Consider the following 230686-nt stretch of genomic DNA (forward strand, 5'->3'; position numbering starts at 1 on the left):
CCGGCAAATCGACCCTGCTCAAGGCATTGTGCCGACGGTGCAATATCCACATCTGGGAAGGCATGCACCGGGCAAGATACAAGGCCAGCCGATATGAGAACCTGCTGCATCTGTCCCTGGACATCGTATGGGCCGACGGAGCGGTGCCGGGATCCTTTTTCTCTCCCGAGCTATTCCGGAATTTTTCCCAACTGGTTGACGAATGGGCGGCCGGCAGCCCCGGCCTGTTAACTTATTTCGGCGGTCAATCCTTAGTCACCCAATCCCACGGGCAATCCTGTATGGCCTATTTCCAATCCATCTACCAGGTAAAAGGACTGCACTTTCTGGACGAACCCGAAGCCGCCCTGTCGCCGAAGACCCAGTTGCGTCTGCTGGACGTGCTGTCGGCAATGAGCGCCGCCGGCCATGCCCAGTTCATCATCTCCACCCATTCACCCATTCTGATGTCCTGCCCGGGCGCGTCGGTTTATGATTTTAATCAACCGACCATCGCCCGCACCGCTTACGAAAAAACCCGTCACTATAAAATCTACAAGGAGTTTTTCAGCCATGGCGCCTGATCTACCCGTCACCGTCACAAGAAGTTATATTCCGGGCGCCATCGGCCGGATCGCCGAACTGCACGGCACCTACTATGCAGAGCATTGGGGATTCGGCCTTTTTTTCGAAGCCAAGGTTGCCACCGAACTGTCGGCGTTTCTCACCGCGTATGATCCCGGCCGGCATGCCCTGTGGGTGGCCGCCATCAATGGCCGGGTTGAAGGCGGCATCGTTATCGACGGCACCCATGCGGCAGAAAGCGGCGCCCATTTGAGATGGTTCATCCTCTCCGATGCCCTGCGGGGGAAAGGGATGGGGCGGCAGTTGATCAACCGTGCGGTCGATTTTTGCAGGGGAAAAGCCTACCGAAGCATATTTCTCTGGACGTTCGAGGGGCTCGACGTTGCCAGACACTTGTATGAAAGCGTCGGATTCAGCCTGACCCGCCAGCAAAAAGGCGCGGGGTGGGGCATTGAAGTCAACGAACAGATGTTTGAATACAAGCTATTACCCAAACTGAACGGTTGAAATTTTTACAGTAGAGCCAATTTCAAAACGTCCCATTTCAGCCAATATCGGCGTTGGGCTCACATTTCAATCCTTGACGTAGCGAGGCTGCGCCTGCGGTTGAAATGATCGCCTGCCTTGATCTTGACCGAACTGAAACGTTTTGAAACAGGCTCAGTAGAATACCCGAATTTTTTTACCCTTCGAATAGTGGGCATTCGAGGTGCCATCTCTTCATGCATTACATTTCTTTTACTGGCCTTTTCAGGCGTTTTCCATTAATAAATAGCCATAGCATTCGTACGCGCAACACAAGCGGGTCAAGGCGGCACGATTAAGGGGCTGCCTTGCGTTTTAACAAATTAATAGAGTCGGTTATGACCTGTATGACTTTCCTTGGCCGGACGTTTCTTTCGATTATCGCCGGAGGCTTGTTAGTTTTGGCGGCAACCCGTGCCGATGCCTTGTCGACAAACGCGGATGTTCCGGACGATATGCTTCCGGCCCTCCATTATTTTCTGGATCTGGTAAAAATTGAAAACGGTTCCGCCTTTGATGCCCGGCACATTTCACCTGTAATCGGGTTTCTTCTCTCATCCAAACCGGCCGGTGCACTATATCGGGCCGACGATTCCTTTGACGCGCCTTCCGCCTATCATGAGTTTACCGTTAACACCAACCTCCAGCATATCATCGGTTACACGATGGATGCCGATATCCCTTCCTTTTTCTTCTGGCCGTCCTCCCTGCGGCTGGCTCAATGGACCCGGGTGGACGGCGGTGACCGGCAGTTCGCCAGGCTGTCAGCGGCATCTGCCGACCTGAAGGAACCTTTCATTCTCAAAGGGACCGAACATATCACCATCACCCCGGACCAGCACACCGGCGCCTACTACAGCTACGACGTCGATAAGATGGTCATCCTTTGTCCCTACAAGAAGGGGAAGGTGATGATCAGCATCTACCGGCAGCAGAAACCGTCGGCGGTGGGTCGAAAGGGGTGGGTGCTGGGCACCGATGAAGAATGGAACTACCTGTATACCCGCGATAAGGGCCTGAACCTCGGTGGCTTGGGGTGGGTCAATACCTATATGTATGATTCGTTCAACATCACCGTTTACTACGAGGCGGATCCTTCCATATCATCCGTCGCGTGCGGGACCGTCAGTTGGGTGAAGGCCGGGTGGGCCGGCATCAACATGGTTCAGCCCAAACATATCCATCGGGGGCTTGTCCGTGTGGCTACGGCCTTCAAAACGATCCTGGAAAGCCCTCGCCTTCCCGAACCCGCCCGGCTGGCGGAAACCTTCGCAAAATGCAGAAACCTTCCCACGCCGACCTTGAGGGAGTATGCCAAGGACTATCTCGCCGGCCTGGAACAGCGCATCGCATCGTCCCACACCCTCCGCAAGAAAGTGGGAGGTGCGTTTGACAGCCAGGCCTTGCTGTCGCAGATGAACCGGGATGAACTATACGCGGTACTGGCCCTGGACTATTTCAAGAAGATTCTCGGGCGCAATCCCGTGATGGATTCCCATCCGTTTTGATCGACGGCATATCCAAGTCACTCCTCTTCCCCTGAAAGTTGACCTTCATTCCTGCCACGCATTGACTTTGTTGAGCATCGTAATAATATTTTGTTACTTGGATTGTAGTTTCATCACCGCCCTTTTATTGGCGCGTCAAGTCGCGGACAGAGGTGATGGCCTGAGACAAAGAAACGGAATTCCATGAAAAAAACCGTAATTTTTTCCATTATTGGACTGGTCGTGCTGATCGGTGTGCTAGGGGGCGTCAAAGGGCTTCAGATCAACCGGATGATCGCCCAGGGCAAACAATTCGTGCCGCCGCCCGAGACCGTGACCTCGGCCGTGGTGCAATCGGCTACGTGGCCGTCCGTATTGACTGCCGTGGGCTCCCTCGAGGCGGTCCAGGGGGTCATGGTAACCGCTGAACTTACTGCCAAAGTGGTCAAGATCGCCTTTGAGCCCGGCAGTGCGGTGAAGGCCGGAGATTTGCTGGTTCAACAGGACACGACATCGGAGGCGGCGCAGCTCCGTTCGGCGGAGGCGTCCATGGAACTGGCCCGGCTAAATTTTGAACGGGCCAAGGAACTCCTGCCCCAGAAAGTGATCACCCCCTCCAATTATGACACTGTCGAGGCCGAATTCAAGAAGGCCGCGGCCCAGGTGGACGCCATCCGCGCCACGATCGCCAAAAAGACCATCCGGGCCCCTTTTGCCGGCCGTCTTGGGCTTCGCCTGATCAACCTGGGCCAGACCCTTAATGACGGTGACACCATTGTATCCCTGCAGGCCATGGATCCGATTTTTGTCAATTTCCAGCTGCCCCAGCAGGAACTGGCCAAAATCAGGAAGGGCCTGGCCGTAAAACTGACCAGTGACGCCCTGCCCGGCGAGACCGTCCAAGGCAGCATCACCGCCGTGAATCCGCAGGTGGACAGCGCTACCCGCAACATCCGCGTCCAGGCCACGATAGCCAACACCCGGGAGCACCTGCGCCCGGGTATGTTCGTCAATGTGACCCTGGTACTGCCGGAAGTCCAGAAGGTGCTGACCATTCCTTCCACTGCCGTACTGTACGCCCCGTACAGCGACTCGGTATTTATCGTGGAGAGCAAACCCACTGACAGCGGATCGTCCTCCGCTACCGTCGTCCGCCAGCAGTTCGTCCGCCTGGGGGAAAAGCGGGGGGATTATATCACCGTGCTCTCCGGTATCGAGGAGGGCCAGACCGTGGTGAGCACCGGCGCGTTCAAGCTGCGCAACGGTCAGGCTGTGGTGGTGGACAACACGCTTTCTCCCGAGTTCAAACTGGCCCCCGAACCGCAGGAAGGGTAATCGGGCATATCGGACGCGTGGCGCTTGTTGGCTCATTGGAAAGCCTGCAACCGCTTTTCAGTCCTCCGGCAACGCATTTTACCGGTAACTCCAAACGCTGGACCAGAAACCAGAAATCCTGTTAACCCATGAAAATTACCGATCCGTTCATCCGGCGGCCTGTTCTTGCCCTGGTGGTCAACCTGGTGATCATCATTGCCGGTCTTCAGGCCGTGCGGTCCCTCAACGTTCGCCAATACCCGCGCAGCGACAACGCGGTGGTTACCGTCACCACGGTCTATGTGGGGGCCAGCGCCGATCTGGTGCGCGGCTTTGTCACCATCCCGCTGGAACGGGCCATTGCGGCGGCTGACGGCATCGATTATATCCAATCCCAGAGCGCCCTGGGACTTTCCACCATCAGCGCGCGCCTGAAGCTCAATTACGATCCCATCAAAGCCCTGTCGGAGATCAGTTCCAAGGTGGATCAGGTGCGCAACGACCTGCCCCCGGAGGCCGAGGTGCCCACGATCAACGTGGAGTCGGCGGACAGCCAGTTCGCCTCGGCCTACCTGAGTTTCACCTCCGATGCCCTCCAGCAGAATGAGATTACCGACTACCTCGTGCGTATCGTGCAGCCGCGACTCTCAGCACTCGAAGGGGTGCAGCGGGCCGATGTGCTCGGCGCCCGAACTTTTGCCATGCGCATCTGGCTCAAACCCGAACGCATGGCCGCCTTCAACATCAGCCCGGTCCAGGTGCGCCAGGCCCTGGCGGCCAATAACTTCCTGGCGGCCGTGGGACGCACCAAGGGATCCCTGATCCAGGTCAACCTGACGGCCAACACGGACCTGCGCTCCGTGGAGGAGTTCAAACGCCTGGTGGTCCGGCAGCAGGACGGCGCCGCCATCCGCCTGGAAGACATCGGCGACGTCGTCCTCGGGGCCGAAGACTATGACACGGAAGTGCGCTTTTCCGGGCAGACGGCCGTTTTCATGGGCATCTGGCCCCTGCCCAACGCCAACTCGGTGGACGTCATCCGTCTGGTGAGCAGGGAGATGGACGCCATCGGCAAGCAGCTTCCCGAGGGCCTGCAGGCACGCGTGGCCTATGATGCCACCAATTACATCAGCAATGCCATCCACGAGGTGATCAAGACCCTGTCCGAAACGCTGCTGATTGTCGTTTTCATCATTTTCATGTTTCTGGGTTCCCTGCGATCCGTGCTGGTGCCGGTGGTGGCCATTCCCCTGTCGCTCATCGGCGCCGTGTTCCTGATGCAGATCCTGGGGTTTACCATCAACCTGCTCACCCTGCTGGCCATCGTGCTTTCGGTGGGGCTGGTGGTGGACGACGCCATTGTGGTGGTGGAAAATGTAGAACGCCACTTGAGAGAGGGACAATCCCCCATCGATGCGGCCCTGTTCGGCGCCCGGGAGCTGGTGGGCCCCCTGATCGCCATGACCATCACCCTGGCGGCGGTCTATGCGCCCATCGGCCTGCAGGGCGGACTGACCGGATCCCTGTTCAGGGAGTTCGCCTTCACCCTGGCCGGCGCGGTGACCATTTCCGGTATCGTGGCCCTGACCCTGTCGCCGATGATGTCGTCCAAACTGCTGACCCCAGGGATGTCCGAACGCGGTTTTGCCGGTAAGATATCCAGGGATTTTAAACGTTTCACCGCCTTCTACGGGCGGTTGCTGGATGGCACGCTGAATGCCCGGCCGGCGGTTTACACGGTCTGGATCGTGGTCAGCCTGCTGACCATCCCCATGTTCCGCATGTCGCCCAGGGAGCTGGCTCCATCCGAGGACCAGGGCGTCATTTTCGGCATTATCGATGCGGCGGCCAACTCCACCCTCGACTTGAACAGCCGCTATGCGGCGGCGGTAAACGATGCCTACATGAGCTTCCCGGAAACGCAATTCACCTTCCAGATCACCCGCCCCAATTCAGGCATTGCCGGCATGGTGGTCAAGCCCTGGGATGAACGCGAGGCCACCGTGGCGCAGCTGCTGCCCCGGGTACAGCAGAAGGTCAGCGCCATTCCGGCGATCCGGCTCTTCGCAGTCTCGCCGCCGGCGCTTCCCGGCGGTGGTAATTTTCCGGTGGAGTTCGTCATCGCCTCCACGGCGGAGCCGGCGGAGATCCTTCAATTCGCTCGGCAGCTGCAGCTCAAGGCCATGGGCAGCGGCATGTTTGCCTTCCCGCCCATCATCGATGTCAAGATCGACCAGCCCCAGTCGGAAATCGTCATCGACCGGGAAATGGTGGCCGACTTGGGCCTGGATCTCCAGCAGGTGGGCAGCGACATCGGATCCATGGTGGGCGGCAACTATGTCAACCGCTTCAGCATTGCCGGGCGCAGTTACAAGGTGGTGCCGCAGATCAGCCGGACGGACCGCCTGAACCCCGACCAGCTGCGCAGTATATATGTGACCGGTCCGGATAATCAGCTGGTGCCTTTGAGCACCATCGCCACTATCCGCAACTCCACCGTCCCGCGATCCCTGAACCGTTTCCAGCAGCTCAACGCCGTCACCATCAGCGGCGTGGCTGTGCGGCCTCTGGACGAGGCCCTGCGCTACCTGGAGGATGAAGCCGCAAAAATTCTGCCCAAAGGCTACGTCCTGGACTACACGGGCGAATCGCGTCAGCTGCGCACCGAGGGAAATACCTTCATCCAGGCCTTCGGTCTGGCGGTGGTGCTGATCTTCCTCGTCCTGGCGGCCCAATTTAACAGTTTCCGTGACCCTTTCGTGATCCTGGCCGGCTCGGTGCCCCTGGCCATGTTCGGTGCTCTGGTTTTCACTTTCCTGAAGATGCCCGACCCCAACGTGCCCTTCTGGACCCAGGGGTGGACCACCACGATGAATATCTACAGCCAGGTGGGGCTGGTGACCCTGGTGGGCCTGGTGTCCAAAAACGGCATCCTCATCGTGGAGTTCGCCAACAGCCTGCAGCGGCAGGGGCGAGCCAAGCGGGAAGCCGTGCGCGCCGCCGCCATGACCCGCCTGCGGCCGATTCTGATGACCACCGGCGCCACCATTGCCGGCCATTTTCCCCTGACCCTGGTAACCGGTGCCGGCGCCCATGCCAGAAACTCGATCGGTCTGGTGCTGGTGGGCGGCATGGCCATCGGGACCTTGTTCACCCTGTTTGTGGTGCCGTCCATCTACATGCTGGTAGCTCGCGACCATTCCAGGGATGCAGAGGCGTTGATCGGCTCGCGGACTACCGCCCCATAAGCGGGATGCCTGCCGATATCGGTGTTAACCTTATTTCTCTGGAGAAGAAGACAGTGAATCTGTTCCTGGCTGCCTCGGGAGTGATGCTTCTGGTGCTGGGCTGGAAGTTGTTCTGGTTATTTGTCGGTGTGGTGGGATTTGCCGCCGGACTCCAGGCGGCCCAATTGGTTCTCGGCCCTCAGCCATTCTGGGTTCTCTGGGCAGCGGGGATGATCTGCGGCGTCATCGGTGCGATTCTGGCGCTGTTTTTCCAGAAACTGGCCATCGGTATCGGGGGATTCGTGGCCGGCAGCACCATTGCTCTTCACCTGACGATGATGATGGGGTATGACCCCAGCGCATTACTGGCCCTGATCGGAGGTATCGTCGGAGCGGTGGCCCTGTATCTGCTCTTTGACTGGGCGTTGATCTTTCTTTCATCGGTGGCTGGGGCCACAATGATCATTGAGGCGCTCGGCCGGCATGCCCCCTATGCACCGGCACTGTCAGCGTTACTGATGGCCGCTGGAATCATCTTTCAGGCCAGACTGTTGATGGTTTCCCGAAAGGCGGATCATTAATTCTCCCTAATGGATTGTAGCTGAAGGAGAGGGCCATCCGGACGACACATTTTATTTGAATAGCACAGCCGTTGCGAAGACAATAAACGCTTTACCAATCCCTATGAAAGGAGTCCCCGCATGTTTAAAAAGATCCTCTATCCGACCGATTTTTCCGATGTGGCGGCAAAAGCACTGGATTACATTGAACAGCTCAAAGAAGCCGGAGCCCAGGAAGTGGTCATCCTGCACGTCATCAACCAGCGCATCATCGACGGCCTGAGGCGGCATGCCATACTGGATAAAGACATCCTGCAGTGGAAAAAAAAGGCCCAGGAAATCGCTGAGGAGTCGCTGGCAGAGATGAGCAAAGCGTTGGAGAATATCGGCTTTACGGTGAAGCCCATCATCAGAACCGGTTTCCCCTGGCGTGAGATCCTCGAAGTGGAAGAGCAGGAGAACCCTTCCCTTATCGTCATCGGCTCCCATGGACGGTCGAACCTCAGTGACATGTTTCTGGGAGCCGTGTCCGACCGGGTGATCCGCAAAAGCAAAGGGCCGGTCATGGTTATTAAAAGGGATACTGAGGATTGAGACAATACGAACCGCGCAAACCGAACCATACAGCCAAGGAGCGGGTGATGAAAAAAATTACTATTGTCGTTTTGGGCATCATGTTTTTTGCACCTTTGAGTTTCGGCGAGGAAAATGGAGAAGCCCTTTTCAAATCCATGGGGTGCATGTCCTGCCATCACCCGGAAACGACTTCAAAAATCAACCCTTCCCTCACGGATATCGCTCAGGCCTATCAGGGCAAGCCGCAACAACTGGCCGGCTACCTGAACGGTCAGGGTGCCGCTGTGGTCAAACCGGAAAAGGCCGGCATGATGAAACGCTATGTTGAGAAGACGAAAGCGTTGACCGACCCGGAGCGGGCTGCCCTCGCTGATTTTATCCTGGCGCACCAACAATAAGGACCACCCAAAATCGTCGAGGTGTAGGGATCGTCTGGACCCTGGGCACTGGATTCATCATTGCCGGAGATTGCGCAAGCACTCAAATCCAGGGGGTGGCGATCATGCAAGTGGCCCCGGATTCGCCGGCGGCCGAAGCCGGTCTTCAACCCGGAGACGTCATCTTCGAGGTGGATCGGCAACCGGTCACCGATGTCGAATGGATTTCCATTGGTTTTCAGCAGTGTCAGGCGCTGCCCTTCTATAAAAAGTCCATCCGTTGAGCGATCAAAAAACCCGGGTTGAGTCCGCTCTTCGGTTTGACCGGCTCCACCGGTAAGCTGCGGTCAGGGCGCCGCGAGCGTTTTCCGGTATTGCCCGACGGGCAGTATGCGCCACCGATCCCCGCCCCGCAGTTCGAGTACGCAGTCGTGATAATCCAAAAGGGTTCTGCGATGACCCACGCTGATATAGTGGATTCCCAACGCCTTCAATGTGCCGTAAAGGTGAATCTCATTTTCCCGATCCAGGGCACTGGTGGCTTCGTCAAGTACGGCAAACCCGGGCCGGTTGATGAGCAGTCGGGCAAAGGCCAGGCGCTGCTGCTCGCCCAGTGAGAGGACATCGGCCCAATCCAGTTCGACCTCGAACCCGCCCATCCGATCCGCCAGGTCGTCGAGACGCACCGTTTCGAGCACGCGCTGCAATTCGGCTCCCGAAATATCCTGTTGAAGTCGCGGATAGCGAAGCTGATCCTTCAACGTGCCCAGCAGCATATACGGTTTCTGGGGCAAGAAAAAAATCCGATCCAGCGGCGGCCGCTGCACGATACCGCTGCCGCGGGTCCATAAGCCGGCGATAGCCCTGAGTAGCGAGCTTTTGCCGACGCCACTGCTGCCGACCACCACCAGATTGTCATGGCGATCCAGCGAAAAGGTCAGATTTTCGATCAAGCGGCGTGTGTTGTCCGGCGTCATCAGGGTCATCCGGTTGAGGGCGAAATGGTCAGCCTGCTCGCTTTGGATGCCTGCTGCTGCCGACCGGTCGGGGGAGACGGCATCGGAAAAGGTCGAAAGCCGCTGAATGCCTGCGGCGAAATTCGTGATCTCTTCTATCTGGGCAACGATGAGCGACAGGGCCGCATAAACCTGGGTAAAGGCGAAGTTGGCCTGCACCATGTCTCCGTATTCGATTTTGCCGCTGAAATAGAGAGAAAAGAGAACCAGAAAGGGCAGCACGACCGGCAGGTAGCTGTACGCGGTGGTAAAAAAGGACAGATTCCGCTGCCAGCCGATCAGCAGGCTGAAGTTTTTCAATACGCTGCGGAAACGTCCGCTGATATGGGCCACTTCGGGCCCCTCGCCCTGGTAGAAGGCGATCGATTCGGTATTGTCGCGCACATGCACCAGGGAGTAGCGGAAATCCGCCTCGTAACGCAGCTGGTTAAAGTTCAGCCGGATCAGACGCCGGCCGAACAGCGCCGTCAACAGGGTGCCGGCCACGGAATAGATCAGCACGACCATGACCAGCAACCTGGACTTGGACCAGAGAATACCCGTAAACGAGATCAGGTCCATCAGGGAACCCAATATAATGAGCAGAAACGCCAGCGACGTCCGGGTGAAGGACCGGATGTCTTCCATGATGCGTTGATCGGGATTGTCGATCAGACCGCTGGTTTCGATCTCGTAATAGTGGCGGTTCTTAAAATAGTATCCCAGAAACTCACCGGTCATCCATTCCCGCCAGCGCATGCCCAGATAACTCTGGAGGTAACTGTAGAAAGCGACGACGGGGATGCCGACCAGAAAGCCGCTGAAATAGACCGCCACATACAGGTAGGCCATTTCCTGATTCTTTTTCACCAGCGCGTTGGTAAAATAGTTTCCGATATAGCTGAAGGCCACATTGATGCCGGTTACGCAAAGGGACAGGAGCAGGACCAGGGCCAGCAGCAGCCAGGCCTGCCGGCGGGCTCTCAGGTGCCGGCTGAAGCCGGCAAAAACGATGGCCGGAACGGCCAGGGCGGCCGCAACCAGCAGCCCGCTCCTGGACTGGAAGATGCCCATTACCAGCGATGTCAGTCCCGATGCGATTTTGGCGGTGAGGGAAGGGGCAAAATGATTCCCGGCGATAATGATGCCGGCGACGAAAACAAAAAGCGCGCCGAAAAGGAAGATCATCAGCATGATCATCAGCAGCAGGGTGGACCAGCCGCCACCCGGAATAACGGGGAAGAAGTAGGGTTGCGCGATAGCGGCAAAACGCGTCCAGAGCGAAGACTTTGTCTGAGGCATTATCTGGTTTCCCTTCATGGATCAGTTATCCAAGGAACTATTAACCATTTTTTCCGCTTTGACAATCCGGCGGGACAACCGACCGGCACCGTCTTGGTTTTGGGGGGATGCGGATCCAACAGCATGCATCACAATCCATTCAGGGGGTTGTGAATCGCCGGGACGGGCGGGGTTTTCAGGAAAATGGAGTGAGGGGGACGAGGGGGAAAAAATCGATAAAAACGGCCGGTGCCTCGCGCATCAACGCTCGGAGACACCGGCCGCAGCCGTTCAATGGGTCAGGGTACAGGCACGATTAATCCTGAACTTCCTCGAAATGGGTGACAATGATGGAGCGGGCGGCATTTCCCTCCTTAGAGAGTGTGCCGGTGACTTTTACGGTTTTGCCGATCATGGTCGCCATATTCTGACCCAGAATCTTAAAGGTATGCCCGTCGTCTGTTTTGATCACGGCGGTGCCCTTGTTTCCCTGTTCAACTTTCCCCTGAATGGTCCCCTGGGTTGCTTTCTCCGCTGCCATGACACCGGTGCTGATTACCAGGCTGATTACCACAAACAGTGCCATTGCCAGTCTAAAGACATTTTTTTTCTTCATTTTCCAGACTCCTGAGCTTGACGGTTTATAAAATCCATCGAACAGGTTTTTTTCAGATGTCCTATCCGGTGGGATAGCGCTTATGATTCACTGAATGGATGATCATCGTAATTAAACAATAAATGTGCCAAAAAAATTATATATAAAAACAGATAGTTAAAAATTTGCCTGGTTTTTTAAGAACCTGGAGTTCCGCATTATTCAAACCCGCTGGCGTCTTTACGATTCTGTCATTGTCCGGATGGGTGATAACCTGCCGATATATCGAGCATTCAAGTCACAAGCAGGCATATCGTCAACAGCCTGGAAAAAGGAGTTCCCAGTTCCGCTTTTTTTACCAGCGGGTCTCGCACTTTCCGTTTTTAATGCTTTCCCACCTCAATCTCAATTTTTCCACGCGGGCGTAAATTTTTAATCCAGGATGAGACGGTCAGTCGATCATGACCTTAATGGAGGTTCATTGGTGTGAGGAAACCAGCGGGTTCTTCTTCGGGACGGCTTGTCGGCAGGCTGAAAGCCGCCATGAGGCTGTCCGAGAGAAATTCATCTGGATTACGCCTTCAGGCCGGCCAGCGCTTTGTCCGGTCCCAGCAGGACCAACACGTCACTGTCTTTGACGAGGAACCGGCCGGTGGGGATCATGACCACGTTTTCGGGAACCAGTTCCTTCACGGCAACCACCTGGATCCCGTGCTTGTTGATCAGATCGAGTTCCATCAGGGTTTTTCCAATAAACTCTCTCGGGGGAGCTAACTGGGCAATACTGTATCCCTCCATCAGCGGCAGGTAATCAAGTACGTTAGGGTTGTCGAGGCGCTGGGCCGCGGTCAGGGCGATATCCTTTTCGGGGAAATAGATTTCGTCGGCGCCGATTTTCTGGAGGATCCGGCCATGGGCCTCACTGACCGCCTTGGCCACCACCCGCTTGACCCCCATATCCTTGACGTTGAGGGTGGCCAGGATGGAGCTGTTGAGCACGGACCCGATACTGATCACCACCGCATCCATTTTTTCCAGCTCCAGTTCCCTGAGTGCCTGGGGATCGGTGGCGTCGGCAATGACCGCGCGGCTCACCTTATCCCGGATTTCCTGAACCTGCCGGGGGCTGATGTCGATGCCAAGCACCTCGTGGCCTTTCTGAAACAGGGCGGCAGCGAGATAGAATCCGAAATTTCCCAATCCGATCACAGCAAATTGTTTTTCCATAATTTCATCCGATCATGATGTTTTCTTCGGCAAACTGAAATCGGTTGATGCGCTCCCGACTTACGGCAAGGCCGATCACCATCGGACCCAGCCGGCCGATGAACATGAGCAGCACAATCGTGATGCGCCCGAATGGGGACAGGGTGCCGGTGATGCCGGTGGACAGACCGACGGTCCCGAAGGCGCTGATGGCTTCAAAAAACAGCTCCAGAAAACGCCCCCGGGTCTGGGTGTGGGAAAGGCCGCCCAATTCACTCATCATCAGTATCATGACGGCCAGGGTGATGGCTGCCGCGCTGATTATGACCACGCTGGTGGCCTTGGATATGCTGGACTCGGTCAGGGTGCGCCGAAACACCTGGGGACGGTTGAATCCTCTCAGCCGCGAGATGCCCAGCACCGCCAGGCCGGCTACGGTGGTGGTCTTCACGCCCCCGCCGCAGGAACCGGGACAGGCGCCGATGAACATGAGTATGCACAGCATGAACAGGGTCTCGTTGGCCATGATGCCCATGTCCAGGGTGTTGAAACCGGCGGTTCTGGCGCTGATCGACTGAAACAGGGCGGCCAGCAGACGTCCGGGAAAACTCAAGGGCGACAGGGCGTTGTTCCACTCCATGAACAGGATCGCCAGGGTTCCAAAAAGGATGAGAAAGGCGCTGGCGGACAGCGCCAGGCGGCTGTGCAGGCTCAGTCGCTTCAGGGTTGTTTTCCTGCCGAGAAATCTGTTTTTTACATCGGCAATGACCACGAAGCCGATGCCGCCGATGATGATCAGCAGGCTCAACACGCCATTGACGATCCAATCCTCCCGGAAGCCGACGAAGCTGTCCGCATAGAGGGAAAAACCGGCGTTGCAGAAGGCGCTGACGGCATGGAAAAGGGCCGGGTAGGCGGCTTGCTCCCAGCCCGCCGCCGGTGCCGTCCGCAGGTAGAGGCACAGCGCCCCGGCCGCCTCGATGGAAAAAGCGGTAACAAATATCGCCCTGAGCACCGAGGTCACCGTCTGTTTGCCCTCCCCGTAGGTGAAGGTGTCCTTGATGATGGCTTGGCCGGACAGGGTAGGGCGCCCTTTCATCATCATGAGCAGCAGGGTGGAAATGGTCAAAATCCCCAATCCGCCCACCTGGATCAGCAGCAGGATCACCAGCTGGCCGAAGAGGGTCAGCTGTCGGCCGATATCCATGACCGACAGGCCGGTAACGCAGCTGGCCGAGGTGGACATGAAAAGCGAATCCACCAATCCCATGGGTGACTCGACGGAAGATGCCGGCAGCATGAGCAGAGCCGTGCCCACGGCGATCAGCAGGGCGAAACCCAGGATCGATACGCGCGCCGGGGAACGAAGCAGTTGAGATGAGAGCCGGGAGATCACGGAAGCATTATTCATCAGGTGCGTTTATCCATTTTTCCGGCCCGGTTCCACCGGGCATTGCTTGAAAACCGGTTTGTCGCATTGCTGGCACCTCACCGTATCGACGTGGGGCAGAATTTCGGCGATGGCTTCTTTCTGGGTGACGAACAGGTGATCCCGGCCGATGGTTTCCAGATAGCCGCCCCGTTCAAGCACCCGGTTGGCATCGGGCTTGAATTCGCACAGGTACAGGTTCCCCCGCTGCGTGCGGCGCCGCTGGGCCTCGCGGGCAAGCATCTCGGCACCGGCAACATCGATGAAATTGATGCCGCATCCCACAATCAGTACATTGCGCTTGCGGGTCAACGTTCTGTCGATGTTGTACAGGTACTCGCCCACATGGTTGACGGCCCCGAAGAACAACGGGCCGTCGATGCGGATGATCTTCAGTTTCGGGCATTCGATGTCCGTTTCAACCAGCGGGGGGCCGGTGGTGTCCGGGTTCGGCGCCAGATTGGCGATGCGGGGGTGGGCGGTGCGGTTCAGGTAAAGGATCAGGGAGAGCAGGACACCCGCGTAAATGGCGAACTCCAGGTCCAGGAACAAGGTGGCCAGAAAGGTGGTCAGCAGCACAGCCGTTTCCCCGGTGCTGGTTTTCAGTATGGTGCGAATGTGATGCATGTCGATGAGATGGTAAGCTACCAGCAGAATGATTCCTCCCATGGCCGCGATGGGCAGATAGGCGGTCAGGGGGGCGATGAGCAGAAGCAGCAGGGCCAGGAACGCCGCTGAGAATACGGCTGAAAGGGGGGTGATGGCGCCGGCCTGATAATTGATGCCGGAGCGGGTGAAGGAGCCGGAACCGGCGTAGCTGGAGAAGAAACAGCCGATGATATTGGATAGTCCCTGGCCGATGAACTCCTGATTGCCGTCGATGGGCTGGCGGGATTTGGCGGCAATGGAACGGCCGATGGACAGGGCCTCGATCAGGCCGAGAAGGGCCACGGCCAGCGCTTTCGGAGCCAATCGACGGATCGTATCAAAGGAAAAATCCGGCAGGGAGGGCGGCGGAAGGGTGGCCGGCATCTGGCCGACGAGATGGATGCCGTGCTGGCTGCCGTCCATCAGCAGACAGACCAGACTGCCGATGATCATGGCAAAGAGCATCCCCGGCCAGCGGGGAATCACGATTCGGAACCATACCGCAAAGGCCAGCGTGACCATGGCCACGGCGAATACATAGGGGTTGATATGCTCCACTTCGTTGAGGATGCTCATCCAGACCTGCAGGAAAGAGTGGCCACGGGGCATATCGAGACCGAAGACATGTTTCATCTGGCTCGTGGCGATGAGGATGGCCGCTCCCGAGGTAAAACCGACGACCACGGAATGGGAGACGAAATTGACCAGCGTGCCCAGTCTGGCCAGGCCGAAGGCCAGCTGGTATACCCCCGCCATGAGGGTAAGGGTCAGGACGATACGAATATACTCGGCTGAACCGGGTTCGGCCAGGGGGCTGATGGACGTGAACACGATAATGGAAATCGCCGTAGTGGGGCCGGATATCAGGTGCAGGGATGATCCGAAAAGCGCCGCCACCACCGGGGTGACGATGGCGGTGTAGAGACCGTATTCCGGGGGCAGGCCGGCGATCATCGCAAAGGCCACCCCCTGGGGAAGAACGATGACGGCACCGGTGAGGCCAGCCAGAAGATCGGCCCGCAAGGTATCCCAGCCGATGAAATTCCACCAGCGGAGAAAGGGAAACAGCCTTCTCAGCCAGGATCTGCCATCGGAGGGTCGGGACTCCAGATTATACCGGTTCATGATGTTCACTCATCCCGCGGGTGGTTCCGGGTAGGCTGTCATGGTTCAGTCTTCCACCACAAACGGGACGATATTCACCTGGAGGGATTGGATCCCGTCCACCTTTTCCGCCAGCCGTTTGACCTTTGCCGTGATGATATTTTCATCCACCAGCGATCCCCGGACGCTCACGAACACTTCTCCATTACCCGCATCGGCCATCACCTTGGGGAATTCCTTGACCAGGGCCGCTTCGACACGGGCAGCCAGGGCGGCATCGTCGAGCCGTCTTCGGCTGTTCCCAGTGCTTTTGAAGCAGGGTTGGTCGAGGGCATGAAGAATGATGGAAACCGCATCATCCACGCTCATGTTACCGATGTGCAGGACCATGTCATACAGCAGAGGGTTCCAGGTGTCCTGGCCGAAAAGCTGCATCCCCCATTTGCGGCGCTCGGCGTCATCGTTGACCAGCACCATGCGCGCCTCGTCGGCAGAGATGTCTTCGCGTTTCATTTCTTCGCGCACCCGGTCCTCCAGGTCCCCACTGATTCTGATCTTGAGAACGTGAGAAATCCGCTGCAGAAAAAAATGGCCCGCCAGTCCGTGAAATACGACGTTGTCCCGTTGAAGGTGGGTGAGCAGCGCCGCACGAAAGAACGCCACGAAGCGCTCCTTGCCGGAGGTGAACCGATCCAGGATCGTCGGGGCATCGTGGATCGCCCGGACCAGCTTCAGTTCGGGAATATTGAAATGTTCGGATGCCTCGAGGATGATTTCCCGCGAGATGCACTCATAATTCAAGGCCCGGGCCAGCTTTTCGGCAACTTCCTTGCCCCGGCTGTAGGACCCCCGGGATATGGTGACAATGGACATGAGCGGCGTTTTCCTTCGGTAATACGGTAATCGTAAACGTCGGCACCGTTTTTCGGTAAGCTGAACGTCCGTCGATAATGTTGAGATCGTCCGGATCGTTCATTCGCTCCCGGCTTCCTGGCATGCGTCGGTTATAGCGCAAAGGATAGGGATCGTTCAACGGTCAATTTTTTCGAAACCGTCGAAAGCACCCGGTCGATGGCCCGGGAGAGATCATTGATCGGCCGGAAGTAACGAAGAGGGTGGTGATCAGGGAGGTTTCAAGGAATTCTTCTTCGATGATGAATTTCCGGGTCACGGGTAACCCATGCAGAATCACCAACGGGATGGTGATCACCGACAGCAGCAGAATTCAAGTGCCCCATGGCAAAAACGAGTGGCTCGTCCGCTATGACCGTGGGTGTCGATGAAAGATATGCCTGGCGACCCGGTCTAATTTATCGGCGTAATACATGCACCGATAGATGACCTTATTAACCAGGGACCGAACCGGTTTCTTTGGATTGGTGATGATCTCATTGTCTTCCATCTGTTTTAATATTTTTTCCATCGGACTTCTGTATATCTGCATTGCAAACCTTCCTTGGCGTTGGTGTCTCCGTTGCAGCCGGCCGAGCGGAAGGCGGGTGCGTCTGGGCCGGCTCACGTGAGTCACGCGATGGGTCGCCACAACGGTTCCGCTGACGTGAACATCCGATCCGCCCGGCAGTCTGAATCGTCAATGCACCACGGCAGCCGCAACCGAAGACTGGCTGTCGTTTTCGATTTCTTCAGCCGCTTTGGCGATCGTGGCGCGGATTTCTTTTATCTTGAAGGGCTTGGCAATGAAATCGAAGGCCCCCTTGGCAAGCGACTCCCGAGCCACTTCGATGGTTGCAAAGCCGGTTATCATGATGACCTTTGTCGACGTGGAATTTTTGGAAACGTGCTCCAGAATCTGAAGTCCATCCATACTGTCCATTCGGATGTCGGTCACAACGATATCAAACGGTTTTTCCGACAGGCGCATCAGGGCTTTTTCAGGCTCGACAAAAATCTCCACACCAAACCCGTCTTTTTGCAAAGCCGCCTTGAGCCGCTCGCCAACAATGGGCTCATCGTCCAGGATCAGAATTTCCAATTTCTTTTTCATGGTGCATCCTCCGTTGGGGCAACCGTTTTTTTCAGGATAGAGGCCAAATGGCAATGGATTCAAGAATTGTCACGTCGTTTCCGGAACCCGGTCTACCTGAAGCGTTTTGTGAATCTGGCGTCGCTGGTGATAGGCACGCATCACGAAAAAGAGAATCACCAGGCAGCCTGAAATTCCGCTGGCAAACAGGAAGAACTTGCTGGCCGCGTTGAAGTAGACGTCCCATGCAGGATCGAAGCCCAGGATATCCAGTTGACGCAGATAAATGGGAATGGCGATGATCCGGCTCAAGACGCAAAGCAGAATGATCAGGCTGGTTACGAGCCGTATCACCTTTTCGTTGACCACCTTGACACCGTAGACGCCCAGATAAATGCCCAGCAGGGAGCCGATATAAAGAAGCATGGTCAGCCGAATATCCACAAATCCCTGGTAGGCATAGCTCAGTGCGCCGTAAGCGCCCATGAACATGGCCAGGTACAGTTCCGTTCCCGCGGCGACAGCGGTCGGCACGCCGAAAACATAGATCATGGCCGGCACCCCGATAAAGCCCCCGACACCGATCGTTCCAGCCAGGTATCCGGTGGCGATCCCGACGATGAGAATGACCCAGAGGCTGACTTTGATATCGGCGACCTTGAAATAGATCACCGGCGGCAGGTTGAGTTTCGCGAGAAAATCCGCGATCTTCCGGGACGGGCCGGCCCCTCCATTCTCTTGGCCGGAGGACTTGATCAGGTCTCGAAGCATGGATAGGGCAACGACGGTCAGGATGGTGGCAAAGACCACGCTGATATACAAATTGGCCCCGGCGCCTTTGGACATGCCGTGTCCTGCGCCTCCTTTAAAGAGCATACTGGTGATCCAGACGGCAATCTGAATGCCGAGGATGGCGGTACCCAGGACGAAAACCGCCAGCTTTTTATCGACATTGCCGGCCTCGCTGTGTTTGTGCGATCCGACCATGGCCTTGCCGAATTTGTGAGTGATATTGCTGGCGACGGCCACCACGCCCTCAATGCCCAGGTTCATCATTCCGGGTGTCATGAAAAAAGCACCGCCGCTGCCGATAAAGCCGCTCAGCACGCCGCCGATAAAACCCAACAAAACCACCTGAAAGGCTGTCGACATACTGATATGCAGAAAGTGGACTATCATTTGACCTCCTCTAAAGACGTCGTAACGCCGGTATATTAATCAACGCCGACCAACTTGAGCAGCAGACCGGTGACCGTGCCGTAAAGATACGCAACTAAAGGAACAAACAGGACCACACAGATTGCTGAAATGACTTTGGCGCTCTGGTGTATCGGGCCACCCAGAAAATTCAGGATCACATCTTGGAACATAAATACCGCCGCATAGATACAAGCCGCAGCCAACGCAAACGTCACCAGTTTAACAGCTTGTCGGGGACCGAAGAAAAATCGCGATCGGATCTCGTCGCCGGTAACCACGGGGACCTTGAATCGTTCGCGAACATTGAGCGCCAGTTCCCGGACCTGCCGTTTGCGAGCTTCGTGCCCCTTGTCCAGGAAAATATCGCCCAATACCACCAGAGAGCAATTCGTGGCGTCCTTGACCGCCTCGATGATTTCTTCGCTGCCCCCGTAGATTGTTTTTCCACCGCCCGAACGTCCGATGGAAACCAGTTCTTCCATGACCTTGCCAAGGCCGCCATCGTTTCGGGGTGCTTCGGGGCCGTCATCTTCCACGCCCCCTGTATATGCGGCCGGCCCACTTCCCGCCGGCGGGTTTTTGACTTCATTCGCGGGTGCAGCCAAGCATTCGTCGCACGCCAATTCGGAAGACGGGGCGATTTGCAGCAATTCGACTGCCGCCCCCCAGCGCTGGGCGATCTGGGTAATGTGGTGAAAATTGTCGTCGACACCCTGGAAACGCTCCTGTACCCACAAGACATTGGTTTCGGCCATCGTGCACTGCACCTTGTTGCATCCCTCCAACTGCTCTAGGACGTCGATGATGGCATGGTCGATCCCTTTTTGACCCGGCATGTAGGTGACCGTAACCGTTCCGTCGACGGCCCTGACCCAAAAATTGGCTCGCCGCGTCCTATCATCGGTCGAAAGGCACAACTTGGCTTTTGCCGTCAGGTGATGATTTTCCATCGCTTTGCGGGTTTCCGTTGTCGTGCAATAGTCCGGAAGTGAGGCGATGCTGACCAGCAAATCGGACGCATGTGACAAGGAAATGGTCTGCAGATTGATGAAAAAATCGAAATGACCCGGATCCTTCCACTCTGCCCGATGAACATAATGCACCCATTTTTCAAAGTCCTCATCGATCTGGTCCAAATAGGTTGATACTTTCTCTCGCGGCAGGTTCAGGTCCGCTATCGCCTTCTCGATACGGGCCTCTTTCGGGGCCATCAGGCCGACACGCAACCGGTGCCGGACACCGGGAAGCAAAAGATGCCCGGCGCGACCTTCGTAGATGAGGTTGCCGTCCCGGGCTTTTTCGCAGATGGCGGCCGTGATATGAGCCAGATAAATGTCCTTTTCCCGGGCGAGCCGCTCGTTGTTGATCGGCTTTTTAATGATCGATGTTTCGATCCGCCCCAATTTGATGCCCTGGGCGTGTGCCTGGTCCGCCAATTCCCTGCGACTCAACGTCGGCCACCCCGTTTTCCGACCCAGATCTTCAGCCAATTTTTCTGCCGAGCAGTGCGGCAGGCTCGAAATCATGATAATCGGCATGCTGTAAATTCCTCCTTTCTACACAAAATGAGCTGTTCCTTTTTCTCTAACGGTAATGAGTTGTGCACCAATTTTCGGTCTCAGCCCTTGCATGGCATCTGCCATCAGTTTGTCGCCGGCTCCGAATACCAGCAGGTCGATGTTTTCCTCGGCGATCAATCCGGTGATTTCCTTTTCAAACCCATTCTGAGCAATATGGTAGGACACTGGCAGTCCCTGTTGGCATGCACTCTGCACCAGATCGCGCAAGGCCTCATGGACCCAGTTCTCAATATGCGAATTTGTGCGTTTTTCATTCAGATCGATCGCGAGAATGATCACTTTGGCCTGCATTCTTTCCGCCAGTGCCAGGGCATGATACACGCCATTCAGATCATTGCATCTGATATTGAAGGGGACCAAGATGTTTCTTTGGCTGGGCACGTTCATACCACTTTCGCGGCTCGGGTTTTTCTCGATAGCCGAATCAATAAGCGTGCCAGATTGATTAATCGAATATTTTCGACCAGTTAGAAATCAACCGACACTGAACGGGCGCAAATAAAGTTTCAAAATGAAACCGGCCAATTTGTATCCGATTTATTTTCGGTAAGTTATGTTTGGAATTGATCAAACAGACAAGGGTTTCAAAATGAACCGTTTCCCGACTGGCGGGCCTCCCGCGCCTCTATTGGCTGTGGCTGTCGGCTTTTTACTTAACCGAAACGGGCAAGTAGCCGTCTACACCAGGTGGTAACGTTTCATTTTGCGCCAGAGTGTGGTTCGTGGGATTTTCAGGATTTCGGCCGTCCGGGCCTTTTGAAAGTCAGTCTGCCGCAGGACCTGTAGGATGTGTTCTTTTTCTACCTCCTCGAGGGAGACCGGTCGGCTTTCCTCCATGCTGTCAATATCGAGGCGCTGCAGATCGGGCGGGAGATCTTTGGGGCGGATGATCTGATCGTCGCAAAGCGCGACCGTTCGTTCGATGATGTTTTGCAATTCCCTGACATTGCCTGGAAACGGATAGTGGGTGAGAATCTCGAGAGCGTCGTTGTCGACCCCTTCGATCGCTTTGCAGAAGCCTGAATTGTATCTTGAAAGAAAATGGCGGATCAGCAGGGGAATATCGTCTTTACGGGCGCGTAGCGGCGGCAGGGTAATCAACACTACGTTGAGCCGGTAGAAGAGATCCTCCCGGAATTTTTTAGCCGCCACCAGTTCCTTGAGGTCCTGGTTGGTGGCCGCAATCAGCCGCGTATCCACCGAGACCGGCCGAATGCCGCCGATCCGGTTCAACTTGCGTTCCTGCACAAACCGCAGGAGCTTGACCTGCATGGTGGCCGGCATCTCGCCGATCTCATCCAGAAAGATCGTGCCTTCGTGGGATGCCTCGATGAGACCGATTCTCGTGTCGACCGCCCCGGTAAAGGCGCCCTTTTCATGCCCGAAAAGCTCATTGGCGATCAACTCCTCTGTGAATCCCCCGCAATTGAAGGATACGAAGGGCCGATGGTTTCGCGGACTTAGTTCATGCACGATTCGGGCAACGATCTCCTTGCCGGTTCCGCTTTCTCCTTGAATCAGGACATTGCAGGTCAACGGCGCCACCTTGCGGATGAGTTTTTTAACGCCGCTGACGGCCCGGCTGTTACCGACCAGATCCATAAATGAATGGTTGGAAAAAAGCGCTTTTTTAAGGCTTTCCTTTTCTTTGACCAGGGCCACTTTTTCCAAGGCGCGAAAGACGAGCGATTTGATTTCGGCGGTCTTGAACGGTTTGGTAATGTAATGAAAAGCACCTTTCTTGATCGCGGCGATGGCCGTGTCGACGGCACCGTAGCCCGTCATGATGATTACTTCGCCATTCGGGTCTGTTTTCTTCACCTGGTTCAGGACATCGAGCCCACTCATGCCCGGCAGTCGCAGATCACACAAAACGACATCGAACGGTTCGGTTTGGTTTTTCTGGAGGAACGATTCGCCATCGGAAAAAACATCCACGTGGCAAGGTGCGTTCGCAAAATGGCGCTTGATCTCCCGGGCGGTAATGGCTTCGTCGTCCACCACGGCCAATCGGGGTTTGGCTTTTGGGTCAGTTCGTGTCGACATTTTTCTCCATCGGTAAAAAAATTGAGAAACAGGTACCTTCTCCCTGCGTGCTCTCGACTTCGATACGACCGTTATGCTTGTTGATGATATTGTAGGACACCGAAAGCCCCAGGCCGGTGCCTTCGCCCTCCTTCTTCGTCGAAAAAAACGGGTCGAAAAGCCGATCCAGATCCTCCGGCGGAATCCCTTTTCCGGTATCGCGGACATCGATTCGAACTTCCCGGGCAGCCGGGTTCGTGCTCATGACGACGTCTATCCGGCCATCGCTTCCCATGGCTTGGATGCTGTTGAGGAAGAGGTTCAAGAACACCTGTTGGATGCCGCCCTTGTCGACCCGCAATTCAGGCAGGGGCCCGCCTTCGATGGTCTGTGAATACTTGACGCGGTTCAACCGCATTTCATTGGTTACCAGATCGGCCGTTTTCCGAACGATATCGTCGAGCGCCACTTTTTCCGTCTTGGCATAGCGGTTGCGCGAGAATTCGAGAAGCTTTTTGACGATATCGCTGCTTCGTTCGGCCTGGTCCATCAGATCCTGATATAAGTTTGATCTTTCTTCGACGGAAAGGTCCTGGTCTTCTTCAACGAGCGATTCAACAATCAAGGATATATTGTTGATGGGATTGTTGAGTTCATGGGCAATGCCCGAGGTAAAGGTACCGATCGATGCCATTTTCCGCGACTGCAGCAGTTGATTCTCTCTCTTGTTGAGTTCTTCAACCATCTTGTTAAACGCCTCGATCAATCGCGATATTTCGTCATGCCGGTGGGGCCGGCACGTGACCGGTACGAACTCTTCGCTGGCGACCTTTTTTATCGCCTCTTCGACTACCCTCAACGGCCGCAGGATGCTGCTGCTGATGAGTTGGAAAATATAGACGAACAGGCCAAAGAAAAAAAAGAGCAGCAATGCAAAATAGGCGACATAACGTTGCAGCCGCACCTTGATCCGCTCTCGCTTGATGTTGATGAGATCTTCCGAAAAGGTGATGAGCTTCTTCCCGCTTTCCCTGATTTCATTCAGGTCGGGAAGTTGTTCCCCTTTTCTGACAATGGACATGTAGCGATTTAACAGTTTCTTGTACGCGCCCAGATCCCCCATGAACTGGCTGTACTTCTGATCGCCGGCAACGGTGATAATGTCAGCCGCGATCTGTTGAAAAGAGGCATCCACCTGGAGAAGGTAACGGCTGCATTGTTCCAGTGAAACGGCGTCCTGATAAAAAATCAGGTTCTTTTCGTAGCGCCGCAACTCCAGGACATCATCCAACAGGTCATCGAAGCTTTCGATGATCATGAGTTTCGCCTCGAGATAGCGCGTGTTCTGATAGGCAAGTAAGGCCAGGGCAACCACGAAAAATACACACAGGCAAAAAAGAATGATGACCTTGCTGCGGATGGTTTTCACTGCAAGGGCTCCTTAATTGAAGGAAAATCAAAGCCCGGGACTTCCGGGACGTGATCGAACGGATAGATCGACCGACAAAGGTATTGAACATGGTGGATCGGGCTTGGGACTGGCTATCGTGAAACGAATCGTCGAGCGCCACGACGGACCGTTAAGATGGAGAGCCAACCGGGGCATTGGACCCATGTTATTGTATACTTGCCTCTTGATCGAAAGGCAACCTCGTCATGAAACGGGCTGTTCTGCCTTGAGTTGTTTCAGCTTTCTCCACAAGGCGGCACGACTGATTCCCAAAACCTCCGATGTCTTGGATTTGTTACCGTGGTTGGCTTGGAGCACTTCAACGATGTAATGCTTTTCCAGCTCCGCCAGCGTTGAAAACCGCCTGGGTTCCAACGACCTGCTCGATGACGGGCTTTCGAGAAACCTTTCCGGCAGGTGTTTTCGCTCAATGGTGCTGCCGTCGGCCAGGATCACCGCCCGCTCGACGATATGCTCCAATTCACGTACGTTGCCCGGGAAATCGTATTCAACGAGGAGTTTCACGACCTCCGGAGAAATCGAATCGACGGGCTTTCCCAGTTCCTGACGGTATTTGTCGAAGAAATACCGAAACAGCGGATGAATGTCATCCTTGCGTTCACGCAGCGGCGGAATGGTCAGCTCGAACAGTTTCAGACGATCGTAGATGTTTTTTTTGAACGATCCCGCTTTCACCCGTTTTGCCAGGTCTGTGTCGGTGGCAACAAGGATGCGGATATCAAGGCCTGTTTCCGTTGGGTTGCCGGATCGTTGACCGTCGGCCATATCAAGGATGCTCTGCAGCTGATCCTGCATATTGAGAGGCATTTCTTCAACCTGGTCGAAAAGGAGCGTACCCACCTGGTCGCTGCTGAAAATACCGTCGTGAGTTCGGATGGCCTCGGACAGATTTCCGCTTTGGTAACCCAGCAGCTGCCCGGCGAGCTGCTCGCTGCCGAAATTCGCACAATTGATGGCCAGAAAACGATGCGTTCGGCGCATACTCCCTGCGTGAATGGCTCTGGCCGCCAGTTCCTTGCCGGTGCCCGGTTCTCCACGAAGCGTGACCCTGCAGTCCAATGACGCCGCGCGTTCAATGTTTTTGCGTAACTCTTGCATGGCCGGTGTTTCGCCGACAATGCGCAGCCGGTCCATGTCGCCGGATCGATTCGGACCGGTTGAACGTCTTTCGACCCGATCGCCGGTGTTGAAAAGCTCCCGATGAGGGTGGATTTCGATCTCATTGGCCGGGTAGGTGCCGGGCAGCTCCATACCACCGACCGGGGCGCGGGGCGAGTCCGCTGGAGGACGGATGACCACCATATTGCCATCAGTGTTCAGTTTTCTTATAAAATGCCAGAAGTCCCCCATCTCCTCTTTTTCGAAATAGAGGGTGTTGAGCGATTCGGTGGCTTGCTTGATCTTGTCATTTCCATGACCGGTGAGCAGGATGGTTTTTAAGTCGGGTTTAATTTCCTTGAGTTTGGTGATCGTCACCAGTCCATCCATATCGGGCATTTTCAGGTCGACGATGGCCAGGTCTATTAAATTTTTCATGGCAATATCGATTGCCGCCATGCCATTGGTTGCCGTGAACGGTACGAATCCTATTACTTTCATACGCTGAGCAATGGATTGAAGCAGTTTTTCTTCATCATCGACCAGGAGGACGCGTTTTGCATTTTCGGTCATGTTTTTATTTCCTCCCGTCAGGGTCAAGCCTATTTGTTTCATTTACTGAAATGGACTAACAAAGTGTTTACAAATTAAACTTTATAATTTATATGTCATCTATAAGTTATGTTTTACAACAGGTCAACCTAAAAATATGTTGTATAATGAAACATTTTGATATACTGATTGTCGATGACGAACAGCGTTATGCCGATATGCTGGCCAAACGCTTGGAGCTGCGCCGCCTGACCTGCAAGGTCTGTTATAACGGTCAGGCGGCCATAGACCTCGTCGAGGAAATATTTTTTTCAGTGGTTATCCTTGACTTGCGATTGCCCGACCTCTATGGCACTGAGGTGCTGACACGGATTAAACAATGCCGGCCCGAAACCCCGGTCATCATTCTGACGGGTCACGGGACGGAGAAGGATCGGGAGCAGTGCATCGCCGGGGGGGCGCATTCCTTTATGAACAAACCGTTGGATATCGATCGGTTGATGGACATTATGGCCCGGGTTAAAGAGAGATCGCCATGATGAAATCCCTGAACAATTTTCTGGGGTCCATGTGGCCCCGTTTTCCCAACAGCAACGATGACCATTTAAATCCCTACCATACGTTCCAGGATTACCGGCAGATCTGGGGAATGGGCATTTTTATCCTGATGACCACGGCGCTTCTGCCGTTGATCGTCATGACGATCATCTACTATCAGCTCATCGAACGATCGATCGATACCGAGTCGCTCCTTCGTACGGAACGGGTGGCCTCGAATGCGCGCAGAGCGGTCACCTTTTTCCTGGAGGAGCGCTTAGCGGCCCTAACCTTCGCAATCAATGAAATGGGATACGACCGGTTGACCGATGCCGGACACCTGAAAGAAGTGTTGCAGAACTTGAAGCTGGGTTTCGGCGGTTTGACCGATCTGAGCGTGATTGCGGACAGCGGAACCCAGGTGACTTATGCCGGCCCCTTCAATCTGGAAGGCAAAGATTACAGCCATCAGGCCTGGTTCATTGAATGTCAAAAGAACAATGCCTGCGTCAGTGAAATCTTTTCGGGCTACCGCGACGTTCCCCATATCGTCGTGGCCGTGAAATCCCTGCGCCCGGACGGCCGTTTTTTCGTTTTGAGAGCGACGCTGGAGACCGAGCGGCTGATCCAGACCCTGTCATCGTTTAAAACCGGGGAACATGCGGACATTTTTCTGATCAACCACAGCGGTCTGCTGCAGACTCCTTCGCTCTTCTATAAGGGGGATGCCAACCGCATGGCCATCCCCGTACCCCCTTATGCCGAGCGGACCCAATCCCTGATGTCAACCGATGGAAAGGGACGACCCATTGTGATCGGCTATGCCTACATTTCCACCAAGATCGTCCCGACATCGTTTATCCTCATGGTGGTCAAGCAAAAGGCTGGCATGATGAAAGTCTGGCTGGACCTTCGCCGCCAGATCAACTGGTTTTTCGCAGCCAGCGCGCTGATCCTTGCCGTCGTCATCACGTTGACCTCGACGTTCATGGTCAATAAGATATTTCAGGCTGACCATGAAAAAGCCAAAACCATGCTGATGGTGGAGCAGAACTGCCAACTGGCTTCGATCGGCCAGCTGGCCGCCGGGGTGGCCCACGAAATCAACAATCCGCTGGCATTGATCAATGAAACCGCCGGTTATGTGAGAGACCTGTTCACGATCAAGCAACAGTACAAGGAAGACCCGGAATTGGTGGAATACATCGATTCGATTATCGACGCGGTGGAGCGTTGCGGCACCATCACCCGACAGCTGCTGGGTTTCTCGCGCCGTTTTGACGTTCAAACCCAGGCCGTCAATTTGAATGACATGGTCGCCGATGTGATCAATTTCCACAAGAAAGAGGCGGAATACCGCGACATTAAGATTCATGTGGATATTCCGGAAACCATTCCGCTGATCGAAACCGATCGGGGAAAACTGCAGCAGATCGTCCTCAACCTGGTGAACAACGCCTTTCAAGCCATCGACAACGGATGTTTCCTGGACGTTCGAGCGGAGATGGACGGCCCGGAACAGGTGCGCCTGTTCATCCGGGACAATGGGTGCGGAATTTCCGAAGATCACCTCCACAAAGTATTCGAACCGTTTTTTACGACTAAAAAAGAAGGCCAGGGAACCGGCCTCGGCCTCTCCATTACCTATGGCCTGGTCCAAAAGCTTCATGGAAATATCACGGTTCAGAGCAAGACGGGCGAAGGAACCACCTTTGTGGTTACGCTGCCCGTCAAAATCAAGAAGGAAACCCAATCATGAAGGTGCTGCTGGTAGACGATGAACAGAAATTCGCGCTGATGCTGGCCAAACGGTTAGCATTACGGGGAATACAGGCGGAGGTCTTTTTTTCCGGCGAAAAGGCCCTTTCCACGGTCGAACAGGGGAGCCGTTTCGATGTAGCGGTTCTGGATGTAAAGATGCCGGGAATCGGAGGTGTTGAATTGAAGCGCCGACTGAGTGGGCTGGATCCACGGATGAAGTTCGTTTTCCTGACCGGCCACGGATCTGGAGTGGATAGCGCGATTGGTCCCCATGAGGCGGCGGAGACCCTCCCCAAGCCATTGAAAATCGAAGATCTGATTGAAACCCTGAACCGGTTGACCGAGATGACGCAAAACGCGACCGGTCCTGAGGAATGATCGGAGCCCGGCCTTCCAGCGGGGTTCTTCAAGAGGAAAAAGATTGCACGGCGAGGTAAACGGATGGACAACGCGAAAGATTGGTTTGGGTACGACAGCCTTGCCTTTTTCGGAAAGGTCAACGCCTCGATTTCTCACGAACTGAAAAACGTCATGGCCATCATTTCCGAAACGGCCGGACTCCTCGGCGACTTGTCGGAAATGGCCCGGGGGGGAGCACCCGTCGACCCCGATATGCTCACCAGCAGCACTGAGAGCATCGTCGAAGAAATCCAGCGGGGGTTCACCACCATCCGACAGATGAATCGGTTTGCCCACAGCGTCGATACCCCTGTGGTATCCGTCGACCTGATGGAAATTCTGGATCTGGTGCGCAATCTTTCCGGATACCTCTCTTTCGCCGGGAAAACGAACCTGCATGCTGAAGAAGGGGCCGCCCCCATGGCGATGACCTGTCCGTTCATTCTCCAGGCAATCCTCTATCAGGCCGTGGTCCAGACATTCCAGAACACCGGTCCGGGGGCGGAACTGGATATATCCGTTCAATCCAAAAATGAATCGACCTGGCGGATCCTTTTTGATGGCTTCAGTCTCAAGGAATCAGAGGTGTTCCCCGCTGACTCCCTTACGCGCATGGCGGTATCGATCGGCGTTTCCATCGATTGGGATCGCAGTTCGGATCGCCTGGCGATCGATGTTCCGGTCTCCATTGGGATTGATCAGGGCAATGGCGCGGCTGGATGATGGCCGGAAATTAAACGGTGGCACCCGAGCAAGGGTTTCAGCAACGGAAAACATAAGGATAGGAGTGGCACATGTTGGCAAAGGTATTTCCCTTTATGGCGTGGTTCAAAAACTACGACAAGGCATCTCTACAGCTTGACGGGCTTTCGGGCCTGACCGTGGCCCTGGTCCTGATCCCGCAATCGATGGCATATGCCCAGCTTGCGGGGCTGCCCGCCTATTTTGGCTTGTACGCCTCCTTTCTGCCACCGATGATTGCCGCCTTATTCGGATCCAGTCGTCAGTTGGCAACTGGCCCCGTGGCCATCGTTTCACTGATGACATCGGCCTCCCTGGCACCGCTGGCCACCGCCGGCAGTCCCGGTTACATTGCCTATGCGGTTTTATTGGCCCTGATGGTCGGTATCTTTCAGTTGAGCCTGGGCATTTTGCGATTGGGGCTGGTGGTGAACTTCTTGTCTCACCCGGTGGTCAACGGGTTTACCAATGCCGCCGCTTTGATTATCGCCTCCTCCCAGCTTTCGAAAATGTTCGGCGTTTATGTCGACAATGCGCCGCACCATTACGAAACCATTATCAATGTGATTAAGGCGGCGGTCCATTACACCCACTGGCCAACCTTGTTGATCGGCGTGTTTGCCTTTGGCATCATGTACGGCCTCAAGTGGCTCTCGCCGCGAATCCCCAATGTACTGGTGGCCGTGGTCATCACCACCACCATCTCCTGGGCGATGGGGTTTCAGCATGACCGATTCGTCAGTGTCGATGCGATCGAATCCCCTGAGGCGCGTCATCTGATCGAGGAATTCAATAAAGCAGCCTTGGCCATCCCTGCACTTGCCGAAGAGCGAACCCAATTTGGTGAGGCTTTCAACCAAGCCAAACAAAGCCACAATGAAGTCGGCGTTTTGGATGCCGAGCATATGCTGGAGGTGACCAACCTGAATATCTCGCACATACAGGAAGAGGTCCACAGCCACCGTGAACAGCTGCGCGCCATCCTATTTACCGGCGTCGTTCAAGACGATGATTCGATTAAATTCTATAACAAAGACAAGGTTCCCGCCGGCCTTGAAGGTGATGGGCGTACGTGGCGCGTCAAAGTCGGCAATGAGTCGCTGGATACTGCCAAACTTAAAATGATGGGCGGCGGTGCTGTGGTCGGCACCATCCCCAGAGGCTTGCCATCCATGAGTGTCCCGCCGATCAACATCGGCGTCATGCTGCATATGTTACCGTTTGCGGCGATCATCTCCCTTTTGGGGTTCATGGAAGCGATTGCCATCGCCAAGTCCATGGCCGGTAAAACCGGTCAGCGCCTCGATCCCAACCAGGAGTTGATCGGCCAGGGACTGGGCAATATCTTCGGCGCCATCGGTAAGAGTTACCCCACCTCCGGATCCTTCTCTCGCTCGGCGGTCAACCTGCAGGCCGGGGCGGTTACCGGATTGTCCAGCGTCTTCACCAGCCTGGCGGTGGTGATTGTTCTTTTATTTTTTACGCCGTTGCTCTATCATTTGCCGCAGGCCGTGCTGGCCGCCGTCATCATGATGGCCGTAATCGGTCTGCTGAACGTTTCCGGTTTTATTCATGCCTGGAAGGCAAAATGGTATGACGGTGCCATTTCCATCATTTCGTTTGTCAGTACCTTGGTCTTTGCCCCCCACCTGGATAAGGGCATTATTATCGGTGTTGCGCTCTCCCTGACGGTTTTTCTTTACAAGAGCATGCGCCCCAGGGTAGCTTTCTTGTCCAGGTCGGAGGATGAGGAGTTGCGCTGCGTAACGACCCATGGCTTGCAGGAATGCCCGTATGTGACCCTGGTGCGCTTCGACGGCCCCCTTTTTTTTGCCAATGCCAGCTATCTGGAGGACACGATTACCGAAATTATACGCAGCAAAGAGGGCCTCAATCATATCCTCATCGCTGCCAACGGGATCAATGACATCGATTCATCGGGTGAGGAAACCTTGTCGCTGCTGGTGGATCGGATTAGAAGCAATGGAATCGACATATCGATGAGCGGGGTCAACGAGACGGTCATGGAAGTGTTTGGTCGCACTCACTTTCTGGCGAAAATCGGTGAAGACCATCTTTTCCCGACATTGGAAAAAGCCATCGTCACCATCCATGAATCCGCTCACGAACACGATCCGGAAGCGAACTGTCCGCTGTTGAACGCTTGCAGACTTGTTGAAGCCTAAAAGGAGGAGTTATTCATGCCAGTCATTTCCCTGTTCAGCGGCAGTTATTGCAACGAGAAACAGGTCGTCCAGGAAATTGGTGCCCAAACCGGTTATCGGCTGATTTCGGACAAGGAGATCGTTGCCGAAGCCAGCCGCCTCTCCAATATCCCCGAAAACCGGATCGAGCGGGTGTTTGCCGATAAAACATCGGTATTCAACCGCTTGACCCGTGAACGGGAGCGTTCGTTGGCGTACCTTCGGCTGGTCCTGGCTAAAAACCTGTCGGAAGACGACCTGATCGTTGGCGGTTTTGCCGGACAGCTGATCCCCCGAGAGATCCATCATGTGCTTCGGGTTTGCCTGATTGCGGATATGAATTCACGTATTGCCGTCGCCGCCGGTGAGCACCGTATCGCCGACTCCGAGGCCCTCAAAATCATCCACCGTGAAGATGAAAAGTGTGCCGCATGGATGTACATGCTATATGGCGCCAAAGATCCGTGGAGTGCCTCCCTTTATGATATCTCCTTTCCGACCGACAAGACATCGCCGGACGAAATTGCTAAAATAATAGGGAAAAGCATTGCCACGTCGGTTATCAAACTCGCCGGTCGATCCAAGACGGCTGTCGATGATTTCAATATCGCCGCCCACGTGGAAATCGCTCTGGCCAAGAAAGGCCATACCGTTGGAATCGACGTCCAGGCAGGCGCCGTCACATTGACCATTAACAAGCATGTGTTGATGCTCAATCGCCTCGAAGAAGAGCTCAAGGATATCGCCGGCCGGGAGACGGGGGTCACATCGGTTGAAACCAAGGTGGGGCCCGGGTATTACCAGACTGACGTTTACCGCCGCCAGGATTTCGAAACACCCTCGAAGATCCTGCTGGTGGACGACGAAAAAAAATACGTCCAGACGCTATCCAAACGGTTGATGATGCGTGAACTGGAGTCGGCCGTGGTTTATGACGGCGAATCGGCCCTCGAAATGGCCCGGGAGGACGAACCCGATGTCATGATCTTAGACCTCAGAATGCCCGGTATTGATGGTATCGAAGTGTTGCGCCGCGTGAAAAAGACCCATCCGGCGATCGAGGTTATTGTTTTGACCAGCCAGGGATCGGAAGCCGATAAAAAAACGTGTATGGAACTGGGTGCGTTTGCCTTCTTATCAAAATCGGTGGATATCGATGAACTGAGCAAGACCATCAAGGCCGCTAACGAGAAAATCCGTCAGACTCGAGGGGGCCAGACGTCGAACCCAACCGATCGATAGGTGGCCTTGTTCCGGTGCTCCGGCCCGGTTTAGATCAACAGACACTGGCGGCTGCGGCGGGCCTGATTTTGAGGATCATCGTATTTTCAACCCACACAGGTGGAGGGTGTCATGGAAACGGACAACACGATAAAAATCCTTTTGGTCGATGACGAAGTCAAATTTTTGAAGGCGGTTTCGGAACGGCTGTCCATCAAGGGCTTCGACGTAACGACGGCAACCAACGGAGACGAGGCCATCGAAGCGGCCAATAAAGGGGGGTTCGATGTGGCGGTGCTGGACTTGCAGATGCCGGGTACCGACGGCGCTCAGGTTCTCAAAATTCTCAAACAGAACCACAAATTCATCGAGATCATCATGCTGACCGGACACGCCACGGTGGATTCGGCCGTGGAATGCACCAAGCTCGGTGCTTTTAAATACCTGGAAAAGCCTTACGATTTCGACAAAATGGTAGACGCGCTCAAAGAGGCCTATCAGGCCAGGATGAAAAAGAAATTCGAACGCAACCAGAAGCGGATGGATGCCATTCAGAAACTGTCCATGCACCAATCCCCGCTGGGGCTGTTGAAGGCATTGGCCCGTCTCGACGATGATGAAAAATGACAGGCCTTGAACCGAATATATGATGCTGCAGACCCGAGCGTGCAACCGGCGCCCGGCATGCGCGCCTTGAATGGGGTGACGCCACGCAGCATTGACCATTGCTTCAGAGGACCGGCTCGCGGATAAAAAAATGCCAGTGACGATTAGCAGAGATACGATTCAGCCCGCTATCGATCATAGACGTCCGGCGCCAAACGGCAGGACTATCGTTCCTGCCTGGCGCTGGATGTGGCTCCTTTTTTTCCTCAATGGTGCGCTTTTCTGTTTGAACGCATCGACTGCCGTTTCCGGAAACCAGGCGATGCCGTGGGATTCCCCGGCGGTCTGTTTCCACTATTGCGACTATTGCGAAATTGTCCTTTCCAGATCGAACACCGCTTGTTTTGACATTCTTGCAGGCGCCCACCCGACCATGGCCCGATGGGCATGGATGGTTCCCGGTGAGTCGGAATCGCCGGATACGGAGTTGATCCCGGGAAAGGTCACCATCATCCATGGCCTCCGTCCTTCGGGCATCGCATGCCCTGGTTATGTACCGTACCCCCCAAAAAGAATTTTCCGCCGATTGTATCTGCAAAAAAAAGCCCTATTGTGTTGAAACCCGCCATCGGTGCCTGATCCTCATACGGGATCAGCCGCCCCCGACCTGAACCATGTGGGGAATTTTATCGACGGTGTCCTTGGCAACCTGCCAACCTGTCTGTTTATGGATATAACCTGAATCGTGAAACCTAAACTGAAAACCAAAGGAGATTTATCATGAGAAAATCACTATCGATGCAACACGTTATCCTCACCGCTGTTTTTTTTCTTCTGTTTTCGATGGTCATCGGCTGCGGCAGTGAGGCCAGCCTGGAGACACAGATCAGCGGGTCGTGGAAGCGCGCCCAGGGTGATGGCACCGTAGAGATCAACCTTGACAAAAAACCGACATCATTGGTCTTCGACGGCAAGACCTACACGGCCACTATCGATAAAGTTGATAAGGGCAACAACAATGTTCATCTCAAGGTGGCAACGGACAACGGGACGTCGGAGGAGTGGACCCTGCATCAGGTTTGGAATGATAACGGGTCGTCATTCAAGCTGGCCTTCAGGCACAACGGCACGGAAGAGACACTGGTGCCCGCCAAACAATCTTGATGGGTTTTGCTTTCCAAAGAAAGTAGAAGAAGCATTGATCTGAAATGCGAAAGCGGGAGCATTCCCCGTCGCTTGCGGCGGGGTTCGCCAGCGATTGGAAATTGAAGGTATCCATACGGGGAGGCGTTTCTGCGACTTCCCGATAGGGGGAGTATTCAATTAAAATAGCCAAAGGTGGACGTTCACATGTACGCCAATTTGTTCCATGTATTCAGAAATACCCCACTGGGCCGGGAAACCTTGATGCAGTCCCTTTACTTCTGCCGGTCGTTGGATGTAGGATTGACCCTATACATTCCGGATGCGGTGCGCTTTATGATGTACTTCGATCAAGATGCCGTTCAGGTCGACCTCGACCGGTCCTATCTCAATGAGCCGGAAACGGCCGCCGAACGGGCGCTTGCCCTCGCCGCCGAGGCAGGGATGAAACCCCGTTTGCTGCGCCCCAAAAACCGTACCGCCAGCGATCTGCCGGACATCCCCACTCATTTTGGGTTCATGTGCTGCCCGCGCAGTGTCAGTGATCTGTCTTCAAAAATCGGTTTGGGGTATATCGGACCGAAGGTCAGGCGAATCATCCGTTCGGCGGATTTTCCCGTTTTGATGACATCGCCGGTATTCAAACCCTGGAAAAGCGTCGCCGTGCTGTTCGGCGGTTCAGACAGTGCGTTAAATGCGCTTCGGTCAGGCATTCAGGTTTCCAAACGGTCCGGCTACCCGCTGGACCTGTTTATCCAGCTCGAGCAGGACACAGCCTATTATGAGCAGCGAATTCGGGATGCGGGGCTTGAGAAACCGCTCGCTCGATATTGTCGCGATCAATACCAGTTTGCCCATGGCGAGTTTACCCATAACCTTTACACCCTGCCCCATGACGCATTGGTTCTTTCGGGTGCCTATGGGCACGGGTTGATCAATAATATGCTTTTCGGAAGCAAGGTCGAACTCGCCCAGGCTACGCTGACCAACAATATGCTGGTCAGCGGTCCGCATTCAAAGACCCATTTAAACTGAGCCGATGATGTAAAACAAACAAATGGGTCAATCACCGCCTCAAAGCACTTTTCCGGTGACGGGACGGCAGGTGGGATCGCAGGACAGGGGGCACCGGACATTCAACGATGAAACATAAGACCGCGGCTACACTATTTTTTCTGGCCATGGTGCTGGTGCATTCGCCTCCGGGAGGGTCTGTTGCCGAAGCGGATTCGACCGTCCAGGAGATGCAGACGGTTACGGTGTTTTCGTATCATGCCGGTCCGGGTTATTCCCGGCAAACCGCACGCGCACTGGCCCTTTACGGTGCGACACACCAAGCCGTTTTATTGACCGCCGACCATCTCGCCGGCAGGGGATTATTGAAAGATTACGGGGACCGGAAAATGGAAATTTTCTGCCTCGTTGCCGATGAACTGCAATACCGCATTATTAATGAATCGTTTTCTGAAAAAAGCAGGGTCGCCACCATAAAGATAGAAAGCAGCGTCTCGCTGAAAGATTTTGTCCGCGCCGAGATCAGGGATGCAGCGTTTGAGAAGGAAGAATTGAAATTTTCATTGCAGGAAGAGATGGAACCGGTGGTTCCGCCGACCATCGCTCCGGCACAGGAATTATCCAGAGCGTATCGCTACATCCGAAATCACCATTGGCGGATGGCAATTATCTACCTGGACCATCTTGAAAGAAAATATCCACACTGGGGTTCCCTTTTTCTTGCCAAGGCGATGGCCTATCTGGGAATGCATGAAATCGATAGGGCGATGAGCGCCCTGACGTCGGCTTGTTATCTGGGCAATCAGGAAGCCTGCCTGAGAATGAATGAACTGGATCCGTCGGATTGAGTCGCTGTAAGCTCAGAGGGCACATGGGTGAAGCCATCGCTGATCAATCAATAAGAATAAATCCAGAATAAAGCAGGCCGGCGGTCACACACCAACCATGTTAACGACCATCGGGTAAAAAAAAGGATTCAAGATGGAAGGGGCACTGCTTCCGATTGTCGTTTTTCTGGCGGTCTATGTGGCGTTGACCTTTGAACTGGTCAACAAGGCGGTCGCCGCGCTGCTCGGGGTGATGATCCTGATCGTGCTGCACGTGGTCAGCGAGCACCAGGCGGTCGAATTTATCGACTTCGAGACGATCATGCTGCTTTTGGGCATGATGTCCATCGTGGCCATTCTGAGAAAATCCGGCTTTTTCTCTATCGTCTCGGTCCGGATTGCCGAGTTGACCCAAGGCAGTCCGCTGAAAATATTGATTCTTTTTTCGATCGTCACCGCCGTCCTGTCGGCTTTCCTGGACAACGTGACCACGGTGCTGATCATCATCCCCATCATTATCGAGCTGACCGCCGGCATGGGCCTGGACCCCCGGATGTACGTGATCAGCCAGGCGATCATCTCCAATATCGGCGGCACCGCCACCCTGATCGGCGACCCGCCCAACATCATCATCGGCTCCAAGGTCGGACTGACCTTCAACCAGTTCATGTTCAATCTCGCGCTGCCGATCATTGTCTGCATCGGTGCCGCGCTGGTTTATCTCTGGGCCACCAACCGGGACAAATTCAAGCCCATCGACACCAACCTGGCCAAGCTTTTTTCGGTGCAGCTGCTGCTGGAAAAGATCCGCTTCCATTTTCTGGACACGAAGATCGACCGGCTGTTTCTGACAAAGGGCCTGGTCTGCCTGGGCCTGGCCATCGCTCTGTTCGTCACCCAGACCGTCACCCGACTCTCCCCGGGTGTAGTGGCGGTTTTTGTGGCCATGGTCCTTTTTTTGATCACCCGCATCGACGTGGAACAGATGCTGGAGGAGATCGAGTGGAGCACGCTGCTGTTTTTCACCGGCCTGTTCATCCTGGTGGGGGTGCTCGAGGAAAAGGGGGTGATCGAATGGATCGCCCATAACATTTTCATGCGCGTGGGCGACAACCCGTATGTGATCGTACTGACGGTGCTGTGGGTGTCCGGCATCGTCTCGGGGTTTCTGGACAACATCCCGTTTACCATCACCATGATCCCCATCGTCAAACTGATGCTGGAGAACAATCCCATTCCCCACAACATCCTGTGGTGGGCGCTTTCGCTGGGCGCCTGCCTGGGCGGCAACCTGACCATGATCGGGGCCTCGGCCAATATCGTGTCCGTGGGCATGGCCAAAAAATTCGGCCAGGAGATCTCGTTTATCGATTTTGCCCGGAAAAGCGCCGTGATCACCCTGATCACCCTGGTGATCGCCTCGGGCTACCTGATGCTTTATTTGTGGATATCGTTATGAAAGATGAAGACAAAGCCATATTGTGCAGCCTGATCCGGGACCATGAGGATACGGTGGGCTCCTCCCGGGTGACCATGATGGCCCTCAAGGCCTTTATCGAATCGATCCGGCAGGTGCGCTGCCGTGTCGAGGAGGTCCGGGAGCTGTATTCGGAACTGTCCCGGGCCATCAAGAATACGGAGCCCAAGGTCATTCCCCTGATCCACCTGATCGAAGAGTTTGAACGGGAGATCGGAGAATCCCCCGATGCGTCCATCGACCAGATCAAGGCCCAGGCGATCCGGATTCTGGAGGAGAAGTACCAAAAGATCAAGACCAAGACGGGCAGGGTGATCGAACACGGCCTGGCCTGCATCAACGAAGGGGATGTGATCATCGTCCACACGATCAGCTACGATGTGACCAACATGCTCAAACTGGCCCATGAGGTTCTGCACAAAAACTTCAAGGTGATCGTGCTCAAGCAGGATCTGGCCAAGACCCGCCGTCTGATCAAATCGCTGTCCGCGGCCGGGATCGACATGGAGATCATTCCCGAATACAGCCTGAGCCACTATATCGAGAGGGGCAACAAGGTGTTCATGGGGGCGCTGTCGATCACCGACGACATGAAGGTGGTGTCGGCGGTGGGGTCGGCCAACATTGTCAGCCTGTGCCACCTGAACCGCCTGCCGGTGTACCTGTTCGCCAATACCCTCAAGTTTTCTCACCGGCCCTGGTCCCAGCAGAGGATCCATCGCAAAGTGGAGTCCAAGACCCACGGGGACGTCTCTTTCCAGCTGATCACCCATTCCCACGATGCCGTGGACCTCAAGCATGTGGATTTCCTGGTGACCGAAGAGGGAATCAAGGACAAGGCGGCCATTGCCGCCTGGATTAACAAAAGTGGACGGTGACGGGTTTGCTGATCATGACCGAACCTGCACCAGGTGCCGGGGAAACAACGAAAGTAATAAATCCAGGTGAAAGCAACCACCGCATGAGACAATCATGAACATGGCCGACGCTGCAATCCTGATATTCTGGTTGGTTTGTCTGATCCGGGGAATCTTCAGAGGACCGGTCAACGAACTTTTCTCAATCGCCGGTGTCTTGGCCGGCCTGTTAGTTGCCGCCTTTTCTTATCCGCTTGTTTCCAGGGTGCTGTCCGGGTGGATCGACTCCTCCCCGATGCGCGATCTAACCTGTTTTCTCACGATTTTCGGTTGCATGTGTCTCCTGATGACGGTATCCGGCGTCATCGCGACCTACCTGTTGCACCTTCGTCGATCGGGGTGGATAAATCGGACCTTGGGTGCCGGACTTGGACTTCTCAAGGCGATGCTTGCCGTTGCCGTGCTCCTGGTTCCGCTGGTCTCTTTTCTACCGAAACATTCAACATGGATCAGCGGATCGGTCATCTTTCCTTTTGAAAACCACCTTTCCGAGAAGATGGTCCATGTCCTTCCTTCGGCAATTCATGAAGCATTCTCATCCCATATCGGTGACTATAAGCAATCATGGCGGCGAAACGGAGGTCATTCTAAGGCTCAATAACGTCACGGCCCAAAGGGCGAATGGCCGTAACCGTTGATAAATAAATTTCAACCCGTGGAACGCTGCTGAATAAGCAGGGTGCGGTGTTTCGGGGCGTGTGAGGCCAATGGCCTCACGGGTGAATTTCGGGATGGGGTACTGATGGCCCCACAACTTCCACCGCCGGCAATACGGTACCGCCAAGGTTCAGGCGGGTTGCTGCTTCCCGGATCCCGAGGGTATGCCGGCCGCCCCAACCGCCACCGCTTTAAAGATCGCTGAGCGGTCGGGCTTCAATTCAGCGGTAAGTTCTGAAGCACCGACTTGACACCGTATCGGGCCAGTTCTTCGGCTGAAAGCCAGCGAAGCCCCATGCCAAGCTGTTTAATCCCATCCACCACATCGTCGGTCAGCGCCTGCTGGGTTTCATTGAAGGCGCCGCGCCAGAAGCGAACGCCCGTCTTGACGTCGATCAGGTAAAGGGCAAACCCCACCGACGCGGCGCTGTCCGGCATGTCTATCAAAGCCCCTTTTTCCCGGTATTGCCACACGGTGCCCACCATGACGACCTCCGCATCCACTGTTTCTCCCAGACGGACGGCACGTTTGCGCGGGGTATCCAGGGACAGGTCATTCAACAGGGTCCGGTAGGCGTCGGCGACGCGACCCGGAGGGATTAGCCGCTCCTCGACGCGCAGCCTCAGCGCTGCATTGACGATCCGGGTCATGACCTGATCGGCGTCCTTCGGCAATTCTCGGCTATCCAGGACAAGTTGGGTGAACGATTGGCTCAGGGGCTTGTCGATCGGCGCATCGGGCGGCTCCAACTGGCCCTCCAGAAAAGGCATCAGCGCAATTTGCGCCACGGCGAGGTCGGACAGTCTGCCCGGGTCTGCCTGGGATTGGGCATCGCACCCGTCGGGATTCAGGGCAAGCATCAACTCTGCCGCTGAAAAAGCGATAATGCCGAGAGCCAATTTCAAAACGCCCCATTTCGGCCAATATCGGCGTTGGGCTCGCATTTCAATCCTCAACGCAGCGCGGCTGCGCCTGCGGATGAAATGATCGCCCGCCTTGATCTTGACCGAACTAAGACGTTTTGAAACAGGCTCGCCGATAATGGATTTTTTCATCGATGTTCCCTCCTTCATATTGGCAATCAAACCGGTCGGCATGCCGTTTGAATTGGGTGAGACGATTTTAAGCCTACGGATATCAGATTGAACGGTCGACCACAACATGGTAAGTTCAAATCCTGGTCCGGTATAGGGTCGTCATCGTCGACCCGTTTCACTTGTTCGACACATCACCCGCTGTTGCATAGGTTCAGGTTTCATCATGGAGGCATTTCTTCAGACGTACGGGTATTGGGCCGTTCTGATCGGTACTTTTCTGGAGGGGGAAACGATTCTCGTCCTGGGCGGTCTTGCCGCCCATTTGGGTTACATGAACTTGACCGGCGTGATCCTGGCCGCATTCGCCGGCAGTTTGTGCGGCGATCAGTTCTTTTTTTTCCTGGGTCGTCACCACAGCACATTCCTGCTGACCCGGCGACCTTCCTTGACCCCCAAATTGGAACGCGCCAATCGCCTGATCGACCGTTTCCAGACCCCGTTGATCCTCGGGTTTCGGTTTCTCTACGGGCTGAGAACGGTGATGCCTTTCGCCATCGGCGTCAGTAAGATACCGGTGATCCGGTTTTTATTCCTCAATGCCATCGGCGCCATTGTCTGGGCCGGTATCGTGGCGATAGGTGGATATCTGTTCGGCAATGCCCTGGAAGGCATTCTGGGCAACATCCGCCGTTACGAAAAGATGCTTTTCCTCCTGGTGGCGCTCGCCGGTACTGTTGTTTGGGCGATTTATCTGGTTCAGCGCCGCCGGAAAAAGGCCCATGAGACAATGGACATCAAGGGGCGGGAGGGCCTGTGAAGACGAAATTGTGGACATGGGCGGGACCGATTCTGGGGGCGGCCCTTTTCTCCCTGGCCATCTGGGTGCTGCACCGTGAATTGTCAGCCTACCACTTCAAGGACATTGTTCATCATATCCGATCGATACCGTCCACCCGCATAGCCGCTGCGCTTTCGCTGACTGCTGCCGGATACGGGGTCATGACCACCTATGATCTGCTGGCGCTGCGCTATCTGAAACAGGCGCTGGCGTACGGCAAGATCGCCATGGCCGCTTTCATCGGGGCCGCTTTCAGCAACAACATCGGGCTTTCCATGCTTGCCGGCGCTTCGGTGCGCTACCGGTTGTACACGTCCTGGGGCCTGTCCGCCATGGAGATCACCAAACTGGTCCTTTTCTGCACCCTGACCCTGTGGCTGGGCTTTTTCGCGCTGGGGGGGCTGGTGTTTGTCCTCGATCCGCTTCCCCTCCCGACGGCGCTTCACCTGCCATTGGCGTCCACCCGCACCGTCGGGCTGCTGATGGGCCTGCTGGTGGCCGCCTATCTGGCCGCCGGGGCGCTGATGAAACACCCGGTCAGGCTGTTCAACTGGGAAATCGACGGGCCATCAATGAAATCCGGCGCGCTGCAGCTGCTGGTGGGGGCGGCGGACTGGTTTCTGGCCGCCGGCGCGTTGATCGCCCTGTTGCCGCCGACGGAGCAGCTTTCCCTGCCGATGCTGTTGGGCATGTATATGGTGGCCCAACTGGCCGGACTGGCCAGTCAGGTTCCGGGTGGGTTGGGCGTTTTCGAAACGGTCTTCCTGCTGGAGATCGGAGATAAAATGCCGGCAGAGGCCCTGTTGGGCAGCCTGCTGGTCTATCGAATGATCTACTACCTGCTGCCGCTGGTCCTGTCCGCCGCTCTATTGGGCATCAATGAAATCTTCCTGCACCGGAAGTCGGCCAGAAAGGTGATGGCCAACTATCACCGCTGGAGCGCTCCCGTTCTTCCTCCGGTATTGGCCGTTACCACTTTTATTGGCGGGGCGGTATTGCTTTTTTCCGGTGCGACGCCGGCTCTGGAACACCGGCTCATGTGGCTCAAGGAGGTGGTTCCCCTGCCATTGCTGGAAGCTTCCCATTTTGCGGGCAGCTGCGTCGGCATGGCATTGCTGCTGTTGGCCCGCGGCCTCCAGCGGCGGTTGGATGGCGCCTATTGGGTTACCGTGGGCCTTCTGGCAGCCGGGATTGCGGCATCGTTGTTCAAGGGGCTGGATTACGAGGAAGCCCTGCTTCTGGCGGTACTGCTGGTGGCCCTGCTGCCCAGCCACCGTTTCTTCTACCGCAAGACCTCGCTGCTGAATCAGCGATTTACCCCCGCCTGGATGGCGGCCATCGCCATGGTGGCCATCAGTGCGCTCTGGCTGGGCCTGTTTTCCTATAAGCATGAGGAATACGGAGATCGTCTGTGGTGGCAATTTGCCTTCAGCGGCGCTGCGCCGCGGTTCCTGCGGGCTTCTGCCGGTGCTGCTATGGTGCTTCTGGCGTATGCCGTTGCCCGGCTCATGCGTCCTGCCGTCCACCGGCCGGCCGCCGCCACGGCAGCTGAAATGGCCACTGTAACCCAGGTCGTAAAAAATTCAACCAGTGCGGCAGCCAACCTGGCCTTGCTGGGTGATAAATCCTTTATTATCAGCCCGGAAAACAATGCATTCATCATGTTCGCCGTGGAAGGACGCAGCTGGGTCTCCATGGGCGATCCGGTGGGGCCGGAAACCGCCTGGCCCGAATTGATCTGGCAATTCCGGGAGATGTCCGATCGCTTCGGCGGCTGGGCCCTGTTTTATCAGGTGGCGCCGGATCATCTGCCCTATTATCTGGATCTTGGCCTCTCCCTGACCAAGCTGGGAGAAACGGCCCGCGTTTCCCTGACGGAATTTTCCCTTGAAGGAAGCAGCCGCAAGGAACTGCGCTACACCCGGCGCAAAATGGAAAAGGAAGGACTTTCCGTGGAGATCCTTCCAGCGGCTCGGGCCGCCGAACGATTCAGCGAGTTAAAACGGATTTCGGATGCCTGGCTGGCCGAAAAAAATACGCGCGAGAAGGGCTTTTCCCTGGGTAATTTCGACGCCGCTTATCTGGGCCATTTCGATATTGCCGTGGTAAAGAAAGCCGACACGATCGTCGCGTTTGCCAACCTCTGGCAAAGTGCGGACCAGGCGGAACTGTCCATCGACCTGATGCGCTACGATCCCGGGGCGGCCCCCAATGGGGTGATGGAATACCTGTTCATCCAGCTCATGATCTGGGGCCGGGAGCAGGGTTACCGCTGGTTCGACCTGGGCATGGCCCCGCTGGCCGGCCTGGAGGACCGCTCGCTGGCGCCCCTATGGAACCGTTTGGCCTCCTTTTTGTCCCGCTATGGAGAGCACTTTTACAATTTTCAGGGGCTGCGCCAGTACAAGGATAAGTTCGACCCGGTGTGGGAACCCCGCTATCTGGCCTCACCCGGCGGCCTTGCCCTGCCGATGATTCTGACTCACCTGGTCCAACTGATCTCCGGGGGTATCAAAGGAACCGTCCTTAAGTAACAGGGAGTACTGCTCATGAAGATTACCGTTGCTTGTCATCCCCGCGGAAAAAGATATCCAGTGTTATGAAATATTTCAAGATAGTGCGCAAGCTTCACCACGTGCCCCCCGTCTTTGCGGAAATGATGCGTCCGGATACTTTTCACGAATCCATCAAAAATGCCTTTAACCATTGAGGGATATGCCATGAACGATGCGGACCGAACCACTGGTTTAACCGATCTTCCCGTTTGCCAGATTTGCCGGTCGGACGAGAACAGCGCGGCCATGATTCCGTTGGCCCTGGTCCGTCCCGCCGTGGTCGACGAAATCCGCAAAGACCACCCCGAGTTGTCCCTCGACGGGTTCATCTGCAAAGACGATCTCAACCGCTATCGCATCCGTTACGTACAGAGCCTGTTGTCATCGGAACAAGGCGAAATCACCACCCTGGACCGGGATGTCCTGGAGAGCCTGAAGCAACATGAATTTCTCACCAGCAATCTCAATGAAGAGTTCGTCAGCAAACTGACCCTGGGAGAAGCCCTGGCCGACCGCATCGCCTCCTTCGGCGGCAGCTGGCGGTTCATCATCCTTTTCGGTACCGTGCTGGTGGGCTGGATCCTGATCAACACCATCGCCCTGGCGGCCAAGCCCTTCGACCCTTATCCGTTCATCCTGCTCAATCTGGTTCTCTCCTGCCTGGCCGCCATCCAGGCCCCGGTGATCATGATGAGCCAGAACCGCCAGGAGTCCAAGGATCGAATGCGGTCCGAGCATGACTACCGGATCAACCTCAAGGCGGAGCTTGAGATCCGCCACCTCCATGAAAAAGTCGACCATCTGCTGTCCCGTCAATGGGAGCGCCTGGCGGAAATCCAGCAGATCCAGATCGAACTGCTGGCCGAAGTGGGCGCCTTGAAAAAAAAACCGGGAATGACAAGCTTTTCCTAAAAATTAAGAGATGCCGGTAGACGCAGCGAAACGCACTACCCGCAGGGCGTGTTTTTTGGGTTGCCAACCGGCAGATCAACAGGAGAATCCATGCATGGTAATTTCCAGCAAGCATCTTAGAATCATTTCTCTGGTTGCAGTCATCGCCGTTTCTTCTTATCGACCGGTTGTGGCCCAAACGCAAACCGATCGGGCCTCTGGTGGCAACTCCCCGGAAGTGCAGGAGCCTGTCGATGAACGCGACCTGAAACCGGAAATCGGCAAAATCGACCAGGCCGGAAACAAGGTCGGCGAAAAGATCGAGGCGTTCGGAGCCAAGGCCTCGGATCGCCTGGGCGGCTGGATCGACGGCAAGGTGGTTGCGGATATCAGCTGGCTCAAGCTGCTCTTCTGCCTGCTGCTGGTTTTCGTGGTGGTGGCCGTCGAACGGGTGGTTCGGCTGCTGATCCGGGGCAAGATTGAAACCATTCCATCGGTGGACGGCAAGATCTCCTGGGTACGCCTGATTCTCAAAGCAATCACGCGGCCCTTGAGTCTGTTTATCTGGGTCTATGGCATTTACGGCGCTTTGTCTCCCCTGTACAGCCATTTCCAGGGGACGGACGGCAGCAACCTGGTTCACCTGGTGTTTCAGAAAACGGCTACGGTGGGCGGTATTCTGGCTTTTTTCTGGTTCGTCTACCAGTTCGTCCATGTGATGGATGCCCGCCTGTCCCAATGGGCCGATACCACGGAAAGCACCATCGACGACATCCTGGTGCCCCTGTTCGGCAAAACCCTGAGAATTTTCATCGTCCTTTTGGCCGGCATCATCGTGATCCAGAACCTCACCGGGGTGGAGATCGGCCCCCTGCTGGCTTCACTGGGGATCGGCGGTCTGGCCGTGGCCCTGGCCGCCAAGGACTCCATCGCCAATTTTTTCGGCACACTGACCATTCTCTTCGACAAGCCTTTCCAGGTGGGGGAGCGCATCGTCATCGACAATTACGACGGGGTGGTGGAGGACGTGGGCTTTCGCAGCACGCGCATCCGTCTGCTTACCGGCGCCCTGGTGACCATTCCCAACGAGAAGGTGGTCAATTCGGGATTGGAGAACATCGGCAAGCGACCCAACATCCGTTGGCTGACCAATATCGGCATCACTTACGACACGCCGCCTGAGAAAATCGAGCAGGCCGTGGCCATAATCCGCGAGATCATTGCCGATCACGAGGGCATGCACCCGGACTTTCCGCCCCGGGTGTACTTCAACGGTTTTAACGACTGGAGCCTGAACATCATGGTCCTGATCTGGTATCACCCGCCCAACTACTGGGATTTCCAGGAGTGGGTCCAGCGCACCTGCCTGGAGATTACCCGGCGATTCGCGGCCGAGGGCATCGATTTCGCCTTCCCCACGCGCACGCTGCACCTGGCCAACGACGCCAAGCGGCAGCTCAACGTCGAGTTGCTCGAAAAAGGCGATTCTCCATCAGTTGGGGGGCAGGGTTGAGGGTCATGATGACGCGAATATTCTTTTTATTGTTCGTAACGTTGGCCGTGGTTTCCGCCAATGCTTCGGAAACACTGGATTTGCCTCGACTGGGACATGTGGCGATCGTCGATCCGACGGGTCCGGCTTTGGGGGTCGTCATCCTGCTTTCCGATCCCGCGGCAACCGATCCGCTCCCTCCCGAATCGCTCAGGGCGCTGGCGGAGGCCGGTCAGGCCGTCGCCGTGGTGGACACTGCCCGTTATCTGGACGCCCTGGACCGTGCAGGAGGCGGTTGTAGCCGGGCCGCCGATGATCTGTCTGCTTTGAAAAACATGCTTTTTCGTCGATATCGCCTTTCGGAAAACGGTTTTGCGGTGCTGGCCGGACCGGGAGCCGGAGGAGGGCTGGCTTATGCCGTGCTGGCCCAATCCGAACCCGGACAGTTTTCCGGCGCAGCGGCCTTCGGATTCAATCCGGAACTGCCTGGGAGACAGCCCCTGTGTCCGGGCGCGCCGTATGCACAAACACCGGGCGGCTTCCGCTATCTCCCCGTGGATCATCTCAACGGATTCTGGCGGGTGGCGACGGCATCGCCTGAGGACAGGAAACTGGGTCCATATGCGCAGGGGCATAAAAACGTGATTTTTCCCCTGAGACCCTATGACGACCTGTCATCGGCCATAATTAGCGTCATCGCCGATGCGACGCATGTGACGACGCCCGCCGGCCGCGGGGTCGACGATTTGCCGCTCGTTCTGCTGCCGGCCGATCATCACGGGAGGACGATGGCCGTGATTTACTCGGGCGACGGGGGCTGGCGGGATCTCGACAAGCAGATCGGAGAAGCCCTCCAGAAGGCCGGGATCCCGGTTGTGGGCGTGGATACGCTGAGAGGTTTCTGGCACCGGCAGACGCCTGAGGCGGCGGCCGCGGGGCTGGAGCGCATCATCGACCATTTTGTGAAGGCTTGGGACACACCTGATGTAATGCTCGTCGGCTATTCATTCGGCGCCGACATTCTCCCTTTTATGGTTAATCGGATCAAGCCGGCCTCGCTTGAACATATCCGGCTGATTTCCCTATTGGGTTTATCTCAATCCGCGGAGTTCGAAATTCGCATGAGCGGGTGGGTCGGCGGGTCGCCCTCCACCGACGCCCTTCCCCTGGAGCCGGAACTCCGCAAACTGGACAAGGTGAGGGTCCAATGCTTTTTCGGGGCGGACGAACAGGGAGAGAGCGGATGCACGGACCGCTCGCTGGCAGGCGCCGAGATCGTCAAAACAGACGGCGGGCACCACTTTGGCGGGGATTACGGCAGGATCGTCCGTACCCTTATGGATGGGGCTATTCGACGCGGCGCCAGGTTGACGGCCGGCCAGGGCGGATGACGAGGACTTCGAATCTGTAGCTGGGCCAAAAACGGAGGATCGATTCAAGATCAAGGCAGGACCGCATATGCAATACAAATGGGCCGCACTGAGTGTAACCACCGTAGGCACGCTCATGGCGGGCGCTCTTCTACCTCAATATCCCCATCGGGATATTCGGCACCCTCTATGCTCATTTTCGCTTAGGAGAAATTGCGATCAAAGATGAGCAGAAGAACATCGACTGGATCGGTTGTGTCACTTTTTCATGCGGACTGACGCTGGTGCTTCTGGCGATAACCTTGTTGAGCTTTGGCGTGGCCTCCGCGTTTCGAACGACCATGTTCAATTGTGGGCGGGACCGCCAGTGCCGGCCTGGCCATCCTGCTGATTACCACCGCCATGCCCCACAGTCTTTTTTCCAGTCTGCTGAAGAACCCAAATCCTGCCGCCTTCGGTCAGTTGCCGGAGCAGGAGTCTGTCAACGGCTTTAAAGTCGCGGCTTTTGTATTGGCATGGATTAACACCCTGGCGATCATTCCTTCTCTATTGCGCGGTCCGGAAGTGAATCCGGCAGACGAAATCAAATGAGATCGACAAGCAGAGATGCTTGATAACCTATAAATTCAGTCATCCTATTTTGGCCCTTGCATACTGGCGCGGCCAGGGCACCGCCGTGTCCAGGATGCGGGCGGCATGCAATGGCCAATAGGGGTCGCGCAGCATCTCGCGCGCCAGCAGGACCGCGTCGGCCTGGCCCGTGCCCACGATCTGCTCGGCCTGCACCGCATGGGTGACCAAACCCACCGCGCCGGTGGCGATGTGCGCCTGATCGCGGATGGCTGCCGCCAAGGGAACCTGGAAACCGGGCCCGACCGGTATCTTCGCATCCGGCACCATCCCGGCGCTGGAACAGTCGATGAGATCGACGCCCGTTTTCTTGAGTCTGCGGGACAACTCGATGGACTGGGCCAGATCCCAGCCGCCGTCCACCCAGTCCGTGCAGGAGAGGCGCACAAAAAGGGGCAGATGGTCCGGCCAGGTTTCACGCACCGCCGCAGTGACCTGCAATGGCAGGCGCATGCGGTTGGCCGCGCTGCCCCCGTATTGATCCGTGCGCCGATTGGACAGCGGAGAGAGAAATTCGTGCAGCAGATAACCATGGGCCATATGCAGTTCAAGGACCTGGAATCCCGCATCGAGGCAGCGCCCGGCGGCGGCGACAAACTGACCGATCAACGCATCGATGTCCGCCTGCGTCATCTCACGGGGGACTGGCGATGCCTCGCTGAAGGCCAGCGGACTGGGCGCGACCGGCGTCCAGCCCCCTTCCGGCTCACCCAATGCCCGCCCACCGTGCCAGGGTGCATCCGTGGAGGCCTTGCGCCCGGCATGGGCCAGTTGAATGCCCGGCACGCAGTTCTGCCGGGCGATGAAGCGGGTAATGGGCGTGAAGGCTGTGGCCTGCCCGTCGGTCCACATCCCGCAGTCCCCCGGGGAAATGCGGCCTTCCGGAGACACGGCAGTGGCCTCCACCATGACCATCGCCGCTCCGCCCACCGCCCGGCTGCCCAGGTGCACCAGATGCCAATCGTTTGCCATCCCGTCCTCGCTGGAATATTGGCACATGGGCGAAACAAAGATGCGGTTCTTGAATTCAACGGATCTCAATTTGAGCGGCGTAAACAATCTGTCCATAATTTCTCCTCCACGTTGTTGAAGCGGCCTGATCAATCAGGATCCTGAGATCGAGCAGACAGAAGCGTTCATCACTAAGCCAGTTGGGCTGCCGCGGCTTTGTCCGCCAGCCAGACCAGCTCGCCGGTCCTGGGTCGGACAAGCTGGGCCGGCAGCCGCAACGGATCCGCCGGTGCGTTGAGCACCGCTTTCAATACAACCGCTTTGGCGTCACCGGAGACCAGAAAGACCACCAGTCGTGCCCGGTTGATCACCGCAGGCATCAGGGTTACCCGATGCATCTTCTGGGCTTTTACATAAACCGAAGCCGTCCAGGCGGTTTGATCGTTGAGGATTTCCGCTTGCGGAAAAAGGGACGCGGTATGTCCGTCTTCGCCTAGGCCCAGCAGGATCAGATCGAAGACCGGAGGGCCGCCGCCAAAGAAATCGTGCAGCAGGTCACCGTATTGTCGTGCGGCCTGGGCGGGGTTCTCATCGCATGAGATGGGGTGAATCTGATCCGGCGGTACGGGAATTCGGTCAAGAAGCGCTTCCCGGGCCATGCGCACATTGCTGCGCTGGTCACCCGACGGCACGCAACGTTCATCCCCCCAGAAAACGTGGATCTTGTTCCAGGCGACCGCATCACGCAAGGGCGGAACGGCCAATATCTCATACAGCCGCCGGGGGGTCTGCCCACCGGAAAGCGCCACGGCGAAGCGCTGGCGCCGGATTACGGAAAGCTGCGCCTGCTGCACAAAAAGCTCTGCCGCAGCCCGGCATAACGCTTCCGGGTCGGGCAGCGTGCGGATCATGATCGCGGCTCCGTGGTAATGCTGCACACCGCCGTGTCACCCTGGCACTGCAGGGGCGTGGGGGCTATCCAGCTGATACCGTCCTGGGCGATCAGGGTGTCGGCCCCTTCCGGTCCCCAGGTGCCGGCCTGGTAATTGGGGAAATCGGCTGATTTCACTGCATTCCAGACATCCAGGATGGGCGCAATAACCGACCAGGCTGCTTCCGTCTGGTCCCTGCGCAAAAAAAGTGTGGCGTCGCCTTTGGTGATATCGAGCAGCAGCGTTTCATAGGCCTCCGGCGGCGCCACGTTAAAGGCTTCGCGATAGTAAAACTGCATCATCACCGGGGAGAGGTGCATCACGGGGCCTGGCTTTTTGACCTGAAAGCGCAGCAGGATTCCCTCTTCGGGCTGGATGGCGATCAGCAGGCGGTTGGGGCGCAGATCCAGGGTTGCGGATGCGGGAAATGTCTGATGGGGAACGGGTTTGAACTGAATCAGAATCTCTGAAATCTTCGCCGGCAGCCGTTTGCCGGTTCTCAGGAAAAAAGGGACGCCCTGCCATCGCCAGTTGTCCACATAAAATTTGGTGGCTACGAAGGTTTCCGTGAAGGAATTGTCGGCAACGTCTTCCTCGTCATGATACCCCTTGACGATTTTTCCGTTGATTTTCCCTGCGCCATACTGGCCGCGTACGGCGAACTGCTGCACCTGTTCAGGCAGGATGGGCCGTATGGCATGCAGCACGTCCACTTTCTTGTTGCGGATTTCGTTATCGTCAAACGAAACCGGTGCTTCCATGGCGATCAGGCAGAGGACCTGCAGCAGGTGATTCTGAATCATGTCCCTGAGCGCACCGGCTTTGTCATAGTATGCCCCGCGATGGCCGATGCCCACCTCCTCGGCCACGGTGATCTGAACGTGATCGATAAACTGGCGGTTCCAGACGGGCTCGAAAAGCGCATTGCCGAAGCGAAAGGCAAGAATGTTCTGAACGGTTTCCTTGCCCAGGTAATGATCGATGCGGAAGATCTGACGTTCTTCGAAAATATCGATCAGAATACGGTTTAAATCACGCGCCGACGTAAGATCGTGCCCGAACGGCTTTTCGACGACGATGCGGGTCCGTTGTCGTTTTTCGTTCAACCTGGCGATTCCCAGATTTTGGGCCACTGGTTCAACCATGCCGGGGGGCAGGGCGAGATAGAAAATGCGGTTGGCTTCCGCCCCCCATTTTTTTTCACGGGAAGCGAGCGTCTTCGCCAGATCTTTATATATTTTGGCATCGCTCAGGTCCGCCCTGGCATAATGGAGGCATTCGGCAAATTTTTTCCAGTCATCGTCTTTGGCCTTGCCCCGACGGGAGAATTGATTCACACCCTCGCGCAGATGATTCCGGAACGTTTCATCATTCATCTCATCGACGCTCATGCCAAGAATATCGAATTTTTCGGGAAGCCAGCCGCTCAGGTACAGGTTGTAGAGTGCGGGCACCAGTTTGCGCCACGTCAGATCGCCCGAGGCCCCGAAGATAATGAAAGCCGTCGGGTCACTGCCTTTTTCCTTTTCCATGCGGGCTCCTTATTTTCCCCATTGCGTGTGAAAAATACCGGCTTCATCCACCCGTTCATAGGTGTGGGCGCCGAAATAGTCGCGCTGGGCCATGATCAGGTTGGCCGGCAGCCGGCCGCAGCGCAAGGCGTCAAAGTAGGCCAGGGCCGTCATCAGACCCGGCATCGGCAGTCCCAGGGCCGCGCCGGTGCGAACCACACCTCTCAGGTCGGCTTGCCGGGCTGCCACGGACTGGCCCAAATGCCCATCGAAGAGAAGATTTTCCAGATCGGGATTGGATTTATAGGCGGATCGGATCGCTTCCAGCAGGGTCGCCCGGATAATACATCCGCCTCGCCAGATGCGTGCCACGGTTTCCACGTTTAAGTTATAGTGATAGGTGCCGGATGCCTTTGCAAGCAATGCCAGGCCCTGGGTATAGGTGATAATCATGGCCGCATAGAGCGCATTTTTGATCTGCTGCACGATATCGTCTTTTTTTCCTTCGAAGCGCGGGTTTGGCCCCTTGAGCATCCGGCCGGCTTTTTCGCGTTGTGTCTTATAGGTGGACATGTCGCGCATCATGACCGCGGCGTCGATGGTAACGGTAGGAACCTGAAGGCCCAGGGCCTCGCGGACGGTCCATTCCCCGGTGCCTTTCTGTTTGGCTTCATCCAGAATCAAGTCAACGAGGGGCTTACCGGTTTTTTCGTCTTTCTGAAGAAATATATCCGCTGTTATTTCAATTAGATAACTATTCAATTCATCCTGGTTCCAGCGCGCGAATACCGCATGCAATTCATCGGGTTTCAACCCCAGACCCCGTTTCATCAGGTCATAGGTCTCGGAAATGAGCTGCATCAAGCCGTATTCGATGCCGTTGTGCACCATTTTAACATAGTGTCCGACCGAGCCGGACCCCAGATAGGCCACACAGGGGGCCGCCTCCACATGGGCCGCCGCTGCCTCCAGGATGGGCCTGACCCGCTCGTAGCCTTCTTCAGGTCCGCCGGGCATCAGGCTGGGGCCGCAACGGGCACCGCTTTCGCCGCCGGACATGCCCATGCCCATGAAGATCAGGCCTTTTTCGGACAGCGATTGGATGCGGCGATCCGTGTCCGTAAAATGGGAGTTGCCGCTGTCGATGATCAGGTCGCCGGCCTGCAGGTGGGACGCGAGGCTTTCGATCACGGCGTCAACCGCCCGACCGGCCGGCACGAGCAATACAATGGCCCTGGGCGTTTTCACCATTTGACATAATGACCGGATGTCCCGGGTCGTTTCTATTTTATGGTACTCGCTCTTCATTTCGGACAGCTGCCTGATTTTTTCTTCTTTACGGTTGTAGCCGGCCACCGAAAAGCCATGATCGGCGATGTTAAGGGCAAAATTACTTCCCATGACCCCCAGGCCGATCAACCCGATATCGCATCGCTTTTTTTTGTCATGACCCGTCATGTATATTTCTCCCTGTTTTGGATGGATTCTTGTGCATCGTGTTATGCAGGCTGTCCCTCAGGTTTCTAGAATTCGTTCCGCGCTTTATCGAAGGTGTTCTGAAGATCATGGTAGCTATTCAAAAAACCTTTTTTGACATCTTCCCATGCATTGCCCGAGCTGTGCTTCAATCCGCCGTACCACTCGGCGGCCTCGTTGCGCTGTTTCCTGAGGGCTGTAAGGGTATCCACCATTTTCTGGCGGGTCGTCTGATCCATTTGGCCCCATTTATCATTCAGACGGGATTCCATGGGTTCGATGCGGGCGTCCAGGTCGTCGAGGAGCGCCTGCGCCTTCTTGAGGGCTTGATTGCGCTGCTCGACGGAATAATTTTTGATTGCCTCGGCGGCTTCCGACACCTTCTCCTTGACCGCTTCCGCCGATGGTTGCGCTGCGGATGAAACTGAAGCCATTGTAAAAAATAAAAACAGCACCATCAGAAAATACCAGATGTTGGAATGCGCCATGGGGGTCAGGCTGCTCCCTGCTTTTCGGGGAGGCGGGGAGCCAAAAAATGAACGAAACTTCTCCTTTAAATTTTCCTGTAGTTCTTTTTTTCTATCGGACGCCATATTTTATCTCCTTGTTTTTAGGCAACACCCGCCAAATCTTATTGGGTCGAGAAAAAAATATCCCCATACCAGGCAGCGGCTTCCTGCCGGCTGTTATCCGTGTCGGTCATGATGGCAACGGCGTCAATGAAACTGATGCCATCGTCGAAGCATTTTCTGAAATCGGCGCGCACGTCCCGATGTTCGGTGGCCCAGCCGCTTCCCTTGCCGGACTGCAGGGCCATGACGCGGGCGTTCGCGGTAAAGGCGTTTTCCCAAATGCTGCCGACCGGCTGCCGGCTGGACCAGACATAAATCAAGGTTCTCGTGCGCCAGAAGGCAATGCCGCCGGAGACGATGACATAGACCCGGGCCGGATAATCGTCACCGGCTTGGGTCCGTTCATCGATATTGGTCAGGACATCATCGACCCGCCACGACCAGTTCAGGAAAGGCAGCTTTTCCAGATCGATCCGAATTTCTCGAACGAGTCCCGAAGCGGTGCCCTTACTGTGGGCTTCCAGAACCTGGCGGCCATCCTGCGTTACCAACTGATAATCGGTCATCCCGAGAAATGATTTCGTTTTCCAGCCACCCATGTCGCCGGCGCTGAAATGGCCGACCGTCAAGGTCATTGCAGCCGCCAGGGTGGCCACAGCCCAGAATATGGAAAACAGCATTATCGGCAGGGAACTCCTCACGTTGTTCTCTCCTCTGTCATAGCTATATTTCAGGATACTTGTTTTCTTGTTCATCTTTTTAACTTCCGGAGTGAGTTCCACGTCCAGTTGCGGATTTCCGGAAGATCCTGGCCGTATGTGTTGATGTACTGCCTGTGCTCGAGCAGCTTGTTTTTGAGTCGTTGCTTCAGGCGGAATCCCTTTTCACCGGTCTGCGGCAGGCGGTCGATGGTGTCCATCACCAGGTGAAAGCGATCCAGGTCGTTGAGCACGGTCATGTCGAAGGGCGTGGTGATCGTGCCTTCCTCCTTGTAGCCGCGAACATGGATGTGATCGTGGTTGGCGCGGCGGTAGGTCAGCCGGTGGATCAGCCACGGGTAGGCGTGGAAGGCGAAAATCACCGGTTTGTCGCTGGGAAACAGCGCATCGTAATCCGCGTCGCTCAATCCGTGGGGATGCTCGCTTTGCGGCTGCAGCTTCATCAGGTCGACGACGTTGACAACCCTGATTTTCAGGTCCGGCAGGTGCTCGCGCATAATGGAAACCGCGGCCAGCGTCTCCAGCGTGGGCACGTCGCCGCAGCAGGCCATGACCACGTCGGGTGTTGCTCCATGGTCGTTGCCGGCCCACGGCCAGATGCCGATGCCCGCAGTGCAGTGCCTGATCGCGGCGTCCATGGTCAGCCATTGGGGCGCCGGGTGTTTGCCGGCGACCACGACGTTGACGTAATGGCGGCTGCGCAGGCAGTGGTCCATCACCGACAGCAGGCAGTTGGCGTCCGGCGGCAGGTAAACCCGCACGACGGAGGCCTTCTTGTTGACGACGTGGTCGATGAAGCCGGGATCCTGGTGGGTGAAGCCGTTGTGGTCCTGGCGCCAGACGTGCGAAGCCAGCAGGATGTTCAGCGAGGCGATCTTGCGCCGCCACGCCAGGTTCGAGGTGACCTTTAGCCACTTGGCGTGCTGGTTGAACATGGAATCGACGATGTGGATGAAGGCTTCGTAGCAGTTGAAGAGGCCGTGGCGGCCGGAAAGCAGGTAGCCCTCCAGCCACCCCTCGCACTGGTGCTCGCTGAGCATTTCCATGACGCGCCCGGCAGGTGAGAGGGACTCGTCGTTGGGCATGGTGGCGGCGTTCCATTGGCGTTGGGTGACGTCGAAGAGGGCCTCCAGTCCGTTGGATAGGGTTTCGTCAGGGCCAAAGATCCGAAAATTGCCTTGCTGGCGGTTCAGTTTGACCACATCGCGCAGGAACGGTCCGAGCACGTGCGTGTCGCCGATACCGGGTATCCCCGGCGAGGGAACATCGACGGTATAGCCCCGGAAATCGGGCATCTGCAGGTTGCGCAGCAGCAAGCCGCCGTTGGCATGCGGGTTGGCGCCCATGCGCCGTTCTCCCTTGGGCGCCAGTTCGGCCAGTTCCGGTTTCAGGCGGCCTTTCTCGTCGAAGAGTTCCTCGGGCCGGTAGCTTTTCAGCCATGCCTCCAGCATCCTGAGGTGGTCGGGGTGGTCAGCCGGATCGGAGAGCGGCACCTGGTGTGCGTGGAAGGTGCCTTCGATCGGCACGCCGTCGATGATTTTAGGCCCGGTCCAGCCTTTGGGCGAATTGAGTACGATCATCGGCCAGCGCGGCCGCGTGAGGTTGCCGTGGTTGCGGGCGTCCTCCTGGATCCTTCGGATCTGCTCAACCGCCGTATCGAGGGTCGCGGCCATGGCCGCATGCATCTTCCCGGGCTCGTGGCCCTCGACGAAGTAGGGGGTATACCCGTAGCCGCGCAGCAACTGCTCCAACTCCTCGCGGGTGATGCGCGCCAGGACGGTCGGGTTGGCGATCTTGTATCCGTTGAGGTGCAGGATGGGCAGCACCGCGCCGTCGGTGGCCGGGTTGAGAAACTTGTTGGAATGCCAGGCCGTGGCCAGCGGTCCGGTCTCGGCCTCGCCGTCGCCGACGACGCAGGCGACGATGAGGCCGGGGTTGTCGAATACCGCCCCGAAGGCGTGGCTGAGCGAATAGCCCAGCTCACCGCCCTCGTGGATCGACCCGGGCGTTTCCGGCGACGCGTGGCTGGGAATGCCCCCGGGAAAGGAAAACTGGATGAAGAGCTTGCGCAACCCGGCTTCATCCCGGGTGATGTCGGGATAGATCTCGCTGTAGGTGCCTTCGAGGTAGGTGTTGGCCACGACAGCCGGACCGCCGTGCCCGGGGCCGGAGACGTAGATCATGTCAAGGTCGTATTTTTTAATGACCCGATTCAGGTGAACGTAAATGAAATTCTGCCCGGGGGTCGTGCCCCAGTGCCCCAGCAGCATGTGCTTGACATCCGATAGGGTCAGCGGCCGTCTCAGCAGCGGATTGTCGTAAAGATAAATCTGGCCGACCGACAGGTAGTTGGCGGCCCGCCAGTAGGCGTCCATTTTGTGGAGCAGTTCCGGGGATAGCGATATTGTCTGCATGGTTCAATCCTCCTTGTTCCTGCCAAGGCCGAGAACGCACCGATCACTCATTGTTCCGACGGAACTGTCATCGCTGCCAAAGGATTCGTGCTTCTTCCAAAGGAACCCCAACGCCGTCAAACTGCGGTATCACTCGCGCCGTATAGTCCGTCTCCGGACGGGCAGCGGACACCGTCGCACGGTAAATGGTGCCGTCCGGGGCGTCGGGCGATATGCCAATAGGTTTCATCCCCTGTTGCACGGGCTCGCCGCCGTCCAATCCATCGGCAAAAAGCTCCACTCGTATATCTTTTGGATCGAAGCCGTTGAGAAAGAGCTGAACGTCGACCCTGTGCTGCGCGTCTTTGGTCGTTATCTTCACTTCACCGAAGCGCAACCCGGCCCATTGCTTTTCAGTTGCCTGGCGCCAAGCTACCATCTGCCTGCCCAGGGCACCTTCATCGGCAGCGCGTGCAGCGTAAGCTGACGCCGCCGGGATGTAGTGCTGTTCGGTATATTCGCGCACCGCGCGGTTGGCCGAAAAACGAGGTGTCAATTTCGCCATGCTTTCGCGCATGCGTGCCACCCAGGCCGTGGGAATGCCCTGTTCGTCGCGGGCATAAAATTCCGGGACGATCTCCTGCTCGAGCAGATTGTAGAGTGCAGTGGCTTCGATCGCATCCCAAGCGGGGTCGTCGCCATGCTCCCGGCCGTCCCCCAGCGCCCATCCGACATCAGGGGTGTAGGCTTCGGCCCACCAGCCGTCCAGTTCCGAGAGATTGATGCCGCCGTTGACGAGTACTTTCATGCCGCTGGTGCCGCACGCCTCCCAGGGCCGGCGCGGTGTGTTGATCCAGACATCCACCCCCTGGACCAGGTGCTCGGTGAGCAGCATGTCGTAGTCGCTCAGAAAGATGATGTGGGGTCGGACTTCCGGCCGGCGGATGAAATTGATCCATTCGTGGACCAGGGCCTGCCCGGCGCCGTCGTCGGGATGGGCCTTTCCGGCGATGATGAGCTGCACCGGGCGATCGGGATGGGTCAGCAGGCGCAGCAGCCGCTGTGGGTCGTGCAGCAGCAGGTTCGGCCGCTTGTAGGTAGCGAAGCGGCGTGCAAAGCCCAGGGTCAGCGCGTGGGGATCAAAGAACTGCTGCACTTCGGCCACTGCCTCGGGCGCCGCGCCGCAGGCGGTCAGTTGCCGGGACAAGCGCTCACGGGCGTACCTGACCAGAGACTGGCTGGCGGCGATGCGAAACTGCCACAGGTTGGCGTCGGAGACGCGGCGAATATGCTGCTCCAACGGTTCGGTCGGTCCCAGCCAGCGGTCCTTGCCGCAGGCTCCCGTCCAGAGATCATCGGCCGGGGCCGAGTCCCAGGTTGGCATGTGGACGCCGTTGGTCACGTGTCCGACAGGCACTTCTTCCGCCGGCCACTGCGGAAAAAGAGGCGCGAAGAGCTGTCGGCTGACTTTGCCGTGCAGGCGGCTGACGCCATTGACCGCCCCGCTGCCGCGGATGGCCAGGTAGGCCATGTTGAAGCTTTCCGACGCGTCGTTCGGGTCCCTGCGCCCCAAGGCCATCAACTCGTTAAGGGCGATGCCGAGTTTCTGCTCGGCATAGCCGCCGAGGTATTGTTCAATGAGCGCCGGGGGAAAACGGTCAAAGCCGGCGGCCACGGCCGTGTGGGTGGTGAACAGGTTCCCGGCCCGGGTGACGGCCAGGGCGACGTCAAAGGGCTGCGCAGACTCCTGCATGAAACTCCGGGCGCGCTCCAGTACGGCGAAAGCCGCATGCCCCTCGTTCAGATGGCAGACTTCCGGCTGGATGCCCAGCGCACCCAGCAGGCGCCATCCGCCGATCCCGAGGAGCAGTTCCTGCTTGAGGCGCAGTTCCGGCCCGCCGCCGTAAAGCTCGCTGGCTATTCCGCGATGCGCGGGGACGTTGGCCGCGTCATTGCTGTCCAGCAGGTACAGCGTCGTTCTTCCGACCTGGACCTGCCAGGCACGCAGCCAGACCGAATACCCCGGCAGAGCGATCTCCAGACGCAGCCACTCGCCGTCGGCCCGGCGCAACGGCGTGATCGGCAGCTGGCCGGGGTCGTTATATGGGAAGAGGGCTTGTTGCGCGCCGTCCTTGTCGATCACCTGGCGGAAATAACCTTGCTGGTAGAGCAGCCCCACCCCGACCACGGGTACACCCAGATCGCTGGCAGCCTTGAGCTGATCGCCGGCCACATTGCCAAGCCCGCCCGAATAGATGGGCAGCGCTTCGCTCAACATGAATTCCAGGCTGAAATAAGCGGCGCAGCTCAGGGGACTTGAGGAATGGTTCTGTTGAAACCATGCGGGTGCCGCTACCGCTTGCCGCCGGTCCCGTACCAGGTCATCGACGCTTTTACGAAAAGCAGGATCGGCTAACACGTGTTCGATCCGGTCGCGTGCAACCGTCTGCAGAACCACCCAGGGGTTATGCGTGATTTCCCATAATTCGGGATCGAGCCGCCGCCACACATTGTCGGCGTAGTGATTCCACGATGAATGCATGTCCAGGGCCAGCTCTGCCAGGGAGTCGAACCCCTCGACGTCCGTGGGCAGCAGACTGTAGATGGGATGGCTGGTGCGTGTGGGTGGGCTCATGGTTTCTCCTCCGGGCAGTGGATACTTTTCGCCAATCTCGCAACCTTGGCATCCGCTATTGTCGTTTCCGGTCGTTTTGTTCTTCATCCGGCCGGGATGGTGGCCTTTTGCGGAAGAAACCGCCGTCCTGCTTGCCGGCTACCGGAGGGGTGCGAATCTTCACCGGGTCCGACTGATACGGTTGGCCTTTTCGCGATGATATGGCTGCCGGTTGTTGCTGCTCGGGGGCCGGCGTCGGCCGTTCCCGGCCGCTGCCTGGCGGCTGGACGCGTTGTGCAGGCTTGAATTGTTTGCGTTCCGATGGATTCATTGCCGGACCTTTAGGCTTCGCCGGCGAGGCGATTTCACTGCGTCCGGCCGATGGTACCGGCCACATCCCTGACCGGCCGGACTGACGACCGGCACCCTGTGATTCCCAACGGCTCCGTTCCTTGACAAACTGGTGAACGTCGTTGGAATGCCTTGATATCTGTTGCCGCGCTTCCGGCTGGTTCTGTTTGAACGTGAAGGTTTTCTTTTTCCTGACAATTCGCGTCATCGGCGCAGCGATTTCGAAGTTCTTTCGCCGGGTTTCCGGCATCTTGCTTACCCTGCGCTCCATCTCCCGATACGTTTTCGGCGGTCGAAGCATCTTGTCGGCGCGGCGGCGGTCGTATTCCTGCCGCTCGTGCTTTGCCCATTGCGGTTCATCCTTGCGATGGCGCCAGCGGTCATGCACATAAATCGGGTCATACCAGGTGCGCCGCCGCTCAACCTCAAACCGCGGGAAAATACCGATGCCGATATAGGCGCTGTCGTAGTAATCGCCGAAATAATAGTGGCTGTATTGCGGACGGGTGAACAGGCCGAACTGCAGGTTGCCGATATCGACGGCGATGCTCAGCGCGTAAGAAAACCCCGGGCGCGCGTAAAGGGGCCTCGGAAAATAGATCGGCGCGAACAGGACCCCGCGGCGGCCCAGCGAGTAGTCCCAGTGCCCGTTTGCAAACACATAACCGCGAGGGGTCCAGACGTAATGCGACGGCATCCATACCCAGTTTGTCTGGCCGGCGATCCAGTAGCCGGGCCGTCGGCGGTATTGCCCGTGATACCAGTACCAGCAAGGCGGCACCCATATCCGGTCCGGCGATGGCGGCGGTCCCGGCGGTTCGACGTCCGTCAGTGCCGGCGGCGGCGGCAAATAGTCGATCTCCTTGTTTCCGGCAGGTGTCCAGAATCCGGCCACCCACTGCCAGCCTTCCGCCGACGGTGCCCAGTAGCCCGGCACCCAGGACATGCCCGGCGGCACAGCCCGCCAGCACCCGCTCACCCAGATATACCCGTTTCTGTCCGAATCCCACCCCCAGTAGCCCGGCACCCATGCAAACTGTTCGCCCGCGGGCCTCTCCGGCGGAGGGACTTCCTCAATGTCGGCCGGCGGCGCGGTCGGCGCGACCAGTCCCGTCTGGTCCTCCAGATTAAACGGCTGGGCAAATGCCTCATTGACCGGTCCCTGCGTCAAAACCTCCGGCTGTTCCTCTGCCGGTATCGGCGGCGCCTGTTCGGCCGCTTCGGTGACCGTTGCCGCCGCCAAAATGATTGCCATGACGATCATCATTGCTGGCTTCATATCGATTTCCTTCGTTGAAGATCTCAATCCGGTTGATGCGGGGACGCTGCCAACGTATCGCTGACCAGCGTCCGGGCTTCCCCGATGATGCGGTGCAGATGATCCGTGCCGCGAAAACTCTCGGCGTAGATTTTGTAAATATCCTCTGTCCCCGACGGGCGCGCCGCGAACCATCCGCTTTCGGCGATGACTTTCAAGCCGCCGACGGGCGCATCGTTGCCCGGTGCGCGGGTGAGAATTTCGCGGATCTTTTCACCGGCCAGTTCGGTTCCCTTGACCTGGTCGGGCGAGAGTTTTGCCAGCCGTTTTTTCTGCTCTGCGGTAGCCGGTGCTTCGACGCGGTCATAGGCCGGTTCGCCGAATTCGCCGGTGAGTTCGCGATAGATCTCACCCGGGTCGCGGCCCATGCGGGCGGTGATCTCCGCCGCCAGCAACGATAAAATGATGCCATCTTTATCGGTCGTCCAGACGCCGCCGTCCATACGGACGAATGACGCCCCCGCGCTCTCTTCGCCCCCGAAGCCCAGGAAACCGTCAAACAGGCCGTCGGCGAACCACTTGAAACCGACCGGCACCTCGTAGAGTTTCCGGCCAAGCTTGGCGGCGACGTGATCGATCATCCGGCTGCTGACCAAGGTCTTGCCGACCGCCGCGGTTGTGGGCCACTTCGGCCGGTGACGGAAGAGGTAGAAGATGGCCACCGCCAGGTAGTGGTTGGGCGGCAGCAAGCCTGTACTGCGGGTGACAATCCCGTGCCGGTCATGGTCGGTGTCGCAGGCGAAGGCGATTTCGAAGCGATCCCTCAGGCCGATCAGCCGCTGCATCGCGTAAGGCGAGGAGGGGTCCATGCGGATTCGGCCGTCCCAATCCACGGTCATGAAACTGAAGGTCGGATCGACAGCCTGGTTTACGACCGTGAGGTTCAACCCGTAGCGTTCGGCGATCGCGCTCCAGTAGTGGACCCCGGCACCGCCGAGTGGATCGACCCCCAGGCTGAGCGTCGCCCCGCGGATGGCATCCATGTCGAGCACATTGGCCAGATCGGCGGTGTAGGTATTCAGAAAATCGTAACGGTGCGTCGTGGGGACGCGCATGGCTTTCTCGAAAGGAATCCGCTGCATACCCGCCAGGCCATTTTCGAGCAGGGCATTCGCCGTATCCTCGATCCAGGTGGTGACGGCGGATTCCGCCGGCCCGCCGTTGGGGGGATTGTATTTGAAGCCGCCGTCACGGGGTGGATTGTGCGACGGCGTGATGACGATGCCGTCGGCCAGTCCGGTCTTACGCCCGTGGTTGTATGTGAGGATCGCGTGGGAAACGGCCGGGGTGGGGGTATATTCATCCCCCTTGGCGATCATGACCTCAACCCCGTTGGCCGCCATCACCTCCAGCGCGCTGGCGTGAGCCGGCACGGAGAGGGCGTGGGTGTCCATGCCCAGAAATAGGGGGCCGTCGATTTTCTGCCGCTTCCGGTAGAGGCAGATGGCCTGGCTGATGGCAAGAATATGCTGTTCATTGAACGCCTTATCCAGGGCCGAACCCCGATGCCCCGAGGTGCCGAAGGCCACCCGTTGTTCCGGTACGGAGGGGTCGGGTACCTGGGTGTAGTAGGACGTGACGAGTCGGGGGATATCCACCAGCATGGCCGGGGTGGCCGGCTGGCCGGCCAGGGAATTTATTTTTTCAGGCGCATCTTTTGGATTGTTCATTGGGCACCTTCACCGCTTTCAAATGGCGCTTTACGGTTTTGTTTTGGGATTGGCGATGGCTGCGGCAACCGGCATTCAGGTTTGTTTATCTTTGAGTCGGCGGTAGCGCCGGATGAGTGCGTTGGTCGAACTGTCGTGGGCAAGCTGCGGCTCCCCCGCACCTTCCAGTTCGGGGATCGTCCGCTGGGCCAGGACCTTGCCCAGTTCGACGCCCCACTGATCGAACGAATCGATATCCCAGACGGTCCCCTGGGTGAAGACGCTGTGTTCGTAAAGCGCGACCAACAGTCCCAGCGTCTCCGGGGTCAGACGCTCGGCGAGGATGGTGTTGGTCGGGCGGTTGCCTTCGAAGGCGCGGTGCGGTGCGAGCCATTCCGGCGTGCCCTCGGCCTTGACTTCATCCACCGTCTTGCCGAAAGCCAGGGCCTCGGTCTGGGCGAACAGGTTGGACATCAGCAGATCGTGATGATTGCCCAACGGATTCAAGGCCTGGCAGAAGCCGATGAAGTCGCAGGGGATCAGCCGGGTGCCATGATGGATGAGCTGGTAGAACGAGTGCTGGCCGTTGGTGCCCGGTTCGCCCCAGGTGATGGGCCCCGTTTGATAGGCGACGCGCGTGCCGTCTCGTGTGACCCGTTTACCGTTGCTCTCCATGGTCAGCTGCTGCAGGTAAGCGGGAAAGCGTTTGAGATACTGATCATAGGGCAGCACCGCGACCGTGGGCGCATCGAAAAAATTGCTGTTCCAAATCGTCAGCATCCCCATGAGGACGGGCAGGTTCTGTGCGAACGGTGCACTGCGGAAATGTCGGTCCATCTTGTGAAAGCCGGTGAGCATGTCACGGAAGTTTTCGGGTCCGATGGCAATCATGGTCGACAGGCCGATGGCCGCGTCCATGGAGTAGCGCCCGCCGACCCAATCCCAGAAGCCGAACATATTGGCGGTGTCGATGCCGAATGTGGATACCCCGTCGGCGTTGGTCGATACGGCGACGAAGTGCCTGGCCACGGCGCGTTCGTCACCGAGGGCTTGCAGGCACCAGGCGCGGGCGCTGTGGGCGTTGGTCAGCGTTTCGAGCGTCGTGAAGGTCTTCGAACAGACGATGAACAGGGTTTCCGCCGGGTCGAGATCGTGTGTGGATTCAGTGAAGTCGGTGCCGTCCACATTGGAGATGAATCGGAAGGTCAGGTCGCGTTGGCTGTAATGGCGCAGCGCCTCGTAAGCCATCACCGGGCCGAGATCGGAGCCGCCGATGCCGATGTTGATGACGTTGCGGATACGCTTGCCGGTGTACCCTTGCCATTCGCCGCTGCGGACCCGGCGTGCGAATGAGGCCATTTGTTTGAGCACCGCATGCACCTCGGGAACCACGTCAAGACCCTCGACGACAATCCGCTCGGACCTGGGGGCACGCAGGGCCGTGTGCAGCACGGCGCGTTTTTCGGTCACATTGATCGGCTCGCCATGGAACATGGCATCGATGCGTTCACGCAGACCGCATTCCTCGGCCAGTCCGATCAGCAGGCGTAGGGTTTCATCGGTGATCCGGTTTTTGGAGTAGTCCAGATAAATGCCGGCGGCTTCGGCGGTCAGGCGCTCCCCGCGGTCGGGATCGTCGGCGAAGAACTGCCTCAGATGCAGATGACGTATCGTGGTGAAATGGGCTTCGAGCGCCTTCCAGGCCGGGCGCTCGGTCAGGGATTGGCCCGGCGTTCCCATTTGTTTCAACGGATGGTTCCCCATTATTCTGTCTCCTCGCAACCGACTCTATTTACGTGTTCAAGGTCGCCCAAACCTGGCTATCTCCAGTGGCGGCGATATCCGTATGGCCGCATCGGCCGATGCCAATAGCCGCGGTGCCAGGCCCATCCGCTCCCCAGCCAAAACCATGAACCACCCACCCATACATAGTCCGGACCCGGAGCCACCACCACCGTTTCCGGCAGCGGCGCCGGTGGAACGGCGCCTACCACCCCCGCCACTTCGGCGGACGGAATCTGGGTCGGCGTATTGATCATGAAGTCAATGACCCTGTCACTGGCCCCCGAGTTTTTCAGATCGATAATATCCGCTGTGCTGAGTCGATAGACCGTCCGGGAGTTGCGAATCTGACTGATGATCAGATCGTCGCTGATTCCGGCGCTGACCAGCGCCTTGACATCCGGCACCGTCAACGGCTGGCCTTGTTCGATCCGCTGCATGGTTTGGGGAGCCTGCGCCCGCAGCTGTGCTTCCTGGTTCTGGTCCAGACCGTGGCCGATGAGGCCGCCGACGATGGCGCCCATGGCTCCGCCGAAGGCGGCGCCGGGTCCCCGACCGGCGATACCGCCGATGGTCGCACCCGTGGCTGCTCCGGCCAGGGCCCCCGAGGCGGTGTAGTCCGGCCGGCCCTGGGGGGTATAGCAGCTTGTTACTGAAATTCCCGCAATCGCTATAATCCAAAAATACAGGTGTCGTTTCATTTTCATTTTTCCTTTCGACATATGGTTTTTCAGATCATTTTAATTTATATCGAAAACACCTGAATTTAAAAGAAAATAAACTTTTCTTCCTTTTTTCTTCATTTTGGAAAACTGAATAAGATTGGCGAACCACACATCTCATCGCACACCGTTCGCATATCATGAAGACCGCCCATGATTTAATGGTTACGGATTGAAAACATGGGGTGCATCGTGGGACATGATTAATTCCATCAGACGGAATTTTTATAACAATATGAATAGCCAGGAAAACAATGTGCACGAATGGTCATGGAGTCAATATTCATATTTTTGCACATGGCAGTTCGGCTTTGTCGGACAATTATTATATCTTAACAACAAACGGCATTCAATTGATCATAAACGGGTCGAGATAAAGATTTGTTTAGGTAACGGCAGGAATCACCCGGCGCTATCAGCAGCCGTGTGGATTGCATGGTGATGAAAATCAGCCCGGGTCGGCGTCTATTGCTTCTATCAGCTTCATTATCTCTTTGTTTGAAGGGATGTCCGTCATCGAATGACCGTAATGCACAAACCGGAGCATTCCGGACTTATCGACAAGCATCTGTGCAGGCAGCCTGCCCAGCTTAAACAAATTGGCCTCCTGTCCATATAATTTTAATATCCTGTGTTCCGGGTCGGGCAACCCGATAAACGGCAGATCTTCTTTCCTCCAGAATTTTTGAAATGATTCGCCGTTTTCCGGTCCAACAACTATTATTTCCGTACTCAATTTTTCGAAACGTTTATAGTCTTGGCGCAACTGCGCCATGTGCCTTCGGCAGAAGGGTCAAAAAAAACCACGATTAAAAACCACGAGCACATTTTTTCGGCCCGTGAAATCCGAGAGGGATAGGCTGTTTCCGGAAAAATCATTCAACGTAAAGTCAGGTGCATGTGCGTTTAGCGCCACTCTGGCCATTTTTGACTCCTCACTGTTTGAAACCCTTCAGGTTTATTCACCGCTTTTCGTTGCGATAGGGTACCGCCAGCACCGGCACCGGGGCGTGCCTTAATACCAGTTCGGTGGTGCGCCCCATTACCGTGCCTTGTTCGAATTGCTTGTGATGGGCGCCGATGACAATCAGGTCGCAGTCAATCTCCTTGGTCAGGTCGATGGCCTGGGCGGCGGCCGTTCCTCTGCGCACAACGAGATCAATGTCATTAAATTCCGGAACCGTCTTCTGTATCCAGGCAGGGAAGTCTTTCTCATCCGTCGCCGTACCGGATTCCAGACTCCGCAAAACGGTGAGGCGGGCTTCAAATCGGCCGGCCAGGGCGACGGCCACCCGCAGCGCATGGCCGGCGGCGGTGGTAAGATTGCACGGGCACAGGATGTGTTGTATGCGGGGCCTTGCCTCCGGTTGGGTCGTATCGATAAAATCGGTGATCTTTTGCCGGACGATGAACACGGGTGCTTCGGAGCGATGTAATATACTCTCGGTGACCGATCCCAGCATCCAGTGTTTTAGCCCGCTGTAGCCGTGGGTGCCCATCACGACCAGATCGTCCTGGTTCTCGGCCAAGGCCTGCATGACGGCCTCCGCGGGTTCTGAATCGGTCACGCGATAGCGCATGCGGACTTTTTTGCTGTCGGCGTCGCCCAGAACGCGGCGGACATGCGCTTCAAGCCCATGAATGCCCGCTGCCCTGGCGTGGTCTATTTCCTTTACCACTTGAGCGGTCAACTCCCGTGATAAATAGCGGGGAACGTCGACGTGCATGGCATGCAGTACGGTCAGGGATGCATCGAACATACGTGCGCCGACGTGCGCATATTTTAGGGCCAGATCGGACAGTTCGCTCATGTCAACGGGACAGAGAATTGATGTGGGGTTGTAAGACAGTCCGGGTTCCATCGTCTTTCCTCCTTTTTGTCGTTTTAACTTTTGCCGATGAGGAATTGAAGGGCCTGACCAAAGAAACCACCGCCGGTTGTTGCCGGGGTTACCCAAAGGTGACCGCCTCCTCAATGCAAACCTGCGAATGGGTTCACCCTGACCTTGCCCGCACCATTACAACAATGGCGCAAAAAGCCTGCCGACACTCTCAATAAGCCCAAACGATCGCTTGGGTTGTCGTTGCCGCGCTGAACAATCCTTCCTTATTAAATCAAACATCCAGGACTCGAGCTGCCCGATTGCATCCGCATCGTAGAGACACAACGCGATTTCATAGTTCAGCAACAGACTTCGCATGTCCATGTTGGCCGATCCTACCATGGCAAGCGAATCATCGACCAGGATCGCCTTGGCGTGCAGCATGCGCGGTTCGTATAGCCATACATCGGCACCCGACTCCTGAAGCCGTGTCAGATAGCCCTCTCGAACCAGGTCCGCCAGCCGATGATTGGATTTTTTCGGTATGATAATGGATACGTCGACATGTCGGCGGACAGCGATGCACAGGGCTTCCAAGAGCATTTCATCGGGGACAAAATAAGGCGTCGTCACCCAGATGCGTCGTTCGGCCCTGAATATTTCGGTGAGGATCGCATTGCGCAGTGAATCGTTGCGGACATCCGGCCCGCTGGCGACCAGTTGGGTGACACCGCTGGTCTCAAATTGGGTTGCCGAGTCGGTGGTCGGATGACCATCCAGCAGGGCTTTGCTTGCGAATTTCCAATCCGACCTGAAAACGTCGGTGATATGATCAATCACCGGACCCTGGACCAGCAACGAAAGATCCTGCCACCGGCCAGCGACCTCCCGGGGGCCCATGTATTCCGACGCAAGGTTCATTCCCCCGATGATTGCCGATCGATTGTCGCAGATGAGCATTTTGCGATGATTGCGTAAATTGGCCCGGCCCCGGAAAGGCAGGTGAATCATGGGCATGAAAAAAGCCACCCTGCCACCGGCCGCTAAAAGCGGCGATAGAAACTTCTGAGATATTCTCACAGAGCCTAATGCATCCAGAAGCAGACAAACGGTTAGCCCTTGCGACGCTTTTTCCGCAAGGGCATGAACAATGGCACTGCCGGTTTCATCTTTTCCCAATATGAACGTGGCAACAAAAATAGAGTGGCTGGCTTGGTGAATAAGATCCACTATCGTTTCAAATGCCTGCTCGCCCTTAAGCAAAAAGGTCACCCGGTTGTTTGCCGATGGTGGGGAGATGCCGCTGTCGGGTTCAAGCAAAACCGCGTCGCGGATATGGGCATCGTTAAGCGGCCGGCTCCTGTCTTGGGCGAGTTCCGGTTTTGTCCCGGCCTTGTCGAGCATCTTGCGACCGCCAAAAATCAAGTAAAGCGGCACGCCCAGGTAGGGGATGAAAATGATGGCCATCAGCCATGCCAGCGTGCTGGTCGGCGGTCTTCGCTCCCTTAAAATGTGGGAGAGCAAAGCCAGCGCCAGAATGAAGCCAATGGAGGGCAAAAGATGGACGAGCAGCCAACGAAAATCCATAATGCTAAAATCCTGAAAAGAAAAGGTCAGCCGGTAAAGGTTCAATTGATCCGAAGGCATCTCCCGGGCCTGTCAAATGGCCAGACGAACGCCGATTTCGATCACCTGGTCCGGCGGAAGACGGAAAAACGAGGTAGCGTCGGCAGCATTGCGCGACAAGAACATGAAAAGGTTCAACCGCCAGCGCGCCATGCCGGGTGGGTCCGCCATGACCAGGTTTTCACGGCTGATGTAGAAGCTGGCCGTTTCCGGATCGATCTCCACCCCTTGATCGCGTGCCAGGGAAAATACATTGTCCAGGCTGGGATCCTCCATGAATCCATAGCGAACCACGATGCGATAGAAGCCTCCGCCTAATTTTTCGGTCTGGACCTTTTCCAGACTGGGGACCCGGGGAACGTCTTCCACCCGGAAATGAAGCAAGACGGTACGGCTGTGCAGCACACAGTTGTGTTTGACGTTGTTGACCAGGGCTATAGGCGCGGCGCTTCGACTTCCCGCTAAAAAAACAGCGTCGCCCTCGATTTTATTTGGCGGATGGCTGCCCAGATCGACAATCAACTGATGAACCGGCGGCATGATCGTGCGCAGCTTGTCGGCCAGGATCCGGCGGCCTCTGGCCCAGGTGAGCATCACGGTGAAGAAGGCTGCACCGATGACCAGCGGAAACCAGGCTCCGTGAAGGATTTTGCTCAGGTTGGCCGCAAAAAACGGTACATCCACCAGCAGAAAAAGGCCTGCCAGGGGTGCAGCCCACATCACCGGCCAATTCCACCGCTGGCGGGCCACAACAAAAAACAGCACCGTGGTAATGATCATCGTTGAGGTTACGGCCACCCCGTAAGCGGCTGCAAGTTTGCTGGAGGTTTGAAAACCGGCCACCAGGGCAATCGTGCAGACCATGAGCATCCAGTTGACCGGGGCTACATAGATTTGGCCGATCTGGCTTGCAGAGGTGTGCCGGGTTTTCAATCGCGGCAGGAATCCCAGTTGGATGGCCTGGCGGGTCATGGAGAAAGCGCCGCTGATGACCGCCTGCGAGGCAATGATGGTGGCCAGGGTGGCCAGAAATACCGTCGGAATCATCGCCCAGGAGGGCACCATGGCGTAGAACGGATGATCCACCGATTGCGGGCTGCCCAGGAGAAGCGCGCCTTGTCCGAAATAATTCAGCAGCAGGGCGGGCAGGACGATGGCAAACCAAGTCAACCGAATGGGTCGGGTGCCGAAATGACCCATGTCCGCGTAAAGTGCCTCGGTCCCGGTGACCACCAGAAAAACGGCCCCCAATACCACGAACCCGTGCAGTTTGTTGAAAATCAGAAATTGGGCCGCATGCCACGGGAGAACCGCCGCCAGCACCTGCGGTGTGCGGGCCACCTGAACCCCTCCGGCAAGCGCCAGGAAACAGAGCCAAACCAGGATCACCGGGCCGAAAAGGCCGCCCACGCGGGTCGTGCCGTGGCGCTGAATCAAAAACAGACCGATGAGAATGGCAACGGTGATGGGGATCACATAGGGGGTGAACACGGGCGTAATAATGCGGATCCCTTCGACGGCGCTCAAAACGGAAATCGCCGGCGTGATCATGCCATCCCCATAGAGCAGGCACGCCGCAAAGAGGCCCAGCCCGATAACGCCCAACTTACGCCGTTTTTTGGAAAGCCCGTTTTGACCTTGCATCAAGGCGGTCAGGGCGATGACACCGCCTTCCCCGCGGTTGTTCGCCCGAAAGACGAACAGCAGGTATTTCATGCCGACAATCATTACCAACGCCCAGAACATCAGCGAAAGAATCCCCATGACGTTGACAGGGCTGACCGCAATTCCATACTCTCCGTGGAAACACTCACGGATCGCATATATCGGGCTGGTGGCAATATCCCCGAAGACCACGCCTAACGCAGCCAGTGAAAGTCGCGCCAGACGGCTGTCGATCCTGGTTTGATCGCTTTCGCCTGGAGGTTTTCCCGAGTGGCCCTTTTCAGACTCTGCGGCGGAATCCGTCATGCGTTAATTTTCCTTCTGATTTTTTGTCTTCTCACGGGTTGCATCGCCGTAATTAGCTTCGCAATAAACGCAATGAATGGTGGCAAATTTAGACTGGGACGCCAATGATAATGTCCTGTTTACCATCGATGGCCTCGAAGAAAGTCCCCGATGTGTCCTTCCCTTGAAAGTGGGGATCTATAACTATTTGAATCTTATAGATCCCCGCCTTGGTGGGAATGACAAAACACCTGAGATTTCGACTTTTTACGATTCCATCAATATTGCTTAGGCCTCACGATCCAGGCGGTATAAAACGATAACCAAAATCAGACTGCCCACAAACATCCAGATCGGCCCGAACAGCCATAAGGCGATCGGCACCGACAGATAGAACCCGCGCATGCCGATGGTGTAGTGCAGCGCGCCGTGATTGAGAACCTGGGTAACCGCTTCGGCCGAGACGGTTGAATCGTTTTGCTGAAACGTGTTGATCATGAACCCGACGTGATTGTAGTAACGGATGCAGAGCGTAAAATTGAAGAAAGTGACGAAGAAGATGATGCCCAGCAGCATCAGTTTGAACATCCACAAGGTTTCGGTTTTTGTTCCCAGCAGATTGAGCGAATGAGAGACTTCCATGAAAACACCCGGTCGAAACGCGGCGCTGAACGATCCCAGGCAGACAAGAATCGCCGTAGAGGCCAAAAACGTGGCTGCCATCACCTGATTGCGCAGCGTTTGCACCGCCAGGATGTCGCGCTTGTCTCTGATAACCCCTTGGACCCACAGGTGGCGTGCGTGGTTGGTGATGCCGATGGCCGTCGACAAGGAATCACTACGTACCTTTTTGTACAGGTTCATGTGGTAGGCGATGACAACGACCGCAGTTGAAACAACCATAATAGTTTCATACAGTGAAATAGTGGGCATGGTTGGCTTCCGCAAAGAAAAATGAACCAATATCAATCGGAAATGATGTTCCGTGAGAATATTGCCGATATGGGCACTGAAAAGGGAATCGTTTACAGATAAAAAATACCTGTCGCCAACCTATGCTATCCGCCCCTTTGGGTGCAACAATAAAAAAACGTCATTGAAACCGTGACGGTTTCTATAGTTGTTCCTGTCATCGTCCTGATGACAGGGTTCAAAAAATTAAAGTGGTTGCAGCGCCTGAGGGCAGAAAAAAGATGGGGCAGTTGCGCTTCGGGTGGATTTGGCGCTATAAAATGATAATCGTAACATGCAGGACACCTTTCCGGCCGATCCGAAAATACTTTAACTTAACATAGCGATCACCATGCAACAATTTGTCGGCATCAGTTTAAAAACGAGGCTTTACCTGTTGGTTCTGGCAGCTTTCATCCCGGTGGCAATTCTCATCGTTTATGTTGCCGAAGAACAGAAAACGATTGAAACGGACGCCATTTTGAACAAGACCATGCTGCTGACGCAGGCGGCGGCGGATGCAGAGAACCTGCAGCTGGAGTCCACCCGCAATCTGTTGGCCGCCGTGTCCCTGGCCTTCCAGATGGTCGACGGTCAAGCGGACCGACTTTCCGGCCTCCTGGCCGATCTGCTCGGCCATGCCAAGGGGTATGCGGCGTTTGGCATCGTCGATACAGCTGGCCACCTGCTGGCCGGCAGCGACCCATTGCAAATGGAGAAAGACTATTCCGACCGAGCGTGGGTGGCCGCGAGTATAGCGCATAACAGCGTGAACATGGGCCAGTATCAGGGTGAGCATATCAACGGTGAGCCGGTGGTCTATTTCGCACGGCCCGCTCTTGACAGCAGCCGGAAAATAGTGGCCGTGACCTTTGCGGCCCTTAACCTGAACAGGATGAACCGTAATGTCTTCAGCCAGTTGAGCGATCTGCCCAAGGGATCCCAATTGACGCTTTTGGACGAAACCCGGAAAATGCTGGGTTATGATGTGGACGCCGCACGATGGACCGTTCCCCAGCATCTCGATTCGGCCTTGCAGCAGCAGATTCTCAGCCAACCATCGGGCACGCTCGTTGCCGCCGATGAGAACGGGAATCTGCAGATCTATGCCTTTGCCCGCCTGGAAAGCGCCTTCCGGAATCGCCGGATTTCGGTTGTCCTGGCAATTCCCCAAAAGCTGGCCATGGCCGCATCGAAGCGCATTTTCACCCGCAATCTGGCGCTTCTGGTCATCTCGGCACTGATGGCCGTCCTGTTCATCTGGTGGGCTGCCGACGTTTTTATTCTCCGGCGGGTCGGGGCGATGGTCCGGGCCAGTCGCCGGTTGGCCGCCGGCGATTTGCGGGCGCGCATCGGTCCCATCGGCGTCCGCGACGAACTGAGTCATCTGGCCGGCGTGTTTGACGAAATGGCCGCATCGCTGCAAATGCGCATCGAACGCGAAGATCAGGTGATGGTCTCCTTAAAACACTCCCGGGAGCAGCTTCGGCGGCTGTCCGCCTATCAGAACGAGGTCCGTGAACAGGAGCGCATGCGTATCGCCCGCGAGATTCACGACCAGTTGGGCCAGTCGCTGACCATTCTGAAAATGGATCTCTCCTGGATGAAAAAACACATGCCGGTGGCAGACACCCCGATGGATGAGAAGATGGACGCCATGTCCCGGGTAATCCAGGAGGCCATGGAAAACCTGCATGCGGTTACCGCTGACTTGAGGCCGGTGATTCTGGATGACTTCGGGTTGGCCGCCGCGATCGAATGGCAGGCCGACGCGTTCACCCGGCGCAGCGGGATCGGTTGCCGCCTGGAGAACAACAGTTTCGAGCCGGACCTTTCAAAGGAGCAAGCTACCGCCCTTTTTCGCATTTTTCAGGAAACCCTGACCAACATCATGCGCCATGCCGGGGCCGACGATGTGGTTGTCCGTTTAGAAGAACGCGACGGTGGGCTTTTTTTTCAGATTGAAGACAACGGGCGGGGCATCACCTCGGATGAAATCATCGCTCCCAATGCCTTTGGTCTGCTCGGTATCCGTGAACGGCTCTATCCCTTTGGCGGCCGGGTCTCCTTCGAGGGCCGACCCGGCCGGGGAACCCGCGTGACCATCCGACTGCCCCTATTTCCGGAAGGAGACACCCCATGATCCAGGTTATCATCGCCGACGATCATCCGATCGTGCGCGCCGGATTGAAACAGATCATCATGGAAGATGCCGGTATCACCGTGGCCGGTGAAGCCGAAAACGGCAACGACCTGCTGGCCCAGGTGCGTCGTCAGGATTACGATGTCATCCTTCTGGACCTCACCATGCCGGGCATGGACGGATTGGATGTACTCAAACAGCTCAAGATCGAAAAACCCCACATACCGGTGGTCATCCTGACCATCCATCCGGAATCCCAGTACGCCCTGAGAATATTGAAAGCCGGGGCGTCCGGCTACCTGACCAAGGCAAGCGCCGACGATGAACTGATCGAGGCCATCCATAAGGTACACCGCGGCGGCAAGTACATCAACCCGTCCCTGGCCGAGAAGATTGCCTTTGCCCTGGATCAGGACACACACAAACTGCCCCATGAAGCCCTGTCGGACCGCGAATATCAGGTCCTGTGCCTGATCGGCAGCGGCAAGACGGTCTCCCAGGTTGCCGACGGGCTGGCTTTGAGCGTCAAGACGGTGAGTACCTACCGCGCCCGCATTCTGGAGAAGATGCACATGGAAAATAGCGCCGAACTGATCCACTATGCGGTTCAGAACGGTCTGGTGGATTAACCCGCCGCCCATCCCCGCCGCCTGCCCGCATCTCCTCCTTGAATGATTGCCGTCGGCCGGACGTCATTTAACGTCGGACAAACACCGACAAGAACTCCCGCCCGCCTCCTACATTAAGATCAGACAGCCGCCGATTTTCCCCTCGGTTCCCTGCCCTTATTATGTAATCAGAAAAAAGGAAGAGCCCAATGAAACAGGTTTTGATCATAGACGATTCTCCCCGGATCCGCGAAAGGATTGCAGCGCTTCTGGCCGAATCTCGGCAGATCCGAATCGCCGGTCAGGCCGGCAACGGCCGTGACGCCCTCGATGCGGTTCAACGCCTGAAACCCGACACGGTTGTTCTCGATATCCGTCTGCCGGATCTAAGTGGCATCGAACTGCTCAAAACCTTCAAGATCCGCTATCCGAAAATGGCGGTCATCATGCTGACCAATCTCGATGATAGCCGCTACCGGCAGCAGTGCCGACAACTGGGAGCGGATCATTTTTTGAGCAAGACCATGGAGTTCGAAAAAATCGTCGACACGATCATCGACAACCCGGCGCACTGAGCCCGTCGTGCGCTTCAACGAAAGGAGTGTATCATGGAAACCTTCAACAATATCCTCGTTGTCAGCCGTTCCACCCAGCATTGCATCAAGGTGCTCCGCACCGGAATCGCTTTGGCCCGTAAGTTCGACGCCCGACTGAACGTCCTGCATATCATTCACGATCCTTTCAGCCTGAACGGCTGGAACCTTCCGGTCCCGTCCCTGGACGATGAATACAAATCCATGGTTGCCAAGGTGCGAGTCGAACTGGATCGACTGGTTCAGACCGAAAAAGCCGAGGGGCTGGTAATTAACGAATGGGTTAAAGACGGCAATCCGGTCGATGCTATTCAGGAGGCCGTCGAAAGCGAAAAGGTGGATCTGATCCTCATGCTGGCTCACCGTGAGGGTCGTCTTGAGCATTTTCTGTTCGGTAAGACCAACGATGCCATTATCCGTCGCCTGCCGGCGACATTGATGCTGGTCAGATAAGGAGAAATGCCATGGTTAAGGCCCTATACCGAATGATCGACGGTTCACAAAAGCAGCAGAATGTCTGTGCCGGTCCATCCACCGATTCGGATGCCCTCATCATCAATGAGGCACAATTGATCCTGGCCGAAAAACGAACCTCATTGGCGGCCATGCGTACCGGCATTGCCGTGTTTGCCCTGCCGTTATCGGTGATGGGCCTGCTGATCGCCACCTCGCGATATTACGATGTGCTGCATGTGCTGCCGCTGATTGTCCCGTTGGGCGTCATGCTCATGGCATTGATCATTCTGGGCAGTTATCTGATTTACCGGGCGTTGAGTAACATTCACCGCTACGATCGATTGATCCATCAATTAAAAGCGTGCCACAGCAAGCTGTCCGAATTTCTCGATTAAGGGCAGATCGACCCGTGACAGCAACGGGTCAAGGAGGAATAAAATCATGGACGAAAACCAGATTGGGACGAAAGCCGCCCAACAGACACCGACCGATGAACTGATGCGACAGCTGGGCGCCACCCCGCAGGGCCTTTCAAAAGAGGAGGCGAGGCAGCGGCTGGAACGGTTCGGAGCCAATGAAATCACGGAAAAGACCACCCGCCCGATCATCCAATTTCTGGGCTACCTGTGGGGGCCGATCCCCTGGATGATCGAGGCGGCGGCGATTCTCTCTTTCGTTGTCCACCATTGGGTCGACCTGGGCATCATTGTCACCCTGCTGCTTTTCAACGCCGGGGTGGGCTTCTGGCAGGAGTACCAGGCCGGCAATGCCGTGGCTGCATTGAAGAAAAAACTGGCCCTGAAAAGCCGGGTGCTGCGTGAGGGGGCCTGGCAGGCGCTGAATGCCCGTGAACTGGTTCCCGGCGACATCATCCGCCTGCGGGCCGGGGATATCATTCCGGCCGATGCCAAACTTATCGATGGCGACTACCTGAGCGTAGACCAGTCGGCCCTTACCGGCGAATCTCTGCCCGCCGGCAAAGAGAAGGACGATGTGGTCTATTCGGGTTCCATCGCCAAGCAGGGGGAGATGATCGCCCTGGTTACCACCACCGGCGCCCAGACCTACTTCGGACGCACCGCCAAGCTGGTGGAAGGCGCCGGCAAGGCGTCCCACTTCCAGAAAGCCGTTCTGCAGATCGGCGACACCCTCATCTATCTCAGCCTCGGCCTGGTGGCGGTGCTGGTTATCGTACAGCTCTTCCGCGGATCCAGTTTTGCGGAGCTGCTTCAGTTCGCCCTGATCCTCACCGTGGCTTCCATCCCGGTAGCCATGCCGGCCGTGCTCTCGGTGACCATGGCCGTGGGCGCCGTGATCCTGTCCAAAATGAAGGCCATTGTCTCCCGTCTGGAATCGGTCGAGGAGATGGCCGGGATGGACATTCTCTGTTCGGACAAAACCGGCACCCTCACCCAGAACCGACTCACCCTGGGTGAACCGCAGACCTTCGATGCCGGCGATGCCGGTGAACTGATCCTGACCGCGGCCCTGGCCTCCAAGGCTGAAAACAACGACAGCATCGATTCGGCAGTGATCGACGCCCTCGACGACCCAGGCATACTGGACGGATTCAAATCAATCGCCTTCATGCCCTTCGATCCGGTAGGTAAACGCACTGAAGCGACGGTTGGCGACAAAAACGGCCACCGATTCAAAGTGACCAAGGGTGCACCCCAGGTGATCATGGATCTGGCAGGACTCGATCAGCAGACTCGCAAAAAGGCCGACGCGGTGGTCGACGATCTGGCGCAGAAAGGCCAGCGCACCCTGGGTGTGGCGCGCACACAGGGTGAAGACGGTCGATGGCAGTTCATGGGCATCCTGCCGCTGTTCGATCCGCCGCGCGAGGATTCTGCAGAAACCATCGCCAAGGCCCAGGCACACGGCATTCAGGTCAAGATGGTGACCGGCGACAACCTGGCCATTGCCCGGGAGATCGCCGGCAAGCTCGGGCTGGGCCGAAATATCCAGAACGCAGACCGGCTGTTGAGCGAGGACCGGTCTTCGAACGACGAGGACCTGGCCGCCCGGACCGAATCAGCCGACGGCTTCGCCCAGGTCTTTCCCGAAAACAAATTCAGGATCGTCAAGGCCTTACAGGAAAAGGGTCATATCGTCGGTATGACCGGAGACGGCGTCAACGATGCCCCGGCCCTGAAACAGGCCGATGTGGGCATCGCCGTCAGCGGGGCCACCGACGCGGCCCGGGCGGCGGCCGATCTGGTTTTGACGGCGCCTGGCCTGTCGGTGCTGGTGAACGCCGTGGAGGAGGCGCGTCGCATTTTCGAACGCATGAACAGCTATGCCGTCTATCGAATCACGGAGACCATCCGTATCATGATTTTTGTGGTCCTGGCGATGATCGTCTTCAACTTCTACCCGATCACTGCCATCATGATTATCCTGCTGGCCTTTCTCAACGATGTACCGATCATGACCATCGCTTATGACCACACAGGGCTGGAACCCGGGCCGGTGCGCTGGGACATGCATCGGATCATCGCCGTCTCGACCGTCATGGGCCTGACCGGCGTGGCCGGCAGCTTTCTGATGCTATACATCGCCCTCGACCTGCTGCATCTAAGCATTCCCCAGGTCCAGACTTACATTTTCCTGAAGATGGCCGTTTCCGGACACCTGACCCTCTTCGTGGCCCGCAGCAAGGGCTTTTTCCTGAAAAAACCCTATCCGGCACCGGTGATGATCTGGTCCGCACTGGCCACCAAGGTGATCGGCACCCTCCTGGCCGCCTATGGGTTCGGTCTGATCACACCCATCCATTGGCGTGAAATCGCACTGATCTGGGGCTATTCGATCATCTGGGCCTTTTTGACCGATTGGACAAAAACCCTGGTTTACCAACGCTTCAATTTGCGCGGCCAACGTCATGAGCAGTTCCTGGAAACCATCCACCATCCTCTGACACCCCACTCGACGCATGGCGGGGTTCATCCGTAAATAACTCAAAAGAGGATGGTTTTTTTTTGTTGTTACATTCAAATCAGCACCCCGCGTTTTCTCAGCGGGGCGCTGCATCGAGCAAGGGAGCCACCGGCAAGTTTATGGAACCCATTCAAAAACGCAACCGACTCATCGGGTTATATCTTTCAGTCCTTTTCATTCTCCTCCTCTGTGTGAGCGTCACCCCCCTGTTGATCCGGCACGGGCTCTCTTTCAACCGCCGCCTGATTGTCGAAGAAGAGACCCTTGAAACCTTACTGATCATCACGCTGTTCGGTATTTCTTTCGTGATTCTGAGGAGTTTCATGCATACCCTCGAGGCCTACCAGCAGGTCGTGAATCAGGCCGGTAAAGAGAAGTCCAAATTGGTGTCGCGACTGGCGGAGGCATTCAGCTACATCGGCACGGTCAATGTGGAGATTCATGAGATCGAGTCCGTGCTTTGCGGGGTGGGCTGCTACCCAAAGAACAAAAGGGAATTCAAACAGGTCATCGATGAGCTGGTCGCCAAGGCCATGACCGTTGCCGCCGCCCCCTGGATGGTTGTCCGCATGATTGACCGGCACAGCGGACATACGGTCAATGAACACGCCGTTCAGCGCCCGCAAGGAGGGCTACCGTCGGTCACCATGGGCAACCGGACGATCCTTGACGGTCTCCGGGTCGATGGACTGCAGACGATCGGTACGCACAAGCAGGATCTTGACCTGCTGACGGTTTTTATCCTGCCCGAATCTGTCATTTCCGAAGATCGAACCGTCCTGCTTACCGTCATCCTCAATCAGATCGAAATGCTCTTCCTGCTCCACCGGTCCGGCTGTCTCCGGCAGCCCTTCAAAAACGACAACATTGAAAAGGAGTTCGGTCATGATTCCGATTACTGAAATCCATCCCATGCTGGTTCACTTTCCCATTGTCCTGTGGATCAGTGCAGAAGCCATTGCCGTGGTTGTCCTGCTGCGCGGTGGCGACTTGAGCGCCCGGCAGCAGTGGTCCATGACCGCTTTTTACAGTCTTCTCGCCGGAACCGCATTTGCCGCTCTGGCGGCATTTTTCGGCGATATCGCCCTGGATCATGCCGTTGCCGCCGGTTTTGCGGCCGGCCCAATGGAATTCCATGAAACCATTGCCTTGATTACCTTTAGCATCTTCGTCCTGCATGCAATCCTGCGAATGCTGGCCATCTGGCGCCGTTACCCCCTGACCGGCATCCGTGGCTGGCTGGCCGAACTGCCCGGTTTGGTCGGCATCGTCGGGTTGCTGGTGACCGCCTATCTTGGGGGTGAACTGGTGTATCATATGGGGGTCAATGTGGCCGCCGTGGTTCGCTGAGAGTTTTTCTGCGGGGGGGGCGCCAGGACACCGTCCCGGCGGTGCGCCACGCCATCGACATCCCGATGCTGGTGCTGCGCAGTAAAGTAATAGGATAGGAACACGCCCCACGCAGCCGTCATCCTGTGCTGCCATGATTTCACAGGATCGCGTTTGACAAACACCACCATGCTGGTAACCATGGATGTCGCTATCAGGATATCCAATTTGAATGGAACGAGGAACCAAGCGATGAATGTTTCGGTTTTGATGGGGGGAATACTCTTTGGCTCTATCGGTGTTGGCTTTCTTGTTTATGGAAAAAAGCAACACGCCATCATTCCGCTGATCAGCGGAATGATGCTAATCGTATGCCCATATGTGATCTCAAACATATATTTGCTTGTCATTACCGGTATCCTTTTCACCGCGCTCCCTTTTATCATTAAAAGATAGGTTCTGACTTGAATACTTGGAAGATAAGGATAACCACCCAACCAACTTCACATCATAAAAAAGACGGAGGTTATCGCTTTCGCCTGCTTTTAATAGGGAATCGGTTCAACAGGCGCAATTATCGAGCCAAAGGGTCGCCGGGTAAACAGACTTCCTTGATGGTTTCTTCCGGATAAGTGCCCTGATAGATGTTCGCAATAGTCCCGTCCCTCTTCGAATCCTCTAGTGCGGCTTGCCAGCTCTTAATTTGCAATTCGTTTATATCTTTTGAAAAAGCAAGATAGAGATATTCTTTCTTGAGATTAAAGATCGGTTTAACGCTATCAGGAGTCATATTCTGTTCTTTTAAAAGACCATTCATTCCGATTTCACTCGTATAAAATAATTGTACCCGATGGGCTTGAAGCATTTTGAGACATTGCGATGGCTTGGCTACTGGATTAATATTGGTCAAGCCTAACGCCTTTAAATAGCTTTCGTTGGAGCTGCCTCGCAGCACACAAATTTTTTTTACATGCTTGATGTCCTCTGTTTTCTTTAATTTTCCATCATAATCGGCGATACTGTATATGATTCTATTCAAAACTAAAATTGGTCCGACCCATTTAAAGAGGTCTTCCCGTTCTTCGGTTCGGGTCGTTTCCAACAAGACAACCTTTTTTTCATGCAACCCCATATGGTATGCGCGTTTCTACGGAAGAATGCTTATAGCCGCAGTTATCCCCTGTCGACGCAACAAATCTTTAACGAGATCGATGGTCACGCCGTCAGGGTTCCCGTTTTCATCCAGATATTCCCCGGGAGGCGATTCTTCGCCTAAAATTCGTAGTTCAGCTTGACAGACGGCTGACACAACCAACACCATCAATAATGCCGTTAGGCAACGCATATGATGTCCTTCCGTGTCGAATAATTTGAAGGGATATCAGATAGAGAAGGAATAAACCTCAGGCCTAAACCGAATCCTGATAAAGTGTATTCCAGATATACTCAAAATACCTTTGGCCCTTGCCTCCTGTCAATTGTTGGGACAGATAATTTTCGGACCGGCAGCCAGAATCCAAAGGGTTATACGGGTAGGTTCCGATACCGATACTGATATCGAGGGAATCCAGCGGTATAAAACGCCAGATGTGAGAGATAGGGTATGATGGGTCAGGAACGGAAACGGTCAAAAAAAAGATCGCCCCGTCGCCACAGGCGATAGGTGCTTTCGACGGCAAAGGCCAACACCAACATTCCAACCAGCACCCAGACGTGGATAGGTGCCTGTTGGATGGTGTAATAGATGAGGCTGGCCAGGGCGCCCAGGCAAAGCATTACACCCAGAATCGAGATCCAACGACGGCTGCGGGTCTCCCGGGCCAGTCGGACGTTGGCCGCGTTGACGGCGGCGAAAATCAACAAGAAGCCGGCACTGCCCATGGTCGATATACTCGACAGGTCGAACAGATTGGCCACCAGCAGGGTCGCTCCGGTGGTGATCAGCAGGCCCTCCACCGGGTGGTTCCACAGCTTGTGTTCCAGTATCGCCGGCAATTCTCCATCTTTGGCGATGGTATAACTGAGGCGGGCAGCGCCGTAAAGGGTGGCATTGATGGCCGACAGAGTGGAAAGCAGCGCCGCCAGGGTGATCAGCAGATAGCCGAACGATCCCAGGAAAGGCCGGGCCGCTTCGGCCAGAGCATAGTCCTTGGCCTCCACGATCCGCTGCACCGGCAGGTTGCCGACCGTCACCGCAGCCACCAGCACATAGAGCAGGATCACGAACCCGACGGCCGAGTAGTAGGCCCGCGGAAGGGTGCGTTCCGGCTCACGGACATCTCCGGCCGTGTTGGCGATCAGTTCGAAACCCTCGTAGGCCAGAAAGATAATCATCGCGCCGGCAAGGATAGCCGCCGCGTCCGACCAGCTGCCGACAGCCAGACGGGAGGTGTTGAGTGTCCAGGCCCCCACGGCGACGAAGAAGAGCAGAATGGTGATCTTGACCGCCACGATCCATTCCTCAGCCCTACCGATGGTCTCGACGTTGAGAAAATTGAGACCGGTGACCGCGATCACCCCGGCGCTGATCAGCACGTGTTTCCAGACCAGGCGGGATGCTTCGGGAAACATGGCGGCGCCGTAACTGCCGAAGGCGAACGCATAGAGGGAGAGCATCACGATGTAACTGATCCAGAGCAGGATGTTGGTCGTGCCGGTCAACAGCCCCGAGCCGAAAGCCTGATCCAGAAAGGCGACGGTGCCGCCCTGGCTGGGGAAGGCCACCGACAGGCGCGTGTAAGCGTATGCGGTCACCATGGCCACCAGCCCGGCGGCCATAAACGCCACCGGTGCCGCGCCGCGGGTCATCTGCACGGACAATCCCAGCACCGCGAAGATGCCGCCGCCGACCATCCCGCCGATACCGATGGCCACCACCGACCAGTAACCGATTTTCTTCCCGGATGGATCCATATCTTCAGTCTCCTTTGCCGGCGGGTGTCGATGGGGGCTTCCTGCAGCCCGGATCACCCGAATGCCAACCTATGCTATCGCGCTGTGGCCAGGCGTGGCTGGCCGGCCGGGTTCCCTGATTCCGATGGCTGGCCGGGTCCCAGGATACGCTGAATATCCTTTCCACCGATTTTCTCCTGCTTTAGCAGCAGCTTGGCCATGGCTTCCAGTTCACCGCGGTGCTCGCCCAGAATCTGGCGGGCCGACTGGTAGGCCGCATCGATGATCGCCTGGGTTTCGTTGTCGATCAGCGTCTCCAGGGTTTCCGATCGGCGCTGCATGGCGGGCCCCTGGCCCAGAAAGGGATTGGATGCGGCCTTTTCCACCAGCGACCGGTTGGGCAGTTGATCGCTCATCCCATATACCGTGAGCATGTTGCGGACGATATCGGCCACCTTCTCCAGATCGTTGGCGGCTCCGGTGGAGACTTCGCCAAAGACCAGTTCTTCGGCGGCGCGGCCGCCCAGCAACCCCTTGATTTTGCCCAGCAGTTCGCTGCGCGACATGAGAAAACGATCTTCCAGAGGCGTCTGCAGGGTGTAGCCCAGGGCGCCGATCCCGCGGGGGATGATCGATACCTTCTGAACCGGATCGGCCCCCGGTGTGAGGTGTCCGACGATGGCGTGGCCCGATTCATGGTAGGCCACCACCTGGCGCTCGTGGGGGTTGATCAGCTTGTTTTTCTTCTCCAAGCCGGCGATAACCCGTTCGATGGCATCCTGAAAGTCGCCCTGAGAAATGGTCGCTTTCTCCGTGCGCGAGGCCAGCAGCGCGGCCTCGTTGCAGACATTGGCGATTTCGGCGCCGGCGAATCCGGGTGTCTCGGCAGCCAGTTTACGGAAATCGACCTGGTCATCGAGTATGAATTCACGCGTGTGTACGGCGAAGATGTCCATGCGCCCCTTCAAATCGGGGCGATCGACCAGGATCTGACGATCGAACCGTCCGGGCCGCAACAATGCCGGATCGAGCACTTCGGGTCGATTGGTGGCCCCCATGATGATGATGCCGGCCTGGGGATCGAAACCGTCCATCTCCGTGAGCAGTTGGTTGAGGGTGTTTTCGCGCTCGTCGTTGCCGCCCATATAAACCCCCTGGGCGCGGTTTTTGCCCACGGCATCCAACTCGTCGATAAAGATGATGCAGGGGGCCTTGCCCTTGGCATCCTTGAACAGGTCGCGCACCCTGGCGGCCCCCACGCCCACGAACATCTCCACAAAATCGGAGCCGCTGAGGTTGAAGAAGGGCACCCCGGCTTCACCGGCCACGGCCCGGGCCAGAAGGGTTTTGCCCGTTCCCGGAGGACCGATCAGCAGAATTCCCTTGGGCAGTTTGGCGCCCAGACGGGTGTAGCGTTCCGGATTTTTGAGAAAGGAGACCACCTCTTTAACCTCCTCGACGGCTTCGTCCACACCGGCCACGTCGTTGAAGGAGACCTTTTGTGAGGGATCCACGGCATAGATCCGGGCCTTGTTCTTGCCCACGTCCAGGAACCCGACCCCCTTGCCCATGCGGCGGGCCAGAAAGCGCCCAAGGAGAATGAAAAATGCCAGCGGCAGGATCCAGTTGGAGAGGAAGTTGGAGAGCCAGTGGGATTCGATCTTGCCGCGGTAGTCCACCCCGTGGGCCTGAAGGTCGGCAATCAGCTTCGGGTCGTCGAGACGGGTGACCACGAACTGGCGTTCGGCCTTTTTCTGCGCGTTGTCGTTGAACAGGCCGAAATCCAGATTCCAGGGCGCCTTCTTGTGGGGCGGCTGGAACGCCGGGGATTCTTTCGCGGCGCCGCCACCGTCGGCACCGGTTGCTTTTTCCAGGCCGAAGATGCGGTCCGATTCCACGATCACGCTCTGAATCCGGTCCTCCGTGAGCAGATTCCGGAAGCGGCTGTAGGAGATCTCCTTGACCGCGGCGCCGCTGAAAAAGATCGACTCCAGCATGATGACCGAAAAGAAGACAAACAGGTAATAACCCAGTGAGAACTTGTACTGCTGTTTCATGCTGACCTCCGTCGCGGCGTTCCGTTTTAATGAGAGCGGCGCGCCTTTTCCGGCAATCTTTTTCGGAGCGCGCCGCTGATTGATCCGTGTCCGTCAACAGGTGGGGACGGACGTGGGAATGGTTATCCGATCGTCACCTGAACGTAGCCGTCTTGTCCGGTACGGTGGTCAAGTGCTTTGAACAGGACCTGCTGGTGGGGCGGCAGGGCCTTGATCAGGGCCACAAAGCCCTCGACTCCCTCAACGGGCATGTTGTTGACATCAACGATCACATCGTCCTTTTCAAAACCGGCTTTTCCCAACAGGCCGTCGGCATCCACCGATTTGATGGCAACCCCCTGGCCCGCTTCCAGACCATAATTACGGCTTTCGTCGGCCTTCAGAGGACGCACCACCGCTCCCAGGCGATCCTCCAGAGAGGCGGCGATCCGGCGTACGGCGTCATCCAGACTGCCGATGGTTACGGTCAGGTTGATCGGTTTGCCGTTTCGCTCCACAGTCAGGTTGGCTGTCTGACCTACCGGTGTATCGCCCACGCGGCGCTGCAAGGATGCGGCATCCTCAACCGTCTGGTCCTGGAACTTGACCACGAGGTCGTCTTTTTTCAATCCGGCGGTATCGGCCGGGCTGTTCGGGACCACGTCGGCGATCAAAGCGCCCTTTTTGTCCTTGAGTTTCATGGATTTGACCTGCTCGGGCGTCAAGTCGCGGATACTGACCCCCAGCCAGCCGCGGATCACCTTGCCGTGGTCGATCAGGGCCTGGGCCACATGAACGGCCATGTTGCTGGGAATGGCAAAACCGATACCTTCAAAACCGCCCGATTGAGAGGCGATGGCTGCATTCACGCCGACAACCTGCCCCGCCAGATTGATCAGCGGGCCGCCGCTGTTGCCCGGATTGATGGCCGCATCGGTCTGCAGGTAATCCTGGTAGGACGTGGGGTCGAGAACGCCGCGCCGGTGTTTGGCGCTGATGATCCCCTGGGTGACGGTCTCGTCGAGTCCGCGGGGATGACCGATGGCCACCACCCAGTCGCCGACCTCCATCTGGTCCGAGTCGCCGAATGTCACCGCCGGCAGCTTCTCATCGGTAGAAATATGGATCACCGCCAGATCGGTTTTCGGGTCGGTGCCTACCAGCTTGCCCGGGTAGGAGGTGCCGTCGGCCAGGAGTACATTGATTTCGGTCGCCCCGGCGACCACGTGGTTGTTGGTCAGGATATTGCCCTTATCGTCGATCAGCATGCCGGTTCCCAGACCTCGCAACTCCTGCTTGAACTTTTGGGGTGCCTGCGGTCCGTTGAAAAAGAAATGGAAAAATGGATCGTTGCCAAAAGGCATCATGGGGTTGGAAATTTCCCGCCGCTGGGTGACATCGATGTGGACCACGGCGGGTATGTTGTCGCGGGCCACCTGGGCAATTGCCGTTTTCCAGTTGACCGTAGACGTATCGGCAACCGTCGGTTTAACATGCTCATCCTTGGCGGCAGGGGCCACCGCAATGCGGTCTGAGGGCGACTGGCACTGGGTCAATCCCATAGCAGTGACCACCAGCAAGGCCGCGAACAGATAACGCAGTTGGTTTTTTTTTCTGGTTTCCATTTTTCTCTCCTTTGTCTACGGGTTGATCTTCCCACAATGGTGGATCTCTTCCTTGACCTGAAATTTAAGCCTATCGGCCGAAGAGGGGTATAAGCGCGCTTCCGATTTTGATGTAGGACCCGGCTGGTATTTTTTGTCGGGATATGTCCTACGAAACGACGAATAGGGGCTGTCATCATCACTGAAAATTAGTCGACCTGCTGCTGACCTTCAGTTGCGATGTATCCATGCCCCTTTGCAGGGCATAAAAATCCGCGAACTGGTCGAGGTCGTTGGCAAGACGCAATTGAAAATTATCGATCAAGGGGAATTTCTCCTGCGGGAAGGCGATGGCAGGGATCGAGCTGATCGGTATACCCGGGGCATCAATTCCCTGAGCATTTTTAGGGTTGTGCTTGCCATCCTCCCGATTCATGGTTTAAAAGAGAATTGAAAAACGATTGCGCAGCTGCAGATCCGGGAAGACGTGGGGTCGTCGATTCCGGGGAACAATCATTCACCGCTTTGTGGGCATTCATTCCGGTCCATCGTGACCATGAGGGATGGGGGGCCTAACCGCCAATCATGTTTGAGCCGCATATTCTCCTGACGGGAGTTATCATCTTTCTGGCCAGAATCTGTGACGTTTCCATCGGCACCATCCGCACCATCGTCACCGTTCAGGGCAGAACGGCCATCGCCTTTACCCTGGCGATTTTCGAAATTTCCATCTGGGTGACTGTCGTCAGCGCGGTGATCAGCCAGATCAAGGACCAGCCGCTGCTGGTTGTCTTTTATGCCTTCGGATACGCCACCGGCAACGTGGTGGGGATCATGGTGGAGCGCAAGCTGGCCTTCGGAACGATGATCCTCCGAATCATCACCCGCAGTGCGGGGCTTGAAATCGCGACTTATCTGAGACAAAAGGGCCAGCCGGTAACCATTTTTCACGGCGAAGGCATGCGGGGGCCGGTCAACGAGCTGTACATTGCCTGCCGGCGCCGGGACCTGAAATGGATATTGCCCGAGGTGCAACGGCTGGATCCGAAATTGTTCTACGTCATCGAACAGGCCCGGGATATGAGCAGAGTGCTCAAGCCGGTATCCACCCCTCTAGGCGGATGGCGATCTACCGACAAACGCAAATAACCCGGACATCGGGGCGATGGTTGGCAGCCCGCCCGACATGCAAGACGAGTTAGGCGGCGAGACTGTCGAAGGAGTCTGGTTGAATTCAGTGCTAATCATCAAAGCGCTGTTTACCTGGCGGGCGGCCGTGGACATCCTGCTGATCACGGCGGGTCTGTTCTTTCTCTACCGGACCCTGCTTCGGCTGGGCACCTGGGCCATATTCACCGGCGTCCTCCTGGCTACGGCGGTATTCTTCGTGGCCAATTTTCTGGACCTGAAGGGCATCGAATGGATCTACACCAACCTGAGCCATGTGGCCCTGATCGCCCTGATCGTGATCTTTCAGCCGGAACTGAGAAAGATTTTTGAACGGGCCGCGTCGGTCACCCGGCAGGATATTCAGCAGAAGGAAGACGGCCTGGCCAGCCTGGTGTCCCAGTCCCTTTTTAAGCTGGCCGAGCAGAAACGAGGGGCTATCGTCGTTTTTCCCGGCAGGGAGTCGGTCAGCGAGTGGCTCTCCGGCGGATTCAAGCTGGACGCCAAACCCAGCCTTCCCCTGATCATGAGTATCTTCGACCCCAACTCGCCCGGCCATGACGGCGCCTTGGTCGTCCACAACGGCCTGTTCACCCGATTCGGGGTGCGCCTGCCCGTTTCCGACAGCCAGCGGCTGGCCGAAGCCTACGGTACCCGTCACCATGCGGCCATGGGGCTGGCGGAACGGACCGATGCCCTGACGGTTGTCGTTTCCGAAGAGCGGGGGCAGGTGTCTATTTTCCGCGACGGCCAGATCACTCCGGCGAGCGACCCTGCCGCGGTCGAAGCGGCGATTCTGACCCATTGGCGGGAAACGGCCGCCCCGGCTATTGAAATCCCCACGGGCCGGCGATGGTGGGCCGCCGTTCTTCAACTGCTGCCCAGTTTTATCGTGGCGGCCCTGTTCTGGCTGTCGCTGACGGTGTCGCAGGGGGAACTGCTGGAAAAAGTCTTCACCGTCCCCGTGGAATACTCGCTGACCTCACCCGACCTGGTGCTCGTCGGCGACAAGGACAATGAAATCCGGCTTCACCTGGCCGGTCCGCGGACCAGCCTCGACGGGTTGAGCCCGGCCCAGCTCGGCGTAAAAATCGATCTGTCGAATGCCGTACCGGGGAAACAGTCCTTCCTGATCACCGATGAGAACGTGCGGTTGCCCAAAGATGTAACCCTGCTGGATGTGGCACCGTCGAGCCTGGAATTGACCCTGGCGGAAATCGTCAAGCGCGAAATCGCCATCAACGCACAGCTGGTGGGCCGGCTCCCCGCTAAGCTGGAAATTGCCGCCGTGGTCGTCAAACCCAACCGGGTGCAGGCATTGCTGCCCGCCACCGGGGGAAAGGACCAGGTCTCAGGCATCACCACCACCCCGATCTATCTGGAGAATATAAGGGAAACCACCACGCTGTTCTGCAAGACCATCGCACCGCCGGCCGTCCAGCCGGTGGACAAACGATGGCCGGACGTGGAGGTGACTATCGAAGTGAGGCCTAAAAAATAAACCATTCCGGTCAATCATGAACCCGTTGCCGTTGGCGCAAATCCTGTAAAAGTGATAAAATCGGCGGACGAAACGAAACCATCCGGATGTTTCTGGTTCTATTTCATTGTCTGTTCCATGCGTTTTCAAAATGTCCATGGGTCGATGGTACTGATTTTTAAAGTAAAAGGAAATGAACAATGCGAACCCTTAATCTGATGGCAGCCATCCTTTTGATTACCGGCCTATCCCTGTTCAGCTGCTCGGAAAAGATCGAACCGGGCAGCACCCTACCGCTTGAAGGGCCTTCCGTTGCGGTGCGGGTGAACGAAGCACGGAGCGCCGTGCAGCCGGTCGTGTATGAGGCGGTTGGCACGGTGAAAGCCAGGTTGTCGGCGACAGTCTCCAGCAAACTGATGGGCGTCATCCAGGCTTTCAAGGTTAAGGAGGGCGACCGGGTAAAGCAGGGTGACCTGCTCGTGGTATTGGATGATCGGCAGGTGGTTGCCCAGCTGAACCAGGCCCAGGCGGCCCTGGCCGAAGCGAAGAAGGCCGAAACCGGAGCCATGTCCGCCCGAACGGCTGCCGATGCCGGCGCCCAGAAGGCCCGGTTATCCTATGCGCGCAACCAGACCATGCTGGCGGGCGGGGCCATCACCCAGGAGACCTTCGAAACCGTGGATGCTCAGAATAAACAGGCCCAGGCGGCCCTGGCCCAGGCCGAAGCCATGGTGGAGGCGGCGCGTTTCCGGATCGAACAGGCGCAGGCTGCCGTAGATGCCGCCACCGTGGCCCAGAAGGACGCCCGCATCCTGGCTCCCTTCGACGGAGAAGTGACCGCCAAGCTGGCCGACGCCGGGTCGCTGGCTGCGCCGGGCACCCCGCTGCTGACTCTGGAGCGGGCGGGGGGGTATCGGGTGGACCTGGTGGTTCCTGAAACCTTCATCCAATCGGTCCGTATGGGTGAGTCGGTGGATGTCCGCATTTCGGCCATCGGGGAAGCGTCCATTACCGGCACGGTGAGCGTCATCGTACCCTCGGCCGATCAGAGCAGCCGGACCTTTATCGTCCAGGTGAACATCCCCACCGCCGAATCTTTGCGGTCGGGCATGTTCGCCCGGGTGCCCCTGACCGTCGGCGAGCAGAAAACGATGCGCATTCTCCAATCGGCAGTGATCCGCAAGGGGCAGTTGACCGGTGTGTTCATCGTGGATGAGAAAGGCACCGCCCGGTTTCGTCTGATCCGAACCGGCCGAAGCTATGGTGAACAGGTGGAGGTAATCTCGGGGCTCCAGGACGGCGCCCGGATAGTGGTCGATCCGCCCGCCCAATTGAACAACGGATCTACCGTGGAGATTGAGAAATGAGTCAATCATACGGTCCCGCCGGAAAAATCGCCAACTATTTCATCAATTCCAAGCTGACTCCGTTGATCATCGTCGCATCGATGCTGCTGGGCCTGGCGGCCGTGGTGGCCCTTCCGCGGGAGGAGGAGCCCCAGATTATCGTGCCCATGATCGACATTTTCGTGCAGATGCCCGGTTCCAGCGCCGCCGAGGTCGAACAGCGGGTGACCCGCCCGATGGAGAAACTGCTCTGGGAAATTCCCGGCGTGGAGTACATTTACTCCACCAGCATGCCGGGCATGGCCATGGCGATCGTGCGGTTCTATGTCGGCCAGAACGAGGAGGAGTCTATTGTCCGGCTGCAGTCCAAACTGATGGCCAACATGGATCGGATTCCCTGCTGCATCACGCCGCCTTTGATCAAGCCGCGATACATCGACGACGTACCCATTCTGGCGCTGACCTTCTGGAGCGATGAAGTCGGGCCCTATCTGCTGCGGCGGGTGGCCGCCGAGGTGGAGGACCAGGTCAAACGGGAGCCCAATTCCTCGCTAACCACCCTGATCGGCGGGGACAGCCGGCGGGTGGAGGTCCAACTGGACCCGGTGCGCATGGCCGGCTACGGTCTGGACCCGGTGGCCGTCTCCCAGATCGTCTTCGCCGCCAATCAGGCGGCCGACGCCGGCAGCTACCCCTCGCCGGAAGGCCAGATTATCGTTCATATCGGCGATTTTCTGAAATCCCCAGACGATGTGCGCAATGTCGTGGTGGCGGCCTACCAGGGGCGTCCGGTCTACCTGGGGGATGTGGCCACCATCACCGACGGTCCGCCGATGCCGGATAACTATGTCTTTTTCGGCACCGGGCCGGCGGCCGGTGAAGAGGGCCTGTCCACGGGAGGCAGCGGACGGACCCCCTATCCGGCGGTTACCTTGACGCTGGCCAAACGCAAAGGAACCAACGCCATCAATGTGGCCAACAAGGTGCTGGCACGGGTGGAGAGCCTCAAGGGAACGGTGATCCCCGACAACGTCCACGTTACGGTCACCCGCAACTACGGTGAAACGGCCAAGGAGAAAAGCGACGAACTGCTCTGGCATATGCTGATTGCGGTGGTGTCGGTGACGATTCTTATCTGGTTCACCCTGGGACACCGGGAGTCCGGCGTGGTGGCGTTTGCCATCCCGGTCACCCTGGCCCTGACCATGGCGGTCTTTTACCTTTACGGATACACCCTGAACCGCATCACCCTGTTTGCCCTGATTTTCTCCATCGGCATCCTGGTGGACGATGCAATCGTGGTGGTGGAGAACATCGTGCGCCATTTCCGGCTCCCGCAAAACAAGGACCGTTCACGGGTCCAGGTGGCCGTCGAAGCCGTTGACGAAGTGGGCAATCCGACCATTCTGGCCACCTTGACGGTCATCGCCGCCATCCTGCCCATGGCCTTTGTGGGCGGTCTCATGGGCCCCTACATGCGCCCCATCCCGGTGGGCGCCTCGGCGGCCATGGTTTTTTCGCTGATCGTGGCCTTCATCGTCACACCCTGGGCGGCCTATCGACTTTTAAAAAACAATGGAGAAACCGGCGGGCACGGCGGGTCTCACGGTTCAGAAGACTGGACCACCCGGCTCTACCGCAACGTCATGGACCATTTGTTGCACAATCCCTTGTGGCGATGGTCCTTCCTGATCGGTGTCGCTGTTTTGCTGCTGGGGGCCTGTGCCATGGTGGCTGCGGGATTGGTCCGGGTCAAAATGCTGCCTTTCGACAACAAAAGCGAGTTCCAGGTCATCCTGGACATGCCTGACTACGCTACCCTGGAAGATACCGCCGCCGCGGCTTTCGATATGGGTGATTACCTGGCCACGGTCAACGAGGTGGTCGATTACCAGATCCACGTGGGTACGTCCGGTCCGTTCAACTTCAACGGCCTGGTCCGCCACTACTACCTGCGCCATTCGCCTAATCTGGCCGACATTCAGGTGAACCTGGCCGGCAAGGGGCAGCGCAAGCAGCAGAGTCACGCGATCGCCAAACGGGTGCGGCCGCCGCTCCAGGCCATTGCCGATCGTTACGGGGCCCGGGTCAAGGTGGCCGAAGTGCCTCCCGGACCGCCGGTACTCTCTACCCTGGTGGCCGAGGTGTACGGTCCCGACTATGCACGTCAGCGGGAACTGGCCCTGAAGATCCGCGACATTTTCGAACAGACCGACGGCGTGGTGGATGTGGATTGGTATATGGAAGATGCGCAGACCCGCTATCAGTTGACGGTCGATCAGGAGAAGGCTGCCCTGAACGGCATCAGTGTGGCCCACATCACCCAGACCCTGCAGATGGTCCTGTCCGGCTCGAAGGCCGGGCTGCTCCATCAGGCGCAGGAAAAAGAGGATGTGCCCATCATGCTGCAGCCGCCCCTGGCCTTAAGGGCCGGCATGGATCTGCTCAAGGCCATCCGTGTCAGTTCCGCAGACGGCCACCTGGTGTCGCTTTCCGATCTGGTAACGGTCGAGCAGACCCCGGTGGACCGCAGCATCTACCACAAGAACCTGATGCCCGTGGTCTATGTGATCGCCGATGTGGCCGGGGCCAAGGAGAGCCCGGTTTACGCCATCCTGGAATTGCGCAAGAAGATCGATGCCATCGACCTGCCCGAAGGGTATCGCATCGCCCAGCACACGGCGGCCCTGCCCGAGAGCGATCAGCGTTTTTCCATGAAGTGGGACGGCGAATGGCACATCACCTACGAGGTGTTTCGCGACCTGGGCATGGCCTTTGCCGTGGTCCTGGTGCTGATTTTCGTCCTGGTGGTGGGCTGGTTCCAGTCCTTTTCCACACCGGTTGTGATTATGGTGGCGATTCCCTTTTCGCTTATCGGCATCCTGCCGGCCCACTGGGCCATGGGGGCATTTTTCACGGCCACTTCCATGATCGGCTTTATCGCCGGGGCGGGTATCGTGGTGAGGAATTCCATCATCCTGGTGGATTTTATCGAGCTTCGGCTGGCCGAAGGGGCGCCGCTGGACCGGGCCGTCATCGACGCCGGGGCGGTGCGCTTCCGGCCCATGATGCTTACGGCCGCCGCCGTGGTGGTGGGCGCCTCGGTGATTCTTTTCGACCCCATCTTCCAGGGCCTGGCCATCTCGTTGATGGCCGGCGAGGTGGCATCGCTGCTCTTTTCGCGAATGACCGTTCCGATCCTCTATTTTCTGGACAAGCGCTGGGAATTCGCCCACGGACATGGCGGAGCCGGGAAAGCCTAACACATGATCGTTTCTTCCCTGTTGATGCTGGCCGGGTTTGTCGTTTTGCTCAAGGGCGCCGACCTGTTCGTGGATGGCGCCGCGCGGTTGGCGCGGGGAATGAATGTTTCTCCGACGGCCGTCGGCCTGACCGTGGTGGCTTTCGGGACGTCGGCCCCTGAACTTTTCGTCAATATCTCGGCCGCGGTCAGCGGCAGCACCGATATCGCTCTGGGCAACGTGATGGGCAGCAACATCGCCAACATCCTTTTGATCCTGGGAATTTCGGCGCTGGTTCGACCGCTCTCCGTTTCAGAGGGGACTGTCTGGAAGGAGATCCCCTTCAGTCTGCTGGCGGCAGTGCTGCTGTGGGTTGTGGCCAGCGACGTCTATATTGACGGTGCCGTCCATTCAACGATCACGCGGTCGGATGGCCTGGTGCTGCTGGGTTTCTTCGCCATTTTCATCGCTTACACGGCATCCATTGCTGCACCGGTTCCCGGCCTGCCGGAAGTCAGTCCGGCACCCGCCGACAAAGCGGCATGGATTGCCCTGAAAATGACTGTGGGCTTTTGCGGGTTGCTGTTCGGGGGGCGATGGATCGTGGACAGTGCTGTCATCCTGGGGGATTACCTGGGCATCCCCCGGGCCGTGATGGGGCTGACGGTCGTGGCGGTGGGAACCTCACTGCCCGAACTGGCCACCTCGGTCGTGGCCGCCAGGCGGGGAGAAGTGGAGATTGCGGTGGGAAACGTGGTCGGTTCCAACATCTTCAACGTGTTTTTTATCCTGGGTGTCAGTGCGGTCATTCGACCGATCCCCTTCAACCCGGCGGCCAATGTAGACATGGGCGTCATGATGGCGGCCAGCATCATGCTGTTCATCTTCATGTTTACCGGACGGGTGCGCATCATGGACCGGTGGGAGGGGTTGCTGGCCCTAGTGATCTATTTCATCTACCTTGGTTACCTGCTGTTTCCCATCATTTTTCCCGGCATCCCGTCGGGTTTGAACGGTTGATCGCAGATGCAACTGCCTTGAACCGTGATTATGATATAGCAACCAACCCCTGTTTGGGCGCAAAAAAAACAGGCCGAAAGGCGGATCCATGAGCATCGTCAGCCTCACCCCGCTGGCCGGGGAAGTCTTAAAAAAACGATATCTTGCCCGTAACTACCGGGGAGAGACCATAGAGACGCCGGCAGATGTGTTTTCGCGGGTGGCCCGGGTGGTGGCCGAGGCGGACCGGTTGTTCGACGCCCGCGCCTTGGTGCGGGACACGGAGGCGCGCTTCGAGGCGGCCATGACCTCGCTCTCTTTTCTGCCCAATTCTCCCTGTCTGATGAATGCCGGTCGGCCGCTGGGGCAGTTGGCTGCCTGTTTCGTGCTGCCGGTGGAGGACAACCTGGAGTCCATTTTTCAGAGCCTCAAGGACGCCGCCCTGATCCACCATACCGGCGGCGGAACCGGATTTTCCTTCAGCCGGCTGCGTCCCGCCGGGGACACCATCTTTCCCGCATCGGGGGTGACCGGCGGTCCGGTGTCGTTCATCCAGCTGTTCGATGCCGCCACCCACCACATCGACCGCAACCGCGTCCGGCCCGGCGCCAACATGGGTGTGCTGCATGTGAGCCACCCGGACATCGAGGCTTTCGTCAAGGCCAAGCTGGACCATGGCCAGTTGTGCAACTTCAACCTTTCCGTGGCGGTGGACGACCCCTTCATCGATTGTGTGAAGAAGCGGCGCGATTACCCGCTGATTCACCCGCGAACCGGCGCCGAGGTGGCCCGGGTGCCGGCGGCTGACCTGCTCAGCCTGATGGCTGCAAGCGCCTGGAAAACCGGTGACCCCGGCATCCTGTTCATCGACCGCATCAACCGGGCCAACCCCACTCCGGAGATGGGGTCGCTGGAAGCCACCAACCCCTGTGGCGAGCAGCCGTTGCTGCCATACGAATCGTGCACGTTGGGCTCCATCAATCTCACCCGGATAATCGACGGCAAATCCATTGACTACCGGAAACTGGAGTCCCTGGTGCACCTGGCCGTTCATTTTCTGGACAACGTGGTGGAGGTGAACCGCCATCCTATTTCCCGGACCGGGGAGTGGAGCCGGATGAATCGCAAGATCGGGCTGGGAGTCATGGGATTTGCCGATATGTTGATCCTGCTCGGCGTCTCCTACCAGAGTGAACAGGCCGTGTTGCTGGCCGGTGAAATCATGTCCCGGCTCCAGCAATATGCCGAGGCTGCGTCAGCTGAACTGGCTGCCAGGCGGGGGAATTTTCCCGCTTTCCATCAGAGCGTATTTCCGGCCAGAGGGGTGAAGCGGCGGCGCAATGCCACCCTCACCACCGTGGCGCCCACCGGCACCATCAGCATTCTGGCCGGGGTGAGCAGCAGCGTCGAGCCGGTTTTTGCCTTTGAAGTACAGCGCCGGATCGTGGATCAGATCTTCACGGATGTGCACCCCCTTTATGAACGATACCGGCGGGAGGGCCGCAAGATAGACAAGCGCATCTTCCAGACGGCCTGGGATGTCTCTCCCCAATGGCACCTGAAGATTCAGGCCGCCTTTCAGAAATATACGGACAATGCGGTATCCAAAACAGTGAACCTGCCCGAATCCATCTCCGTAGACGAGATTCGCGCCCTTTTCCTGGATGCCGCCGATATGAACCTCAAAGGCATCACGGTTTATCGCGATCAGTCCCTCCCAGATCAGGTTCTTTCCGCCTGCTCCATGAAAAACGAGGAATGCTCATGAATCGAAGAAAATCAATAGAAACCATCGATAATTACGACGGGTACTGGGACATTCTGGTAATCGGCGGCGGTGCCACCGGTCTGGGGTGCGCACTGGATGCGGCCTCAAGAGGGTACAAGACCCTGCTGGCGGAGCGGCACGACTTTGCCAAAGGCACCTCCAGCCGCAGCACCAAGCTGGTTCACGGCGGTGTACGCTACCTGCAGCAGGGCAATATCTCACTGGTTCTCGAAGCCCTTCAAGAACGGGGATTGCTGATGCAGAACGCACCTCATTTGGTTCAGAACCAGGCGTTCATCGTGCCCAACTACGAGTGGTGGGACGGCCCCTTCTACGGGGTGGGCCTGAAGGTGTACGACCTCCTTGCCGGTCGCCTGGGACTGGGCCCCTCAACGTGGTTATCCAAAGCGGAAACCCTCAACCGTATTCCGACATTGGAACCGGACCAGTTGCGCGGCGGCGTTATCTACTATGACGGCCAGTTCGACGACGCCCGTCTGGCCGTCAACCTGGCCCAGTCGATTGTGGACGCCGGCGGTGTGCCCGTCAACACCATGCAGGTAACCGGCCTGACCTATTCGGGGAAAATGATCGACGGGGTAACGCTCAAGGACACCCTATATGGTCGAGAACGCCATATCCGCGCCCGGGTGGTGGTCAATGCAACGGGGATTTTTACCGACGACATCCTGCGCATGGATCAACACGCAGCCACACCGATCATCACCCACAGCCAGGGGGTTCACCTGGTGCTGGACAAGCGCTTTTTAAAGGGAAATACCGCCATCATGGTTCCCCAGACCGAAGACGGACGGGTGCTGTTCGCCGTTCCCTGGCACGACCGGGTGCTGGTGGGCACGACCGACACGCCGGTGGAACGCGCCTGTCTAGAGCCCCGTCCCCTGGAGGAAGAGATCGCTTTCATCCTCAAGCATGCCGCCCAGTACATGGTGGAGGATCCCACCCGGGAGGACATTTTGTGCATGTTTGCGGGGCTCCGGCCGCTGGTGGGGGAAGGGGCGGGGAAAAAGACCGCCGCCATCTCCCGGGACCATCATCTGGAGGTGTCTCAATCGGGTCTGGTGACCATTACCGGCGGTAAATGGACCACTTACCGCAAGATGGCTGAAGACACCGTGAATCAGGCGGCGTTGATCGCCGGGCTGCCCGAAAGCGAATGCCGGACGCGCAAGTTGCGCATTCACGGGTGGCTGAAGAACATGGACCCGGAAGATTCCCTTTGCGCCTATGGTTCCGACGCGGTTTTCATCCGGCGGATTATAGACGCGGATCCCGGGATGGGAGAAAAACTGCACGACAACCTGCCCTATGTAAAAGCGGAGGTGATCTGGGCCGTTCGCAATGAAATGGCCTTGACGCTGGAAGATGTTCTGGCCCGTCGCACCCGCGCCCTGATCCTGGATGCTGCGGCCAGCATGGCGGTCGCCGAGAAGACGGCCCGCCTCATGGCGCAGGAACTGGGATTGGGGTCGGAATGGCAGCAACAGCAGGTATCTGAGTTCAAGCGGTTGGCAAGGGGGTATCTGCCGGATTGAGGACGGATGACAGAAGACCGAGAACTGAAATATAAACCGCAAACCATGGAGGTTACCATGAAAACCATATGCACATTGCTGTTTCTGATACTATTTACGTCCACTGCCACGGCAGGTGGGCAGGTGGTTTCCTATGACGTCAAGGGGGAGGCATTCGAGGGGTATTTTACCTCTCCGGCTGAAAATGCCCCCTTGGTGCTGCTGATCCATGACTGGGATGGCCTGACCGATTATGAAATCAAGCGGGCCGATATGCTGGCTGAGAAAGGGTATGCGGTCTTTGCCGCCGATCTGTTCGGCGCCGGAATCAGGCCTACTGAGATGAAAGACCGGCGCCAGCACACCGGGGAATTGTACAAGGACCGGGAACGCATGCGCAGTTTGCTTTACGGTGCGTTGGCGGCGGCCAAGGCCAGAGGCGCCAACGTGAACAACGCGGTGGCGATGGGATACTGCTTCGGTGGCGCCGCCGTGCTCGAGTTGGCCCGGTCGGGGGCGGAGATGAAAGGCTTTGTCACCTTCCATGGCGGATTGAGTACCCCGGAGGGTCAGGATTACGGCAAAACCAAAGGATCGCTCCTGATCCTGCACGGCACGGCGGACACGAATGTCACCATGGATCATTTTGCGATGCTGGCCAATGCCTTGGAGGAAAAGGGCGTACCGCACGAAATGATCTCATACGGCGGTGCGCCGCACGCGTTTACCGTATTCGGTTCCGATCGGTACCGAAAAGATGCGGATGAAAAATCCTGGAATCGGTTTTGCGAATATCTGAAGGAGGCGCTGAGGTAGACTCAAGCCACTTTGAGAAATTCAACTTTCTTGACTCCGCTGGTGAAATCCAAGGCGTTGCAGATCATGTCCAGGTTATCCATCAGGGCTGTTTGGCGATGTTCTCCGAAGGGAAAGTTTTTCCCGATGGTTTTGGCCATGGAGGCCAGAAGCTTAACCCGCTGGTAGAATACATGGTCGAAATCCATCCCGTCTTTGGCTGCCTGTTCGCTGCGAATGGGAATCAATTGCTCCAGATCAATGCTTTCGGCGGCGATGTATCGCGCATTGCCGACGAGAGCGCTCTTGCGTACCGCCCCGAAAGGGTAGCCTTCCAGGTAGGCCCGCGTCATAACGATCAACAGCTTGAGCCGGCAGATAAATATATGATCCAAGTCCATTTCACAAGCCTTGTCGGGCGCAGCGCCGAACCGGAGCATGAAGTTCCTTTCCAAAATTTTGAACGGGGGATAAAATAGGCTTGCTGTCAAATCAGCAAAAATCGAACCATTCACAAAATTTTTATACAAAGATGCTGCCGGACATTTAACCGATTTCAATAACAGGAAAAATAAAAATCGGCAATACCCCTAATACTCATTAAGGGGTATTACAAAAAATTCCTATTGTTTCTTTTATGTTATAGTTTCTGTGACAAAAAATACACGGGCCTGTATACAGGGCCGATGCGCATCTTTCATTCTTGAAGGCCTGCGGATGGTTCTGTCGATTAAAAAGGTTCGGAACCTGCGGCTTTGGCTTTTTATATCAACGCCGGCTCATTGCGGGTTGATCCGCTGTCGATGTCCGCCCCGTATTGATGGAAAAAACCGTGCTGTTCCGCTCTCGCCGAGAATGGGAGCAGATTCAGCCATCCGTCCAGATGATCGTAAAACTGCGGTAAAAATGCAGGTGGTTCGGGATCGCCGCGGGGATTCGCAAAGATACAGTGTTTCCCAGCCGGTAACGCTGTATCAGAAGCCGCGCCGGTTGGCCGAAAACCCTATTACCAGTTCTACTGCGCTCATACCGACCAGAAGCAGAACCAGGAACCATAAAAAGATCAGGCCGCGTAAGGGCAGGGCCAAGTGGCCGAAGGCAAGCCATCCGAGCAGCACCAATCCACCGCACAGGTTGATGGCGATCGCTCCGCCGAGTCCCAAGCCAACACTGTTTCCTGTTTTATTGCGCGTCTCCAACATCAGGGCGATGCCGATCCCGAATAGGACCCCGCCGAGAATGTTCGCATAAAAGGCATTGGCGGCCGGCGGCACGCCCAGCAACCTGACCCATCCGTCGGAAAATATGATCAACAGCGTGCCGAGGATCAGGTTGATGATTCCGTCGATGGTGAGCAGCGTGGATCGACGCATAATCTTTCGCCCCGTTCGGAATACTCCATTATAAATCATTTTCATTATACAAATGGTGTTGAAAAATGTCATGAACGCAGGCCAGACAAGGAAATATTCGGCGGAAGAGAGGAGTTTGTGTGTGATAACTGAGCATTTTGAATCGACTGTTAACGCCGTATGGCCCCGCGCAATAGTTTTTCGACACTCTGTCAAGCCATTTTTTTGATTAGCGATTGCGTTGAAAGAACTTCTGCATACACCCCGGCCATTGCGGCCATGAAGGATGCATGCACTTCCGATGCGTTGATGGTTTTTCCATTAAATATCAAATTCATAGTCGCACAGGCATCTTCGGCAACGGTACAGTTGAAGCCCAGATCAAACGCGGCGCGGACGGTGGCGTCGATACACATGTGGCTCATGGCACCGCAAATGACCAGATCCTGGATTTTCCGCTGTCCGAGAAGTTTAGCAAGGGTGGTGTCGCGAAAGCTGTTGGGATAGTTTTTGACGATGGTCGTTTCGTCTCCCATGGGGGCAACCGTAGCATTTATTCGGGCCCCGTTGGTCTCCGGCAGAAAAAACGTCGCCCCCGGTCGAGCGGCGATGTGTTGAATATGGAAAACCGGTTGTTCTCTTTTTCTGAATGCCTCCAGGAGAAGGCGGGCGTTGGCGGCGGCGGTCCCGATGCCGACCAGTTCCATACTCCCCCCGGGAAAATAGTCGTTCTGAAGGTCAACCAGGATCATGCATGTTTTCATGTCGTCTCCTCATCGTTATGGATAATCGCTTCCCAGGGAATAGGTCCCTGTGCGCCATGTCTCAGGCGGCTGTTGATAGGGTTCCCGATCAGGCGCGGCTTGAGAGAACGTCCGCGATCAGGGTGACCAGGCGTGACCCTGCACTGCCGTCTGCATCCAGTGCCGGATGATAACAGGCGACACTCATTCCGGCAATTCTCCCGGAGGCCCAAACGAGACTCAGGAATTCATGGGTTTCTTCAAATGAAAGGCCTCCGGATTCGGGGAACATTACCGGCATGAGCGTCGGATCGATGACATCAACATCGAAGTGGAGCCATAAAGGAATCCCTCGTTGCGTGAGATGCGCCAACCCTTCTTCAACGACCGATTTGATTCCTCTTTCCGCCATGCGGTGCCTGTCATAGACCCGGATATTAGATGCGGCAATCTGATCCCAGGCCCTGATGCCATAAACCACGATATCTTCTTCCTTCAACAACGGGAATTTGCCGGCGACGTGAGTGATCCCACGGGGGCCGCGGCCGGTTACTATCGACAGTTCCATATCTGCTGGATCGCCGCTGGGCGATGTCTCGGGGCTATGGAAATCGGCGTGGCCATCGAGGAAGATGAGGCCCACGTCGCTGTCCTTTTGCGCAAAGGCGGAAAGGATTCCCACCAACATGCTGCAGTCCCCACCAAGCAGCAGTGGAAATGCGCCCCGACTCAGTATCGCCTCGCATTCTCTTGACAGGCTGGTGGAAATGTCGATCCACATTTCAAAATCTTTGATTCCCGTCCCAGGATCATGAATTTCCCGGAATTGAAAACCCGACAGATCGCCGAGATCGTCCACCGTATGTCCTTTTGACGATAACAGGGGGAGCAATCCCGCCCGCCTCAGCCCTTCTGCCGGGTTCTCTATATCCGGCGGCGATCCAAGCCCGTTAAACGGCGTTCCAAGAATCTCAATTCTCACTACTATACCCTCGTTTATGGTGTGGAATTACCCACTCCGAATAATTCCGGATACAGATGTCTTTTGTCGTGGTTTCCCGTTTAGCATGACTCAACCTTTTGGATCGAAAAGAAAAATTTTCTAAGGTTAACGATCCTGTTTGATCGGACGCACGACGATTTCGTTGACATCCACATCGTCGGGTTGTTCGATCGCAAATGCCACCGCCCGTGCGATGGCGTCCGGAGAGATGGCAAATGCATCCCGCCTTTCACGTATGTTTCTGGCCATCTGTTCATCGGTGATGGAATTGGCCAGTTCGGTAACAACAATTCCCGGAAAGATGACTGTCGAACGGATACCGGGCAGATTTTCCATCCGCAGCCCTTCGGAAATGGCCCGTACAGCGAATTTCGTTCCGGAATAGACCGCCGACCCGGGAAAGACGACCTTTCCTGCGACAGAGGAGACGTTGACGAAATGCCCAGCCCCCTGCTCGGTGAAAAAGGGCAGGGCTGCCGCGATGCCGTAAAGTACGCCCTTGATGTTGACGTCGACCATCCGCTCCCATTCGTCGACTTTGAGCTGACTCATCGGCGACAGGGGCATGATGCCGGCATTGTTGACCATCACGTCAATGCGGCCAAAGGTTTGTTTGGCATGCTTCACAAAGTCCTCGACACTTTTGCGCCGGGTCACGTCCAGGGGATGGATTTGGGCGACGCCGCCGGTTGACTGGATCGCGCCGCGGATGGTCTCGAGACGATCCATGCGACGCGCACCCAGAAGGACTCTCGCTCCTCGCCCAGCAAGCAGGCGACCCGTTGCTTCTCCAATACCGCTGCTGGCGCCTGTTATCGCGACAACTTTCTCTTCACCGTTCATGGTTTGCTCCTTATGGATTAGAAATTTATACAGTTGTTCCGGGACGCACGTTTGGAAGGGTCCTGACGGTAGTATTCCTGCAAAACGCGATAAAGATCCGGTGAATGCTCAAGCAATGACCGCGGTTGATCGAAGAATTGCTCTGTGGCGACTGCAAAAAATTCCGCTTCGTTAGTCGCACCATAAGCATCGAGGAAAGATTTCCTGCCTTTTGCGGTGTCATGTTTGAGACGCAAATATTCACGTGAACATGTCTGGACCCAGTCACGGTATTCCGCCCGGTCGCGCAGGGGAGGGGTACCGTCGGCCGCCCCGTCGAGCATGTCCAGTTTATGGGCGAATTCATGGTAAACAACGTTGTGGCCGGACTCCGGATGGCGGCCGCCGTGCAGGGCAGCGTCCCATATAATAATTACCGGCCCCTGCCGGAACGCCTGCCCGAGAATGGGATGCTCAGGGTCCACGGGTGCGAATGTGTTTTCGAAGAAACCCGGCTGGCGTCGAGGCGGAACAACGGTGGATGGGTAAACGATGATAGATGCGACATTCCGGTAGTAGTTGTGGGGCAAGCCCAGCAGGAGCAGGCAGGCCTGGGCTGAGATCGTGACGCGGATCTCGTCGGTTTGTTCCAGTCCACCGGCTCCTTCCCAATTTTTTTCGTCGATGAAGACCTGAATCAACGCATGCAGGTGAGCACGCTCGGCATCTTCCAGCATGCAGTAGTGGGCGACGTTGCGGCGAATTATTTTCTCCCATATGGAAGGGAAAGGAGACCGGGTGAGCTTCTTTCGGCGACGATCCATATACCAATGAAACATCGGAATTCCTTATTGTTGAGATTCGAGATCGGTTGAATCTATCTGATTGTGATTATACGTTAATTAACTTTTTTTGGCTCTCAATTGCCGGTCTGGTGGCGCTGTTTTTGCGCCAACATCAGTTTGGGGCGGGAAGCCCAAGAAACTTCGCCATCGCCTCATTGACCTGAATCGAGTGGGTGACCGGCGTGGAATGGCCGCCCGGGACGATTTCCAGAAAGCCGTTTGCAAGCAGTTTGGCCATCTGTCTTGCGTGCGCAATTGAGATTACATCGTGGTCGCCGATTATCACCAGGGTAGGGGCGGAGATCTCTTGCAGATCTGCCGGTTGCAGCACAGGGAAGATCCGCCACATGCGCTTGATACGGTTTTCCAGTTCAACCAGTTGCTTTCCGGCTCCAGTCCACCATCGTTTGAGCCAGTATGTCAGCCCGCTGCTCTGGGTGTGCGTTTCCTCCAGAGCTTCGGAGGTAAGACCGGTCGGGCTGAAATTTGCGCTGATGGCAACAATTCGATTTACCCGTTCAGGCGAGTACCGTCCAAGCAGCAAAGCGGTATTTCCGCCGTCGCTCCAGCCAATCACGTCGGCCTGACGGATGCCAAGCTTGTTCAGGACATGTATCGCATCGGATGCGAGCAGGCGATAATTCAACTCATTGGCGCCAAGGTCGGAATCGCCGTGTCCGCGAATGTCCGGCAGCACAACCTGTCGGCCCGCTGAGACCAGCCAGGGAATCTGGGAGAACCAGGCGAGTCGGCTGCTTAATCCGCCATGCAGGAGCAGAACCGCAGGACCGCTGCCGAAACTGATATAGTGGATGCGTGCATCCGCAGTCCTGACACTCCCTCTCGAGGCTGTGGCGGCAGGTGTCAGGGTCCAGACCAGATAACGGACAAACGCGCCGGACATGGGCATCAACAGAAGGTACCCGGACAGGAGAACGAAAATGATGATGCCTGAGGTGATAAGGTACAGTTTCATCGGAAGTTCCGCAGGTTCCTGAGATCATTTGCGGGTGTTTTTAAAAAAACGGGTCCGGCAGGATTACCCCACAATTTGCCGACGGATCACCGTGTCTTTCTTCCATCGGTGATCGTCTCTTTTCGGGTAGCCGATATTGTAATGCAGGCCGCGGCTCTCCTTGCGGTGGGCGGCGCACTTGATAATCAGTTCGGCCACGGTGGCGATGTTGCGAAGCTCGATGAGGTCTGGTGAGACTTTGAAATTCCAGTAGTATTCACTGATTTCGTTCTGGATGGTGTCGATGCGGCGCTGGGCACGGGCCAGGCGCTTGTCCGAGCGAACGATGCCTACATAATTCCACATGAGGCGCCGGATTTCGTCCCAGTTATGGGCAACCATGATCTGCTCGTCGCTGTCGGTGGTGCCCACGTCATCCCAGCCAGGGATATCCGGGAAGATTCCCCTGTCGTTTTCGGCACGGTCCCGGACCGCCTGGCGGGCGGCGGCATCGGCGTAGACCAGGGCCTCCAGCAGGGAGTTGCTGGCCAGGCGATTGGCGCCGTGAAGGCCGGTGCAGGCAGTTTCACCCACTGCGTAGAGGCGGTTGATGTCCGTGCGACCGAACATGTCGGTGACCACGCCGCCGCACATATAGTGGGCGGCCGGCACGACAGGAATCGGTTCTTTGGTCATGTCGATGCCGAAGGCCAGGCATTTTTCAACCAGGTTGGGGAAGCGACTGGTGACGAACGCCGCCGGTTGGTGGGAGATATCCAGAAAGACACTGTCCTGGCCGGTGCGTTTGAGTTCCGTGTCGATGGCTCTGGCCACCACGTCCCGGCAGGCCAGGTCTCTTTTTGGGTCGTATCGTTCCATGAAGGAGTTTCCCCCGGCATCCATGAGGCGCCCTCCTTCTCCGCGCACCGCTTCCGAGATGAGAAAATTCTTGGCGGCCGGATGATAGAGGCAGGTGGGATGGAACTGGACGAACTCCAGGTTGGCCACGGTGGCACCGGCCCGGTAACCCATGGCAATGCCGTCACCGGTGGCGATGTCCGGGTTGCTGGTGTAAAGATATACCTTGCCTGCACCGCCGGTGGCCAGCAGGGTTATATCGGCGCCGAAGGTCATAACCTGGTGCGATTGGCGATCCAGCACGTAGGCGCCGCAGCAGTAATCTTCGTGAGTGGTGGTGACCAACCCCCGCCTGATGCGGGTGGAAAAGGTGATCAGATCGATGGCGATGTGGTTTTCGTAAAAACGGATATTCCGGTTTTGGCGAGCCCGACTCAAAAGCACCTGTTCCACTTCACGGCCGGTCATATCGTGGGCGTGAACGATGCGGTTGCGCGAGTGCCCGCCCTCCCGGCCCAGATCAAAAGGCTCGCTGCCGTTTTCACCCGGACGGTTACCCTCCGTGTTGAAACTGACGCCGATTTCCATTAATTCCCGGATTCGTTCCGGCCCGCCGACCACGACCTGGTGAACCACGTCCGGGTTGCACAGGCCATCGCCGGCATCCAGCGTATCCTGGATGTGCAGGTCGAAGGAATCCTGCTGATCGAAGACGGAGGCGATACCCCCCTGGGCGAGGTTGGTGTTGCTGTCCACGGCTTGCTTTTTAGTGACGATGGCCACTGTACCGCTGCCGGCCACTTTGAGAGCAACCATCAACCCGGCGATCCCGCTGCCGATGATCAGAAAATCAGTCTGGATATTCATGTGTCAATACAGGGAAGAGCGGGCTTTTCGCCGGCTGGAGCTGAAGAGTCCGATGAAAAAGCCCACCAGCATGATTCCACCGCCGGTAAGCACCCATTGGATAATGCGGCTGCGTTTCATCTGCATGTTTTCTTCATCCAGTTTGGCCGAAAGGGTTTTTTCCGCTTCCAGATCGGCAACCACCTGTTGGTGGCGCTGCTTGAGTTTTAAGAACTCAGAGGATTCTTTCTTCAGGGTCTCATAAGCGGCGCTGAGTTGGTCGCGGTCCTTCTGGTTCTGGGAAAGATCGGCATCGGTCGCTTTTTTCTGTGCATTGAGCTCGTCGTAAGTTTCCTTCAGGCCCTTGTATTTGGCGGCCAGCACATCGTAGTCCTGCCTGACGCGGTCCAGCACCATGGCGCAGGGCTGGCTGGCGGTGAGATAGCGGTTGAGCACCCAGCCTTCTTTGCCGCTGTGGTCGCGCACCATGGACCACTCTTCCCCTTTTTCCAGTATCTCCAGGGCTTTACCGCTTTGGACCAGTGAAATGATTTTTCGGTCTGAGCCGGGGCCTGTCCGCATGGTGATTTCAAAGTCTTCGGACACGTAAACGGTTTCCGCAACGCTTGCGGCCGGCAGGATTAAAAGGCCAATAAGAACCATCCAGAACCCTACTTTCAGGTTTTTCATAACCAATTCATACTCCATTTTATTGGGGTTGTTTCAGCCACTGGAAAAAACGGACCTATTTTGAGTTGAAAAACAATCATCTGTCAATAATTTCTTTTCAAACCGCAAGCCCTGTGGTAATCCAAAAAGTGTAACAGAAACAGGCAGGTGAAGGCTTTATGATCGCGTATGACCTACAGTGCAGCAACGGCCACCAGTTTGAGGGGTGGTTTGAAGACAGCCGATCCTTCGACCGGCAGAAAAAGCAAGGGATGATTGCCTGTCCGGTCTGCGAGGATACCGTTATCCTCAAGGTACCCTCCATGTTTGCCATCAAGGGTTCATCCGGCACCCTGCCGCTAAACGCCGCCGCAACTGCGGACATGGCGGCCCTGGGAAAAAAGATCGTCGACTATGTGCAGAAAAATTTCGACAACGTGGGCGCCGATTTTGCCGAAGAGGCGCTGAAAATGCACTACGGCGTAAGCGAACCCCGGAGCATCCGCGGCGTCAGCACACCCAAAGAGGAAGAGACCCTCAAAGCCGAAGGCATCAATTTTTTCAAGATCCCCGTGCCCTCGGACCCGGACGCATCCTAGCAGGTAGATTCCGCACTCCATTATTCCGATAGGCCGGACACTGCAAATCTTGGCCAACCAAATCTTAAAAAACAAACTACAAATGACAAATCTCAAATAAATTCCAATTTTCAATATCCAAATTTCAAGAACTGCAACAATCTGAAATTGATCGTCATTTTTTTTCTCCACTAATTATGCTTGGAATGCCCTTTCTTCAAGATTACCGGGTTTGGAGTTTCGAATTTGATTATTGTGATTTATTTGTCATTTGGTTTTTGTCTATTGTTCTGTTTTTGTTTGTTTTGAAACCGAAGTAACAATTCCACAATCCACATTGCCAGCTTTAGACTTCCATCGACCGTCCTCCGTCTTCAGTCAACGCCCGGTTCAGGCGCCGGGCCAGCGTGGAGCGCCGTTGCCGGGGGCGGTCGTTTTTCAGGGCCACGTGCAGGGCCTTGGCGGTGCCCACCATGACTACCAGCTGCTTGCCGCGGGTCAGCGCCGTGTAGAGCAGATTGCGTTGAAGCATGATGTAGTGCTGGGTGAGCAGGGGGATCACCACCGCCGGGTATTCCGATCCCTGGGATTTGTGCACGCTGATGGCATAGGCCAGGCTCAACTCGTCCAGTTCCATGAAGTTGTAGGGCACCTTTCGACCGTCGTAATCCACCTCGGCACGCTCAGCGTCCAGATCAATGCTGTCCACGATGCCGATATCCCCGTTGAAGACCTCCTTGCGATAGTTGTTGCGCAGGTGCATGACCTTGTCGCCCACCTTGAACCGCCTGCCCATAACGTCCACCTGCTCGCCGGCGGGGTTCAGCGCCTCCTGGAGCACCCGGTTCAGGTTGAGGGTGCCTACCGGACCGCGATGCATGGGGGTAAGCACCTGAATGTCGCGGATGGGATCCAACCGCAGGTGACGGTCCTTCCTGAAATGGCGGGGGATCTCCTGCCGGCAGAGGGTGACAACAGTTTCGACCACCCGCTCGGGATCGGCCTGTTCCATGAAGTAGAATTCGGACAGCGCATCCGGGTCATCGGGGGGGGCAATGATCGGTGGTTGGCCGCTGCGGACCCGATGGGCATTGACGACGATGGCGCTCTGCTCATCCTGGCGGAAAATCTCGGTTAGTTCGAAGGTTATAATCTTTTTGGAACGGATCAGGTCGGACAGGACGTTACCCGGCCCTACCGACGGCAGTTGGAACACGTCCCCCACCAGGATCAGGGTGGCGGTTACCGGTACGGCCCGGATCAGGCTGGCCATGAGCAGGGTGTCCACCATGGATGCTTCGTCAACAACGATTACATCGGCCGTCAGTTGATCGTCTTCGGTTCGCTCAAACTGGCCGTCGGCCAGGTTGTACCCCAAGGCCTTGTGCAGGGTTGCCGCCGGCCGACCGGTTACGTTGGAAAGTCGCCGGGCGGCCCGCCCCGTGGGTGCGGCCAGCATCACCCGGCGTCCCAGTCTCTCCATGACGGCGGTGATGGAGCGGATCAGCGTGGTTTTTCCGGTGCCGGGGCCGCCGGTGATCACCGATACCTTGTGGGAGAGCATCTGAGAGAGGATCTCCTCTTGCTGCGTGGACAGGGTGATGGACAGTTTTTTCAACACTTCCTCAGTAATCAACCGGCTGTCCGGCGGCGTGTCGTCCAGAGGTATGGACTGAATGGCCGCGATGCGGCGGGCAATGACGGTTTCGGCCTGGTGGAGCATTTTGGGAAAGACCAGGGGCGAATCCGCACCCTGCGCTTCATCCGCCAACACCAGTTCACCCGCTTGAACCAGGTCATTCAGGGCGGCTGTGCCGGTTTCCAACCCGACGTCGAAGGTTTCCCGGCACTGGTCGAAAAGCTGGTTCTGCGCAATATAGGCATGTCCCTGGTCCACGGCCTGTTCGAAAAGGTGAAATATGCAGGCTCTGGCTCGGTCCATTTCATCCACCGGTGTATCGGCGTGCCTTACGATGGCATCGGCAATGCGAAAACCGATCCGGGGGATGTCCTCGGCCACCCGGTACGGGTCGTTGCAAAGGATGTCGATGACATCGGTGCCATACTCGCGCAGCAGACGGCCGGCGTAGGCTGTGTCCACGCCGGTTTCCTCCAGAAATCGCATGAGCTGTCCGGCTGCGTGATGGGATTTCCAGGCGTCGGCAATGCGCCGGGCGGTCTTATTGCCGATGCCGGCCACTTCAGTGAGGCGCTCCGGATTCGCTTCGATTACCGCCAGGGTGTCAGCTTTGAAATGATCGATGATCCGGTCGACCAGCCGGGAGCCCACCCCTTTGATAAACCCCGATTCCAGGTAGCTGCGGATGCCGTCCACCGTGGCCGGCAGACGAACCGTGAAAACCGTGAACTTGAGCTGCTGCCCATAGCGGACATGGGTTTCCCAGCATCCCCGGACCTCTAAGGATTCGCCGACTTTGGGATCGGGCATGGTGCCCTTGATGGTAATGCTTCGGCCGTTTTCATCGGTGCGCAGCCGGGCGATGGTGAAATGATTCTCCCGGTTGTAATAGGTGATCCGCTCGATGCGGCCGGCAAGGGTAATTTCCAGGGGGAGGGTCATGGGTGTGAGTGGCACCGATCCAAGATCCATTGCGCCGCCCGGTCCAGGTCGGCGGCCACGTGATCGGGGGGGTGGCCGGTTTGTTCAAGGGTTTGGGCGGCGGTCTTCCCGTTGCCGGTTTTTACCAGGACCGTCAGACCGCAGCCGGCGGCCTGACCCGTTAGGATATCCTTGACGCTGTCGCCCACCATTACGGCACTGGAGAGGTCGATGCCGTAGCGGTCCCGCGCGGCGAAGATCAGTCCCGGTTTCGGTTTGCGGCAGCCGCAGCCCTCATCCGGACGGTGGGGGCAAAAGAAGATGTCCGTGAGCCGGCCGCCGGTGTCGGAGATCGCCTGACCCAGCCTGCTGTGCATGGTTTCCAGTTCCGTGAGGAGGATTATGCCGCGGTTGACCGCCGATTGGTTGGTGATGACAATGACCCTTATTCCGGCTTCGGTGAGGCGGGCGATGGCACCCAGGCTGCCTGGAATAAAAGAGAACTCAGCCCAGCTCTTGATATAATCGGGAGAGTCAACATTTATGACGCCGTCACGGTCGAGAAAAACGGTATTATAGCTCATAGCTGATTGAAAAGGGTCCAAGGGGTCGAGGATTCATGGATTCAAGGGATTGCGTTTCACCATGCAGCTTGCCATTTCATTTTCCCCGGGACATTTTCAGCCCTCAGTCCTTCGTCCTTATTCAGCCACGATAAAGGCATCGGGATACCCGCTGCTGGCCAGGCGTTGTTCGTACATTTCGGCGCTTTCGAGGTCGTCGCAGCGCCCCACGCGAACCCGGTAGAAGATCGCATCGCCGCGATCATAGGGCGTAACGTGGGCGTTGGTAAAGGTCTGGTCCAGCTTGGCCCGCAGGCGCTCCGCATTGTCCCGGCTTGAAAAAGCCCCCACCTGGAAGGTGAACGCGCCGCTGTAATAGTCCACGGGCACGAAGGCGTCGCCCGAGGCGGTCTGGTGCCGCTCACCCAGGGCCACGATCTCGACCCGGGCCGTGCCGGGACCCACTATGTCCATTTCCTTGGCCGCGGTGTAGGAGAGGTCGATGATCCGACCGTGAACGAAGGGCCCCCGGTCATTGACCCGGACATTGATCTGCTTGCCGTTGTCCAGGCGCCGGACCCGGACCCAGGTGCCTAAGGGCAGGGTCTTGTGGGCAGCGGTCATGGCGTACATGTTGTAGACCTCGCCGCTGGAGGTTTTTCGTCCGTGAAACTTCTTACCATACCATGATGCGATGCCCTGCTGGGAGAAATCCCTGGCGTGGGGCATGGGTTTGTACCAGGTACCGTCGACCCGGTAGGGCTTGGGGTGGCCTGGGGGTGTGGGAGGCGCAGGCGGGGGTGCGGAGGCACAAGCCTGAATGAGAAACAAGATCACTGAAAACAGGATCAGTGGGCATTTGTGAGTTTTTTTTGTCATTTGATCATTGGGTTTTGAAATTTTATTCCTTGATGGCGATTTTAAGCACATCGATCATTTTATCCATGAAATGGAACTGAATATCATCGCGAACTTTCTGGGGGAGGTCCACCAGGTCCTTTTCGTTCCATTTGGGCAAAAGGATAGTCTTGATGCCGGCCCGGTGGGCGGCCAGCATTTTTTCCTTGATGCCGCCCACGGGAAGCACCTGGCCCCGCAGGGTGATCTCGCCGGTCATGGCCAGGTCTTTATGGATGGTCTTGTTTTTCAGCAGTGAGACCAGGGCCGTGAGCATGGTGACGCCGGCCGACGGACCGTCCTTGGGGATGCTGCCGGCGGGCACATGGATGTGAATGTCGTGCTCCTCGAAGAAATTCTCATCCACTCCCAGCTTCTTCGCGTTGGCGCGGATGAAGCTCAGGGCTGCCGTGGCCGACTCTTTCATCACATCCCCCAGCTGGCCGGTGAGCGTGAGGCCTTTTTTGCCCTTCATGGCCGTGGCTTCGATGAACAGCAGATCGCCACCGAAAGGGGTCCAGGCCAGGCCCATGGCCACCCCGGGGGTGGACATGCGGGCCTTGGCTTCCGCCTGAAGTTTGACCGGGCCAAGGTATTCAGCCACGTCGGCCACCTTGATGGCGGCCTTCTTGATTTTGCCCTCGGCAATGCCGGCGGCCACGCCCCGGCAGATGGTGGCGATTTCCCGCTCCAGATTCCGCAGACCGGCCTCGCGGGTGTACCCGGAGATGATGCGGCGGACCGCGCCGGGGGCGATGTTGATTTGTTTGGCCTTGAGGCCGTGGGCCTCCCGTTGGCGCGGAATCAGGAAGCGGGCGGCAATCTTGACCTTTTCATCTTCCGTATAACCCAGCAGTTGGATCACTTCCATGCGGTCAAGCAGGGCCGAGGGAATAGTGTCGAGTACGTTGGCCGTGGTGATGAACATCACCTTGGACAGGTCGAAAGGCACGTCCAGGTAGTGGTCGGAAAAGGAAAAATTCTGCTCCGGATCCAGGACTTCCAGCAGGGCCGAAGAGGGATCGCCCCGGAAGTCGGAGCCGACTTTGTCGATTTCGTCCAGCATGAAAATGGGGTTGTTGGAGCCGGCCCGGCGCAATCCCTGGATGATGCGTCCGGGAAGGGCACCCACGTAGGTGCGCCGATGCCCCCGGATTTCCGCCTCGTCGCGCACGCCGCCTAATGAGATACGGTGAAACTTGCGGCCCAGAGCCCGGGCGATGGAGTTGCCCAGGGATGTCTTGCCGGTGCCCGGAGGACCGGCCAGGCAGAGAATGGGGCCTTTGGAGTCGGGCTTGAGTTTTCTCACGGCCAGGTACTCGATGATCCGCCGCTTGGCCTTTTCCAGGCCGAAATGGTCATCATCCAGCACCTTGCGCGCCTTCTTGATGTCCAGGTTGTCTTCGGTGGTTTCGTTCCAGGGCAGCTCGGTGAGCCAGTCCAGGTAAGTCATGGCTACCGTGTACTCGGCCGACGACGGGTGCATGCGTGCGAGCCGGTCCAGTTCCCGCTCCGCTTCCTTTACCGCCTCTTCGGGCAGTTTTTTCTCTGTGATCTTGGCCCGGTATTCGTCCAGTTCGACCGTGGCCTCATCGGTTTCTCCCAGCTCCTCTTTGATGGCCTTGAGCTGCTGGCGCAGGTAGTACTCCCGCTGGCGCTTGTCCATGTCTCCCTTGACCTGGGACTGAATTTTGTTGCCCAGCTCCAGAATCTCCAGTTGGTGGTGAAGGAGTTTGGTAACGGCCTTGAGGCGTTTGGTGGAGTCCTGTGTCTCCAGAATCTGCTGTTTCTCCTCGGGTGAGGAATTGATCGTGGAGGCCATCATGTCCGCCAGGGTGCCGGGTTCCTTGATGGAGGCAGCCATGGAGCCCATTTCCTGAGGCAGGCCCGGCGACAGCTGCACGATACGGCTAAACTGCTTGATGGCGTTTGCCATCAGGGCTTCGGTCTCGTTGTCCTTGTGGTTGATGTCGCTGAAGTGCTCCACTTCGGCCACCAGATAGGGCTTGCCTTTTTGGAACGATTTGACGCGGAAGCGGCTCAGCCCCTGAACCAGCAACTGTATATGGTTATCCTCGCTTTTGGCCATCTTCAGGATCATGGCGGCGGTGCCAACCGTGGCCAGGTCTCCGCTTTCAGGATCCGGTCTCACATTTTCCTGCTTTTTGGCCACCAGCAGGCCGATCATGCGGTCGTTGGCCATGGCCTCGTCGATCAGGTGGACGGATTCACCTCTCAACACCACCAGGGGCAACACCATTTTGGGGAACAGGGTCGCATCGAACAGGGGTAGTATGGGAAGCACGTTCGGAATATTGTCCGTGTTGGAGTCCAACGATGGTTTATTGTCTGGCATGACGCCCTCCTTAAAGGGTGTGTATGAGTGAGGCCTTTCGCCGACCGTAAACGTGGATACCGCTCACTAGCCTGCGGGCCTGTCGGCAAACCGCTACTCTTCGCTGATGGGAATAGTGTGCACCCTGTCAAGCTTGAGTTTGGCGATCCTGATCTTCAGCAGCCCATTGGTGTAAGTTGACGATACCACCTCCGTGTCCACGGGGGATGGCAGGTAAAGAATACGTTCGAACCGTCCGTACTGGATTTCGGCAAGCCGGAAGGTGCCGTTGGACACCCGGGACATCTCCCGGCGGATGCCGGACACCTTCACCGCCCGGGAGTTGATTTCCAGATCCAGGTCGTCTTTCTCCACCCCGGAAATTTCGGCCCAGATCATAATTTCTTCCGGGGTTTCAAAAATGTCCATCTGCGGCGTCCAAAGGTGTTCCCGGGACGAAAACATGGGATTGACGGGCCGCGGCCGGAATATTTCCTGGATCGTTTTCCCCAGGCCTCGGCCGGTAGGATCAAAATTGCCTCCGAATTTAATTTTGATGTAATCCATGGCATTTCCCCGAAGCTGTTTCCTGTTATTGGGTGTACTGTGGTTCACACGGTTTTGATGACCCGATAAACGTAGCACCGAAACAGGTGGTTGTAAAGTGATGGCGGCGGATTGCCCCGCCCCTGTTGCCTTTGCGGGAATCGGTGTTATATTTCAGGACCCGAATGAGAACGGAGAATCAATCCCTTTTCAAAATGGGGAAATCCTTCCAAGGAGGAAAAGAGGCAAATGGGCAATCAGATAAAGACCATCCTTCTGCTGGCCGTCATGACGGCCTTCATCATGATCGTGGGGAACCTGATGGGGGGGCGTCAGGGGATGATTATTGCCCTGGCGATAGCCGCAGCGATGAACTTTTTCAGCTATTGGTATTCAGACAAGATCGTTCTTAAAATGTATCAGGCCCGGGAGGCGACTCCCCAGCAGGCTCCTGAACTCTACGAAATGGTGCAGACCCTTTCGCGTCAGGCGAACCTGCCCATGCCCAAGGTTTACATCATTCCCAAGGAGGCGCCCAATGCCTTTGCCACGGGGAGAAATCCCGATAATGCCGTGGTCGCCGTCACTCAGGGGCTGCTGTCCCTCATGGACCGGCAGGAAGTGATGGGGGTGCTGGCCCACGAACTATCCCATGTGAAGAATCGGGACATCCTTATCGGTACCCTCGCCGCAACCATGGCCGGGGCCATCATGATGCTGGCCACCATGGCGCGCTGGTCCGCCATTTTCGGCGGCGGGCATCGGGATGATAACAACGGCGGCGGCATGGGCGCCATCGGTATGATCGCCATGTCCATCATCGCCCCCATGGCGGCCATGATCATTCAGATGGCCGTGTCCCGATCCAGGGAATATCTGGCCGATGCCACCGGTGCCCGCATCGCCGGCAGCCCTGAAGGACTGGCCCGGGCTCTGGGAAAGCTGGGGGCCTACGCCAAGCGTATTCCCATGGATGCCAATCCCTCGACGGCGCACATGTTTATCGTCAATCCCTTGTCCGGCAAAAGCCTGCAGAGCCTCTTCTCCACGCACCCGCCGCTGGAGGACCGCATCAGCCGGTTGAGAGGCGTGCGGCCCGACATCCCTGGGTCGCCACCTCCGCCCCCGCCAGAGGGGGGTAATCGCCGGGAGGCGGCCGCCAGGGCCTTCTGGGATAAACTGAAAGGTGAATAGGCCGAAGGCATTCAGGAGGTCAGGGTGGAATTTATCTGGGATTTGGTTGTAGGTGCTTGTAATTTGTTATTTGCGATCAACGGGGTAGGAAGGATTCGCCGGCGTCGGACGGCCGGGAGTGCGCCCGCAGCAGCGCATTGATGTACATGCGGATGCCTCCGCAAGGTCGCCGCGGCATACCCGGCAGCGGTTATCGTCGCACCACTGGCAGGAGAAGCACGTCTTGCACGAATGTTTTTTCTGTATCTGACCGGCATCGTCCGGCACGTATACTTTGCCGGCCAGGCCGGGCGCGTTTATCCAGGCCATGGCTGCCCTCCTCCTCGTTTTCCGCGATAGGGCTAAAGATGGGAACGCGTTGGGGCTTGTCAACCGTTTCATCGCCACCCCAAGTGTGATAGGGATAACTCGGGAAAGGAGAACATTACTCGGTGGACCCACTTTACAATGAAGGCACCATCGACGCGGTGCATACGCTGAAAGGAGATGCCGCGGTCCTGGCCGATCTGATGGCCCTGGATTCGCGGTCGGCCATCGAGGCGTGGAAACAGGCGGTCGACAGCCGCCTGCTCCCCCGGTTGATGCCGGAATTTCCCTTGGTGGCGGCCATCTGCGGTGGCGGCTCCTCGGGGAAATCGACCCTGTTCAACACCCTCGCCGGGGCAACGATTTCCCCCACCGGCGGCCGGGCAGGCATCAACCGTCGAATTCTCATTTCGCTGAACGCTTCCCACCGCAGCACCCCCGGCATCGCCAACGCCCTCTTCGAGCCCTTTGGGTGCCCGCCGCGTCAAATGACGGACATGCAAGAACTTACCACCCCCGGCGATCCGCTGCTGAATTACGGTTCGGGGCTGCCGGTGGGCCTGGCGCTGCTGGACACACCGGATTTCGACACCGGTGCGGGCGGCAGCTACCGGAACCGGGAGATGGCCGAACGGTCCCTTCGGGCTGCCGATGTGATCATCTATATCTTCACCAACGCCAACTACAACAACCGGGACAACACCGATTTTGTCGCCCGCATGCTTACCGCCGTGGGTACCCGCAACTGTTTTCTGGTCTACCGGGCTTATCCCGGTTTCACTGACGGCGAAATCCTCGAACATGCCGGTACGGTGGCCAACAACCTTTATGGCGATCGGGCACCGCAGCATGTGTTGGGCATCTTCCGGGCCGATGAAGACAACCAGGTGGCCGCCGGACAGCGGCCGATGACCCTCTCTTCGGTTGGCGACGGCCATTTTGGCCTCATGGATGCTTTGGCCCGGATGGATCCCAGGCAGGTGAGGGGAGAACTTCACCGGTCCATCTTCAGCGATGTGATCATACAGGGGCAGCGTTTTCTCGAGGAGGCCCGGGAATCCAGCGGACATCTGGCACTTTACCTGGAGGGTGTGCGCACGGTCCAGCAACGTAGTGTCCAGGAGGCCTTGGGGCATCTCCCCATGGACGCGGTGGTTCGTCGGTTCTCGGAGATCTGGCAGGATACCGACCCGCCCCACATCAAGATCATGCGCAAAACCGGGCGTGTGGTGGAAACCCCGGTCAGGATGTTGATGCGGGCCGCCAAATGGATCGGCGGCGGAAAAGGGAGGGACGACGCGTTGCCGGCCGGCGGGGACATGGCGGCGGCCATGGAGGCCGATCTGGTCCGGGCGGCCAATCGATTACGCCAGGCGGCGGTCGATCCGGCGGTTGTGCTCCATCTGTCTGAAACGGATCCGGCAGCCGGTCCGCTGCGTGAAATGGTCCGCCGACTGGCGGGGAAAACCGGGGCCACGTGCCAGGGCACCAATACGGGGATGGTTGCTTTTCACGTTCCCTTTCACCCCGCCCTGGCGGCAACCCAGGCGGACCTGCGCAGCCAGAACTGGTCGGCAGTCGTCGATGACATGCTGGCCCGGAAAGAGACCCTGCTGGGTCTCACCAGTCAGCTGGAAGCCGAGCTGCACCGGCTGGTTCACGACCAGCGCTCCCGCATGACAACCGTCGATCAGATTCGGCAAACCTTTTCGGCCATGCTTAACATCATTCCCGCCACCGCCGCGGTGACCTATATCCTGCACACTGGAGATCCGGTGGGAGCCGTGGGCATCAAGGTGAAGCTGGCCGGACTGTTCGGCCTCAACGATCTGTATGCGCTGGTGGCCATACCGGCTACCGCCGGCATGAAAAAGGCGGATCTGAAGCAGTTGGAAACCCTGCTGGGTCCGGTGGCCCGGGCCTGGCTGACCCATAAATTGACAGCCATCGAAGCGTTGTTTGAAGAGAAGATAACCGGACCGTTGCTGCAACGGGGCCGGGAGATGGCTAAAATTTCCGCCGACCGGATCGCCTCGATGTCTGAAAGCCTGTCCCGCTGCGGCCGTGCACTGGAGAAAACACCATGATGGATGTGCAGATGGCCAGACTGCGGGCCATGGGAGAGCTGGAAACCGTACGTACAGACATTCAGGGGCTGGCCGGGACCCTGGAAGGCCTCGCCTTGTGGCGGCCCGCCGTCGCCCTGCGAAAAGCCTGCGACGAGTCCCTGCTCATGCTGGACCGGCTGGCCGAGCGGTTCGATCGCAAGTTGGTGGTTACGCTGGTGGGCCCGAGCGGTTCGGGCAAATCCACCCTGCTCAACGCCCTGGCCGGGGAAGACCACCTCTCCCCGTCAGGCCACCGCCGGCCTACCACGGAAAACGTGGTGGCGTTTTGCCGGCAATCCGCCGATGCCGGGCAGCTGATAGACCAGCTGGGACCGGAAAATATCAGGATCCACGCCAGCCAGTCGGCCGAGGCCCTGGAAAACGTTATTCTCATCGATACCCCGGACACGGACAGCACCCACCAGGACCGGCATATTCCCATTATTCACAAGGCCATCACCCTTTCCGATGTACTGGTCTGTGTGTTTGATGGGGAGAACCCCAAGCGGCGGGATCACACGGATTTTCTGGCCCCCTACGTGCGGCTGTTCAGCGGAGAGAGTCTGGTGGTGGCCGTGAACAAATGCGACCGGCTGGCGGAATCCGAACTCACCGACACCATTATGCCCGAATTTGCCGGGTATATCCGCCAGGCCTGGTCCGCGGAACCGGCGGCGATTCTGTGTGTCTCTGCCAGAAGCCATCTCAGGGATCCCGGCTGGGATCTCGAGGCCACACCTAAGCACGACCGGAACCAGTTCGACCAGTTGCGGCAGTTGATTGCCGGTACCTTCAACCGATCCGGCTTTTCCGTGGACCGGCGGTTGGAGAACGCCCGGAGCCTGAGGGATTACCTTCAGCAAACCGTCCGCAGCGAAGCGGAAAAGGAAAGAACACGCCTGAACGAGGCCATTGGCCGGATGGCGGCGTCGGAGGACGAGGCCATGCAGCAGGCGGTTGCCGCTTTCCGAGGGGATGGCAACGCCCTGATGCCGGGCATCAACGTCCGGCTTTATCAGCAGCTGGCCCAGCGCTGGCTGGGACCGGTGGGGTGGCTGGTGGCGATCTGGACACGGATTCTGGTCTTCGGGACCGGCATCGCCTCTCTGCTGCGCTTCGGCAATCCAGTCCGGCAGATTGCCGGAGCGGTCTCCGCCGTCAGACATTTTGCGGATTCCAAAAAGGCCATGGATGCGGCGGACCGCGGGTCGGGAGCAGGCATGGCCCTGCACCGCTACGACAGCGCCATCGCCCGCGGGTGGCCCGATATTGCCGAGGCATTGATCAAGGCCCGGTTTGCCCCTTCGGTGCGCGAGGCTCACCATGCACCGGGTTACGGGGAGGAGATCGGAGAGCGCCTCTCCCAAATCTGGAACGATGCCCTGGAAATTGAATTGGCCCAGGCGGGCCGGCGGTTGAGCGGCGGACTGCTGCAATTGATATTCAACCTGCCGGTGCTGGGTGTCCTGGGTTATGCGGGGTGGTTGACAGCCGGGAACTTTTTTTCGGGCAGCATCCTTTCAGGTGATTTCTTCCTGCACGCTTTCTGGACCATTGCTCTCGTTCTGTTGCTCAGTTTCTTTCTGCTGCAGGGGGTCGTCCGCCTGGCGGCGGGAAAGGAGCGCCTGCTGGAACGCATATTCTCGCGGGTAAGGGAAGCGGTGGACGGGCAGCGGCGTCTGTCTGAGAATCCGGTGTGGCAGCAGGCGAATAGGATTATTCGACTGGGGGATTGGGGAATTGGGGGATAGGGCAATTCCAGCATCCCTCAATTCCCAATTTCATCGTTTCTCCGTGTGACGCTTCATTTCCGCCATGAGCTGCCGGGTCCGCCGGCCCGGCCGTCCATCGGCAATGACCCCGTCATCCACCTGGATTACCGGCACGAGCCCCTTGCTGGTCCCGGTGATAAAGACCTCGTCGGCGGACAGCAGTTCGGAGCGTGAAATGTCCCGTATGTCGATCGGGAAAATCCCCTGGGCCAGTTCCAGCACCACCTTGCGGGTCACGCCTGACAGAATGCCTCGTCCGGGCGTCACCAATTTGTCCTGAATAAAGGCAAAAATGTTGGAGGTGGTGCACTCCAGGGCCAGACCGTTGCGGTCGATATACAGGGCTTCGATGGCGCCTTCGGCAGCGGCTTTTTTCAGGGCCAGGCTGGCCGAGATGTAGTCGATGCTCTTGGCTCCGGGAATCGGGCGTTCCACCTCCCAGGAGATGATCTTTACTCCCTGCGTATACCAGCTTTCGGGCAGCTTGGGCACGGGGGAGACCAGCACCAGCAGGCGGGGGCGACCCGACGGATTCATGAAATCCTTGCTGGAGCCGCCGGTGACCACGATGCGGATATTGGCTTCGGGGATATCGTTTTTCGCCAGGGTCTGTTCCACCACCTTGGCGATATCGCCGTGGGACCAGGGCAGGCTGAGCCCGATTTTCAGGGCCGAAGTCTCCAGCCGGTCGATGTGGGCATCTAGGAAATAGGGCCTGCCGTCATAGGTGCGCAGCAGGTCGAAGACACCGATGCCGCGCAGGATGGCCAGGTCGTCCACGGGAATGACCGCCTGTTCCGCCGGCACGAATTGACCGTCAATATAATAGATTGGCACAACACCCTCCCAATGGTTGTGGACTTAACGGGAAAATGATTTTTACCTCCTGTTACACCATTGCCTCTCGGGGCTCAAGGGATAAGATGGGTATACGGACAGGTCACCGAAATTGAGGAATTGCCGATTGAGGGGTGGGGGCATTCATTGGTTACGTGCAGATAAGAAACCCGGTTTTTTATCCAGGAAATGTCCTGCTCGTTTTGACAGGTCGGTAAAATCGCGCTATGGCTCCGCGGATTTCGAAAACCAAATAAAAAGCATGAACACTCAGGAAAGATAAGCACAATGGAATCGGTTGAAATTGTCGAAGCAGATCTGAACCGCAAGGATCACCGCGAAGCGGTGGTCGACCTAATTGATGCCTACGCCATGGACCCCATGGGAAACGGCGGGCCCTTGCCGGGCGATGTCAAGGAGGCTCTGATCCCAGGGCTGAAAAAACACCCCACTACCTTGATTTTTTTGGCGTATGTCAACGGCGAGGCCAGGGGCATTGCCGTTTGCTTCATCGGGTTTTCCACCTTCGCGGCCCGTCCGCTCGTCAATATTCATGACCTGGCTGTTCTGCCGGGACACCGCGGCAGCGGGGTCGGCCGGCTGCTTCTTGCCGGGGTTGAGCGCAAGGCCCGGGAGATGGGCTGCTGCAAGGTCACCCTGGAGGTCCTGGAAAACAACCGCCGGGCCCTTAAGGTCTATGCTGCGGCTGGCTTTGCACGGGCGACCTATACGGAGGAAGCAGGCGGGGCATTGTTTTTTGCGAAGAAGCTTTGATCAGTGAACGGTGATCAGTGATCAGTGAACCGAAAAATCAAATTCCAAAGTCCAAGCTCCAAACAAATTCCAATGTCTGAAATTCTAAAATCCAAACCGTCGGCCTGGAACCTTGTTTGTGATTTTAAGATAGTCAGGATGTCCCGCATCTGTCATGCCAAACAAGGAACACCAACACAATGAGTGAGTTCCTGCCAGTCTCCCGATCCGACATGCAGCAACGCGGGTGGGACGAACTCGATGTCATCCTGATCACCGGGGATGCCTACGTGGACCATCCGGCATACGGGGTGGCCTTGATCGGCCGCGTGCTGGAATCTCATGGCTACCGCGTGGGCGTTATCGCCCAACCCGACTGGCGGACCGCCGAAGACTTCACGCGCCTGGGGCGGCCGCGGCTGTTCTTCGGCATCACCTCGGGCAACGTGGATTCCATGGTGGCCAACTATACGGCCAACAAGCGACCCCGTCAAAAGGACGACTACGCACCGGGCGGCAGGGCCGGCCTGCGGCCCGACCGGGCCCTGATCGCTTACGCCAACCGCGTTCGCCAGGCCTTCAAGGATGTACCCGTAGTGGTCGGCGGCATGGAGGCCAGCATGCGCCGGCTGGCCCACTATGACTTCTGGGATAACCGCATACGGCGCTCTATACTTTTCGATGCCCGGGCCGACATTCTCGTATACGGCATGGGCGAAAACCAGGTGCTGGAGATCGCCCGCCGGCTCTCCGCCGGGGAGGCCATCCAGACGCTCGATTTCATTCCGGGCACGGCGGTCATCCGCAAGGACCCGGCCTTTTTAGACGAACTTGTCACCATTCCCGCCTGCGAGGCGGTTGCCGACAGCCACGAGCAGTTCAACCGCGCCTTCCAGCTGTTTTACCGCGAGCAGAATCCCGTCACCGCCCGGCCGGTCGTTCAGGCCCACGGGGACCGTTATGCGGTGGTTTATCCGCCTCCCATGCCGTCTTCCCCGGCAGAACTGGACGCCATCTACGAACTCAACTACCGGCGGGTCTGGCATCCGATCTACGATGCCGCCGGTGGTGTCCCGGGGTTGGAGACGGTGCGTCACTCTCTGGTGACCCATCGCGGCTGCAGCGGCGAGTGCAACTTCTGCTCTCTTTATTTCCATCAGGGGCGCATGGTTCAGAGCCGTAGTGCCGATTCCATTGTGAGTGAAGCCCGGCGGCTGGCCCGGGATCCGGCCTTCCGCGGCACCATCACGGATATGGGCGGCCCCACGGCCAACCTGTATGGGGCCGACTGCCCGCGCTGGGCCAAGAAGGGGTTCTGCCGCAACAAGCGCTGCATGGCCCCCCAGACATGCCCCAGCCTCGATCCCGGGTATGGCAGGAGTCTGCCCCTGTACCGGCGCATCCGGGAGATTCCGGGGGTCAACCATGCCTTCATCGGCAGCGGGTTCCGCCACGACCTGTTCGTCGGCAGTCAAGCCGATGCCTGTCTGGAGGAGTTGTGCCGGTTTCATGTCAGCGGCCGGATGAAGGTGGCGCCGGAGCACATATCCGACCCGGTGCTCGATGCCATGGGCAAGCCGCGCAAAGAAACCTATGATGCCTTCGTCAATCGATTCAACCGGATCAACCAGCGACTTCCCTCGCGGCGATATCTGGTCAACTACTTCATCAGCGCCCATCCCGGTTCAACCCTGAAGGATGCCTTGGAGATGGCCCTCTATCTGATCCAGCGGGGGATACACCCCGAACAGGTCCAGGATTTCATCCCCTTGCCCCTGACCCTTTCCGGTGCCATGTACCACACGGAAAAAAACCCCATTACCGGTCAGCGCATGCATGTGGCCAAGACATTTCGCGAAAGGAAGATGCAGCGAGCCCTGGTCCAGTACCGCAACCCGTCCAACCGGCAGCTGATCCGCGATGCCTTGAAGGAATTAAAGGCGGAACATCTGACGTCTCTGTTTTTCAAGGCCGCTGCGGGAAAATTGTCACAACGGTCCAGGGGGGCTGGCGGCGGAAAAGCGGGTCGTACCGGTTCCGAGCCAGCGCCCCCGGTCAACACTGCCGGACGGCGAACCGGAAAATCCGGAAAGACGGCACGGACCCGACCCCGCCGATAATCTGAACAAACCCAAGGAAAATCCTATGGAACTGCCCGTCTTCAAACTGGAACGCTACTTCGCGCACTATGAGTTCAAGGTTCGCCATCTGCTGTGCAGTTCGGATTGTGAATCGGTGACCGTCAAGGATCTGCTTGCTCTTGAAGCGGGGGCCGGGGACGCCCTTGAAAACCTTTGGCTGGGCTACACCGAGTCCCCGGGAGCACCGGCACTCAGGCAGGAGATTTCCCGTCTTTACGATACCATCGGGCCTGATCAGGTGTTGGTGCACAGCGGCGCCGAAGAGGCCATTTTTCTGTTTATGCATGCCACCTTATCCCCCGGGGATCATTTGATCGTTCATTGGCCCTGCTATCAATCCCTTTACGAGGTGGCGCGCAGCATCGGATGTGAGGTGACCTTCTGGGAGGCCCGGGAAGAACAGGGCTGGTCCCTGGATCCGGATGATCTGGCGGCTCAGATCAGGCCGCAGACGCGCGCCGTCATCATCAACACCCCCCACAATCCCACCGGCTGGCTCATGCCCCGGGATGAGTTCGTTCGGATGAACCGGATGCTGGACGAACGGGGCATCCTGCTTTTTTCCGACGAAGTGTACCGGGAGTCTGAATATTCGGCTGACGATCGTCTCCCGGCCGCCTGCGATCTCAGCCACCACGCGGTATCCCTGGGCGTCATGTCCAAAACTTACGGTCTGCCGGGCTTGCGCATCGGCTGGATCGCCACGGGCAACCCCGAGATTGCCAACCGGATGGCGGCGTTAAAGGACTACACGACCATCTGCAACAGTGGTCCCAGCGAGTTCCTGGCCGAGATCGCCCTGCGGCACCGTGACGCGTTGATCCGGCGCAACCTGGAAATTATCACAACCAACCTGACGATCCTGGACGAATTTTTCCAACGCCATTCGACCCTCTTTTCCTGGGTGCGGCCCACGGCGGGACCCATCGCCTTCGTGCACCTGACCGACGGCGAGGTGGACGCCTTCTGCCATGAGTTGGTCAATAAAAAGGGGGTGCTCCTGTTGCCCGGCAATCTTTATGGGGACAGGGGCAACCATTTCCGCATCGGATTCGGCCGGCGGGGCATGTCGGCGGCTGTAGCAGCGCTGGAACAATTTGTCGGTTCCAGGAATCCAAATGCCCCGGAATCATCCAGCCTGGTTGAATAGGGCCTGGGAATTATTTTTCTGCTATGAAAAAATTGTTCCACGAATTGTGGCTTGTTTTTCATCCCGGCCGTCCGGCCTAAAAGAACACAATCCGTAACCTATCGAATCTGTTGAAATAGGTTGGGTTGGCGATTATGGGTATGCTTATTGCAGATTTTCTGAATAACTGTTGCGAATCGCAGGCATAATGGCAGCGACAATCGAAACGAAACCGGCCTGTATGGCGTTTGCCGGCACCGGCAGGAATAGACAGGAAACTTAATGTACGCAGCTCATGCAATCGCACCGAAAAAAATTAATCTCATCGACAATGGCGGACGGCGTTTTGGCGATGATCGGCGCCTATATTCCTACAATGGCCACCTTCCCGAACGCCGGTCCGGCGATGATCGCCGATCCGGTCTGGACCGGAGAAGCGAATTGCGATCGGCCTGATCGTCATTGGCCTTTCCGGTGACCTGCGCGGCCCTTGTACCCATCCATTTTGCATGCCGAGAATGCCTGGTCGTTCAGCCTCCCCGCGCTGCCTCCGATCAGGATTGGGCTTGTCCGATCGAAAGACATCAAGTGACAAACGGTTACCAGTTCTGACCGGGGTAGTCGAAGGGGACGATTATCCCCAGGGGGGTGTCTTTTCTTTCGGTATGCCCCGGCGATTTTAACCGTCAGCGTCGTTTTGCGTTTTCTTCAGCGCTGCAACCAATGCGGCGCGATGCAGATCGGCAGCCAGGTGGACCGGGCTCTTGCCCCAGATGGGGTCCCAGTTGGACGGATCGGCCGTGCAGAAAAACTGGGTATCCAACCCCATGCGCACCGGCGCCTCTTCAACGCGGTGTCCCCTCATGCGGCGGGCCGCCTCCCAAGTGGCTCCGCAGGGGGCTCCGCGGCGTACGGTGACTTCACCGATCTTCCCATTCTTTACCGTGACATCGAATTCCGGCGCACCAAAGCACCGGCTGTAAGGCTCAAGCTCCCGGTGCCGAGCCAGGGCACAGCAGACCGGTGGCGTATGGGTACCGCCCACCGTGGTTTTTTTACCGGAGGCTACCACGGGGATGCCCATCCGCTGGCACATCAGGGCCAGGTCGTGGGACAGGTCGGGGTGTTTGAGAAAATCCAGCACCAGGTCTGCCGAGATGGAGTCCGGCAGGTATTCGGAGGCGTCATCCACCACCGGTGGCAGGGGCTGGTCGATGGTGATCAGGGTGATGTCGAATTGATTCCGGCCGTACCGCTCGATCCCCTTGACCTTGCTTTCACCCCGGCCGCCTTCCTGGAAGACCAGGATCTTCATGGGACGATCGATTCCGCAGGTGTTATGTTTTTCATTCATGGCTGGCTGTCCTGTACCGTATCGGTTCGAAGGGTTTCTTTAAGGGTGTTGGTTTGCATGCCGCAGAATTTTGACGGATACCACTGAAGTCGACCGGGGGCAAGGAATTCTTTCTCCCCGCGGCCATTAGCTTTCGTCGCTGGCGGTCATCGCCTTTTCCTCTTCCACAAGCAGTGCCGTGCCGATGGGATCTACAAACTGGAAGATCACTTCGCCTTCCTCTCTTCGCATCACGATGGCTTTGAACCGGATCCGGCCGCCGCTGATCAGATGAATTTCTCCGTTGATCTTCTTTTTAAATGGGGTGGACAAGCTGGCGCGGACGCGCACACCGCCTTCGGAAATATCGACTACCGTGAATGCAGTGCCGGCGGTTTTCATGACCGGACAATGGGATTCAGGGTAGCGGACCCGCATGGCCATCCGTTTGACCAACCCGTTGTCTGCGATGTTGTCCGAAACCGATCTCGGCATCGGCCGGTTCGGAAAAAAATGGGCCAGAATGTTGATAAAAGGTACAGACATCAGCAGAAAGAGCAGGAAAATGACCAGGGCGCCCAAGTCCAGCCCCCGGATGAAAAAGATGGCCAGAATAATGCCCAGCTGGGCGGTATTGGCGATAATGGCGGCTATTTTCATAAACGGACATCCTTCATCCTGAGTTTTCCGGATGGCTGACGGAGGGAAACAGGTGGCTTTTCCCGCTGGAATATTTCAGGCCTATAACATTAATAGGTAAACATCGTAAATGGTTAAGTTGGCTATCACAACCCGTATTGACAAAGTTGACGACGGCTTTTATGATCCGTCACCCTCATCGGTCATGAACCGACAGGATTCAAATTTAGGAGATCTGAACTCGTGAACGCGGAAAAGGAAACATCGGACTTCTGGCAGGACCACTCGCTTAACTTTCTGGAGATGGCTTTTCGCACGGATCGCCGGGAACGGCTGGATAAACCGGACGGATATGGAAAAAAGACCGGTGACTGCGGTGATACGGTGGAGTTTTTTATGAATCTCGACGGGGACCGCATCGTTTCCCTGTCTTACGACATCAAGGGCTGTCTCCATACCAACGCCTGCTGCAATACCGTGGTTGAACTGGTGGAAGGCAAGCCGGTGGACACCGCCTGGGAGGTTACCCCGGAACAGGTGGCAGGATTCCTCGAGAGTCTGCCCAAGGATCATTTCCACTGTGCCGAGCTGGTGGTGGGGACATTGTATCTGACTCTGTCCAACGCCCGTGAGAACCGACGTTCCCCGTGGAAAAAATTGTACGGTTGACCCCCGTGTCCCAGTGGCGCGGCGCCTTATTTGTCCTTGACAGAAAAGGGCAAGTTGACTATAGGTTCGACCTTGAATTCGGTTGATTTATAACCGTTGCCCAGTATTTCCACTGCAACCCTCCGAACCGACAAGTTGAGGTTGATATTGCGGCACCCGTGCGCGGTTCGCGGGGCCTTCAGGGTGAACCGTAGATGAGTTCAGCACAATCACTAGCAGCCAAAAAGCAGGAGATCCTCAAAGGCTGGTTTCAGGCGACGGTTGACTCCTACCCGCCCGATACGGCCCAATTTCTCAAGAACCAGAAAGATCCCTTTGCCAATCCGGTGGGGCAGACCACCCACCAAAGCCTCGATGCCCTGGTGGATGCTCTGATCACCGGCGCCGGGCGCGACGTGATGACGGCAGCCCTCGATCCAATTCTAAGAATCCGTGCCGTTCAAAGCTTTACGCCCTCTATGGCAACAAGCTTTGTCTTTTCCCTGAAGCAGATTATCCGGCATCATCTGCCGGGTGGCGGCCGTGGCGCAGGGGGGGATATGAATGACATTGACCGGCAGATCGATGAAATGGCCATGGCGGCTTTCGACATTTACGTGGCTTGCCGTGAAAAAATATTTGAACTTAAGGCGACCGAATCCAGAAAACAGTTTTTCGGTTCGTTGAAGCGAGCAGGATTGATTGTTGAAGCCGAGGCAGACGGGCCCGGTTTCTGAAACTTTCCCTATAACCTTTCGATTCAGGCATCCGGCAGTGGCTCTGGATCAGCCGTGCCCTTTTTTACCGGGAGCCTCCGATGTTGCCTCTGGCATCGGTGCGGCTACGGCAGGGCGGTTGCGGCGGATTCCGACCTGACCGACGCCAAGGAGTGAGGTGCGGTTCGATGAACAAAAATTACATGGTTAGCCTCATAGCGGTTATCGTGCTGTTCCTGATCGCCTATGTGGGTACGCAGCAGGGGGCGGGTCTGCAAATGGTTTTCGGCATCATTTTGCCCTATCTGGCGGTGGTCCTGTTCGTTGTCGGGTTTTCCCGCCGCGTGATGAGCTGGTCCCGGTCGGCAGTCCCATTCCGGATTACCACCACCTGCGGCCAGCAGCCATCCTTGCCATGGTTCAAACAGGCCAAGATCGACAACCCCTCGTCCACCTTTGGCGTCATCGTGAGGATGTTCCTGGAAATCGTCTGTTTCCGGTCCCTGTTTCGCAACACACGCATGAAACTTGCCGGCGGCACCAAGATGACCCACCAATTGGAGCTTTTTCTCTGGGTCGGCGCCCTAGCCTTTCACTACGCCTTCTTTGCCGTGGTTGTGCGGCACCTTCGGTTTTTCACCGAACCGGTCCCGTTTTTCGTCACCTTGATCGAGCAGGTGGACGGCTTCATGCGCATCGAAGTGCTTTACGATGCCGTTCAGGCGGGTCTTCCCGGTGTCTATATGTCCGGACTGGTCCTCCTGGCCGCTGCGTTTTATCTTTTCCTGCGACGGGTATTCATTCCCCAGGTACGTTATATCTCTCTGGCCAATGATTTCTTTCCCCTGTTTTTGATCATGGGGATCGCCCTTTCCGGGATCTTCATGCGTTATTTCACCAAAGTGGACATCGTTTCCATCAAAGAACTGACCATGGGCCTGGTCACTTTCCGGCCCACGATTCCCGAGGGTGTCAGCAGCCTGTTCTTCGCTCACATTTTTCTGGTCAGCATCCTTCTGGCCTACTTTCCGTTCAGCAAGCTGATGCATCTAGGCGGGATATTTCTCAGCCCCACCCGGAATATGACCGGCAACACCCGGCAGGTCAGGCATGTGAACCCCTGGAACCATCCGGTCAAGGTGCACACCTATGAAGAGTACGAAGACGATTTCAGAGAAAAGATGGTCGAAGCCGGCCTGCCGGTCGTTAAAATGCCCGAAGAACAGGCGTAAGCAGAAAAGGAGCAGATAATGGCAGATGAGTTGATCACACCCGATGAGCTATTGACTAAGATAGATCATCGTCCGTCCGGCGCCGGTTGGATGGACACGCCCGTGGATATCCGCAAGGGGATGTACTGCTATGCATCCAATCCCAAAAGCGTCGAAACCCTGAGTCTTCCCAATGCACGGGCCTGGAACCCACTGGAAGACGACTGGAAGCTGCCGGACAACTGGCAGCAGATTATTCACGAGGGGTTTCGCGAACGGCTGGAGAAATTCCGGTCATTCAAGGTGTTCATGGATATCTGTGTCCGCTGCGGCGCCTGTGCCGACAAGTGCCATTTCTTCATCGGCACCGGCGATCCCAAAAACATGCCGGTGCTGCGGGCCGAACTGCTGCGCAGCGTTTACCGCAACGACTTCACCACCGCCGGAAAAATCCTCGGCCGGTTGGGCGGTGCCCGACCCATGAGCCTGGATGTGCTCAAGGAATGGTGGTACTACATGTTCCAGTGCACCGAATGCCGCCGCTGCTCGGTTTTCTGCCCCTACGGCATCGACACCGCCGAAATCACCATTATGGGCCGTGAATTGCTGAACCTGCTGGGCCTGAACATCGATTGGATCGCCACCCCGGTATCCAATTGCTACATGACCGGCAACCACCTGGGAATTCAGCCGCACGCCTTCAAGGATATGCTCGATTTCTTCGTCGACGACATCGAGGAGATCACCGGCGTCCGGGTCGAACCCGCCTACATGGAAAAAGATGCCGACATCCTCTTCATCACCCCGTCGGGTGACGTGTTCGCCGATCCGGGCACCTATACCTGCATGGGCTATATGATCCTGTTCCACTACCTCAAGGAAAAATACGGCCTGAAGATCACCTGGAGCACCTACGCTTCCGAAGGCGGCAACTTCGGCTTCTTCACTTCCCACGAAACCATGAAGCGGCTTAACTCCAAGATGTACGCCGAAGCCAAACGCCTGGGCGTCAAGTGGATTCTGGGCGGCGAGTGCGGGCACATGTGGCGGGTGATTCACCAGTATATGGATACCATGAACGGCCCGGCGGATTTTCTGGAAGAGCCGGTCAACCCCATCACCGGCACCAAATTCGAAAATGCCAAGTCCACCAAAATGGTCCACATCGCCGAGTTCACCGCCGACCTGATCAAACATGGCAAGCTGGATCTGGACCCCAGCCGCAACGACAACAAGGTCATTACCTTCCATGATTCCTGCAATCCTGCACGGGGCATGGGGCTGCTGGACGAACCGCGGTACGTGATCCAGAACGTAGCCAACCACTTTTTTGAGATGCCTGCCAATACCATTCGGGAGCAGACCTTCTGCTGTGGCAGCGGCGCCGGCCTGAATGCCGGTGAGAACATGGAACTGAGAATGGCCGGCGGTTTTCCGCGGGCCAACGCGGTCAAGCATGTCCACGAAGCATACGGGGTGAACATGCTGGCCTGTGTCTGCGCCATTGACCGCGCGGCACTGCCCGCATCCATGCAATACTGGGTACCGGAGGTCGATGTCACCGGACTTCACGAACTGGTGGCCAATGCCCTGATCCTGCCCGGTGAAAAGGACAGAGAAACCGACTTGCGCGGCGAGCCGCTGCCGGGAATGGAGGAGTAGCCGATGAAGGACAAGAAAAAAATTCTCGCGGGACTGGTTATTTTTATCGCCATCATCACGTTTCCCTTTTGGTTCAACCTGGGAAAAGCCGCCCCCGCACCGGAGCTGGAGTTGACCGCCAAGGCCAAGGCCGCCAAAACCTGCGTCATGCCCACCGCATTCATGAAAGCGGAGCATATGCAGCTGCTGGACGTGTGGCGGCACAATGTGGTGCGAGGCTCGGAGCGCATGTTTGTGAGTCCCGACGGAAAGTTATACACCATGAGCCTCTCCAATACCTGTCTGGACTGCCATTCCAACAAGGAGAAGTTCTGTGACCGGTGCCACAACTATGCATCCGTGAGGCCCTATTGCTGGGATTGCCACATCGATAATCCAAAAGGAGAATAAGGTATGAAAAACAGCAGAAGACGCTTTCTTCAGATAGCTGGCGTTTCCGCGCTGGGTCTTGGGGCAAAACCCGTACTCAATGCCTTCGCTGCCGGAGGTGGTGAGGGGCCCGGCTACCATGTGGCCCAGGGAGAAGATGCCCTGACGGCCAAACAATGGGCCATGGTGATTGATACCCGAAAGCTTCAAACAGCCGAAGACCTGGAGCCCATCATCGATGCCTGCAACAAAATTCATAACATCCCCACGGCCATCGAGAACAAAAACCACGAGATCAAGTGGATCTGGGAAGCGCATTACCATAACGCCTTTACCGATAAAACCAATCAATTCCTCAATGAAGAGGTGGAGCACAGGCCTTTTCTGCTGCTGTGCAACCACTGCGAGAATCCACCATGCGTGCGGGCCTGTCCCACCCAGGCGACCTTTAAAAACGAAAACGGCATCGTCATGATGGATTTTCACCGCTGCATCGGCTGCCGCTTCTGCATGGCCGCCTGTCCCTTCGGTGCACGGAGCTTCAATTTCAGGGATCCGCGTCCCTTCATCAAAGAAAACAGCAAGGACTTCCCCACCCGCATGAAGGGTGTGGTTGAAAAATGCAACTTCTGCGCAGAGCGTCTGGCCGTAGGCAAAATGCCCGCCTGTGTGGAGGCCTCCAACGGCGCCTTGGCATTCGGCGATCTATATGATGAGCATTCGGAGGTCCGGGAACTGTTGAAGGAAAACTACACCATCAGGCGGAAGCAGACCCTGGGAACAGAGCCGTCCGTCTACTACATCGTGTGAGGTGAGCATGCTTGAATTAGCCGTAAAAGGAAATAAATGGTACTGGGGATGGGTGGTTGTCCTGCTGGGTGTTATCGGCGCCGGCTTCGGGCTTTACCTGATGCAGCTCAAGTTCGGTCTCGGTATCACCGGCATGAGCCGTGACGTCTCCTGGGGATTTTACATTGCCAACTTCACCTACTTGGTCGGCGTAGCCGCCGGAGGGGTGATGGTGGTGCTGCCCTACTATCTGCATGACTATAAAGCCTATGGCAAAATCACCATTCTGGGGGAATTCCTGGCCATCGCTTCCATCGTCATGTGCCTGCTATTCATTATGGTCGACCTGGGGCAGCCCATGCGGGCGCTTAACGTCCTTTTGTACCCGACACCTAACAGCGTGCTGTTCTACGATGCCATCGTACTCAACGGCTACCTGTTCCTGAACCTGGTTATCGGGTGGAATGTGCTGGAGGCCGAGCGCAACGGCGTCCACTACCAGGGCTGGCTCAAACCGTTGATCTACATCTCCATCCCTTGGGCGGTGAGCATTCACACGGTTACCGCCTACCTGTACTGCGGTCTTCCCGGACGCCACTTCTGGCTTACTGCCGTTCTGGCGCCGCGTTTCCTGGCATCGGCATTTGCCGCCGGACCGGCCCTGCTGATTTTGCTCTGCCTGTTCATCCGGCGCTTCACCCATTTCGATCCGGGCAAGCAGCAGATCCAGGCCCTGGCCAAGACTGTGGCCTACGCAATCTGCATCAACGTTTTTTTCTTCCTGTGCGAAGTCTTCGTGGCCTTTTACAGCCAAATTCCCGGCCACACCACCCATCTCAAATACCTGTTCGTGGGCCTGCATGGCCACGGTGCGCTGGTGCCCTGGATGTGGGCCTCCATGATCCTCATGGCCACGGGCATCGTGCTCACCGTCACCCCGGCCACACGCAAGAACGAAACCTCCCTGATGATCGCCTGCATCGTGATCATTATGGGCACCTGGATCGACAAGGGGCTGGGCATGATTTCCGGTGGTTTTGTGCCCAACCCGCTGCATGAGGTCAACGAATACGTCCCGACCATGCCGGAAATCGGTATTACCCTCGGTGTATATGCCATGGGTGCCCTGGTGTTGACCGTCCTTTACAAGATGGCCGTGGGTGTCAAGGAAGAAGTCCACGGTTAAACGGTCAAGCATTATCAATGAAGGATTCAATGGCGGGGAGTCTTCCCCGCCATTTTTTTTCTCAGCCCCGGATTCCCCAAAGGTTTCCTGATGTCAACCATTCCAACCCGGTGTTTGCATACGTTGTTTTTTTGTCCTATACAAAACCGTCGCCGTTGATGTCCGTCGGAATAGCGTGGCGTGAATTCCCGTTTTTGTCCACCCCTTATTTTACCTGTATTGGAATGAGTGCTCATGTCTATATCTGATCGACCGGTTCGTTGTGCAATCAATGGGTTTGGCCGCATTGGCCGCAGCATCCTGCGGGCCTTATACGAGTACCGCCGCTGGCCCATTGAGATTGTCGCCATCAATGATCTGGCTCAACCCGAGGCGATAGCGCATCTGACCCGGTTCGATTCCACTCACGGTCGTTTTCCGATTCCGGTCGAACTGAAAGAAAACCGACTGCACGTGGGGACCTACCCGATTCAACTGCTTCGGCAGGAAGAACTGCCGCGGCGGATCTGGGCCGAATTGGCGGTTGATGTGGTTTTCGAATGCACCGGCCGGATTAAAAGCCGGGCCGGGGCCCAGATCCACCTGGATGCCGGTGCCGGGAAGGTGCTGATTTCAAATCCGGCCGATTCCCGGGTTGATGCGACCGTTGTCTTCGGCGTGAATCACCACGAATTGACCGGCAAGGAGACGATCCTGTCCAATGCGTCGTGCACATCCAACTGCATTATCCCCGTTATTGTGGCCCTGGACCAGGCCTTCGGTATTGTCTGTGGCAACATTTCCACCATTCATTCGTCGATGAATGACCAGCCGGTGATCGACACCTGCAATCAGGATCTGCGCTTGTGCCGTGCGGCCGGTTCCTCCATGGTTCCGGTCGAAACGCAGTTGGCCAGGGGGATAGAAAGAATTCTCCCCCGACTGGAAGGTTGTTTCCAAGCCACGGCGATGCGCGTACCCACCCAGAACGTTACGGCTATGGATTTGAATGTACGCCTGAAAAGGAAGATGTCAAAGGTTGAGATCAATCAGGTGTTGAAGGAATCCGCGCAGAACCGGTTTGACGGCATCATGGATTTTTGCGACCTTCCTCTGGCCTCGGTTGACTTTAATCATGATCCCCATTCGAGTATTGTCGACGGTACCCAAACCCGTGTGAGCGGCGGCGACCTGGCTAAAATCCTGGTTTGGTGTGACAACGAGTGGGGATTTGCCAACCGGATGCTGGACACGACGATGGCCTTGATGGCCACGCCCAAGTGAGAGGTTGTTTACCCGTATTGCCGCGGCAATGATGTTGTACGCTATTGCCGGTCGATTAGAAGGGAATGCGGCCAGGCGTCGAGGGCCCTGTTTCAGACATCGCCTGCACGGATGCCCATGAAGGAATGGAGGCTTATGCCCCTGCTCAGGCGTTTCTCAGTGCCACGATCTTAACCTCGAAATGGATCATATCGAACACCAGGTGCATGCCCAGATGCTCGAAAAAACGGGTGGAGCCATAGATGATGTTCCAGCGTGTCCGATCCAGATCAAAGCGGCCTTTGGCCGTGATCGTACCATCGTGGGCCTGGTAGACCGTGGCAGGGAATGACAATTCCGCCTTGACATCTTTCAGGGTAAGTTCACCTTGCACATCCAGGTTGGGCGCACTGAGATAGGGATCTTTTCTGGGCAGGCCCGATTTGATCGTGAACGTTGCCGTGGGAAACAGTCGGGTAAAAAAGAAGTCATCCGATTTGAGGTGGGACAGCAGTACCGGCTGCAGTTCATCTCCTGCCAGGCTTTTGTTTTCGAGGGCATTCATATCAATCACAAACGTTCCGAAGGGCTTTCCGTCTTTTACCCCGATTTCTCCTTTGGCAATGCGAACCGTACCGTCATGCTTGGTATTGGGATTGTGGCCGGCCCATTCAATGACGCTCTGATCAATATCGACCCTATAGGTTCCGTCCTTCAATGCCAGCAGGTTCTCCGGCGGGGGAGGCATGTCGACCGATTCCCCTTCAGCCGGATATCCCGCTGCCCGCCAGCCGTTGATGCCGCCGTCAAGAATAAAAAGGTTGTCAAATCCTGCCCGCTGCAGCTTTTCAGCGGCGACAGCCGCATCCATGGTCCGCTCATTGGCACCGTAAAGGACGATGCGGGTGTGTTTGTCCGTCGTGATGGCAGCGATCTGATCCAGGAAGGTGACTTCAAAGACGCAGGCAGATTTCGCCCCCGGCAGGTGGATTGCCTTGAAATGGTCATGGGAGAGGGTGTCTATCAAGATTAAGGGCTTTTCCGCTTTAACCCATTGGTGAACGGTTTTCGGTGACATTTTTTCGATGGCGGTAGTATTCATAAGGGTTCTCCTTGGTATCGTCGAGCACCCGCTGGCTGCGGTTTTTGCGGATCGGTAATGCTGAATTGCCCTGCCAGTTGGTTATTATTGCACGCATTGCGAAACTGATCCGGCAGGAGATGCCAAACCGGGATCAGGCGGCATTTTTTATTCGGGATGGCGTCGTGGCGCATCGCCTTCCAGGGCCTCTGCCCAACCATGATCGTGCCGCCTCGATATCTCCCGCCGTCAGTTCATGGCCGGCATCCATATCGACCACCTCTACCGATGCCCCCGCCTTTTTCAACGTGTGGACCAACCTTTGTGTCTCCGCTGAAGGAATCACCCGGTCGAATCGCCCGGTGGTGATCAGTATCGATTTGCATGCTAAATCCGGCCCGGGGGTCATTTTCAGGGGCATCATGGGGCGAAAGAGAATGGCACCGGAGAAAACGTCGGGTCTCAGCAGCATGATAGCTGCGGCCATATTGGCACCGTTGGAATATCCCAGGGCAATGCGATGGTTGTCCATGGGGCCATAGCAACGCGCCGCTTCAGCCAGAAAATCACTGAGATGATGGGCATGGTAACGAACATCGTTTTCGTCGAACACCCCTTCGGCCAGTCTTTTGAAGAACCGGGGCATGCCGTTTTCCAGCACATTACCCCGGAGGCTGATGACCGGTGCCGAGGGGCTGATCTGTCGAACGACGGGAATCAGGTCGTGTTCGTTGCCGCCGGTACCGTGGAGGGCAACGATGGAATCTCCATGGTTTTCTCCGGGTTCGGGGGGCAAGTAGACATGCCGAAAATCGGTCAGTTCCAATGGGGGCAATTGCTCCTCGATCTGCCCGCGCAGTGCTTCGTATTGGTGGGGAAGTTTCAGGGTCGTCCCTAAATGGCGGGGATCTTCATCCACGGCAAAGCCCGGGGGGTCGGTGGCGATTTCGAAGAGTACACCGCCCGGCTCGTGAAAATAAATGGATTGGAAATACTTGCGATCACGAACGTCGGTGACGGACAAGCCGTGCTGCCGAATCCGTTGGCGCCATGACTGCTGTTCACGGTTATCCCGGGTACGGAAGGCGATGTGGTGGACCGTGCCGCCGCCGGGCCGTCCCCTGCCGGCAGACGGGTCAACGCGCACATCCAGCAGGTGGCCGGGAGCGTTGTCATCCTGCATGGCGAACCGGTACCGGCTGCCCTCCCGCAGAACGGGTGTCATCCCCATGCCTTCCACGATGATTTTTTCCGTGGCATCGATCCGGTCCAACAGCAGGGTTGCTGAATGAAATCCCATGATGGCCGTCGGCAAAACCGCCCCATCCGAATTCAGGTCGGCACTGGGTGGCGTCCCGATGAGTTCGAGGGGGAGGCCGTGGGGGTCGTTAAACCGGATGACCGGTTCTCCGAATCGACTTTCGGTGTCAACGGCGATGCCGTATTCATTCAGGCGACGGTTCCAATAGTCGATTGAAAAGCGGGGTACGGCAAAGGCGATGGCAGATACCATGCCTGTCCCCGGTCTTCCCTGGGGAAACTGCTCCCACGGAAAGAAGGTGAGAATGGTGCCGGGGCGGCCCGTTTCGTTCCCGTAATAGAGATGATAGGTGAACGGATCGTCGAAGTTGACGGTTTTCTTGACCAGTCGCAGTCCCAGCACGCGGGTGTAGAAACGGTAATTGTCCGCGGCTGATGCGGCCACGGCCGTGATATGGTGAATGCCGCTGATGGCAGGGTTTTCATTGGGTGTATTCATGAGAGGCACCTCTATATTCGCTATGATATCGAAATAATAGTTTAAAGAAAGTCAGTCGCCCTTGGCCGGTTGTTCTGCATGAAGGCCGATTCCTTTCAGCTGATGCACTAGTTTTCCTGGCTCTCCAGCCGTCGGGACACCGGCTGCTTTTTTGCCGATAGGGTTTCCATAGAGCAAAGGTAAGATAATTTATCTTGATGTCAAGATAAAAATGCCGGGACGCAATGTGACCATTGCCGAAAGTATTCTTCGATATGACGATTGGCTACCTTTCTTTCCAAAGGAGGCGATTTATGGTAATCACTTGCCTCTGGCAATCACATCATATTTTCGATCTTGAAAAGAATCTGAAGAGGATAACCCGATGATCGTTGACGGACAACAGATCCGGCCCATATGGCTGGACCCGGACCGGATCACCGTGAAGGTGATCGACCAGCGCCAACTGCCCCACCAGTTTGTCGTGGCCGATTTGACCACCGTGGATCAGATGATCCACGCCATCCGGGAGATGTTCGTTCGGGGCGCACCCCTGATCGGCGTCACCGGCGCCTACGGGGTGATGATTGCGGCGCTTAACGGAGAGGACGAACCCGATCAGGCGGCATTCATCAGACGAGCGTGCACAAGGCTCAAGGCGGCCCGGCCCACGGCCGTGAACCTGGCCTGGGGGGTGGATCGGGTGCTTGAAAAGGTGCTATGCGCAGGCTCACCGGCGGATCGCATCGGCGCCGCCCGCACCGAGGCGTCCGCCATTGCCGAGGAGGAGGCGGAGAACTGCCGCCGCATCGGTGTTCACGGGGCCGGTCTCATCGAGGCTATCAGCCGAAAGAAAAAAGGCGAAACGGTCAACATTCTGACGCACTGCAATGCCGGCTGGCTGGCCTGCATCGAATACGGCACGGCCACTGCTCCCATCTACGAAGCCTTTAACCGGGGAGTTGATCTTCACGTGTGGGTGGATGAAACCCGGCCGCTGAACCAGGGTTCACGGCTGACCGCCTGGGAACTGGGCAAACACGGGGTGCCCCACACGATAATTACCGACAATGCCGGCGGCCACCTCATGCAGCACGGCCGGGTGGATATGGTGATCGTGGGCACGGACCGCTCCACCCACACCGGCGACGTGGCCAACAAGATCGGCACCTACCTCAAGGCGCTGGCAGCCAGGGACAACAACATCCCTTTCTACGTGGCCCTGCCGTCGTCCACTTTCGACTGGACCCTGTCCGATGGGGTGGCGGAGATTCCCATCGAGGAGCGCAGCCCGGACGAAGTGCGCTACATTCAGGGACTGGCCGACGGGCGGATCACCCGGGTGCTGGTGCCCCCCGAATCCAGTCCGGCGGCGGACTTCGCCTTCGATGTCACTCCGGCCCGGCTGGTGAGCGGCTTTATTACCGAAAGGGGTATCTGCGGCGCCAGCAAAGCAGAAATTCATGAATTGTTTCCCGAGTTCTGATATCATCGGACCGACTCACTATGTCCTTGACAACCCAGCGACAACTCTCCATAAAAATGCCCATGCTTACCGACCTTGAAAAGAAAGTCATCGCCGCTATCCAAGGTGATATTCCCATCGTATCGCGCCCCTATCAGATTCTGGCCGAAGCGATCGGCATTCCCGAAAATACCTTTATCCAGACCCTTCAAGACCTTACCGACCGAGGGGTGATCCGCCGTTTCGGCGCCACGTTGCGTCATCAGAAATCCGGGTTCCAGGCTAATGCCATGACTGCCTGGCAGGTGGAGGAAGATCGAATCGAGGCGGTGGGAAAAATCATGGCCTCGTTTCGCGCCGTTTCCCACTGCTACCGGCGCGACCCGGCCGACGGCTGGCCTTACAATCTGTACACCATGATCCATGGCAAGAGTGAGGAAGACTGCCGGCATACGGCCCGCAAAATGTCCGAAAAAGCAGGTGTGTTCACATACGAGCTGCTCTTCAGCCGCCGGGAACTGAAAAAGATTTCCATGACGTATTTTACGGATGCGATCTAAGTTCCCCCACATTCTTCTGGTCAATCCCTGGATCCACGATTTTGCCGCCTATGATTTCTGGGCTAAACCCCTGGGTCTGCTGACCCTGGGGGGCATCCTGCGGGAACACGGAGCCCGGATTTCCTTCCTGGACTGCCTGGATCGGTTTCATCCCTTCTCCCCAGCCGGGCCGTCACCATCGGCGCGCTGCGGGCGCGGCCCCTACCTGAAAACGGTCATCGCCAAACCACCGGGGCTGGCTGACATCCCGCGTACTTTCTGCCGCTACGGCATCCCCGAGGACTGGTTTCGAAAAGACCTGGCCGCCCTCGATCCACCGGATTTGGTGATGGTTACCTCCCTGATGACCTATTGGTATCCGGGCGTTCGTGAAACGATAGGCGTGGTCAAATCGGTTTTCCCGGATGTGCCGGTGGTCCTGGGCGGTGTTTATGCCACCTTATGCGCCGACCATGCGCGCAGCACCTGCGGCGCGGATCGCGTGGTGAGCGGCCCGGGTGAAAGCGCCATCTTGCCGCTCGTGGCCGAACTTACCGGTTGGTCGCCCGTGCCCCGGTTCGACCCGCAGGACCTGGATACGCTTCCCCACCCGGCCCTGGACCTTGAACACCATCTGTTGCATGTGCCGGTGCTGACCTCGCGTGGGTGCCCGTTTCAGTGCGCTTATTGCGCCTCCCACCGGCTTCAACCCCGGATGATGCGCCGCCGCCCCGACTCGGTCGTAGACGAAATCGTCCACTGGCATCAGCGTCACGGTGTCCGCGATTTCGCCTTTTACGATGACGCCCTGCTGGTCGATGCCGACCATCACATCATTCCCCTGCTGGAGGGGCTTGTCGCCACGGGCATCGACGTGCGGTTCCATACCCCCAACGCCTTGCATATCCGCGAGATTACCCGCCCCTTGGCCCGGCTGATGTTTCGGGCCGGGTTTTACACCGTCCGACTCGGTCTGGAAACCACGGCATTCGAAGGGCGGCAGACGATGGATCGAAAAGTGACCGAAGCAGAATTTCTTCGAACGGTGGGGTATCTCAAGGCTGCCGGCTTCAATTCCGGCCAGGTGGGTGCTTACCTGCTGGCCGGCCTTCCCGGCCAGGACGTTTCGGGGGTCGAGGCATCCATCGCTGTGGTGAAGGCGACCGGCGTCACGCCAATAATCGCCCACTACACCCCCATCCCCCACACCCCCATGTGGAAGGCAGCCGTGGCGGCTTCGCGCTACGATCTGGAGTCGGATCCCATCTTCACCAACAACGCCATCTTCCCCTGCCGGAGCGAGAGCTTTTCCTGGGACGTGCTCACGCGGCTGAAAAATCTGGCCAGGATTTGAATGAACACCCTCTGGCCATGTTCTTTGGACCTTTGATATTCAGATTGACATGGACGCCGGCTTTTTCCTACAATTCAATGTGAAAAATGCAGACCGGGAAGGTTTCTATCCCATCCCACAGACATCCTGTCCATGCTGCGCAAAAAAGGGATCCCATCATGCCGCTGACCATCCAAGCCATCGTCTGTGCAGTCGATTTTTCATCCTTCAGCCCATTGGTGGTCGGTTACGGAAAGGTCCTGGCCCGACGGGCCGGTGTGCGTTTGTACCTGTTTCATGCGGTGCACAATCCCCAGGACGGAGCACACCCGACAGCAGTATTCGAGCGGGGAGGAGACCTAGCCCATCTGACCGACGATGCTAGGCAGCGAATTCAGGCATTGATGACCGATGCCGATGTGGACTGGGAACCCATGGTGCGCTTCGGGGAACCGGTTGAGCAGACTGCCGCCTTCGTCGACAGCCTTCCACCGAGTCTCGTGGTTTCCGCCAGTCACGGGGTATCCGGCTTTCGGCGTTTTTTCATCGGCACGGTGGTGGAACGCCTGACGCGTGCACTGAAGCGTCCCATGCTGGTGGTCAAACCGGGCGATGGTGAAGCCCCCGACCGGTTCAACGGTTTTCGTTCGGCGGTGGTCAGCTGCGACAGTCACGGGCATTGGCAGCGGACCGCCCCACTGCTGCCCCTGCTTCAAACCGATACCGCTTCACGAATCCACATGGTCCATGCCATGGAAGGACCCATGGAAAAAGTGATGACGGATTCGGATGCGGCATCTTATGGCCAGGTTCAGCAGGCGCTTCAGGATCGCTTGAACCGTCAGTTGAACGAACAAGGGCGGCGGATGTTTCCCCATGCCGATCAGCTTTCCGTAACGATCGCTCCCGGTGTTCCCCAAGAGATGGTGCTGCAGATCGCCGATGAGCAGGCGTCGGATATCATCGTGGTCGGTGTGCGCTGTTCCGGCAGGGTGAGCCGCTGGATATCCGGCTCTACGACCGAGACGCTGCTGCGCCGCTCTCCCTGCTGCGTGTTGACCGTGCCTGAGCCGGTGGAACCCATCAAGACCGGAGGACATCGTCGATGACGGCTACCGGCGTGGTTTGGGACCCAGTCTACCTGGAGCATGTAACCGATGAAGGTCACCCGGATCACCCCCGTCGGCTTCAACCCCTTTATCGGCTCCTGCAAGACCCGTTGGTGAACTGCCGGTTCACCACCATTGTCCCGCCGGAGGCTACCGACGAAGAGATTCTTCTGGTACACAGCCCGTCCTACCTGAACCAGGTCAAGGCGACCGCGAACCGCGCAGCGTCGGCTCTCAGCGCCGATACCCTGACCTGTGGCCGTTCTTTCACAGTGGCGGCCCTTGCTGCCGGCGGTACCATCGAGGCCATCCGGCGAGTGGTTGCCGGATCCCTGTCTCATGCGATAGTACTGGCCCGTCCACCCGGTCACCATGCCGAACGGAGCCGGGCCATGGGCTATTGCATTTTCAACAATGTGGCCATTGGCAGCATGGCGGCGCGCACGGCCATGGAGCTGGCGCGGGTGATGGTGGTGGACTGGGACCTTCACCACGGCAATGGCACCCAACACATATTCGAACGGGACCCGTCGGTTTTTTTCTTCTCTTCTCACCAATTTCCCCACTATCCCGGCACCGGCCACTTTACCGAAACCGGGCAGGGACCGGGAGAGGGGACCACCATGAATGTTCCGTTGAAACGCGGCTGCGGAGACGGTGAATTTGTGGCCATTTACCAACGGCTCCTTGCACCTGTGGCGCGTGCGTTCAAACCGGAATTGATCCTGGTTTCCGCCGGGTTCGATATCCACGCTGCCGACCCGCTGGGAGGAATGAAGGTCACTCCGGCGGGATTTGCCGGTCTGACCCGATTGATCCTTGATATTGCCCGACAGAACTGCGCCGGTCGGGTGGTGTTCTGCCTGGAAGGGGGGTACCATGCCGACGCGCTGGCCGATTCGGCCCTGGCCATGATCGATGAACTCACCGGACGGACGTCGACCGATGTGGATGCCATGGCGGCAAGTGCCGATCCGGCCCGACTGAATACCGTCGTGAATCGATGCGTCCATACCCACCGGCGGTTCTGGAAAGAACTGGACGGTCAGCTTTCCAACTGATCCTGTCGGGTATAAAAACCGGCCTGTTTAGGGTCGTTATTGAAAATAGGGGTTGGGTGGCTTTGTCCGGGTATATGCCGCTGGCAACCTTCAGGCAAAAGGAAAAAAATGCCGAGTTAATCGCATATCAACCTCAGCATGGGTGATTGTATGAATAAAATCAGCATCATGGAATCTTCTGTCCGCAAGTGGGACCGGATCATCGCCGGCAAGGGCACGGACGGCGGCGTCCTAGATTGCCCCCCCTGCCGCATTTTTTATGTGCTTATCTGCGTAGGGTGCCCGATTGCCCAGTATACGGGAAAAAAGTTCTGCAAAGGATCGCCGTACATAGAATGGTACTGGCACCAGAACGATGCCCACGGCAAGATGTTTCGAAAAGTATACTGCCCGGAATGTGAACGACTGGCCCGCAACATGCGGGACTTCATGGTCGAAATCGTCGACCACCTGAAGGCCCAGCAAGCGGCGGCGGAAAGCGCGGAAAAAGCGTGAAAATCCGTGGACAGGCGGTGCCAGGCCTCAACGCGGGCGGGTTGCGATGATGGCCTGGGTGGCATTGGGTTTAACTGCCGAGACGGCGATTTTTTTTCTAGTGGGAGTCTCATGGTTTCTGTCCATGGGATATACCTTTGCCGAAGCCGGGGCCGGTGCGGTCGTGTCGGTGTTCATGGGCCTTTCCCTGATCCATCAGATCTCTCTTTTCGTTGGATCAGCACTGCCCGGTTTCATCCTGGAAGCGGTTGCCCTGGCGACTATTCTTTTTTTTGGGATCCACCGGTTGCCACGCCTGTTACGAAAGCTGGCATCGGCATCCCATCTGTTGAATCAGGAAACCTTCTCAGGATTGACCATTGCGGCTGCGTGGATCGTAATGGCAGGTTTGGTGGTGGGGGGATGGTCGTCAACGGATTTCCTGCCGACCACCCATCCATGGAACGGACTGATTGCCGGTTCGGCAACGGGTGGGTTATTTCCAATGGCGGGCACGGATCCGATTCTCCCGCTTAATGCCACGGCCCTGTTTTACCACACAGCACGTTTTGGCCTGGGACCCAACGCCTGCGGCTTCGGTCTGCTGGCCCACATGGCCGTCGGGTTTTCCACCTATGCCCTTGCCCGGCGGTATACGTGGCCGCCCATGGCGTTGACCGTCACCATGATGGTTCTGAGCATACCTCGATTGGTTTTCCTGGGGGTGCGGCCCTCGGAAGAACTGGTCTCCACGGCGATCATTGCCTTTTCCATGGTTCTGCTCTACCGCCTCTTGGAGCAGCACCAGGCCGGGGACCTCAGATTTTTCTTCCTTTGCATCCTGTTTTCCATTTATGCAAACCCCTTGAGCATCGCCCTGGTCCCGGTGATGATACTCCTGCTGATGGTAGTCATGATCCGCCGGCACGGATGGATTATGTTGAGGGAATTGATGGCGGCAAAACCACTTATAACGTTGCTGGCCCTGCTACCGGCCCTGATATTGGCCCAGGTCCCTGGTTTTGCATTGAACCTGACCCATGATTACCCGCTTTTCGGCGTACCCATCGCCTTCGATAATGACGGTATCCTCGGTGCCGTCGCCAATTTGATCCGCTACCTTTTCATCAGCTGCGATCCCACCGAACCGGTGCAGCGGATGCTGGTGTGGGTGGTGGGACTGGACCTGCGTCGTCTGGTGATGGGGGCATACAACAGCGTGGTGGTGCCTGTGTTCGGCCATGCCGGGTTGGAGGGTTCGTTTTCCCTTATTTTTTCAGGCAGCGGAAGCATGGGCTTCGGTCCCTTTGCCCTGCTGTTGGTGCTTCCGGCGATGGCCCACACCCTGGTGCGCGGGCCGCGGCGGCTCAAGGCGGTGAGCGTGGCATGGATGGGATACCTTTACCTGGCTGCCCTGGTGGTTGCCTGGCATCCCGGAAGTCTCGATGTGCTAAGTCCCCTGTATGCGGCCAACGGCTTTGTTGTCGCCTTTTCCCTGCCTCCCTGGAGGCTTCGGCGGCGAGGTATGCGGCTGCTTCAGACGGTCTTCGCCATTCTGCTGGCTTGGTCTTTATTCTCTGTCGGATGGATGCGTGTTTGATTCATCTTGAACCAAAGTACCCCTATTCATAAATACGATGGCATTCGATCGCCGAGCAACCCGACCCGCCGTGTTACTCGGCGACCCAATAGCGCTGCTATTGTCGCTTCTCCCGCCTGGCGATCCGGGCGCCTTGGCAATCTCGGTGCGTCGCCGTATTTACGGACAGGGGCACATAGGTGTTGAAAAGCAGGCCGATGTGGAATACAAAAAAGATGCCTGACAACGAGTGCTCCTGCGGTGGGCAAGTTTGGTCGTGACCCCCTCTTTCCCATTTCATGCGGGGATTTGATCAGTTCCATGAAGTCGGATATTAACCGGCTGGTAGACCGATACGGTCAGTTCGAGCAACGCGTCCGGCAACGCACGGAACAATGGTGCCGGCCATTTTGTTCGGTCTGCCGACACGTCTGCTGCCGAGTTCATTTTTGTGTGGAAACCCGGGAAAGCGCTTTTCTGGGTCTGGTGGCCAGCTGTTTTTCGGATCGGTCGGTGTTCAACGATTCCCATGGCTGGTTGACCGCAACGGGCTGTTCTCTGGTTGCGGGACGCCCACCGGTCTGTTATGAGTTTCTGTGCCGCCATATTTCCGATACGGTTTCAGGCGATCCCTATCGCCATCACGCGCTACGGGTATCGAGTCAGCTGATCACCCATGTGGGCAAGCATGCCATTGGCGGCCGGCACCTGGTGGAAATTACCCAAGCAACCGACCTGAACCGGGTTGATCCAGAGCGATTCATGAACCGTTTTCGCGAAGCGGATAAGGCTTTTGATGCAGTGGTGAACGTCCTGGATGGACGGTCATCGGACGCCGACATCCAGGCTCTGTCCAGAATCGTAAGGCCACCTCGGACTGATGATCTGCAGATAAGGAGATTGATGTGAATTCCATGAACAGGACCGTCGCGACCGTAGCCATTGTCTTTGCCCTGATTATCATCGGCCTGGGGGCCTATTTTATGGTTAACCGATGGCACCAGAACCAGATGGCCTTTGGCCGCCAGCAGGCTCAGCAGGAATGCCTGGAAGTGATCCAAAAAATGGAGGCCGACCTGAAAGAGATGCGGGCTCAGCTGGAAACCGAGCGCCAGATGCGGCCGGGCGACGAAGATTTTCCCACGGTCTTCGGCACACCGGCTCCTGACCGGGATTCCGACAGCCTGCCTGTCGATTGTGTAAAGGTGGAGGCGCAGATGAACGCCTTTTTCAACTATCTGGACAGCCAAGCCTACCTGTCGAATCGGGACCTCGACGGGGGCAGTGCCGGCTTCTTCCGGGAAAGTGCGGGGCTGCTTATGGCCAATCCGCCGGCGAATATTGCCGAAATGAAGGATATGTTTCGTCTGGTGAAAAACGTGACCCACTTTTACCGGGTGCTGGGAAAAGACCGACTGATGCTGGCCAAGGACATCCTGGCCACTGAAGATCGTGTACTGGAGCCGGCCATGGCGGTGCTCTATGCCCAGATTGCCGAATGCGGTCAGCCCCTGCCCGGGGACACGCAGCCCCTGTCTATAGAGCGGCTGTACGATTATGCAGGTTATTTTCTGAATACCCTGGGTGGGCGAAGCTACCTGCTGCGGCGGGAATCCAAGGTTCGTATGCTGGTGAGCTATTACGCCATTTTGATCATCGACCGGGCCAACGACGAGAAGTTCAACCAATACGGCATCAATGTCCGCCCCTATATCGACTACCTCTTCTATGATATTTCCAACCAAAAAGGACTGACCTACCGGGAACGCTATCTTACCCGGTTGACCGCTTTACGGGACAAATACATGTAAAACTTTTGTCATCTCGCCTTTCTTGCTTGTGGCCCGCCCGGGTCCCGGATATGGATACACCGTTTTTAAACGATTCGCGTTTTACGAACCAACTTTAAGTTGTGAGACGGTGTTCTCCATGAAAATGCCTGAGCTAAAAATCGGTCATCTGATCAGTCGGCTTCCCATTATCCAGGGGGGCATGGGTGTGGGAATTTCCATGTCCGGTCTGGCTTCCGCCGTGGCCAATGCCGGGGGGATCGGCGTGATTGCCGGCGCCATGGCTGGTATTACCGAAAAGGATATATCCACCAACGGCATCGAGGCCAACTGCCGGGCTCTTTCCCGGGAGATCCGCAAAGCCAGGGAGAAGACTCGAGGGATCATTGGCGTTAACATCATGGTGGCCCTGACCCATTTTGCCGAATTGGTAAAAACCGCCATTGCCGAGAAAATCGACATTATTTTTGCCGGCGCCGGTCTACCGTTGGACCTGCCCGGATTCCTGAAAAAAGGTGACCAGACAAGGCTGGTGCCCATCGTTTCTTCGGGCCGAGCCGCAGCCCTGATTTGCAAACGATGGTACCAGCGTTACGGGTACATGCCGGATGCCTTCGTGGTGGAAGGCCCCAAAGCCGGAGGCCACCTGGGTTTCAAGGCCGATCAGTTGGACGATCCCCAGTTTGCCCTTGAAAATCTGATTGCAGACGTCGTTGCCGAAATGAAGAAGGTCGAGGCTGAACACGGCGTCAGAATCCCCGTGATTGCCGCCGGCGGTGTGTATGATGGCGGTGATATCCGACGGTTTCTGGAACTGGGGGCCAGTGGCGTCCAGATGGGCACCCGATTTGTCGCCACCCACGAGTGTGATGCGGATATGGCCTTCAAGCAGTCCTATGTAGACGCCCGGGAAGAAGACCTGATGGTGATCAAGAGCCCGGTCGGTCTTCCCGGCAGGGCGCTGCGGAACCAGTTCCTGCTGGACGTAGCCGATGGTGTCAGGCGCCCCTTTCGCTGCCCGTATCACTGCATCAAGACCTGTGATCCGGAAAAGAGCCCCTATTGCATCGGCATGGCACTGGCGTCGGCCAGGCGGGGCAAGCTGAAAAACGGGTTCGCTTTTGCCGGTGCCAATGCCTTTCGCGTGGACAGGATCGTTTCTGTCGAGGAACTGATGGGCTCCCTGGAGGCCGGATACGACTTGGCCACGGCATAACCACGATAATCCTTTCACCTTGAGCCTTTCTTTTTACCATCCAATTGATATAATCGGCGCCGGATACGACCGGCGCCTTTTTTTTCCGCGCCCGACCTCGAAATTAAGCGTTTAATCGTTTCGCCGGCCGCAAACAGTAGTGGATTAGTCCACAACTGAGACTCCAATGCTCTTGCCGATGCCCACCTGTTGATGGTCCATTTTCTAAAGCGGTGGGTGTCCGCGACTATTTTCTTGCTGCTGCCGGATCGACAGGGTTTGAACCCGTTAACCTTGAGAGGAGGTATATTGTGGTGGAAAATGTTATCATCATGGGGGCCGCGGGAAGGGATTTTCATAATTTCAATGTCTACTTTCGGGATAACGACCGATACGATGTAGTCGGTTTCACGGCGACCCAGATTCCCGATATCGACGGCCGCGTGTATCCGGCTCAACTCTCCGGCAAGCGCTACCCCGAAGGCATTCCCATTTATCCGGACAGCCGTCTGGTGGAACTGATCAAACAGCATCGGGTGGACCTGGTGGCCTTTTCGTACAGCGACGTCCCCCACGATGAAGTGATGCATAAAGCCTCTCAGACAACTGCTGCCGGTGCCGATTTCATCATTATCGGCGCCCCCTACACCATGCTGGCATCCAGCAGAAAGGTGATATCGGTCTGCGCAGTGCGTACCGGCTGTGGAAAATCGCAAACCAGCCGGAAAGTCATTCAGGTATTACAAGCTATGGGAAAACGGGTGGTTTCCGTACGCCATCCCATGCCCTATGGTGATCTTACCCAGCAGATTGTTCAGCGATTCGCTTCCCGCGACGATTTAGTCAGTCAGCGTTGCACCATCGAGGAACGGGAGGAATACGAACCGGTCATTGACATGGGGGCTGTTGTCTATGCCGGTGTTGACTATGGATTGATCCTGGAAGCGGCGGAAAAAGAGGCCGACGTGATTGTCTGGGACGGGGGCAACAACGACACCCCGTTTTTCAAACCTGACCTCAATATTGTGGTGTTCGATCCCCACCGTGCCGGACATGAAACCCGTTACCACCCCGGTGAGACCAACATGCTCATGGCCGATGTCGCCGTGATCAATAAAGTGGACAGCGCCGAACCCGAGAAGGTGGAACAGGTCAGAAAAACCATTAAAAAAAATAATCCGGAGGCGATCATCATCCTTGCCGACTCGGCCGTTTTGGTGGACGATCCGGATCTGATAAGAGGGAAACGGGTTTTGGTGGTGGAGGACGGCCCCACGTTGACCCATGGTGAAATGACCTACGGTGCGGGTGTCATCGCTGCCCGCCGGTTTGGTGCAGCTTCGCTGGCCGACCCGCGTCCCTATCTCAAGGGAACCCTGGCGGAAACCTTCCAAACCTATCCCCATATCGGCACGCTGCTTCCCGCTATGGGCTACAGCCCCGGTCAAATCAAGGACCTGGAAGCGACCATCAACGATTGCCTATGCGATCTGGTGCTGTCAGCCACTCCGATTGATCTGACAGCAGTGGTTTCGGTCAACAAACCGGTCGTTCGGGTGCGCTATGAATACAGGGACAACAGCAAGCCGACCCTTGAGGAGGTTATTCGGGAAAAACTGGGGGTTTCCATCTGAACCCGAACCCATATCCGCTCAACTTCTGAAATACAGCTCCCTATAGCCGATTTCAGAGAGTTGACCCGGTCACCCTGTTTCGGTATCGTCGGTTTTGCTTATTTCCAGATTTGATCGTTTGAAGATGTGAGCGAACCGGGAAAAGATTTCATTAGCCCCATTAGATCGGGAGAAATAATGATTGTCGATATTTTTCAAGCCCTTATCTTGCGGTCTGTGCTGTCTATCCGTTTTTCAATACCCGCGTGAGTGGTTTGAAGATGGTTTCCAGGCGTTCTTCAGCTTCGTCAACGTCCCCGGTCGATGAGAAGCTTGAATCCAGTTCTTGAAAGATGGTTTCAAAAGGGGATATGGGGATTCCGTCTACTATCCTTCCCACCGCAGACCGAAGATACTGCCCATCTTCGAAAAAATAGTTGCATACGCCTGGCGAACCGTTTCGCCGAAACGGCCAGTTCAGCTTAAGGGCGGCAAACGTGCTGAAAAGCAGTGATGTGACGTTACCCTCTGAAAAGTCAGATTCGTTGACAGGCCTGCCGATCCGGTTTTCCAATTCCTCGAAGAAGGCGGTTAGGAGCTTTCGTTCGGTAACGATGAGTCCGTGAAGATACCAGTGGTCCATACTCTGGCGGACGACGGTCAGCCATCGAGCAGGCAGGTGTCGGACGCTCGGGCAAAAGTAGGTGCGGCAGGCCATTCCGCCGTAGTAACTCAACCCCCGCCAGTCCAGACCGTGATTGCCGGTGGCCAGCGGATGCAGCAGGCAGCCTACCCGCCGGCCCGTGTCCTCGATCATTCCCAGGTAAGGACAATGGTGAAAATCCGGAAGGGGCCGGGTTTGAGGCTCAATGCTTTCGACCCGTGCTTTGAATGCGTCGATCCCGGCCACGGTGCGCGGAGCGTCGGCGAACCAACGGGTCCTACGCCGCAGCATGGCTTCCAACGCGCGGGGATCGGGATCGGCGACATTATAGAGCCCGCAGCAAGCGCCGCAGGAGACAATGGGGCCCAGCTGGCACAGGTAAACGGTATGGGTAGCCGCGTCAGGGGTCAGATTCTCTTTCATGTTTCTCCGTTGTGAAAAATAAAGCCGTTTGCTTTTTGCCGGTCATTCTCGCCTGTTGTTTCCGGTAGGCATCGGAACCAGGTTGTTGGCATCAGGCGTATCCTCAATTGCCGAAACCTCAGACCAAAATTCATAAATGAAAGGCTGCGAAAAGGCAACCCAGCACGCGGTGACCTCTCCCTGGACAAGCTGAGGTTCGGCCGGACCATTTTGTTTTGACCTTTTTCACACGATAATTTTCTGAAGAAAGTCAACGTCATCCATTGTCCATGACCTGTGCAATTATCGTTGCTGTCAGTACGAGGACCGGTTTTTCCCTTCGTCGAGGCAAGGCGTTAAAATCGTGCCTGAGCCGTTTCGCTCCAAAATGGTTATTGGCGGGATCGAATCGATTTATTGTAAATACAGATCCATATAGCCTTGATGGTTGTGGCTGCGCCTTTTTTGGGCATAGAGACTTGTATGACGGCGCGGCTATTGCGTCATCAATAGGCGTCGAGGACCGCTATAAGCAGGAATCCCCGCAGATTGTGCGGGGACTCCCTATCTGCATTAACAGCAGTGAATGGTTAAGGGATTTTGCATTTCAATCAAAGGAGACTGGTATGCAAGAGCTAATCGAGTTGAGCGCACAGGACCGGGAGACAGCCACACGCATGTGGGAAGAACTGAACGGGACGGCAACCTTGAAGGATTGTGAAGATGCCGTTCAGGTCGTGAAAGAATGTTGACGCCACCGCATCGACCCGGAATCCATCATAGGCCGAGGGATGAAAACTTTTATGGCGCTTGAACGAACCTGCCAATATTGACTTATTTGTCCTGAACGGAACTTGAGTTGACAGTGGTCAGAAACCTTCTGGATGTGTCAACGACAGTTATGCAGCATTTATTTTTTCCAGATTCTTTTCTTTATATCGCTGCTTGCCTTCAATGAATGTTTCCATTGGCGTACGACCTTTGCAGCGTTTTCCCTGATGGGTTCGTTTTGTATTATACTCGTCCATATACTCATCCAGGTCGATCTGTAAAGTCTCAAGATCACGATACAGCTTCTTTCGAAATGCCACACGGTAGAACTCATTCAGCACGGTTTGGTGGAAACGCTCGCAAATACCATTAGTTTGAGGGCTTCTGACCTTAGTTTTGGTATGGTCGATTTCGTTGAGTTGCAGGAACAACTCGTAAGGGTGTTTATCCAGGCTGCCACAAAACTCGGTTCCCCGATCCGTCAATACCCGCAATACAGGGACATTGTGTTCCTCAAAGAAAGGCAACACACGGTCATTGAGCGTATCGGCAGCGGTGACGGGGATCTTGGCCGTATACAGCTTGGCAAAGGCCACCGACGAATAGGTATCGACCACCGTTTGCTGATAGATCCGGCCGACACCTTTCAGATACCCGACATAAAAGGTATCCTGGCTGATCAGATAACCCGAATGTTGGGTTTCGATTTCATCCGGGTGAGATTCCCGACTGCGCTTGGCTGTTTCCAACGCCGTCAATTGGGCCTCGGTGTAAACAATGCCTTCTTTGGCTGCCCGCTCTTCAAGCGATGCCAGACGTTTTTTGAAAGTTTCCAGATCGTGCCGAATCCAGATGCTTCGAACACCGCCGGATGACACCAGAATGCCCTCTTTACGCAGTTCATTGGCAGCTCGTGCCTGACCATAAGCCGGATATTCAAATGCCATTTTGATCACGGCCGCTTCAATTTCAGGAGCAACCCGATTTTTGATACACGGCTTGCGCCGGCTTTTATCCTTGAGGCCTTCAAGGCCGTGCTCTTCATACGCTTTTTTAATGTCGTAGAAATGTTGGCGGGAAACGCCGTTGATGCGGCAGGCCTGGGAAACATTCTTGAGGTATTCGGCCAGTTCCAGTATGCTGAGTTTAGCTCTTGCGATTTTGTCTTGGGTGGTCATGATGTGCCTCCTGTTTTAGATTGTTTGGCGACAATCCAGAAGGTATCTGACCACCCATTTTTTAGCAAGGTGTCAAGTCAAGTCCGTCCTCATACAACTTATTACCGCCCTTCAAATCTTTCAACCAATGATTGGTATTTCTCGTGAATCATATTCCTATCAAACGCCCAGAACTCTTCCAGCATGGCCTGATCCTCTTCATCAGTAAAGTAAGTTCTGGATGAGGGGAAAAACACCTTATCCTCTTTCTCGATATGCTTGGGATAAAACTCGGTAAGGGTATTAAGATGGGCGGTAATGTCGGTCAAGGCAGTCTCATCACCATTCCGGTAGCGGGTGTTGGCTTCAACAACCGCTTTGGTTGTCTGGCGACCAAACACATGCTCCTCGATCAATTCTTTCATGATTTGACGGTCTTCTAATGTCAGCGCCTTCTTATTCAGTTCTCGAAAAAGAATATCTTCCTCTTTTCCGTGATGCGTCCGGTCAGCGTATACCCGGATGAAATCAACCGCAATATCCACGAATACTGGATCTACCTTGTGTTTCGATTCGATTTCGACCAAAATGCCTTTGATAACCGAAAGCATCCGTTCAATCAAACGATGTTCTATCATAAGTGGACCCCTTGCTTGCATGTTTGTGTCCTCCCTCCTGAGTTTCTGAACATTGAAAATTAATAGACGTCTCGTTTGTGTCCCATATGGGAATATAGACGTCTTGTCGATATCCCTAATCGGATCAAAAAAGCCAAGCGAAATCAATTATTGAATTTGATGTCACACTCAAAGAACGGAATTCAGCGTCGCCGCCGGGCTCTGACCGGTTTGAACGAAAACCTGATTTCGGAAAAATGATTCAGATAAGAGGCGATTGCATACATATTGAGACGAATCCCCGACTGCGACATCTGTCAAATGATATGATTTCCAAACCATTTTTGCCAATATTCGATTGTTCATTTCACCGCGTAAAACAGAATCGCTCGATTTAGGTTGAAAAAAAGTCACATAAACTGTGCCCTATAACCATCGCCCCAGGATGCCAACTAATTACCGGAATGGCCGATTATATTTAAATTGTCGATCAGGTGTCGACAAATTCAGGATAGTGGATTTTCATGCAGTCGGGGCAGACACCATGACTGAAATTGGCCTCGGTGTGATGCCTGACATAGACTTCAACTTGATCCCAATAGCCTTGGTCGTTGCGGATTTTCTTGCAGAAAGAGCAAATAGGTACGATCCCCCGTAGAGTTTTGACCTCTTTCAGAGCCTTTTCAAGTTCCACAACCGTTTTTTGCAACCTTTCGATCAAAGGGTTGGTGATTTTTAAAAAAATACTGGCTCCCAGGATGATGGCGGCAATTGCAAAAAATGCACTAATAAATACCGCTTTATAAAATGGTTCTTTAATCTCCGAATAATCGATCTTAGAAACAATGCCGAGATTGAGTTCAGCAACCGGTTCATAGGCAGCCAGGACTTTCACACCACGGTAGTCCAATCCAATTACAGTCCCAGAATTTCCAGATAAGGCAAGCCGCATGGGTTCTGCAAGAGAGGAATCCCATGGTACGGGTTTTAGCGAATTCAGATCATAATGGCGATGGCTCAACAGAAAAATGATCTGATCATTTTCCCTTTTGGAAAGGGTGAATTCTCCAGTATTACCATGTCCTTCATATCGGGTATGGGCGTCTCGAATTTGATTGAGGGTCGCCTGCCTGGCTCTATCGGGAACGTCTTTGAAGTATAGTTTATTAAAACGGGCCACTGCTTCGATGAGCCTCGCTTGGCTCTTGGCCATTTCGACCAGACGCGATTTTTCTTCTTTAAGTGCTGTGTGAAAAAGTAAGCCAACGGTTACTCCTTCCACCACCAAAACAATAATAGACATAATTACAATCAACAGGATGACTCTTATGCGTAGATTCATTGTTATGCCTCGGTAGGCTGCAGATTTTCATTTAAAAGTAATTAAAAATACATTGGTGGCTTGGAGTTTTTAACAAGTAGCCTGTGCTGATAACCTTTGTCAATCGTTGGGATAATTGTCTGATGGACCAGGGGATGGAATTCTAATAACCATCCAGATATGACATTGGTATCTCTCGGGAAAAGGGTTGGCAAAAACGACGAATAGATTGCCAGGAACATTTAACACCAGGTCAGATCAAAGCTGCAAGGCATGTTCAAACAATAGCGTAGACAGGGGCTTAAACCGGCCCTGGCGAAGGACATAGCAGATTTGTGGATTTATGCTACCCGGATATGTGGGTTCTGCATGCTGGAAGCCAGGCAGGGGCTTGACTCGGTCCTATATGGTGAGATTATTTGATGTTCCATATCACACACCGAGAAACGTTGCAAAACAGGATTTCTATATCATAATCTCTGTGCCGTTTTTTGGTGCTTTGCGTAACAGGAAATCCTTCTAACGGGCTGTAAATATATGCGGAAATTTCTTCTGAGCGGTTTTTATGCGTAACTTGCACAAAAATATACGATTTTGTTGAAGAAATATAGCGTGTAACTATCTGAATTTAGATATGAAAGATTGGTGCCCCCGGCGTGATTCGAACACGCGGCACACGGATTAGGAATCCGATGCTCTATCCCCTGAGCTACGGGGGCAATATCTATTTAATACAGTATTTTACGATTCATTTTGGGCTTGTTTTCTTTCGACAAAATCAGCGATTGTGCCCGAAATTGTGCCCGCGAGCGAATTTAGATACTTTTCTTGCCGTTCCGTGGCAAGTTTTAGATCCGCATCATTCACGATGTTGTAACGGTCAAACACAGATCTTGTCTTGTGGCCTGAAATCATCATGGCTACTCGCTCGGGCACACCAGAACGGACCATATTTCTTACTGCAGTCCGCCTGAAATCGTGGAAGTGTCTTAGGCTAATCTTGGCGTCTTTGCAAGCCTTTTTCCAGACCTTGTCAAACCTCTTAACCCTATCATTTTCATATCTATTCAGGAAAACATAAGGTAATAGATTGTGGCGTTTCGACCATCGCGACTCCATAATTGCCTTTAATTCGGAGTCAATGTAAATCGTTCTGCCCTCGTCATTTTTCGTTTCACCAACCTCAAGCCTGACGATACCTTGTTTCCGGTCAATCTGGTTCCAGGTGAGATTGGAGATTTCTGAAAGACGCCAGCCGGTTTTGTAAGCGAATGTGACATAGTCTTTCAGATATTCCGGCAATGCATTCTTCAACGCAAGGTATTCTCCATGCTCGAAAAAGCCTTTGTGAGCATTATTTTCCTTGAGCATCGGGATATATGGTACCTGTTCCACTAAAGGTGGCGACTGGTTCCTACCAAGATTCAACAGTCTTTTCAAAGCCGAAAGTTCCCGGTTAATTGTGGCGTTGGCAGCTTTGGTATCCATCCGAATTTCTATGTATTCATTTATCTTAGGGGTTGTAATCTCTGGTACATGGTAGCCTTCAAAAAATTCTTTAAGCTTTTCCACACTCCGCAGAGCGTCTAAGGATGCCGGTAGACTGGCAGGTGTGAGCGGTATGCGGACCGCTTCAGCAAGAACAACGGGAATCGTGTGTTTGGTGTGGGACTGGATTTAACAGAGTGATGCACTGATCACAAAACTAATCTTCATATTCCTTTGATCGCAGATACTCGCTTATTTTGAATAATCCCGGTAAGCCTTCAATAATAATATGGTTCCTCGCTGTTTCGTATGGGTAGATAGTTGATTGACTTACCGCACTAGTGATAATCGCTAAGCACTATGAAAGATACAGAACTCCTTCAAATGGCTCTTGGTCTGAAACCGCCCTGGCAGGTTTCGACAGCGGATTTCAACCCCGATGAAAAGCGTCTGGATATCCGCCTTGATTTTCCCAAAGGGAGCACCTTCACTTGCCCGAAATGTGGGCTATCGGGAGTCAAGGCCCACGATACCGTCGAGAAAACATGGCGGCATCTGAACTTCTTCCAGCACGAAGCGTATCTGACCGCCAGGGTTGCCAGAATCGACTGCAAAAAATGCGGCATCCGTCTGGTTGATGTGCCCTGGGCCAGACCCGGCAGCGGCTTCACGCTGTTGTTTGAAGCGATGATTATGATACTGGCCAAGGCTATGCCGGTGAAAACCGTCGCCGAGTTTGTCCGTGAGCACGATACCCGGTTATGGCGTATCTTGCATCACTATGTGGGCGAAGCGCGTAAGGCCGCCGACCACAGTCAGGTCAAGCATGTCGGCATGGACGAAACCTCAAGACGCCGCGGCCACAACTATGTCAGCCTGTTTGTCGATCTTGACGAAACCCGGGTTCTGTTCGCCACCGGCGGCAAGGATGCATCAACCGTTGATCGATTCAAAAGAGATCTCACCGACCATGGCGGCAATCCCGGCGCTATCGAGGAGATGTGCTGCGACATGTCTCCGGCGTTCATCAGCGGTGTCGAAAAACATTTTCCCGAAGCCCATATCACCTTCGATAAGTTCCATGTGCTGAAAGTCCTCAACGAAGCGGTGGACCAGGTTCGCCGGGAAGAATCCAAAGGCCGGCCGGTGCTAAAGGGCAGCCGCTATCTTTGGCTGAAGAACCCATCCAACCTCAAGGCGTCCCAGGCCGAACAGCTTGAACAATTGACGATCAAAAAGCTCAACCTCAAAACCAGCCGGGCGTACCACATCAAACTCAACTTTCAGGAATTCTACAATCAGACCGCCCGGACCGCCGAAACCTTTTTGAAGAAATGGTATTTCTGGGCAACCCACAGCCGCCTGGAGCCCATGAAAAAAGCCGCATACACCATCAAGAACCACTGGGACGGCGTCCTGCGTTGGTTTACCTCCAGGATCAATAACGGAATCCTAGAAGGGATAAACAGTCTGATTCAAGCTGCCAAAGCCAGAGCCCGAGGGTATCGAACTGAGCGAACACTTATCACCATGATTTATCTTATTGCAGGCAAACTGAAGTTCGATTTACCCACATGAAACAGCGAGGAACCAATAATATAATCGTTGGCACCAAATGGTAAAACAGATCGAAAATGTCAATTGGCTTGGTTAGCATACCATTTTTGAGCATGATCAATTTTTCGATTACATGTGGCATTGGCCGAAATGGAGCAAGAAGCATAAAAACTGAAATAACGATCAGAATCCAGTATGGTATTTTATCAAGAAAAGCCACTATGATCTCCTTATCTGGAATAGTCTCGATTTAATCTGACACCGCACTTGAAAAAGTGAGGGTTACCGGTTTTGATGAAGGTGCCAACCAAAACCATCAAAACCATAGGAGGTAACCCTCATGCTGAATGGTACCAAAACCGTCATTAAACACAAGATTGGATTGTTGAACCTGGCCGAGGAACTGGGCAACGTATCCAAAGCCTGCCGGATCATGGGGCTTTCCCGTGACACCTTCTACCGCTATCAAAATGCCGTTGAACAAGGCGGTATCGAAGCCCTTGTTGACCGGAACCGGCGCAAACCCAACCCCAAAAATCGAGTGGATGAGCAGACCGAGACTGCTGTAGTGTCCTATGCCATTGAACAGCCTGCCTTTGGTCAAGTCAGGGCCAGCAACGAACTCCGTAAGCGAGGTGTTTTTATTTCGCCCAGCGGTGTTCGCTGTGTGTGGCTGCGAAACAACCTATCGTGCTTTAAACACCGCCTAAAGGCCCTTGAAGAAAAGATGGCCAAGGAAAATTTAATCCTCACTGAAAGCCAAGTCCAGGCCCTTGAACGCAAAAAACAGGACGACATTGCCGCCGGTGAAATCGAAACCGCCCATCCAGGCTACCTGGGTTCTCAGGATACCTTCTACGTGGTCACCTTAAAGGGCGTAGGCAGAATATACCAGCAAACCTTTATCGATACCTATGCCAAGGTCGGCTTTGCCAAACTGTACACCACCAAGACGCCGATAACCGCTGCTGACCTGCTCAATGACAAGGTCCTGCCATTTTATGAGAAACACCAGCTGCCGCTGCTGCGTATTTTAGCTGACAGAGGCACCGAGTACTGTGGTAAGGCCGAAACCCATGATTATCAGCTTTATATGGCCATTAACGATATTGAACACTCCCGCCCTCAGATTAAATCTGAACTTCTACAACAATCATGTCAGCGACGGATAAAATTGGTAACATTATCAGTGATAACGAGCTGATGGCCGCGATAAAAAGTCTCATACCCCTTTGAATCCTAATGATGATAATTGATTTCATTGGCAAGGTGAGAACCTATCATCTTTGTTAGGCCGGCTCAACAATCAACCCAACGAAATCCATTGGTAGCTTTCACCTATCACACCACAGCCAACCGGCTCACATTGTCTAAAGTCCTTGATGCTTTATCTTTAATCTAAGCAAGAAGGAACACAATCAAACAACAAAACAATCAACCAATGAGGTGATACTATGGCCGAAGAAAAAGTTCAGGACTACACAGATGATAAGAATGAAGGACACGTTGATACTCGCGAGAAAAATTTTGAGTGTGAAAATAAAGATAAGAACCTGGGATGTGATCTGGGAATTGATGTAGCAGGATAACTGAAAGGATGGTGCCCTATGATAGGATTGACACTGACGCTCATTACGCTGGGATACTTCATTAACAAGTGTATAGCCGGCCGGACATCAGGAGCCACCTGCAAGATTTAAGGGCATGATTAACGGCAGAGCTTCGAAAAATTAGGCAATAGAAATTAAATCCGCTGACATGGCGGTACATGGCAGAGCCTCTGACGGGGCTCTGCCTATTAATTCTGCATTCAAGCCCACCTATTCATTCTCATTAAGGTTTCATTTCCCTGCTATTTCATGTGCTTTTTAGGCTATTTTTTTGCATCAGTTGTTTTGTTCAATGGCAAATCACAACGTGGTTAGACTGTCATCGTGCATTTACCCCAATTTAGTGGACACCTCAAAAAGCCCAATGTATATGGGCAACAGGAGGTGTGGGAGGTGGACCCCATCGGCTGGACAGCCTGAGGGGTAGAATAAGCTATGAGCCGAGAGCTTTTTAAAAGATAAAAAGGCATCAGGCAGCCTCGGCGAAAGGATGGGGCAGACCGTAATAAACCTCATCCGGGGTTCTGTCGTCAAGGGCCGAATGGCCCCGTTCGTGATTGTAATAATCGAGCCACCGGCCCAGACCCTGCCGCAGCGCCTTACCGGTGTCGAATGCGTGCAAGTAAATGTATTGGTGTTTGAGGGTCCACCACAGCCGCTCGACGAATATATTGTCCTGGCAACGACCCCGACCATCCATACTGATGGCGACCTTGTTATCGATGAGAACCTTGGTGAACGCGTTGCTGGTAAATTGAGCCCCTTGGTCGGTATTGAAGATTTCCGGTGGCTCATAGCGGCTCAACGCCTCTTTAAGGGCATCGATACAAAAGGCGCTGTCCAGGGGTGTTGGATATCCGCCAGGCGAGCACCTTGCGGCTGTGCCAGTCCATGATCGCCACCAGATACATGTACCCACTGGCCATGGGGATGAAAGTGATGTCGCTGGCCCAAACCTGATTGGTGCGACTGATGGTCATACCCCTTAGCAGATAAGGATATACCTTATGCTGGGGATGGGGGCGGCTGGTCCGCGGTTTGGGATACACCGCCTCGATACCCATTAATCGCATCAGCCGCTGAACCCGTTTGCGATTGGCTGTTATGCCCTGACGATCCAGCTGGCGGCTGATCGTTCGGCTGCCCGAGGATGGATTGGTAAGATACAGTTCGTCGATCTTGCGCATCAGTTCCAGCTCGTCTTGGCTTATGGGTATGGGTTGGTAGTAATAGGATGACCGGCTAAGATCGATTAGTTCACACTGCCGGGAAACGCTCAGCTGCCGATCCAACGGATCGATCATGGATTTACGCTGTTTGCGATTCAGCTGCTGAGCTTGCGTGCTAAAAAATCGTTTTCCACCTTGAGTTGACCGATCTGGCGGTACAGTTCGGCGGTTTGGGCATCGGCCTGTTTTCTGGATCGGTGGCTTTTATCGAAGATATCGGCTGCACCGTCGAGCATCTGCCGCTTCCAGGTGGAAATCATGGTGGGGTGAACACCAAATCGACTGGCCAACTGTGCTGCGGTTTCTTCGTTCTGAATGGCAGCCAGAGCGACCTTGGCTTTGAACTGTGGACTGTGTGATTTGAGCGCTGGCTCCGGGGTGCTGGACAGAAACCCGCATTTTTAAGTGAAGAAACTCTGCCGGGTTGGGATCAGGCTGCCCGGTGTTGAGGAAGTTGGCCGAAATAGACCACATCGGGGGTCTGCCCGTCAAGCGCCGAATGCGGTCGGCGTTGGTTGTAAAAAAGGAAGTAGCGCCCCAGGCCGCGCCGGGCATCCGCCACCGAGTCATAGGCATGAAGATATACTTCTTCATACTTGACGCTCTTCCAGAGGCGTTCGACAAAGACGTTGTCGCGCCAGGAGCCTTTCCCGTCCATGCTGATCTGAATATGATGCTTTTCCAACAAGCCGACAAAGTCTTTGCCGGTGAATTGGCTGCCCTGGTCGGTATTGAAGATTTCCGGGGTTCCGTAATCCCGAATCGCTGCTTCGACAGCATCAATGCAGAAATCGGCCGTCATGCTGTTGGACAGCCGCCAAGCCAGGACACGTCGCGTCGCCCAGTCCAATACAGCCGCCAGGTAGATAAAGCCCTTGTTCATCGGAATGTAGGTGATATCCATGGCCCAGGTCTGATTGGGCGCTGTGATCTTTCGATGGCGCAGCAAGTACGGAAACACCTTATGGCCCAGATGCGGTTTGGTGGTGCGGGGGCGTTGGTAAAGGGCCTCTATCCCCATTTTTCGCATCAAGGTGGCGACATGCCTGCGACCGACACTGGCCCCGTCTTGTCGCAGCAGATCCCGTAGCATCCGGCTGCCGGCAAAGGGATATGCAAGATGCAGCCTGTCAATCTGCCGCATCAATTCCAAATCTGCTGCTGAGACGGCCCGGGGGGCGTAATAGAACGACGAGCGCGCCATTTTCAGGATCTTGCATTGCTGCACCACCGGCAACGGGTGCTGCCGATCAATCATCACTTTGCGCTCGCATCGGGAATACGACCGAGCGCGCCGGCCAAAAAATCGTTTTCCATTGCCAACTGGCCGATCTTGGCATGTAGATCTTTGACATTGGGGCCGTTGACGGCCTTGCGCTCTGCCGCTGTAGCGAACAGATCCTTGGCGTGCTCTTGCAGTTGGGTCTTCCACTGCACGATCTGGTTCGGGTGGACATCGAACTGTTGAGCCAACTCCGCTAAGGTCTGGTCGCCCCGTAAGGCTGTTATCGCCACCTTGGCTTTGAAGGTTGCTGCGTGATTCCGTCTAGGTCGTTTCATTGTCTGCTCTCCTTGGTTAACGAATAGTTACTGCGTTATTAGAGCAGAGTTTTCACTTAAAAGCCTGTCCTTTTTTCCGAAACCGGCTCTTTGCGCTTGTTACCCATCGTCAGATCCTCCTCATTTTTGGTCTGACTCATAGCTTAGCACATTGTCCAGTTTTTGGGGTCCACCGCCGTTCCAATGTCAAAGAAAAAAAGAAGGAGCTACAGCCGAGAATTTAAAAAGGAGGCCGTAGCGCTGATCACTGAAAAGGGATACGGTATCGCCGAAGCATCCAGAAATCTGGGTATCGAATACAGTGTCCTACGTCGCTGGAAAATGCAGTTGGCCGATGATCCTCAAAACGCCTTCCCCGGAAAAGGGAAGCGAAATCCTGAAGACCAGGCGTTCAAAGATCTTCAACGTGAACTGGACCGGGTTAAAGAAGAGCGTGATATCTTAAAAAAAGCGCTGGCCTACTTTGCGGAGGATCAGAAATGAAATTTCGATTCATTTCTGCCCACCGGGAGACGTTCAAGGTAGGCCGCATGTGCGCGTTGCTCAAGGTCTCCCGCTCTGGTTTTTATACATGGCTCAGACGTCCGGAGAGCCGTCGAAGCATTGAAAACCGGGCTTTAGAGGACAAGATCCGTGTCCTGCATGCTGCCAGCCATGGCATCTACGGTTCACCCAAGATACACCGGGATCTTACCGATGATGGCGTTCGCTGTGGTAAAAACCGTGTCGCCCGGATCATGCGTGAAGCCGGTATCCGGTCTCGTATCAAAAAGAAATTCAAAGCCACAACCAACTCCCGGCACAACCTGCCGGTAGCACCAAACCTGTTGAACCAGGAGTTCACCGTGGATGCTCCGGATCGTACCTGGGTTGGTGATATCACCTACATCCACACCCAACAGGGTTGGCTGTACCTGGCCGTTCTGCTCGATCTGTTTAACCGCAAAATTGTCGGCTGGGCCACCTCATCCCGGCTGAACCGTCAGCTTGCATTACATGCACTTGAGATGGCACTGGACCAACAAGCCCCAGCACCGGGGTTGATGCATCATTCGGATCAAGGCTGCCAGTACGCTTCCGGTGATTACCAGAAACTGCTTTCCAAGCATGGCATGATTTGCAGCATGAGCCGCAAAGGAAACTGTTACGATAACGCTGTCGCTGAGAGCTTCTTTCATCTGCTTAAGACCGAATGGGTGAATCATCACCGGTACCTTAGCCGGTCCGAAGCTGTCAGCAGCCTGTTTTACTATATTGAAATCTTCTACAACCGAAAAAGACGTCACTCCGTGCTTGATTATGCAACGCCGCAGCAATACGAAACTTTTCCGCTTGCGGCTTAACTCGGTGTCCACTGTTTCGGGGGAAATTCATCGCCATCCCATTGTAATTACGCCTATTTTACACTTTTTGGCGTTTTGTGACACGTTTTAGGGCAGACTGTAATTACAGTTTGGAGGGTGGTGCTGGTAGACAATTTCCATGTTGTATCGAATGATGTTGGTCGGTCGAACTAATTTTGAGGGTATTATAATGGTGGGGAATGGGTGCGAAAGAATAGGGTAGGGGAGCCATGATCACAGTTTATAAAAGGAAAGGGCACAGCCGCGGTATGACTGTGCCCGATTGTGCCCAAATTGTGCCCGTCAAGGTCAAATGTTATCAAACGTTTACAAACGAAACCAAAAACAGAACAGAAAACCAAAATTTTTCAAGTACTTAAAATTACATAATTTTTGAAAATGGTAAACGTACGATTAGGAATCCGATGCTCTATCCCCTGAGCTACGGGGGCAACATTTGTTATTAATCAATCTGAACCGACTGTCCCGGATAGATGGTGCTCCTGGGGGTCAGGTTGTTTATTTTCAGGAAATGATTAAGCGATATATGATGTTTTTGGGCAATAATATATGGGCTGTCGCCCCGTTGCACAAAATAGGTTCCTGATCCCTTGGCGGGTTGCGCGGGCGCACTATCCTGTGAGGGAACCTTCAAAACCTGATTGATGCTCAACCGAGTCGTCGAGAGACGATTCATTTCCTGAATTTTTTGGGTGGTGGTACCATATCGCTTGGCGATAATCCATAGGGAATCACCGCTTTTTACCACGTGTTCCTGATCCCACACGTCGCGTGATGCCACGGCTTCCTGCGCATGCATCACGACCATTCCCCGCTGAGGAATTTTCAGCTTTTTACCTGCGACGATATAGCTGGACCGTTTTAAATTGTTGGCCCACATGATTTTTTTAACACTGGTATGATAACGACGGGCAATGGTGGATAGCGTTTCTCCTTTTTTGACACGATGGTAAACAAACGCGGGTCGGGGAGGAGATGAAACCGGCACCTGGTCTATGGATGCCAGCAGCAGATCTTTTTTCCCGATCGGTACTCTTACCGTATATGTGTTGGGGGGTAAAACACTATAGCGAAGCTCGGGGTTCAGGTCCTTGAGCGTGTCGAGTGTGGTCCCAAGAGGCGGCGCCAGATCTTTCAGGTGGACCTGACGATGAACTTCCACCGTTTCGAAATCGAGTGCCGGACAAGCTTCAACATCCGCCATTCCATATTTTTCCATATTTTCAATCACATGCAACGCCGCCAAGAAACGGGGCACATAGCGGGCCGTCTCGAAGGGCAGCCGACCATAAAGATCCCAGAAATCATCTAAATAATTGATGTTCTGCGTCCGAATCACATGCAGGACCCGCCCCTCTCCGCAGTTGTAGGCGGCCAGCACCGTCGACCAGTCCCCGAAAATGCTGTGGAGCTCTTTCAGATAGGCGATGGCTGCGTCGCTGGATTTTTCGAAATCGATGCGCTCATCGATATATTGGTCTCTTTTCAGGCCGAATTTGTAGCCTGTTGAAGGGATGAACTGCCACAATCCCAGCGCCCGGGCACGGGACAGCGCCTTAACCTTGAATCCGCTTTCGATCAACGGCAGCCAGGAAAGCTCCGCGGGAAGACCTTCCGCCTCCAATTTTTTAAGGATGATGGACCGGTACCTTCCGGACCGTCTGTAGGACTCGATAAAAAAACTTCTTTCCGGCCCAATGGTGAAACGGTTAATTTCTTGCTGGATGTTCGAGTTGATTTCACGAGGGATGGCATTGTGGTTGCCATTGACCACGATATTCCGGGATGCGTAGATTTCGAGGATTCGTTTGGAAATAAGAAATCGCAGGTCTTCCTTCTGCTGAACCATTTTAGCCGGATCGTCCGGTTCCACGGTCAGGATCAGCGAGTAGGCTTTGTCCAGTGCCTCCAGGGCACTTTCCAGATCGCCGTTTTGCCAGAATTCCTGGGCGGCCTCGCAAAAATCAAGGGCTTCATCCAATTGTTGCTGGATGCCTGGGGATATCGAAGCGGGTTCGACAACTACCGCATCACCGTCTTCAGGGCTGTCTAAGTGTATTTCCGGGCTTGAAGGGGACGCCGGAGAGGGTCCAGCTGATTGTCCTGCCAAATCGGAATATCGCGGGGTCTCCTCACTGTCGGTTGGGGCAGGGACGGATTGTGGGGGCCAAGCAGGTGTTATGGCAGTGGTCTCGGGGCTGGATGCTTCAACTGCCGGAGGCACCCCGGGTGTTGTCTTGACATCATCGGCTTCGCTTTTGAAGTGATGGGCACAACCCAGCAAAAGAATCAGGGCGAAACTGACAAGTGGTCGTGTGAAATAGGTAGGCAATGGGTGGTCCTTCTTTTTGGTCAATGGCATTTACTGTTTAAAGTACGATGCGTGTCAATGTAAAACCGCATGTTTGTAGCGTCCTTACACATTCGCCGTCGCTTTTGTCAAGCTGAGATGATAGCAGCGGCGGTGAATCCGAATGGAACGCTGAGCAGGACTTCCTGGATGGAACAGGGGAGGGGGGCTTGCGTGCCTCTCTGGTACAATCGTATAATCAGAACGAAAACTATATGATATTGAAGGATTTATTTATGAGTCACGGCCTGAATGAAGGCGGCGTTCCAAGACTATATGACAGGCGCCCCTAATTTAAAAAGCCTCGGCTCAGTCCGGTCCCCCTTCGAAAAAGACCGCCTTCTGGCTTAAAGTCACTGGACATTTATCGATAAATAGGGGAACATAAAAACTTTTTGGATGTGCCGATCAAATTTTCCTTGAAAAAAATAAATTATGGGTGTAAAAGACGTCGTTTCAATCAATGCATATTGGCTCATAATTTTCCGAGCCTGGTGATTGATTTGTTCTTTTAGATATTGTCGGCCAGCGTAGCTCAGTTGGTAGAGCTACTGATTTGTAATCAGTGGGCCGGGGGTTCGAGTCCCTCCGCTGGCTCCAGTGTTAACAGCTGATCATATGGTGGGGTTCCCGAGTGGTCAAAGGGAACAGACTGTAAATCTGTCGGCGACGCCTTCGGAGGTTCAAATCCTCCCCCCACCACCATTTTTAGTAAGTGCTTGTAGAAGATCGTGCAAAGAACTTAAGATCGATTGTATACTACATGGCTTGCTTTTTTGCCGCTAACTGGATCAGCGGCGATTAAAACTGAGAAGCGTTAATATCAACGTGTTTCGAGTGTGAACGCGGGAGTAGCTCAGTTGGTAGAGCTTCAGCCTTCCAAGCTGAATGTCGCGAGTTCGAGCCTCGTCTCCCGCTCCATCGATATTAATTGCAGCTTTTCTTTGGCCTGCCATTCAATTATTCTTTTTGTTGCTGCACGTTAAGCCCACGTAGCTCAGTCGGTAGAGCGCTTCCTTGGTAAGGAAGAGGTTCATCGGTTCAACTCCGATCGTGGGCTCCATCTTTTAGCCACTGATCTTAGAAAAGCGAAATAGTAAGAAATTGTCCATTCATGGGAGGTTTTAAAAATGGCGAAGCAAAAATTTGAGAGGACGAAGCCGCACGTAAACGTAGGGACCATCGGGCATATTGACCATGGGAAGACGACGCTGACGGCGGCGATCACGAAGTTGAGCGGGTTGAAAGGGCTGGCCGATTTTATTCCTTTTGATCAGATTGACAAGGCGCCTGAGGAAAAAGAGCGTGGCATTACGATTGCGACGGCGCATGTCGAGTATCAGACGGCCACTCGCCATTATGCCCATGTGGACTGTCCGGGCCATGCGGACTACATCAAGAACATGATCACCGGTGCGGCCCAGATGGACGGAGCGATTCTGGTGGTCGGCGCCGATGACGGCCCGATGCCCCAGACGCGCGAGCACATTCTGCTGGCCCGCCAGGTGGGCGTTCCCCGCATTCTGGTGTTTTTGAACAAATGCGACATGGTGGATGACGAGGAGTTGATCGAGCTGGTGGAGCTGGAACTGCGTGAGCTTCTGGACAAATACGAGTTTCCCGGTGACGACACGCCGATCATCCGGGGCAGCGCCCTGAAAGCCCTGGAGTGCGACGACGTGGATTCTCCCGATGCCAAGTGCATCTTCGAGCTTCTCGACGCCATCGACAGCTATATTCCCGAGCCCGAGCGCGATGTGGACAAACCGTTTTTGATGCCCATCGAGGACGTATTCAGCATTTCCGGTCGCGGAACGGTGGTGACGGGTCGTGTGGAGCGCGGAATCGTGCATGTGGGCGACGCGGTGGAGATCGTGGGTATCCGCGATACGACGAAGACGGTGTGTACGGGCGTGGAGATGTTTCGGAAGTTGCTTGACGAAGGTCAGGCGGGAGACAACATTGGTGTATTGCTTCGGGGAACCAAGCGCGACGAAGTGGAGCGGGGGCAGGTGGTGGCCGCCCCGGGTTCGATTACGCCCCACACGAAGTTCAAAGCCGAGGCTTACATTTTGAGCAAGGAAGAGGGTGGTCGCCACACGCCGTTTTTCAATGGATACCGTCCGCAGTTTTATTTTCGTACGACGGACGTGACCGGGATATTGAATTTGCCGGAAGGTGTAGAGATGGTGATGCCGGGTGACAACGTGGCGATCACGGCCGAATTGATCACGCCGATCGCCATGGAGAAGGAGCTTCGGTTCGCCATTCGTGAAGGCGGCCGTACGGTGGGTGCCGGTGTCGTCAGCGAGATAATTGAATAGTCTTCAAGGAGTGCCTTCAAGTGAGAATTATTATAACACTGGCCTGCACGGAGTGTAAGCGAAGAAACTATACAACGACTAAAAACAAACGCACAACGCCTGATAAGCTGGAATTCAGCAAGTATTGCCGATTTTGCAAAAAGCATACACCGCACAAAGAAACAAAGTGATCCCACAATCAGGCGTTGAGGGTTTTATGCAGGCCAGTAGCTCTAATTGGTAGAGCATCGGACTCCAAATCCGGGTGTTGGGGGTTCGAATCCCTCCTGGCCTGCCACATTTTCAGGTGTAATTTGCAATGGCGCCGATAGTTGAACGCTGGAACGGTTTCCGGCTATCCGCCGTTGATTAAAACGGGGTATGATGGGACGATTACTTCGAAAAAAAGATCCAACCAAAAAGATTAAAAAAGAGCTATCTGCGGATGACCTCGGACAGAATCTGAATTCCCCCGCTGCCCAGGGAACCACGCAACCGGTGGCAAAGAAAACCTATACCCCGGTTAGCAAACCCACCGCTGTCAAGGAAAAGACATTTTTTGACAAAGGGCTTCAGTTTCTCAGAGAAGTGAAAGTGGAGCTTAAAAAAGTTACTTGGCCATCGCGCAAACAGACCATGGGGTCTACCGTGGTTGTGCTTGTAATCGTAACGATCATTTCACTTTTTCTAGGGATTGTCGATGCCGGACTTGCCGGCTTGATCCAGGCTGTATTGCGATAACGCAGGAGCGTTTATAGTGTCAAAAAAATGGTATATTGTTCATGTCTATTCTGGATTCGAGAATAAAGTGAAAGCTTCCCTCGAAGAAAAAATAGCCTCGTCGCTCAATCCGGATAAGTTCGACAAGGTCCTCGTCCCGACAGAGGAAGTCGTTGAACTGGTCAAAGGTAAGCGGAGGACCTCTGCTAGAAAGTTTTATCCCGGCTACCTGCTTGTCAGGATGGAACTCGATGATGAAACGTGGCACATCGTGAACAATACACCCAAGGTTACCGGTTTTCTCGGCGGAAGAGAAAAGCCTACGCCGATTTCACAGGAAGAGGCGGACACTATCCTTAACCGGATGGAGGCGGGTAAAAACCAACCCCAACCCAAATATTTCTTCGAAACCGGTGACGAAATTCGTGTAATTGACGGACCCTTTACCAATTTCAACGGAACGGTAGAGGAGGTCAACCCTGAAAAGGGGAAGATCAAGGTGCTGGTGAGTATATTCGGCCGGTCGACACCGGTTGAACTGGATTTTGTCCAGGTGACGAAATTGTAATCGTCCCGGCGATGGTATCATCTCGCCAGTTTCTACCAACTTAACAGAACTTTATTTTATAGGGAATCGATCGAAAAATGGCTAAAAAGGTAATGGCTCAGATCAAGCTTCAGGTTGAAGCAGGCAAGGCAAATCCTTCTCCCCCCATTGGTCCGGCTTTAGGGCAACATGGCGTCAATATAATGGATTTTTGCAAGGCGTTTAATGCACGGACTGCTAACGATGCCGGTATGATCATTCCAGTGGTCATCACCGTGTTTCAGGATCGCTCGTTCACCTTCATTACCAAAACACCTCCGGCAGCAGTGCTTTTAAAAAAAGCGGCTAAAATCGCCAAGGGAGCCGGCGATCCCAAGCGTGACAAGGTGGGAAAGGTAACCATGGCTCAGGTCGAAGAAATTGCCAAAATCAAAATGGAAGATCTTAACGCAAACGATCTGGCTGGCGCCTGTAAAATTATCAGCGGTACCGCCAGAAGCATGGGAATTGAGGTCAATTAGCTGTCCGTGCAAGTCCTGATTGTCGATTCCGGAACAACAAGATTGCAGTCAGACGGGGATGCTGAGCTATTAAATTCAAGGAGCAATAGTTAAAATGCCTAAGCGTGGTAAGAAATACAAGGAATCATCAAGCAAGATCGAGTCTGCCAAGCGTTACGATTTCACCGAAGCGATCGATGCCGCCATCTCCTCCTCCTACGCAAAGTTTGATGAAACCGTCGATGTGGCTGTGCGCCTCGGGGTCGATCCCAGACATGCCGACCAGATGGTACGCGGAACTGTGGTTCTGCCCAATGGCCTCGGAAAAGAGGTCAAAGTGCTTGTCTTCGCCAAAGGTGAAAAAGAGGCTGAGGCCAGAGAAGCCGGCGCCGAATTCGTCGGCAACGAGGACCTGGTTGAAAAAATCAAAGAGGGTTGGTTTGGATTCGACAAAGCCATCGCCACACCCGACATGATGGGTACGGTCGGCAAGATTGGCCGACTCCTTGGTCCCAGAGGCTTAATGCCCAACGCAAAAACCGGAACGGTTACTTTTGACGTGGGCAAAACGGTCCAGGAACTCAAAGCCGGGAAAATTGAATTCCGGGTTGAGAAAGCAGGCATCGTTCATGCACCGATGGGAAAAGTGTCTTTTGGTTCACAAAAACTTATTGAGAATATCTCAGCATTTCTTGAGACAATCATGAAGCTGAAACCATCTTCCAGTAAAGGAACCTACCTGAAAGGGATTGCCGTGTCCACAACGATGGGGCCCGGAATCAAGATCGATACTGCACTGATAAAGGATTTGGGAAAATAGGAGTTTCATTGGACTCCTGTGGTCCACAGATGGTCTAATCATTTTTTAACAGCAGGCATGAACCGCCTGTTTAATCACACTGTCAAAGACTGTAGGTTCACAAAGATCCGTTTAGAAATGGAACTGCGTGTATAATCGGTTTATACCGGCCTGCCGAGACGGAGTTGAATTGTTTCATGAGGTTTTCCTAAAACGTCATTGTTAGCTACCCGGGTGTTTTAGAAATCCTTCTCAGAAATCAACGCCATCATGTGTCCTCCGGTTTTTGCAGTTTAAGGAAGGGGGTGTAATCAAGCATTGGATATTAACGAAAAAAAGAGAATCACTGAAGACCTAAAAGGGCGCCTAGATAAGTCAACGATCGTCATTTTGACGGATTATAAAGGGCTCGACGTCTCAGCAATGAACACATTGAGGCGAAAGCTCAGAGAAGCCAATGCCGAATATCAGGTGGCAAAAAACTCGCTTCTTGTGCGGGCTTCGGAAGGCAATGACGTCACCCTGATCAAAGATCGGTTTAAAGGCCCAAGCGCTATTGCCTTGAGCTATGGCGATCCCGTCGCGCCGGCGAAAGTGCTCACGGATTTCGTAAAGGAAAATAAAAACTTTGAAATCAAGGTGGGGGTGCTCAACGGTAAGATTGTCGATGTTGAAGGAATCAAGGCATTGTCTTCTCTACCGTCCAGGGACGTCCTTTTGGCACAGGTACTCGCGACCATGAATGCCGTTCCGACATCACTTGTTACTGCTCTGAGTGACGTACCGAGACGGATGCTGAATGTGCTGCAGGCGATCAAGGACCAGAAGGAAGCGCAAGCCTGATTGGCCCATTTAATCAACCGAGATTGCAAGACTGCAAAAATAATAAATCTGGAGGAAAAATTACCCATGGCTGATATTACCAAAGCAGATGTTATCGATTTTATATCAAATATGTCCGTTCTTGAGCTTTCCGAGATGGTCAAGGAGATGGAAGAAAAGTTCGGCGTCTCCGCAGCTGCCCCGGTTGCCATGATGGCTGCCGGTCCTGTGGGAGATGGTGCGGGTGCGGATGCAGCTGAAGAAAAGAACGAATTCGACGTTATTCTGACTACATCCGGCGACAAAAAAATTGCCGTTATCAAAGAGGTCCGCGCCATTACCGGCTTGGGTCTGAAAGAAGCCAAAGCGCTGGTTGACGAAGCACCCAAAGCGGTTAAAGAGGGAATTCCAAAAGAAGAGGCTGAAAAGATTAAAGCGCAGCTTGAAGAAGCGGGTGCCCAGGTGGAACTCAAGTAACCCGAAACTGGCGACAGCCATCATAAGTATTCATAATATTCTTTTTTTATTTAAAAAAGCATTGAATGTGAAAATGGGGTACAAAGGTGAACATTCCTTTGATCCCATTTTCTCATTCCTAAATCATCTATCGGAGTTGCCATGTCGAATAGACCAACGGCGAACAAGAGAATTCGAAAAAGCTTTGGCAAAATTAAAAAAATTGTAGAAATCCCCGATTTGATCGGTATGCAGCGTGATTCGTACCAGCGATTTCTCCAAATGAACGTGCCTCCCGAAAAAAGGGAAGACATCGGTTTGCAGGCGGTTTTCAAGTCCGTATTTCCGATCAAGGATTTCACGGGCAGTGCTTCTCTGGAGTTTGTGTCTTATCGATTTGCTGAAATTAAGCATAGTGAAGAAGAGTGCGTCCACCGTGGCATGACCTATGAATTGCCGGTTAGGATAACCGTCCGGTTGGTAGTGTATGACACTGACAAAGAAACCGGCGTATCCAACATCAGAGATATCAAGGAACAGGAGATTTACTTCGGTACGATTCCGCTGATGACCGCAAAAGGCACCTTTATTATCAACGGTACCGAACGTGTTGTAGTAAGCCAGCTGCATCGCTCATCAGGCGTTTTCTTTGACCATGACAAAGGCAAAAGCCATTCCAGCGGGAAAATTATATACAGCTCTCGAATTATCCCGGTTCGTGGATCCTGGATCGATCTGGAAATCGATCCCAAGGATATTGTTTACATCCGTATCGACCGCCGCCGGAAATTTCCCGTTACCGTTCTGTTCAAAGCCTTCGGCTATTCCACCGAGGATCTGTTAAGCTACTTTTACAGCACCGAAAAGATCCTATTTGACGACAAGGAATACTACCGTGGATTTGCACCTGACCTATTGAAAGGTACGCGGGCCAGCAAAGATGTTGTAGACCCGGAGACAGAAGAGGTGCTTGTCAAGAAAGGGCGCATGTTTACCCAACGTGCCATCAAGCAGATGAGCGCCGGAAACTTTTCACGGATTCCCATCGAACGTGAAGATTTGCTTGATAAGGCCATTGCCTTTTCCGTGATCAATCCGGAAACCGGGGAGGTGATGGCTCACGCCAATGACGTGGTAGACGAAACCATGTTAAAGCAATTCGAAGATACTGGCGTCAGAGAATTCGAATTGTTGTTTATTGACGGTGCATCAAGCAGCGACTCCATCAGGAAAACCCTGTTGCTGGACAAAGTAAACACCAAGGAAGAAGCCCTGATCGAAATATACCGGCTCCTTCGGCCCGGAAACCCGGCCACCCCGGAAGTGGCCCAAGATTTTCTCGACCATCTTTTTTTTAAATCTTCTTACTATGATCTGTCCGGGGTAGGAAGACTCAAGATCAACCTGCGCTTGGGAATCGATACGCCGGTGACCGTCAGAACCCTACGAAAAGAGGATATCCTACTTACGGCCAACACCCTGGTCGAACTTCGGGATACTCAGGGGGTGGTGGATGATATCGACCATCTCGGAAACCGGCGGGTCCGTGCTGTCGGGGAACTGCTCGAAAACCAATACCGCATTGGCTTGGTCCGCATGGAACGTGCCATCAAAGAGCGTATGAGTCTTCAGGAAGTTGATGCGCTGATGCCTCACGACCTGGTGAACCCGAAACCCGTTTCGGCGGTCGTCAAGGAATTTTTTGGCACCAGCCAGCTCAGCCAGTTCATGGACAAAACCAATCCCTTGTCGGAGACCACCCACAAACGACGACTCAGCGCATTGGGACCGGGGGGGTTGACGCGAGAGCGCGCGGGCTTCGAAGTTCGTGACGTTCATCCGTCACACTACGGGCGTATCTGTCCGATCGAGACCCCAGAAGGCCCCAATATCGGGCTCATCGTCTCCTTAAGTACTTACGCCAAGGTGAATGATTTCGGTTTCATCGAGACACCTTATCGGGTGGTTGAAAACGCTACGGTATCCAAAGATGTAAGATTTTTAAGCGCTTTCGAAGAAAAGGACCATCCCATCGCTCAGGCCAACGCACCACTTGACGAGGCGTTCCAGTATATCAATCCGACGGTTACTTCCCGGGTTGCCGGCGAGTTCATGATGGTCGAACGGGAGAAGATCGAGCTTATGGACATCTCACCCAACCAGCTGGTGAGCGTCTCGGCTTCATTGATTCCTTTCCTCGAAAATGACGACGCCAACCGTGCGTTGATGGGCTCCAATATGCAGCGCCAGGCGGTTCCCCTGATGAAGGCGGAGGCCCCGCTGGTGGGGACCGGTATTGAGGGGGTGGTGGCCAAGGACTCCGGCGTCACGGTCGTTGCCAGCCGGGATGGTGAGGTGGTCGATGTGGATGCGTCGCGGATTGTATTGAAGCACGACTCCTCGGAAGCTGGTGAGGACAATCAAGTGACTATCCATAACCTGCTGAAATTTGTCCGTTCCAACCAGAACACCTGCTTCAATCAGCGCCCCATCGTTAAGAAAGGCCAGTTTGTCAGCGCCGGCGAAATCATCGCGGATGGTCCTGCCACCGAGCAGGGAGAACTCGCTCTGGGGAAAAACGTCACAGTGGCCTTCATGCCCTGGGGTGGATATAACTTCGAGGACTCCATCCTCGTCAGTGAACGGTTGGTGAGAGACGGCGTTTATACGTCGGTGCATATTGAAGAGTTCGAAGTCGTGGCGAGGGATACAAAGCTCGGCAAGGAAGAAGTGACGCGCGATATCCCTAATGTGGGCGAAGAGGCTTTGAAGAATCTTGACGACAGCGGGATCATCCGGTTGGGTGCTGAGGTGAAACAGGGCGATATCCTCGTCGGAAAAATCACGCCCAAAGGGGAGACCCAACTGTCACCGGAAGAGAAGTTGCTTCGCGCCATATTTGGCGAAAAGGCCGGTGATGTCAAAGACACTTCCCTGCGGGTTCCGCCGGGTGTGGAAGGCATTGTTATCGATGCAAAAATTTTCTCCCGACGTGGCGTCGAAAAAGATGAACGCACGCTGGCCATCGAAGCTGCCGAAATGGCGACCATGGAGAAGAACAAGGACGACGAAATCAAAATTATTGGCCAGAGCGTCCGATCTCGGTTGGAGACGCTGCTTGATGGCCAGAAATGTTCGGCTCCCCTGAAAAAAGGTAAAAAGGTTTATCTGGCCAAAAATACCCCGATTGAGGCGGGAAGCCTGGTTCAGGTTCCCGTTGCCGATCTGGAAGGATTGCTTTTCGATGATCCGGCGCTTACCGAAAAGGTCCACCAGGTGTTGGATGCCTACCGTGCGCAAGTATCCCGTTGCCAGGACGAATTTGAAGGCCGGCTGGGGAGCTATGAAAAGGGCGACGAACTACCGCCGGGCGTAATTAAAATGGTCAAAGTTTATGTGGCCATGAAGCGAAAACTTTCCGTCGGTGACAAGATGGCCGGGCGCCATGGAAACAAGGGCGTTGTGTCCAGAATTCTTCCCATCGAAGACATGCCCTACTTTGCGGATGGAAGGACCGTCGACATGGTGCTCAATCCGCTCGGCGTCCCGTCCCGAATGAATGTCGGCCAGATTCTTGAAATTCACCTGGGGCTGGCGGCAAAGGGGCTTGGCGATCAGCTCAATGCGTTGTATGAGGAAAACAAGGTTCAGGATCTTCGAAAAAAGTTAACGAATATCTTTGATTCTGCAGCCGGCAACCTGAAAAAGATGAGCGACAAGGATGTAAAAGACCTGGCGGCCTTTTACCGCACCGGTGTTCATATGGCGACGCCGGTATTCGATGGTGCCAAAGAAGATGAAATCAAGAAGCTGCTGGTCGAGGCCGATTTGAGCCCCACCGGCCAGACGACCCTCTATGACGGCCATACCGGAGAAGCTTTCAAGGAAAAGATCACCGTTGGCACCATGTATATGCTTAAACTCCATCACCTGGTCGACGACAAAATTCATGCCCGATCCATCGGGCCCTATTCTTTGGTAACGCAGCAGCCTCTCGGCGGCAAGGCCCAATTCGGTGGTCAGCGGCTGGGGGAGATGGAAGTCTGGGCCATGGAGGCATACGGCGCTGCCCACGCGTTGCAGGAATTCTTGACGGTCAAGTCGGATGATATGGCCGGCCGTACACGGATGTACGAAAAGATCGTCAAAGGACAGAACGTTTTGGAGCCCGGCATACCCGAATCGTTCAAAGTGCTTACCAAAGAGCTTCAGAGCCTGGGTCTGGATGTGACCCTGCTGGAGGACTAATCAGGTAATCCAGGCGAATTTGGCGTACTTCCCCTTTGATCATCCTTAACGCCATTAAAGGAAATATATATGGAAACACTGTATGACTTTTTCTCAAAACCGACAGATCCCAGGCGTTATACCGGCGTCAAGGTCTCTCTGGCCTCCTCGGACCAGATTCGGCAATGGTCCCATGGCGAGATCAAAAAGCCGGAGACGATCAACTACCGGACTTTCAAGCCGGAGCGTGACGGACTGTTCTGTGCCAAGATTTTCGGACCGACTAAGGATTACGAATGTAACTGCGGTAAATACAAACGGATGAAACACCGGGGTGTGATCTGCGAGAAATGCGGTGTTGAAGTGATCCAGTCCAAGGTACGTCGGGAGCGTATGGGGCACATTGAATTGGCCACGCCGGTTTCCCATATCTGGTTTCTCAAAAGTCTGCCCAGCAAGATCGGCAACCTTCTCGATATCACCCTGAAGAACATGGAGAAGGTCCTCTATTTCGATTCGTACATCGTCATCGATCCCAAAGAGACAGCCCTGACCCGCGGCCAATTGCTGTCCGATGACAAATATCAGGAGGCCATCGAGACATACGGTTTTGGAAAATTCGAAGCGGGAATCGGTGCGGAGGCGGTCAAAGCCCTGCTGGAAAACATCGAACTGGACACACTTTACCAGGAACTGAGAAAAGATATCCGGGCTACCAATTCAGTGGCCAAGCGGCAGAAGTTGTCGAAGCGACTGAAAATCGTGGACGCGTTCATGCGATCGGGCCTGGAGCCCGTGTGGATGATCATGGACGTGATTCCCGTACTTCCCCCCGACCTTCGCCCCCTGGTTCCGCTTGAGGGCGGGCGGTTCGCCACCTCCGACCTGAACGATCTCTACCGCCGGGTCATCAACCGCAATAACCGACTCAAACGGCTCATGGATCTCAAGGCACCGGAAATTATCGTCCGCAATGAGAAACGGATGCTCCAGGAATCGGTGGATGTACTCTTTGACAACGGCCGTCACGGCCGGGTGATCACCGGTACCAACAAGCGTCCACTTAAATCCTTAAGTGACACATTGAAAGGAAAGCAGGGCCGGTTCCGCCAGAACCTTCTGGGCAAACGCGTGGACTACTCAGGCCGTACGGTAATCACCGTAGGGCCGAACCTGCGGCTTCACCAGTGCGGCCTCCCGAAGAAGATGGCGCTTGAACTGTTCAAGCCTTTTGTTTACTACCGGTTGGAGCAAAAAGGCTTGGTCTCAACCGTAAAAAGCGCCAAGAAGATGGTTGAACGCGAAGTTCCGGAAGTGTGGGACACGCTGGACGAAGTCGTCAAGGAGTACCCGGTGATGCTCAACCGTGCACCGACGTTGCACCGTTTGGGTATTCAGGCCTTCGAGCCCACCTTGATCGAAGGCAAGGCCATTCAGCTTCATCCCCTGGTCTGCACGGCTTTCAATGCCGACTTCGACGGTGACCAGATGGCTGTTCATGTACCCCTATCCGTGGAGTCTCAGATCGAGGCCCGGGTACTGATGCTTTCAAGCAACAATATTCTTTCCCCGGCAAATGGAAGCCCCATTATCGTCCCCAGCCAGGATATCGTTTTGGGTCTTTATTACATGACCCGTGAAAAAGACGGCTGCAAGGGGGAAGGAAAGATATTTTCCAATCCGGAAGAAGTTCGGGCCGCCTATGACGGCCGGGCTGTAGAACTGCACGCTAACATCAGGGTCCGTATCGATGGCAAGCGGGTGAAAACCACGGTAGGCCGGATTCTCCTTTGGGAGATCATGCCGAAAGAAGAGGTGGTCCGCTTGCGCCACATCATGGTTCACGATGAGAAAACCATGATCAAAATCTCAAAAAAGGCGCAGGCCGGCGAAGAATTTTTTGACCTCGTTGGTTCCTATTCCGAAAGCCCGGACAAAGATAACAATGGTGAACTCGGGCTGCTGAATAAAGGTGAACTCGTCCGGATATTCGGTGCGGCTCCCGGTGACGCAGAGGCTCTATTTGGTCTGTCAGAAAACGACATTTCTCCCATAATCGCCACCGATTCGGGATTTCACCTGTTTCAGGTGATAGAGCGACGCCCGGAAATTCCCTTTGAAATTATCAACAAGGTGATGGACAAGGGCGCCCTTCGCGGACTGGTCGATTTCGTGTACCGGAATCTGGGGGCGAAAGCCACGGTTATCCTGGCTGACCGACTGAAGGACACCGGGTACAAGTATTCCACCAAAGGCGGGCTCTCCATTTCCATCGACGCCATGATCATCCCTGAGAAAAAAGGGGAGATTATCAATCGGGCAGACATGCAGGTGATCGAAATCGGCCGCCAATATACTGAAGGCCTAATCACCCAGGGTGAAAAATACAATAAGGTGGTAGACATCTGGGCCAAGGCAACCGATGATGTGGCCAATGAGATGATGGACGCCATGAAGGTGGAGCCCCTGTACGACAGGGAGGGCAACCCCAGACTGGACGAGTCCGGACAGCCGATGCAGACGGAAAGCTTCAACCCCATATACATGATGGCCGACTCCGGCGCCCGAGGCAGCAAAGACCAGATGCGCCAGCTTGCCGGCATGCGCGGATTGATGGCAAAACCTTCCGGTGAAATTATCGAAACGCCCATTCAGGCGAACTTCCGGGAGGGCCTTTCCGTACTCCAGTACTTCATTTCCACCCACGGTGCCCGGAAAGGTCTCGCGGACACCGCGTTAAAGACCGCTAACTCGGGATACCTGACTCGCCGTTTGGCTGATGTGGCCCAGGATTGTGCAGTGGTGGAGCACGATTGCGGCACCATGCTGGGTGTGGAGGTGGAACCGCTGCTCGAAGGCGGTGAGGTAATCCAGCGGCTCAGTGAGCGTATCCTTGGCCGCACCACCGTGAAAGATGTATTGGACCCGTTTACCGATGAAGTGGTTGTCCGTGCGGGCAAGGAAATCAATGAAAACGATGCCCAGATCATTGAAAATGCCGGTGTTACCATGGTTCTGATCCGCTCCGTGTTGACCTGCCGCACCAAACACGGGGTCTGTGCCAAATGCTATGGCCGGGATTTGGCCCATGGTAGAACGGTTGAGATGGGACAGGCGGTGGGCATACTTGCCGCCCAGTCCATCGGCGAACCGGGAACTCAGCTCACCATGCGGACATTTCACATCGGCGGTACGGCCAGCCGTCGCGTCGAACAGGCGGATATCCGTGCGCGAACTGCCGGTAAAATCAAATTTGTCGACCTCAATGTGGTCAAAAATGCCGACAATGAACTGGTGGTCATGAACCGCCGGGGAGGCGAGTTTGCCATCGTCGGTGAAACCGGACGTGAACGCGAGCGATGCCCGGTTATCTATGGTGCCCATATTGTGTTGCAGGATGGCCAGGCGGTAAATCCGGGCGATCTGATGGCCGTCTGGGATCCTTTTACCACACCGATTATTACCGAAGTGGATGGGACCGTCAAGTTTGGTGATCTGGTGCCGGGGAAAACCATCCAGGAAAAAGTGGATCCGGTGACCGGTAAGTCAAGCCGGACGGTAATCGAATCCAAAACCGCCGAAGAGCGGCCCCGCATCTCCATCAAGGGGGAGGACGGTAAGACGGCTAAACTTCCTAAAGGATCAGGGATGGCGCGATACATGCTGCCGGTGGATGCTATTGTCCTTGTCGAAGAGGGTGATCCGGTAAAAGCCGGCGACATCATTGCCAAACTGCCTCGTGCCACCACCAAAACCAAGGATATCACCGGTGGTCTTCCTAGGGTTGCCGAATTATTTGAGGTGAGGAAGCCGAAAGAAGTGGCTGTATTGAGTGAAATCGACGGCTATGTATCGATTTCCAAAGCCACCAAGAAAGGCAAACAACGGGTCACGATCACTCCGGTGGATGTGGGTGAAAAGAAAGAATATCTGATTCCGCGGGGCAAGCATATCAATGTCTACGAAGGGGATTACATCCGAGCCGGCGAACCGCTCATCGGCGGTGCTGCCAACCCGCAGGATATCCTCAAAATCAAAGGGGAAGTGGCGCTGGCCAAGTACTTGGTGGATGAAGTCCAGGAGGTTTACCGGCTCCAGGGTGTCCGCATCAACGACAAGCACATCGAAGTGATCGTTCGGCAGATGATGCGTAGGGTCAAAGTGGTGGATGTCGGAGACACGGATTTCATCCTCGAGGAGCAGGTGGACAAAATCAATTTCGAAGATGCCAATGAAGCCATTATCGCCAAGGGCGGCAAACCCGCCATTGCCGAACCGTTGATCCTCGGAATAACCAAAGCATCCCTGAGTACGGACAGCTTCATTTCGGCGGCATCCTTCCAGGAGACCACGAAGGTATTGACCGATGCAAGTATTGCCGGGGCAGAAGATAAACTGCGAGGGCTCAAGGAAAACGTCATCATGGGCCGAATCGTTCCCGCCGGAACTGGTGTGGTTGAATATCGCGACCTTCAAGTGGTGGCAAGTGGTTCGGAAGGATGATTTGCTCTGTATGGAATTGTAAAAATTATCTTGACAAGAGTAGGCTTAAACTATACAAAGCCAGTTTCTGTGCACGAAGAAATTTGATGTCAATGATCAGTTGAAGGGGTTAATATGCCAACAATCAACCAGTTAGTGCGTAAGGGTCGGAAACAGGTTGAAAAAAAGACCAATACACCGGCACTGAAGGGGGCGCCTCAAAAGCGAGGGGTTTGCACTCGTGTTTATACCTCGACTCCCAAAAAACCCAACTCGGCGTTGCGCAAAGTCGCCAGGGTCCGCCTTACCACCGGTGTCGAAGTGACCGCCTACATCCCGGGGATCGGGCACAACCTTCAGGAGCACTCGGTGGTGTTGGTCCGGGGAGGGCGTGTCAAGGACTTGCCGGGTGTTCGGTATCACATCGTTCGTGGGACACTGGACACCCTGGGTGTGGATGGCCGACGGCAGGGGCGTTCGAAATACGGTGCCAAAAGGCCGAAATAGCCTTACTGTAATTAAGCTGATTGATAGTCGATATTTAATTTAAAATGGTGTGAGCTATGCCGAGAAGAAGAGAAGTGCCTGAGCGGGTGATTATCCCGGACGCCAAACACAACAGCAAGCTGGTATCCAAGTTTATCGCTTCGCTCATGCGCGACGGAAAAAAGAGTATTGCCGAGTCATTGCTTTACGGAGCCTTTGACATCATCAGCGAAAAAACCAATGAAGACCCGTTAAAGGTCTTTGAAAAAGCGCTGGAGAATGTGAAACCCCATATTGAAGTCAAGTCCCGCCGCGTCGGTGGTTCCACCTATCAGGTTCCCACCGAGATTCGCCCATCCCGGCGCACGGCTCTTGGCCTTCGCTGGGTCATCAGTTACGCACGGGGGCGCAGTGAAAAAGGGTTTGGCGCGAAGCTGGCCGGGGAGCTGATGGACGCTGCCAATGGGCGCGGTGCTTCCGTGAAGAAGCGAGAGGATACGCACAAGATGGCAGATGCGAATAAAGCGTTTGCCCACTTCCGCTGGTAACGATTCACTTCTAATATATATTATCTGCACTAGGTTTTGAGCGCCGAACAGGTCTGCTAATTGCCTGACGATCAAAGCCTTTTGCCTTGTTGGGGTGACAGTCCCCGCTAACAGGAGGACCCGGAGATGGCGAAGCAAAAATTTGAGAGGACGAAGCCGCACGTAAACGTAGGGACCATCGGGCATATTGACCATGGGAAGACGACGCTGACGGCGGCGATCACGAAGTTGAGCGGGTTGAAAGGGCTGGCCGATTTTATTCCTTTTGATCAGATTGACAAGGCGCCTGAGGAAAAAGAGCGTGGCATTACGATTGCGACGGCGCATGTCGAGTATCAGACGGCCACTCGCCATTATGCCCATGTGGACTGTCCGGGCCATGCGGACTACATCAAGAACATGATCACCGGTGCGGCCCAGATGGACGGAGCGATTCTGGTGGTCGGCGCCGATGACGGCCCGATGCCCCAGACGCGCGAGCACATTCTGCTGGCCCGCCAGGTGGGCGTTCCCCGCATTCTGGTGTTTTTGAACAAATGCGACATGGTGGATGACGAGGAGTTGATCGAGCTGGTGGAGCTGGAACTGCGTGAGCTTCTGGACAAATACGAGTTTCCCGGTGACGACACGCCGATCATCCGGGGCAGCGCCCTGAAAGCCCTGGAGTGCGACGACGTGGATTCTCCCGATGCCAAGTGCATCTTCGAGCTTCTCGACGCCATCGACAGCTATATTCCCGAGCCCGAGCGCGATGTGGACAAACCGTTTTTGATGCCCATCGAGGACGTATTCAGCATTTCCGGTCGCGGAACGGTGGTGACGGGTCGTGTGGAGCGCGGAATCGTGCATGTGGGCGACGCGGTGGAGATCGTGGGTATCCGCGATACGACGAAGACGGTGTGTACGGGCGTGGAGATGTTTCGGAAGTTGCTTGACGAAGGTCAGGCGGGAGACAACATTGGTGTATTGCTTCGGGGAACCAAGCGCGACGAAGTGGAGCGGGGGCAGGTGGTGGCCGCCCCGGGTTCGATTACGCCCCACACGAAGTTCAAAGCCGAGGCTTACATTTTGAGCAAGGAAGAGGGTGGTCGCCACACGCCGTTTTTCAATGGATATCGTCCGCAGTTTTATTTTCGTACGACGGACGTGACCGGGATATTGAATTTGCCGGAAGGTGTAGAGATGGTGATGCCGGGTGACAACGTGGCGATCACGGCCGAATTGATCACGCCGATCGCCATGGAGAAGGAGCTTCGGTTCGCCATTCGTGAAGGCGGCCGTACGGTGGGTGCCGGTGTCGTCAGCGAGATAATTGAATAAAAAGAGAGCCTATAACGATGATAACGAACTCCAAGATCCGGATCCGGCTCAAGGCCTACGATCATAAGCTTCTGGACCAGTCGGCCAGCGATATATTTGACACTGCTCGGAAGACCGGTGCCAAAGTGGTAGGGCCGATTCCCTTGCCGACAACCATCAACAAATTCTGCGTCCTTCGTTCTCCCCACGTGGACAAAAAATCACGTGAGCAATTCGAGATGCGGACCCATAAACGGCTGCTTGACATCCTTGAACCGACCCAGCAGACCGTAGATGCGCTCATGAAGCTTGATCTGTCTCCTGGCGTTGATGTGGAGATCAAACTTTAACACGGGATAAGAGAGATGTGTAAAGGACTGGTAGGAAAAAAACTGGGCATGACGTCCCTGTTTTCGCCGGATGGGAAATACATCCCGGTTACCGTTTTGCAGGTGGGGCCCTGTGTGGTCACCCAGGTCAAAAACGACAAGACAGACGGATACAAAGCCCTTCAGCTGGGCTTCGACGCCAAAAAAGAATCAAAGACCACTAAACCACTCAAAGGACATTTTAAGAAAAGCGGTGATACCTGCTTTTCCACGCTGAAAGAAGTGGGGGTCGAAAATCCGGAAGATTATTCCTTGGGGCAAGCCATCGGGCCTGAGATCTTCGCCATCGGCGAAAAGGTCAATGTTACCGGAACTTCCAAAGGCCGTGGATTCTCCGGCGTTATCAAGCGCCACGGATTCGGCGGCGGGCGGGAGACCCACGGCGGCCATTGTCACCGGATACCCGGATCTATCGGTTGTAGCGCCTGGCCATCAAGAGTGACCAAAGGAAAACGGATGCCCGGACAGTACGGCGGGGATACCAAGACGGTCAGAAATCTGGAAATCGTCGATATCCGCCCGGAAGAGAATCTCATCCTGCTGAAAGGCCCCCTCCCCGGGTGCCGTTCCGGAATCGTAACGATTAACAAGGTCCTGTTTGCATAACTACCAAGGACTTCAGGCCACCTTCAGCGATTCATTTCTTCTGTTGAAACGAGGAGCTTGCGGGGGCGCAGTGCACGAGGAACATTATGGCTGTTGTTGATGTAGTAAATATCGGCGGAGATGTCGTCTCTCAGACCGAACTGAAAGATTCGATTTTCAATGTTCCGGTTAAGAAGAGCGTCCTGCACCAGGTTGTCATCGCACAACTGGCTGCCAAACGGGCGGGCTCGGCATCGGTCAAGCATCGGTCCGACGTCAAGGGTAGTCGCCACAAGCTTTACCGGCAAAAAGGAACGGGGCGTGCCAGAAAGGGCGACATCAAGTCTCCGGTCCTTCGCGGAGGCGGCTCGGTTTTTGGACCGGACCCACGGGATTACACGCAAAAGGTGCTTAAAAAAGTCCGAAAAATGGCCCTGAAGATGGCGCTGACCTGCAGAGCTCAGGAAAAGCAATTGGTCATCGTTGACAAGATTGATCTCGATGCGGTCAAGACCAAGGTCTTTGCAGGAATCATCAAGGGGCTCAATGCCGAAAAGGCACTGATTATCACCGGAGAGAAAAACGAGCGGCTGGAGCTTTCCTCACGTAATGTGCCTGGTGTCAAGGTTCTTCAGACGCAAGGGATGAATGTTTACGACATCCTTAAATACCCCACGCTGATTCTCGTTCAGCAGGCTATTGAAGGGATAGAGGGGAGATTGGGCTGATGAATCAGTTTGACATAATAAAAAGACCCGTCATCACCGAAAAAACCAATATCCAGAAAGAGGAGAATAACCAGCTCTCTTTCGAGGTGGATATGCGCGCCAACCGCGTTGAGATTGCCCGGGCCATCGAAAAGATATTCAGTGTGAAAGTGGCCAAAACACGCACGGTCCATGTCAAGGGGAAAATCAAGCGACGGGGTCGAATTCTGGGGAAACGCAAGGACTGGAAGAAGGCCATCGTTACCCTGATGCCTGGTGAACGGATCGATTTCTTTGAAGGTGTATAGACGCTAGGAGTATAACGATGGCAGTAAAAAAAGTTAAACCGACCAGCCCGGGAAGACGCTTCCAGAGCTTCTCCGGTTTCGAAGAGATCTCCAAGACCACCCCGGAAAAAAGCCTGGTCAGGATTCTGAAAAAAACAGGGGGCAGGAACGTAAACGGCCGCATTACCAGCAGGCGCCGTGGTGGCGGGCATAAACGATTCTACCGAATCATCGACTTCAAGCGCGATAAGGAAGGCATTCCTGCAACAGTTGCCGCGATTGAATATGATCCCAACCGGTCTGCCCGCATTGCCCTGCTGCACTACGCAGACGGTGAAAAGCGATATATCATCGCGCCTCTTAAGCTCTCCGTCGGTGACACGGTCATGGCGGGCCCCGAGGCGGATATTCAGCCGGGAAATGCTTTGCCGCTGGCCAACATTCCCCTTGGCACACACATTCATAATATCGAACTTCGGATCGGTAAGGGTGGTCAGATCGTTCGCAGTGCCGGAACGTTTGCACAGTTGATGGCCAAGGAAGACCGCTACGCCTTGGTTAAACTGCCGTCGAGTGAAGTTCGGATGGTGTTGCTCAACTGCAAGGCCACCGTGGGGCAACTGGGCAACATTACCCATGAAAACGTTTCCCTTGGAAAAGCCGGCAGAAATCGATGGAAAGGCCGCCGACCTAAGGTTCGCGGCGTTGCCATGAACCCGGTAGATCATCCCATGGGGGGTGGCGAAGGCCGGTCATCCGGTGGCAGGCATCCTTGTTCTCCCTGGGGCATACCCACTAAGGGTTACCGCACCCGAAAGAATAAACGCACTGATCGCTACATCGTCAAACGGCGCACGAAATAAGCAAATACCTTCTGAACAAACCTGCATTGATCCGCAGGCTGTTCGGTTTGAAATGGACAATCATCAGGAGACATCATGCCCCGTTCGTTAAAAAAAGGTCCTTTTATCGACCAGAAGCTTTTTAAGAAAGTGTCCGCGGCCCAAGGCACCCGAAGCAACCAGGTAATCAAAACATGGTCGCGGCGCTCGACCATTTTGCCCGAAATGGTCGGTATCACGCTTGCCGTGCACAATGGCAGGAAATTTCTTCCGGTTTTCGTCACTGAAAATATGGTTGGACATAAACTAGGGGAATTCTCGCCGACGCGGACCTATTACGGGCATGCAGCGGACAAGAAATCCAAGGTTAAAAGATAAAAAAGGAAGGCCCTAAATGGAGGTCAAAGCTACACAACGATATGTGCGCATTTCTCCTCAGAAAGTGAGGATGCTGGTCGATGCCATCAAGGGGAAACCGGCCGAAGCAGCCATTAACGCACTAAAATTCATGCCGCAAAAGTCTGCCGGTATCGTCGAAAAAATCGTTCGTTCTGCTGTTGCCAATGCAGACCAGAACACAAGTATCGACGTCGACGAGTTGATTGTCAGGAATTTGATTGTCGATCAGGGGCCGTCCCTAAAAAGGTTCAAAGCGAGGGCCAGGGGAAGAGGGGCGCGAATACTTAAAAGAACCGCTCACATTACCGTCGTGTTAGCAGAAGGTTCCGTACAGTAAGGAGGAAATAGCTTGGGCCAGAAAGTCAACCCTATCTCACTGAGGCTGGGGATCGTAAAAACCTGGGAATCCCGGTGGTTTGCCGGCAAAAAATATGCAGACTACATCTTTGAGGACTATCAGATTCGCAAGTTTATCAAAGAAAAACTTCATCATGCCGGCGTTGCTAAAATAGAAATTGAACGATCCACCCGGCGGGTCAGACTTCGAATCTTTACGGCTCGTCCCGGTATTGTCATTGGGAAAAAGGGTTCGGAGATCGAAAAGCTCAAGAAGCAACTCGAAGGTCGTGTGAGCCAGGAAGTCCTGATCGACATTCAGGAAGTCAGGAAACCAGAAGTGGATGCCCAATTGGTCGCAGAAAACGTGGCCATGCAGATCGAACGGCGAGTCGCTTTCCGGCGAGCCATGAAGCGCGGGGTTTCCTCCGCCATGCGGTTCGGCGCTCAGGGCGTGAAAATCATCTGTTCGGGCCGACTTGGCGGGGCTGAAATGGCCCGTACCGAATGGTACCGTGAGGGGCGGGTGCCCTTGCATACCCTGAGGGCGGATATCGACTACGGAACCACCGAAGCTCGCACCACTTATGGACTCGTCGGAATTAAAGTGTTTGTGTTCCATGGCGAAATTCTCAAAAAGGATCAAGCCGAAATTCGTGGTTAGGCTTGTGGGAGATACGAAATGCTGAGCCCTAAGAAGGTCAAATATCGTAAAAGTCAAAAAGGAAGAATGAAGGGGGCCGCTTACCGGGGAAGCGATCTGAGTTTTGGAGAATTTGGGTTGCAGGCCACCGATTGCGGTAAAATCTCCTCCAAACAGATCGAAGCGGCACGTATTGCCATGACCCGCCACGTCAAACGGGGAGGGAAAATCTGGATCCGCATATTTCCGGATAAGCCTTTTACCAAGAAGCCTGCCGAAGTCCGTATGGGTAAGGGAAAAGGCTCAACTGAAGGGTGGGTGGCCATCATACGGCCTGGGCGTTTGCTTTATGAAATGACCGGTGTCAGCCGGGAAATGGCCCAGGAGGCGTTTCGCCTCGCGGCCCACAAGCTTCCCATTAAAACCCGGTTTGTGGAGAGGAGCGAGCTGTAATGAAAGCGACCGAAATCAGAGACCTCAACGCCGAAGAAATTCAGCAGAAGGTCGCCGATCTGAAGGAATCCTTGTTCAATCTTCGGTTTCAGCATGAAATCGGGCAACTGGAAAATCCCAAAAAGATTGGGGAAACCAAAAGGGATCTTGCCCGGTTGAAAACCATTTTGAACGAAAAAATATAAACCCTTACAAAAGATTAAGATGCGGTCATGAAAAATCGTGGAATAAAAAGACAACTCGTGGGTACCGTGGTCAGCGATAAGATGGACAAAACTGCCGTTGTTCAGGTTGAACGGCTGGTTAAACATCCGCTTTATAAGAAATATATCCGACGACGCAATAAATTCGCCGCTCACGATAATGAAAATAGATGCAACATCGGAGATAAGGTGCTGATTACGGAATCCCGTCCGATCAGTAAGCTCAAGCGGTGGCGCATTACTGACATTATCGAAAAAGCCGTATAGCGATAAAGGACAATAAAGATGATTCAGACCGAAACAAAACTGACGGTAGCGGACAACTCGGGCGCACGTGCGGTTTACTGCATCAAAGTTTTGGGGGGATCCAAGAGACGGTATGCGGGCATTGGCGACATCATTGTGGTTACTGTAAAAGAAGCCATTCCCAACGCCAAGGTTAAAAAAGGCGATGTCCTCAAGGCAGTCGTGGTCAGAACCAAAAAAGCAATTCGGAGGCCCGATGGGTCATTCATTCGATTCGACGACAACTCCGCCGTGTTGATCAATAATCAGCGTGAACCTCTCGGTACTCGTATCTTCGGACCGGTAGCCCGAGAGCTTCGTGCCAAGCGATTTATGAAAATCGTATCACTTGCACCCGAGGTGCTTTAATTCAAGGCCCCGCTTCGTGGAGAAAACGAAATGATCAGAGACTCAATTAAAATTAAGAAAGATGACAAGGTTAAGGTCATCGCCGGCAAAGATAAAGGCAAGGTCGGAAAGGTTCTCAAGGTCAGCGGGAAAAAAAACCGGCTACTCGTCGAGAATATCAATGTCGTCAAGCGGCATACCAAGCCTAACGCTCAGAACAGACAGGGTGGAATCCTCGAGAGCGAAGCACTGATCCACTGGTCCAATGTTATGTTGATGTGCAACAAGTGCATTGAACCCGTAAGGGTAAAAACCAAAACCCTGGACGATGGCAAGAAGGTCCGCATCTGCAGAAAATGCAGCGAAATTATAGATGCATAGGGCCGGCTAAACGGGAGGCTCTCGGAGGAAAAGAAATGTCACAGCTCAAAACTTACTACGATGAGACGGTGGTGCCTAAACTCAAGGAAAAGTTTAATTACACCAACCCCATGCAGATTCCTAAAATCCAAAAGATCGTGATTAACATGGGACTGGGTGAGGCCATCCACAATATCAAAATCATTGATTCGGCCGTAGAGGAACTTAAGCTGATCTCCGGCCAGCAGCCGGTGGTCACGCGGGCCAAAAAGTCCATCGCTTCGTTCAAGCTGCGTGAAGGTATGCCTATCGGCTGTATGGTCACGCTCCGCAAGAAACGAATGTACGATTTTCTCGACAAACTGGTCAATGTGGCGCTGCCTCGCGTTAGGGATTTCAGAGGCATCTCCGGCAAGGCCTTCGACGGAGCCGGGAATTATTCGCTTGGTGTCAAGGAACAGTTGATCTTTCCTGAAATCGAATATGACAAGATTGACAAAATTAAAGGCTTGAACGTCAGCATTGTGACAACGGCCAAAAGTAATGAAGAGGGAAAAGAACTCCTCAAGTTGATGGGAATGCCTTTTAAGAATTAACAAGCCCGGTGGTTACAAGGAGAAAGCAGTGGCGAAGACATCACTCAGAGAAAAGGTAAAAAGGAAACCGAAATTCAGCGTACGGGCATACAATCGATGTCCCATATGCGGAAGGCCTCGGGCATTCATCCGAAAGTTTGGCATTTGCCGAATCTGCTTCCGTAACCTGGCTTCCCAGGGAAGACTCCCTGGCGTGGTTAAGTCCAGTTGGTAATCACCAATTGAAAATCGAATAACTAATTAGCGTAGGGAAACAGCGATGAGCGATCCAATAGCCGATATGTTAACCCGCATCAGGAACGCCGGGAAAGCGAAACACAACAGTGTTGACATTCCCGGATCCAAAATAAAAACAGAAATCGCCAGGGTTCTTAAAGAATCGGGCTATATACGAAACTTCAAGTTCATCAATGATGGAAAGCAGGGCATCCTTCGGATCCATCTTAAGTACACGGGTGCTCAGAAACATACCATTATCAACATTGAACGGATCAGCAAGCCTAGTCGAAGGACTTATCTCAACGCCAACGCTGTGGTGCCTATTTATAACGGTCTGGGAATCGCCGTCATGTCTACCTCGCAGGGAGTGATGACCGACAAGGCGGCAAGAGAAAAAAACATCGGCGGCGAAGTGCTTTGCACCCTCTGGTAAAATGCCACGTCATAAGGGCAAAAGCTGCTCCTGATCCGGAACTAACCCTGGTTGTTGACAGGATGTAAAACAAGAGGTGCGATAAATGTCTCGAGTAGGCAAGAAAATAATCAATCTTCCCGGTAAAACCAAAATTGACTACAAAGACCGCGAACTGGTGGTCAAGGGGGAGAAGGGAACATTGACCCGAACCCTCCACCCTGCGGTCGATCTGGCAATAACGGAGAAAACTATTTCTGTGACCATCGATCAGGAAGATCGAAAAACCCGGTCTCTTCAGGGACTGACCCGCAGCCTTGTGGCCAACATGGTGGATGGCGTCAGCAAAGGATTCGAGAGAACGTTAGAGATCAATGGGATAGGCTATCGGGCTGAAATGAAGGGGAACTCAATCGTTTTGAACTTGGGATACTCTCATCCCATTGATTTCCCTTTACCTGAAGGCGTTGATGCTACGGTCGATAAAAACAATGTCATCAAACTCACCGGCATTGATAAGGAAAAAGTCGGACAGACCGCCGCATCCATACGAAAATTGAGAAAGCCGGAGCCTTACAAGGGCAAGGGTGTCAAATACGCCGAAGAGTACATTCATCGAAAGGCCGGAAAAACCGGCACCAAATAAATATCACGGCGCAGTGTTGCCTTAGGTAACCAACCGATGCACGGCGGCTAAAAAAGGAATGGGAAATGGGTTCAACAAACGAAAAAAAGAAAATTTGGCTGAAACGTAAAAAAAGGATCAGCAAAAAAATAATCAGCACGGTTGAAAGACCCAGGCTATCGGTTTTTAGAAGTGCCAAACACATTTACGGCCAGATTGTCGATGACACCACCGGAAGAACCATCGTGGCTGCCAGCAGCAACGAAAAATCGGTGAAAGATCAGCCACCGTTCGAAAGCAAAGTCGCCAAGGCGGTTTTCACAGGAAAGCTGCTTGCCCAGCGAGCCATGGACAAGGGCGTTAAAAAGGTCGTTTTCGATCGAAACGGTTTTCTGTATCATGGACGCATCAAAGCCTTATCCGACGGAGCCCGGGAAGCGGGTTTGGATTTTTAGTAATCACCAGTTAAGGAGGCAGACCTTTGTTTAAGCAAGATACAGATGAAAACCAACTGATCGATAAAGTGGTACACATCAGCCGCGTGGCTAAGGTGGTCAAGGGTGGTCGTCGCTTCAGCTTCAGCGCCATTGTCGTTGTCGGCGACGGAGAGGGAAGTGTCGGATATGGTCTCGGGAAAGCGGGTGAAGTTCCTGAAGCCATAAGAAAAGGCGTTGAAAAGGCTAAAAAGACAATGGTTAAGGTCCCGCTGACCGAAGGAACGCTTCCCTTCAAAGTAGTGGGCCGATTCGGCGCGGGCCGCGTGATGTTGAAACCGGCCTCCGAGGGTACCGGCGTCATCGCTGGTGGCGCTGTGCGGGCTGTGCTCGAAGCTGTGGGCGTGCAGAACATCTTAACCAAGTGTATGGGTACCAACAACCCTCATAATGTCGTCAAGGCCACCGTTGATGGTCTGAAACAGCTGGAAAGTATCGAGTCGGTGGCCGCCAGACGTGGACTCAAAGTCCAAGATTTAAAATAAGGAAAACGAACGATGAGTGGAATGCTGAAAATCACGTTGGTAAAAAGCATGATAGGACGACCTGAAAAACACCGGAATGTTCTTCGGGGAATGGGCCTTACCAAGCTTAATCGAACCGTTGAATTGCAAAACACCCCTTCCGTGAGAGGAATGGTTCAAAAGGTATCCCACCTGGTGGTTGCCGAGGAGAAATAATCGATGAGACTCAACGATTTGGCACCTGAGAAGGGGCAGCGAAAAACAAGAAAGCGGGTTGGGCGCGGCGTAGGCTCAGGATCCGGAAAAACTGCCGGCAAGGGGAGCAAAGGTCAGAATTGTCGTTCCGGCGGCGGCGTAAGACCCGGTTATGAAGGCGGTCAGATGCCGATTCATCGCCGTTTGCCCAAAAGAGGGTTCAAAAATCCTTTTAAAAAGACATTTGCCATCGTCAACGTCCAGGATTTGAATCGATTTGAATCCCAGTCGGTTGTCGATGAAGTGGTCTTGATCAAAAGCGGCCTGGTTAAAGGCGATCGAGATGGCATTAAACTGTTGGGGAAAGGGGACGTAACCGTTCCCGTAACGGTTCGGATCAACAGTATCAGTGAAAGCGCCAGACAGAAAATTGAAGCTGCCGGCGGAAAGATAGAGGTTATCTGAACATGGTTGGCAGCGGATTCGGAAACATTTTCAAAATCCCCGAACTCAAAAAGCGCATTCTGTATACGTTAGCCCTGCTTTTCGTTTACAGAATCGGCGTTCACGTACCGACGCCCGGAATCGATACCGATGCTCTGGCTTCATTCTTTGCGAAAATGGAAGGAACCATCTTCGGTGTTTTTAACATGTTTTCCGGTGGTGCGTTAGAACGGCTTTCCGTATTCGCTCTGGGTATTATGCCATACATCAGCGCCTCCATTATTCTGCAACTGTTGACTGTGGTTATCCCCCATCTTGAGCAACTGAAAAATGAAGGCGAACAGGGCAGGAAAAAAATCACCCAGTACACCCGCTACGGCACGGTTGTATTGAGTATTATCCAAGGGATAGGCATCAGTATCGGACTGGAAAGCATGACTTCCCCTGGCGGTGCCCCCATTGTAATGTTCCCCGGATGGGGTTTCCGGATTCTGACGGTACTGACGCTGACCGCTGGAACCGCGTTTATCATGTGGCTTGGAGAGCAGATTACTGAAAGAGGTATCGGGAACGGGATTTCTTTGATCATCTTCGCCGGCATTGTCGCACGCATGCCAGCCGCAATCATGAATACTTTCCGTCTGATGTCGACAGGTGAAATGAATATTTTCGCCATCGTCATTCTGATAGTGCTCATGATCCTGGTCGTCGGCTTTATTATTTTTGTTGAGCAGGGGCAACGGCGTATTCCGGTACAGTATGCCAAACGGGTGGTCGGTCGACGCATGTATGGTGGACAGAACACGCACCTGCCGCTCAAAATCAACACGTCGGGGGTTATTCCACCGATTTTTGCATCGTCGATCATCATGTTTCCGGCTACCATCGCCAGTTTCATTACGATTCCCTGGATGAAGGCGATTGCCGATGCGATGCGGCCAGGCAACTTGTTCTACGAGCTGTTGTATGTCGGCTTCATCTTTTTTTTCTGTTACTTCTACACGGCGGTGACCTTTAATCCAGTGGATGTGGCTGACAACATGAAAAAAAATGGCGGCTACATCCCCGGCATTCGGCCAGGGAAGCGCACAGCCGACTACATCGACCGCGTGTTGACGCGGATCACCCTTGGCGGTGCCATTTATGTGTCGGCGGTATGTGTGCTCCCCTCTATTTTGATTACCCGCTTTAACGTGCCTTTCTATTTTGGAGGAACGGCATTATTGATTGTCGTAGGTGTGGCGATTGATACGGTGGCGCAGATGGAATCGCATATGCTCACCCGTCATTACGAGGGATTTTTAAAAAAGGGTGGCATTCGTGGAAGGCGATGACACTTACCTTGCGGATATTGTGAACCCAGATATTAAACCGATCCACAACTAGAACGCCAAATGCAGGAGATTGGAATGCCCAAGGAAGAGGCCATCAAAGTTGAAGGCATTGTTTTAGAAACTTTGCCGAATGCGATGTTCAAGGTCGAGTTGGAAAACAAACACCAGGTCTTGGCGCACATCTCCGGCAAAATGAGAATGCATTTTATTAAGATCTTACCTGGAGACAAGGTCACGGTGGAGCTTTCTCCCTATGATCTGTCAAGAGGAAGAATCACTTATCGCTCAAAATAGCAGGCAAGGGTACGCATTCCAGGAACGGCAAACCGGCAATAGCGAACAACCCATTTGCCCTGCGGTACGAAGGAGTCAATAATGAAGGTCAGAGCATCCGTTAGGAAGATTTGCAGCAAGTGCAAAATCATCAAGCGAAAAGGAACCGTTCGGGTTATCTGCGAGAACAAGAGACACAAACAGAGGCAAGGTTAGAGGAGGTTGAACTTTGGCAAGAATCGCTGGTGTAGATTTACCTAGACGTAAACGGATAGAAATCGGACTGACCTATATTTATGGTATCGGAAGAACCGTTTCCAATCGGATCCTCAGCAAGCTGAAAATCGATCCGAATACCAATACAGACGATCTTTCCGAAGCTGAAATCAACAGCATTCGTAAGGTAATCGATAACGAATTCAAAGTAGAAGGGGAGCTTCGAACAGAAGTTTCCATGAACATCAAACGGCTTATGGACCTGGGCTGTTACCGAGGCCTCAGGCATAGACGATCCCTGCCGGTACATGGCCAGCGGACCAGCACTAACGCCAGAACACGAAAAGGCCCTAAACGGTCCGCCATTAAGAAAAAGAGCGCCGCTAAAAAGTAATCCATCATCTGTCAGGGATAAATAAATGCCTAAAAAAACCAAGACGAAAAAAAAGGAAAGAAAGAACATCTCCAGTGGAGTTGTTCATATTCAGTCCACGTTCAACAACACTATCGTTACGATCACCGACTCCATGGGAAACGTGGTCTCATGGTCCAGCGCAGGCGTTCATGGATTTAAGGGATCGAGAAAGAGCACGCCATTCGCCGCCCAGTTAACCGCGGAGGATGCTGCTAAAAAAGCCATGGAACATGGGATGAAAAGTGTTGAGGTATATGTTAAGGGGCCGGGCTCCGGCCGGGAATCTGCACTTCGTGCCCTTCAGGCTGCGGGGTTTAATGTCCTTATGATCAAGGATGTTACCCCTATTCCCCATAATGGTTGCCGGCCACCCAAAAGAAGACGGGTGTAAGCAGTTTTCCGTCTATTTTAGATATACGCAACACGCCACGCTACGGTCTGGTTTAAAAGGAGGACGAATTGGCACGATATAGAGGATCCGTCTGCAGAATATGCCGACGTGAAAATATGAAATTATTTTTAAAGGGAGACCGCTGCTATTCTGATAAATGCGCATTTGACCGGAGAGGTTACGCTCCCGGACAGCATGGGCAGCGGAGACGCGGCAAACCCTCGGACTACGGCATTCAGCTTCGTGAGAAGCAGAAAGTCAAAAACACCTATGGACTGTCCGAAAAGCAGTTCCGGTTATTTTTCGAGAAAGCCGACAGTAAAAAAGGCATCACCGGCACCAACTTGCTTGTCCTTCTCGAACGGCGTTTGGACAATGTGGTGTATCGTCTCGGATTTGCCAACTCCCGAACGCAAGGACGCCATTTTGTGCGGCACAACCACTTTATGGTCAACGGAAAACGTGTCAATATCCCTTCCTACTTGGTTAAAGTCGGCGACACGGTAGAGGTGGCTGAAAAAAGCAGAAAGGTTCAAGCCATCGTCGATTCTCTGGACGCGGTGATTCGAAGAGGATTGCCACAGTGGATTGCCGTTGAAAAAGAGAAGTTCAAGGGCGAAATCAAAAGCTTCCCGGTTCGCGAAGACCTTACTCTACCGATGCAGGAACAACTCATTGTCGAGCTTTACTCCAAGTAACAGGATCGTTTAGCCCGAACCTTTTTGAGAAACATGACTGCATTGATTTTAAATCCTCTTGGAGAAATGTAATGGTTAAAAACGAACTTATGTACATGAACTGGCGTGAGATGATTAAATCTGACAAAGTTCGCGTTACCAGCACCGAAGCATATGGCAAGTTTGTATGCGAACCGTTGGAAAGAGGGTTTGGTATAACCCTAGGAAATTCTTTGAGAAGAACCATTCTTTCTTCTCTCTACGGTGCTGCCATCGTATCCGTTCGGTTCGAATCTGTAGAACATGAGTTCAGTGTAATTCCCGGTGTTAATGAGGATGTATCCGAGATTATTTTGAACCTTAAAGAGGTTCGGCTTAAGATGGACGACGCCAGCCCGCGAACCATTCGAATCGAAAAATCCGGCGAGGGTATTGTCACTGCAGGCGACATTACCAGCGATGACGGCCACGTGGAGATCCTAAATCCCGAACAGCATATTGCGAGCCTGGCTGGGGACGGGAGTTTGAAAATGACCATGGTGGTCAAGGCGGGAAAAGGGTACTCTCTTGCAGAGGCGAACAAGGATGAGGACGCACCGATCGGCACGATCCCCATCGACGCCGTCTTTTCACCGGTTAAACGAGTCAATTACGTCGTGGGCAATGCGCGTGTCGGGCAACGCACGGATTATGATAAACTGACACTGGAAGTGTGGACCGATGGCAGTGTCGCTCCTGAGGATGCGGTTGCTTTTAGCTCAAAAATTCTTAAAGAACAGCTTAGCATTTTTATCAATTTCGATGAAGATGCCGAGCCGCAGCATGATGGCAGTGAAGATGAGTCGGAAAAACCAGCATTCAATGACAATCTTTATCGAAGCGTCGAAGAACTCGAACTGTCGGTGAGAAGTGCGAATTGCCTAAAAAATGCGGAGATTCTGAAAATTTACCAACTTGTTCAGAAAACTGAGAACGAGATGCTCAAAACTAAAAATTTCGGCCGGAAATCACTTAACGAGATTAAGGAAGTTTTGTCTGAAATGGGGCTCTCGTTGGGAATGAAAATCGACAGCTTTGTCCCGCCTGAAGAATCCGTCGAAGAAGGGGAGTAAACGTTCCAATGAGACATAGAAAAAGCGGTGTAAAACTCAATCGGACCACGAGCCACAGACAGGCGATGTTCAGAAATATGGTGACCTCGCTGCTCAAGCACGACCGCATTAAAACTACCGATGCCAAGGCCAAGGAGCTTCGCAGATGGGCCGACCATATCGTGACACTGGCTAAGCGGGGCGACCTTCATGCCAGGCGCATGGCCATGTCCATCGTTCGTGAAAAAGATGTCGTCCATAAGATTTTTGAAGAGGCGTCCGAACGGTTCGGATCAATCAACGGCGGGTATACGCGAATCGTTAAAATCGGCCGACGGCCGGGTGATGCAGCGGCCATGACCCTTGTCGAACTGGTCAGTTCAGATGTCTCAAAAAAGACCCCGACAAAAAAGAAGAAGATGAAAGCCGAGAACAAGCCTGCAGTCGCTGACACCCGATCGACACAGACTGAACCGGCGGTCAGCGAAACAGCGGAAACGGTTGCTGATGATGGTCTGGAAGAAATTGCTGACCTCAATTCGGCGGCGGTTGACACTGAATCGGAGGACACCGGGGCGGATGACACCGCCCAAAAGGATTCCAAGACCTCCGCCGACCTCGGCGTAACCGACAAATAATCGAAACCGCAAATTGCTCGTTACTTCAAAAGGCCCTGATTTATCAGGGCCTTTTTTTCTCATTAATTTAATTCTTTGACTTTTCCCCAATGTTTCTATAAAAATGTTCAGGGCTTCAGTCGGGTTATACCGTCCGGTGATCTATTTAACTTTTGAACGGCTTCCCGCCAAGCGCGGTCCCGGTTCTGCTGCGGCAGAGCCAGCAATCGAAATTTATTCCGATTGCATGCTTTCGGCGAAGATTCACCGCGGCCTGCCGGGGGAATCTTCGCGCTTAAACAAGCCCCCGGTCTGACGATCACGGATTGGATCCATTCTAAATACATTAACTTGAAATTTCATTTTTTATTTAGTGATAGCGCTCCATTCTCGATCATTGCTTGAGAATGACAAGACGTCTGATCCCATGATGCGAATTGGCCATGGACCATCAACTATTTTTTTGGTAGCAGTATTGGATTTCATTTGCTGAATCCGCTTTAAAAATTTTGCTTGACTTAAAAAATTAGTAGCTGTTAAGTAGCTGGTATGTAGCTTGGCATAGGTCTTTTTTTAACAGCGGGGGAACAAAAGGAGGGGCCGGATGATTTTTAAGAAAACAGAGAAGTGGGTATGGGTGACATTGGTGGTTATTGGTATGTGGATCAGCCCTGTTTTGGCAGCTGGACCGTCTTTGGATGCGTGGAAACCCAATTTCGATCCGTCCGGTGCAAAATACAAATGTATCGTTTCCAATGTGTCGCATCCCGTGATCAAGGGCGTCTACGCCGGGTTTGCCATGCGCGACGAGCTGTGGAAGCGCACCAACGGTCAGATCTATCTTGATTTCAAGCCCTTTTCCATGCTGGGCGGTGAAGTCGAGGTCTTAAACCAGCTGCAGATGGGTGCCATCCAGGGCATGGGTGTCAGTTCAGTTGCCGCCACCAACCTGGGACCGCGCTTCGGCTTGGTCAATCTCCCCTTTCTGATTAACTCGTTTGATAAATTAGATAAATTTACAGGAAGCGGGCAACTTTTCGATCATTTCATGATGGCCATGGATCATCAGGGGATCATGGGGCTGGACATCACCGGCTACGGCAACTATGGATGGGCTACCACCACACCAGTGAAATCGATTGCCGACGCCAAAAAAGTCAAATTCAGGATCGCTGAAGCGGCCGTCAATCAGCTCAATTATAAGAACTGGGGGTTCAATCCCGTGGTGATGCCATGGCCCGATGTGCCGGTGGCATTGAAACAGGGGGTCATCGACGGACTCGATCACACGCCGATGGTCTGCAATATCACCAAAAAATTCGAAGTGGCCAAATATTTCACCCAGTTGAATTATGCCCAGGGCCTCTTTATTTGGATTTTCAATAAGGCTTGGTTCAACAGCCTGCCTGCGGATCTGCAGAAAACGTTCAAGGAAACCGTGCACGATGTCTGCGCCAAAATCCGGGTCGAAACCGTTAAGCAGGAAGCTGATGAGATCGCCAAGGCCAAGGCAGCCGGCATAGAGTTTTTCAAGCTTTCGGATGCAGATATGGCAACGCTGAAAGCGGAAGGTGACAAGACGCACCAAACCTTCGCCGCGGAAATAAACAAACTCTATCCGGGCGATACCTATCGGCCGGTCAATTTCCTGGAAGAGGTTCAGGGCTTCATTGGTTACAACAAATAAGTCTTCCATGAAAATCACATCTTGACAAAAGGGGGTTTCCAATGATGAAACCCCCTTTTGTCTATAAAGCTATTGCAAAGGACCGTTGATGACTGGCAAGACGCTTAACGTGCTGGATAAGGTGCTGACCTTTTTCGAAGACTGGACGCTTTTTATCAGTGTTATCGTTGCCTTGGTTGCCCTTTTTTTCAATGTGGTGCTCCGCTACGGGTTCAACTATACCCTGGCTTGGTCCGAGGAACTGGTTCGTGAAGTGATTATCTATACCACTTTTATCGGATGCTGCGCCGCGGTCAAGAACCGTTCAATGATTAAAATTGATGCGTCGGTGCAGTTGTTCCCAAAACTGAAAACATTGTTGACCTATTTCAGCAACACGGTGATCCTTATCTTTTCGGTAATGATGATGGTCTACGGATGGCAAATGGCCGCCATGCAGGCCAGAACTTTTCAAAAGACGCTGATTCTTCAGATTCCTCTGGTCTATCTGTATGCAATTTTGCCTTTGACCGGTGTGTTGATGTTTATTCGAACCCTGCAGGTCATGTATCAGGATTTCAATCAATCCAAAGCGGAAACAAAAACCACCTGAGCCAATTCGAATGGAAAGACAAGGAGAACTCCTTTCATGCAGTTGAGCGACGTGATCATCCTGTTGATTCTGTTGGGGGGGATGGCCACTTACATCCCCGTTTTCATGTGCTTATTTTTTACGGCCGTCCTCGGATTCCTCTTTTTTACCGATATTCCCGTCCTCTTGCTGTTTCAAACTATCTTCCGGAGCATGGACAATTTTGCCCTGGTCGTAGTGCTTTTTTTTATTTTGTGCGGCAACATCATGACGGCCGGGTCCATTGTCGAAAAACTGATCAAGATGGCCAACGCGATGGTCAGTTGGCTGCCGGGCGGCCTCGGTATGGCGGGTGTTTTGGCCTGCGGACTTTTCGGCGCCATATCGGGTTCTACTGTGGCAACCGTGGTGGCATTAGGCGGATTCATGATCCCCGCACTGCTGGAAAACGGATATCCGGAAAAATATACACTCGGCTTGATGACCACATCTCCCAACCTGGGTGTGATTATCCCGCCGAGTATCGGCATGATTCTTTTCTCCATGATCAGCAATGTATCATTGGAGGGGCTTTTTCTTACGGGCTTTCTGCCCGGCGTGCTGATTATGTTTCTGGTTTGCCTCTATTCCTATTTTTTCTTTCGCAATAAAAAAGAGATCGTACGCCTGCCGATTCCGTCCTTCAAGGAAACCATTGCCGTGTTCAAGGAGGGCTTCTGGTCGTTGATGTTGCCGGTAATAATCTTTGGCGGTATTTTTTCGGGAGCGTTTACCGCCAACGAAGCGGCGGTGGTGGCCTGTGTATACGCCTTCATCGTGGAGTTGCTTATCCATCGATCCATGAAGTTCAGCCAGGTCAAACAGATTACGATCAATTCCGCAGTCACGTCGGCCACGCTGTTGATCATCGTCGCCGGTGCCACCTGTTTCGGACGGCTGCTGACACTCGAAAGCATTCCCGGTAGGATTACCGAGGCGGTGCTTTCGGCCATTACTTCCCCGGTGATCTTTCTCATTGCCATGAACGCCATGCTGCTGATCGTGGGCATGTTCATGGACATTATCTCTGCCACCATGATTCTTGGGCCGGTGTTCCTGCCGATGCTGGATGCATTCAACATCAACTGGATGCATTTCGGGCTGATCATGACAGTCAACCTGGCCATCGGTTACTGCACGCCCCCCATGGGCGTCAGTTTGTATATCACCGGAGCTATCGCCAACCGGGATCTGATTTATGTATCCAAGGCGGTGCTGCCCTTTATCGCCATTCAGATCTTTGTTCTCTTGTTGATTACATTCCTTCCTGATGTGGTTTTGTGGTTCCCCAGAACGATGGGGTTCAATTAAAGCCCATGACTGTCATCAGGATGCAATAAAGCCTTCGCGATTCAATCATCCGAAGGCTTTCCTGTTTTCCTGGATTTGTATGGAAGAGGATTGTTTGTTATAAAAATAAACTGTTGAGCCAATTTCAAAACGCCCCATTTCGTCCAATATCGGTGTTGGGCTCACATTTCAATCCTCAACGTAGCGCGGCTACGCCGGCGGTTGAAATGATCGTCCGCCTTGATCTTGACCGAACTATGACGTTTTGAAACAGGCTCTGTTGTGTAGGTTTTTTTTAAAGTCAATTCCAATCCAATTTTAGAATTTTTCATAACCGATATGTGATGACCGGCAGCTGGCCGATGTCGGGAAAAAGGAGCCCCCATGGATTTTCAGTTGACCAAGGAACTGGAGATGCTGCGCAAAGCGGTGCGTGAGTTTGCCGGCAAGCGGATTGCCCCCAACGCGGATCAGTGGGACAAGGATCACTACTTTCCCTACGAGGAGGCCATCAAGCCCATGGGTCAGCTGGGATTTTTCGGCACGGTGATACCCGAGGAGTACGAGGGGGAGGACATGGGCTGGCTGGCGGCGATGATTGTGACCGAGGAGATCGCGCGGGCGGCCAGTTCGTTGCGGGTGCAGGTGAACATGCAGGTGCTGGGTTGCGCCTTCACCATTTTCACTTACGGCACGGAAGCGCTGAAGAAAAAGTACATTCCGGGGTTGTGCACGGCCGACCTGATCGGGGGGTTTGGCATCACCGAGCCGGACGCGGGTTCGGACGTCATGGCCATGACCTCCACGGCGGTGGACAAGGGGGATCACTGGCTGATCAACGGTTCCAAGACCTGGATTTCCAACGCGGACGTGGCCGACGTGCTGATCTACTATGCCTACACCGATCCGGAAGCCGGATCCCGTGGGCTGTCGGCCTTTGTGATCGAGCCGAAGCACTACAACGGCATCAAGACCACGCGTCTGGACAAGATGGGGTCGTTTTCGTCGCCCACCGGGGAAGTGTTTCTGGACAACACGAAGGTCCCCAAGGAAAACATTCTGGGCAAGCCGGGCGACGGGGCGAAGATCGTTTTCGGGTCGTTGAACCAGACGCGGCTGAGTGCGGCAGCCGGCGCCGTGGGGGTGGCCCAGGCGTGCCTGGACGTGGTCGTCAAGTACTGCAACGATCGCAAGCAGTTCGGCAAGCCGATCGGGCAGTACCAGATGAACCAGGACATGATCGCCCAGATGGCCACGGAGATCGAGGCGTCGCGGCTGTTGGTATACAAGGCGGCCTGGGCCAAGGACCAGGGCCGGTTGAACAACGGCCTGGACGTGGCCATGGCCAAGTACTTTGCCGGGGAGACGGTGAACAAGGCCTCCAACTATGCCATGCGCATCCTGGGGGCGTACGGCTACTCGACCGAGTACCCGGTGGCGCGGTTTTACCGGGACACGCCGACGTATTACATGGTGGAGGGATCGGCCAACATCTGCAAGTGGATCATCGCCCTGGACCAGCTGGGGTATCGCAAGGCCAACCGCTAATCCGTTTCATCCACAAATGGCATCTTGCGACCCGGCTCTGCGTTCTCACTTTATTGATGTCCTCGACGTAGCGCTGCTACACCTGCAGTTTCAATAACGCTGCGGCCTTGATCCGAACCCTAATCTGCCACTTCTGAATAAAACGTCGAAAGGAATTCATGCTGTGAGCGACGATATTGTTGAAAAGACAAAAACGACCGGTGCACTTTACTTTAATGGGATCGAGGGTGAAAAACCCTTCGAATTGTGGCGGGCCTTTGATAAGGATATGGGAAAGGATCTATCCCTTTTTATCACCGGCAAGCTGTACGCCCGGGAAAAGATTCCTCATCCAACGCGGCAGCTGATCACGGTGGCCGTCCTGACCGTGCTATCGCGGCCGGAGGAACTCAAGCTGCACATTCAGGCCGCATTGAATGTGGGCTGCACTCCGCAGGAGATTGCCGAGGTCATTTTTCAGACCTTTACCTACGGCGGCATCCCCACGGTGAACACCGCGTTAAAGGAGCTCAGGGACGTTTTGAAAGAAAAAGGCCAATGGCCTATCGCTGAAAAATAGATTAACTTTTTAACCGATTCGGGAGTGAAACCATGAGACCGTATTTTGAGAAAATGCCGGTTTTCGGGCGAGAGATGAACGCCGGACAAATCAAGAGCGCTGAAGAGAATGTCAAGCAGATCAGGGAAATTGAAGCTCAGCTGAAAAAGGAAGTGGAGAAGGTTAAACAGGCCGGGTTTTCGGAGGAAAAGATCAATGCCCGCGGACAGATGACGGTGTGGCAGCGGCTGAACTATCTGGTGGACCCTGGTACTTGGTGCCCTTTGCATACCCTTTACAATCCGGAGGACAACGAAGAGGGCACCACCAACGTCGTGGACGGTCTCGGCAAAATTTCCGGGAAATGGGCCGTGATCATCGGCTTTGACAACAAGGTGCTGGCCGGTGCCTGGCTGCCCGGACAGTATGAAAATATCCTCCGGGTCACCAACCTTTCCAAGAGACTGAACATCCCCCTGGTCTGGTTGGTCCATTGCAGCGGGGTAAAACTGACGGAACAGGAAAAATTCTACGCCGATCGACGCGGTGGTGGCACCACCTTCTTCCGCCATGCGGAATTGAACCAGGAAGGCATTCCTATTTTGGCCGCCATTTACGGTACCAATCCGGCCGGTGGCGGATACCAGGCCATCAGCCCGACGGTCCTGTTCGCCCACAAAGACTGCAACATGGCAGTGGGCGGTGGCGGCATCCTCAGCGGTATGTCGCCCAAAGGGTTCTTTGACGAAGAAGGTGCAGAGGCCCTGATCAATGCGGCCAAACAATTCAAAGCCAAACCACCGGGTTCCGTGGACGTCCATTACGATGGAACGGGTTTTTTCCGCTATGTCTACGAGGAAGAGTCCCAAGTGCTCGACGGCATCAAGGATTACATGAAAGATATCCCAGCTTACAACCCCAAGTTTTTCCGGGTGGCTGAACCCAAATCGCCCCTTTTCCCGGCTGACGACATTTACAGCCTGATTCCCTTTAACCAGAAACAGATTTACGACTTCGACCAGGTGCTGGCCCGAATCGTCGACGGCAGCGAACATATGGAATTTAAACCCGGCTATGGTCCTGAGGTTTATACCGGCCTGGTCAAAATCGACGGCTATCTGATGGGCATTATCGGCAACCGCCAGGGATGGCTGGGAGAAGGCTACCCTGAATACGCCGATTACCCAGGAATCGGTGGCAAACTTTACCGCCAGGGATTGATCAAAATGAATGAGTTCGTCACCCTGTGTGGCCGCGATCGGGTGCCCATCATCTGGTTCCAGGACACCTCCGGCATCGACGTGGGTGACATTGCCGAAAAGGCGGAATTGCTCGGTCTGGGACAGTCGCTGATCTACTCGATTCAGTCCACCGACGTTCCCCAACTGCTGGTGGTGCTGCGCAAAGGCACTGCCGCGGCCCATTATGTGATGGGTGGCCCTACGGCCAACCGCCACAATGCTCTGACGTTAGGAGTGCCGACGACGGAAATCTACGTGATGCACGGAGAGACCGCCGCCGCCGCGAGCTTCTCACGACGGCTGGTTAAGGAGAAAAGTGCCGGAAAACCCCTGCAGCCGGTTATAGACAAGATGAACCAGATGGCTCAGGAATATTACGACAATTCCCGGCCGAGCTACTGTGCGCGCAAGGGATTTGTGGATGAGGTGATCAAAATGTCGGAAATCAGGCGTTACCTATCTGCCTTTGCCGGGTGTGTCTACCAGAACCCCAAATCCATCTGTCCCCAGCACCAGATGCTGACACCCCGCGTGATCAAAGGGTAGCCGGCGTTCAACAGCAAAAACGGACGCAGGCCTGTGGGCCGCGTCCGTTTTTGTTACTGCTGCATGGCTGTCCTGCCGCGAATCTTCTGATTTCCTTGAAGGATTTTGAAACTGCGCTTTATCCGTCGTCCGCTGCAAACAGGCGTTTGCCCTCCCCGATGTGCTTTTTCGCCGTTCGCCTGTCCAGGCCGGTGATGCGTGCTACCGCTTCAATGATTTTATGCTGCCGGTGAAGCATGGGGCGTACCCATCGATCCATGGCAACGATGGCCCAACATCTGGCGGATAAGGACTATCGGGTGGTCAACCTGGACGATCCGTCCACCCAGGCCAGCATCGAAACGCTCAGCCGGGGGATCGTCGCTGAAACGGTCCGGCATTGTCGATTAGACCACCCGTCTGCGCCCATTCATTTCGTCACGCATTCGCTGGGCGGGATTCTGGTTCGGCAATACCTGCAAGTGCATCGACTGCCGCCGGTCAGCCGGGTGGTGATGCTCAGTCCGCCCAACCAGGGAAGCGAAATCGCCGAGCTGATGAAGGATTTCTTTCTTTACCGCTGGCATGGGGCCGGCGGGCCAAGAACCGGGGACGACAGCGGCTTCCCTTCCCCATCGCCTGGGCCCGATAGATGTGCCGGTGGGGATCATTGCCGGAGACAGTACCCTGGAACCCTGGTTTTCCTCCCGGGTACCGGGACCGGATGATGGAAAGTTTTCCGTGGAGGGCGCCCGATTGGCCTAAATGACTGATTTTTTTGGGTTCACAAGAGCAACGGCTTTATCATGAACGACACGGAGGTGATTGCCCAGACGGCCTACTTCCTGGAATATGGGGTATTCTCACCAATTATGCCCAGTCCATAATCACTTTACCCGACCGGCCGGAACGCATGACGTCAAAAGCCTGCCGGAAGTCGTCCACACCAAACCGGTGGGTGATCACCGGCGATATATCCAAGTGGCTCTGGAGCATACTGGTCATTTTGTACCAGGTTTCAAACATTTCACGGCCGTATATGCCTTTGATCTTCAGTCCCTTGAGAATGATCTGCGTCAAGTCTAAAGACACTTCGCCGGCAGGGATGCCCAGGATGGCGACCTGTCCACCATAATTCATGGCCTGGAGCATGTCCCTGAAGGCTTGTACGTTGCCGGACATCTCCAGGCCCACATCAAAACCTTCCTTCATGCCTAATTGCTTTACCGTGTCGGCAATGGTCGTCTGGGTCACATTGATGGCCGCTGTAGCCCCCAAGAGGCGGGCGATCTTCAGCCGATAATCATTGACATCGGTGATCACTATATGTCGGGCCCCCGCATGCCTGGCGATAGCCACGGCCATGATGCCGATGGGGCCTGCTCCGGTGATCAGTACATCTTCGCCCACCAGATCGAAGGAGAGGGCGGTGTGGGCAGCATTGCCAAATGGGTCCATGATCGCGGCGATATCGTCGTCGATGGTGTCCGGTACTTTGAAGACATTGGATGCCGGTACGCTGATGTACTCGCCGAAACATCCGGGCCGGTTGACCCCCACGCCAATGGTGTTGCGGCACAGGTGGCGCTTGCCGGCCCGGCAGTTGCGGCAGTGACCGCAGGTAATATGCCCTTCGGCCGACACCCGGTCCCCTTCTTTCAGCCCCCTGACTTCACTGCCGATCTCGGTAAGGACGCCCACGAATTCATGCCCGATGGTCATTGGGATGGGGATGGTTTTTTGGGACCAGGAATCCCAGTTGTAGATATGAACGTCCGTTCCGCAGATGGCCGTCTTGAGCACTTTGATCAGCACGTCGTTGTGACCGATGCTCGGGAAAGGCACCTCGTCCATCCAGATACCGGTTTCGGGTTTCAGCTTGACAATGGCTTTCATGGTTTCCATGCGATCACCTGCCTTCCTCTCTTAAGGGATGATGTCAAGCGCTTTGCCCACCTTGATAAAGGCCTCAATTGCCCGGTCCAGGTGTTCACGGGTGTGGGCGGCGGACATCTGGGTGCGGATGCGGGCCTGACCCTTGGGCACTACCGGGAAGCTGAAGCCCACCACATAAATGCCCTCCTCCAGCATCCGGGCCGCTAATCGCTGGGCCAGCACGGCGTCTCCCAGCATCACCGGAATGATGGGGTGCTGGCCGGGTACCAGGGTGAATCCCGCCGCCTGCATGCTCTGCCTGAAATAGCGGCTGTTTTCCTTGAGTCGAACCAGCAGGTCCGAACTCTCCTCGATCAGGTCCAGTACGGCGATAGACGTGGCAGTGATGACCGGTGCCAGGGAATTGGAAAACAGATAGGGCCGGGAGCGCTGCCTCAGCCAGGCGACGATCTCCTTCCTGCCGGCGGTATATCCCCCCGAAGCACCGCCCAGTGCCTTACCCAGAGTGCCGGTGATGATATCGACCCGGTCGGCTACCCCGCAGTATTCCGGCGTTCCCCGCCCGTGTTCACCGATAAAACCCACGGCATGGGAGTCGTCCACCATCACCAGGGCATCGTAGCGGTCCGCCAGATCGCAGATACTTTTCAGATCGGCAATGACGCCGTCCATGGAAAAGACGCCATCGGTGGCGATGAGACGGAAGCGGCTGGTGGCGGCAGCTTTGAGCTGTTCTTCCAAGTCGGCCATGTCGTTGTTCCGGTAGCGGAAGCGTCGGGCCTTGCATAGCCGGATACCGTCGATGATGCTCGCATGGTTCAGGGCGTCACTGATTACGGCGTCTTTTTCTTCCAGCAAGGTTTCGAAAAGGCCGCCGTTGGCGTCAAAGCAGGAACTGTATAAAATGGTGTCTTCGGTGCCCAGAAAGCTGCTGATTCTGGATTCCAGGGTTTTGTGGATGTCTTGGGTGCCGCAGATAAAACGAACCGAGGACATGCCGAAACCATAGGCGGCAAGGGCGGCTTGCGCTTTTTTCACCAGCTGTGGATGGTTGGACAGTCCCAGATAGTTGTTGGCGCAAAAGTTGAGAACGGTTTTTCCACTGTCTACCGTAATGGCGGCTTGCTGGGCGGAAGTGATCACCCGCTCATCTTTGTAAAGCCCGTTTTTTCTCAATATGTCGATCTCACCGGACAGATGATCCAACAGACGTGGGTGCATGGGGTTGACCTCCATTTCAGACTGGTTTTCATTCATGCTTAAAAAAACAGATAGGGTAAAGCGTAATCTATCTTTTGGCGATCCTCACGTGGGTGAAGATGGGGATCAGGGCCGGCTATGGTCTGCGTGGGTGATTCCAGCCTTGGTCGGGCAACCGTTAAATGCCGATTACCTTGTTCCTGCCCGTATTTTTGGAACGGTACAGGGCGTCATCTGCCCGATGTACGAAAGCTTCGGCGGTTTCATCTTTTTTGTAGACGGCCACCCCAAAGGAGAGGGTGATCGTTCCCAGGCTCTCTCCGGTATTCTTTATTTTCAAGTCGAGCCGCTCAAAGGTGAGGCGCATATCTTCAGCCAGTTTCATAGCCCCTTCAAAAGGCGTATCAGGCAGCAGAATGGCAAACTCTTCACCACCTATGCGGGCGACCAGATCCTTACCTTTGATGGATTCCTTGATGGTGACGGCGACCATCCTGAGTACATTGTCTCCCACCAGATGGCCGTGGGTGTCGTTGACTTTCTTAAAGTGATCGATGTCGGCAATGATCAGACAAAGGGAGGTCACGGCGGTGTTGACTCTATTGACGGCATCGTTCAGCTTTTTCTCAAATCCCCGGCGATTGTCAATTCGGGTCAACGGGTCCTTGAGCGCTTCACTCCGGTAATGCGCCATTTTGATTTTCAGCTGATCGATTTCCTGGGTCGCTTGCTGGAGCTGCTCCTTGAAGGATGTGCTGGAGGACTCCAAATTTTTAATTTCATGTTTGATCTGACTGACTATTTTTTCCACATCCGCTTCCGATAGGCTGGGAACCAGCGATTCATGGATGGTCTCCAGATTGTTCTCAGACGCTGAAAAATTTCGGTTCGTGGTTTTGATTGCGAGGATGATTTCGGTAAAGACCTTTTTCAATTCCTCCCGAACCAGGGTGGTTACGGTTTCCTTGCCACCGGCGATGTGCTGATCAAAAATCTGCCGGCTGATCTCTTCTGAAAAGGCACCGCTGCTTTTCAGATGCTTGTCTATGGCTTCGTTAAGCGCCTCGTTTTTCCCGGATGCATACTCATACCAGATGCAGTAGTTCAGCGGGTCCGTGGGAAGGCCATGTTTGCCGATCAGTTCCAGGGTCAGACGCAGATACTGGCGTGATTCATCAATGGTATCATCATATTGCATAATATAATTTTCTTTCTGCACAGGAATCGGCTGCATTTTTTCGGGGCGTGCCAGTGGGCAAATCCGTTTGGCAAGATGCGAACATGCCGACCATGGTTTTCGTATTTGAGGTATGATCCCTATTTAGAAGGACAGAGAAAAACTGTCAATTAAAAACCGGTGCCGGCAACGGTTTCGATATGGCGATAATTTGCTTGACCGTCACAGGCCGCCTGTGCATAATCGGTTGACCTGAAAGAACTTTATCCATCAAGCTGTTCAGGTATGCTACTGTCAGCGGGGTCACCGATTCCGGTCATATCGTCGCATTTCCGATCATGCTCCCGGCGGCACACATAGAGGATACAAACCCATGAAAAAGAAAATACTGGTGGTCGACGACAACCGAATGATTTTGAAATTTCTGTCAAATCTGCTGGAGGGCGAAGGTCATGAGGTGAAAACCTGCGAAGACGGTCTGAGTGCGTTGAGCCTGTTGACCACCTTCGAACCGGATATCGTATTCGTGGATTTGATTATTCCCAAGATCGGCGGAGACAAGCTGTGCCAGATCATCAGAACCATGGAGCATATGAAGAACTGCTACCTGGTGATCATTTCTGCCGCCGTGGCTGAAATGGACCTGGATTTCAGGAAAATCGGTGTGAACGCCTGCATCGCCAAGGGACCTTTCGGCCAAATGGGCAAACATGTACTGGCGGCCATTAAGGATTCCAACGATCCGTCAAAATTGATTTCAGAACACGAAATTCTCGGCATTGCTTCAGTCAGCGGCATTCCGGTTTATGCCCGGCGCATGACCAAGGAATTGTTGGGGCGTAACCGCCATCTGGAGACCATTTTGGAGAGCATGAACGAGGGCATCGTCGAGGTGTATACGGGACGTGTGGTCTACGCCAACTCCGCAGCGGTGAAGCTTTTTTCCGTTCCTTTAGAAAATCTACTGTCCGCCAAGCCCCAGGAACTGTTTGACGACGCGTTCAAAAGTCGTATCGACGCCTTGATGAATCGGGGCGCGCAAACAATGCCGGTGGTTGGGCTGACCCATCCCCTTGAACTCAACGGACGGCAGATTGTCATTCGCAGCTTCCCGGTGAAGGCGGAGGCAGACACGACCATCTTGCTGCTCACCGATGTCACTGATCAACGGGATCTGGAGTACCAGTTGCAGCATGTCCGGCGTATGGATGCCATCGGCAATCTGGCTGGAGGGATTGCCCACAATTTCAACAACCTGTTGATGGGGATTCAGGGGAATGTTTCCATTTTAATCCAGGACAAAAAGATGGGTGATCCCGGGTACGATGAATTGGCGGGCATCGAACGCTGCATCGATAGCGGAGCTAAACTGACCCGTCAACTGCTGAGCTTTGCCAAGGGCGGCCGTTATTCCCTGGGTCTGGAGGATGTCAACGATATCGTTGAAAAATCTTCAAACATGTTTGCCCGGACCCGGAAAGAAATTCATGTGGAACAGCGCCTGGATGAGGATCTGGCCATGGCGGAAGCCGATGCCGCCCAGATCGAACTGGCTTTGATGGATCTTTATGTCAACGCCTGGCATGCCATGTCCAATGGGGGCACGTTGACGGTTTCCACAGCTAATACCATCCTGGAGGATTCCTTTGTTAAACCTTACAACCTGACACCGGGAAACTACCTGAGAATCGACGTGGCCGATTCCGGAGCGGGGATAGACGGAAAAAGCATTGAGCGGATATTCGAACCCTTCTACACCACTCGCCCCATGGGGCAGGGCACCGGTCTGGGATTGGCGTCAGTATTCGGTATCATCAAAAATCACAGGGGTATCATCACGGTGGACAGCCAGGTGGGCCGAGGAACCACCTTCTCCATTTATCTTCCTGCAGCCCGAATTCTTCAAAGGCCCAAAGAGAAGGACAAGGTGCGGGTCATTTCTTCTGGCAAACTTCCTGAAAAAGGGTCGGGAACCATTCTAGTGGTGGACGATGAAGAATACATCCTCAATGCCGACAAGGCCATGCTCAATGAACTCGGCTATGAAGTACTGCTTGCCAATGGGGGAAAAGAAGCCCTTCGCGTATTCGATGAAAACAAGGATCGTATTGACCTGTTAATTTTAGATCTGATTATGCCGGATATGGGCGGTGAGGTTGTCTATGATCGCATCAAATCCTCACGGCCTGACGTCCGCGTGATCCTCTCCTCAGGATACAGCATTGAGGGGCAGGCCGAATCCATCCTGAAGAAAGGGTGCGACGGGTTTATTCAAAAACCCTATAATCTGAATCAACTGGCCCAGAAGATCAAAGCAATCCTTGTCCGCCACTAATCTGCAAAAAAACTTTTATTCCCCGTGGTTTGCAGCGTGGGTGACGAACGAAGCGCTAATGGCTAATATCCATGAGGACAGGAATTCCGGTAAAGTGACACGGGTATCTCTCAATCCAAAGAAAAGAACCAGTGCGGCACGGCTGGCGGACAGCATGCTCCTGTTGGGGTTGGGGGTGGCCTTTGTCTACTGGGTGGTTGCTTCCCTTATTTTTGCATTGACCTCTGAAAACGGTACTTTTATCCATCAATTTTTTAATCCTGGATTAAACGAGGTGTTGAGCCGGCTGCTGGTGCTGTGTTTTTTCATGATTTTCGGCTCCCACGTGGGTTACACCATCCGCCAACGCCAGAAGGCAGATGAAGCACTGGCCGGGAGCGAAGAAAAGCACCGCACCATCATTGAAAACATCGAAGACGGCTATTTTGAAATGGATTCCACCGGCCAGTTTACGATCTTCAATGAATCTTTCCGAAAGATTACCGGGTACGAGGCGGAACAGCTGCATCAGCTAGATTATCGACGGCTTCTGACGCCGGCGGAAACGGAAAAGGTGCTTGGCTCATTTGACAAGGTGACTCGAACGGGGCGGGCCATAAAGGACCTTGGGTTTGTCATTGTGAGGAAAGACGGCGCCAGGCGATGGGTCGAAACCTCTGTGTCTCCCATTGACGGCACCCACGGGCAGCCGGATGGATATCGTGGCATTCTGCGGGATGTGACGCGCCGGCGCCAAGCCGACGCATTGAAGCAGGAAAAGATGGCCGCCGAGGCAGCCAGCCGATCGAAAAGCGAATTTCTCGCCAATATGAGCCACGAAATTAGAACGCCGCTGAATGCCATCATCGGTTTAGTTGAGCTGCTGCTCGGGTCGTCGCTTTCCCGAGAGCAGCAGGAGGACCTCAAGGTTGTTCAATCTGCCGCCTATGCCCTGCTGTCGGTCATCAACGATATCCTCGATTTCTCCAAAATCGAAGCGGGCAAGCTGGAACTGGAACGATCCCCTTTCAACCTGAGGGATTTTTTAGGAGAGGCGCTCAAGATTCTGGCCGTCAAGGCCCATGAGAAAAACCTGGAGTTGGCCTACCGGGTGGCCCCCGACGTGCCGGACCGGCTGGTGGGTGACCATCACCGGTTCCGTCAGGTGCTCCTCAACCTGATCGGCAACGCACTCAAATTCACCGATTTCGGGGAAATAATCGTCTTTGCCCAATGCCAGTCCCTGGAAGGCAATCGGCTGATGCTGCATGTGGCGGTGAGAGACACCGGGGTGGGAATTCCCACTGGCAAGCAGGTATTGATTTTCGAGGCATTCCGGCAAGCCGACGGCAGCACCACTCGAAAATACGGCGGCACGGGTCTCGGGCTGGCTGTATCCGCACAACTGGTCAACCTGATGGGCGGGCAGATTGGTGTCAAAAGCGTACTGGGAAAGGGCAGTATTTTTCATTTCACAATTGCCTTCGATGTGGAATCCAAGGGAGCGGTTGGCGCCGAGGTGCCGGATGAGATCGATTTGAGCGGTTTGCGAATACTGGTGGTCGACGACAATGCCACCCATCTGAAAATACTGTGCGAGATGCTCACCAGCTGGAAAATGGTTCCGAAACCGGCAGCATCGGCAGCGGAGGGAAACGCGCTGCTGAAAAAAATGGGAAAAGGGGGTGTCGGTTTCGATATGGCTTTGATCGATTCCGGTCTTCCCCAGTCGGATGCCCGGTCGTTGGTTCGACAAATCAAGGAAGAGGGCGGACATGCCGCTCGGATCATTTTGATGCTTACCACCACCGCCGCTGCCAAAGAGACGGCCCGGTTCAATGACGCGGACGTCGGTATGGTGGTGACCAAGCCCATCCGTCCGTCGGACCTGCTGGATGCTATCACCAAAGTCCTTTCCATGGAGAAGATGTCTACTGAAAAACGGGAGGACGAAAGCGGTTCCGACCAGAAACCCTCACTGCCTCCGCTCAACATTCTTGTTGCCGAAGATACGCCATTCAACCAGAAGTATATTCGGCGTTTGTTGGACAGCTGGCAATGCCGGGCAACCATTGTTGAAAATGGCCGGCTGGCTATAGAAACCCTGGCCAAGCAGGATTTTGATCTCGTGCTGATGGATGTTCAAATGCCTGAAATGGACGGCCTCACCGCCACGGCACGGATCCGTGAACTGGAAAAGCACACCAGCCGTCATGTGCCAATAATTGCCATGACGGCTCATGCCATGCGAGGTGACCGGGAGCGATGCATTGAAGCCGGCATGGACGATTATGTGTCCAAGCCCATCTCTTCTTCCACGCTTTTGGAAGCCATCTGCCGGGTAGTGCCGCTATCGGTGCGCGAAGCGGGATCGGCCTCAGCGGCCGAACCCTTGGAATCGGCGGATGATGCCGGTGAACTGGCCGCGCTCCTCGAGGCATTCAACAACGATGGCGCATTTTTTAAGGATGTCGCCGACATGTTCATCGCGGACTATCCGCCCATGGTCGAGACGGTGAATAAAGCCATCGCGGAAGAAGATGGTGCGTTGTTAAGCCGGACGGCCCACGCCCTGAAGGGGATGGCCCGTAATTTTCAGGTCGATGGTGCTGCGGATGCGGCCAGACAACTGGAATTGCTGGCGGATCAGGAGCAGTTTGAAACGGCCCAGGACCTGAGCCGACGGCTGGCCGATGAACTGGCGAAGTTTGAGCGGCGGCTCAAACAGATGGTGACCCGCGTATCAGGACAATGAGGACTGAGGTCGGTTGTCTGAGGACGGAAGAATGACAAACGCTGACATCTTCAGTCCTCGGTCCTCCGAGCCCTGTTTTCCGTTTATCGCGTATCCACAATGACGTGACGCAGCATTTCCCAGGCCTGTTCCTCCTTCAGGCGTTCGTCAGCGTCGCGGACGTCATGGCCACCGCTTCCGGTGGAATAGACAATGGCCGGCTGGCCACCCGGTCGCGTGATGGTTTTGATACCCATGGTTTCCCCCTCAGAAGATCCCTTTTGGGACTGGGCCTGCATCTCGCTTTGCAGCATCATCTGAATGGTCTCCTCGGAAACACCGTTCTGTTTGAGCTGCAGGATTTCATTTGCGGTCAGTGCTTCCGAGGCAGCGGGTATGACCCACCACAGACAGCAGAGGATTGGCATGAGCCTTATTTTCATGGATTCACCTATTGATAAGTCTTGACAGAACAGACGCATTATCCTTAATAATGTCCTGATAAAAATAACAATATTCATGGCTTGGTGTCAAACTGCTTTCCCGATACCCCCGATAGCGGCCGACACCAGGTAATACACGTAAGGGAGGAGGCCATGCTAAAACTCAAACAGATCGTGGTGTCCATCGAAAATTCACCGGGTCGTCTTTACGAAGTCACCCATGCACTGGGGAATGCGGGAATCAATCTCAGAGCCTTGAACCTGGTAGACACCGGCGCCTTCGGACAACTGAGACTGCTGGTCTCCGACGTGGCCAAGGCTCGCCAACTGCTCATGGAGATGCATATTCCTGCCATGGTGAATGATGTGGTGGCTGCTGAAATCGAGGACCGGCCGGGTCAATTGGCCGGCGTCCTGAAACCGATTCTGGATGCCAACATTCAGGTGGTGTTCATGTATGCCTTTTTGCGGCAGAGCCGGGAGCAGGCCGTCATGATTTTCCGGTTTTCCGATAATGACAAGGCCATCGCCGTTATGCAGAAAAATGGCGTAAACCTTCTGGATGCCAAGCAGTTCGGCATTTTGGAAAACTCGGACTGATCGTCCGGTTCCGCGATACCTGCACTCATGACCGACGTCCCCCCGAATTCCGATCCTCCGGGCATTGCCGATGACATTTTCAGGGACCGGTTCCGGGTCTTTCTGGAAGATGTGGCGGACGGGTTTTATGAAACCGATCTGAAGGGCAATTTTCGCTTTTTCAACAATGCCCTGTGCCGTATCTTCGGCTATACGGCTGCTGAGATCCAGGGGCGGAACTTCAGCGAATTCATGGACGCGGAGAATGCCCTGTACGCCTTCACCCTCTTCAACCGGCTCTACGAGGCCGGTGAAATCCCGTCGGAAATCATCTGGAAAATCATCCGGAAGGACGGCCAGGAGCGGATCCTTGAAATATCGGTCAGCCTCATTGTGGACCGGTCCGGCAAAAAGACCGGTTTTCAGGGCGTCGCCCGGGACGTCACCCAGAAAATAGCCGATCAGCAGGAGCTGGAGGCATCTCAGCGGCGAGCCCAAGAGCTTTTCCAGTCCAGCTTCCGGGCTGAACAACGGTACCGGGCCTTCCTGGAATTTTTGCCCGATCCGGTTTTTGTTTTCAACATGGACAGTACGGTGTCCTACCTCAACCCCGCCTTCGAAAAGGTTTTCGGATGGACCTTGACCGAACTGGAAGGCAAGCGCATCCCCTTTGTTCCCGACAGCGAAAAGGACCGTACACGGGCAGGAATTAAAAAACTGTTCAGAGAAAAAGTGCTCCACGGTTTCGAAACCCGCCGGTTCACCAAGGACGGCCGGGTTCTGGACATCGTGGTCGACGGGGCCATCTTTTACGATGCCGAAGATAACCCGGCGGGCCAGGTCATCACCCTGCGTGACGTGACCGCCCGGAAGCGCGCCGAGCAGATCAACCAGGCCCTTTTTCGCATTGCCCAGGCCCTGTACCGCTTTCCCGGGCTGGATCGCATGCTGGAGTATATCACCCGCCAGGTCCAGGAGCTGATCCGGGTTGCCGGGGCCATGGTCATCCTCATCGATGAGCAGGAACAGGAGTTCTACATCCCTGTAGCGGCTTATGAGGACGGCAAGACCGGCAGCAAGATGAAGGAGATCCGGTTCCCCATGGACAAGGGCGTGGCCGGGCACGTATACCGGACCGGAGAGCCCCTGATTGTTTCCGATACGGCCAAGAGTCTTTATTTTTATGACCAGGTGGACAAACAGGCGCAATTCCATACGAAAAACATGCTGGACGTGCCTCTCCGAATACAGGAGCGAATGATCGGCGTCCTGTGTGCGGTGAACAAGACTGAAGGCGCCTTTGACAGCGGCGACGTAGATCTTCTGGGAGCCGTGGCCAACCTGGTCGCCCTGCCCATAGAAAATGCCCGCATCAACGAGGCGCTTCAGCGGGCTTACGAAAATGTGCGCGGGCTCAACCGTGCCAAGGAGCAGGTGATCCACCATCTTTCCCACGAACTGAAAACACCGCTTTCGGTGCTTTCCGCTTCACTGGGACTGCTGGAAAAACGGCTTCCAGGAGGACCGGACAAGGCTCTGGAAAAGATCATGGCGCGGGCGCGGAGAAACCTCCAGCGGCTGCTGGACATGCAGTACGAAATCGGAGACATGCTCAGGGAGCAGGACTACCGGGCCCATGGCATGCTCTCCTTTCTCCTGGAGGCCTGTCGTGACATGCTGGTTACCCTGGCCGAAGCGCAGCCGGGCAGCACCCGGGTGCCGGAGGTCATCCAGCAGGCCATTGACCGTGAGTTTGGTCGTGCGGAAATTCCCTGCACGGATATCGCCCTGGACCAGCTGGTGAAAATACATTTGGAACTCCTGAAGCCACGATTTGCCCACCGTTACATTCAGATGGAAATCCGTTTGGAACCGGTGGCTCCGGTGCTGGTTCCTGCGGAAGTGATGGAAAAGATTGTGGAAGGGTTGGTAAAAAATGCCATCGAAAACACCCCGGACCAAGGACGCGTGACGGTGGTGGTGCGCACCGGGGAAAAAGGGCCTGTTTTCGAAGTGCAGGACACCGGTGTGGGTGTGACGGCGGAAAAACAGCAGATGATCTTCAACCACTATTTCGCTACCGGTGATGCCATGAACTATGCCTCCAAAGCGCCTTATGACTTCAACGCCGGCGGAAGGGGGTTTGATCTGCTGCGAATCTCCATTTTCTCCGAGCGATACCGGTTTGATACGAAAATGATATCCCGGCGGTGTCGATATATCCCGTCCGACAGGGACCTGTGTCCGGGCGCCATTAATCGATGCAATCATTGCAGCAACCCCGCGGACTGTGACGCATCGGGGGGCACCACCATGCAGATCCGATTTCTGCCTTCAAACCAAGTGAATCTGGCTTGTCGCTTGGGGGATGGCAAAAAAATAAATAATTGAGATAACGCTGCAATTATCACCAACCGTGAATTATGACTGAAGAATCAATCGAAAAAGAGAACCGTATGGGAGGGGCCGTTGACGAGGAGTTTTTTCGCGAAATCAATGTGGAATTTCTCATCCACGAGCTTAAAGATCCCATATCGGTCATCGAAACCGCCGTTCGCATGCTGCTGGAAAAGCCCGATAAATACGGTCTGCTGACGAATCGTCAGGAGAAGACACTGAAACGGGCCCTGCGCAATTCAAAAAAGGCGCGCAACCTGCTTGCCGATCTTCTGGAGGTGGGCCGGTCCGATGCCGGATGCTTTCAATGCTGCCGGTTTGATCCGGTTTCAGCGGTCGACGAGGTGTTCCTGGAAGCGCTGGAAGCATCCGATGTTGGTCTTTGGGAAACGCTTCAGGACGTCGGCCCCGGAGCGGAGCGGACGGCCGTTTTGAGACAAAGCGGTATCCGTTTCACCTGTTCCGATGACGCCCGCTGTGTCCAACTGTGCCAGGATGAGGCCAAATTCAGGCAGATCGTGGGCAATCTCATCAAAAACGGTCTCCAGCACCGGCGCCAACGGTTGGAAGTTGAAATGGACTGCCGGAAAGACCTGTTGGTTATCGACGTGCTCGACGATGGGCCAGGGGTGGAAAAAGAGAACCGGGAGTTGATCTTCCAGCGGTATACCCGACTCAAGGCATGCGTAATGCTATCCCGGACCGGTCACGGTTTAGGGCTGGCCGGTGCGCGGATACTGGCCCGCCACCTGGGCGGGGACATCACCGTGAGAAGCCATCCTGGCGCTGGCGCGGCCTTTTGTTTCACACTCCCGCTGAAGTTTGAAAAAATATTTTAATTCCTTTAGCTTGAATTCATCATTGGGTTATTAACCGTATCAACCGTTAGGAAAAGAAAGGGACCCCATGGCAGAGAATAAGGCCCATTTGAATGGCAAACGTATTCTGGCGGTGGATGACGAAGCGGACATCCTGGAGACCATCGAAGATATTCTGGATATGGCTGACGTGGACAGCGCTCGGGATTACGCAACGGCATCGGAGAAGATTCGAACCGGCCGGTACGACCTGGCCATTTTAGACATCATGGGCGTCAACGGTCTGGCACTGCTGGATGAGACGGTGGCCAGGGGGATTCCCACGGTGATGCTCACCGCCCATGCCGTCAACCCGGACACGCTCATGTCGTCCATCCGCAAGGGGGCGATCTCTTACCTGCCCAAAGAAACCCTCGCCGAGCTGGACGACCTTTTAGAGGAACTGCTGGCCGCACAAGCGGCGGGCAAACCGCCCTGGAAGCTGCTTTTCGACCGGCTGGGGGCTTATTTCGACGAGCGTTTCGGACCGGACTGGAAGGCGAAAGACAAAACCTTCTGGTCCGATTTTTCCCGCAACTGGGAGGTCGGCAGGGGAATTCAGGAACGTCTGAAGCACGACAAGCGGCTTCTGGATAAGGGGATATGAGAACTGCCGCCGGAGGTTAGAGGACCGAGGTCGAACAACTGATTTATGACGACCAGGCTTCTGACCTCCGTCTCCTATCCCTCTGGCAAATCCTATTCGTTCATCGCCCTTGCTGAAGCATCATCCCGGCGATTTCTTTCAAGAACTTGGCGGCCACCGCCGCAGTCATGCCGTTCACATCCCGATCTGGATTAACCTCCACGATATCCGCTCCCACGATGGGGCACCTAATGGATTGAATCAGCCGGAGGACCTTGCGCGTGGACATCCCGCCGGGTTCATGGTGGGATACGCCCGGCGCATAGGCCGGGTCCAGGACATCCATATCCAGCGAGAGGTAGAGCGGCCCTTCCAACGCGATGGGGTTTTTGGACCGGTAATCTTTCATCTCAATGCAGGTTACCCCGAATTTGTCCACCTGCCGGCGCTGTTCATCGTTCATGCCCCGGACGCCCACCTGGACGAGCCGCTTCAGGCGTCCGGTCTCCATGATGCGGGCAAAGGGACAGGCATGCGAAAAACGGCTGCCATTGTATCTGTCGTAGATATCCGGGTGGGCATCCAGGTGTAAAATGGTCAGGTCGTCATAAAAATGGGTCAATGCGCTAACCACCGGATAGGTGATGGCGTGGTCCCCGCCCAGTGCCAGAACCCGGGCCTTTTGCGCTGCCAGCCGCCCGATTGCGCTCTCGATGGCGGCAATGGCATCCTCGCCGCAGGGAAGTGCCAAGTCTCCCAGGTCACGAAACAGCGGGTGCGTGTCCAGATTGACCCCGTTTTCGGCAAACAAGTTGGAGGCACCGTTATGCAGCGTCTGCCGGATCACCGAAGGGGCTTTGGCCGGCCCCCGCAAAAAGCTGGAGTACTCGTCGAAGGGGATACCGATTAAGGCTACCGTATCCGGCATCAGTTCAGTGTTGAGAAGGTTTTCCGGGTTGTCGATCATTATAAAAATGCCCTTTGCGGGTTGATATAATTTCAATCACGGGCCGGCACATCCATTACCGTGGCCTCGTGGCCGGTGGCGTCGAGAAACTTGCGGATATGGTCCAGGGTAATTACCAGGGTGGCCGTGTTGACCAGCGGATGGCATTGGAGGGCGTCAGCTTCCCAAATGGCTTTGTCCACAATGACGCGGACCTGACGGGTCTCGTCGTTTATCACACCGAGGATGGTCACCGCTCCGGGATCGAGCGCCAAATGCTGTTTCAGGCGGTCCGCCGAAGCAAACCTGAGCTTTTTAACCGCCAGGGCCTCCCCGAAGGACTTCAAGTCCACCGACTTCTCATCAGGAACGGTCACGAGAAAGTGCTGTTTGCCCTTGTTGTCGCAGATGAACAGGTTTTTAGTCTTCCTTCCGGGGAGCGCCGGAACCAGGCGATTCACATCTTCGCAGGTGAAGACCGGGGGGTGGTCGTGCCGTTCGTATTCAATGCCGTGGGTGTCAAGGTATTCGTAGATCTCCATGGGTTCCTTTCCTTAAGGTTTTATTTTTCGTAATCGTCCACTTCAATATCGTAACGCGGTCGCCGAGTGCCGCTTTTGTCCGTTTGATCGTTTCTTTGTCGGGATTGACCAGAAAGCGGTGGCGGCAGTGGGCCAGCAGGGGGATGTCTGTTGCGCTGTCCGAATAGCCATAGTCCCAGTAGTTGTCCAACACGCCCAGTTCCCTGGCCAATTGGATTTTTCCGATCCCCATGCAGTAGCTGCGGTAAATGAGTCCGCCCAGAAAGGGGGCAATCGGTGAGCCGATGATTTCGATATCACCTTCCAGAACGGGTTGGGCAACTTGCCTGACCAGTTCCTGCGGAGAGCCGGAAATGATCAGCAGCCGGTGGCCTAACCGGCGGTGAGCCGCCAGGGCGTTCAACCCTTCATCGTAGAACCGGGCATTTATGGGGGGCGACCATACGCGGGGCGCAAAGGAGCCGAAAACATTCCGCGGTGTTTTGCCTTGAATGGGGAAGGTCGCGATCCACATCATCATGCTCATGGCGATGATTCGGGTTGGTCGAATCAGGAAAAACGGCAGCAGTACCGGTGTGAGCATGCCGACCACCATTCGTCTGACTTTGCTGGCCTTGATGGCGGTGTTGAGGAAATGATAGGCCACATCGCTGTCGATGAGCGTTTTATCGAAATCGAAAACCGCCACGGGACGGTTATGGGAGGAGGTGCCGCTCACCGGTCCAGGGATCCCAGGAAACCTAAGATAGCCGCGTTGAATGCGTCGGGCTGTTCAATGGGCGACATGTGACCCGCGTCATCGATGGTGATATGACGCACGCCGTCGATGTTGGCTGCCATCCAGTTGGCATATTTAACCGGTGTCAACGCGTCGTGGACGGCACTGAGAACGAGCACCGGCACATGGATATGGGACACCTGATCAATCACGTCGAAGGCGTTGCAGGCGCGAAAATCATTGGCCGTGACCAGTGGACCGGCGGTCGAGCAGGCCAACACTTTCCGGCAGACCTCCTCGTCTTCCTGATTGGCAGGGGCCACTGCAAATTCAATGAGTCCTTTCAGGTGATCGGCGTAATTGTTTTCAATGGTTTCGATGATAATCGGCAGCACCTTGAGCCGGGCGCCGGTATTGGCCAGGATTCCTGCCTTGAGCCGATGACCCTGATCGATCAACAGGTCAAGGGCGACGGCTCCACCCAGACTCAATCCGCAGGGAATGGGGGCGGGGGCATTGACGGCATCGATGAAGCCCATAACCGACCGGGTATAGTCCGTCACAGTCCGGAATCCATCACCCTCGCTGTTGCCATGCCCGGGCAGATCCACGGCAATGGTGTTGGCGGCTTCGGCCAGGCCGTCGACCTGGGCCTGCCAGAAACTCCCCTGCTGGCCGGAGCCGTGGATGAACACCAGCGTCGGCCGATCCGGGTCAAGGGGCCATTGACCGGCCAGAAAAGCCATGCCGTTCTGTCTGCGTGCAATCATGTTTTCCGTTTTCCTGTAGGGTGTTGATGATGAGCTGTTGCGCCTGGTTTCACCGTCTTCATGACCCCGGCCCAACATGCTTGTCGATTAAATAAAATCACGCGTTTTCACGCCGAACTTGGCTTCGCCCTGCCTGTGCTCATGACGTCTGTTAACAACCGGTTGAATCTTTAGGTTTGTGGGGCAAAATTGGCCGAACATCCCTTTTACCCCCAAATCGGTAATCGGTTCAATGATTTTTCTGAATTGAAATATTGCTGAAAAAGTTTTATTTTTTTTCGTCCTGCCAACAAAGTGCTTGTGTTTATATTCAACCTCGCCAGAGCCTGTTTCAAAACGTCTTAGTTCGGTCAATATCAAGGCGGACGATCATTTCAACCGCAGGCGTAGCCGCGATAGGTTGAGGATTGAAATGTGAGCCCAACGCCGATATTGGGCGAAATGGGGCGTTTTGAAATCGACACTGTCAAGGGAGATCTGCCATGCAAAGAATTGCCCCACTGATCCGATTTCTATTTTTCCTTGTTCTTGCCTACCTTAATTGGGCCGTTGAGCGGCCCTGCGCAGAGGAAACCATGACCCTATCCATCACATCCCGTGTATTCACCCATGGCGGAGAAATTCCTGCCAGATACACCTGTCAGGGAAAAGATATCGCCCCACCGCTGAAATGGACAGGGGTGCCCGGGAACGCCAGAAGCCTGGTCCTGATCGTGGATGATCCGGATGCCCCGGACCCTGAAGCACCGAGGATGACGTGGGTCCACTGGGTGCTTTACAACATCCCCCCGGACGCTGCCGGGCTGACGGAGGGCGCTACTTCCTCGGATCTGCCATCGGGCACCCGGGAGGCCCTGAATGACTGGAAACGCACCGGATACGGCGGCCCCTGTCCGCCCGTCGGGCGGCATCGCTATTTCCACAAACTATACGCCCTGGATATGGTGCTGCCGGAATTGAAAAACCCAACCAAAGCGATCGTCGAATCGGCTATGAAGGGGCATGTTGTTGGACAAGCGGAACTGGTGGGGACCTATCAGAAACGTCCTTGACGGGCCGGCGCCACTTATAAGATGGCTATGAGAGTGGTAGTTGGCTACATGCGCCAGGGTTAAAAATCTTCCGGAAGTCCAGCATGCTGCAATTCGGCGTTATCCCTTCTTTTATCACCGCGGCAGTGGTTCAGATTGCGGAGTTTCCTACGACTTCGCGATCAACCGATAGCCTATGGTGACAAGCCCGCAAGGGTTGAGGCAATTGCCGGCAAATCCTTTTGTCGGCCCATCGATGCGGCAAGGTGCAATAATCCGAAAAATTTCGTTGACCACGACTCGTAAATAGATTAGTGGTCAATTATCGAACGTCGTTCGACATGATTTGTTTCTGATTCCGACCACCTTTGCTTTATTCCAACGATCAGGAGGGAATATGGAAAACCTGCTTACCGGGAAAACCGCTGTGGTGACCGGTTCCGGTAAACGTTCCGGTATCGGTTATGCCGTGGCACGTAAACTGGCTGCCGAAGGGGCCAATGTGGTGATTGCCGACTTGGGTGTGAGTGCGGACCCGGAATTGGTGGTTAAGGCTGGAATTGAAAGTGAAATGGCTGATATTGCAAGTGAAATCGCTCAAGCCTACCGTGTCGAAACCTTGGCCGTCAATCTGGATGTGACCAACCCCGACAGTATCGCCCGGATGGTGAAAACCATCGCCGGTCGGTTCGGAAAAATCCAAATTTTGGTGAACAACGCCGGTGCCTCCTTTGGCGTGCCCAATGCCGTGCACACCTATGATGAAACCGCATGGATGAAGACCATCGACGTGAACCTTCACGGCGTCTTCCGGGTGAGCCGCGCGTTGCTTCCCATGATGATTTTAACTGGCGGTGCCATCATCAACACGGCCTCGCGCGCCGGCAAGGTCCCGGCTTTGTTTAACGGAGCATACGCCGTGGCCAAGGCCGGCGTGATCATGCTCACCAAGGTCATGGCCGCTGAATTGGCCGGCAACGGCGTCCGGGTCAACGCCGTATGTCCGGGGCAGATTGCCACGGACCTCGAAAAATGGCGCTTCGGCTTGGAGGCTCAATTCTTCGGTTCAACTATAGAAGAAAGGGAGAAAGAGATGTGCAAGACCATCCCCCTGGGCCGTATCGGCCATCCGGACGAAGTAGGGGACCTGGTGGTTTTCCTGGCCTCGGACCGGGCTTCCTATATGACCGGGCAGGCCATCAACATTACCGGCGGGCAACTCATGGAGTTATAGCATCCGGGTGATACCAAGGGTAATTATCCGAGAGGGGCGAACTTGTTAAAAATCAAATCAAAAGAGGTATTCTGGAGGGATCATGGCTGAAATAACCGGAGGGGAACTGTTAGTAAGGTGTCTGCATGCCGAAGGTGTGCGTCATATCAACGCCATTACCGACGGCACTTACATGATGGTGATCGAAGCCCTGGAGCGGCTCGGCGATGAACTGAATATGCGGCTGGTGGTTCCGCGTCATGAAGCGGCTGCCGCCCATGCCTGTGATGCATTCACCCGAGTGACCGGGAAACCGGCGGTGGTCATGGCCTGTGCCGGTCCGGGGGCGGCCAACCTGGTGGCCGGCATGATGTGCGCCCAGGCTGAAGGCAGCCCGGTCGTGGCCATCACTACGACGCGTCGCAGCGACATTTCCGATTCATATGTCCACCAGGGAGGCATGCAGGTCAGCCACCATCTGGACGTTTTCAAGCCCGCGGTCAAATGGAACGGAAAGGTCGATCACTGGAAGCGGATTCCCGATATGGTCCGACACGCCTTTCGCATGGCCATGTCGGGAAGACCCGGCCCCACCCACATCCTCATCCCGGAGGATATCATCTCCCAAAAGGGTGACGATGCCGGTGTGGCCATTATTGCCCCCCAGCGATATCGGGTGGTTGAACCTATGCCGGCAGACCCCGCGTCCGTTAAACAAGCGGCGGAAATGCTGGTGAACGCGGATCTGGTCAACATTCACTGCGGGAACGGGTCTGAGCGCGCCGATGCCGGCGATCAAGTCCGGCAACTGGCCGACTATCTGGGGTGCCCGGTGACCCATACCGTCCGGGCCCGCGGCATTATCCCCGATGACCATCCCCTTTGCTTTCATCCCACCTGCATGTCCCGCATCGTGGCCAACAATCAGGCCGATCTCGTGCTGGCCGTGGGGACACGGCTGGGTGAACTCAATATGTGGGGCCGGCCGCCCATGTTTGGGGAACCGGACAAGCAGCGCCTGATCCAGATCGACACCGAGCCCACCAACATCGGACTCAACCGGCCCACCGACGTTCCGTTGATCGGTGACGCGCGACTTGTACTGGCGCAGCTTTTGGATGAAGTGCGGCAGTTGACCCAACAGCGCCCCCATCATGCTAAAATCGCCGAACTCAGGGCCCTACAGGATCAGTTTCAAAAGGAATTGGATGATGCGATGGCCGACACGGCGCGCACGCCCATGTTGACCGGTCAGATTTTGAAGGTGTGCAACGACTTTTTCAGCGACGATGCCATCTTCGTGATGGACGGGGGTAACACGCCCCTGTGGGACCTGCATTATCATGTTGCCAAAAAATCGCGTTCGGTGATTTACTCGATGAACTACGGCCACCTGGGTACCGGGTTGCCATATGCCATCGGCGCGAAGCTGGCCTGTCCCGAAAGGCCGGTTTATTGTGTGACCGGGGACAGCGCCTTCGGTTTCAACATCCAGGAATTGGAAACCGCCGTGCGCAACGATCTGCCCGTCATCATCCTCGTTGCCGTGGATGGCGCCTTTGGTATGGAAAAGAGTGCCCAGAAGCGCCAGTTCGGGCGTGAAGCCGCCTGGTTCGGTCATGACCATGCACCGGTCCGCTACGATCAGGTGGGCACGGCCATGGGGTGTCACGGTGAATTCGTGGAAACTGTTCAAGAGATCCTGCCGGCATTGGAGCGATCGGTGGCCTCCGGAAAACCCGCCGTGATTCATGTGGTCGTCGATCCCGATGCCAATGTGGATCCGCCGGGCAACTGGTTGTGGGCGGCGGCGCGATCGGGCAAGATGTGAACATCATTTTCGACTGACCGCATCGGGGCTTTTGGTTAATCCCGATGCGGTCTTTTCAAAAAAAGGAGAACCCCCATGGAACCGCTCGCCATCGATCAGGTCCGGCTCAACTTCAATCCGCAGGGGCTCATGGCGATCAACGCGGCCATCGGCCTGATGATGCTGGGTGTTTCACTGGATTTGAAACTCGATGATTTCAAGCGTATCCTGGTGTCTCCCAAAGCCCCCGGCATCGGCTTGCTGGCCCAGTTCATTCTGCTGCCGGCATTTACTTTCCTGTTGACCCTGATTTTAAAACCCCACCCCTCCATGGCTCTGGGAATGATACTGGTGGCCGCCTGCCCGGGTGGCAATTTGTCCAACATCATGACCTATCTGGCCAAGGGCAACTGCGCGGTATCCATAAGCATGACGGCCATTTCCACCATTGCGGCGATTTTCATGACTCCGCTGAACCTTTCCATCTGGGGCAGCCTCAACCCGGCCACCGCGGAAATTTTACGCAAAGTCAGCCTCAGTCCCGTGGACGTTTTTGTTACCGTATTCGTCATCCTCGGCATCCCGCTGATCCTCGGGCAGATCCTGGCCCGGTTTTTCCCCACCCTGGCCGACCGCGTGCGCCGCCCCTTCAAGATATTCTCCCTGATATTTTTCATCCTGATTATCGGTGGCGCATTGGCGGCCAACTGGAAAAACTTTCTCAGCTATGTGGGCATCGTCATGTTTGCAGTCTTTGTCCACAATGCCCTGGCCTTGAACCTGGGGTACTGGTCCGGGCGATTGGCCGGACTTGAGGAGCGGGATGCCCGCGCCACCTGCCTCGAGGTCGGCATTCAGAATTCGGCGCTGGGATTGGTGCTGGTTTTCAATTTCTTCGACGGTCTGGGCGGCATGGCCATTCTCGTGGCCTGGTGGGGGGTGTGGCACATCATTGCCGGCCTGACCACGGCGTTTATTTTCACCCGCCGGCAGTTGCCTGCCGGAGAAGCGACGTATGATGCCGCGTGCCGCCTGTGATCAATTTCATCGACTCATCGGCGGTTCTTTTTATAAGGAGATAAGTGTGGCCAGACGGAATTTCTCCGATAAAGTCGTTGTGGTGACCGGAGCGGCCAGCGGAATCGGCCTGGCCGTAGCCCGGCGCTTTGCCAGAGCCGGCGCGGCCTGCGCCCTGCTGGATATGGATGAAGTCCGCCTGGAAGGATGCGAACGGCAGTTCCGGGATGAAGGCCACCGGGTCATGGGCCTTCGTTGTGACGTTACCCGGCGGGCTGATTGCGAAGCGTCGGTTCAGGCGGTCATCGACGGCTTCGGCGGCATCGATGTGCTGTTCAACAACGCCGGCATTACCCAGCGCAGCGCCTTCGTGGAAACCCGCATCGAGGTGTACGAACGGGTCATGGCGGTCAATTTTTTCGGCGCCCTTTACTGCACCAAGGCAGCTATCCACAGCCTGATCCAACGGCGCGGCCTGATCATCTCCAATGAAAGTATCGCCGGCCTGGCGCCGCTGCTGGGGCGCACCGGTTATGCAGCCAGCAAACACGCCATGCACGGTCTGTTTACCTCTCTACGCAGTGAAGTCCGGGACCAGGGCGTTCATGTCATGGTGGTCTGTCCAGGCTTTGTCAGGACCCATCTTCAGGATCGTGCCCTGGGTGGAGATGGGACCGTCACCCGTCACCCTCAATCGCGGATCGGCAGGCAGGATACGCCGGAGCATGCTGCCGAGGCCATTTTTCGCGGGGCTGAGAAAGAAAAAGACCTGCTGGTGCTCACCGGCATGGGAAAAATCGCCTACTGGATCAGCCGGATGGCGCCGGCCTTTTACGAGCGGCAAATGGCCAGGCAGTTCAAGGTGGAACTGGAGCGTTGAAATCCGTGAAAGAACGATACGAATTGATTTACGGATTCCTGCATCAATGAGATTGGGATAATAGCTATTTCCAAGATGGCGTCTAATCGCGATCAGGATAGAAATGGGACTCAAAGAGAGAAGGGAACGGGAAAAAGAAGCGCGCAAGCGGCAGATCCTGGCGGCTGCCAGGAAACTGTTGTTTAAAAAAGGAATTCAATCCACCAGTATCAACCAGATTGCCCGGACGGCCGAACTGGGCGTCGGAACGATCTATTTCTACTACCAGAGCAAAGAGGAAATATTTTACTCGCTTCAGGAGGAAGGCCTGGATATCTTCTTCCGCGAAATCGATGCCATCGGCCGGGCCAAGACGACACCCGACGAGAAACTCCGTGAGACCGGCCGGGCTTACCTGCGTTTCAGCAGCGAGCACAAGGACTATTTCGATATCATCAACTACTTTCTGGCCACGCCGACGGTGATTCTCGGAAGCGAACTGAAACAGCAGATCGACCGTAAAGGCAGCCATATCCTCGAGCTGATTGGCGGGTTTATTCGTAAAGGTGTTTCCGACGGACTGTTCAGGCCGGTTGATTCAAAAAAATACGCTGTCATGTTCTGGGGGGCCCTGCATGGGCTGACCCAGTTCAAAAAGCTGGAGGACACGGTTCTGGAGGGAGAAAATCATCAGCACATTTTTAACTACGCAGTCGACCAATTGATTGACGGACTGAAGCGCCCAAAGTAACCATAAAAATGGGAAAGCAGAAAATGGCACCCCGTGAGGCGCTGGCGCAAACCCTGATGGCCGCGGGCATGAAAACCGGGTTCGGTATCGTTTGTCCTGCATGTAGGGATGCACGGGTTCTTTTCCCGCCGCCCGCATCCGGTTCATCCCCGAAGCTTTCCGGAATCTATAAACCCATAGCGGTGCAATCGCCTCGGACGAACCCTTGACAGCGGGAATTATTCGGGCTAATCATTTGTGCGCATTTACCCATTAAATGCTCCATCAACCAACAGGTCCACCGAAGGGGAAAAGGGGGAAAGATGAGCGAGACGATAACCGTCAAGGCCGTTGACCGGGTTGAAATTCTAACCCTGCAGGACAATATTATCGACATGGTCGCACAGGACAACAGCGCAGTGGTTCAACGGGCCATGCCGCTAGTGGGACTGGAGGTGAAAAAAAGCATCCTGGCCGAGCACGGTTTTTCCTCGCTGATTACGGTCACCGTCGGTGACACTTCCCGGAGCATGCTTTTCGACTTCGGTTTTTCCGAACATGGGGCGGCGTTTAACGCCGATGCCCTTGGTGCGGATCTGACCCGGGTCGAGGAGATGGCCCTGTCTCACGGTCATCTGGATCACGTGGGCGGGATCAGCGCATTGGTCGAAAAAACAGGCAAGAAGGATATCCCGTTGGTGCTGCACCCGAAGGCCTTTCGAAATCCACGGTTTTTGAAAATTTCCGATGAATTCAAAATATATTTCCCCGCCTTTACGCGGAGCAAGGCTGCGGCCGCCGGCGCGGCGGTGGTCGATACCGACAAACCCTATGCCATGCTCGATCATGCAGCGGCGTTTTTGGGTGAGATTCCCCGGATCACGGATTTTGAGCAGGGGGCTCCCAATCTGTTCTGTGAGATCGACGGGGAAGAACAACCGGATCCCTTTGATGATGATTCGGCAATCATTTTTAACGTTCGGGACAAAGGTCTGGTGGTGGTTTCCGGCTGCGCCCATTCGGGAATCGTGAATACGGTTGCCCATGCCCGAAAAATTTCCGGTATCCAAAAGGTGATGGCCATTATGGGTGGTTTTCACTTGGCCGGTCTTGATGAGGAAAAAGTTGTCAAACCGACCATCGACGCATTAAAGGCCTTCAACCCGACCTATATCATTCCTACCCACTGCACCGGCAGGATGGCCGTGCAGCGCATCGAAAAAGAGATGCCATCCAGTTTTCTTCTTAACATGTCCGGTACCCGGCTGACTTTCAGCGCCTAATCGCCGTCTCGTGGTAAACTGACATACGAATACAGGAAAAAGCGGATCGTGTACTGGACAGTGTGTCTTGCACCTGACCGCTTTTTCATTGTATCCTGAGAAAGATCCATTTAAATTCGACGGTGCGTGTCGTTGACCGGACAATCGGCAGGGTAAATGTTCTGAGGTGCATCTTCCACACCATTCAAAGGATTAACATTGTGAGAAACCTGAAATTGGCAATTGTTTTGGTGGTTCTCCTTACTCCGGCTTTACTGCATGCCGCCTTCGAGGTCGAAGGCATCCTCAAGGCGGACATCGGTTCTCCCATTCTGGATGTAACCACCAACCCGACCGAGGACATGGTCTTTATCCTGACCCCGGGAGCGGTGCTGATCTATTCGACAGATGACCAAGTCGTTTTGGACAGCATTCCGGTTGAAAAACAATTCGACCGTATCGCCTATCAGGACTCCGACCGGCTGGTTTTGACCGCCGCCAAACCGTCCCGTATCAGCATCATCCATTTCAGCCGCATTTACGACATCGATCTGTCCGGCAGGGCGGTTAAGGGCCCACGGGATGCGAAAGTCACCCTAGTGGTATTTGACGACTATCAGTGACCGTACTGTGCTCGTTTAGAGCAGTTTATCCAGCAGGTGCTGGAGCAATTCCCCAACGACGTCAATTATGTGATCAAACACTTTCCGCTTTCCAGCCATCAATTTTCCCATGCAAGTGCCATGGCGGCCCTGGCCGCGGGAACTCAGGGAAAATTCTGGGAGTTCCACAGTCAATTGCTTGAGAATCACGATCAGATCAATGAAGAGAAAATTCTGGAAATCGCCGGGGGGATGGGGTTGAATATGGATCGGTTCAATCAGGACCGTCAATCCGCATCCAATCGCCAATTGATTCAAAAAGATGTTGAAAACGGTCGAAAAATAGGCGTTCGGGGAACCCCGTCGGTGTTTTTGAATGGAAAACGAGTTAGCAACCCGGGGAAACTCCCCGAGTTGATCATGCGGGAACTTGGCAAATGAAAAATGAATTATTAAAATTTCTGTTTCTGGCGGTGGCAATATCGATGATATCGACATCGTGCACCCACAAACCCTATCATCCGACCAAAAGCGAACGGGAGTGGGCCATTGACCATGAAGCCTGTGAAGTGTGGGTCAGAGAGGGCATTCGTGACGAGCCCGACACCTATGACAATTTTGACGAGATGCGGCTGATCCACCAATGCATGAAAGACAAAGGCTGGCAGTGGGAGCGCACCGATCTTTTTAATTTTAAGAAAGCACCGGCGGAGTAAAATTCCGGTTGGCTAAAGTGTCCTGAACGGAACTTGAGTTGACAGTGGTCAGAAACCTTCTGGATGTGTCAACGACAGTTATGCAGCATTTATTTTTTCCAGATTCTTTTCTTTATATCGCTGCTTGCCTTCAATGAATGTTTCCATTGGCGTACGACCTTTGCAGCGTTTTCCCTGATGGGTTCGTTTTGTATTATACTCGTCCATATACTCATCCAGGTCGATCTGTAAAGTCTCAAGATCACGATACAGCTTCTTTCGAAATGCCACACGGTAGAACTCATTCAGCACGG

Annotated in this window: 212 protein-coding genes, 6 tRNA genes and 6 pseudogenes (2 of these 224 only partly in view); 148 read left to right on the plus strand and 76 right to left on the minus strand. The window is 55.2% G+C overall.

Annotation, left to right across the window (positions count from 1 at the left end; all coding sequences use genetic code 11):
- From ACHZBS_RS20180 to ACHZBS_RS20220, 9 genes are all read left to right on the plus strand, one after another.
- On the plus strand, positions 1-563 hold the 3' portion of the coding sequence (locus ACHZBS_RS20180) for an AAA family ATPase (RefSeq protein WP_319408321.1). Its footprint begins 346 nt before the window's first position; 563 of the gene's 909 nt are visible here — the last part of the coding sequence; its start codon lies beyond the left edge, outside the window; its stop codon occupies positions 561-563.
- A complete protein-coding gene (locus ACHZBS_RS20185) occupies positions 553-1071 on the plus strand; it encodes a GNAT family N-acetyltransferase (RefSeq protein WP_319408322.1) in 519 nt (172 codons plus the stop codon). The genes ACHZBS_RS20180 and ACHZBS_RS20185 overlap by 11 nt, the downstream gene beginning before the upstream one ends.
- Positions 1072-1490: 419 nt before the next feature.
- Positions 1491-2597: a hypothetical protein gene (locus ACHZBS_RS20190; RefSeq protein ID WP_319408323.1), complete on the plus strand. Its 1107-nt coding sequence runs from the start codon at positions 1491-1493 to the stop codon at positions 2595-2597.
- 183 nt (positions 2598-2780) lie between these two features.
- Positions 2781-3911: an efflux RND transporter periplasmic adaptor subunit gene (locus tag ACHZBS_RS20195; protein WP_319408324.1), complete on the plus strand. Its 1131-nt coding sequence runs from the start codon at positions 2781-2783 to the stop codon at positions 3909-3911.
- A gap of 128 nt (positions 3912-4039) precedes the next feature.
- Positions 4040-7138, plus strand: a complete 3099-nt coding sequence (locus ACHZBS_RS20200; RefSeq protein WP_319408325.1) for an efflux RND transporter permease subunit — start codon at positions 4040-4042, stop codon at positions 7136-7138.
- A 53-nt stretch (positions 7139-7191) separates the two neighbouring features.
- Positions 7192-7698, plus strand: coding sequence for a DUF4203 domain-containing protein (locus tag ACHZBS_RS20205; RefSeq protein WP_319408326.1), 507 nt, complete (start codon positions 7192-7194; stop codon positions 7696-7698).
- 120 nt (positions 7699-7818) lie between these two features.
- On the plus strand, positions 7819-8271 hold the full coding sequence (locus ACHZBS_RS20210; protein ID WP_319408327.1) for a universal stress protein: 453 nt from the start codon (positions 7819-7821) through the stop codon (positions 8269-8271).
- A 47-nt stretch (positions 8272-8318) separates the two neighbouring features.
- The gene (locus tag ACHZBS_RS20215; protein ID WP_319408328.1) at positions 8319-8651 is read left to right on the plus strand and encodes a c-type cytochrome; all 333 of its coding nucleotides are present in this window, start codon (positions 8319-8321) and stop codon (positions 8649-8651) included.
- Between the two features lie 59 nt (positions 8652-8710).
- Positions 8711-8914, plus strand: a complete 204-nt coding sequence (locus ACHZBS_RS20220; protein WP_319409103.1) for a PDZ domain-containing protein — start codon at positions 8711-8713, stop codon at positions 8912-8914.
- 63 nt (positions 8915-8977) lie between these two features.
- Here ACHZBS_RS20220 and ACHZBS_RS20225 read toward each other — a convergent pair whose 3' ends face one another.
- The 13 genes from ACHZBS_RS20225 to ACHZBS_RS20285 form a co-directional block, all read right to left on the minus strand.
- Complete coding sequence (locus tag ACHZBS_RS20225; RefSeq protein ID WP_319408329.1) at positions 8978-10927, minus strand: ABC transporter ATP-binding protein/permease; 1950 nt, start codon at positions 10925-10927, stop codon at positions 8978-8980.
- Between the two features lie 295 nt (positions 10928-11222).
- On the minus strand, positions 11223-11522 hold the full coding sequence (locus ACHZBS_RS20230; protein WP_319408330.1) for a hypothetical protein: 300 nt from the start codon (positions 11520-11522) through the stop codon (positions 11223-11225).
- Positions 11523-12074: 552 nt separating this feature from the next.
- Entirely contained in the window at positions 12075-12728 is a 654-nt protein-coding gene (locus ACHZBS_RS20235) for a TrkA family potassium uptake protein (protein ID WP_319408331.1), read from the minus strand.
- A 4-nt stretch (positions 12729-12732) separates the two neighbouring features.
- Positions 12733-14118: a potassium transporter TrkG gene (locus ACHZBS_RS20240; RefSeq protein ID WP_319408332.1), complete on the minus strand. Its 1386-nt coding sequence runs from the start codon at positions 14116-14118 to the stop codon at positions 12733-12735.
- A gap of 9 nt (positions 14119-14127) precedes the next feature.
- Positions 14128-15909 carry a SulP family inorganic anion transporter gene (locus tag ACHZBS_RS20245; RefSeq protein ID WP_319408333.1) on the minus strand — a complete coding sequence of 594 codons (1782 nt, stop codon included), beginning with the start codon at positions 15907-15909 and terminating at the stop codon, positions 14128-14130.
- Positions 15910-15954: 45 nt separating this feature from the next.
- Complete coding sequence (locus ACHZBS_RS20250) at positions 15955-16761, minus strand: cytidylate kinase-like family protein (protein ID WP_319408334.1); 807 nt, start codon at positions 16759-16761, stop codon at positions 15955-15957.
- Positions 16762-17479: 718 nt separating this feature from the next.
- Positions 17480-17893 carry a response regulator gene (locus ACHZBS_RS20255; protein ID WP_319408335.1) on the minus strand — a complete coding sequence of 138 codons (414 nt, stop codon included), beginning with the start codon at positions 17891-17893 and terminating at the stop codon, positions 17480-17482.
- A 69-nt stretch (positions 17894-17962) separates the two neighbouring features.
- Positions 17963-19051: a sulfite exporter TauE/SafE family protein gene (locus ACHZBS_RS20260; RefSeq protein ID WP_319408336.1), complete on the minus strand. Its 1089-nt coding sequence runs from the start codon at positions 19049-19051 to the stop codon at positions 17963-17965.
- Positions 19052-19086: 35 nt separating this feature from the next.
- A complete protein-coding gene (locus ACHZBS_RS20265) occupies positions 19087-20610 on the minus strand; it encodes a cytidylate kinase family protein (RefSeq protein ID WP_319408337.1) in 1524 nt (507 codons plus the stop codon).
- Between the two features lie 18 nt (positions 20611-20628).
- Positions 20629-21039, minus strand: coding sequence for a universal stress protein (locus tag ACHZBS_RS20270; protein WP_319408338.1), 411 nt, complete (start codon positions 21037-21039; stop codon positions 20629-20631).
- A gap of 291 nt (positions 21040-21330) precedes the next feature.
- On the minus strand, positions 21331-22698 hold the full coding sequence (locus ACHZBS_RS20275; protein ID WP_319408339.1) for a sigma-54 dependent transcriptional regulator: 1368 nt from the start codon (positions 22696-22698) through the stop codon (positions 21331-21333).
- Positions 22682-24106 (minus strand): ATP-binding protein, encoded by a 1425-nt coding sequence (locus ACHZBS_RS20280; RefSeq protein ID WP_319408340.1) that lies wholly within the window; start codon positions 24104-24106, stop codon positions 22682-22684. The genes ACHZBS_RS20275 and ACHZBS_RS20280 overlap by 17 nt, the downstream gene beginning before the upstream one ends.
- Before the next feature lie 225 nt (positions 24107-24331).
- Positions 24332-25819, minus strand: coding sequence for a sigma-54 dependent transcriptional regulator (locus tag ACHZBS_RS20285; RefSeq protein WP_319408341.1), 1488 nt, complete (start codon positions 25817-25819; stop codon positions 24332-24334).
- Positions 25820-25965: 146 nt separating this feature from the next.
- On the opposite strand from ACHZBS_RS20285, the gene ACHZBS_RS20290 reads away from it, so the two are divergent.
- The 7 genes from ACHZBS_RS20290 to ACHZBS_RS20320 all read left to right on the plus strand — a co-directional run bounded on the left by ACHZBS_RS20290 (position 25966) and on the right by ACHZBS_RS20320 (position 33288).
- Entirely contained in the window at positions 25966-26337 is a 372-nt protein-coding gene (locus ACHZBS_RS20290; protein WP_319408342.1) for a response regulator, read from the plus strand.
- Positions 26334-28094 (plus strand): ATP-binding protein, encoded by a 1761-nt coding sequence (locus ACHZBS_RS20295; protein ID WP_319408343.1) that lies wholly within the window; start codon positions 26334-26336, stop codon positions 28092-28094. Before ACHZBS_RS20290 ends, ACHZBS_RS20295 begins: the two co-directional genes overlap by 4 nt.
- On the plus strand, positions 28091-28474 hold the full coding sequence (locus ACHZBS_RS20300) for a response regulator (RefSeq protein ID WP_319408344.1): 384 nt from the start codon (positions 28091-28093) through the stop codon (positions 28472-28474). Before ACHZBS_RS20295 ends, ACHZBS_RS20300 begins: the two co-directional genes overlap by 4 nt.
- 63 nt (positions 28475-28537) lie before the next feature.
- On the plus strand, positions 28538-29218 hold the full coding sequence (locus ACHZBS_RS20305; RefSeq protein ID WP_319408345.1) for a hypothetical protein: 681 nt from the start codon (positions 28538-28540) through the stop codon (positions 29216-29218).
- 71 nt (positions 29219-29289) lie between these two features.
- Positions 29290-31422 carry a SulP family inorganic anion transporter gene (locus tag ACHZBS_RS20310; RefSeq protein ID WP_319408346.1) on the plus strand — a complete coding sequence of 711 codons (2133 nt, stop codon included), beginning with the start codon at positions 29290-29292 and terminating at the stop codon, positions 31420-31422.
- Positions 31423-31437: 15 nt separating this feature from the next.
- A complete protein-coding gene (locus ACHZBS_RS20315; protein ID WP_319408347.1) occupies positions 31438-32682 on the plus strand; it encodes a response regulator in 1245 nt (414 codons plus the stop codon).
- Between the two features lie 111 nt (positions 32683-32793).
- Positions 32794-33288: a response regulator gene (locus ACHZBS_RS20320; RefSeq protein WP_319408348.1), complete on the plus strand. Its 495-nt coding sequence runs from the start codon at positions 32794-32796 to the stop codon at positions 33286-33288.
- A gap of 342 nt (positions 33289-33630) precedes the next feature.
- On the opposite strand, the gene ACHZBS_RS20325 is transcribed toward ACHZBS_RS20320, so the two are convergent.
- Positions 33631-33780, minus strand: a complete 150-nt coding sequence (locus tag ACHZBS_RS20325; RefSeq protein ID WP_319408349.1) for a hypothetical protein — start codon at positions 33778-33780, stop codon at positions 33631-33633.
- A gap of 267 nt (positions 33781-34047) precedes the next feature.
- Between ACHZBS_RS20325 and ACHZBS_RS20330 the strand changes: the two genes are divergently transcribed.
- From ACHZBS_RS20330 to ACHZBS_RS20355, 6 genes are all read left to right on the plus strand, one after another.
- Positions 34048-34431 (plus strand): hypothetical protein, encoded by a 384-nt coding sequence (locus ACHZBS_RS20330; protein ID WP_319408350.1) that lies wholly within the window; start codon positions 34048-34050, stop codon positions 34429-34431.
- A gap of 186 nt (positions 34432-34617) precedes the next feature.
- Positions 34618-35445, plus strand: a complete 828-nt coding sequence (locus tag ACHZBS_RS20335) for a universal stress protein (protein ID WP_319408351.1) — start codon at positions 34618-34620, stop codon at positions 35443-35445.
- Positions 35446-35552: 107 nt separating this feature from the next.
- Complete coding sequence (locus ACHZBS_RS20340; protein ID WP_319408352.1) at positions 35553-36272, plus strand: hypothetical protein; 720 nt, start codon at positions 35553-35555, stop codon at positions 36270-36272.
- 133 nt (positions 36273-36405) lie between these two features.
- Entirely contained in the window at positions 36406-37710 is a 1305-nt protein-coding gene (locus ACHZBS_RS20345; RefSeq protein WP_319406488.1) for an ArsB/NhaD family transporter, read from the plus strand.
- Entirely contained in the window at positions 37707-38606 is a 900-nt protein-coding gene (locus ACHZBS_RS20350) for a hypothetical protein (protein WP_319408353.1), read from the plus strand. Before ACHZBS_RS20345 ends, ACHZBS_RS20350 begins: the two co-directional genes overlap by 4 nt.
- 94 nt (positions 38607-38700) lie before the next feature.
- Positions 38701-39246, plus strand: coding sequence for a CvpA family protein (locus ACHZBS_RS20355; protein ID WP_319408354.1), 546 nt, complete (start codon positions 38701-38703; stop codon positions 39244-39246).
- A gap of 272 nt (positions 39247-39518) precedes the next feature.
- Here ACHZBS_RS20355 and ACHZBS_RS20360 read toward each other — a convergent pair whose 3' ends face one another.
- Positions 39519-40358: a hypothetical protein gene (locus tag ACHZBS_RS20360; RefSeq protein ID WP_319408355.1), complete on the minus strand. Its 840-nt coding sequence runs from the start codon at positions 40356-40358 to the stop codon at positions 39519-39521.
- A 205-nt stretch (positions 40359-40563) separates the two neighbouring features.
- Here ACHZBS_RS20360 and ACHZBS_RS20365 point away from each other — a divergent pair, with 205 nt between their 5' ends.
- The 6 genes from ACHZBS_RS20365 (at position 40564) to ACHZBS_RS20390 (ending at position 48077) form a co-directional block, all read left to right on the plus strand.
- Entirely contained in the window at positions 40564-41157 is a 594-nt protein-coding gene (locus tag ACHZBS_RS20365) for a DedA family protein (RefSeq protein WP_319408356.1), read from the plus strand.
- The gene (mprF, locus tag ACHZBS_RS20370) at positions 41154-43712 is read left to right on the plus strand and encodes a bifunctional lysylphosphatidylglycerol flippase/synthetase MprF (protein WP_319408357.1); all 2559 of its coding nucleotides are present in this window, start codon (positions 41154-41156) and stop codon (positions 43710-43712) included. Before ACHZBS_RS20365 ends, mprF begins: the two co-directional genes overlap by 4 nt.
- A 186-nt stretch (positions 43713-43898) precedes the next feature.
- Positions 43899-44645, plus strand: a complete 747-nt coding sequence (locus tag ACHZBS_RS20375; protein WP_319408358.1) for a DUF1003 domain-containing protein — start codon at positions 43899-43901, stop codon at positions 44643-44645.
- 94 nt (positions 44646-44739) lie between these two features.
- Positions 44740-46137 (plus strand): mechanosensitive ion channel family protein, encoded by a 1398-nt coding sequence (locus tag ACHZBS_RS20380; protein ID WP_319408359.1) that lies wholly within the window; start codon positions 44740-44742, stop codon positions 46135-46137.
- A 5-nt stretch (positions 46138-46142) separates the two neighbouring features.
- The gene (locus ACHZBS_RS20385; RefSeq protein WP_319408360.1) at positions 46143-47507 is read left to right on the plus strand and encodes an AcvB/VirJ family lysyl-phosphatidylglycerol hydrolase; all 1365 of its coding nucleotides are present in this window, start codon (positions 46143-46145) and stop codon (positions 47505-47507) included.
- 330 nt (positions 47508-47837) lie between these two features.
- Positions 47838-48077, plus strand: a complete 240-nt coding sequence (locus tag ACHZBS_RS20390; RefSeq protein WP_319408361.1) for a hypothetical protein — start codon at positions 47838-47840, stop codon at positions 48075-48077.
- A 39-nt stretch (positions 48078-48116) separates the two neighbouring features.
- Here ACHZBS_RS20390 and ACHZBS_RS20395 read toward each other — a convergent pair whose 3' ends face one another.
- From ACHZBS_RS20395 to ACHZBS_RS20475, 17 genes and pseudogenes are all read right to left on the minus strand, one after another.
- Positions 48117-49184, minus strand: a complete 1068-nt coding sequence (locus ACHZBS_RS20395; protein ID WP_319408362.1) for an NADH:flavin oxidoreductase/NADH oxidase — start codon at positions 49182-49184, stop codon at positions 48117-48119.
- Between the two features lie 74 nt (positions 49185-49258).
- Complete coding sequence (gene pgl / locus ACHZBS_RS20400; protein WP_319408363.1) at positions 49259-49978, minus strand: 6-phosphogluconolactonase; 720 nt, start codon at positions 49976-49978, stop codon at positions 49259-49261.
- Complete coding sequence (gene zwf / locus ACHZBS_RS20405) at positions 49975-51531, minus strand: glucose-6-phosphate dehydrogenase (RefSeq protein ID WP_319408364.1); 1557 nt, start codon at positions 51529-51531, stop codon at positions 49975-49977. Before zwf ends, pgl begins: the two co-directional genes overlap by 4 nt.
- A 9-nt stretch (positions 51532-51540) precedes the next feature.
- Positions 51541-52968 (minus strand): NADP-dependent phosphogluconate dehydrogenase, encoded by a 1428-nt coding sequence (gene gndA, locus ACHZBS_RS20410; RefSeq protein ID WP_319408365.1) that lies wholly within the window; start codon positions 52966-52968, stop codon positions 51541-51543.
- A gap of 65 nt (positions 52969-53033) precedes the next feature.
- Positions 53034-53579: a hypothetical protein gene (locus ACHZBS_RS20415; protein ID WP_319408366.1), complete on the minus strand. Its 546-nt coding sequence runs from the start codon at positions 53577-53579 to the stop codon at positions 53034-53036.
- Between the two features lie 38 nt (positions 53580-53617).
- Positions 53618-54313, minus strand: a complete 696-nt coding sequence (locus ACHZBS_RS20420) for a DUF3047 domain-containing protein (RefSeq protein ID WP_319408367.1) — start codon at positions 54311-54313, stop codon at positions 53618-53620.
- A complete protein-coding gene (locus ACHZBS_RS20425) occupies positions 54310-56691 on the minus strand; it encodes a phosphoketolase family protein (protein WP_319408368.1) in 2382 nt (793 codons plus the stop codon). Before ACHZBS_RS20425 ends, ACHZBS_RS20420 begins: the two co-directional genes overlap by 4 nt.
- A 67-nt stretch (positions 56692-56758) precedes the next feature.
- Complete coding sequence (gene glgP / locus ACHZBS_RS20430; RefSeq protein WP_319408369.1) at positions 56759-59305, minus strand: alpha-glucan family phosphorylase; 2547 nt, start codon at positions 59303-59305, stop codon at positions 56759-56761.
- A 55-nt stretch (positions 59306-59360) separates the two neighbouring features.
- Complete coding sequence (locus tag ACHZBS_RS20435) at positions 59361-60914, minus strand: hypothetical protein (RefSeq protein ID WP_319408370.1); 1554 nt, start codon at positions 60912-60914, stop codon at positions 59361-59363.
- A 23-nt stretch (positions 60915-60937) separates the two neighbouring features.
- A complete protein-coding gene (pgm, locus tag ACHZBS_RS20440; protein ID WP_319408371.1) occupies positions 60938-62623 on the minus strand; it encodes a phosphoglucomutase (alpha-D-glucose-1,6-bisphosphate-dependent) in 1686 nt (561 codons plus the stop codon).
- A 75-nt stretch (positions 62624-62698) separates the two neighbouring features.
- Positions 62699-64366 carry a glucose-6-phosphate isomerase gene (pgi, locus tag ACHZBS_RS20445; RefSeq protein WP_319408372.1) on the minus strand — a complete coding sequence of 556 codons (1668 nt, stop codon included), beginning with the start codon at positions 64364-64366 and terminating at the stop codon, positions 62699-62701.
- Positions 64367-64422: 56 nt separating this feature from the next.
- The gene (locus ACHZBS_RS20450; protein ID WP_319408373.1) at positions 64423-65085 is read right to left on the minus strand and encodes a YXWGXW repeat-containing protein; all 663 of its coding nucleotides are present in this window, start codon (positions 65083-65085) and stop codon (positions 64423-64425) included.
- A gap of 469 nt (positions 65086-65554) precedes the next feature.
- A pseudogene (locus tag ACHZBS_RS20455) lies at positions 65555-65887 on the minus strand (peroxiredoxin family protein); the annotation flags it as partial.
- A gap of 181 nt (positions 65888-66068) precedes the next feature.
- Positions 66069-66968, minus strand: a complete 900-nt coding sequence (locus tag ACHZBS_RS20460; protein ID WP_319408374.1) for a universal stress protein — start codon at positions 66966-66968, stop codon at positions 66069-66071.
- Positions 66969-67124: 156 nt separating this feature from the next.
- Entirely contained in the window at positions 67125-68516 is a 1392-nt protein-coding gene (gene cls, locus ACHZBS_RS20465; protein WP_319408375.1) for a cardiolipin synthase, read from the minus strand.
- Positions 68517-68588: 72 nt separating this feature from the next.
- Positions 68589-70526 (minus strand): potassium transporter Kup, encoded by a 1938-nt coding sequence (locus ACHZBS_RS20470; RefSeq protein WP_319408376.1) that lies wholly within the window; start codon positions 70524-70526, stop codon positions 68589-68591.
- A 267-nt stretch (positions 70527-70793) separates the two neighbouring features.
- Positions 70794-71438: a DUF599 domain-containing protein gene (locus ACHZBS_RS20475; protein ID WP_319408377.1), complete on the minus strand. Its 645-nt coding sequence runs from the start codon at positions 71436-71438 to the stop codon at positions 70794-70796.
- 370 nt (positions 71439-71808) lie between these two features.
- Here ACHZBS_RS20475 and ACHZBS_RS20480 point away from each other — a divergent pair, with 370 nt between their 5' ends.
- From ACHZBS_RS20480 to ACHZBS_RS20520, 9 genes are all read left to right on the plus strand, one after another.
- Positions 71809-73599, plus strand: coding sequence for a histidine kinase (locus ACHZBS_RS20480; RefSeq protein WP_319408378.1), 1791 nt, complete (start codon positions 71809-71811; stop codon positions 73597-73599).
- Positions 73596-74228: a response regulator transcription factor gene (locus tag ACHZBS_RS20485; RefSeq protein ID WP_319408379.1), complete on the plus strand. Its 633-nt coding sequence runs from the start codon at positions 73596-73598 to the stop codon at positions 74226-74228. Before ACHZBS_RS20480 ends, ACHZBS_RS20485 begins: the two co-directional genes overlap by 4 nt.
- A 188-nt stretch (positions 74229-74416) precedes the next feature.
- On the plus strand, positions 74417-74782 hold the full coding sequence (locus ACHZBS_RS20490) for a response regulator transcription factor (RefSeq protein ID WP_319408380.1): 366 nt from the start codon (positions 74417-74419) through the stop codon (positions 74780-74782).
- A 33-nt stretch (positions 74783-74815) separates the two neighbouring features.
- Complete coding sequence (locus tag ACHZBS_RS20495; RefSeq protein ID WP_319408381.1) at positions 74816-75253, plus strand: universal stress protein; 438 nt, start codon at positions 74816-74818, stop codon at positions 75251-75253.
- An 11-nt stretch (positions 75254-75264) separates the two neighbouring features.
- Complete coding sequence (locus ACHZBS_RS20500) at positions 75265-75651, plus strand: hypothetical protein (protein ID WP_319408382.1); 387 nt, start codon at positions 75265-75267, stop codon at positions 75649-75651.
- 46 nt (positions 75652-75697) lie between these two features.
- Positions 75698-78214 carry a plasma-membrane proton-efflux P-type ATPase gene (locus ACHZBS_RS20505; protein ID WP_319408383.1) on the plus strand — a complete coding sequence of 839 codons (2517 nt, stop codon included), beginning with the start codon at positions 75698-75700 and terminating at the stop codon, positions 78212-78214.
- 104 nt (positions 78215-78318) lie between these two features.
- Positions 78319-79101 (plus strand): hypothetical protein, encoded by a 783-nt coding sequence (locus ACHZBS_RS20510; RefSeq protein WP_319408384.1) that lies wholly within the window; start codon positions 78319-78321, stop codon positions 79099-79101.
- On the plus strand, positions 79085-79549 hold the full coding sequence (locus tag ACHZBS_RS20515) for a DUF2231 domain-containing protein (RefSeq protein WP_319408385.1): 465 nt from the start codon (positions 79085-79087) through the stop codon (positions 79547-79549). Before ACHZBS_RS20510 ends, ACHZBS_RS20515 begins: the two co-directional genes overlap by 17 nt.
- A 153-nt stretch (positions 79550-79702) precedes the next feature.
- Positions 79703-79984, plus strand: coding sequence for a hypothetical protein (locus ACHZBS_RS20520; RefSeq protein WP_319408386.1), 282 nt, complete (start codon positions 79703-79705; stop codon positions 79982-79984).
- Between the two features lie 118 nt (positions 79985-80102).
- Here ACHZBS_RS20520 and ACHZBS_RS20525 read toward each other — a convergent pair whose 3' ends face one another.
- From ACHZBS_RS20525 to ACHZBS_RS20545, 5 genes are all read right to left on the minus strand, one after another.
- The gene (locus tag ACHZBS_RS20525; protein WP_319408387.1) at positions 80103-80630 is read right to left on the minus strand and encodes a transporter substrate-binding domain-containing protein; all 528 of its coding nucleotides are present in this window, start codon (positions 80628-80630) and stop codon (positions 80103-80105) included.
- 509 nt (positions 80631-81139) lie between these two features.
- Positions 81140-82441, minus strand: coding sequence for an APC family permease (locus ACHZBS_RS20530; RefSeq protein ID WP_319408388.1), 1302 nt, complete (start codon positions 82439-82441; stop codon positions 81140-81142).
- Between the two features lie 74 nt (positions 82442-82515).
- Positions 82516-84477 carry an ATP-dependent zinc metalloprotease FtsH gene (ftsH, locus tag ACHZBS_RS20535; RefSeq protein ID WP_319408389.1) on the minus strand — a complete coding sequence of 654 codons (1962 nt, stop codon included), beginning with the start codon at positions 84475-84477 and terminating at the stop codon, positions 82516-82518.
- Positions 84478-84599: 122 nt separating this feature from the next.
- Positions 84600-86081: a Do family serine endopeptidase gene (locus tag ACHZBS_RS20540; protein WP_319408390.1), complete on the minus strand. Its 1482-nt coding sequence runs from the start codon at positions 86079-86081 to the stop codon at positions 84600-84602.
- A 178-nt stretch (positions 86082-86259) separates the two neighbouring features.
- On the minus strand, positions 86260-86496 hold the full coding sequence (locus ACHZBS_RS20545) for a hypothetical protein (protein WP_319408391.1): 237 nt from the start codon (positions 86494-86496) through the stop codon (positions 86260-86262).
- 149 nt (positions 86497-86645) lie between these two features.
- Between ACHZBS_RS20545 and ACHZBS_RS20550 the strand changes: the two genes are divergently transcribed.
- From ACHZBS_RS20550 to ACHZBS_RS20585, 8 genes are all read left to right on the plus strand, one after another.
- On the plus strand, positions 86646-87209 hold the full coding sequence (locus ACHZBS_RS20550; protein ID WP_319408392.1) for a DUF5698 domain-containing protein: 564 nt from the start codon (positions 86646-86648) through the stop codon (positions 87207-87209).
- A gap of 88 nt (positions 87210-87297) precedes the next feature.
- Positions 87298-88728: a diadenylate cyclase gene (locus ACHZBS_RS20555; RefSeq protein ID WP_319409104.1), complete on the plus strand. Its 1431-nt coding sequence runs from the start codon at positions 87298-87300 to the stop codon at positions 88726-88728.
- 179 nt (positions 88729-88907) lie between these two features.
- Positions 88908-90074, plus strand: a complete 1167-nt coding sequence (locus tag ACHZBS_RS20560) for an efflux RND transporter periplasmic adaptor subunit (protein ID WP_319408393.1) — start codon at positions 88908-88910, stop codon at positions 90072-90074.
- Entirely contained in the window at positions 90071-93316 is a 3246-nt protein-coding gene (locus tag ACHZBS_RS20565; protein ID WP_319408394.1) for an efflux RND transporter permease subunit, read from the plus strand. Before ACHZBS_RS20560 ends, ACHZBS_RS20565 begins: the two co-directional genes overlap by 4 nt.
- A gap of 3 nt (positions 93317-93319) precedes the next feature.
- On the plus strand, positions 93320-94315 hold the full coding sequence (locus tag ACHZBS_RS20570; RefSeq protein WP_319408395.1) for a calcium/sodium antiporter: 996 nt from the start codon (positions 93320-93322) through the stop codon (positions 94313-94315).
- An 88-nt stretch (positions 94316-94403) separates the two neighbouring features.
- Entirely contained in the window at positions 94404-96062 is a 1659-nt protein-coding gene (locus ACHZBS_RS20575; RefSeq protein WP_319408396.1) for an adenosylcobalamin-dependent ribonucleoside-diphosphate reductase, read from the plus strand.
- The gene (locus ACHZBS_RS20580) at positions 96059-97618 is read left to right on the plus strand and encodes a glycerol-3-phosphate dehydrogenase/oxidase (RefSeq protein WP_319408397.1); all 1560 of its coding nucleotides are present in this window, start codon (positions 96059-96061) and stop codon (positions 97616-97618) included. Before ACHZBS_RS20575 ends, ACHZBS_RS20580 begins: the two co-directional genes overlap by 4 nt.
- Positions 97619-97675: 57 nt before the next feature.
- A complete protein-coding gene (locus tag ACHZBS_RS20585) occupies positions 97676-98413 on the plus strand; it encodes a dienelactone hydrolase family protein (RefSeq protein ID WP_319408398.1) in 738 nt (245 codons plus the stop codon).
- Positions 98414-98415: 2 nt separating this feature from the next.
- Here the strand turns inward: ACHZBS_RS20585 and ACHZBS_RS20590 are convergent, their stop codons facing one another.
- From ACHZBS_RS20590 to ACHZBS_RS20630, 9 genes are all read right to left on the minus strand, one after another.
- Positions 98416-98832, minus strand: coding sequence for a hypothetical protein (locus tag ACHZBS_RS20590; RefSeq protein WP_319408399.1), 417 nt, complete (start codon positions 98830-98832; stop codon positions 98416-98418).
- Positions 98833-99366: 534 nt separating this feature from the next.
- Positions 99367-99765: a hypothetical protein gene (locus tag ACHZBS_RS20595; protein WP_319408400.1), complete on the minus strand. Its 399-nt coding sequence runs from the start codon at positions 99763-99765 to the stop codon at positions 99367-99369.
- A 191-nt stretch (positions 99766-99956) separates the two neighbouring features.
- Complete coding sequence (locus tag ACHZBS_RS20600; protein WP_319408401.1) at positions 99957-100508, minus strand: cysteine hydrolase family protein; 552 nt, start codon at positions 100506-100508, stop codon at positions 99957-99959.
- 88 nt (positions 100509-100596) lie between these two features.
- A complete protein-coding gene (locus ACHZBS_RS20605) occupies positions 100597-101469 on the minus strand; it encodes an arginase family protein (RefSeq protein ID WP_319408402.1) in 873 nt (290 codons plus the stop codon).
- Between the two features lie 126 nt (positions 101470-101595).
- Positions 101596-102333 carry an SDR family oxidoreductase gene (locus ACHZBS_RS20610; RefSeq protein WP_319408403.1) on the minus strand — a complete coding sequence of 246 codons (738 nt, stop codon included), beginning with the start codon at positions 102331-102333 and terminating at the stop codon, positions 101596-101598.
- A gap of 17 nt (positions 102334-102350) precedes the next feature.
- Positions 102351-103151, minus strand: coding sequence for a zinc-dependent peptidase (locus ACHZBS_RS20615; protein WP_319408404.1), 801 nt, complete (start codon positions 103149-103151; stop codon positions 102351-102353).
- Positions 103152-103269: 118 nt separating this feature from the next.
- Complete coding sequence (locus ACHZBS_RS20620) at positions 103270-104133, minus strand: alpha/beta hydrolase (RefSeq protein WP_319408405.1); 864 nt, start codon at positions 104131-104133, stop codon at positions 103270-103272.
- A 63-nt stretch (positions 104134-104196) separates the two neighbouring features.
- A complete protein-coding gene (gene nadB / locus ACHZBS_RS20625) occupies positions 104197-105837 on the minus strand; it encodes an L-aspartate oxidase (protein WP_319408406.1) in 1641 nt (546 codons plus the stop codon).
- 3 nt (positions 105838-105840) lie between these two features.
- Positions 105841-106506, minus strand: coding sequence for a TIGR04211 family SH3 domain-containing protein (locus ACHZBS_RS20630; RefSeq protein ID WP_319408407.1), 666 nt, complete (start codon positions 106504-106506; stop codon positions 105841-105843).
- A 158-nt stretch (positions 106507-106664) separates the two neighbouring features.
- Between ACHZBS_RS20630 and ACHZBS_RS20635 the strand changes: the two genes are divergently transcribed.
- The gene (locus tag ACHZBS_RS20635) at positions 106665-107084 is read left to right on the plus strand and encodes a DUF1178 family protein (RefSeq protein ID WP_319408408.1); all 420 of its coding nucleotides are present in this window, start codon (positions 106665-106667) and stop codon (positions 107082-107084) included.
- 325 nt (positions 107085-107409) lie between these two features.
- On the opposite strand, the gene ACHZBS_RS20640 is transcribed toward ACHZBS_RS20635, so the two are convergent.
- From ACHZBS_RS20640 to ACHZBS_RS20660, 5 genes are all read right to left on the minus strand, one after another.
- Complete coding sequence (locus ACHZBS_RS20640; protein WP_319408409.1) at positions 107410-109659, minus strand: ATP-dependent RecD-like DNA helicase; 2250 nt, start codon at positions 109657-109659, stop codon at positions 107410-107412.
- Entirely contained in the window at positions 109641-110207 is a 567-nt protein-coding gene (gmhB, locus tag ACHZBS_RS20645; RefSeq protein WP_319408410.1) for a D-glycero-beta-D-manno-heptose 1,7-bisphosphate 7-phosphatase, read from the minus strand. Before gmhB ends, ACHZBS_RS20640 begins: the two co-directional genes overlap by 19 nt.
- Positions 110208-110324: 117 nt before the next feature.
- Positions 110325-111065 (minus strand): septal ring lytic transglycosylase RlpA family protein, encoded by a 741-nt coding sequence (locus ACHZBS_RS20650; RefSeq protein WP_319408411.1) that lies wholly within the window; start codon positions 111063-111065, stop codon positions 110325-110327.
- 22 nt (positions 111066-111087) lie between these two features.
- Positions 111088-113439, minus strand: coding sequence for an endopeptidase La (gene lon / locus ACHZBS_RS20655; protein WP_319408412.1), 2352 nt, complete (start codon positions 113437-113439; stop codon positions 111088-111090).
- 93 nt (positions 113440-113532) lie between these two features.
- Positions 113533-113985 (minus strand): Hsp20/alpha crystallin family protein, encoded by a 453-nt coding sequence (locus tag ACHZBS_RS20660; RefSeq protein ID WP_319408413.1) that lies wholly within the window; start codon positions 113983-113985, stop codon positions 113533-113535.
- A gap of 228 nt (positions 113986-114213) precedes the next feature.
- On the opposite strand from ACHZBS_RS20660, the gene htpX reads away from it, so the two are divergent.
- Positions 114214-115158 carry a zinc metalloprotease HtpX gene (gene htpX, locus ACHZBS_RS20665; protein WP_319408414.1) on the plus strand — a complete coding sequence of 315 codons (945 nt, stop codon included), beginning with the start codon at positions 114214-114216 and terminating at the stop codon, positions 115156-115158.
- 66 nt (positions 115159-115224) lie between these two features.
- On the opposite strand, the gene ACHZBS_RS20670 is transcribed toward htpX, so the two are convergent.
- The gene (locus ACHZBS_RS20670; RefSeq protein WP_319408415.1) at positions 115225-115467 is read right to left on the minus strand and encodes a hypothetical protein; all 243 of its coding nucleotides are present in this window, start codon (positions 115465-115467) and stop codon (positions 115225-115227) included.
- 122 nt (positions 115468-115589) lie between these two features.
- Between ACHZBS_RS20670 and ACHZBS_RS20675 the strand changes: the two genes are divergently transcribed.
- On the plus strand, positions 115590-117551 hold the full coding sequence (locus tag ACHZBS_RS20675; RefSeq protein ID WP_319408416.1) for a dynamin family protein: 1962 nt from the start codon (positions 115590-115592) through the stop codon (positions 117549-117551).
- Positions 117548-119323, plus strand: coding sequence for a GTPase (locus ACHZBS_RS20680; RefSeq protein ID WP_319408417.1), 1776 nt, complete (start codon positions 117548-117550; stop codon positions 119321-119323). The genes ACHZBS_RS20675 and ACHZBS_RS20680 overlap by 4 nt, the downstream gene beginning before the upstream one ends.
- A gap of 30 nt (positions 119324-119353) precedes the next feature.
- Here the strand turns inward: ACHZBS_RS20680 and ACHZBS_RS20685 are convergent, their stop codons facing one another.
- On the minus strand, positions 119354-120181 hold the full coding sequence (locus tag ACHZBS_RS20685; protein ID WP_319408418.1) for an aminotransferase class IV: 828 nt from the start codon (positions 120179-120181) through the stop codon (positions 119354-119356).
- Between the two features lie 288 nt (positions 120182-120469).
- Here ACHZBS_RS20685 and ACHZBS_RS20690 point away from each other — a divergent pair, with 288 nt between their 5' ends.
- The 4 genes from ACHZBS_RS20690 to ACHZBS_RS20705 all read left to right on the plus strand — a co-directional run bounded on the left by ACHZBS_RS20690 (position 120470) and on the right by ACHZBS_RS20705 (position 124660).
- Positions 120470-120955 (plus strand): GNAT family N-acetyltransferase, encoded by a 486-nt coding sequence (locus ACHZBS_RS20690; protein WP_319408419.1) that lies wholly within the window; start codon positions 120470-120472, stop codon positions 120953-120955.
- 179 nt (positions 120956-121134) lie between these two features.
- Positions 121135-123054 (plus strand): YgiQ family radical SAM protein, encoded by a 1920-nt coding sequence (locus tag ACHZBS_RS20695; protein ID WP_319408420.1) that lies wholly within the window; start codon positions 121135-121137, stop codon positions 123052-123054.
- Between the two features lie 25 nt (positions 123055-123079).
- Positions 123080-124225: an aminotransferase class I/II-fold pyridoxal phosphate-dependent enzyme gene (locus ACHZBS_RS20700; protein ID WP_319408421.1), complete on the plus strand. Its 1146-nt coding sequence runs from the start codon at positions 123080-123082 to the stop codon at positions 124223-124225.
- 261 nt (positions 124226-124486) lie between these two features.
- The gene (locus ACHZBS_RS20705; RefSeq protein ID WP_319408422.1) at positions 124487-124660 is read left to right on the plus strand and encodes a hypothetical protein; all 174 of its coding nucleotides are present in this window, start codon (positions 124487-124489) and stop codon (positions 124658-124660) included.
- Positions 124661-124883: 223 nt separating this feature from the next.
- Here the strand turns inward: ACHZBS_RS20705 and dfsP are convergent, their stop codons facing one another.
- Together dfsP and ACHZBS_RS20715 are read right to left on the minus strand one after the other, a co-directional pair.
- Complete coding sequence (gene dfsP, locus ACHZBS_RS20710; protein WP_319408423.1) at positions 124884-125558, minus strand: DUF166 family (seleno)protein DfsP; 675 nt, start codon at positions 125556-125558, stop codon at positions 124884-124886.
- 126 nt (positions 125559-125684) lie between these two features.
- The gene (locus ACHZBS_RS20715) at positions 125685-126197 is read right to left on the minus strand and encodes a PilZ domain-containing protein (protein WP_319408424.1); all 513 of its coding nucleotides are present in this window, start codon (positions 126195-126197) and stop codon (positions 125685-125687) included.
- 222 nt (positions 126198-126419) lie between these two features.
- On the opposite strand from ACHZBS_RS20715, the gene ACHZBS_RS20720 reads away from it, so the two are divergent.
- The 8 genes from ACHZBS_RS20720 (at position 126420) to ACHZBS_RS20755 (ending at position 134020) form a co-directional block, all read left to right on the plus strand.
- Positions 126420-126845, plus strand: a complete 426-nt coding sequence (locus tag ACHZBS_RS20720; protein WP_319408425.1) for an iron-sulfur cluster assembly scaffold protein — start codon at positions 126420-126422, stop codon at positions 126843-126845.
- Between the two features lie 194 nt (positions 126846-127039).
- Entirely contained in the window at positions 127040-127561 is a 522-nt protein-coding gene (locus ACHZBS_RS20725) for an RsbRD N-terminal domain-containing protein (protein ID WP_319408426.1), read from the plus strand.
- A 167-nt stretch (positions 127562-127728) separates the two neighbouring features.
- Positions 127729-128772 (plus strand): sulfate reduction electron transfer complex DsrMKJOP subunit DsrM, encoded by a 1044-nt coding sequence (gene dsrM, locus ACHZBS_RS20730; RefSeq protein ID WP_319408427.1) that lies wholly within the window; start codon positions 127729-127731, stop codon positions 128770-128772.
- 18 nt (positions 128773-128790) lie between these two features.
- The gene (gene dsrK / locus ACHZBS_RS20735; protein ID WP_319408428.1) at positions 128791-130413 is read left to right on the plus strand and encodes a sulfate reduction electron transfer complex DsrMKJOP subunit DsrK; all 1623 of its coding nucleotides are present in this window, start codon (positions 128791-128793) and stop codon (positions 130411-130413) included.
- Positions 130414-130416: 3 nt separating this feature from the next.
- Entirely contained in the window at positions 130417-130803 is a 387-nt protein-coding gene (dsrJ, locus tag ACHZBS_RS20740) for a sulfate reduction electron transfer complex DsrMKJOP subunit DsrJ (protein WP_319408429.1), read from the plus strand.
- A gap of 3 nt (positions 130804-130806) precedes the next feature.
- Positions 130807-131592 (plus strand): sulfate reduction electron transfer complex DsrMKJOP subunit DsrO, encoded by a 786-nt coding sequence (gene dsrO / locus ACHZBS_RS20745; protein WP_319408430.1) that lies wholly within the window; start codon positions 130807-130809, stop codon positions 131590-131592.
- A gap of 7 nt (positions 131593-131599) precedes the next feature.
- Positions 131600-132757 carry a sulfate reduction electron transfer complex DsrMKJOP subunit DsrP gene (gene dsrP / locus ACHZBS_RS20750; protein ID WP_319408431.1) on the plus strand — a complete coding sequence of 386 codons (1158 nt, stop codon included), beginning with the start codon at positions 131600-131602 and terminating at the stop codon, positions 132755-132757.
- 234 nt (positions 132758-132991) lie between these two features.
- On the plus strand, positions 132992-134020 hold the full coding sequence (locus tag ACHZBS_RS20755) for a glyceraldehyde 3-phosphate dehydrogenase NAD-binding domain-containing protein (RefSeq protein ID WP_319408432.1): 1029 nt from the start codon (positions 132992-132994) through the stop codon (positions 134018-134020).
- Between the two features lie 145 nt (positions 134021-134165).
- Here the strand turns inward: ACHZBS_RS20755 and ACHZBS_RS20760 are convergent, their stop codons facing one another.
- Both ACHZBS_RS20760 and ACHZBS_RS20765 read right to left on the minus strand, forming a co-directional pair.
- On the minus strand, positions 134166-135101 hold the full coding sequence (locus ACHZBS_RS20760; protein WP_319408433.1) for a YceI family protein: 936 nt from the start codon (positions 135099-135101) through the stop codon (positions 134166-134168).
- 133 nt (positions 135102-135234) lie between these two features.
- Positions 135235-136839, minus strand: a complete 1605-nt coding sequence (locus ACHZBS_RS20765) for a VOC family protein (protein WP_319408434.1) — start codon at positions 136837-136839, stop codon at positions 135235-135237.
- Positions 136840-137203: 364 nt separating this feature from the next.
- Here ACHZBS_RS20765 and mtnA point away from each other — a divergent pair, with 364 nt between their 5' ends.
- The 11 genes from mtnA to ACHZBS_RS20820 all read left to right on the plus strand — a co-directional run bounded on the left by mtnA (position 137204) and on the right by ACHZBS_RS20820 (position 148997).
- Positions 137204-138304: an S-methyl-5-thioribose-1-phosphate isomerase gene (gene mtnA / locus ACHZBS_RS20770; protein ID WP_319408435.1), complete on the plus strand. Its 1101-nt coding sequence runs from the start codon at positions 137204-137206 to the stop codon at positions 138302-138304.
- A 20-nt stretch (positions 138305-138324) separates the two neighbouring features.
- Positions 138325-138843: an Lrp/AsnC family transcriptional regulator gene (locus ACHZBS_RS20775; protein ID WP_319408436.1), complete on the plus strand. Its 519-nt coding sequence runs from the start codon at positions 138325-138327 to the stop codon at positions 138841-138843.
- Complete coding sequence (locus ACHZBS_RS20780) at positions 138833-140176, plus strand: B12-binding domain-containing radical SAM protein (RefSeq protein ID WP_319408437.1); 1344 nt, start codon at positions 138833-138835, stop codon at positions 140174-140176. Before ACHZBS_RS20775 ends, ACHZBS_RS20780 begins: the two co-directional genes overlap by 11 nt.
- Positions 140177-140334: 158 nt before the next feature.
- Positions 140335-141264 carry a universal stress protein gene (locus ACHZBS_RS20785; RefSeq protein ID WP_319408438.1) on the plus strand — a complete coding sequence of 310 codons (930 nt, stop codon included), beginning with the start codon at positions 140335-140337 and terminating at the stop codon, positions 141262-141264.
- Positions 141261-142325: a histone deacetylase gene (locus ACHZBS_RS20790; RefSeq protein WP_319408439.1), complete on the plus strand. Its 1065-nt coding sequence runs from the start codon at positions 141261-141263 to the stop codon at positions 142323-142325. The genes ACHZBS_RS20785 and ACHZBS_RS20790 overlap by 4 nt, the downstream gene beginning before the upstream one ends.
- A gap of 150 nt (positions 142326-142475) precedes the next feature.
- Positions 142476-142820 (plus strand): hypothetical protein, encoded by a 345-nt coding sequence (locus tag ACHZBS_RS20795; RefSeq protein WP_319408440.1) that lies wholly within the window; start codon positions 142476-142478, stop codon positions 142818-142820.
- Between the two features lie 46 nt (positions 142821-142866).
- Positions 142867-144399 carry a hypothetical protein gene (locus tag ACHZBS_RS20800; protein ID WP_319408441.1) on the plus strand — a complete coding sequence of 511 codons (1533 nt, stop codon included), beginning with the start codon at positions 142867-142869 and terminating at the stop codon, positions 144397-144399.
- 300 nt (positions 144400-144699) lie between these two features.
- The gene (locus ACHZBS_RS20805; protein ID WP_319408442.1) at positions 144700-145287 is read left to right on the plus strand and encodes a hypothetical protein; all 588 of its coding nucleotides are present in this window, start codon (positions 144700-144702) and stop codon (positions 145285-145287) included.
- A 5-nt stretch (positions 145288-145292) separates the two neighbouring features.
- On the plus strand, positions 145293-146189 hold the full coding sequence (locus ACHZBS_RS20810) for a hypothetical protein (protein WP_319408443.1): 897 nt from the start codon (positions 145293-145295) through the stop codon (positions 146187-146189).
- Positions 146190-146307: 118 nt separating this feature from the next.
- Positions 146308-147384 (plus strand): nitronate monooxygenase, encoded by a 1077-nt coding sequence (locus ACHZBS_RS20815; protein WP_319408444.1) that lies wholly within the window; start codon positions 146308-146310, stop codon positions 147382-147384.
- Between the two features lie 293 nt (positions 147385-147677).
- Positions 147678-148997 carry a cyclic 2,3-diphosphoglycerate synthase gene (locus tag ACHZBS_RS20820; protein ID WP_319408445.1) on the plus strand — a complete coding sequence of 440 codons (1320 nt, stop codon included), beginning with the start codon at positions 147678-147680 and terminating at the stop codon, positions 148995-148997.
- 223 nt (positions 148998-149220) lie between these two features.
- On the opposite strand, the gene ACHZBS_RS20825 is transcribed toward ACHZBS_RS20820, so the two are convergent.
- Complete coding sequence (locus tag ACHZBS_RS20825) at positions 149221-150063, minus strand: hypothetical protein (RefSeq protein WP_319408446.1); 843 nt, start codon at positions 150061-150063, stop codon at positions 149221-149223.
- 605 nt (positions 150064-150668) lie between these two features.
- Between ACHZBS_RS20825 and ACHZBS_RS20830 the strand changes: the two genes are divergently transcribed.
- Positions 150669-150794, plus strand: a complete 126-nt coding sequence (locus tag ACHZBS_RS20830; RefSeq protein WP_319408447.1) for a hypothetical protein — start codon at positions 150669-150671, stop codon at positions 150792-150794.
- A gap of 147 nt (positions 150795-150941) precedes the next feature.
- Here the strand turns inward: ACHZBS_RS20830 and ACHZBS_RS20835 are convergent, their stop codons facing one another.
- The 5 genes from ACHZBS_RS20835 to ACHZBS_RS20855 all read right to left on the minus strand — a co-directional run bounded on the left by ACHZBS_RS20835 (position 150942) and on the right by ACHZBS_RS20855 (position 155480).
- Entirely contained in the window at positions 150942-151991 is a 1050-nt protein-coding gene (locus ACHZBS_RS20835; RefSeq protein ID WP_319408448.1) for an IS481 family transposase, read from the minus strand.
- A 101-nt stretch (positions 151992-152092) separates the two neighbouring features.
- The gene (locus ACHZBS_RS20840) at positions 152093-152608 is read right to left on the minus strand and encodes a hemerythrin domain-containing protein (protein WP_319408449.1); all 516 of its coding nucleotides are present in this window, start codon (positions 152606-152608) and stop codon (positions 152093-152095) included.
- A 469-nt stretch (positions 152609-153077) separates the two neighbouring features.
- The gene (locus ACHZBS_RS20845; RefSeq protein ID WP_319408450.1) at positions 153078-153929 is read right to left on the minus strand and encodes a hypothetical protein; all 852 of its coding nucleotides are present in this window, start codon (positions 153927-153929) and stop codon (positions 153078-153080) included.
- A 622-nt stretch (positions 153930-154551) separates the two neighbouring features.
- Positions 154552-154627, minus strand: a tRNA-Arg gene (locus ACHZBS_RS20850).
- Positions 154628-154649: 22 nt separating this feature from the next.
- Positions 154650-155480, minus strand: coding sequence for a site-specific integrase (locus tag ACHZBS_RS20855; RefSeq protein ID WP_319408451.1), 831 nt, complete (start codon positions 155478-155480; stop codon positions 154650-154652).
- Between the two features lie 276 nt (positions 155481-155756).
- On the opposite strand from ACHZBS_RS20855, the gene ACHZBS_RS20860 reads away from it, so the two are divergent.
- The 3 genes and pseudogenes from ACHZBS_RS20860 (at position 155757) to ACHZBS_RS20870 (ending at position 158542) form a co-directional block, all read left to right on the plus strand.
- Positions 155757-156974 (plus strand): ISL3 family transposase, encoded by a 1218-nt coding sequence (locus ACHZBS_RS20860; protein WP_319405756.1) that lies wholly within the window; start codon positions 155757-155759, stop codon positions 156972-156974.
- A gap of 319 nt (positions 156975-157293) precedes the next feature.
- Positions 157294-158133: pseudogene (locus tag ACHZBS_RS20865) on the plus strand (helix-turn-helix domain-containing protein); the annotation flags it as partial.
- A 274-nt stretch (positions 158134-158407) separates the two neighbouring features.
- Positions 158408-158542, plus strand: a complete 135-nt coding sequence (locus ACHZBS_RS20870) for a hypothetical protein (RefSeq protein WP_319408452.1) — start codon at positions 158408-158410, stop codon at positions 158540-158542.
- 490 nt (positions 158543-159032) lie between these two features.
- On the opposite strand, the pseudogene ACHZBS_RS20875 reads toward ACHZBS_RS20870, so the two are convergent.
- A pseudogene (locus ACHZBS_RS20875) lies at positions 159033-160181 on the minus strand (IS3 family transposase).
- 41 nt (positions 160182-160222) lie between these two features.
- A protein-coding gene (locus ACHZBS_RS20880) for an IS3 family transposase (RefSeq protein WP_319405160.1) occupies positions 160223-161352 on the minus strand; the annotation gives its coding sequence in 2 pieces (ribosomal slippage) (positions 160223-161082 and positions 161082-161352; 1131 coding nt in all).
- 183 nt (positions 161353-161535) lie between these two features.
- Here ACHZBS_RS20880 and ACHZBS_RS20885 point away from each other — a divergent pair.
- The gene (locus ACHZBS_RS20885; protein WP_319404665.1) at positions 161536-161835 is read left to right on the plus strand and encodes a transposase; all 300 of its coding nucleotides are present in this window, start codon (positions 161536-161538) and stop codon (positions 161833-161835) included.
- Entirely contained in the window at positions 161832-162695 is an 864-nt protein-coding gene (locus ACHZBS_RS20890; protein ID WP_319404664.1) for an IS3 family transposase, read from the plus strand. Before ACHZBS_RS20885 ends, ACHZBS_RS20890 begins: the two co-directional genes overlap by 4 nt.
- 463 nt (positions 162696-163158) lie before the next feature.
- Here ACHZBS_RS20890 and ACHZBS_RS20895 read toward each other — a convergent pair whose 3' ends face one another.
- Positions 163159-164697, minus strand: a complete 1539-nt coding sequence (locus ACHZBS_RS20895; protein ID WP_319408453.1) for a LysM peptidoglycan-binding domain-containing protein — start codon at positions 164695-164697, stop codon at positions 163159-163161.
- A gap of 893 nt (positions 164698-165590) precedes the next feature.
- On the opposite strand from ACHZBS_RS20895, the gene ACHZBS_RS20900 reads away from it, so the two are divergent.
- The 54 genes and pseudogenes from ACHZBS_RS20900 (at position 165591) to ACHZBS_RS21165 (ending at position 204722) form a co-directional block, all read left to right on the plus strand.
- Positions 165591-165666 (plus strand) — tRNA-Thr (locus ACHZBS_RS20900).
- Positions 165667-165686: 20 nt separating this feature from the next.
- Positions 165687-165771 (plus strand) — tRNA-Tyr (locus tag ACHZBS_RS20905).
- A 140-nt stretch (positions 165772-165911) separates the two neighbouring features.
- Positions 165912-165987, plus strand: a tRNA-Gly gene (locus ACHZBS_RS20910).
- Positions 165988-166052: 65 nt separating this feature from the next.
- A tRNA-Thr gene (locus tag ACHZBS_RS20915) sits at positions 166053-166129 on the plus strand.
- Positions 166130-166196: 67 nt separating this feature from the next.
- The gene (tuf, locus tag ACHZBS_RS20920) at positions 166197-167390 is read left to right on the plus strand and encodes an elongation factor Tu (protein ID WP_319408454.1); all 1194 of its coding nucleotides are present in this window, start codon (positions 166197-166199) and stop codon (positions 167388-167390) included.
- Positions 167391-167410: 20 nt separating this feature from the next.
- Positions 167411-167560, plus strand: a complete 150-nt coding sequence (rpmG, locus tag ACHZBS_RS20925; RefSeq protein ID WP_155303881.1) for a 50S ribosomal protein L33 — start codon at positions 167411-167413, stop codon at positions 167558-167560.
- 30 nt (positions 167561-167590) lie between these two features.
- Positions 167591-167667, plus strand: a tRNA-Trp gene (locus tag ACHZBS_RS20930).
- A 200-nt stretch (positions 167668-167867) separates the two neighbouring features.
- Positions 167868-168110: a preprotein translocase subunit SecE gene (gene secE, locus ACHZBS_RS20935; protein ID WP_319408455.1), complete on the plus strand. Its 243-nt coding sequence runs from the start codon at positions 167868-167870 to the stop codon at positions 168108-168110.
- Positions 168111-168126: 16 nt separating this feature from the next.
- Complete coding sequence (gene nusG, locus ACHZBS_RS20940; RefSeq protein ID WP_319408456.1) at positions 168127-168657, plus strand: transcription termination/antitermination protein NusG; 531 nt, start codon at positions 168127-168129, stop codon at positions 168655-168657.
- Between the two features lie 77 nt (positions 168658-168734).
- Entirely contained in the window at positions 168735-169157 is a 423-nt protein-coding gene (gene rplK, locus ACHZBS_RS20945) for a 50S ribosomal protein L11 (RefSeq protein ID WP_319408457.1), read from the plus strand.
- A 94-nt stretch (positions 169158-169251) separates the two neighbouring features.
- Entirely contained in the window at positions 169252-169956 is a 705-nt protein-coding gene (rplA, locus tag ACHZBS_RS20950; RefSeq protein WP_319408458.1) for a 50S ribosomal protein L1, read from the plus strand.
- A 297-nt stretch (positions 169957-170253) separates the two neighbouring features.
- Positions 170254-170778 carry a 50S ribosomal protein L10 gene (gene rplJ, locus ACHZBS_RS20955; RefSeq protein WP_319408459.1) on the plus strand — a complete coding sequence of 175 codons (525 nt, stop codon included), beginning with the start codon at positions 170254-170256 and terminating at the stop codon, positions 170776-170778.
- 75 nt (positions 170779-170853) lie between these two features.
- Complete coding sequence (rplL, locus tag ACHZBS_RS20960; protein WP_394708047.1) at positions 170854-171234, plus strand: 50S ribosomal protein L7/L12; 381 nt, start codon at positions 170854-170856, stop codon at positions 171232-171234.
- A gap of 141 nt (positions 171235-171375) precedes the next feature.
- Positions 171376-175461: a DNA-directed RNA polymerase subunit beta gene (rpoB, locus tag ACHZBS_RS20965; protein ID WP_319408461.1), complete on the plus strand. Its 4086-nt coding sequence runs from the start codon at positions 171376-171378 to the stop codon at positions 175459-175461.
- 69 nt (positions 175462-175530) lie between these two features.
- Entirely contained in the window at positions 175531-179943 is a 4413-nt protein-coding gene (gene rpoC / locus ACHZBS_RS20970; protein ID WP_319408462.1) for a DNA-directed RNA polymerase subunit beta', read from the plus strand.
- Between the two features lie 114 nt (positions 179944-180057).
- Positions 180058-180429, plus strand: a complete 372-nt coding sequence (gene rpsL, locus ACHZBS_RS20975) for a 30S ribosomal protein S12 (RefSeq protein WP_319408463.1) — start codon at positions 180058-180060, stop codon at positions 180427-180429.
- Positions 180430-180485: 56 nt separating this feature from the next.
- On the plus strand, positions 180486-180956 hold the full coding sequence (gene rpsG, locus ACHZBS_RS20980; RefSeq protein WP_319408464.1) for a 30S ribosomal protein S7: 471 nt from the start codon (positions 180486-180488) through the stop codon (positions 180954-180956).
- A gap of 126 nt (positions 180957-181082) precedes the next feature.
- Entirely contained in the window at positions 181083-182276 is a 1194-nt protein-coding gene (gene tuf, locus ACHZBS_RS20985; RefSeq protein WP_319408454.1) for an elongation factor Tu, read from the plus strand.
- Between the two features lie 17 nt (positions 182277-182293).
- A complete protein-coding gene (gene rpsJ / locus ACHZBS_RS20990; protein ID WP_394708015.1) occupies positions 182294-182605 on the plus strand; it encodes a 30S ribosomal protein S10 in 312 nt (103 codons plus the stop codon).
- A 15-nt stretch (positions 182606-182620) separates the two neighbouring features.
- Positions 182621-183250 (plus strand): 50S ribosomal protein L3, encoded by a 630-nt coding sequence (gene rplC / locus ACHZBS_RS20995; protein WP_319408465.1) that lies wholly within the window; start codon positions 182621-182623, stop codon positions 183248-183250.
- Between the two features lie 86 nt (positions 183251-183336).
- On the plus strand, positions 183337-183957 hold the full coding sequence (gene rplD / locus ACHZBS_RS21000) for a 50S ribosomal protein L4 (RefSeq protein ID WP_319408466.1): 621 nt from the start codon (positions 183337-183339) through the stop codon (positions 183955-183957).
- Complete coding sequence (rplW, locus tag ACHZBS_RS21005) at positions 183957-184244, plus strand: 50S ribosomal protein L23 (protein WP_319408467.1); 288 nt, start codon at positions 183957-183959, stop codon at positions 184242-184244. Before rplD ends, rplW begins: the two co-directional genes overlap by 1 nt.
- 17 nt (positions 184245-184261) lie before the next feature.
- Positions 184262-185086 (plus strand): 50S ribosomal protein L2, encoded by an 825-nt coding sequence (gene rplB, locus ACHZBS_RS21010; protein ID WP_319408468.1) that lies wholly within the window; start codon positions 184262-184264, stop codon positions 185084-185086.
- Between the two features lie 75 nt (positions 185087-185161).
- The gene (rpsS, locus tag ACHZBS_RS21015) at positions 185162-185443 is read left to right on the plus strand and encodes a 30S ribosomal protein S19 (protein WP_319408469.1); all 282 of its coding nucleotides are present in this window, start codon (positions 185162-185164) and stop codon (positions 185441-185443) included.
- Positions 185444-185459: 16 nt separating this feature from the next.
- Entirely contained in the window at positions 185460-185801 is a 342-nt protein-coding gene (rplV, locus tag ACHZBS_RS21020) for a 50S ribosomal protein L22 (RefSeq protein WP_319408470.1), read from the plus strand.
- Between the two features lie 12 nt (positions 185802-185813).
- A complete protein-coding gene (gene rpsC, locus ACHZBS_RS21025; RefSeq protein WP_319408471.1) occupies positions 185814-186464 on the plus strand; it encodes a 30S ribosomal protein S3 in 651 nt (216 codons plus the stop codon).
- Positions 186465-186482: 18 nt separating this feature from the next.
- Positions 186483-186896: a 50S ribosomal protein L16 gene (gene rplP / locus ACHZBS_RS21030; protein WP_319408472.1), complete on the plus strand. Its 414-nt coding sequence runs from the start codon at positions 186483-186485 to the stop codon at positions 186894-186896.
- On the plus strand, positions 186896-187081 hold the full coding sequence (gene rpmC / locus ACHZBS_RS21035) for a 50S ribosomal protein L29 (RefSeq protein WP_319408473.1): 186 nt from the start codon (positions 186896-186898) through the stop codon (positions 187079-187081). The genes rplP and rpmC overlap by 1 nt, the downstream gene beginning before the upstream one ends.
- Before the next feature lie 27 nt (positions 187082-187108).
- Positions 187109-187366 carry a 30S ribosomal protein S17 gene (rpsQ, locus tag ACHZBS_RS21040; protein ID WP_319408474.1) on the plus strand — a complete coding sequence of 86 codons (258 nt, stop codon included), beginning with the start codon at positions 187109-187111 and terminating at the stop codon, positions 187364-187366.
- An 18-nt stretch (positions 187367-187384) separates the two neighbouring features.
- Entirely contained in the window at positions 187385-187753 is a 369-nt protein-coding gene (rplN, locus tag ACHZBS_RS21045; protein WP_319408475.1) for a 50S ribosomal protein L14, read from the plus strand.
- 30 nt (positions 187754-187783) lie between these two features.
- Complete coding sequence (gene rplX / locus ACHZBS_RS21050) at positions 187784-188113, plus strand: 50S ribosomal protein L24 (RefSeq protein WP_394708016.1); 330 nt, start codon at positions 187784-187786, stop codon at positions 188111-188113.
- Between the two features lie 35 nt (positions 188114-188148).
- The gene (gene rplE / locus ACHZBS_RS21055; protein WP_319408476.1) at positions 188149-188688 is read left to right on the plus strand and encodes a 50S ribosomal protein L5; all 540 of its coding nucleotides are present in this window, start codon (positions 188149-188151) and stop codon (positions 188686-188688) included.
- A 28-nt stretch (positions 188689-188716) separates the two neighbouring features.
- A complete protein-coding gene (locus tag ACHZBS_RS21060) occupies positions 188717-188902 on the plus strand; it encodes a type Z 30S ribosomal protein S14 (RefSeq protein ID WP_319408477.1) in 186 nt (61 codons plus the stop codon).
- A gap of 45 nt (positions 188903-188947) precedes the next feature.
- Positions 188948-189340: a 30S ribosomal protein S8 gene (rpsH, locus tag ACHZBS_RS21065; RefSeq protein WP_319408478.1), complete on the plus strand. Its 393-nt coding sequence runs from the start codon at positions 188948-188950 to the stop codon at positions 189338-189340.
- 85 nt (positions 189341-189425) lie between these two features.
- Complete coding sequence (gene rplF / locus ACHZBS_RS21070; RefSeq protein ID WP_319408479.1) at positions 189426-189965, plus strand: 50S ribosomal protein L6; 540 nt, start codon at positions 189426-189428, stop codon at positions 189963-189965.
- Positions 189966-190030: 65 nt separating this feature from the next.
- Positions 190031-190399 (plus strand): 50S ribosomal protein L18, encoded by a 369-nt coding sequence (gene rplR / locus ACHZBS_RS21075; protein ID WP_319408480.1) that lies wholly within the window; start codon positions 190031-190033, stop codon positions 190397-190399.
- Between the two features lie 26 nt (positions 190400-190425).
- A complete protein-coding gene (gene rpsE / locus ACHZBS_RS21080) occupies positions 190426-190923 on the plus strand; it encodes a 30S ribosomal protein S5 (RefSeq protein WP_319408481.1) in 498 nt (165 codons plus the stop codon).
- A 48-nt stretch (positions 190924-190971) separates the two neighbouring features.
- On the plus strand, positions 190972-191118 hold the full coding sequence (gene rpmD, locus ACHZBS_RS21085; protein WP_394708048.1) for a 50S ribosomal protein L30: 147 nt from the start codon (positions 190972-190974) through the stop codon (positions 191116-191118).
- Between the two features lie 3 nt (positions 191119-191121).
- The gene (rplO, locus tag ACHZBS_RS21090) at positions 191122-191562 is read left to right on the plus strand and encodes a 50S ribosomal protein L15 (protein WP_319408483.1); all 441 of its coding nucleotides are present in this window, start codon (positions 191122-191124) and stop codon (positions 191560-191562) included.
- A gap of 2 nt (positions 191563-191564) precedes the next feature.
- On the plus strand, positions 191565-192875 hold the full coding sequence (secY, locus tag ACHZBS_RS21095) for a preprotein translocase subunit SecY (RefSeq protein ID WP_319408484.1): 1311 nt from the start codon (positions 191565-191567) through the stop codon (positions 192873-192875).
- A 75-nt stretch (positions 192876-192950) separates the two neighbouring features.
- Positions 192951-193169, plus strand: a complete 219-nt coding sequence (gene infA / locus ACHZBS_RS21100; protein ID WP_155303848.1) for a translation initiation factor IF-1 — start codon at positions 192951-192953, stop codon at positions 193167-193169.
- Between the two features lie 81 nt (positions 193170-193250).
- On the plus strand, positions 193251-193364 hold the full coding sequence (gene rpmJ, locus ACHZBS_RS21105; RefSeq protein ID WP_083456323.1) for a 50S ribosomal protein L36: 114 nt from the start codon (positions 193251-193253) through the stop codon (positions 193362-193364).
- A 13-nt stretch (positions 193365-193377) separates the two neighbouring features.
- Positions 193378-193758: a 30S ribosomal protein S13 gene (gene rpsM, locus ACHZBS_RS21110; RefSeq protein ID WP_319408485.1), complete on the plus strand. Its 381-nt coding sequence runs from the start codon at positions 193378-193380 to the stop codon at positions 193756-193758.
- Between the two features lie 25 nt (positions 193759-193783).
- Positions 193784-194170 carry a 30S ribosomal protein S11 gene (gene rpsK, locus ACHZBS_RS21115; protein ID WP_319408486.1) on the plus strand — a complete coding sequence of 129 codons (387 nt, stop codon included), beginning with the start codon at positions 193784-193786 and terminating at the stop codon, positions 194168-194170.
- Between the two features lie 68 nt (positions 194171-194238).
- The gene (gene rpsD, locus ACHZBS_RS21120; protein ID WP_319408487.1) at positions 194239-194868 is read left to right on the plus strand and encodes a 30S ribosomal protein S4; all 630 of its coding nucleotides are present in this window, start codon (positions 194239-194241) and stop codon (positions 194866-194868) included.
- Positions 194869-194939: 71 nt separating this feature from the next.
- Positions 194940-195959, plus strand: coding sequence for a DNA-directed RNA polymerase subunit alpha (locus ACHZBS_RS21125; RefSeq protein ID WP_394708017.1), 1020 nt, complete (start codon positions 194940-194942; stop codon positions 195957-195959).
- A gap of 8 nt (positions 195960-195967) precedes the next feature.
- Positions 195968-196327: pseudogene (gene rplQ / locus ACHZBS_RS21130) on the plus strand (50S ribosomal protein L17); the annotation flags it as partial.
- An 832-nt stretch (positions 196328-197159) separates the two neighbouring features.
- Complete coding sequence (locus ACHZBS_RS21135; protein WP_319408489.1) at positions 197160-198242, plus strand: TRAP transporter substrate-binding protein; 1083 nt, start codon at positions 197160-197162, stop codon at positions 198240-198242.
- Positions 198243-198330: 88 nt separating this feature from the next.
- The gene (locus ACHZBS_RS21140; protein ID WP_319408490.1) at positions 198331-198834 is read left to right on the plus strand and encodes a TRAP transporter small permease; all 504 of its coding nucleotides are present in this window, start codon (positions 198331-198333) and stop codon (positions 198832-198834) included.
- 36 nt (positions 198835-198870) lie between these two features.
- Positions 198871-200163 carry a TRAP transporter large permease gene (locus ACHZBS_RS21145; RefSeq protein ID WP_319408491.1) on the plus strand — a complete coding sequence of 431 codons (1293 nt, stop codon included), beginning with the start codon at positions 198871-198873 and terminating at the stop codon, positions 200161-200163.
- Positions 200164-200526: 363 nt separating this feature from the next.
- Entirely contained in the window at positions 200527-201690 is a 1164-nt protein-coding gene (gene acd / locus ACHZBS_RS21150; RefSeq protein ID WP_319407140.1) for a glutaryl-CoA dehydrogenase Acd, read from the plus strand.
- Between the two features lie 163 nt (positions 201691-201853).
- Positions 201854-202249, plus strand: a complete 396-nt coding sequence (locus ACHZBS_RS21155) for a carboxymuconolactone decarboxylase family protein (RefSeq protein ID WP_319408492.1) — start codon at positions 201854-201856, stop codon at positions 202247-202249.
- A gap of 32 nt (positions 202250-202281) precedes the next feature.
- Positions 202282-204015: a carboxyl transferase domain-containing protein gene (locus ACHZBS_RS21160; protein ID WP_319408493.1), complete on the plus strand. Its 1734-nt coding sequence runs from the start codon at positions 202282-202284 to the stop codon at positions 204013-204015.
- 236 nt (positions 204016-204251) lie between these two features.
- Positions 204252-204722: an alpha/beta fold hydrolase gene (locus ACHZBS_RS21165; protein ID WP_319408494.1), complete on the plus strand. Its 471-nt coding sequence runs from the start codon at positions 204252-204254 to the stop codon at positions 204720-204722.
- Positions 204723-204864: 142 nt separating this feature from the next.
- Here the strand turns inward: ACHZBS_RS21165 and tdh are convergent, their stop codons facing one another.
- The 3 genes from tdh to ACHZBS_RS21180 form a co-directional block, all read right to left on the minus strand.
- Entirely contained in the window at positions 204865-205890 is a 1026-nt protein-coding gene (gene tdh / locus ACHZBS_RS21170) for an L-threonine 3-dehydrogenase (protein ID WP_394708049.1), read from the minus strand.
- 30 nt (positions 205891-205920) lie between these two features.
- The gene (locus ACHZBS_RS21175) at positions 205921-207111 is read right to left on the minus strand and encodes a glycine C-acetyltransferase (RefSeq protein ID WP_319408496.1); all 1191 of its coding nucleotides are present in this window, start codon (positions 207109-207111) and stop codon (positions 205921-205923) included.
- 157 nt (positions 207112-207268) lie between these two features.
- Positions 207269-208288, minus strand: coding sequence for a GGDEF domain-containing protein (locus ACHZBS_RS21180; protein ID WP_319408497.1), 1020 nt, complete (start codon positions 208286-208288; stop codon positions 207269-207271).
- 352 nt (positions 208289-208640) lie between these two features.
- Here ACHZBS_RS21180 and ACHZBS_RS21185 point away from each other — a divergent pair, with 352 nt between their 5' ends.
- A complete protein-coding gene (locus ACHZBS_RS21185) occupies positions 208641-210602 on the plus strand; it encodes a response regulator (RefSeq protein WP_319408498.1) in 1962 nt (653 codons plus the stop codon).
- Between the two features lie 94 nt (positions 210603-210696).
- Entirely contained in the window at positions 210697-213336 is a 2640-nt protein-coding gene (locus ACHZBS_RS21190; protein WP_319408499.1) for a response regulator, read from the plus strand.
- Positions 213337-213419: 83 nt separating this feature from the next.
- On the opposite strand, the gene ACHZBS_RS21195 is transcribed toward ACHZBS_RS21190, so the two are convergent.
- Positions 213420-213758 (minus strand): hypothetical protein, encoded by a 339-nt coding sequence (locus ACHZBS_RS21195; protein ID WP_319408500.1) that lies wholly within the window; start codon positions 213756-213758, stop codon positions 213420-213422.
- 153 nt (positions 213759-213911) lie between these two features.
- Between ACHZBS_RS21195 and ACHZBS_RS21200 the strand changes: the two genes are divergently transcribed.
- The 4 genes from ACHZBS_RS21200 to ACHZBS_RS21215 all read left to right on the plus strand — a co-directional run bounded on the left by ACHZBS_RS21200 (position 213912) and on the right by ACHZBS_RS21215 (position 218198).
- Positions 213912-214358 (plus strand): amino acid-binding protein, encoded by a 447-nt coding sequence (locus ACHZBS_RS21200; RefSeq protein WP_319408501.1) that lies wholly within the window; start codon positions 213912-213914, stop codon positions 214356-214358.
- 27 nt (positions 214359-214385) lie between these two features.
- Positions 214386-216728, plus strand: coding sequence for a PAS domain S-box protein (locus tag ACHZBS_RS21205; RefSeq protein ID WP_319408502.1), 2343 nt, complete (start codon positions 214386-214388; stop codon positions 216726-216728).
- A gap of 32 nt (positions 216729-216760) precedes the next feature.
- Positions 216761-217573: a HAMP domain-containing sensor histidine kinase gene (locus ACHZBS_RS21210; protein WP_319408503.1), complete on the plus strand. Its 813-nt coding sequence runs from the start codon at positions 216761-216763 to the stop codon at positions 217571-217573.
- A 67-nt stretch (positions 217574-217640) separates the two neighbouring features.
- Positions 217641-218198 (plus strand): response regulator, encoded by a 558-nt coding sequence (locus ACHZBS_RS21215; protein ID WP_319408504.1) that lies wholly within the window; start codon positions 217641-217643, stop codon positions 218196-218198.
- Between the two features lie 100 nt (positions 218199-218298).
- Here ACHZBS_RS21215 and speB read toward each other — a convergent pair whose 3' ends face one another.
- From speB to ACHZBS_RS21240, 5 genes are all read right to left on the minus strand, one after another.
- Positions 218299-219144 carry an agmatinase gene (speB, locus tag ACHZBS_RS21220; RefSeq protein WP_319408505.1) on the minus strand — a complete coding sequence of 282 codons (846 nt, stop codon included), beginning with the start codon at positions 219142-219144 and terminating at the stop codon, positions 218299-218301.
- A 32-nt stretch (positions 219145-219176) separates the two neighbouring features.
- The gene (locus tag ACHZBS_RS21225) at positions 219177-219665 is read right to left on the minus strand and encodes a prolyl-tRNA synthetase associated domain-containing protein (protein WP_319408506.1); all 489 of its coding nucleotides are present in this window, start codon (positions 219663-219665) and stop codon (positions 219177-219179) included.
- Positions 219643-220383, minus strand: coding sequence for a haloacid dehalogenase-like hydrolase (locus ACHZBS_RS21230; RefSeq protein ID WP_319408507.1), 741 nt, complete (start codon positions 220381-220383; stop codon positions 219643-219645). The genes ACHZBS_RS21225 and ACHZBS_RS21230 overlap by 23 nt, the downstream gene beginning before the upstream one ends.
- A complete protein-coding gene (locus ACHZBS_RS21235; protein WP_319408508.1) occupies positions 220380-221153 on the minus strand; it encodes an alpha/beta fold hydrolase in 774 nt (257 codons plus the stop codon). The genes ACHZBS_RS21230 and ACHZBS_RS21235 overlap by 4 nt, the downstream gene beginning before the upstream one ends.
- Positions 221154-221240: 87 nt before the next feature.
- A complete protein-coding gene (locus tag ACHZBS_RS21240; RefSeq protein ID WP_319408509.1) occupies positions 221241-221513 on the minus strand; it encodes a hypothetical protein in 273 nt (90 codons plus the stop codon).
- Positions 221514-221635: 122 nt separating this feature from the next.
- Between ACHZBS_RS21240 and ACHZBS_RS21245 the strand changes: the two genes are divergently transcribed.
- The 10 genes and pseudogenes from ACHZBS_RS21245 (at position 221636) to ACHZBS_RS21290 (ending at position 230393) form a co-directional block, all read left to right on the plus strand.
- Entirely contained in the window at positions 221636-222205 is a 570-nt protein-coding gene (locus ACHZBS_RS21245) for a YbhB/YbcL family Raf kinase inhibitor-like protein (protein ID WP_319408510.1), read from the plus strand.
- 376 nt (positions 222206-222581) lie between these two features.
- Complete coding sequence (locus ACHZBS_RS21250; protein ID WP_319408511.1) at positions 222582-223418, plus strand: SDR family NAD(P)-dependent oxidoreductase; 837 nt, start codon at positions 222582-222584, stop codon at positions 223416-223418.
- 82 nt (positions 223419-223500) lie between these two features.
- Positions 223501-225228, plus strand: coding sequence for a thiamine pyrophosphate-binding protein (locus ACHZBS_RS21255; protein ID WP_319408512.1), 1728 nt, complete (start codon positions 223501-223503; stop codon positions 225226-225228).
- Between the two features lie 75 nt (positions 225229-225303).
- Positions 225304-226245, plus strand: coding sequence for a bile acid:sodium symporter family protein (locus tag ACHZBS_RS21260; protein ID WP_319408513.1), 942 nt, complete (start codon positions 225304-225306; stop codon positions 226243-226245).
- 46 nt (positions 226246-226291) lie between these two features.
- Positions 226292-227104, plus strand: coding sequence for an SDR family oxidoreductase (locus ACHZBS_RS21265; RefSeq protein WP_319408514.1), 813 nt, complete (start codon positions 226292-226294; stop codon positions 227102-227104).
- Between the two features lie 103 nt (positions 227105-227207).
- On the plus strand, positions 227208-227834 hold the full coding sequence (locus ACHZBS_RS21270; RefSeq protein ID WP_319408515.1) for a TetR/AcrR family transcriptional regulator: 627 nt from the start codon (positions 227208-227210) through the stop codon (positions 227832-227834).
- Positions 227835-228136: 302 nt separating this feature from the next.
- Positions 228137-229096, plus strand: coding sequence for an MBL fold metallo-hydrolase (locus ACHZBS_RS21275; protein ID WP_319408516.1), 960 nt, complete (start codon positions 228137-228139; stop codon positions 229094-229096).
- A 200-nt stretch (positions 229097-229296) separates the two neighbouring features.
- Positions 229297-229698, plus strand: coding sequence for a hypothetical protein (locus tag ACHZBS_RS21280; protein WP_319408517.1), 402 nt, complete (start codon positions 229297-229299; stop codon positions 229696-229698).
- Positions 229699-229710: 12 nt separating this feature from the next.
- A pseudogene (locus tag ACHZBS_RS21285) lies at positions 229711-230118 on the plus strand (DsbA family protein); the annotation flags it as partial.
- On the plus strand, positions 230115-230393 hold the full coding sequence (locus ACHZBS_RS21290; RefSeq protein WP_319408518.1) for a hypothetical protein: 279 nt from the start codon (positions 230115-230117) through the stop codon (positions 230391-230393). The pseudogene ACHZBS_RS21285 and the gene ACHZBS_RS21290, both read left to right, overlap by 4 nt.
- A 78-nt stretch (positions 230394-230471) precedes the next feature.
- Here ACHZBS_RS21290 and ACHZBS_RS21295 read toward each other — a convergent pair.
- Positions 230472-230686 (minus strand): annotated as a pseudogene (locus ACHZBS_RS21295) (IS481 family transposase); it runs 837 nt beyond the window's last position.

This window comes from uncultured Desulfosarcina sp. (assembly GCF_963664155.2).
Taxonomy (GTDB): Bacteria; Desulfobacterota; Desulfobacteria; order Desulfobacterales; family Desulfosarcinaceae; genus Desulfosarcina.

Excerpts from the sequence above, each read along its gene's own strand:
- ACHZBS_RS20195 (WP_319408324.1), top strand. The coding sequence starts at position 2,781 with ATGAAAAAAACCGTAATTTTTTCCATTATTGGACTGGTCGTGCTGATC.
- ACHZBS_RS20460 (WP_319408374.1), bottom strand. The coding sequence starts at position 66,968 with ATGGAACCCGGACTGTCTTACAACCCCACATCAATTCTCTGTCCCGTT.
- ACHZBS_RS21160 (WP_319408493.1), top strand. The coding sequence starts at position 202,282 with ATGAGACCGTATTTTGAGAAAATGCCGGTTTTCGGGCGAGAGATGAAC.
- ACHZBS_RS20365 (WP_319408356.1), top strand. The coding sequence starts at position 40,564 with ATGGAGGCATTTCTTCAGACGTACGGGTATTGGGCCGTTCTGATCGGT.
- ACHZBS_RS20660 (WP_319408413.1), bottom strand. The coding sequence starts at position 113,985 with ATGGATTACATCAAAATTAAATTCGGAGGCAATTTTGATCCTACCGGC.
- acd (WP_319407140.1), top strand. The coding sequence starts at position 200,527 with ATGGATTTTCAGTTGACCAAGGAACTGGAGATGCTGCGCAAAGCGGTG.
- ACHZBS_RS20715 (WP_319408424.1), bottom strand. The coding sequence starts at position 126,197 with ATGAAAATAGCCGCCATTATCGCCAATACCGCCCAGCTGGGCATTATT.
- ACHZBS_RS20680 (WP_319408417.1), top strand. The coding sequence starts at position 117,548 with ATGATGGATGTGCAGATGGCCAGACTGCGGGCCATGGGAGAGCTGGAA.
- ACHZBS_RS20540 (WP_319408390.1), bottom strand. The coding sequence starts at position 86,081 with ATGGAAACCAGAAAAAAAAACCAACTGCGTTATCTGTTCGCGGCCTTG.
- ACHZBS_RS20245 (WP_319408333.1), bottom strand. The coding sequence starts at position 15,909 with ATGAACCGGTATAATCTGGAGTCCCGACCCTCCGATGGCAGATCCTGG.
- ACHZBS_RS20810 (WP_319408443.1), top strand. The coding sequence starts at position 145,293 with ATGAACAGGACCGTCGCGACCGTAGCCATTGTCTTTGCCCTGATTATC.
- ACHZBS_RS20340 (WP_319408352.1), top strand. The coding sequence starts at position 35,553 with ATGAAACATAAGACCGCGGCTACACTATTTTTTCTGGCCATGGTGCTG.
- ACHZBS_RS21245 (WP_319408510.1), top strand. The coding sequence starts at position 221,636 with ATGCAAAGAATTGCCCCACTGATCCGATTTCTATTTTTCCTTGTTCTT.
- ACHZBS_RS20775 (WP_319408436.1), top strand. The coding sequence starts at position 138,325 with ATGTCCTTGACAACCCAGCGACAACTCTCCATAAAAATGCCCATGCTT.
- ACHZBS_RS21185 (WP_319408498.1), top strand. The coding sequence starts at position 208,641 with ATGAAAAAGAAAATACTGGTGGTCGACGACAACCGAATGATTTTGAAA.
- ACHZBS_RS20470 (WP_319408376.1), bottom strand. The coding sequence starts at position 70,526 with ATGACGGATTCCGCCGCAGAGTCTGAAAAGGGCCACTCGGGAAAACCT.
- rpsS (WP_319408469.1), top strand. The coding sequence starts at position 185,162 with ATGCCCCGTTCGTTAAAAAAAGGTCCTTTTATCGACCAGAAGCTTTTT.
- rpsK (WP_319408486.1), top strand. The coding sequence starts at position 193,784 with ATGCCTAAAAAAACCAAGACGAAAAAAAAGGAAAGAAAGAACATCTCC.
- ACHZBS_RS20780 (WP_319408437.1), top strand. The coding sequence starts at position 138,833 with ATGCGATCTAAGTTCCCCCACATTCTTCTGGTCAATCCCTGGATCCAC.
- ACHZBS_RS20420 (WP_319408367.1), bottom strand. The coding sequence starts at position 54,313 with ATGAACAAGAAAACAAGTATCCTGAAATATAGCTATGACAGAGGAGAG.
- ACHZBS_RS20705 (WP_319408422.1), top strand. The coding sequence starts at position 124,487 with ATGTACGCAGCTCATGCAATCGCACCGAAAAAAATTAATCTCATCGAC.
- ACHZBS_RS20215 (WP_319408328.1), top strand. The coding sequence starts at position 8,319 with ATGAAAAAAATTACTATTGTCGTTTTGGGCATCATGTTTTTTGCACCT.
- mtnA (WP_319408435.1), top strand. The coding sequence starts at position 137,204 with ATGATCGTTGACGGACAACAGATCCGGCCCATATGGCTGGACCCGGAC.
- ACHZBS_RS20725 (WP_319408426.1), top strand. The coding sequence starts at position 127,040 with ATGAGTTCAGCACAATCACTAGCAGCCAAAAAGCAGGAGATCCTCAAA.
- ACHZBS_RS20485 (WP_319408379.1), top strand. The coding sequence starts at position 73,596 with ATGATCCAGGTTATCATCGCCGACGATCATCCGATCGTGCGCGCCGGA.
- ACHZBS_RS21135 (WP_319408489.1), top strand. The coding sequence starts at position 197,160 with ATGATTTTTAAGAAAACAGAGAAGTGGGTATGGGTGACATTGGTGGTT.
- ACHZBS_RS20285 (WP_319408341.1), bottom strand. The coding sequence starts at position 25,819 with ATGACCGAAAATGCAAAACGCGTCCTCCTGGTCGATGATGAAGAAAAA.
- ACHZBS_RS20295 (WP_319408343.1), top strand. The coding sequence starts at position 26,334 with ATGATGAAATCCCTGAACAATTTTCTGGGGTCCATGTGGCCCCGTTTT.
- ACHZBS_RS20550 (WP_319408392.1), top strand. The coding sequence starts at position 86,646 with ATGTTTGAGCCGCATATTCTCCTGACGGGAGTTATCATCTTTCTGGCC.
- ACHZBS_RS20885 (WP_319404665.1), top strand. The coding sequence starts at position 161,536 with ATGTCAAAGAAAAAAAGAAGGAGCTACAGCCGAGAATTTAAAAAGGAG.
- ACHZBS_RS20835 (WP_319408448.1), bottom strand. The coding sequence starts at position 151,991 with ATGACCACCCAAGACAAAATCGCAAGAGCTAAACTCAGCATACTGGAA.
- rplR (WP_319408480.1), top strand. The coding sequence starts at position 190,031 with ATGGGTTCAACAAACGAAAAAAAGAAAATTTGGCTGAAACGTAAAAAA.
- ACHZBS_RS20200 (WP_319408325.1), top strand. The coding sequence starts at position 4,040 with ATGAAAATTACCGATCCGTTCATCCGGCGGCCTGTTCTTGCCCTGGTG.
- ACHZBS_RS20225 (WP_319408329.1), bottom strand. The coding sequence starts at position 10,927 with ATGCCTCAGACAAAGTCTTCGCTCTGGACGCGTTTTGCCGCTATCGCG.
- ACHZBS_RS20570 (WP_319408395.1), top strand. The coding sequence starts at position 93,320 with ATGATCGTTTCTTCCCTGTTGATGCTGGCCGGGTTTGTCGTTTTGCTC.
- pgm (WP_319408371.1), bottom strand. The coding sequence starts at position 62,623 with ATGAACAATCCAAAAGATGCGCCTGAAAAAATAAATTCCCTGGCCGGC.
- ACHZBS_RS20630 (WP_319408407.1), bottom strand. The coding sequence starts at position 106,506 with ATGAAAAACCTGAAAGTAGGGTTCTGGATGGTTCTTATTGGCCTTTTA.
- ACHZBS_RS20610 (WP_319408403.1), bottom strand. The coding sequence starts at position 102,333 with ATGAACGGTGAAGAGAAAGTTGTCGCGATAACAGGCGCCAGCAGCGGT.
- ACHZBS_RS20765 (WP_319408434.1), bottom strand. The coding sequence starts at position 136,839 with ATGAATACACCCAATGAAAACCCTGCCATCAGCGGCATTCACCATATC.
- ACHZBS_RS20620 (WP_319408405.1), bottom strand. The coding sequence starts at position 104,133 with ATGAAACTGTACCTTATCACCTCAGGCATCATCATTTTCGTTCTCCTG.
- rpsH (WP_319408478.1), top strand. The coding sequence starts at position 188,948 with ATGAGCGATCCAATAGCCGATATGTTAACCCGCATCAGGAACGCCGGG.
- ACHZBS_RS21270 (WP_319408515.1), top strand. The coding sequence starts at position 227,208 with ATGGGACTCAAAGAGAGAAGGGAACGGGAAAAAGAAGCGCGCAAGCGG.
- ACHZBS_RS20830 (WP_319408447.1), top strand. The coding sequence starts at position 150,669 with ATGCAAGAGCTAATCGAGTTGAGCGCACAGGACCGGGAGACAGCCACA.
- tuf (WP_319408454.1), top strand. The coding sequence starts at position 166,197 with ATGGCGAAGCAAAAATTTGAGAGGACGAAGCCGCACGTAAACGTAGGG.
- ACHZBS_RS20580 (WP_319408397.1), top strand. The coding sequence starts at position 96,059 with ATGAATCGAAGAAAATCAATAGAAACCATCGATAATTACGACGGGTAC.
- ACHZBS_RS20545 (WP_319408391.1), bottom strand. The coding sequence starts at position 86,496 with ATGAATCGGGAGGATGGCAAGCACAACCCTAAAAATGCTCAGGGAATT.
- ACHZBS_RS20560 (WP_319408393.1), top strand. The coding sequence starts at position 88,908 with ATGCGAACCCTTAATCTGATGGCAGCCATCCTTTTGATTACCGGCCTA.
- ACHZBS_RS20785 (WP_319408438.1), top strand. The coding sequence starts at position 140,335 with ATGCCGCTGACCATCCAAGCCATCGTCTGTGCAGTCGATTTTTCATCC.
- ACHZBS_RS21225 (WP_319408506.1), bottom strand. The coding sequence starts at position 219,665 with ATGGAGATCTACGAATACCTTGACACCCACGGCATTGAATACGAACGG.
- ACHZBS_RS20325 (WP_319408349.1), bottom strand. The coding sequence starts at position 33,780 with ATGATGGTGACCTTTCCCGGGATCAACTCCGTATCCGGCGATTCCGAC.
- ACHZBS_RS20380 (WP_319408359.1), top strand. The coding sequence starts at position 44,740 with ATGGTAATTTCCAGCAAGCATCTTAGAATCATTTCTCTGGTTGCAGTC.
- rplD (WP_319408466.1), top strand. The coding sequence starts at position 183,337 with ATGGCTGTTGTTGATGTAGTAAATATCGGCGGAGATGTCGTCTCTCAG.
- dsrK (WP_319408428.1), top strand. The coding sequence starts at position 128,791 with ATGGCAGATGAGTTGATCACACCCGATGAGCTATTGACTAAGATAGAT.
- rpmC (WP_319408473.1), top strand. The coding sequence starts at position 186,896 with ATGAAAGCGACCGAAATCAGAGACCTCAACGCCGAAGAAATTCAGCAG.
- ftsH (WP_319408389.1), bottom strand. The coding sequence starts at position 84,477 with ATGAAACAGCAGTACAAGTTCTCACTGGGTTATTACCTGTTTGTCTTC.
- rplV (WP_319408470.1), top strand. The coding sequence starts at position 185,460 with ATGGAGGTCAAAGCTACACAACGATATGTGCGCATTTCTCCTCAGAAA.
- ACHZBS_RS20395 (WP_319408362.1), bottom strand. The coding sequence starts at position 49,184 with ATGGACAGATTGTTTACGCCGCTCAAATTGAGATCCGTTGAATTCAAG.
- zwf (WP_319408364.1), bottom strand. The coding sequence starts at position 51,531 with ATGGAAAAGGAAAAAGGCAGTGACCCGACGGCTTTCATTATCTTCGGG.
- rplA (WP_319408458.1), top strand. The coding sequence starts at position 169,252 with ATGCCTAAGCGTGGTAAGAAATACAAGGAATCATCAAGCAAGATCGAG.
- ACHZBS_RS20240 (WP_319408332.1), bottom strand. The coding sequence starts at position 14,118 with ATGAATAATGCTTCCGTGATCTCCCGGCTCTCATCTCAACTGCTTCGT.
- ACHZBS_RS20355 (WP_319408354.1), top strand. The coding sequence starts at position 38,701 with ATGAACATGGCCGACGCTGCAATCCTGATATTCTGGTTGGTTTGTCTG.
- ACHZBS_RS20860 (WP_319405756.1), top strand. The coding sequence starts at position 155,757 with ATGAAAGATACAGAACTCCTTCAAATGGCTCTTGGTCTGAAACCGCCC.
- tuf (WP_319408454.1), top strand. The coding sequence starts at position 181,083 with ATGGCGAAGCAAAAATTTGAGAGGACGAAGCCGCACGTAAACGTAGGG.
- ACHZBS_RS20490 (WP_319408380.1), top strand. The coding sequence starts at position 74,417 with ATGAAACAGGTTTTGATCATAGACGATTCTCCCCGGATCCGCGAAAGG.
- ACHZBS_RS20480 (WP_319408378.1), top strand. The coding sequence starts at position 71,809 with ATGCAACAATTTGTCGGCATCAGTTTAAAAACGAGGCTTTACCTGTTG.
- ACHZBS_RS20300 (WP_319408344.1), top strand. The coding sequence starts at position 28,091 with ATGAAGGTGCTGCTGGTAGACGATGAACAGAAATTCGCGCTGATGCTG.
- cls (WP_319408375.1), bottom strand. The coding sequence starts at position 68,516 with ATGGATTTTCGTTGGCTGCTCGTCCATCTTTTGCCCTCCATTGGCTTC.
- ACHZBS_RS20450 (WP_319408373.1), bottom strand. The coding sequence starts at position 65,085 with ATGAAACGACACCTGTATTTTTGGATTATAGCGATTGCGGGAATTTCA.
- gmhB (WP_319408410.1), bottom strand. The coding sequence starts at position 110,207 with ATGAGCTATAATACCGTTTTTCTCGACCGTGACGGCGTCATAAATGTT.
- speB (WP_319408505.1), bottom strand. The coding sequence starts at position 219,144 with ATGATCGACAACCCGGAAAACCTTCTCAACACTGAACTGATGCCGGAT.
- ACHZBS_RS20415 (WP_319408366.1), bottom strand. The coding sequence starts at position 53,579 with ATGGCGTCCGATAGAAAAAAAGAACTACAGGAAAATTTAAAGGAGAAG.
- ACHZBS_RS20575 (WP_319408396.1), top strand. The coding sequence starts at position 94,404 with ATGAGCATCGTCAGCCTCACCCCGCTGGCCGGGGAAGTCTTAAAAAAA.
- ACHZBS_RS20870 (WP_319408452.1), top strand. The coding sequence starts at position 158,408 with ATGGCCGAAGAAAAAGTTCAGGACTACACAGATGATAAGAATGAAGGA.
- ACHZBS_RS20235 (WP_319408331.1), bottom strand. The coding sequence starts at position 12,728 with ATGGAAAAACAATTTGCTGTGATCGGATTGGGAAATTTCGGATTCTAT.
- ACHZBS_RS20695 (WP_319408420.1), top strand. The coding sequence starts at position 121,135 with ATGAGTGAGTTCCTGCCAGTCTCCCGATCCGACATGCAGCAACGCGGG.
- rplP (WP_319408472.1), top strand. The coding sequence starts at position 186,483 with ATGCTGAGCCCTAAGAAGGTCAAATATCGTAAAAGTCAAAAAGGAAGA.
- rplW (WP_319408467.1), top strand. The coding sequence starts at position 183,957 with ATGAATCAGTTTGACATAATAAAAAGACCCGTCATCACCGAAAAAACC.
- ACHZBS_RS21215 (WP_319408504.1), top strand. The coding sequence starts at position 217,641 with ATGGCAGAGAATAAGGCCCATTTGAATGGCAAACGTATTCTGGCGGTG.
- rplB (WP_319408468.1), top strand. The coding sequence starts at position 184,262 with ATGGCAGTAAAAAAAGTTAAACCGACCAGCCCGGGAAGACGCTTCCAG.
- ACHZBS_RS20700 (WP_319408421.1), top strand. The coding sequence starts at position 123,080 with ATGGAACTGCCCGTCTTCAAACTGGAACGCTACTTCGCGCACTATGAG.
- rpmJ (WP_083456323.1), top strand. The coding sequence starts at position 193,251 with ATGAAGGTCAGAGCATCCGTTAGGAAGATTTGCAGCAAGTGCAAAATC.
- ACHZBS_RS20840 (WP_319408449.1), bottom strand. The coding sequence starts at position 152,608 with ATGATAGAACATCGTTTGATTGAACGGATGCTTTCGGTTATCAAAGGC.
- ACHZBS_RS20530 (WP_319408388.1), bottom strand. The coding sequence starts at position 82,441 with ATGGATCCATCCGGGAAGAAAATCGGTTACTGGTCGGTGGTGGCCATC.
- ACHZBS_RS20515 (WP_319408385.1), top strand. The coding sequence starts at position 79,085 with ATGATTCCGATTACTGAAATCCATCCCATGCTGGTTCACTTTCCCATT.
- ACHZBS_RS20270 (WP_319408338.1), bottom strand. The coding sequence starts at position 21,039 with ATGAACGTGCCCAGCCAAAGAAACATCTTGGTCCCCTTCAATATCAGA.
- ACHZBS_RS20320 (WP_319408348.1), top strand. The coding sequence starts at position 32,794 with ATGGAAACGGACAACACGATAAAAATCCTTTTGGTCGATGACGAAGTC.
- ACHZBS_RS20505 (WP_319408383.1), top strand. The coding sequence starts at position 75,698 with ATGGACGAAAACCAGATTGGGACGAAAGCCGCCCAACAGACACCGACC.
- dsrJ (WP_319408429.1), top strand. The coding sequence starts at position 130,417 with ATGAAGGACAAGAAAAAAATTCTCGCGGGACTGGTTATTTTTATCGCC.
- ACHZBS_RS20890 (WP_319404664.1), top strand. The coding sequence starts at position 161,832 with ATGAAATTTCGATTCATTTCTGCCCACCGGGAGACGTTCAAGGTAGGC.
- ACHZBS_RS21260 (WP_319408513.1), top strand. The coding sequence starts at position 225,304 with ATGGAACCGCTCGCCATCGATCAGGTCCGGCTCAACTTCAATCCGCAG.
- ACHZBS_RS21275 (WP_319408516.1), top strand. The coding sequence starts at position 228,137 with ATGAGCGAGACGATAACCGTCAAGGCCGTTGACCGGGTTGAAATTCTA.
- ACHZBS_RS21235 (WP_319408508.1), bottom strand. The coding sequence starts at position 221,153 with ATGATTGCACGCAGACAGAACGGCATGGCTTTTCTGGCCGGTCAATGG.
- rpoB (WP_319408461.1), top strand. The coding sequence starts at position 171,376 with ATGTCGAATAGACCAACGGCGAACAAGAGAATTCGAAAAAGCTTTGGC.
- ACHZBS_RS20690 (WP_319408419.1), top strand. The coding sequence starts at position 120,470 with ATGGAATCGGTTGAAATTGTCGAAGCAGATCTGAACCGCAAGGATCAC.
- ACHZBS_RS21210 (WP_319408503.1), top strand. The coding sequence starts at position 216,761 with ATGACTGAAGAATCAATCGAAAAAGAGAACCGTATGGGAGGGGCCGTT.
- ACHZBS_RS20250 (WP_319408334.1), bottom strand. The coding sequence starts at position 16,761 with ATGTCCATTGTCACCATATCCCGGGGGTCCTACAGCCGGGGCAAGGAA.
- ACHZBS_RS21255 (WP_319408512.1), top strand. The coding sequence starts at position 223,501 with ATGGCTGAAATAACCGGAGGGGAACTGTTAGTAAGGTGTCTGCATGCC.
- ACHZBS_RS20330 (WP_319408350.1), top strand. The coding sequence starts at position 34,048 with ATGAGAAAATCACTATCGATGCAACACGTTATCCTCACCGCTGTTTTT.
- ACHZBS_RS20275 (WP_319408339.1), bottom strand. The coding sequence starts at position 22,698 with ATGTCGACACGAACTGACCCAAAAGCCAAACCCCGATTGGCCGTGGTG.
- lon (WP_319408412.1), bottom strand. The coding sequence starts at position 113,439 with ATGCCAGACAATAAACCATCGTTGGACTCCAACACGGACAATATTCCG.
- rpsQ (WP_319408474.1), top strand. The coding sequence starts at position 187,109 with ATGAAAAATCGTGGAATAAAAAGACAACTCGTGGGTACCGTGGTCAGC.
- ACHZBS_RS20790 (WP_319408439.1), top strand. The coding sequence starts at position 141,261 with ATGACGGCTACCGGCGTGGTTTGGGACCCAGTCTACCTGGAGCATGTA.
- ACHZBS_RS20425 (WP_319408368.1), bottom strand. The coding sequence starts at position 56,691 with ATGCAGACAATATCGCTATCCCCGGAACTGCTCCACAAAATGGACGCC.
- ACHZBS_RS20475 (WP_319408377.1), bottom strand. The coding sequence starts at position 71,438 with ATGCCCACTATTTCACTGTATGAAACTATTATGGTTGTTTCAACTGCG.
- ACHZBS_RS20800 (WP_319408441.1), top strand. The coding sequence starts at position 142,867 with ATGATGGCCTGGGTGGCATTGGGTTTAACTGCCGAGACGGCGATTTTT.
- ACHZBS_RS20585 (WP_319408398.1), top strand. The coding sequence starts at position 97,676 with ATGAAAACCATATGCACATTGCTGTTTCTGATACTATTTACGTCCACT.
- rpsL (WP_319408463.1), top strand. The coding sequence starts at position 180,058 with ATGCCAACAATCAACCAGTTAGTGCGTAAGGGTCGGAAACAGGTTGAA.
- ACHZBS_RS20590 (WP_319408399.1), bottom strand. The coding sequence starts at position 98,832 with ATGCTCCGGTTCGGCGCTGCGCCCGACAAGGCTTGTGAAATGGACTTG.
- infA (WP_155303848.1), top strand. The coding sequence starts at position 192,951 with ATGCCCAAGGAAGAGGCCATCAAAGTTGAAGGCATTGTTTTAGAAACT.
- ACHZBS_RS20315 (WP_319408347.1), top strand. The coding sequence starts at position 31,438 with ATGCCAGTCATTTCCCTGTTCAGCGGCAGTTATTGCAACGAGAAACAG.
- ACHZBS_RS20760 (WP_319408433.1), bottom strand. The coding sequence starts at position 135,101 with ATGAATACTACCGCCATCGAAAAAATGTCACCGAAAACCGTTCACCAA.
- ACHZBS_RS20230 (WP_319408330.1), bottom strand. The coding sequence starts at position 11,522 with ATGAAGAAAAAAAATGTCTTTAGACTGGCAATGGCACTGTTTGTGGTA.
- ACHZBS_RS20375 (WP_319408358.1), top strand. The coding sequence starts at position 43,899 with ATGAACGATGCGGACCGAACCACTGGTTTAACCGATCTTCCCGTTTGC.
- rplN (WP_319408475.1), top strand. The coding sequence starts at position 187,385 with ATGATTCAGACCGAAACAAAACTGACGGTAGCGGACAACTCGGGCGCA.
- ACHZBS_RS21200 (WP_319408501.1), top strand. The coding sequence starts at position 213,912 with ATGCTAAAACTCAAACAGATCGTGGTGTCCATCGAAAATTCACCGGGT.
- ACHZBS_RS20825 (WP_319408446.1), bottom strand. The coding sequence starts at position 150,063 with ATGAAAGAGAATCTGACCCCTGACGCGGCTACCCATACCGTTTACCTG.
- ACHZBS_RS20650 (WP_319408411.1), bottom strand. The coding sequence starts at position 111,065 with ATGACAAAAAAAACTCACAAATGCCCACTGATCCTGTTTTCAGTGATC.
- ACHZBS_RS20265 (WP_319408337.1), bottom strand. The coding sequence starts at position 20,610 with ATGCCGATTATCATGATTTCGAGCCTGCCGCACTGCTCGGCAGAAAAA.
- ACHZBS_RS20350 (WP_319408353.1), top strand. The coding sequence starts at position 37,707 with ATGAAAGATGAAGACAAAGCCATATTGTGCAGCCTGATCCGGGACCAT.
- ACHZBS_RS20500 (WP_319408382.1), top strand. The coding sequence starts at position 75,265 with ATGGTTAAGGCCCTATACCGAATGATCGACGGTTCACAAAAGCAGCAG.
- ACHZBS_RS21180 (WP_319408497.1), bottom strand. The coding sequence starts at position 208,288 with ATGCAATATGATGATACCATTGATGAATCACGCCAGTATCTGCGTCTG.
- dsrP (WP_319408431.1), top strand. The coding sequence starts at position 131,600 with ATGCTTGAATTAGCCGTAAAAGGAAATAAATGGTACTGGGGATGGGTG.
- ACHZBS_RS21140 (WP_319408490.1), top strand. The coding sequence starts at position 198,331 with ATGACTGGCAAGACGCTTAACGTGCTGGATAAGGTGCTGACCTTTTTC.
- ACHZBS_RS20595 (WP_319408400.1), bottom strand. The coding sequence starts at position 99,765 with ATGCGTCGATCCACGCTGCTCACCATCGACGGAATCATCAACCTGATC.
- ACHZBS_RS20635 (WP_319408408.1), top strand. The coding sequence starts at position 106,665 with ATGATCGCGTATGACCTACAGTGCAGCAACGGCCACCAGTTTGAGGGG.
- rpoC (WP_319408462.1), top strand. The coding sequence starts at position 175,531 with ATGGAAACACTGTATGACTTTTTCTCAAAACCGACAGATCCCAGGCGT.
- ACHZBS_RS20565 (WP_319408394.1), top strand. The coding sequence starts at position 90,071 with ATGAGTCAATCATACGGTCCCGCCGGAAAAATCGCCAACTATTTCATC.
- dfsP (WP_319408423.1), bottom strand. The coding sequence starts at position 125,558 with ATGAATGAAAAACATAACACCTGCGGAATCGATCGTCCCATGAAGATC.
- ACHZBS_RS20210 (WP_319408327.1), top strand. The coding sequence starts at position 7,819 with ATGTTTAAAAAGATCCTCTATCCGACCGATTTTTCCGATGTGGCGGCA.
- htpX (WP_319408414.1), top strand. The coding sequence starts at position 114,214 with ATGGGCAATCAGATAAAGACCATCCTTCTGCTGGCCGTCATGACGGCC.
- ACHZBS_RS21195 (WP_319408500.1), bottom strand. The coding sequence starts at position 213,758 with ATGAAAATAAGGCTCATGCCAATCCTCTGCTGTCTGTGGTGGGTCATA.
- rplK (WP_319408457.1), top strand. The coding sequence starts at position 168,735 with ATGGCTAAAAAGGTAATGGCTCAGATCAAGCTTCAGGTTGAAGCAGGC.
- rpsJ (WP_394708015.1), top strand. The coding sequence starts at position 182,294 with ATGATAACGAACTCCAAGATCCGGATCCGGCTCAAGGCCTACGATCAT.
- ACHZBS_RS20310 (WP_319408346.1), top strand. The coding sequence starts at position 29,290 with ATGTTGGCAAAGGTATTTCCCTTTATGGCGTGGTTCAAAAACTACGAC.
- ACHZBS_RS20305 (WP_319408345.1), top strand. The coding sequence starts at position 28,538 with ATGGACAACGCGAAAGATTGGTTTGGGTACGACAGCCTTGCCTTTTTC.
- ACHZBS_RS20185 (WP_319408322.1), top strand. The coding sequence starts at position 553 with ATGGCGCCTGATCTACCCGTCACCGTCACAAGAAGTTATATTCCGGGC.
- glgP (WP_319408369.1), bottom strand. The coding sequence starts at position 59,305 with ATGAGCCCACCCACACGCACCAGCCATCCCATCTACAGTCTGCTGCCC.
- ACHZBS_RS21175 (WP_319408496.1), bottom strand. The coding sequence starts at position 207,111 with ATGCACCCACGTCTGTTGGATCATCTGTCCGGTGAGATCGACATATTG.
- ACHZBS_RS21125 (WP_394708017.1), top strand. The coding sequence starts at position 194,940 with ATGGTTAAAAACGAACTTATGTACATGAACTGGCGTGAGATGATTAAA.
- nadB (WP_319408406.1), bottom strand. The coding sequence starts at position 105,837 with ATGAATATCCAGACTGATTTTCTGATCATCGGCAGCGGGATCGCCGGG.
- ACHZBS_RS20435 (WP_319408370.1), bottom strand. The coding sequence starts at position 60,914 with ATGAAGCCAGCAATGATGATCGTCATGGCAATCATTTTGGCGGCGGCA.
- ACHZBS_RS20385 (WP_319408360.1), top strand. The coding sequence starts at position 46,143 with ATGATGACGCGAATATTCTTTTTATTGTTCGTAACGTTGGCCGTGGTT.
- rplC (WP_319408465.1), top strand. The coding sequence starts at position 182,621 with ATGTGTAAAGGACTGGTAGGAAAAAAACTGGGCATGACGTCCCTGTTT.
- rplE (WP_319408476.1), top strand. The coding sequence starts at position 188,149 with ATGTCACAGCTCAAAACTTACTACGATGAGACGGTGGTGCCTAAACTC.
- ACHZBS_RS21205 (WP_319408502.1), top strand. The coding sequence starts at position 214,386 with ATGACCGACGTCCCCCCGAATTCCGATCCTCCGGGCATTGCCGATGAC.
- tdh (WP_394708049.1), bottom strand. The coding sequence starts at position 205,890 with ATGAAAGCCATTGTCAAGCTGAAACCCGAAACCGGTATCTGGATGGAC.
- dsrO (WP_319408430.1), top strand. The coding sequence starts at position 130,807 with ATGAAAAACAGCAGAAGACGCTTTCTTCAGATAGCTGGCGTTTCCGCG.
- ACHZBS_RS20290 (WP_319408342.1), top strand. The coding sequence starts at position 25,966 with ATGAAACATTTTGATATACTGATTGTCGATGACGAACAGCGTTATGCC.
- ACHZBS_RS20815 (WP_319408444.1), top strand. The coding sequence starts at position 146,308 with ATGAAAATGCCTGAGCTAAAAATCGGTCATCTGATCAGTCGGCTTCCC.
- dsrM (WP_319408427.1), top strand. The coding sequence starts at position 127,729 with ATGAACAAAAATTACATGGTTAGCCTCATAGCGGTTATCGTGCTGTTC.
- ACHZBS_RS20510 (WP_319408384.1), top strand. The coding sequence starts at position 78,319 with ATGGAACCCATTCAAAAACGCAACCGACTCATCGGGTTATATCTTTCA.
- ACHZBS_RS20795 (WP_319408440.1), top strand. The coding sequence starts at position 142,476 with ATGAATAAAATCAGCATCATGGAATCTTCTGTCCGCAAGTGGGACCGG.
- ACHZBS_RS20260 (WP_319408336.1), bottom strand. The coding sequence starts at position 19,051 with ATGATAGTCCACTTTCTGCATATCAGTATGTCGACAGCCTTTCAGGTG.
- rpsG (WP_319408464.1), top strand. The coding sequence starts at position 180,486 with ATGCCGAGAAGAAGAGAAGTGCCTGAGCGGGTGATTATCCCGGACGCC.
- ACHZBS_RS20495 (WP_319408381.1), top strand. The coding sequence starts at position 74,816 with ATGGAAACCTTCAACAATATCCTCGTTGTCAGCCGTTCCACCCAGCAT.
- rpmD (WP_394708048.1), top strand. The coding sequence starts at position 190,972 with ATGATAGGACGACCTGAAAAACACCGGAATGTTCTTCGGGGAATGGGC.
- ACHZBS_RS21290 (WP_319408518.1), top strand. The coding sequence starts at position 230,115 with ATGAAAAATGAATTATTAAAATTTCTGTTTCTGGCGGTGGCAATATCG.
- ACHZBS_RS20755 (WP_319408432.1), top strand. The coding sequence starts at position 132,992 with ATGTCTATATCTGATCGACCGGTTCGTTGTGCAATCAATGGGTTTGGC.
- ACHZBS_RS20845 (WP_319408450.1), bottom strand. The coding sequence starts at position 153,929 with ATGAATCTACGCATAAGAGTCATCCTGTTGATTGTAATTATGTCTATT.
- secY (WP_319408484.1), top strand. The coding sequence starts at position 191,565 with ATGGTTGGCAGCGGATTCGGAAACATTTTCAAAATCCCCGAACTCAAA.
- ACHZBS_RS20345 (WP_319406488.1), top strand. The coding sequence starts at position 36,406 with ATGGAAGGGGCACTGCTTCCGATTGTCGTTTTTCTGGCGGTCTATGTG.
- ACHZBS_RS20600 (WP_319408401.1), bottom strand. The coding sequence starts at position 100,508 with ATGAAAACATGCATGATCCTGGTTGACCTTCAGAACGACTATTTTCCC.
- gndA (WP_319408365.1), bottom strand. The coding sequence starts at position 52,968 with ATGACGGGTCATGACAAAAAAAAGCGATGCGATATCGGGTTGATCGGC.
- ACHZBS_RS20670 (WP_319408415.1), bottom strand. The coding sequence starts at position 115,467 with ATGGCCTGGATAAACGCGCCCGGCCTGGCCGGCAAAGTATACGTGCCG.
- ACHZBS_RS20255 (WP_319408335.1), bottom strand. The coding sequence starts at position 17,893 with ATGAAAAAGAAATTGGAAATTCTGATCCTGGACGATGAGCCCATTGTT.
- pgi (WP_319408372.1), bottom strand. The coding sequence starts at position 64,366 with ATGGGGAACCATCCGTTGAAACAAATGGGAACGCCGGGCCAATCCCTG.
- pgl (WP_319408363.1), bottom strand. The coding sequence starts at position 49,978 with ATGATCCGCACGCTGCCCGACCCGGAAGCGTTATGCCGGGCTGCGGCA.
- ACHZBS_RS20805 (WP_319408442.1), top strand. The coding sequence starts at position 144,700 with ATGAAGTCGGATATTAACCGGCTGGTAGACCGATACGGTCAGTTCGAG.
- ACHZBS_RS21145 (WP_319408491.1), top strand. The coding sequence starts at position 198,871 with ATGCAGTTGAGCGACGTGATCATCCTGTTGATTCTGTTGGGGGGGATG.
- ACHZBS_RS20615 (WP_319408404.1), bottom strand. The coding sequence starts at position 103,151 with ATGTTTCATTGGTATATGGATCGTCGCCGAAAGAAGCTCACCCGGTCT.
- rplX (WP_394708016.1), top strand. The coding sequence starts at position 187,784 with ATGATCAGAGACTCAATTAAAATTAAGAAAGATGACAAGGTTAAGGTC.
- ACHZBS_RS20360 (WP_319408355.1), bottom strand. The coding sequence starts at position 40,358 with ATGAAAAAATCCATTATCGGCGAGCCTGTTTCAAAACGTCTTAGTTCG.
- ACHZBS_RS21250 (WP_319408511.1), top strand. The coding sequence starts at position 222,582 with ATGGAAAACCTGCTTACCGGGAAAACCGCTGTGGTGACCGGTTCCGGT.
- ACHZBS_RS21165 (WP_319408494.1), top strand. The coding sequence starts at position 204,252 with ATGGGGCGTACCCATCGATCCATGGCAACGATGGCCCAACATCTGGCG.
- rplO (WP_319408483.1), top strand. The coding sequence starts at position 191,122 with ATGAGACTCAACGATTTGGCACCTGAGAAGGGGCAGCGAAAAACAAGA.
- rplF (WP_319408479.1), top strand. The coding sequence starts at position 189,426 with ATGTCTCGAGTAGGCAAGAAAATAATCAATCTTCCCGGTAAAACCAAA.
- ACHZBS_RS20335 (WP_319408351.1), top strand. The coding sequence starts at position 34,618 with ATGTACGCCAATTTGTTCCATGTATTCAGAAATACCCCACTGGGCCGG.